The organism is Mesorhizobium sp. L-2-11 (genome assembly GCF_016756595.1).
Classification (GTDB): domain Bacteria; phylum Pseudomonadota; class Alphaproteobacteria; order Rhizobiales; family Rhizobiaceae; genus Mesorhizobium.
Window position 1 is genome coordinate 57314 of the sequence record NZ_AP023258.1, and the last position, 230437, is coordinate 287750.

180 protein-coding genes and 29 pseudogenes (1 of these 209 only partly in view) are annotated in these 230437 nt (G+C 61.8%); 99 read left to right on the forward strand and 110 right to left on the reverse strand.

Annotated features, from left to right (window positions below):
- The 3 genes in view from JG739_RS31820 to traA are tightly spaced (each overlapping or abutting the next) and all read right to left on the reverse strand, a layout consistent with a single transcriptional unit that may run on beyond the window.
- On the reverse strand, nucleotides 1-706 hold the 5' portion of the coding sequence (locus JG739_RS31820; protein ID WP_202367772.1) for a conjugal transfer protein TraB. It extends 530 nt beyond the left edge of the window; 706 of the gene's 1236 nt are visible here — the first part of the coding sequence; the start codon lies at nucleotides 704-706; the stop codon falls past the left edge of the window.
- Nucleotides 627-1157, reverse strand: coding sequence for a conjugative transfer signal peptidase TraF (traF, locus tag JG739_RS31825; protein ID WP_202367773.1), 531 nt, complete (start codon nucleotides 1155-1157; stop codon nucleotides 627-629). The genes JG739_RS31820 and traF overlap by 80 nt, the downstream gene beginning before the upstream one ends.
- A complete protein-coding gene (gene traA / locus JG739_RS31830) occupies nucleotides 1154-4456 on the reverse strand; it encodes a Ti-type conjugative transfer relaxase TraA (RefSeq protein WP_202367774.1) in 3303 nt (1100 codons plus the stop codon). The genes traF and traA overlap by 4 nt, the downstream gene beginning before the upstream one ends.
- A gap of 245 nt (nucleotides 4457-4701) precedes the next feature.
- Between traA and traC the strand changes: the two genes are divergently transcribed.
- From traC to JG739_RS31860, 6 genes are all read left to right on the forward strand, one after another.
- Entirely contained in the window at nucleotides 4702-4998 is a 297-nt protein-coding gene (gene traC, locus JG739_RS31835) for a conjugal transfer protein TraC (RefSeq protein WP_202367775.1), read from the forward strand.
- Nucleotides 4999-5002: 4 nt separating this feature from the next.
- Complete coding sequence (gene traD, locus JG739_RS31840; protein ID WP_202367776.1) at nucleotides 5003-5218, forward strand: type IV conjugative transfer system coupling protein TraD; 216 nt, start codon at nucleotides 5003-5005, stop codon at nucleotides 5216-5218.
- Entirely contained in the window at nucleotides 5205-7136 is a 1932-nt protein-coding gene (gene traG, locus JG739_RS31845; RefSeq protein ID WP_202367777.1) for a Ti-type conjugative transfer system protein TraG, read from the forward strand. Before traD ends, traG begins: the two co-directional genes overlap by 14 nt.
- A 225-nt stretch (nucleotides 7137-7361) precedes the next feature.
- Entirely contained in the window at nucleotides 7362-7874 is a 513-nt protein-coding gene (locus JG739_RS31850; protein ID WP_202367778.1) for a thermonuclease family protein, read from the forward strand.
- 84 nt (nucleotides 7875-7958) lie between these two features.
- Complete coding sequence (locus tag JG739_RS31855) at nucleotides 7959-8201, forward strand: WGR domain-containing protein (RefSeq protein ID WP_202367779.1); 243 nt, start codon at nucleotides 7959-7961, stop codon at nucleotides 8199-8201.
- Nucleotides 8202-8355: 154 nt separating this feature from the next.
- Entirely contained in the window at nucleotides 8356-8634 is a 279-nt protein-coding gene (locus JG739_RS31860) for an HU family DNA-binding protein (RefSeq protein ID WP_202367780.1), read from the forward strand.
- Nucleotides 8635-8668: 34 nt separating this feature from the next.
- Here the strand turns inward: JG739_RS31860 and JG739_RS31865 are convergent, their stop codons facing one another.
- From JG739_RS31865 to JG739_RS35780, 10 genes and pseudogenes are all read right to left on the reverse strand, one after another.
- Nucleotides 8669-8815 (reverse strand): hypothetical protein, encoded by a 147-nt coding sequence (locus tag JG739_RS31865; protein WP_202367781.1) that lies wholly within the window; start codon nucleotides 8813-8815, stop codon nucleotides 8669-8671.
- Between the two features lie 265 nt (nucleotides 8816-9080).
- The gene (locus JG739_RS31870) at nucleotides 9081-9272 is read right to left on the reverse strand and encodes a hypothetical protein (protein ID WP_202367782.1); all 192 of its coding nucleotides are present in this window, start codon (nucleotides 9270-9272) and stop codon (nucleotides 9081-9083) included.
- Between the two features lie 81 nt (nucleotides 9273-9353).
- Entirely contained in the window at nucleotides 9354-9665 is a 312-nt protein-coding gene (locus JG739_RS31875) for a DUF736 domain-containing protein (RefSeq protein WP_202367783.1), read from the reverse strand.
- Nucleotides 9666-10331: 666 nt separating this feature from the next.
- The gene (locus JG739_RS31880) at nucleotides 10332-11195 is read right to left on the reverse strand and encodes a hypothetical protein (RefSeq protein ID WP_202367912.1); all 864 of its coding nucleotides are present in this window, start codon (nucleotides 11193-11195) and stop codon (nucleotides 10332-10334) included.
- Nucleotides 11195-11410 (reverse strand): annotated as a pseudogene (locus JG739_RS31885) (zincin-like metallopeptidase domain-containing protein); the annotation flags it as partial. The gene JG739_RS31880 and the pseudogene JG739_RS31885, both read right to left, overlap by 1 nt.
- 148 nt (nucleotides 11411-11558) lie before the next feature.
- A complete protein-coding gene (locus JG739_RS31890) occupies nucleotides 11559-12437 on the reverse strand; it encodes an ArdC family protein (RefSeq protein ID WP_202367784.1) in 879 nt (292 codons plus the stop codon).
- Between the two features lie 219 nt (nucleotides 12438-12656).
- The gene (locus JG739_RS31895; protein WP_202367785.1) at nucleotides 12657-14822 is read right to left on the reverse strand and encodes an integrase; all 2166 of its coding nucleotides are present in this window, start codon (nucleotides 14820-14822) and stop codon (nucleotides 12657-12659) included.
- Complete coding sequence (locus JG739_RS31900) at nucleotides 14819-16606, reverse strand: hypothetical protein (protein ID WP_202367786.1); 1788 nt, start codon at nucleotides 16604-16606, stop codon at nucleotides 14819-14821. The genes JG739_RS31895 and JG739_RS31900 overlap by 4 nt, the downstream gene beginning before the upstream one ends.
- The gene (locus JG739_RS31905; protein ID WP_202367913.1) at nucleotides 16603-18027 is read right to left on the reverse strand and encodes a tyrosine-type recombinase/integrase; all 1425 of its coding nucleotides are present in this window, start codon (nucleotides 18025-18027) and stop codon (nucleotides 16603-16605) included. Before JG739_RS31905 ends, JG739_RS31900 begins: the two co-directional genes overlap by 4 nt.
- A 152-nt stretch (nucleotides 18028-18179) precedes the next feature.
- A pseudogene (locus tag JG739_RS35780) lies at nucleotides 18180-18290 on the reverse strand (zincin-like metallopeptidase domain-containing protein); the annotation flags it as partial.
- Between the two features lie 151 nt (nucleotides 18291-18441).
- Here JG739_RS35780 and JG739_RS31915 point away from each other — a divergent pair.
- The 4 genes from JG739_RS31915 to JG739_RS31930 are packed head-to-tail and all read left to right on the forward strand — an operon-like array spanning nucleotide 18442 to nucleotide 23624.
- Entirely contained in the window at nucleotides 18442-19584 is a 1143-nt protein-coding gene (locus JG739_RS31915) for a tyrosine-type recombinase/integrase (RefSeq protein WP_199202490.1), read from the forward strand.
- Nucleotides 19581-21368 (forward strand): site-specific integrase, encoded by a 1788-nt coding sequence (locus tag JG739_RS31920; protein ID WP_244749624.1) that lies wholly within the window; start codon nucleotides 19581-19583, stop codon nucleotides 21366-21368. Before JG739_RS31915 ends, JG739_RS31920 begins: the two co-directional genes overlap by 4 nt.
- Nucleotides 21365-23185: a hypothetical protein gene (locus JG739_RS31925; protein ID WP_199202491.1), complete on the forward strand. Its 1821-nt coding sequence runs from the start codon at nucleotides 21365-21367 to the stop codon at nucleotides 23183-23185. Before JG739_RS31920 ends, JG739_RS31925 begins: the two co-directional genes overlap by 4 nt.
- Complete coding sequence (locus tag JG739_RS31930) at nucleotides 23175-23624, forward strand: hypothetical protein (protein ID WP_199202492.1); 450 nt, start codon at nucleotides 23175-23177, stop codon at nucleotides 23622-23624. Before JG739_RS31925 ends, JG739_RS31930 begins: the two co-directional genes overlap by 11 nt.
- Here the strand turns inward: JG739_RS31930 and JG739_RS31935 are convergent.
- The 3 genes and pseudogenes from JG739_RS31935 to JG739_RS31945 form a co-directional block, all read right to left on the reverse strand.
- Entirely contained in the window at nucleotides 23605-24507 is a 903-nt protein-coding gene (locus tag JG739_RS31935; protein ID WP_199202493.1) for an ArdC family protein, read from the reverse strand. The genes JG739_RS31930 and JG739_RS31935 overlap by 20 nt on opposite strands.
- A 50-nt stretch (nucleotides 24508-24557) precedes the next feature.
- A pseudogene (locus JG739_RS31940) lies at nucleotides 24558-25181 on the reverse strand (ArdC family protein); the annotation flags it as partial.
- A 333-nt stretch (nucleotides 25182-25514) separates the two neighbouring features.
- Complete coding sequence (locus tag JG739_RS31945) at nucleotides 25515-26102, reverse strand: hypothetical protein (RefSeq protein WP_202367787.1); 588 nt, start codon at nucleotides 26100-26102, stop codon at nucleotides 25515-25517.
- 519 nt (nucleotides 26103-26621) lie between these two features.
- Here JG739_RS31945 and JG739_RS31950 point away from each other — a divergent pair.
- Nucleotides 26622-26930 (forward strand): alkylphosphonate utilization protein, encoded by a 309-nt coding sequence (locus tag JG739_RS31950; RefSeq protein WP_202367788.1) that lies wholly within the window; start codon nucleotides 26622-26624, stop codon nucleotides 26928-26930.
- Nucleotides 26931-26942: 12 nt separating this feature from the next.
- Here the strand turns inward: JG739_RS31950 and JG739_RS31955 are convergent, their stop codons facing one another.
- From JG739_RS31955 to JG739_RS32025, 15 genes and pseudogenes are all read right to left on the reverse strand, one after another.
- On the reverse strand, nucleotides 26943-27245 hold the full coding sequence (locus JG739_RS31955; RefSeq protein ID WP_202367789.1) for a DUF7673 family protein: 303 nt from the start codon (nucleotides 27243-27245) through the stop codon (nucleotides 26943-26945).
- A 112-nt stretch (nucleotides 27246-27357) separates the two neighbouring features.
- Nucleotides 27358-27684, reverse strand: coding sequence for a hypothetical protein (locus JG739_RS31960; protein WP_202367790.1), 327 nt, complete (start codon nucleotides 27682-27684; stop codon nucleotides 27358-27360).
- The gene (locus tag JG739_RS31965) at nucleotides 27668-27943 is read right to left on the reverse strand and encodes a hypothetical protein (RefSeq protein ID WP_202367791.1); all 276 of its coding nucleotides are present in this window, start codon (nucleotides 27941-27943) and stop codon (nucleotides 27668-27670) included. Before JG739_RS31965 ends, JG739_RS31960 begins: the two co-directional genes overlap by 17 nt.
- Before the next feature lie 200 nt (nucleotides 27944-28143).
- Nucleotides 28144-29025 (reverse strand): DUF7007 domain-containing protein, encoded by an 882-nt coding sequence (locus JG739_RS31970; protein WP_202367792.1) that lies wholly within the window; start codon nucleotides 29023-29025, stop codon nucleotides 28144-28146.
- On the reverse strand, nucleotides 29022-29498 hold the full coding sequence (locus JG739_RS31975) for a hypothetical protein (protein WP_202367793.1): 477 nt from the start codon (nucleotides 29496-29498) through the stop codon (nucleotides 29022-29024). Before JG739_RS31975 ends, JG739_RS31970 begins: the two co-directional genes overlap by 4 nt.
- A gap of 96 nt (nucleotides 29499-29594) precedes the next feature.
- Nucleotides 29595-31031 (reverse strand): annotated as a pseudogene (locus tag JG739_RS31980) (plasmid partitioning protein); the annotation flags it as partial.
- A 115-nt stretch (nucleotides 31032-31146) separates the two neighbouring features.
- Complete coding sequence (locus JG739_RS31985) at nucleotides 31147-31797, reverse strand: plasmid pRiA4b ORF-3 family protein (RefSeq protein WP_199202976.1); 651 nt, start codon at nucleotides 31795-31797, stop codon at nucleotides 31147-31149.
- A gap of 87 nt (nucleotides 31798-31884) precedes the next feature.
- A complete protein-coding gene (locus JG739_RS31990) occupies nucleotides 31885-32367 on the reverse strand; it encodes a hypothetical protein (protein ID WP_199202977.1) in 483 nt (160 codons plus the stop codon).
- The gene (locus JG739_RS31995; RefSeq protein WP_199202923.1) at nucleotides 32357-34231 is read right to left on the reverse strand and encodes an integrase; all 1875 of its coding nucleotides are present in this window, start codon (nucleotides 34229-34231) and stop codon (nucleotides 32357-32359) included. The genes JG739_RS31990 and JG739_RS31995 overlap by 11 nt, the downstream gene beginning before the upstream one ends.
- A gap of 3 nt (nucleotides 34232-34234) precedes the next feature.
- Nucleotides 34235-36046 carry a hypothetical protein gene (locus JG739_RS32000; protein ID WP_199202922.1) on the reverse strand — a complete coding sequence of 604 codons (1812 nt, stop codon included), beginning with the start codon at nucleotides 36044-36046 and terminating at the stop codon, nucleotides 34235-34237.
- A complete protein-coding gene (locus tag JG739_RS32005) occupies nucleotides 36036-37193 on the reverse strand; it encodes a tyrosine-type recombinase/integrase (RefSeq protein WP_199202975.1) in 1158 nt (385 codons plus the stop codon). The genes JG739_RS32000 and JG739_RS32005 overlap by 11 nt, the downstream gene beginning before the upstream one ends.
- A 330-nt stretch (nucleotides 37194-37523) precedes the next feature.
- Nucleotides 37524-37877 (reverse strand): annotated as a pseudogene (locus JG739_RS32010) (ParB N-terminal domain-containing protein); the annotation flags it as partial.
- Nucleotides 37878-38553: 676 nt separating this feature from the next.
- A pseudogene (locus JG739_RS32015) lies at nucleotides 38554-43670 on the reverse strand (lactate dehydrogenase).
- 138 nt (nucleotides 43671-43808) lie between these two features.
- A complete protein-coding gene (locus JG739_RS32020) occupies nucleotides 43809-44201 on the reverse strand; it encodes a DUF3085 domain-containing protein (RefSeq protein WP_202367794.1) in 393 nt (130 codons plus the stop codon).
- Nucleotides 44202-44210: 9 nt separating this feature from the next.
- Nucleotides 44211-44813 (reverse strand): DUF1419 domain-containing protein, encoded by a 603-nt coding sequence (locus tag JG739_RS32025; protein ID WP_202367795.1) that lies wholly within the window; start codon nucleotides 44811-44813, stop codon nucleotides 44211-44213.
- Nucleotides 44814-45061: 248 nt separating this feature from the next.
- On the opposite strand from JG739_RS32025, the gene JG739_RS32030 reads away from it, so the two are divergent.
- On the forward strand, nucleotides 45062-45592 hold the full coding sequence (locus tag JG739_RS32030; RefSeq protein WP_202367796.1) for a hypothetical protein: 531 nt from the start codon (nucleotides 45062-45064) through the stop codon (nucleotides 45590-45592).
- Nucleotides 45593-45611: 19 nt separating this feature from the next.
- On the opposite strand, the gene JG739_RS32035 is transcribed toward JG739_RS32030, so the two are convergent.
- The gene (locus tag JG739_RS32035; protein ID WP_202367797.1) at nucleotides 45612-46508 is read right to left on the reverse strand and encodes a DUF3991 and toprim domain-containing protein; all 897 of its coding nucleotides are present in this window, start codon (nucleotides 46506-46508) and stop codon (nucleotides 45612-45614) included.
- Between the two features lie 179 nt (nucleotides 46509-46687).
- Nucleotides 46688-46873 (reverse strand): hypothetical protein, encoded by a 186-nt coding sequence (locus tag JG739_RS32040; protein ID WP_202367798.1) that lies wholly within the window; start codon nucleotides 46871-46873, stop codon nucleotides 46688-46690.
- Between the two features lie 194 nt (nucleotides 46874-47067).
- On the opposite strand from JG739_RS32040, the gene JG739_RS32045 reads away from it, so the two are divergent.
- The 4 genes from JG739_RS32045 to tnpC (JG739_RS32060) all read left to right on the forward strand — a co-directional run bounded on the left by JG739_RS32045 (nucleotide 47068) and on the right by tnpC (JG739_RS32060) (nucleotide 51075).
- A complete protein-coding gene (locus tag JG739_RS32045; protein WP_202367914.1) occupies nucleotides 47068-48228 on the forward strand; it encodes an IS110 family transposase in 1161 nt (386 codons plus the stop codon).
- Between the two features lie 402 nt (nucleotides 48229-48630).
- Nucleotides 48631-49017 carry a transposase gene (locus JG739_RS32050; RefSeq protein WP_183445375.1) on the forward strand — a complete coding sequence of 129 codons (387 nt, stop codon included), beginning with the start codon at nucleotides 48631-48633 and terminating at the stop codon, nucleotides 49015-49017.
- Complete coding sequence (gene tnpB / locus JG739_RS32055) at nucleotides 49014-49358, forward strand: IS66 family insertion sequence element accessory protein TnpB (RefSeq protein ID WP_183445374.1); 345 nt, start codon at nucleotides 49014-49016, stop codon at nucleotides 49356-49358. Before JG739_RS32050 ends, tnpB (JG739_RS32055) begins: the two co-directional genes overlap by 4 nt.
- A 76-nt stretch (nucleotides 49359-49434) precedes the next feature.
- Nucleotides 49435-51075, forward strand: coding sequence for an IS66 family transposase (tnpC, locus tag JG739_RS32060; protein ID WP_183445373.1), 1641 nt, complete (start codon nucleotides 49435-49437; stop codon nucleotides 51073-51075).
- A gap of 274 nt (nucleotides 51076-51349) precedes the next feature.
- Here tnpC (JG739_RS32060) and JG739_RS36280 read toward each other — a convergent pair whose 3' ends face one another.
- Nucleotides 51350-51988 carry an MFS transporter gene (locus JG739_RS36280; protein WP_342216477.1) on the reverse strand — a complete coding sequence of 213 codons (639 nt, stop codon included), beginning with the start codon at nucleotides 51986-51988 and terminating at the stop codon, nucleotides 51350-51352.
- Nucleotides 51977-52537: pseudogene (locus tag JG739_RS36285) on the reverse strand (MFS transporter); the annotation flags it as partial. The pseudogene JG739_RS36285 and the gene JG739_RS36280, both read right to left, overlap by 12 nt.
- A 94-nt stretch (nucleotides 52538-52631) precedes the next feature.
- Between JG739_RS36285 and JG739_RS32070 the strand changes: the two are divergent.
- The 3 genes and pseudogenes from JG739_RS32070 to JG739_RS32080 all read left to right on the forward strand — a co-directional run.
- Nucleotides 52632-53528: a LysR substrate-binding domain-containing protein gene (locus JG739_RS32070; protein ID WP_202367800.1), complete on the forward strand. Its 897-nt coding sequence runs from the start codon at nucleotides 52632-52634 to the stop codon at nucleotides 53526-53528.
- Nucleotides 53529-54359: 831 nt separating this feature from the next.
- Nucleotides 54360-55541, forward strand: a complete 1182-nt coding sequence (locus JG739_RS32075) for an extracellular catalytic domain type 1 short-chain-length polyhydroxyalkanoate depolymerase (protein WP_202367801.1) — start codon at nucleotides 54360-54362, stop codon at nucleotides 55539-55541.
- Between the two features lie 48 nt (nucleotides 55542-55589).
- Nucleotides 55590-55925 (forward strand): annotated as a pseudogene (locus JG739_RS32080) (recombinase family protein); the annotation flags it as partial.
- A gap of 54 nt (nucleotides 55926-55979) precedes the next feature.
- Here JG739_RS32080 and JG739_RS32085 read toward each other — a convergent pair.
- Together JG739_RS32085 and JG739_RS35785 are read right to left on the reverse strand one after the other, a co-directional pair.
- The gene (locus JG739_RS32085; protein WP_202367802.1) at nucleotides 55980-56663 is read right to left on the reverse strand and encodes a hypothetical protein; all 684 of its coding nucleotides are present in this window, start codon (nucleotides 56661-56663) and stop codon (nucleotides 55980-55982) included.
- 766 nt (nucleotides 56664-57429) lie between these two features.
- Nucleotides 57430-57590: pseudogene (locus JG739_RS35785) on the reverse strand (SOS response-associated peptidase family protein); the annotation flags it as partial.
- A 46-nt stretch (nucleotides 57591-57636) separates the two neighbouring features.
- Here JG739_RS35785 and JG739_RS32090 point away from each other — a divergent pair.
- Nucleotides 57637-58227 (forward strand): SOS response-associated peptidase, encoded by a 591-nt coding sequence (locus JG739_RS32090; protein ID WP_202367803.1) that lies wholly within the window; start codon nucleotides 57637-57639, stop codon nucleotides 58225-58227.
- Nucleotides 58228-58255: 28 nt separating this feature from the next.
- On the opposite strand, the gene ligD is transcribed toward JG739_RS32090, so the two are convergent.
- Both ligD and JG739_RS36150 read right to left on the reverse strand, forming a co-directional pair.
- Complete coding sequence (gene ligD / locus JG739_RS32095; protein WP_202367804.1) at nucleotides 58256-59248, reverse strand: non-homologous end-joining DNA ligase; 993 nt, start codon at nucleotides 59246-59248, stop codon at nucleotides 58256-58258.
- Nucleotides 59249-59819: 571 nt separating this feature from the next.
- Complete coding sequence (locus JG739_RS36150) at nucleotides 59820-60278, reverse strand: cold-shock protein (RefSeq protein WP_274609475.1); 459 nt, start codon at nucleotides 60276-60278, stop codon at nucleotides 59820-59822.
- A gap of 293 nt (nucleotides 60279-60571) precedes the next feature.
- Here JG739_RS36150 and msrA point away from each other — a divergent pair, with 293 nt between their 5' ends.
- On the forward strand, nucleotides 60572-61090 hold the full coding sequence (gene msrA, locus JG739_RS32105) for a peptide-methionine (S)-S-oxide reductase MsrA (RefSeq protein ID WP_202367915.1): 519 nt from the start codon (nucleotides 60572-60574) through the stop codon (nucleotides 61088-61090).
- Between the two features lie 11 nt (nucleotides 61091-61101).
- Here msrA and dinB read toward each other — a convergent pair whose 3' ends face one another.
- The gene (dinB, locus tag JG739_RS32110; protein WP_202367806.1) at nucleotides 61102-62349 is read right to left on the reverse strand and encodes a DNA polymerase IV; all 1248 of its coding nucleotides are present in this window, start codon (nucleotides 62347-62349) and stop codon (nucleotides 61102-61104) included.
- A gap of 9 nt (nucleotides 62350-62358) precedes the next feature.
- Nucleotides 62359-63132 carry an ImuA family protein gene (locus tag JG739_RS35800; protein ID WP_244750013.1) on the reverse strand — a complete coding sequence of 258 codons (774 nt, stop codon included), beginning with the start codon at nucleotides 63130-63132 and terminating at the stop codon, nucleotides 62359-62361.
- Nucleotides 63133-63423: 291 nt separating this feature from the next.
- On the opposite strand from JG739_RS35800, the gene JG739_RS32120 reads away from it, so the two are divergent.
- The 3 genes and pseudogenes from JG739_RS32120 to JG739_RS32130 all read left to right on the forward strand — a co-directional run bounded on the left by JG739_RS32120 (nucleotide 63424) and on the right by JG739_RS32130 (nucleotide 65533).
- Entirely contained in the window at nucleotides 63424-64089 is a 666-nt protein-coding gene (locus JG739_RS32120; protein WP_202367807.1) for a DUF6088 family protein, read from the forward strand.
- A pseudogene (locus JG739_RS32125) lies at nucleotides 64086-64328 on the forward strand (nucleotidyl transferase AbiEii/AbiGii toxin family protein); the annotation flags it as partial. The gene JG739_RS32120 and the pseudogene JG739_RS32125, both read left to right, overlap by 4 nt.
- 623 nt (nucleotides 64329-64951) lie before the next feature.
- Complete coding sequence (locus tag JG739_RS32130) at nucleotides 64952-65533, forward strand: reverse transcriptase domain-containing protein (RefSeq protein ID WP_244749999.1); 582 nt, start codon at nucleotides 64952-64954, stop codon at nucleotides 65531-65533.
- A gap of 11 nt (nucleotides 65534-65544) precedes the next feature.
- Here JG739_RS32130 and JG739_RS32135 read toward each other — a convergent pair whose 3' ends face one another.
- Together JG739_RS32135 and JG739_RS32140 are read right to left on the reverse strand one after the other, a co-directional pair.
- On the reverse strand, nucleotides 65545-67770 hold the full coding sequence (locus tag JG739_RS32135) for a recombinase family protein (protein ID WP_202364473.1): 2226 nt from the start codon (nucleotides 67768-67770) through the stop codon (nucleotides 65545-65547).
- Nucleotides 67763-67921: a hypothetical protein gene (locus tag JG739_RS32140; protein WP_202364472.1), complete on the reverse strand. Its 159-nt coding sequence runs from the start codon at nucleotides 67919-67921 to the stop codon at nucleotides 67763-67765. Before JG739_RS32140 ends, JG739_RS32135 begins: the two co-directional genes overlap by 8 nt.
- Nucleotides 67922-68206: 285 nt before the next feature.
- Here JG739_RS32140 and JG739_RS32145 point away from each other — a divergent pair, with 285 nt between their 5' ends.
- From JG739_RS32145 to JG739_RS32155, 3 genes are all read left to right on the forward strand, one after another.
- Entirely contained in the window at nucleotides 68207-69199 is a 993-nt protein-coding gene (locus JG739_RS32145) for a reverse transcriptase domain-containing protein (RefSeq protein ID WP_274609415.1), read from the forward strand.
- A 90-nt stretch (nucleotides 69200-69289) separates the two neighbouring features.
- Nucleotides 69290-70204, forward strand: a complete 915-nt coding sequence (locus tag JG739_RS32150; protein WP_202367808.1) for a nucleotidyl transferase AbiEii/AbiGii toxin family protein — start codon at nucleotides 69290-69292, stop codon at nucleotides 70202-70204.
- Nucleotides 70185-70547, forward strand: coding sequence for a hypothetical protein (locus tag JG739_RS32155; RefSeq protein ID WP_202367809.1), 363 nt, complete (start codon nucleotides 70185-70187; stop codon nucleotides 70545-70547). Before JG739_RS32150 ends, JG739_RS32155 begins: the two co-directional genes overlap by 20 nt.
- Here JG739_RS32155 and JG739_RS32160 read toward each other — a convergent pair.
- Nucleotides 70517-70942, reverse strand: a complete 426-nt coding sequence (locus JG739_RS32160) for a MerR family transcriptional regulator (protein ID WP_202367810.1) — start codon at nucleotides 70940-70942, stop codon at nucleotides 70517-70519. The two genes, JG739_RS32155 and JG739_RS32160, sit on opposite strands and share 31 nt — an antisense overlap.
- Nucleotides 70943-71005: 63 nt before the next feature.
- Here JG739_RS32160 and JG739_RS32165 point away from each other — a divergent pair, with 63 nt between their 5' ends.
- The 3 genes from JG739_RS32165 (at nucleotide 71006) to JG739_RS32175 (ending at nucleotide 75541) form a co-directional block, all read left to right on the forward strand.
- Entirely contained in the window at nucleotides 71006-71746 is a 741-nt protein-coding gene (locus tag JG739_RS32165) for a cation transporter (RefSeq protein ID WP_202367811.1), read from the forward strand.
- Nucleotides 71747-72400: 654 nt separating this feature from the next.
- Nucleotides 72401-74701, forward strand: coding sequence for a P-loop ATPase, Sll1717 family (locus JG739_RS32170; protein ID WP_202367812.1), 2301 nt, complete (start codon nucleotides 72401-72403; stop codon nucleotides 74699-74701).
- A 78-nt stretch (nucleotides 74702-74779) separates the two neighbouring features.
- Nucleotides 74780-75541 carry a GNAT family N-acetyltransferase gene (locus JG739_RS32175; protein WP_202367813.1) on the forward strand — a complete coding sequence of 254 codons (762 nt, stop codon included), beginning with the start codon at nucleotides 74780-74782 and terminating at the stop codon, nucleotides 75539-75541.
- A gap of 95 nt (nucleotides 75542-75636) precedes the next feature.
- Here the strand turns inward: JG739_RS32175 and JG739_RS32180 are convergent, their stop codons facing one another.
- Entirely contained in the window at nucleotides 75637-76428 is a 792-nt protein-coding gene (locus JG739_RS32180; RefSeq protein ID WP_202367814.1) for a hypothetical protein, read from the reverse strand.
- A gap of 598 nt (nucleotides 76429-77026) precedes the next feature.
- Here JG739_RS32180 and JG739_RS32185 point away from each other — a divergent pair.
- Both JG739_RS32185 and JG739_RS32190 read left to right on the forward strand, forming a co-directional pair.
- Nucleotides 77027-77209, forward strand: coding sequence for an alpha/beta fold hydrolase (locus JG739_RS32185; protein ID WP_202367815.1), 183 nt, complete (start codon nucleotides 77027-77029; stop codon nucleotides 77207-77209).
- A gap of 157 nt (nucleotides 77210-77366) precedes the next feature.
- Nucleotides 77367-80138, forward strand: a complete 2772-nt coding sequence (locus tag JG739_RS32190; RefSeq protein WP_202367816.1) for an endonuclease — start codon at nucleotides 77367-77369, stop codon at nucleotides 80136-80138.
- A gap of 116 nt (nucleotides 80139-80254) precedes the next feature.
- Here JG739_RS32190 and JG739_RS32195 read toward each other — a convergent pair whose 3' ends face one another.
- Nucleotides 80255-82948 (reverse strand): UvrD-helicase domain-containing protein, encoded by a 2694-nt coding sequence (locus JG739_RS32195; protein ID WP_202367817.1) that lies wholly within the window; start codon nucleotides 82946-82948, stop codon nucleotides 80255-80257.
- 1131 nt (nucleotides 82949-84079) lie between these two features.
- Between JG739_RS32195 and JG739_RS32200 the strand changes: the two genes are divergently transcribed.
- The 3 genes from JG739_RS32200 (at nucleotide 84080) to JG739_RS32210 (ending at nucleotide 88487) form a co-directional block, all read left to right on the forward strand.
- Nucleotides 84080-84340 carry a DUF982 domain-containing protein gene (locus JG739_RS32200; RefSeq protein ID WP_202367818.1) on the forward strand — a complete coding sequence of 87 codons (261 nt, stop codon included), beginning with the start codon at nucleotides 84080-84082 and terminating at the stop codon, nucleotides 84338-84340.
- A gap of 401 nt (nucleotides 84341-84741) precedes the next feature.
- Entirely contained in the window at nucleotides 84742-86595 is a 1854-nt protein-coding gene (locus JG739_RS32205; RefSeq protein ID WP_244750025.1) for an ABC transporter ATP-binding protein, read from the forward strand.
- Nucleotides 86595-88487 (forward strand): ABC transporter ATP-binding protein, encoded by a 1893-nt coding sequence (locus JG739_RS32210; RefSeq protein WP_202367820.1) that lies wholly within the window; start codon nucleotides 86595-86597, stop codon nucleotides 88485-88487. The genes JG739_RS32205 and JG739_RS32210 overlap by 1 nt, the downstream gene beginning before the upstream one ends.
- Nucleotides 88488-88781: 294 nt before the next feature.
- Here JG739_RS32210 and JG739_RS32215 read toward each other — a convergent pair whose 3' ends face one another.
- The 6 genes from JG739_RS32215 to JG739_RS32240 form a co-directional block, all read right to left on the reverse strand.
- Nucleotides 88782-89552: an ABC transporter ATP-binding protein gene (locus JG739_RS32215; RefSeq protein WP_202367821.1), complete on the reverse strand. Its 771-nt coding sequence runs from the start codon at nucleotides 89550-89552 to the stop codon at nucleotides 88782-88784.
- Nucleotides 89553-89559: 7 nt separating this feature from the next.
- Entirely contained in the window at nucleotides 89560-90564 is a 1005-nt protein-coding gene (locus tag JG739_RS32220; protein ID WP_202367822.1) for an ABC transporter substrate-binding protein, read from the reverse strand.
- Nucleotides 90565-90645: 81 nt separating this feature from the next.
- Nucleotides 90646-91494 carry an ABC transporter permease gene (locus JG739_RS32225; protein ID WP_202367823.1) on the reverse strand — a complete coding sequence of 283 codons (849 nt, stop codon included), beginning with the start codon at nucleotides 91492-91494 and terminating at the stop codon, nucleotides 90646-90648.
- A gap of 25 nt (nucleotides 91495-91519) precedes the next feature.
- Nucleotides 91520-92884: an LLM class flavin-dependent oxidoreductase gene (locus tag JG739_RS32230; RefSeq protein ID WP_202367824.1), complete on the reverse strand. Its 1365-nt coding sequence runs from the start codon at nucleotides 92882-92884 to the stop codon at nucleotides 91520-91522.
- A gap of 86 nt (nucleotides 92885-92970) precedes the next feature.
- Nucleotides 92971-93528, reverse strand: a complete 558-nt coding sequence (gene msuE, locus JG739_RS32235) for an FMN reductase (protein WP_202367825.1) — start codon at nucleotides 93526-93528, stop codon at nucleotides 92971-92973.
- Nucleotides 93529-93874: 346 nt separating this feature from the next.
- Nucleotides 93875-94672, reverse strand: a complete 798-nt coding sequence (locus tag JG739_RS32240) for a hypothetical protein (RefSeq protein WP_202367826.1) — start codon at nucleotides 94670-94672, stop codon at nucleotides 93875-93877.
- A gap of 184 nt (nucleotides 94673-94856) precedes the next feature.
- Between JG739_RS32240 and JG739_RS32245 the strand changes: the two genes are divergently transcribed.
- From JG739_RS32245 to JG739_RS32255, 3 genes are read left to right on the forward strand one after another with little or no spacing between them, the layout of a single operon-like run.
- Complete coding sequence (locus JG739_RS32245) at nucleotides 94857-95156, forward strand: type II toxin-antitoxin system TacA family antitoxin (protein WP_202367827.1); 300 nt, start codon at nucleotides 94857-94859, stop codon at nucleotides 95154-95156.
- A 3-nt stretch (nucleotides 95157-95159) separates the two neighbouring features.
- On the forward strand, nucleotides 95160-95669 hold the full coding sequence (locus JG739_RS32250; RefSeq protein ID WP_202367828.1) for a GNAT family N-acetyltransferase: 510 nt from the start codon (nucleotides 95160-95162) through the stop codon (nucleotides 95667-95669).
- Nucleotides 95670-95678: 9 nt separating this feature from the next.
- The gene (locus JG739_RS32255) at nucleotides 95679-95981 is read left to right on the forward strand and encodes a hypothetical protein (RefSeq protein WP_202367829.1); all 303 of its coding nucleotides are present in this window, start codon (nucleotides 95679-95681) and stop codon (nucleotides 95979-95981) included.
- A gap of 397 nt (nucleotides 95982-96378) precedes the next feature.
- On the opposite strand, the pseudogene purU reads toward JG739_RS32255, so the two are convergent.
- Both purU and JG739_RS32265 read right to left on the reverse strand, forming a co-directional pair.
- Nucleotides 96379-96600: pseudogene (gene purU / locus JG739_RS32260) on the reverse strand (formyltetrahydrofolate deformylase); the annotation flags it as partial.
- Nucleotides 96601-96918: 318 nt separating this feature from the next.
- On the reverse strand, nucleotides 96919-99894 hold the full coding sequence (locus JG739_RS32265) for a Tn3 family transposase (protein ID WP_202367830.1): 2976 nt from the start codon (nucleotides 99892-99894) through the stop codon (nucleotides 96919-96921).
- Nucleotides 99895-100048: 154 nt separating this feature from the next.
- On the opposite strand from JG739_RS32265, the gene JG739_RS32270 reads away from it, so the two are divergent.
- The gene (locus JG739_RS32270) at nucleotides 100049-100642 is read left to right on the forward strand and encodes a recombinase family protein (protein WP_202367916.1); all 594 of its coding nucleotides are present in this window, start codon (nucleotides 100049-100051) and stop codon (nucleotides 100640-100642) included.
- A gap of 43 nt (nucleotides 100643-100685) precedes the next feature.
- The gene (locus JG739_RS32275) at nucleotides 100686-100925 is read left to right on the forward strand and encodes a hypothetical protein (RefSeq protein WP_202367831.1); all 240 of its coding nucleotides are present in this window, start codon (nucleotides 100686-100688) and stop codon (nucleotides 100923-100925) included.
- 159 nt (nucleotides 100926-101084) lie between these two features.
- Here the strand turns inward: JG739_RS32275 and pmtA are convergent, their stop codons facing one another.
- Together pmtA and JG739_RS35810 are read right to left on the reverse strand one after the other, a co-directional pair.
- The gene (gene pmtA, locus JG739_RS32280; RefSeq protein ID WP_202367832.1) at nucleotides 101085-101678 is read right to left on the reverse strand and encodes a phospholipid N-methyltransferase PmtA; all 594 of its coding nucleotides are present in this window, start codon (nucleotides 101676-101678) and stop codon (nucleotides 101085-101087) included.
- Nucleotides 101679-101832: 154 nt separating this feature from the next.
- Nucleotides 101833-101940: pseudogene (locus JG739_RS35810) on the reverse strand (ABC transporter ATP-binding protein); the annotation flags it as partial.
- A gap of 828 nt (nucleotides 101941-102768) precedes the next feature.
- On the opposite strand from JG739_RS35810, the gene JG739_RS32285 reads away from it, so the two are divergent.
- The 6 genes and pseudogenes from JG739_RS32285 (at nucleotide 102769) to JG739_RS32310 (ending at nucleotide 109522) form a co-directional block, all read left to right on the forward strand.
- Complete coding sequence (locus JG739_RS32285; RefSeq protein WP_202367833.1) at nucleotides 102769-103824, forward strand: ABC transporter substrate-binding protein; 1056 nt, start codon at nucleotides 102769-102771, stop codon at nucleotides 103822-103824.
- Between the two features lie 31 nt (nucleotides 103825-103855).
- The gene (locus tag JG739_RS32290; RefSeq protein WP_202367834.1) at nucleotides 103856-104737 is read left to right on the forward strand and encodes an ABC transporter permease; all 882 of its coding nucleotides are present in this window, start codon (nucleotides 103856-103858) and stop codon (nucleotides 104735-104737) included.
- Nucleotides 104713-105459, forward strand: a complete 747-nt coding sequence (locus tag JG739_RS32295; protein ID WP_202367835.1) for an ABC transporter ATP-binding protein — start codon at nucleotides 104713-104715, stop codon at nucleotides 105457-105459. Before JG739_RS32290 ends, JG739_RS32295 begins: the two co-directional genes overlap by 25 nt.
- Before the next feature lie 47 nt (nucleotides 105460-105506).
- A pseudogene (locus JG739_RS32300) lies at nucleotides 105507-106848 on the forward strand (LLM class flavin-dependent oxidoreductase).
- Nucleotides 106849-107703: 855 nt separating this feature from the next.
- Nucleotides 107704-108153, forward strand: coding sequence for an RrF2 family transcriptional regulator (locus tag JG739_RS32305; protein ID WP_202367836.1), 450 nt, complete (start codon nucleotides 107704-107706; stop codon nucleotides 108151-108153).
- 28 nt (nucleotides 108154-108181) lie between these two features.
- A complete protein-coding gene (locus JG739_RS32310; RefSeq protein WP_202367837.1) occupies nucleotides 108182-109522 on the forward strand; it encodes an FAD/NAD(P)-binding protein in 1341 nt (446 codons plus the stop codon).
- A gap of 36 nt (nucleotides 109523-109558) precedes the next feature.
- Here JG739_RS32310 and JG739_RS32315 read toward each other — a convergent pair whose 3' ends face one another.
- The 15 genes from JG739_RS32315 to JG739_RS32385 form a co-directional block, all read right to left on the reverse strand.
- Nucleotides 109559-110515 (reverse strand): LLM class flavin-dependent oxidoreductase, encoded by a 957-nt coding sequence (locus JG739_RS32315; protein ID WP_202367838.1) that lies wholly within the window; start codon nucleotides 110513-110515, stop codon nucleotides 109559-109561.
- Between the two features lie 467 nt (nucleotides 110516-110982).
- Entirely contained in the window at nucleotides 110983-111447 is a 465-nt protein-coding gene (locus JG739_RS32320) for a flavin reductase family protein (RefSeq protein WP_244750014.1), read from the reverse strand.
- A gap of 28 nt (nucleotides 111448-111475) precedes the next feature.
- A complete protein-coding gene (locus tag JG739_RS32325) occupies nucleotides 111476-112906 on the reverse strand; it encodes an FAD/NAD(P)-binding protein (protein ID WP_202367839.1) in 1431 nt (476 codons plus the stop codon).
- A complete protein-coding gene (ssuD, locus tag JG739_RS32330) occupies nucleotides 112903-114078 on the reverse strand; it encodes an FMNH2-dependent alkanesulfonate monooxygenase (protein WP_077379717.1) in 1176 nt (391 codons plus the stop codon). The genes JG739_RS32325 and ssuD overlap by 4 nt, the downstream gene beginning before the upstream one ends.
- Nucleotides 114079-114109: 31 nt before the next feature.
- Nucleotides 114110-115357: an SfnB family sulfur acquisition oxidoreductase gene (locus JG739_RS32335; RefSeq protein WP_202367840.1), complete on the reverse strand. Its 1248-nt coding sequence runs from the start codon at nucleotides 115355-115357 to the stop codon at nucleotides 114110-114112.
- The gene (locus JG739_RS32340; protein WP_202367841.1) at nucleotides 115354-116145 is read right to left on the reverse strand and encodes an ABC transporter ATP-binding protein; all 792 of its coding nucleotides are present in this window, start codon (nucleotides 116143-116145) and stop codon (nucleotides 115354-115356) included. The genes JG739_RS32335 and JG739_RS32340 overlap by 4 nt, the downstream gene beginning before the upstream one ends.
- Before the next feature lie 65 nt (nucleotides 116146-116210).
- A complete protein-coding gene (locus JG739_RS32345) occupies nucleotides 116211-117542 on the reverse strand; it encodes an ABC transporter substrate-binding protein (protein ID WP_202367842.1) in 1332 nt (443 codons plus the stop codon).
- A 51-nt stretch (nucleotides 117543-117593) separates the two neighbouring features.
- Nucleotides 117594-118631, reverse strand: coding sequence for a branched-chain amino acid ABC transporter permease (locus tag JG739_RS32350; protein WP_202367843.1), 1038 nt, complete (start codon nucleotides 118629-118631; stop codon nucleotides 117594-117596).
- Between the two features lie 3 nt (nucleotides 118632-118634).
- Nucleotides 118635-119531 carry a branched-chain amino acid ABC transporter permease gene (locus JG739_RS32355; RefSeq protein ID WP_202367844.1) on the reverse strand — a complete coding sequence of 299 codons (897 nt, stop codon included), beginning with the start codon at nucleotides 119529-119531 and terminating at the stop codon, nucleotides 118635-118637.
- Nucleotides 119531-120433, reverse strand: coding sequence for an ABC transporter ATP-binding protein (locus JG739_RS32360; protein ID WP_202367845.1), 903 nt, complete (start codon nucleotides 120431-120433; stop codon nucleotides 119531-119533). Before JG739_RS32360 ends, JG739_RS32355 begins: the two co-directional genes overlap by 1 nt.
- Before the next feature lie 54 nt (nucleotides 120434-120487).
- Nucleotides 120488-121588 (reverse strand): dimethylsulfone monooxygenase SfnG, encoded by a 1101-nt coding sequence (gene sfnG / locus JG739_RS32365; protein ID WP_202367846.1) that lies wholly within the window; start codon nucleotides 121586-121588, stop codon nucleotides 120488-120490.
- A 24-nt stretch (nucleotides 121589-121612) separates the two neighbouring features.
- Nucleotides 121613-122182, reverse strand: coding sequence for an FMN reductase (gene msuE / locus JG739_RS32370; protein WP_202367847.1), 570 nt, complete (start codon nucleotides 122180-122182; stop codon nucleotides 121613-121615).
- A 1622-nt stretch (nucleotides 122183-123804) separates the two neighbouring features.
- Entirely contained in the window at nucleotides 123805-125445 is a 1641-nt protein-coding gene (gene tnpC, locus JG739_RS32375) for an IS66 family transposase (protein ID WP_183445373.1), read from the reverse strand.
- 76 nt (nucleotides 125446-125521) lie between these two features.
- Nucleotides 125522-125866 (reverse strand): IS66 family insertion sequence element accessory protein TnpB, encoded by a 345-nt coding sequence (tnpB, locus tag JG739_RS32380; protein WP_183445374.1) that lies wholly within the window; start codon nucleotides 125864-125866, stop codon nucleotides 125522-125524.
- Entirely contained in the window at nucleotides 125863-126249 is a 387-nt protein-coding gene (locus JG739_RS32385) for a transposase (protein WP_183445375.1), read from the reverse strand. Before JG739_RS32385 ends, tnpB (JG739_RS32380) begins: the two co-directional genes overlap by 4 nt.
- Nucleotides 126250-126261: 12 nt before the next feature.
- Between JG739_RS32385 and JG739_RS32390 the strand changes: the two genes are divergently transcribed.
- On the forward strand, nucleotides 126262-127290 hold the full coding sequence (locus JG739_RS32390; protein WP_202367848.1) for an N-6 DNA methylase: 1029 nt from the start codon (nucleotides 126262-126264) through the stop codon (nucleotides 127288-127290).
- 120 nt (nucleotides 127291-127410) lie between these two features.
- Nucleotides 127411-128853: a hypothetical protein gene (locus JG739_RS32395; protein WP_202367849.1), complete on the forward strand. Its 1443-nt coding sequence runs from the start codon at nucleotides 127411-127413 to the stop codon at nucleotides 128851-128853.
- 267 nt (nucleotides 128854-129120) lie between these two features.
- On the opposite strand, the pseudogene JG739_RS32400 reads toward JG739_RS32395, so the two are convergent.
- Nucleotides 129121-129661, reverse strand: a pseudogene (locus JG739_RS32400) (Tn3 family transposase); the annotation flags it as partial.
- 404 nt (nucleotides 129662-130065) lie between these two features.
- Here JG739_RS32400 and JG739_RS32405 point away from each other — a divergent pair.
- The 3 genes and pseudogenes from JG739_RS32405 to JG739_RS32415 all read left to right on the forward strand — a co-directional run bounded on the left by JG739_RS32405 (nucleotide 130066) and on the right by JG739_RS32415 (nucleotide 132301).
- Nucleotides 130066-130860, forward strand: a complete 795-nt coding sequence (locus JG739_RS32405; protein WP_244750015.1) for a DUF6088 family protein — start codon at nucleotides 130066-130068, stop codon at nucleotides 130858-130860.
- A pseudogene (locus tag JG739_RS32410) lies at nucleotides 130857-131096 on the forward strand (nucleotidyl transferase AbiEii/AbiGii toxin family protein); the annotation flags it as partial. The gene JG739_RS32405 and the pseudogene JG739_RS32410, both read left to right, overlap by 4 nt.
- Before the next feature lie 623 nt (nucleotides 131097-131719).
- Nucleotides 131720-132301, forward strand: coding sequence for a reverse transcriptase domain-containing protein (locus tag JG739_RS32415; protein ID WP_244749999.1), 582 nt, complete (start codon nucleotides 131720-131722; stop codon nucleotides 132299-132301).
- Nucleotides 132302-132312: 11 nt separating this feature from the next.
- Here the strand turns inward: JG739_RS32415 and JG739_RS32420 are convergent, their stop codons facing one another.
- Nucleotides 132313-134538, reverse strand: coding sequence for a recombinase family protein (locus tag JG739_RS32420; RefSeq protein ID WP_202364473.1), 2226 nt, complete (start codon nucleotides 134536-134538; stop codon nucleotides 132313-132315).
- A complete protein-coding gene (locus JG739_RS32425) occupies nucleotides 134531-134689 on the reverse strand; it encodes a hypothetical protein (protein ID WP_202364472.1) in 159 nt (52 codons plus the stop codon). Before JG739_RS32425 ends, JG739_RS32420 begins: the two co-directional genes overlap by 8 nt.
- A gap of 285 nt (nucleotides 134690-134974) precedes the next feature.
- On the opposite strand from JG739_RS32425, the gene JG739_RS32430 reads away from it, so the two are divergent.
- The 14 genes and pseudogenes from JG739_RS32430 to JG739_RS32495 form a co-directional block, all read left to right on the forward strand.
- Nucleotides 134975-135967, forward strand: coding sequence for a reverse transcriptase domain-containing protein (locus JG739_RS32430; RefSeq protein WP_274609415.1), 993 nt, complete (start codon nucleotides 134975-134977; stop codon nucleotides 135965-135967).
- 78 nt (nucleotides 135968-136045) lie between these two features.
- Nucleotides 136046-136885, forward strand: a pseudogene (locus tag JG739_RS32435) (nucleotidyl transferase AbiEii/AbiGii toxin family protein); the annotation flags it as partial.
- Nucleotides 136882-137739, forward strand: a complete 858-nt coding sequence (locus tag JG739_RS32440) for a response regulator transcription factor (protein ID WP_202367852.1) — start codon at nucleotides 136882-136884, stop codon at nucleotides 137737-137739. The pseudogene JG739_RS32435 and the gene JG739_RS32440, both read left to right, overlap by 4 nt.
- Complete coding sequence (locus tag JG739_RS32445; protein ID WP_202367853.1) at nucleotides 137736-138314, forward strand: hypothetical protein; 579 nt, start codon at nucleotides 137736-137738, stop codon at nucleotides 138312-138314. Before JG739_RS32440 ends, JG739_RS32445 begins: the two co-directional genes overlap by 4 nt.
- Nucleotide 138315: 1 nt before the next feature.
- A complete protein-coding gene (locus JG739_RS32450; RefSeq protein ID WP_202367854.1) occupies nucleotides 138316-141714 on the forward strand; it encodes a UvrD-helicase domain-containing protein in 3399 nt (1132 codons plus the stop codon).
- 82 nt (nucleotides 141715-141796) lie between these two features.
- Entirely contained in the window at nucleotides 141797-142552 is a 756-nt protein-coding gene (locus JG739_RS32455; protein ID WP_202367855.1) for a multiubiquitin domain-containing protein, read from the forward strand.
- On the forward strand, nucleotides 142527-143699 hold the full coding sequence (locus tag JG739_RS32460) for a ThiF family adenylyltransferase (protein ID WP_202367856.1): 1173 nt from the start codon (nucleotides 142527-142529) through the stop codon (nucleotides 143697-143699). Before JG739_RS32455 ends, JG739_RS32460 begins: the two co-directional genes overlap by 26 nt.
- Nucleotides 143696-144136 (forward strand): DUF6527 family protein, encoded by a 441-nt coding sequence (locus JG739_RS32465; protein WP_202367857.1) that lies wholly within the window; start codon nucleotides 143696-143698, stop codon nucleotides 144134-144136. The genes JG739_RS32460 and JG739_RS32465 overlap by 4 nt, the downstream gene beginning before the upstream one ends.
- Nucleotides 144137-144354: 218 nt before the next feature.
- Nucleotides 144355-147012 carry a PD-(D/E)XK nuclease family protein gene (locus JG739_RS32470; RefSeq protein WP_202367858.1) on the forward strand — a complete coding sequence of 886 codons (2658 nt, stop codon included), beginning with the start codon at nucleotides 144355-144357 and terminating at the stop codon, nucleotides 147010-147012.
- The gene (locus tag JG739_RS32475) at nucleotides 147012-150410 is read left to right on the forward strand and encodes a UvrD-helicase domain-containing protein (protein WP_202367859.1); all 3399 of its coding nucleotides are present in this window, start codon (nucleotides 147012-147014) and stop codon (nucleotides 150408-150410) included. Before JG739_RS32470 ends, JG739_RS32475 begins: the two co-directional genes overlap by 1 nt.
- Before the next feature lie 100 nt (nucleotides 150411-150510).
- On the forward strand, nucleotides 150511-151677 hold the full coding sequence (locus JG739_RS32480; RefSeq protein ID WP_202367860.1) for a DUF6361 family protein: 1167 nt from the start codon (nucleotides 150511-150513) through the stop codon (nucleotides 151675-151677).
- Nucleotides 151667-153529, forward strand: a complete 1863-nt coding sequence (locus JG739_RS32485) for a phospholipase D family protein (protein WP_202367861.1) — start codon at nucleotides 151667-151669, stop codon at nucleotides 153527-153529. Before JG739_RS32480 ends, JG739_RS32485 begins: the two co-directional genes overlap by 11 nt.
- Entirely contained in the window at nucleotides 153526-156621 is a 3096-nt protein-coding gene (locus tag JG739_RS32490) for a helicase-related protein (RefSeq protein ID WP_202367862.1), read from the forward strand. The genes JG739_RS32485 and JG739_RS32490 overlap by 4 nt, the downstream gene beginning before the upstream one ends.
- A 48-nt stretch (nucleotides 156622-156669) precedes the next feature.
- Nucleotides 156670-157011 (forward strand): annotated as a pseudogene (locus JG739_RS32495) (transposase); the annotation flags it as partial.
- Nucleotides 157012-157530: 519 nt separating this feature from the next.
- On the opposite strand, the pseudogene JG739_RS32500 reads toward JG739_RS32495, so the two are convergent.
- A pseudogene (locus JG739_RS32500) lies at nucleotides 157531-157792 on the reverse strand (transposase); the annotation flags it as partial.
- Between the two features lie 270 nt (nucleotides 157793-158062).
- On the opposite strand from JG739_RS32500, the gene JG739_RS32505 reads away from it, so the two are divergent.
- The 4 genes from JG739_RS32505 to JG739_RS32520 all read left to right on the forward strand — a co-directional run bounded on the left by JG739_RS32505 (nucleotide 158063) and on the right by JG739_RS32520 (nucleotide 165439).
- Entirely contained in the window at nucleotides 158063-160549 is a 2487-nt protein-coding gene (locus JG739_RS32505) for a hypothetical protein (RefSeq protein ID WP_202367863.1), read from the forward strand.
- A 781-nt stretch (nucleotides 160550-161330) separates the two neighbouring features.
- Nucleotides 161331-162191 carry a pYEATS domain-containing protein gene (locus JG739_RS32510; RefSeq protein WP_202367864.1) on the forward strand — a complete coding sequence of 287 codons (861 nt, stop codon included), beginning with the start codon at nucleotides 161331-161333 and terminating at the stop codon, nucleotides 162189-162191.
- Nucleotides 162192-162334: 143 nt separating this feature from the next.
- A complete protein-coding gene (locus tag JG739_RS32515) occupies nucleotides 162335-164482 on the forward strand; it encodes a hypothetical protein (RefSeq protein WP_446720584.1) in 2148 nt (715 codons plus the stop codon).
- A gap of 48 nt (nucleotides 164483-164530) precedes the next feature.
- Complete coding sequence (locus tag JG739_RS32520) at nucleotides 164531-165439, forward strand: hypothetical protein (protein WP_202367866.1); 909 nt, start codon at nucleotides 164531-164533, stop codon at nucleotides 165437-165439.
- A gap of 21 nt (nucleotides 165440-165460) precedes the next feature.
- Here JG739_RS32520 and JG739_RS32525 read toward each other — a convergent pair whose 3' ends face one another.
- Nucleotides 165461-167470 carry a DNA/RNA non-specific endonuclease gene (locus JG739_RS32525; protein WP_202367867.1) on the reverse strand — a complete coding sequence of 670 codons (2010 nt, stop codon included), beginning with the start codon at nucleotides 167468-167470 and terminating at the stop codon, nucleotides 165461-165463.
- A gap of 955 nt (nucleotides 167471-168425) precedes the next feature.
- On the opposite strand from JG739_RS32525, the gene JG739_RS32530 reads away from it, so the two are divergent.
- The 4 genes from JG739_RS32530 (at nucleotide 168426) to JG739_RS32545 (ending at nucleotide 172216) form a co-directional block, all read left to right on the forward strand.
- Complete coding sequence (locus tag JG739_RS32530; protein ID WP_202367868.1) at nucleotides 168426-169745, forward strand: phospholipase D-like domain-containing protein; 1320 nt, start codon at nucleotides 168426-168428, stop codon at nucleotides 169743-169745.
- A 102-nt stretch (nucleotides 169746-169847) separates the two neighbouring features.
- Nucleotides 169848-170399: a hypothetical protein gene (locus JG739_RS32535; protein WP_202367869.1), complete on the forward strand. Its 552-nt coding sequence runs from the start codon at nucleotides 169848-169850 to the stop codon at nucleotides 170397-170399.
- Nucleotides 170400-170510: 111 nt separating this feature from the next.
- Nucleotides 170511-171122 carry a hypothetical protein gene (locus tag JG739_RS32540; protein ID WP_202367870.1) on the forward strand — a complete coding sequence of 204 codons (612 nt, stop codon included), beginning with the start codon at nucleotides 170511-170513 and terminating at the stop codon, nucleotides 171120-171122.
- Nucleotides 171119-172216, forward strand: a complete 1098-nt coding sequence (locus JG739_RS32545; RefSeq protein WP_202367871.1) for a hypothetical protein — start codon at nucleotides 171119-171121, stop codon at nucleotides 172214-172216. Before JG739_RS32540 ends, JG739_RS32545 begins: the two co-directional genes overlap by 4 nt.
- 51 nt (nucleotides 172217-172267) lie before the next feature.
- Here JG739_RS32545 and JG739_RS32550 read toward each other — a convergent pair.
- Nucleotides 172268-172547, reverse strand: a pseudogene (locus JG739_RS32550) (NADP-dependent oxidoreductase); the annotation flags it as partial.
- A gap of 30 nt (nucleotides 172548-172577) precedes the next feature.
- Between JG739_RS32550 and JG739_RS35815 the strand changes: the two are divergent.
- The 3 genes from JG739_RS35815 (at nucleotide 172578) to JG739_RS32560 (ending at nucleotide 175752) form a co-directional block, all read left to right on the forward strand.
- The gene (locus JG739_RS35815) at nucleotides 172578-172802 is read left to right on the forward strand and encodes a HEPN/Toprim-associated domain-containing protein (RefSeq protein WP_244750016.1); all 225 of its coding nucleotides are present in this window, start codon (nucleotides 172578-172580) and stop codon (nucleotides 172800-172802) included.
- Between the two features lie 41 nt (nucleotides 172803-172843).
- On the forward strand, nucleotides 172844-173098 hold the full coding sequence (locus JG739_RS35820; protein ID WP_244750017.1) for a hypothetical protein: 255 nt from the start codon (nucleotides 172844-172846) through the stop codon (nucleotides 173096-173098).
- Nucleotides 173099-173451: 353 nt separating this feature from the next.
- The gene (locus tag JG739_RS32560; protein WP_202367872.1) at nucleotides 173452-175752 is read left to right on the forward strand and encodes a P-loop ATPase, Sll1717 family; all 2301 of its coding nucleotides are present in this window, start codon (nucleotides 173452-173454) and stop codon (nucleotides 175750-175752) included.
- Between the two features lie 613 nt (nucleotides 175753-176365).
- Here JG739_RS32560 and JG739_RS32565 read toward each other — a convergent pair.
- The 5 genes from JG739_RS32565 to JG739_RS32585 all read right to left on the reverse strand — a co-directional run bounded on the left by JG739_RS32565 (nucleotide 176366) and on the right by JG739_RS32585 (nucleotide 181115).
- Nucleotides 176366-177577 (reverse strand): IS91 family transposase, encoded by a 1212-nt coding sequence (locus JG739_RS32565; protein WP_202364100.1) that lies wholly within the window; start codon nucleotides 177575-177577, stop codon nucleotides 176366-176368.
- Between the two features lie 2 nt (nucleotides 177578-177579).
- Nucleotides 177580-178488 carry a tyrosine-type recombinase/integrase gene (locus tag JG739_RS32570; protein ID WP_202364099.1) on the reverse strand — a complete coding sequence of 303 codons (909 nt, stop codon included), beginning with the start codon at nucleotides 178486-178488 and terminating at the stop codon, nucleotides 177580-177582.
- Nucleotides 178489-178666: 178 nt separating this feature from the next.
- Nucleotides 178667-179200: an RES family NAD+ phosphorylase gene (locus tag JG739_RS32575; RefSeq protein ID WP_342216478.1), complete on the reverse strand. Its 534-nt coding sequence runs from the start codon at nucleotides 179198-179200 to the stop codon at nucleotides 178667-178669.
- A gap of 74 nt (nucleotides 179201-179274) precedes the next feature.
- Entirely contained in the window at nucleotides 179275-179901 is a 627-nt protein-coding gene (locus JG739_RS32580) for an XRE family transcriptional regulator (RefSeq protein ID WP_244750018.1), read from the reverse strand.
- Between the two features lie 155 nt (nucleotides 179902-180056).
- A complete protein-coding gene (locus tag JG739_RS32585; RefSeq protein WP_202367874.1) occupies nucleotides 180057-181115 on the reverse strand; it encodes an RHE_PE00001 family protein in 1059 nt (352 codons plus the stop codon).
- A gap of 120 nt (nucleotides 181116-181235) precedes the next feature.
- Between JG739_RS32585 and JG739_RS32590 the strand changes: the two genes are divergently transcribed.
- From JG739_RS32590 to JG739_RS32600, 3 genes are read left to right on the forward strand one after another with little or no spacing between them, the layout of a single operon-like run.
- Nucleotides 181236-182888, forward strand: coding sequence for a Mu transposase C-terminal domain-containing protein (locus JG739_RS32590; RefSeq protein ID WP_202367875.1), 1653 nt, complete (start codon nucleotides 181236-181238; stop codon nucleotides 182886-182888).
- A 1-nt stretch (nucleotide 182889) separates the two neighbouring features.
- Nucleotides 182890-183768, forward strand: coding sequence for a TniB family NTP-binding protein (locus tag JG739_RS32595; protein ID WP_202367876.1), 879 nt, complete (start codon nucleotides 182890-182892; stop codon nucleotides 183766-183768).
- Nucleotides 183769-183779: 11 nt separating this feature from the next.
- On the forward strand, nucleotides 183780-184790 hold the full coding sequence (locus JG739_RS32600) for a TniQ family protein (RefSeq protein ID WP_244750019.1): 1011 nt from the start codon (nucleotides 183780-183782) through the stop codon (nucleotides 184788-184790).
- 27 nt (nucleotides 184791-184817) lie between these two features.
- Here JG739_RS32600 and JG739_RS32605 read toward each other — a convergent pair.
- Nucleotides 184818-185084 (reverse strand): annotated as a pseudogene (locus JG739_RS32605) (SMC-Scp complex subunit ScpB); the annotation flags it as partial.
- Between the two features lie 280 nt (nucleotides 185085-185364).
- On the opposite strand from JG739_RS32605, the gene JG739_RS32610 reads away from it, so the two are divergent.
- On the forward strand, nucleotides 185365-185565 hold the full coding sequence (locus JG739_RS32610; protein ID WP_202367878.1) for a CsbD family protein: 201 nt from the start codon (nucleotides 185365-185367) through the stop codon (nucleotides 185563-185565).
- Between the two features lie 472 nt (nucleotides 185566-186037).
- On the opposite strand, the pseudogene JG739_RS32615 reads toward JG739_RS32610, so the two are convergent.
- From JG739_RS32615 to JG739_RS32625, 3 genes and pseudogenes are all read right to left on the reverse strand, one after another.
- Nucleotides 186038-187046: pseudogene (locus JG739_RS32615) on the reverse strand (YihY/virulence factor BrkB family protein).
- Nucleotides 187047-187049: 3 nt separating this feature from the next.
- Nucleotides 187050-187334 (reverse strand): annotated as a pseudogene (locus JG739_RS32620) (DUF992 domain-containing protein); the annotation flags it as partial.
- Nucleotides 187335-187665: 331 nt separating this feature from the next.
- A complete protein-coding gene (locus JG739_RS32625) occupies nucleotides 187666-189003 on the reverse strand; it encodes a DUF2254 domain-containing protein (protein ID WP_202367879.1) in 1338 nt (445 codons plus the stop codon).
- 990 nt (nucleotides 189004-189993) lie between these two features.
- Here JG739_RS32625 and JG739_RS32635 point away from each other — a divergent pair.
- Together JG739_RS32635 and JG739_RS32640 are read left to right on the forward strand one after the other, a co-directional pair.
- Nucleotides 189994-190131, forward strand: a pseudogene (locus JG739_RS32635) (IS3 family transposase); the annotation flags it as partial.
- Between the two features lie 295 nt (nucleotides 190132-190426).
- Nucleotides 190427-190801 carry a response regulator gene (locus tag JG739_RS32640; RefSeq protein ID WP_202367880.1) on the forward strand — a complete coding sequence of 125 codons (375 nt, stop codon included), beginning with the start codon at nucleotides 190427-190429 and terminating at the stop codon, nucleotides 190799-190801.
- Nucleotides 190802-191307: 506 nt separating this feature from the next.
- On the opposite strand, the gene JG739_RS32645 is transcribed toward JG739_RS32640, so the two are convergent.
- The 4 genes and pseudogenes from JG739_RS32645 to JG739_RS32660 form a co-directional block, all read right to left on the reverse strand.
- Nucleotides 191308-192714, reverse strand: a complete 1407-nt coding sequence (locus tag JG739_RS32645; protein ID WP_202363131.1) for an IS30 family transposase — start codon at nucleotides 192712-192714, stop codon at nucleotides 191308-191310.
- 159 nt (nucleotides 192715-192873) lie between these two features.
- A pseudogene (locus tag JG739_RS32650) lies at nucleotides 192874-193357 on the reverse strand (IS91 family transposase); the annotation flags it as partial.
- 148 nt (nucleotides 193358-193505) lie between these two features.
- The gene (locus JG739_RS32655; RefSeq protein ID WP_202367881.1) at nucleotides 193506-194507 is read right to left on the reverse strand and encodes a tyrosine-type recombinase/integrase; all 1002 of its coding nucleotides are present in this window, start codon (nucleotides 194505-194507) and stop codon (nucleotides 193506-193508) included.
- Nucleotides 194504-194716, reverse strand: coding sequence for a hypothetical protein (locus JG739_RS32660; protein ID WP_202367882.1), 213 nt, complete (start codon nucleotides 194714-194716; stop codon nucleotides 194504-194506). Before JG739_RS32660 ends, JG739_RS32655 begins: the two co-directional genes overlap by 4 nt.
- Nucleotides 194717-194895: 179 nt before the next feature.
- Between JG739_RS32660 and JG739_RS32665 the strand changes: the two genes are divergently transcribed.
- The 5 genes from JG739_RS32665 to JG739_RS32685 all read left to right on the forward strand — a co-directional run bounded on the left by JG739_RS32665 (nucleotide 194896) and on the right by JG739_RS32685 (nucleotide 200671).
- Entirely contained in the window at nucleotides 194896-195777 is an 882-nt protein-coding gene (locus tag JG739_RS32665; protein WP_202367883.1) for a tyrosine-type recombinase/integrase, read from the forward strand.
- Nucleotides 195778-195788: 11 nt separating this feature from the next.
- Nucleotides 195789-196988 carry an IS91 family transposase gene (locus JG739_RS32670; protein ID WP_202367884.1) on the forward strand — a complete coding sequence of 400 codons (1200 nt, stop codon included), beginning with the start codon at nucleotides 195789-195791 and terminating at the stop codon, nucleotides 196986-196988.
- A 529-nt stretch (nucleotides 196989-197517) separates the two neighbouring features.
- Nucleotides 197518-198741, forward strand: coding sequence for a site-specific integrase (locus tag JG739_RS32675; protein ID WP_202367885.1), 1224 nt, complete (start codon nucleotides 197518-197520; stop codon nucleotides 198739-198741).
- Entirely contained in the window at nucleotides 198738-199676 is a 939-nt protein-coding gene (locus tag JG739_RS32680; protein WP_202367886.1) for a tyrosine-type recombinase/integrase, read from the forward strand. The genes JG739_RS32675 and JG739_RS32680 overlap by 4 nt, the downstream gene beginning before the upstream one ends.
- Nucleotides 199673-200671 (forward strand): tyrosine-type recombinase/integrase, encoded by a 999-nt coding sequence (locus JG739_RS32685; RefSeq protein ID WP_202367887.1) that lies wholly within the window; start codon nucleotides 199673-199675, stop codon nucleotides 200669-200671. Before JG739_RS32680 ends, JG739_RS32685 begins: the two co-directional genes overlap by 4 nt.
- 138 nt (nucleotides 200672-200809) lie before the next feature.
- Here the strand turns inward: JG739_RS32685 and JG739_RS36290 are convergent.
- The 3 genes and pseudogenes from JG739_RS36290 to JG739_RS32695 all read right to left on the reverse strand — a co-directional run.
- Nucleotides 200810-201475 (reverse strand): annotated as a pseudogene (locus JG739_RS36290) (tyrosine-type recombinase/integrase); the annotation flags it as partial.
- Nucleotides 201466-203130: a tyrosine-type recombinase/integrase gene (locus JG739_RS32690; protein ID WP_202367888.1), complete on the reverse strand. Its 1665-nt coding sequence runs from the start codon at nucleotides 203128-203130 to the stop codon at nucleotides 201466-201468. The pseudogene JG739_RS36290 and the gene JG739_RS32690, both read right to left, overlap by 10 nt.
- Before the next feature lie 206 nt (nucleotides 203131-203336).
- Nucleotides 203337-204296: a helix-turn-helix domain-containing protein gene (locus tag JG739_RS32695; protein WP_202367889.1), complete on the reverse strand. Its 960-nt coding sequence runs from the start codon at nucleotides 204294-204296 to the stop codon at nucleotides 203337-203339.
- Nucleotides 204297-204633: 337 nt separating this feature from the next.
- Between JG739_RS32695 and JG739_RS32700 the strand changes: the two genes are divergently transcribed.
- The 3 genes from JG739_RS32700 (at nucleotide 204634) to JG739_RS32710 (ending at nucleotide 209178) form a co-directional block, all read left to right on the forward strand.
- A complete protein-coding gene (locus JG739_RS32700; RefSeq protein WP_202367890.1) occupies nucleotides 204634-207084 on the forward strand; it encodes an arylsulfatase in 2451 nt (816 codons plus the stop codon).
- Between the two features lie 146 nt (nucleotides 207085-207230).
- Complete coding sequence (locus tag JG739_RS32705) at nucleotides 207231-208172, forward strand: formylglycine-generating enzyme family protein (RefSeq protein WP_202367917.1); 942 nt, start codon at nucleotides 207231-207233, stop codon at nucleotides 208170-208172.
- A gap of 37 nt (nucleotides 208173-208209) precedes the next feature.
- Nucleotides 208210-209178 carry a SphA family protein gene (locus JG739_RS32710; RefSeq protein WP_202367891.1) on the forward strand — a complete coding sequence of 323 codons (969 nt, stop codon included), beginning with the start codon at nucleotides 208210-208212 and terminating at the stop codon, nucleotides 209176-209178.
- A 786-nt stretch (nucleotides 209179-209964) separates the two neighbouring features.
- Here JG739_RS32710 and JG739_RS32715 read toward each other — a convergent pair.
- The 3 genes and pseudogenes from JG739_RS32715 to JG739_RS32725 form a co-directional block, all read right to left on the reverse strand.
- On the reverse strand, nucleotides 209965-211164 hold the full coding sequence (locus tag JG739_RS32715) for an IS91 family transposase (protein ID WP_202367892.1): 1200 nt from the start codon (nucleotides 211162-211164) through the stop codon (nucleotides 209965-209967).
- A gap of 10 nt (nucleotides 211165-211174) precedes the next feature.
- Nucleotides 211175-212056 (reverse strand): tyrosine-type recombinase/integrase, encoded by an 882-nt coding sequence (locus JG739_RS32720; protein WP_202367893.1) that lies wholly within the window; start codon nucleotides 212054-212056, stop codon nucleotides 211175-211177.
- 181 nt (nucleotides 212057-212237) lie between these two features.
- A pseudogene (locus JG739_RS32725) lies at nucleotides 212238-212509 on the reverse strand (transposase); the annotation flags it as partial.
- A 192-nt stretch (nucleotides 212510-212701) separates the two neighbouring features.
- Between JG739_RS32725 and JG739_RS32730 the strand changes: the two are divergent.
- The 3 genes from JG739_RS32730 (at nucleotide 212702) to JG739_RS32740 (ending at nucleotide 216370) form a co-directional block, all read left to right on the forward strand.
- Complete coding sequence (locus tag JG739_RS32730; protein WP_244750027.1) at nucleotides 212702-214144, forward strand: ATPase domain-containing protein; 1443 nt, start codon at nucleotides 212702-212704, stop codon at nucleotides 214142-214144.
- A gap of 4 nt (nucleotides 214145-214148) precedes the next feature.
- Nucleotides 214149-215192 carry a sensor histidine kinase gene (locus JG739_RS32735; RefSeq protein ID WP_202367895.1) on the forward strand — a complete coding sequence of 348 codons (1044 nt, stop codon included), beginning with the start codon at nucleotides 214149-214151 and terminating at the stop codon, nucleotides 215190-215192.
- A 95-nt stretch (nucleotides 215193-215287) separates the two neighbouring features.
- Entirely contained in the window at nucleotides 215288-216370 is a 1083-nt protein-coding gene (locus JG739_RS32740) for a sensor histidine kinase (protein ID WP_202367896.1), read from the forward strand.
- Between the two features lie 225 nt (nucleotides 216371-216595).
- Here JG739_RS32740 and JG739_RS35830 read toward each other — a convergent pair whose 3' ends face one another.
- Both JG739_RS35830 and JG739_RS32745 read right to left on the reverse strand, forming a co-directional pair.
- The gene (locus JG739_RS35830; RefSeq protein WP_244750020.1) at nucleotides 216596-217099 is read right to left on the reverse strand and encodes a hypothetical protein; all 504 of its coding nucleotides are present in this window, start codon (nucleotides 217097-217099) and stop codon (nucleotides 216596-216598) included.
- 53 nt (nucleotides 217100-217152) lie between these two features.
- Nucleotides 217153-217632 carry a TspO/MBR family protein gene (locus tag JG739_RS32745; protein WP_202367897.1) on the reverse strand — a complete coding sequence of 160 codons (480 nt, stop codon included), beginning with the start codon at nucleotides 217630-217632 and terminating at the stop codon, nucleotides 217153-217155.
- Nucleotides 217633-217940: 308 nt separating this feature from the next.
- On the opposite strand from JG739_RS32745, the gene JG739_RS32750 reads away from it, so the two are divergent.
- The 3 genes from JG739_RS32750 to JG739_RS32760 all read left to right on the forward strand — a co-directional run bounded on the left by JG739_RS32750 (nucleotide 217941) and on the right by JG739_RS32760 (nucleotide 219917).
- On the forward strand, nucleotides 217941-218480 hold the full coding sequence (locus tag JG739_RS32750; RefSeq protein WP_202367898.1) for a sigma-70 family RNA polymerase sigma factor: 540 nt from the start codon (nucleotides 217941-217943) through the stop codon (nucleotides 218478-218480).
- On the forward strand, nucleotides 218477-219193 hold the full coding sequence (locus JG739_RS32755; protein WP_202367899.1) for an anti-sigma factor: 717 nt from the start codon (nucleotides 218477-218479) through the stop codon (nucleotides 219191-219193). Before JG739_RS32750 ends, JG739_RS32755 begins: the two co-directional genes overlap by 4 nt.
- Before the next feature lie 178 nt (nucleotides 219194-219371).
- Nucleotides 219372-219917: a fasciclin domain-containing protein gene (locus JG739_RS32760; protein WP_202367900.1), complete on the forward strand. Its 546-nt coding sequence runs from the start codon at nucleotides 219372-219374 to the stop codon at nucleotides 219915-219917.
- Between the two features lie 71 nt (nucleotides 219918-219988).
- Here the strand turns inward: JG739_RS32760 and JG739_RS35835 are convergent.
- The 6 genes and pseudogenes from JG739_RS35835 to parS all read right to left on the reverse strand — a co-directional run.
- Nucleotides 219989-220274: pseudogene (locus JG739_RS35835) on the reverse strand (transposase); the annotation flags it as partial.
- Between the two features lie 536 nt (nucleotides 220275-220810).
- The gene (gene scpB, locus JG739_RS32770; RefSeq protein WP_202367902.1) at nucleotides 220811-221530 is read right to left on the reverse strand and encodes an SMC-Scp complex subunit ScpB; all 720 of its coding nucleotides are present in this window, start codon (nucleotides 221528-221530) and stop codon (nucleotides 220811-220813) included.
- Between the two features lie 70 nt (nucleotides 221531-221600).
- The gene (locus JG739_RS32775) at nucleotides 221601-222959 is read right to left on the reverse strand and encodes a hypothetical protein (RefSeq protein WP_202367903.1); all 1359 of its coding nucleotides are present in this window, start codon (nucleotides 222957-222959) and stop codon (nucleotides 221601-221603) included.
- Complete coding sequence (locus JG739_RS32780; RefSeq protein WP_202367918.1) at nucleotides 222943-223536, reverse strand: recombinase family protein; 594 nt, start codon at nucleotides 223534-223536, stop codon at nucleotides 222943-222945. The genes JG739_RS32775 and JG739_RS32780 overlap by 17 nt, the downstream gene beginning before the upstream one ends.
- 239 nt (nucleotides 223537-223775) lie before the next feature.
- A complete protein-coding gene (locus JG739_RS32785; protein ID WP_202367904.1) occupies nucleotides 223776-224288 on the reverse strand; it encodes an RES family NAD+ phosphorylase in 513 nt (170 codons plus the stop codon).
- Nucleotides 224285-224764 (reverse strand): type II RES/Xre toxin-antitoxin system antitoxin, encoded by a 480-nt coding sequence (gene parS / locus JG739_RS32790; RefSeq protein ID WP_202367919.1) that lies wholly within the window; start codon nucleotides 224762-224764, stop codon nucleotides 224285-224287. The genes JG739_RS32785 and parS overlap by 4 nt, the downstream gene beginning before the upstream one ends.
- 438 nt (nucleotides 224765-225202) lie before the next feature.
- Here parS and JG739_RS32795 point away from each other — a divergent pair, with 438 nt between their 5' ends.
- Nucleotides 225203-225607, forward strand: a complete 405-nt coding sequence (locus JG739_RS32795; RefSeq protein WP_244750021.1) for a hypothetical protein — start codon at nucleotides 225203-225205, stop codon at nucleotides 225605-225607.
- A gap of 623 nt (nucleotides 225608-226230) precedes the next feature.
- Here JG739_RS32795 and JG739_RS32800 read toward each other — a convergent pair.
- Genes JG739_RS32800 through JG739_RS32810 form a run of 3 tightly spaced genes read right to left on the reverse strand, consistent with a single transcriptional unit; the run spans nucleotide 226231 to nucleotide 227181 of the window.
- On the reverse strand, nucleotides 226231-226623 hold the full coding sequence (locus JG739_RS32800) for a hypothetical protein (RefSeq protein ID WP_202367905.1): 393 nt from the start codon (nucleotides 226621-226623) through the stop codon (nucleotides 226231-226233).
- A 4-nt stretch (nucleotides 226624-226627) separates the two neighbouring features.
- Entirely contained in the window at nucleotides 226628-226924 is a 297-nt protein-coding gene (locus tag JG739_RS32805) for a type II toxin-antitoxin system RelE/ParE family toxin (RefSeq protein ID WP_202367906.1), read from the reverse strand.
- The gene (locus tag JG739_RS32810; RefSeq protein ID WP_202367907.1) at nucleotides 226921-227181 is read right to left on the reverse strand and encodes a type II toxin-antitoxin system ParD family antitoxin; all 261 of its coding nucleotides are present in this window, start codon (nucleotides 227179-227181) and stop codon (nucleotides 226921-226923) included. Before JG739_RS32810 ends, JG739_RS32805 begins: the two co-directional genes overlap by 4 nt.
- A gap of 101 nt (nucleotides 227182-227282) precedes the next feature.
- Between JG739_RS32810 and JG739_RS36295 the strand changes: the two are divergent.
- Both JG739_RS36295 and JG739_RS32815 read left to right on the forward strand, forming a co-directional pair.
- A pseudogene (locus tag JG739_RS36295) lies at nucleotides 227283-227429 on the forward strand (recombinase family protein); the annotation flags it as partial.
- A 79-nt stretch (nucleotides 227430-227508) separates the two neighbouring features.
- Nucleotides 227509-228210 (forward strand): IS6 family transposase, encoded by a 702-nt coding sequence (locus JG739_RS32815; RefSeq protein ID WP_199202916.1) that lies wholly within the window; start codon nucleotides 227509-227511, stop codon nucleotides 228208-228210.
- 55 nt (nucleotides 228211-228265) lie between these two features.
- On the opposite strand, the pseudogene JG739_RS32820 reads toward JG739_RS32815, so the two are convergent.
- The 3 genes and pseudogenes from JG739_RS32820 to JG739_RS35160 form a co-directional block, all read right to left on the reverse strand.
- A pseudogene (locus JG739_RS32820) lies at nucleotides 228266-228408 on the reverse strand (helix-turn-helix domain-containing protein); the annotation flags it as partial.
- A 239-nt stretch (nucleotides 228409-228647) separates the two neighbouring features.
- Nucleotides 228648-229685, reverse strand: a complete 1038-nt coding sequence (locus JG739_RS32825; RefSeq protein ID WP_244750022.1) for a hypothetical protein — start codon at nucleotides 229683-229685, stop codon at nucleotides 228648-228650.
- Between the two features lie 379 nt (nucleotides 229686-230064).
- Nucleotides 230065-230301, reverse strand: coding sequence for a hypothetical protein (locus JG739_RS35160; RefSeq protein ID WP_210382769.1), 237 nt, complete (start codon nucleotides 230299-230301; stop codon nucleotides 230065-230067).
- Between the last annotated feature and the right edge of the window lie 136 nt (nucleotides 230302-230437).

A 230437-nucleotide genomic window follows, 5' to 3' on the forward strand; every position in this document is an offset into this window, starting at 1 on the left:
CGATCTGGCCACGGTGATGCTCGAGCGAACTCTCGCGACCGAGGCTCTGGCCCAGTTCGAGATCGACGCCTTTCCATCCGTCCGGTAGAGAAGGTTCTGTCCACGTTGCGGCGGACCAGAGCCAAAAGCCTCCCATGGCAATGACGGCTGCCGGCCAGTTTCGCGATGTCATCATCGCGATACTGGCCGCAGTCGCAACCAGGCCGCACCATCCCCATCCTGGAAAGAGCACGCCCGCCGCCGTCATAGGGTGCGCCCAGCCGGTGATGCCGAAGGGCGGCACCCCCATCAGCACCGCCGCCGCCAGATACCGCACCAACCTTCCCTTTCCCGGATGCTGCGTCCAGAGCAGCGCATGCACGGTGATGAAGCAGGCCGAAGCCATAACCCACAGCAGGAGGCCCGGCCAGAGATCGGTGGCATAGAAGGTCGCGACACCCTGCGGCAGGCCGCGCGAGGCGGCGAGGAAATATCCTCCCGAGACGGCAGCCGCGACGAGGCGCGACGGCGACTTCGCCCAGAGCAGCGGTAAGATCATCGCGGCCGGGAGAGTCAGCACAGTTCCGCTCCAGCCGAGTGTGCCCACCACAATCGACAAGACGACCAGGACCGGCCCGCGCCGGCGGTTACGGATCGAAAGTGAAGACGGGCCGGGCGAGGCCGAGAAGGCCGCTGTCCGGTACCGGCCCGAAATATCGGGAGTCATAGGAGCTCGCAAAGGATGACTGGAGATACAAATGACCCGGCGGCACGGTGCCTCCGGGATAGGGATCGATCGCTCGACCCTCCCCGTCCGTCTTGCGGACGCGGGATGCGCCAAGCACCTTGCCGTCGATCTCGACATCCTCGCCGATGTCGACGCGCTGGCCGGGGAGCGCTGCGACAGCCTTGATCAGAGGCGCGAAGCCGCCGGCGCAGGGTCCGCGCCGGAGATACCCGCGCTGTCGCGCTTTCTCGAACTGCGCCCCGGCCGGAGGGCAGATGAACACGAGATCCCCGACATTGGCGGGTCGATGAAGCGTCTCGATGCGCCAGATCCCGAGTGGCTCGCTCGGCGTCAGGTTCAGCCGAAAGCCGCCGATGAGGCCGATTACCGCAAGAGCGCCGATGACGCTGCCGGTCGAGGCAAGGAACACCGTGACCCCGCGCCTCGTCATTGCTTCATCACCGGAGTCTGGCGCTGCGAGAGCGCCAGGTCCTCGGCCTGCTTCAGCATAGCTGTCGTGCGCTCGTGGGCTGCGAGCTGCTGTGCTGTTCGCATTACCGGCCACGCCTCCTTCAGCCGTTCCTTTTCCTGGGGCTGGAGCCCTCCGGCGAGCTTGTCGAAGAGTTGGCCTGTGGGATTGCGGGCAGCGTTGGTCAGCAGCGTGCGTTCGCCGAACCGTTCCGCCACCGCCTTGTTGAAACCGTCGATCTCGAGCTTGGCCTCGCGATTGCTGAGCGCGTATCCCAGTGCTGCGGGAAGATCGTTGCGGTCGATCGCGTCGCGCACCCGTTCCAGGAAACTCAGCGCGGCAGGCGACAGCGCCGGGATGTCGATCGACACACGCTGCCGCAGCGTCTTCTCCTCGCCCTCGATCCGCTGCAGGGCGCGCTCACGCACCTCAAGATAGCGCTCGATGTCGCGCTTCAGCGCCGGCACGTTGACGTCGGCGACGCGGCGGGCTTCGCGGTCCGCCTTGCTGGCGAGAAGACCAGTCTTGCCGTTGAGCGGGCCGATCGATGCCGGATTGATAGTGAGGTTCTGAAGCGTCTGCGACGCCGCTCGGCCGTCGGCGAGGACCGCGTCGAAGTTCATCGTCCGGAAGGCGGTCTCGGGATCGGCGAACACGTAGCGGAATCGCGTCGAGACCTCCTCCCACTGCTTCTTGAGGGCGGGATCGTCCGCAAGCTTCTGCTCGACGGCGTCGCCCAGAGATTTCGGAAACAGCTTCACGCCGGCAACCATCGGACGGGCCTCCTTTTTGGTTCGCGTTATGGGGACTTGCAGCAGGCCGAGGCGCTCGCCGGCCGTGCGAAGGCGGATCGCCAGATCGGCAAGCTTCGAGCTTTGGCGCAGCGTCCAGTCAAGCCGGTCGCGCAGCATCGTTCGGGCGACATGGACGATGTGCAGGCCGCGGTTTTCGGCGAAGGCGAGCGCCCGCCGGTAGAGCGTGCCGCGCTCGTAATCGAGCGTGGTTTCCTTGGGCCGTCGGCGCGACAGGATTTTCGTCAGGCCGCCATTGAAGGCGAAGGAGCGGCGACCATAGTAAAGCTGCAGATCCTCCCGATGACGGGTCATCGCGACATAGGTCAGATGCCGATCGAGCGAAAGGGAGGCGAGCACCTTCACCCGATCGACGGTGGCGCCTTGGGCTTTGTGAATCGTGGTGGCATAGCCATGGTCGAGGTTGTTGTAGAATCGCTGCTCGACCGTCACCTGGCGGCGCTGATCGCCCTCGCCCAGGCTGACCGTGATGCGGTTCGGCGCAGCTTCGACGACGCGCCCGATCATCCCGTTCTTGACGCCGAGCGAGCCCTCGTTTTTCAGGAAGACGATCTGGTCGCCGGCGTCGAAATGGCGGATGCCGTCCGCCGTCCTAAAGCCATGGCCTTCACTGAGGATACCGCGCTCGACCAGCTTCTCGCGCGCCATGTTATTAAGCAACCGGACGTCACGACGCAGATGCGCGAGGATCAGCGTGGTCTTCGCCGGATCGTAGTCGCGGTTCCAGTCGGCGATCAGGTTCTCGACAGCCTGTGCCTTCAGCTCCGAGCCAAGCACCCTGCCCTGTGAGCGATACGCGGCAAGCGCCTGGTCGACATGGCCGCGCGCCAGATCGAGCGAGGCCTTGCGCATCCAGTCCTCGCGCTGGCGATAGATGGTTTCGAGATCGGCATAGCCGATGCGGTCGACAATGGCGCGGAAGGCGGCGCCCGCCTCGATCGGTTGGAGCTGCTCCGGATCTCCGACCAGGACGAGCTTGGCGCCTGCCCTGACGACGGCCTCGACGAAGCCGGTCATCTGCTTCGAGGCGACCATGCCTGCTTCGTCCATGACGAACACCGTCTTGGCATCGAGCGTGTCCCGGCCCTGTTTCCAGCGCAGCTCCCACGACGCCAGCGTGCGGCTGGCAATCCCCGCTTCCTTCTCCAGCCCCTCTGCCGCCTTGCCCGCAAGTGCTGCGCCGACCACCCGGTATCCGGCAAGTTCCCATGCCTCGCGCGCGGCCTTCATCATGGTGGTCTTGCCGGCGCCGGCGCGACCGACGACAGCGGCGATGCGGGCAGAACCGGCGACATGCTCGATGGCGGTTCGCTGCTCGCCCGACAGGCGGGCATGCCGGGCAAAGGTCGCCTCCAGCACCTTCTCCGGAACGCCGTGCGTCTCGCGACCGGAAAGCCAGACCGACCGCCGCGCCATCTCGGCTTCAAGCCGGATCAGCTCCCGCGTCGTGTAGCGGGCTGGCACCCTTTCTCCGGTTGCGAACGCCATCGTGTCGCGCTGCAGGCGAAGCACTTCCGGGCTCTGGATGATGCGCGCAAGAAGCTGCTGGAACGCCGCCGGATCGTCGACATAGCGATGCAGCACCTTGGCGATATCGCGTATATCGAAGACGCTCTTTTCGCGGGTAACGAGATCGAGCACGATCTCCGGACGGGCCTGAATGCGGCGCAGGTTCTCAGCCTTCCGCTCCTCCTGCAGATCGAGCCTCTCCAGCGACGGCTTCCATCCTTCGGCTGTTGCCTTGCGCTGGATCGCCTTGGCGCCAACGCCGACATGGATGGTTGGCACGAGTTCGATGCCCTGCTTCTCGTAGGACCGGCCATCGATGCGAAGGTTGACGCCGTTCAGCGCCAGATGATGGTTCAGCCGTTCAAACCAGCCATCACGAAATGCGTTGAAGTCTAGCGTGTCGCCGGCCCATAACTCGTAGACGATCTTTCCGGCTTTCGTCCTGAGTAGCTCGCCGCCCTCACCCAGCACCGCTACCTTCTTCGCGCCGAAGCCGTCTTCGGTCAGCGGCCGCAGCGTCATCATCAGGTGGATATGCGGATTGCCGAGGTTGTCGTGATAGACCCAGTCGGCAACCATACCCTTCGACAGGATGTGCTTTTCCACGAAGTCGCGGACGAGCGCGATGTTCTGTTCGGCCGATAGCTCCAGCGGCAGGGCAATGGTGAGATCCTTTGCGAGCTGCGCGTCCGAGCGCTTCTCGAAGGCCTCGACCTTGTTCCAGAAGGCCTCCGCCGCACCAGTGACGGACCGGTCCGCGATCAGCTTGCGCGCCCATTGCGGCGCATCGGCGGGTAACAGGAACTCCTCATGGACCAGCCCCTGCTTACGCGAATAGTCGACGGTGCGGGCCTCGCGTTCGTAGTCCATCTTCGCGCAGTGCCGGTAGGCCGCCGACAGCACCGCGCTACGGCCGTCGCCGCGGCTGACGATGCTGACGGAAAAGTGGGCGATGGCCACGGCGACAAAAGCTCCCGAATGCGAACCTCTTTCGTCGGGAGCGGCGGGCCGTGTCAGACCTCTACGCAACGCGTCGTATCAGCGACGTATAATTGCGCCCTTGGATCCGCTCCTTCGGAACGGCGGGATGATCCTCCAAAGTGTCGGCCTTGCCGACGTGCAAATCTGCACGTTCCTTCGGACGTGCTTTTGAGGAAGTCTTGCGGCGAAACAAACGCCACAAGATTTAGGGAGACGCGAGCGGAATGAAGAAGCCGTCATCGAAGATACGTGAAGAAATCGCCCGCCTGCAGGACCAGCTCAGGCAGGCCGAGACGCGCGAGGCCGAACGCATTGGCCGGATCGCGCTGAAAGCTGGACTCGGCGAGATCGAGATCGAGGAGGCCGCCCTTCAGGGGGCGTTCGAGGAGATCGCCGGGCGCTTTCGCGGAGCCAAGGGACAGGCGTCCGGAAAGAGGAAAGCGGGTGACGGCGGGACCGCCGGCGCTTCGCCCGCGACGGTCGCAACTGGCGCGGCTGCGGGCAGCGGTAGCGAGGCTTGAGCGGATGCGCCGGAGCCAAGCGACCGACGCCCGAAAGAAGGACACGCGCGAGAAGATCGAGCTCGGCGGCCTGATCGCGAAAGCCGGGTTGCGTTACGAGAAGCGCGCGCTGCTGCTCGGCCTGCTGATCGACGCAAGCCACCGCATCAAGGGCAACGATGCGGAACGCGCGCGCCTGACCGCAATCGGCGCGGAGGCCTTCGGCCGTGACGGCGAATAGGACCGTCCTTGCCCTGATCCCGGCGACGATGATGATCGGGGTGACCATCCTCATACCGGGCATCGAGCACTGGCTCGCAGCCTTCGGTAAGACCGCGCAGGCAAAGCTGATGCTGGGCCGCATCGGCCTCGCTTTGCCCTATGCGATGGCCGCCGCGATCGGCGTGATCTTCCTGTTCGCAGCCAACGGCGCCGCGAACATCAAGGCCGCGGGATGGGGCGTCGTTGCGGGCAGCGCGGCGACGATCCTGATCGCCGTGGCGCGCGAGGCAGTCCGCCTTGCGGGAATTGCCAGCAATGTCCCATCGGGCCAATCCGTCTTCGCATATGTGGACCCGGCGACGACGCTGGGCGCCTCCGCCGCGTTCTTCGTCGGCGTGTTCGCGCTGCGCGTCGCCATAAAGGGCAATGCCGCCTTCGCGAGGCCTGCTCCGCGCCGTATCCATGGTAGGCGCGCGGTCCATGGAGAGGCGGACTGGATGGGCATGACCGAGGCCGCGAGGATGTTTCCGGATGCGGGCGGCATCGTCATCGGCGAGCGCTATCGTGTCGACCGGGACAGCGTGATGGCTGTGTCGTTCCGGGCCGACGCGCAGGGGACATGGGGTGCGGGCGGCAAGTCTCCGCTGCTTTGTTTCGACGGTTCGTTCGGTTCGTCGCACGGCATCGTCTTCGCCGGATCCGGCGGTTTCAAGACGACGTCGGTGACAATCCCGACCGCGCTCAAATGGGGCGGCGGTCTCATCGTGCTCGATCCGTCGAGCGAGGTCGCGCCGATGGTCGTCGATCATCGGCGCAGAGCCGGCCGCAAGGTGATCGTGCTCGATCCAGCCAGCCCCGCGACCGGCTTCAACGCGCTCGACTGGATCGGCCGCTTCGGGGCTACGCGGGAAGAAGACATCGTCGCGGTCGCGACATGGATTATGACCGACAACGCTCGGGCTGCGTCCGCGCGCGACGACTTCTTCCGCGCCTCGGCCATGCAGCTCCTCACCGCGCTGATCGCCGACGTCTGCCTGTCAGGGAATACGGAAGAGAAGGACCAGACGCTGCGCCGTGTCCGCGCCAATCTCTCCGAGCCTGAGCCGAAGCTGCGCGAGCGGCTGACGCGGATCTACGAGCAATCGGAATCCACTTTCGTGCGCGAGAACGTCGCGGTCTTCGTCAACATGACGCCGGAGACGTTCAGCGGCGTCTACGCGAATGCGGTGAAGGAGACGCACTGGCTCTCCTATCCGAACTATGCCGCCCTCGTCTCGGGCGACAGCTTCTCGACCGACGAGCTCGCGGTCGGCGGTACGGATATCTTCATCGCTTTGGATATGAAGGTGCTGGAAGCCCATCCGGGGCTGGCGCGGGTGGTGATCGGCTCGTTCCTCAATGCGATCTATAACCGCAATGGCGAGGTCGCGGCTAAGACCCTGTTCCTGCTCGATGAGGTGGCCCGTCTCGGCTACCTGCGCATCCTCGAAACCGCCCGCGACGCCGGGCGGAAATACGGTATCAGCCTAACGCTGATCTTCCAGTCGATCGGCCAGATGCGAGAGGCCTATGGCGGCCGCGACGCCAGCTCGAAATGGTTCGAGTCCGCATCCTGGATTTCCTTCGCGGCGATCAACGATCCGGAGACGGCGGAGTATCTTTCGAAGCGTTGCGGCGACACGACGGTCGAGGTCGACCAGACAAACCGCTCCTCCGGGATGAGGGGATCGTCGCGATCGCGATCGAAGCAGCTCAACCGCCGTCCGCTGATCCTGCCGCATGAGGTCATGCGCATGCGCGCCGACGAGCAGATCGTGTTCACCGCGGGCAACCCGCCGCTGCGCTGCGGGCGCGCGATCTGGTTTCGCCGCGACGACATGAAGGCCTGCGTCGGAACCAACCGGTTCCATCGGAGCGAAGGCGGTGACAGTGGCTGATTTGCCCAACGCCGATCAGGCTTCCCGATCCGTAGGCGGCTCGCCCAACACTTTACCTTTCGGAAGCAAAATCCTTCGCGGTGCGTGGAAGCAGATCATAACCCTGACCTGGCTATAATCACGCTCATCCATAGGGAGGCACACGACCCTTTGAATAACATCGTTCGTTTCGGGAACAGCCCGAAGAAGAGAAATCCGGCACATGGGAAGAAACCTCCCTCGTCTATGGGCGGCTCGTTCCGCCGGCGCCACAACAATCGGAAGCGATCCGGCAGAACCTGGGCGTGGGCGATCGTCGCCCTGATCGCGGCGAGTCTATATGCCGCCGATCATTATCAGCTCGCCGATCGGCTGACGCTGGCTGTGACCGTACCACGGACGGATACGCTAGGCGCGACATTCCCCTATTGCACGGAAGGCCGCCGCGTGACCTGCGTCGTGGATGGTGACACGTTCTGGCTTTCGGGCGAGAGGATCCGTATCGCCGACATCGACACGCCGGAACTGAGCCCGCCACGCTGCGAGGCGGAGCGGCTCAAAGGCGAGGCCGCCAAGCGCCGGTTGCGGGAGCTACTGAACGCCGGCCCGTTCTCGCTCACGGCCGGCTGGCGCGACGAAGATCAGCATGGACGCAAGCTGCGCACGGTGACACGTGACGGCCGCTCGATCGGCGACACGATGATCGAGGAAGGCTTGGCCCGCCGTTGGGACGGTAAGCGCCGAAGCTTGTGCGGCTGATCCATCAAGATGATGAATCGATGGCGACGGACCGATTCATGAAAGTCGTTGGACGCCGCTTCCGAAGGAAGCGAAAATCCGGCCATGTCGAATGAGGAAGCAGGCCCGGTTCATCTTCACCGCATCGATCCGACGCAGAACATGCGCCGGTTCTACTCGCTCGCGATCCAGCCGACATTGTTCGGCGGGGCATCGGTCGTCCGCAACTGGGGGCGGATCGGCAAGAACGGCCAGTCTATGATGGAAACCTTCGACCAGGCTGAAGAGGCGACGATCGCCATGGCGAGGCTGCAACGGACAAAGCGGCGACGCGGCTACAGGGAATGAGCCGGCGCGGGAAGTTGGAGGCGATACAGTGCTGGAATCCGCGAATTCAGGGGTTTTCAGTGGATTCACGCAGATGTCAGAGCAGCCAACCCCTTTCAGGGGCAGGGTTTCGTTGTCATAGGTGATTGGGGCTTTCCAACAGAAGGTATTTTTAATGACAACGACCAACGAAATTGCCGACAAGATCGCATCCGAGCAGAGCCTGACCAAGGCTCAGGCCAAGACGATCGTCGAGAGCGTATTCAAGCAGATTGCCGACGCCGCCCAGAGCGGTGCTGAAACCAGCGTGCCCGGCTTTGGCAAGTTTAAGGTAAAAGAGACGCCTGCGCGCGAGGGGCGCAATCCCTCGACGGGAGCGACGATCAAGATCTCCGCGTCGAAGAAGCTGACCTTCACGCCGGCCAAGGCGATCAAGGACGCCCTCAACGGCTGAGCCGCAACCAGAGGACGCGACCGAAAGAGGGGGCTCAAGCCCCCTCCTCCGCAGCCATCGCTACGTCACGCAGGCGGATGAGATCTGCGAGTTCGCGTTCCACCGCGTTGCGCTCTTCAGTGCTGAACACGCATTCGCGCAGCTCGGCACGCAACTCTTCGATTTCATCGATATAGGTCATGAGCGTATCTCCTTGTCGTTGACGGCAAGGGGCGACGCGCGCACGAGGACCGGGGCAAGGCTCGCGCAGCGACCGGCGCAGCCGGCGCACGGAGGAGCCGAAATGCGTCAGCATTTTGGAGGGGCCGTCCGGCCTTGCGGCGGGCCGAGAAGCCGTAGGCTCGGGCGGCAACAGAGAGAACCGCGATTCCGACACGGGATCGCGTCCGCTTGCCGTCTCGGCGAGACGGCGATGCCAACGGAGCAGCATGGCCCGGAGGGCGACGCTATTCGTCGAAGCTGACGCCGAGGGCATTCAGCCGGTCAATGTCGTCGATGGGCACGACCTCGTAATCGTCGGACATATAGTGGTAGTCGCCCTTCCGGATATCTCCGATATGAGCCCAGTTCCCGTAGGGCCAGATGGCGATTTCGTCGGTAGGCTGGCCGCGACATGTTCCGTGGGTGATGTCGGTCATTTTCTTGCTCCTTCCGCCTGCCGGCGTTCGCTTGGGAAAGGCAGAAGGCCCCGCCTTGCGGCGGAGCCCTCGTCGAGGCGATCAGTCCCGGTTGGGGCGAGACCAGATCAGCTGCAGGCCTTCCTCGCCTTCCACCTCGATCAGGGTGGCGTAGATCGGAGCGGGGAAGCTCGGGTCGTCCAGCTTGACCGAGAGGTAGTCGCGCTCGGTTTCCCTGGAAACCTTCTGCCAGGCCGCACCTAGCTCGACTGCACCCGAGAAGATGCGGAAGTGGGGACCCTTGTCGGAGGGGTTGTCGACGCGGACCAGCTTGGCCTTGACGTTGAGGTTGAGCGTCTTGATCGTGCCCGTAAAACCGTTGCCCGAGGAAGTGAAGGTGCCGATAGTAGCCATGATGTCGTCTCCGTGAGTTTCTCGGGCCGCGACCCATCGCGACCTCGATGGCGGTCGACAGACCGGAGGCGATCGGCCCGCACCCCGTAGGGGCCGCAACGCAGTGGAGGGCAGCCAGGGCGAGGCTTTCTTGTTCCGCGCGGAATGGCGGCGCAGCCGTCAGGGGAAGAAAGTCGCGACCGGCTGTTGCGGGTTTGAGAACGAGGCGTAGCGAAGCGAAGACGGCCTTCGGTCAGACCAGCCACATCGAGGACGCAGGTGGTGCGCCCTTCCATGAAACCGCCGGCCAGAGGACAGGCGAACCCTATCGGCATCATCACCGCAACCGCGCCACGGTGAGGCGCCATCAAACCCGTCCCTCCCCGTCAGGCGCCATCGCATAACGACAGACCGTCCAACCGGAAAGGGACGCGACCGCCCTCACTTCGGTCGGTTGACGACCGGCCGACTAGCGAAACTCCGAGGGTCCGCCGTCTGCCCCTTCAAGATGGATGGCCGCTACACGGTCATGGAAATACCCATCTCGGGCTGGACGTCGGCACGGGCCGGCTGATCTGACTCGGCCCGCTGGGCTACTACCCGAACTGACCAGTGCCATGGCGGGGTCTTCAGCCGGCTGCAGGGCGCCGGTGTGCTGAAGCCACCGACGTGTGCCAGGCGGGACGATTACAGACCGCACATGCCCTCGCATTCATTCGGCCAGAGGTCGAGCTGGCCGTGGTCGGCCGCTGTAGACAAATCGACTTCATCGAGGGGAACGCCGGAGCGATGCAGGAAGACCTCGCCGCGTATGCCACGCAGGCCGGTGCGGATCGCCCGATCCACCTCCACGGCATCGTCCCACGCCGCCCGGTCGTTATTCCGCATGGATCGCCACATGGCGTCACTGTGGAAGGGGCAGCCGATGCACGCGCTCTTCGGCGGTTTCGGATAGCCATGGCTTTTCAGCCAATCGAGACAATCCTTCCGGGTCATGCGGCTCTCGATGAGGGGGAAGCGGTTGAGTTGCCACGCTGCCCGGCTCGGCTTCATGCGCACAACCTCGTCCATCGAGATTCCCAGCCACTGGTGAACGACGGGATATGTCGGGGAGCGTTTGCGCGTGAGACCAGCCAGTTCCCGCACCTTGCGGCGGATCGGTTCGATCTTGCTGGTGGTGGTGCATTGTCGCCGTATCATGCCGATCGAGATATTACCGCGGCGGTCGACGGTGCGGGTGAAAGCCGGGATCGACGCCCATCTCTTGCCATCGCCAGCCGCAATCAGGCTCTCCCGAAGATTGCGGGCCGACACGATATGCACCGGGAACGGCAGGACGTTCGGCGACATCAGCCATCGCAGATGCTCGTAGACTGCGGCAGGCTCCCAGCCGGTATCGGCGAAGATTGCACAATCCAATGAGCCGAAATGCCCATGGGCAGCCATCAGCGCGAGCGTGGTGGACTGGACCCCTGCCCCGAGGCTGAGCACACGAAGGCGGATGGGGGATGGCTCCGCGCCACCCCCGACATCGATCGGAGAATGCAGCATCATGCAGCCTCCGCGATCTGTGTCGCATTCGGCTGGAGATCATGCAGATAGTTGACCGCACGCTGGGCATGGGCCGCCGCGGCAAAGATGAATCGCTTCTCGTTCCTGAGAATTTCGAGCCAGCTTGCCAGGTAGCTGGCATGATCAGGCCGCGGCTCGAGCTCTGGCACGATGCCGAGGTCAGCTGCTAAAAAGCAGCCGCCGAGGTCGGCGACATATCCTGACAGTCAAGCCTGACGATCGTGGCTATCGCGGAATCGGAGTGTCAGGCCTCAGCGTTTTTGATCCTCGCGGGCTGGGCGGCAGCCAAGGTGAAAAAGGCCATGGCTACGCGTCGGTGGCGGCCCTAAGGCGACGTGGCGCTCAGCTCGGCGGCTGTTGCGCGTGCATCCAGTCAGCGGCAGCCTGCGCTTTGCTTGCGGCGGTGAAGATCGCCCGCGCATCGTCCTTCAGCACTTTGAGCCAGGATGCCACATAGGCTGCGTGGTCAGGACGGGGATGATGCGCCAGGCCCAGATCGGCCAGGATATAGGCTGCAGCAAGTTCGGCGGTCAGTTCTTCGACTGCCAAGGCCTCGCGGGTGAAGCGTTTGGCGAAGTCTCGATCGAGCCGATGCTTAGAGCCTGTGGCATGCGCGGCCTCGTGGAGATAAGTCCCGACGTGAGCGACAGGATCGCGGAAGACATTGAAGTCCGGCAAAAAGATGTGGTCGAGATCGATGCGGTAGTATGCGGCATCGGCGCCAAAGGTAACGGGGATGCCGAGCGCACTGATGAAGGCATCGGCATGCGGGATTCGTTCAGAGTCAGGCAGGATTGGAGCAGCGGAAGGCGTGAAGCCCTCGACCTGGGAGCTGTTGAAGACCGAGAAGGCGCGCGCGAAGAGACGTCGCTGGGGGTGCTCATCGTCGCCGACGGCATCATCGTCACCGTGGGCTGCAAATTCCTTCCAGAGCACGACGGTCGTTGCGCGTTCGCCCTTGCGGACCTGGGCGTCAAGCGCCTGCCATTGCCGGTATGTGCCCCAGGTGCCGCTTCCAAAGCCGTGAGCCTGAGCTGCGATCCAAAGAGCGAGCGTATTGACGCCGCGATAGGCCTTTCCGGAAGAGATGTTGGTTGGGCGAGCAATCGAGCTTCCATCGTGGTGCCAGGGCATCCGCCATTCGCCGGCGCCGGCCTCGATGGCGGCAATGATCTCGGAGGTGATGCGGGTATAAACGTCGGTTCGGTTTTGCGTGTCCATGGTCGGAACTCCTGTCCCGCCGGGGCCAATCCCCGGCGGCGGAGCAGCCATCTGCGATGGCCCAAGGGCCGACCGCGCACTCGAAGAGCCGCAGCGTGAGCGAAGGACGGCGATCAGCCGTTGCGCGGGCGGACCTGACATCGCGCGCTCCGCCGAACGCCGGGGTTGGTCCGACGGGACTTCCGATCATTGGGCCGCACGCAAAGCCGCTACGCCGCCTCAGGTCCGACGATCTAACCCATCAAGAACCGCCTGGATCCGCTGGAGATCCTGCTTCACGATGGTCCGTTGCAAAGGCGACAGACGCTTCTCCTTCAGCAAGGTCTTGGCGTCCTCGGCAGTGCGTGACCAGGCTGGCCGATGGCGTGCGGTGATGCAGGCATTGGGGCAGCGGGTTGGCTGGCAAAGCGCGGTCAGCGGCATCTTGCCGTCAATGTTCGTTGCCTGCTTAAGGCAGGCGGCCGTGCCGGGATCAAAGAAGCAGTCGGCCAGCACCCCGACATGCAATGTCCGCGCGAGGCTCGCTAGCATTGTGCGGAGCCGCCCACGATCAGCGATCATGGCCGGAAGCGGACCGAGTTCTGTTGAGATGCCGTCGAGTGTCTTTGCTACGCGCACTGCGGCGGGCCCGGACAACATCGCCCCGGCCTGCCGCTCATCGAAATAAGTCAACAGGTCATCAAGCTGGCCGAGGCTGCGCTGGTTCTGCACCTCCGCACGGAAACCGGATCGGCTGGAGCCTGCATAACCCTCGAAGGCGGCGACGGAGACATGCTTATATTGGATCATGCCGGCGATTGTGCCGAAGGGACGGTTGGCGATGTGCCATGCAATCGTGCGTCTGAACTGCCGCGTCGTGATCCGCCAAGGCTGATCACCTGGTCCGTTCGGGACCGCCGGCGTATCCGGTGTGCCGAACAGGTCGTTGAGATGGTCGCGGAAGCGGTTGAGTTGGCGGACAATCTCGGCCGAGAGGTGATCCTTGCAAACGGACCTTGCGATAAGAACGGGCCAGAGCGTCGTGAGCCCGCGCGCGGATGCCGCCCGGAAGGACAAACGTTCCAGCACTTCTATCGCCTTGGCTACAGGCTCAATTGTAATCCAATCAGCCGGCTCACCTTGGCTCGACCTACCCTTGTAGGCAACCGAGCGAACGCGATGACGCATGATCATGCCATCTTGGCTGCGCGTCAGGGCAAGACACCCGCGCTGCATTGCCTGGACCTCGCAGTCCCGCATCCCGGTCAGGTACGCGCAGAGGATATAGGCTGCCGCCTGCAGCATCCGCTCTTCCTCCGCCAGTGTTTTGGCGTCGAAGCGGGGCCGCCATGGCTTGCCGGCCTCCGGCAGAATGGTGATGGGTGTCTCCATTCCACCGGTCTCGACGCCGAGTTCGAGCAACGCCGCCCTGATCTGGCGAGGTGCACCGCCGGTCAACTGAATATGCATCCTTGGCTCGACCTGAGCGTCGATGCCAATGTGAAGGTGAAGCAGGTGCGAATTGACGGGCGGCGATACGTCTCCTGTCTCTGGGTGCCGCAAAACCGTGCCGTTGTGCGCGCTCCCCCAGATTGGCACGCCACGGCCTTCGCTTCGTAGCTTATCGAAATAGTTCTGAAGACGCCTTCGTTGTCGGCTACGGCGTTCCGTGTATGTGAGAGCCTGATCTGACTGGAGGAGCGCGGCGCAGTGGGCTTCCAATCGCTCCAACTCTGCACGGGCGGCGAAGATGTCTGAGGCGAACTGGGTGATATACCGGCTCGACCAGGCCAGCAATGGCGAGATGATCTCTTCTGGCATGCGTGGCGTGAGGTTCTCGTGAACAAAGCGATAGCCGGCGACCCGGGCGGGCGCCTGACCGCCCCAGGGCCGGAAATACAGGCCTCCAGACGGGAGGTAATCGCGAAAGGCATAGAGATCAGCAGGGACTTCCAGGAGGTGTCCGACTATAACCGGCCGGCGAGCACGGTCTGTCTTGAGATGGCCAACGTAGCGATCCAGCAGTTGCTGATCGACACGGCGAAGATCGACAGCACCAAGCTCATCGCGCACGAACTCGAAGAAGCGTCGCGCACGATTGAAAACCTGCCGGATACTGCCGGGAGGAAGCTTCTTGCGGTGACCCGGCATGTCGACGTTGAGCCGGGCATAGAGAAGCTCGCGAAGCGCCTCACGAACACTCACATCCTCGACGGACCCGAAATGCACGGTGACATGACAGCGCCTGGCGTTCTCGCGAAATACGGCCGGTCCGAGATCCCAGCTCGGATCGCCGTAGCGCGAAAGGGTGTCCCGATCAAAGCCCGGCTTCAACGGAGCGGACGCGAGAACAGGGCGAAGATAGAGTTCCCGGGAGGTGGAGGCTACTGCGGCCGACCTGATCATTGCCGGGCCTCCGGCGGCAGATAGAGGGCGTGCCCTTCCACCTCGCGGCAAGCTTCGGCAACTACACTCTCCGGGAAAGCCGGTAAGATCTGCTTCGCGATGCGATGATGCGCGCGGCCGAACTTCATGGCCCAGTCCGCGGCGGGGAGACCCGTCCGTTGCTCCTCGATAAACCGCAGGAACGCGATGATCGCCGGCAGCTTGCGCGCGGTGATGACGGCGTTGCGGCATTCGAGACAGCCCCAGAACGGTTGCGGACAAGGTGATCCCAGCTCTCCGAAAGGACTGCGATCAAAACCCGAGCATGCAGCCAGCCAAACATCCTGTTCGCCGCCTAGAAGCGCGTCGACATCACTGCTTCCTTCCGAAGCGGTGTGGCTTTGGCGCCAGGAATCCTCGTCGTGAGGCCCCAGTATGATCGGGCCGGCGGCCGCGGCGACTTCGGAAAATGCCTCCGCCACGGTGGCCTCATGAAGCGGCCGCAGCGAGGGAATGTCCGCATAGTGTCGAGCGGCAATCTCGGGCGTATGCCCGACCGCAAAGCGGGCCATATGACCCTCGGTCTTCAGATACCAGATCGCCTTGTGGGTCTTGCGCAAGCGCGAAAGAACGAGCCGAAGAGGCTGGCCATCGTCATCGACGATCCCATGGCTTCCGGTCCATTGGTCAACGCGTTCATGCGGATGATCGACACCTGCGCGGAGTTGCTTCCGGCCGGTATAGTAATAGAGCCAAAGGCAATTGCTTGGGACGAACTGCCTCGTAAAGGCCGTCACCTCGATCAGCTTGCGAACGAGACCACCCGGTGTTCCGATCCCGCCGTCACGCACACGAATATGTTTGTGCTCAGCACCTCGGGCGCGTCGCTTGATATAGGCTATGTCGATGGTTCCAGGTCCGGGGTTCTGGAGGCAGTCGATCGTCAAAGCCTTGCAACATTCGATCTCCAGGCCGGTCTCCAGCGACAGAAAGGTCAGAAGCGGTGGAATGTCGGTGGCCCGCAGATGATAACGACCATGCATGTCTTCGGCCAAGGTTGAGACAGGCAGACCGCGACGTGCCCTCATGAAGTACAAGCGATGGAAGGCTCTGTCCCCGCTGCTGAGCGTGCCCGAGGCCACGATCCTGTCGTTCGCTTCGTCGGTTACTCTGCGAAGATTGGAGTCGCCCTCCTCATCATCGAGCGACTTCCCGATGCGTCTGAATATCTTGCCGATGTCAGCGCGGGCCGCATCGCGAAGCTGCCTTGCGACGAACGGACTGTAGGCGTCGCGCGGTTGCGATCGGCCGGCGGATTGTGTGCTGGTATAACTTAGCCGACGCCGTACCCCTTCATCGAGAAGGCCAGGTTGGTCGGCATCAATCGAGCGCAAGGCGAGAATAGCCTTGGCAAGAACGATGTGCCGGTAGATAGGCTTCATCCCGCCGGCTTCGAGGAAATCCTCATATCCGTCGATATCGTCAGCGCGCAGATCGGCGGGCGTCTTTGCCCTCGAGTGCTCGCGCAGATACGCGAAGAACCGAAGACATGCATTTAAATGCCCCTTTATGGTACTCCGCGCCCCCAGCGAACCACCAAGCTCCGCCTGCCGGCGAAGAGCACCGGCAAATGCGATGGCGAGAGGTCGCGGATGCAGGCCGGTAAGGTCAACGTCGATGCTCCCGCCATAGCGCGCCTCGATGTTGAAGCGCAGACCGAGGACCGGATCGCGGGCGTGAGCGGTAGCAATGGCATCGGCTGGTGCAAAACGGACTGGAGCTCCCTTGCGCGGCCGCTCCGTCACAATGAAGTCTCCGATGGGAGCAGTGCGAGCAGTTCCTCGACCGCCGCATCGACGGTATCAGCGCGTGTCGCGATGTGGTCGAGGTAGATGTAGGTCGTTGCTAGACTGGCATGACCAAGGAGCCGTTGGACTTGCTGAAGAGGATCGCCGAGGACTTGCCGGTATCCCTCCATCGGTCCGGCAGGCAGCGCCGCATCACGGAGGCGATGCTGAATGAGCATCGCCAGCATATGAACGGCAAAGGAATGGCGGAGCTGATGCGGACTGATGTTGACGTCGAAGCCGAAGGATTTGCATCGCTCGGAAGCACGGGCGAAGATGACTTCCCAGGAGTTCGGCCGTACCGGCAAGCCGACCTCCGAGAGCCATAATACGGCCGGTTCGCTCGGTGCGCCGTCGTCGTTGCAGATAATGATCCGGCCGCGTTCCTCGGGGCTGAGTAGGTCAAGCGCGATGTCGCCGCCATCACGCAGTCGTAGCCGGGAATTGCGCGGCTCCCGGTGTACGAGGATCGGGCGGTCGAACGATTGCCACCCCGAACGGCGCTGAAACTTTGCAATCGCATGGGAACGCTCGACGGCGATATAGGCGCGCAGCTGCTCGATCAGTCGAGCGGGAACAAGTATCTGGCGACCGCGATCGCCCTTGGTCAAAGCATCGGGCAGTTCGAGCCAGACCTGACGGCCTGGTGGCTGACCAACGACAGCAAGATCGGATGCGAAGAGAAATGAAGCTTCCTCCAGCCGGAGGCCCGTCGTAACCAGGAGATCTGAAAACAGCGCATTGCGAATGCCATTGCGATCTCGGGCGCCAGGACGCGTTCCGCCATCAGGCAGTAGCCCTCTCAGGCCAACATCTCGAAATCTCCGGTAGTCGTCGAGCGTGACGAAGCTGACATCCGAGCGGCGTGCGGCAGGTTCATAAGCATCGTTGCGAGCCGCAATCCGAGCTCGCCGGCCAGCGTACCCTTGCCTCCACACCGATCGATGCGTGAACGGCGCTTCCGCGATGAGACCCTCTTGGGCGCCCCACCGATACACACGGTCGAGGCAGGCGACGGCACGATTCCAGGAAGCAGCAGAGATGCGTTGTCCGACCTCCGCACGGCGCCGAACCCGGTGATAGGCAAGGACGTCTTGCCGACCAGCTTGCCATACGGTCTTGGCGCAGGCTTCCGAAAGAAAGCGGACCCAGACAAGGACATCATAGCCGTAGGCACGAAGGGAATGGTGCGAGCGAACGCCGTTGAGAGGCAGGTCGCGGAAGAAACGATCCAGATCAGGATCGTAGAGCGCCCCGTCCCGGAGGATCATTGGGACATGGGCGTCAAGGCCCTCCGCTGATCTGCGCTCCTGAATGGTGATGCTTGAAGCTGGAATTATGCTGTCCACAAGTTGTTCAACCTTCCCCCGGACCCCCATCCGGGGAGCCAGCATCAACGAAGGAGTTCAACTTGCCCGGCGCTATCCAGGCCGGCCTCCGCCAGCTATGTGGGAGCGCTGCGGCCGGCCTGGACAACGCCTCCGTCAGTCCTGTTGCATCGACGCCAGCAAGACACGGAGAGTCGGTGCAGACTGTCAAGATAAGCAACCAATTCCTCGCGCGCATAGGTCTTGGAACCGAAGGCGCTGGAGAGGTCGCGCGCCAGCCGCGCCGGGTGGCCGGTCCAGTGGCCAAGCTCGTGTTAGGTCACATCTCCATGGCGTCCTTTCTGTCATCTCCCTGATGGGGAATCAGGACAGTTTCTACGTATGAGACGCTGCTCCGCCTTTCGCGGGGAGCGGGCCCGAGGGCCTGCTCCCCGCGAAAGGCGGGTCGCCCGAATTGGAGAGCCTTTGGCCGAGCTATTGTTCACTTCCGATGAGTTTGCACCGAACGGTATGTCAGTCCCTGGCGTGCCGATGCTCCTCGACCGAGAGATGCGTCTGGTCGAACCGGCTTGTGCCTGGTTGCTGCACATTGCGCTCGTAAGAGGACGAACACGCAGCCGGCAGACATGGCGCACTTATGGTGAAGCCCTTTACGACTGGTGGCAGACCCTCGAAGCGAATGAGTGGATATGGGATGAGGTCGGCGTCGCGGAAATCGCTGCGTACCGAGATCGGATGCTCTTTCGACCCAGCGATCACACCGGACGGGCCTATGCCCGCAGCACCGTCAATGGTCGCCTCAGAACATTGGCTTTGTTCTATCGATGGTGTGTTGCTGCGGGTCTCACTGATACTGCACCGTTCAACACGAGCGAACTTGCGCTGTCGCGACGTCAGCCGCAGGGATTCCTCACTCATGTTGATGCCACCGGCGGGCGACAGCTCGCCAATGAACTGACTATCCGGCAAACCTCGGCGCTGCCAAAACCGCTGTCGCCGGTCGCGTTGCGACGCGTGATGGCTGGCCTGGGGTCTCGCGACCGTTTGATAATCGAATGGGCTGTCACAACCGGCATGCGCCGGATGGAGGTAGCCGGATTGAGACTGCGGTCACTTCCACGATCCAGTCTGGATGCTCTGGTCGTCGTCAGAATCGAAGCCACGAAAGGGGGCAAAACGCGGACGGTTTATCCGCCATTGTCCCTGATCGATCGCACGCTCGCCTATGCGCGCGAAGAGCGAGCGGTCATCGTTCGACGAGCCAAATTGCGGCACGCCGACTACGCGGAACCAGATGCTGTCTTCCTGACGGAAGCCGGTCGCGGAATCAGTGCTCGCCGTGTCGGTGCAATGTTCGCCGCCGCGGCCGGGACAGCAGGTGTGACGGCAAGCTTCCATGCGCTGCGACATACCTTTGCGACAGCGATGCTCCGGTTCTTGCAACGGCGGGCGCAAGACGAGCCGGAGCTCAATCCACTTCTCACCCTCCAGGTGGTGTTAGGACATGCCGATCTTTCTACGACGGCAATCTATCTGCGCGTGCTGGCGACAGATCTGACACTGGTGGAATCCTCTGTCGACGAACTTTACGGGGCTCTTCTACAATGAAGCGGCAACGCAAAGATTATCGGCTCGATCCATCGCCTATACCGCTCGCTGGCGAGCCTACTTCGCTGGTGGTCAACTTCCTTGATCCCAACGGTCGACTGGAAAAAAGCTTCGACTTCTCGATCTATGGAATGACACCAAGAGTCGCTGCCGAAATCGCGCTTGCCTTCCGCAACCACCATGCCGGTCACAGTCCGGCCACGCGCGAGGGAGCGTTCCATGCGCTTCGCCGTTGGTTTGTGTTCCTTGGTGAGCAAAATCCCGCCATCACATCGATGCGGGATGTCGATACAACAACGCTACGAGCTTTTATTGCGTGGCTCGATACCAAACCGTGGACCAAGAGTTCTCGCCATGGCACCTGGTCCGTGCTCAAACAGATGGTTCGCTGGCTGAAGCGCAATCGGCCTGAGCTCGTCGCCACCGATCTGGAAATCCCGTTCAACGCCTTTCCTCGCAAGAATGCAGAGACGCGTCCCCGCGAGGCGCTGAGCCGGTCTGAGATGGAAGCGATCCTCTCCGCGGCTCGCAAAGACATAGAAGCAATCTGGTCGACCTTCCAGGCTGGGAAAACCCTGCTCTCCCAGGTCGACCGCGAGGCTATCGCGCGGGAACGGGATCTCAGTCGGCTCGACCTTGATGATCTCGGTGTGATGCTCGCTGTCATCGTCGAGCATTACGGCGGGTTGGTTCCTCCCCAGAACGTGACGCTGGAGCGCGGTGCTGGTCGATGGCGGCTTCACTTCGCCTCGCTTAAGCATGGCGGGAACCAGAAGCTCGCGAGCTATCTTCACACCCTGCCCGAAACGCTGATTCCATACATGATCGCCATCGGGGCGCAGAGCTACGCGAACCCCGAGGCCCTCCGAGAACTTCGACGGGACTGCATGAGCGATCATCTGCTTTTAGATGGCCGGGAAGTCATGACGTGGTCGAAGGGCCGCTCAAACCGAGTGCAGCGGCGAAGCTTCCTGCGTGACAAAAGTTTGTCGGTGCCTCACCTCATCGATCAGGTAGTGGAAATGACGGCGTTATTGATGCCCCATGTTCCGGCGCATGATCGCGAGCGGCTCTTTCTGGTCGCGAGCATAAACGGCACGCGTGCGATCAAGCTGATCCCCGACTACTTGATGAGTAAGCACGTCAGATTGTTCGCCCAACGTCACGGCCTTGTTGACGAAAAAGGCGCGCCGCTCGCGCTCACCCTGGCCGCGCTGCGAACTACGGGGCTCACTCTCGCGCATGAAACGCTCGGGCACGATATCCTGAAGACCCAGATCCTCGCCAATCACGCCACGCCGGATACAACGCAGCGCTATATCGATCGGCCGATCGTGCGAAAGGCCCAGGAGCGCATTATCGGTGATCTGCAATTACGCTTCGTCGAAGCCATTCGCAGCCCCCACGATGAGGCTGATGACGAACGTGATGCCGACGTAGCGACAGTCCAGGCCGAATATGCCACGGCTGCCGGCTTCATCTGCAAGGATCCACTCGCGGGCGTCGGGGAAGGCCAGAAAACTGGCCGTCTATGCACGGCCTGGCTGGGCTGCTTCACCTGCCCGAACGCGGTGATTCCTCTCGATCCTGGTGTTCTAATCCGGTTGCTGTCGACGCGAGATGCCCTTGTCGCGGCACGTCAAGCGCTGGCTCCGGACCGCTGGCGGCTCCTCTACGCGCCGAAACTGGAAATCCTCGAGCACGACATCCTGCCGCGCTTCTCGCCGGAGCTTCACTTGGCCGCGTCCATGGAAGCGGCACCAGCTCTGCCGGTGATCGAATGAAGGCGCGACGTGCTCGAAAACCTGTTCTCGCCGAGTGGTCCGAAGCACCGCTCTCGCAATGGAGCCGGTTCGGCGATGATGAATGGTTGCTCGACATCCGGACCGCCGGCCGGCGCGCCGACCAGAACAAAATGAGCTGGACGATCGCCTTGCCGGAGGGAGCTGTCATCAGTGAAGACGCGTGGCGTGCTCTCCATGAAACCGCGAAGCAGTTCTTATGGTCGATGACCGTGAATCCACCAGCCGGTCGCAAGCGGCTGTCACCAACGTCGGTGCATGGCAAAGCCATCACCCTGAAAACCATGATCCGGTGGATGGTGCTCGACGGACTGGAGACGTTCAGCAGCATTGATGCCGCGGCCGTGGAGCGGCTGCGAGCCTGGCTGCTGACACGAGTGGGATACCGGGGAAAGCCCATCACGGCGAACACCATCGTCAACTACATGGTGGTGCTGAAGGATCTCTATCGACAGCGAACCAAGCTTGATGATGCCCCGTTGATCGATCCTCTGCCGCAGGAGACGACCTATGAGGCGGCAGGCCTGACGCCCGCGACGCGCGGTGCGATCCCGTTCATTCCCGATGCCATTGCGATCTCCTTGCTGAATACCGCTCTGCAATGGGTGGAGGACCATGGTCCAACGATCGTGAAAGCAGAGACGATCCGACGCGAGGCACGGGCGTTCGGACTGACCCAAGGGGCAAAAAGGCAAGCTTCCTACCATGTACGCAAGGCATTGCGGCGTGCCGATCTGAAAGGCCCTGCGGGCGAAGCACTGTCCGGCGCGTATGCGGTCCGCCACGCTGCCACGCATCTCGCGGAGGCCTGCTATATCATCATTGCCGGCTTCGTCGGCATGCGCGTGAGCGAAATCCTCTCGACCGAGGTCGGTGCCATCGAGTTCCACCCCATCGGGGATACCGGCGTCGATCAAGCCTACATTGTCGCGCGGTTGTTCAAGACCGTCGACCAGCATGGCGGACGACTGGAGCGCTGGATTGCTCCTGACCCCGTGGTGAAGGCGGTCAGCCTACTTGAGCAGCTGAGTGCACCGTTGCGTAAAGCGTCCGGAAGGCGAGAACTCTTCCTCGTCAAAAATACCCAGTACGGCGAGATCGTCCCGGTCACCCAGATGCATATCGGCTGGCGGATCAACGATTTTGCCCGACATGTTGGCGTGCCCATGCACGAGGGAAAGCCTTGGGCATTCAGCAGCCACCAGTTCCGCAAGACGTTTGCGCGCTTTATCGCGCGAAAGGACCGGTCGCAACTTCTTGGCCTTGCGGGGCATTACAAACACGCATCGGTCGCGATGACCGCGCGTGGTTATGTCGGCAGCGACTTCGATCTCCGGCAACTCGTCGATCATGAAAACCGGGCGGAAACAGCCACGGCATTGGAACGAATGCTGGTCAGCGATCGACTTGCCGGGCGCATGGGCGAGCGCATTGTCGCGGGCAACGCCCGGTTCCGGGGACGCGCCGGCGAGCAGGTCCGTCAGGATTACATCGAGTTTGTCCTCGCCGAAACGGACCTGCGCATCCACGCCTGCGATTACGGCTGGTGTGTGTTCCAGCAGGAGACCAGTCGTTGTGGAGGTGAAATAGCACCCAGCGAGGCCGGCCGGAGTCCATCTGTCTGCCTGGGCTGCGCGAACATGGTGATCGAGCCGCAGCATGCGCCTTATTGGCAGGACCGTCGGACGAGGAACCAGGTGTTGCTCCCTGCCGCCAACGAAATGACGGTCGCGGTTCTCACCGAGGCAATCGAACAATGCGACAATGTCCTGATCAGGATCGGAGAACATGATGGATGACCCACGCTCGCCTTCCGCCTTGTCTGCGGCGCGCGCTTATCGTGCGGCGCTGGCTCGACTGGTTCGTGGCGAGGGCCGCCATCCGGATCATCAGGGGCGCATCGTGAGGATCAGTCCCGCTTCGGTCGCGCGTGAAGCGGGGAAAAGCCGAAATCCGCTCTACACGACACATCGCGACATCCTCGATGAGATCGAGGCCGCCGTACAGGCACCAGGTCCTTCCAAAGACCTCGCGGCCCGGGTGACGGAAATGGAGGTTGAGATTGCACAGCTCCGTTCCGAAGCCCGCCGGCACAGCGAAGAAAAGCGGAAGCTGGCGAGCGAAAATCTAGCACTCCTTCACCGGGCGAGGACGGCGGAGGACAAACTGGCATCCTCGCAGCGGCGGGCGCCATTGGCGCCTGCCGCTGCGTTGCCTGTCAGGCCGCTACCGCGCTGATCTGCTGGCAGGGCTGTTGCGCATGCATCCAGTCGACAGCGGCCTGAGCCTTGCTTGAGGCCGTGAAGATGGCGGAGGTATCGGCGCGAAGGACCTTCAACCAACTGGAGATATAGGCGGCGTGATCCGGCCTTGGCCGTGCCGATATCGATAGATCGGCGAGAACCATGGCTGCTCCAGCGTCAGCAATTATCTCCTCCATGGCATAGGCTTCGGAGCCGAACCGTCCGGATAGATCGCGGTCGAGTCTGTGTTTTACTCCTGACGCGTGAAGACCTTCATGGAAAAGCACGCTGTAATGAGACGCGACGTCGCGGAATGAGCTGAAAACTGGCATATGCACCCGATCAGCCGAAGGCAAATAGTAGGCTTCGTTGCCTCCATATACGGTGCTGATCCCAAGGTTCGCATAGAAAGCATCAGCGTGTGCGATACGTTCTTCTTCCGAGCGGGCAACCGCCGGTTCTGGCTCATAACCATCGACCTGGGCGCAGTTGAACACCGAATAGCCGCGGGCGAATAGACGCCGACGCTCACCATCATTGGAATCATCATCCTCATAAGTCTTGCCGCCGATCTGCCCCCAGAAGACGACGGTTGTGGATCTCTCACCTTTGCGCACCTGGGCACCAAGGGCCTGCCATTGGCGATACGTTCCCCAGAGGCCGGCAGGATATCCAGCGCTATGCGCCGCGACCCACAAGGCAAGTGTGTTCACGCCACGGTAGGCCTTGCCGGATGCAATATTGGTCGGCCGGGCAGTGGCTGTTCCATCATGATGCCAGGGCATCACATACTCGCCAGCACCGGCTTCGATGGCAGCGATAATCTCTTCAGTGATGCGGGCATAAACATCTGCTCGGTTCAGAGAAGCCATCGTCATGCCCTCCCTGCTGCAGGTGCTGAAGCAAGAAGGACACTTGCGATGAAACCTAACTCGTGTCCGAGGGTCGCATAGTAGCCGGGCCCGTCGCGGAAACTCTCGAACGGCGGCATTTGCACAATATCGAGAGCCGGATTGAAATACGCCTTGTCGCCACCGTGGCGGATGACGGCCCCGGTATTTGCGAAGAAGGCATCCGCATGTTCGATCCGCTCCACCGGATCGGACATCGGCGCGGGATTGCCGTAATACTGCGCGGGCAAGCCTTCGATCTGGTCGGCACAAAACACCGTATAGGCCTTGAGGAACGGAATCCCGCGCTCGACCTCTTCGCCATGGGCATCGGTTTCGGTGCGTACGATGCGGCTGGCATAGACAACCATCGAGCCGGTCTCGCCTTTGCGGACATGACCGCGCAGCTCGACGCTCTGCTTGAACGTCATCCAGGTCGGGGAAACAAAACCCCTCGAAACCGCCTCCGACCAGAGAAGCAGGGTATTGATCCCCTGATACGGCAATCCATTGTGGCGCAGCGGGCGCGTGATACGCCCCGTGGTGTTCGCGGCGCTCCACGGCTTCACCCACGGACGCACGCCCTTTTCCAGCTCCGCGACGATGCGGTCGGTGATCTTCGCGTAGATATCGACGCGGGATTTGTTGCTCTTCCTGTCCATTTTCCGGACCTCCATTCGAGGCCGCGCCAATCGCGGCCGTCACGAGGTCCGACAGCGCAGGACCGCAGGTCCGCGAACCCGCAGAAGAGCAATCGGAAGGAAGGGACACGTCGCTTGAGGGCCGCAACGTCAGTGGAGGACGGCGCAGCCGTTTCGTGGAACGAGGACCGGAGCAGGACCAACACTCGTGACGGCCGCGATTGGCGCGGCCTCGACGACTATTTCCATCCCTCGGATTCGGATGCTCTGAGACACGCAAAAAGGCCGGCGTCCCAAAGGACGCCAGCCTAGTGCAGGACGGGTGGGCGGAGCCGAAGCTCCGCCGGGTGGCGGTTAGCCAAGGGCCGCCATCTGGAGGTCGGCTGCCTGCCGGCTGACGGTCTGGCCCGGGTTCTCGGCCTGGCGCTCGTAAGGCTTCCAGCTCTCGCCGACGATATGCTCGTAGGCGGCGACGGCGCCCTCTGCCGCCATGCGCAGCGCGTGGGCCTGAAGACCCATGTCGGCCGCGAATTCGCGCTTGCGCTGGGCGTTGCTGTCGAAGCCGACCGGACCGTCGAGGTCCTCGTCGCGGGTATCGTTGGCGAGCTTCGCCGTTGCATCCTTGGCCTCGGTGACGGCCTTCGAGTAGAACTGGCCTGCCCCGTAGGCGGAACCGACATAGGAGCCGACGATCCTCTGCAGGTGGATCTGCATCGCCTTGTCGGAAAGTCCCTCGGAGAGTGTGTCGGCGCCTTCGGTCAGGCTGCGCTCGTGGAATTCGCGGATGCCGTCGCTGTCGAGGACGGGAAGGCCGAAGCTTTCGGAGATGAGCGTGGCCTGATTGCCGTCCGGGCAGCAGAGGCGGACCATTTCGAGGGTTGTGCCCTTGCGAAGCTGGACGACGCGGCCCTTGGTCTTGGTGGAGCGGGATGGACTGGACATTAAGCGATCCTTTCTAGCGATGCCCTTCAGGTGATCCGGCCCTTGCCGGTCTTTCCTGCGGGTGCGGTCGAAAGGAACCGGCGGAAGCTGGACGCTTCAGGGTCCGGATCCTGCCAGGCGAGCGAGGTCGGCTTGCGAACAAGCGGGGCCAGCTCTTCGCTGGTCCCTGCGCGGGACGCGGGCCGGCCTTGTCGAGATCGGCGGGTTCCGGCCGCTCCGCGGCGCGATAGCGGCCTTGAAGGGGCCAGCCGCCGGTTCAGACCGCAGCAAACCCGCCGGGGAGATCGGCAAGGGGGTGGTCGCGGACACCGGCATGCGGAGGGATAAGCGCCTGTTCGATCCGATACACCAGGCAATCCGCTTGCCCGCGAAGCTGCGGGAGGGACGCCAGTGGTTTGAACTTCGGCTCCTGCTGGCATAGGTAGACCTGCGCCGGCCCGCCGCTGCGGATCAGATCTTCGGCCTGCTCCCACATCGGACTGACAGCGCACGGTGTTCAATCCCGCGGTGAGGGCAGCAATGACAGATCAGAACGACGACTACGTCTATGACGACACGACAGGGGAATGGCGACCGGCTTCGGAGATGGCTGCCATTGCAGCTTCTGCCGGGCGCATCGAAGTTCGCGACGCCGCCGGCAATGTGCTCGCCGACGGCGACTCCGTCGTCCTCGTGAAGGACCTCAAGGTCAAGGGCGCGGGCCAGACCCTGAAGCAGGGCACAGCGATCAAGTCGATCCGGCTGACCGACAATCCCGAAGAGATCGATTGCCGGCATGACGCGATCAAGGGCCTCGTGCTGCGCACCGAGTTCGTGCGCAAGCGCTGACTTTGAGTGGCGTTACGCCGGTTCCTGCGCCTTTGTCCATATGTCGGGACGCCACTCCGCAATCACGGCTTCGATGGCGGCACGGTATTCCGTCGGATAGGCAGCATTGTTTTGCCGGGCGAGCCAGGAGAACACCGCGGCCATGTCGGCGGCGATTTGCGTGTCAACGCCGAACAGATCAGCGAGATCGAAACCGCCGAGGCTCTCCGCGTTCCACCATGCCAGGATGAAGTTCGCCACGCGGCGAGCCTGTCCGGTGTCACTACGCGCAATGGCAAGAAGGCGTTCGAACGCTCCCCGTGTGTTCTCGTCCATCGGCGGACCCTCCAAAGTATTCGCGGATACTATGACATATGGGCGCCGGTCGTCCATCTCCCCTCGACAAGAATCCCATGGGCGTCGCCCTCTAGAGGGCGACGCCGCGTGTTCACGCGGCGCGGGATCCTTCCGGGCAGCGCCGGTCGCGAAAGACGGCGATCGCCCGTTCCTGGCGGGCGAGCTTACGCGATAGCGCATCGATCTCGCCCCGGCGCTCGAATGTGAGGCGCTCGACCTGATCGCGAAGCAGCCGGTCTCCCTCTGGCCTCCACTTCGGGCCACGCCGTGAGAACGATCGCCGCTTCGCACGAAGGGTAACCGTCAAGCGTTCGGCGCGACGCTCGATCCGCCGCTCGATCCGGCTGAGATGGTTGCTGGTCTGCCGGCAGGCGGCTTCCATACGCGACAGCAACACGCGCTCATCGAGCCCGGCCATGGCTCGCCCCCAGTCCTCGCTGGCGTGGCCAATCCGGAAACGGCGTTTCGTCAGGCGTGTAGCCGGACGGAAGCTCGACCGGCGCGATCGAGGCGGCCAGGTCCTCGCCGGCGACGGCCCAGTCGATCAGGTTCGATCTGGGACCGCGGTTTAAGCGCGTGGCGTCACTGAGGATGTCCTGCAGTGCGGTGTCGACCACCGGGCGCGGATCGGGGCCGGCCTCGACAAGAAGATGGACGGCGACCAGATAGGTTGTCATGGCCGCCCCTCCCTCCACATGGGCGGGCGCAGCGACGGCGCCCGGATGGAGAGGAGAACGGCCTGCTTCCAGGCGTCCCTCCCCGTGAAGTGACGCTTGAGCCGCGGATGCCAGAGGGGCAAGCAGGTTTTCGTCGGCCTGGTATGGGCGGCTTGCCATCCGAAGGCGGAGGCAATGATCTTCCAGTGCATCGCAGCCCCCTATCGGTTCCAGCCGACGAAGGTCGATGGACCGTCGTACTCTCGGTGCCGCACCTCATCGATGACAAAGCCGAAGCGGCCGCCGCTGACGCCGTACTCACTGGAAGGCACAAGAAAGCGCCGGGCGCACCGCGCTCCGGCACGGTCACCGCCGAGGGTGGCCACCACTTCGGTGAACCCCGCCTCATGGTCCGAACGAATGGCGGAGACCACAATCCAGCCATCGGCATGGCGCTTGTGGAATTCGCGCTCATCCTTCATCGAGGACTGGCCGGGTTCGAGCACCCTGCCATGGATCGCTTCCCAGGCGTCCGGATACCAGTCGCGGATCGTCTTTTCCGCGCACGCCTTCTCGAAATCCGTGAACAGGTCGGGAAAGGCCTGGGCGACAGCGGCCCAGTGGCAGTCCTCTTCGTACCAGCCGCCCACCGATCGCAACAAGCCATGGACTTTGCTGTTGCGTCCGCCAGTGAGGTGGAATCCACCATGTGACGCGGTGGAATGAACGGTCACGCCCTCGGCGTAGACCGTCGCCCTCTGCGAAATTCCCCACGGCGTGTTCGCGCGGGAGTGGATTTCGCGACGCCCAAGTGCTGCGCGTTGCTGCTGATGATGGGCGTTCTCCAGAATCTTCGCCCGGAAGGCGTCCTCGTCGGCCAGTTCACCGGAATGACCGTAAAAATCGTTGCGCGTCCATTCCGCCATCGGCCGGCTAATGCGCCAACCGGCGGCGAGATAGGACTTGCCATCCCGCCCCGGCGCCATGGCGAATGCAGTCTCACCAACAAGAGCGACCAGCAGGCCATCGGCGCTTCGGCCAAAAGAAACCCCCGGATAACCGGGGGTTTCTTTGTCGTGGATCTCCGAGGTGAGCGCATTCATGCCGCCGCCCTCCCCTCTACGGTATCCGCCGCTACAGCGTCGGCCGTCACCTCCTGCAGCACTGCCCGCGAATAGCCATGCCGCGTGAGCCATTCCTCAGCGGCGGCGCGGTTGGCGGCAAGATGGACAAGCTCGGCATCGTCGCCGGCACGATCGAGGACAAGGACCGAGCCGATAGCGGGCCGCTCCTTGACTGCGAACTTCAGGTCGCTGTTCACCGAAAAGGACTGGTGGACGCGCAGGACGATGGTGCCCTCACTGCCATAGTCGCCCTTGTGCAAGGTGATGGAAGCCGGGATCGTCGTGTTGCCGATGCGGGCTTCCGCCTGCTTGCGGATCAGGCGGCCGCCAGAGTTGCGGTTCTCCCAGGCGGCGAGCTTCTTTCGATGCCGCTCCGGCGGGCGTGGGGATCCATCGGAATAAGTCACGATGGAAGCGAGGGGAACGAGGTCATAGATCAATTGAGCGGACATGGTTTTCTCCGTGGTGCTCTTGGTGGAAACAAAACCGCCGCCGGTGATGTGCCGGCGGCGGGAAGATCGTTCGGAAGAAAATGAAGGGGCGCCGATCTATTCGGCGGCCACCTTGTAGGCCTCAACATGCTCGTCGGTGAGGTTCTCGTCCTGTGCGGCCGAGTCCTCATCGACGTAGTCATGCGCCGGCTCGACGATCGCATCGCCATCGAGCTCGTCCTGGTCCGCCGGCGTGCCGTCCTCGTCGGGCTTGGCCACATTCTTCTTCAACCAGGCAGTGAGTTTTGCCGCATCGGGGGCGAACAGCGCCGAGGGGTGGACGAAGCGTTCCTCCTTGAAGTACTCGACCAGGGCGGCACGGGTATCTTTGACCTTCTGTCGGGGCAGGACTGACGTGTCCGCGCAGGCACCCTCGAGCGCCGGCCGCGACAGGCACGACAGGAAGTCCTCCGTGCCCATGTTGGGCAGGAAGTTGTCCGCACCGATGGCGTCGCCGGCGACGCGGGACACGACGCCGCTGTCGGACCGGTTCTCCCGGCACGAGAGCACGTCGATTAACAGGGACCGCACGGCAATGCGCAGCGTGTCCATGTCGAAGTCGAGCTTGCCCTCCTCATTGAAGAGCGGCACGGAATGTTCGGCAAGGCTTGCCGCCCCGAAATACGACATGTCGCGCGTGCCGGACGCCACCGTCACGTTCTGCCCGGCGAAGGCGAGAACGAGCAGGGCCATCAGCGTGTCGTCCTCGATCGGAGCGCGTGACAGTGCCTCATGCAGCGCGTCGGTGCGCAGGTCGCCGATCATCTCCATCCCCTTGCGGGTAACATCGGGACGGGTCTTCACGACGATCGGCGCATCGTCACCGTCGACGACCCCGTCCTCGCCCCTCTTGCCCTTGGGCTTCTTCGCCTCGGGCATGCGATAGGCCACACTCTGCACCTTGCCGTCGCGATCGAGATACACGGCGGTGTGGTCGGACTTAGCCGGCTTGCCGTACACGCGCTCGGCCTTGGGCGGCAGCTTCGGCTCGCCCCACTGACCGGCTTCCACGATCACACCACGCTTGGGCAGGCTGTTCGCCATCCACTCCTGTTGCGCGCCGAGAAACGCCTCGACATCGGTGGTGTAACGGCTGTCCTGGTCGGCCGGCGCGAACAGGTCCTCGACCCAGGCGATGCCGTAGGCCTGAGCGAGATCGTCGCCGAAGCTGGCATCGCGCGCATACATGCGGGTCTTGGCGAGGCCGTTGGCGACGGCCCACCACGAGACCTGTGGATCGCCTTTGGTCGGCTTATGCGCCTTCCAGACCTCCTTCTGCTCCTCGAGCGAGGCGGCCGCGATGGTGCGGAGCTGGCGCTCGTCGGGCATGTCGCCCTTGGCCATATGATCCAGCATCGCCGGCAGCACATTGGCGAGCAGCCTCAGCTTCTTGATCTGGCGCACCGACTGCGCGAGCGCAATGCCAATCGCCTCCTCGGTCCAGTCGAGCGCCACGAGACGCTCGATGGCCCGCCACTGGTCGACGGGGTTCAGCGGTTAGGTTATGCGTCAAGTGTCCTGTTGGCCGGATGGCGCTGATTCTTCAATCTTTTTGGCTGCGCCTTGCATTTTGGATGTATCTTTGGCGCGGAAGCGCAGCCCTCTGGTGTCAATCACGATGGCTTTCTCGACGGAAGCGATAGTCGCCCTTTGACGCGCGGAGTGCTTTGGCGATGGTCTTATTGATGTCGTCGAGATTGCAGGACTCCGGGTGGAACTTGCGGCCAGCCCATCGGTGCATGGCTTTGTGTTCTTCATGGTCGGGGTCGAGCCAAGCCTCCAGGAAGCTGGCATAGCCTGAAGGCCCACCAGAGTCTTCGGGAGGTCCTGAACGTGTAGCGGCGACACAGCGAGGATATTTGACGCTCTCCTCACGCGCGACGCGTTCCAGGCGCAGCAGATGACGCCAATTATCGCCAAAGTCGTATTCGTAGAGGATCGTAAGAGGGTTTTCGTCGGGATCGTAGGGAAAGTGAAGGTCGATCATCCTGACCTCGGTCGCCTCGAAGATCCGGCTGTCGAACAGACCGTCCTCATCGAACTCCGGGGCGCCGTAGATAAGGCCGCCGATATTGAACTGATGCAGATGGCTGTCGGTCCAGCCAAAGGCGGCCTGGAGAATCTCGTGGAGTTGGGCAAGGTTGAGTGTGATTGGCAGTTCGAGAGTGCGGCTGATCTTGGGCTCGACGTCGAGGATATGAACCTCGGCGCGCACAATGAAGCTGTCTGGATCGAAGGGGTCAAGCATGCCGCAGATCATGCCGCGCACGATGGTCGCAGGCAATCGATGGGGAGACAATTTTCCTTCGACGAGCATGGCGACACGAAGTGGCAACCGTAGACGACGTCAGGATTTTGGCCCGCGGGTGAGCGGCACTGGTTTCACAGCTCGATCGCGTTCGGCAATCAGGCGGGCGTTGTGATGCTTCTGCCGCGCAACCTCCGCTTCGGCTTCGAGAATACGTTTCAGCAGTACGGCGTTCTCCGTAACCCTGCGTCTTTCCTCGATCTGCAAGACCTGAATCAGAGCTCGCTGCTGGGCGAGTTTGTCTTCCCAGGCTGCCAGCTTCTCGGGGACGATCTTGCGATCGCTAGCGCGGCGCAACTCGTCGATCATCGACCGGTGGTTGGTGTAGATGGCGTTGCGGCCGACGTGCGCTTCGCGCGCGAGCGTCGCAACAGTGAGGCGGTAGGATCGTTTTTGCAGGTCCGGATGTGTGGGGATCCCCTTTACCAACCGCTCCAGAGCTTCCCGCAGCTTGCGGTTCGTGTTGCGTAGCCGCTTTTCGTGAGGCGTCAGCGCCGGCATTTTGCTGGTCTTACGCGCCATCGCGATCATCCTTTCCATGATCCAGATCGCCAAGAATGCGATCGCATTCGGCAATCCGGACTTCCGCAAGTCTCCGGCTGATCGGGTCCAGCCCAGGGTGATCGAGAAGGCCGGCATTGCGATCCCGGCGCGCCTGCCAGACCGGCCTGTGCCTGGCTGTGACGGCGAAGTTGGCGCAGGACAGACAGGTGCTTTCGGTTCTCAGCACAGGGTTCGGTCCCCGCTCATCGCCGAAGCAGGCCGCGGTTTCGACACGGTAGACGCAATAACCCCAGTCACAGACACCGAGCCTGAGGTCGGTCTCCGCCATCAGGAAGGAGACATAGGCCTGGACATCGCCGTCGCGCGTGCGCCCGCGGAAGCGGGAGCGCTCGGCAATCATCCGTCCGCCCTTGCCTGCAAGCTCAGTCGCCGTCAGCACCTCTTCCAGGGCAGCGCGGGTTTCCTCCTGTGCATGCCGGTCGATCAGGTCGTCGAGCGCGAAGTCGGTCCCGACATAGCCGCGATCGGTCATGGCCCGGGTGACATGACCGAAGTGCGCCTGAAGCGCATGCAGGCCGGTCCGGTCGCGTTTGCCGACGAAGCGGGCGAAGGTCTTTCGGCCCTGATGGGTGTTCAGGTGCCAGGGTTCGCCCTCGTGGTCCGGCAGGCCGATGAACGGCGCAAACTGATTGTTCAGCCGCGATATAATCGTGTTGACGATTGGCAGGCTGATCCGGGCGGCAGGGCCGACGAGCCCCGTGCAGGCCGTCACCAGGAAGAGCTCGGATCGCCTGCTTTGTGCCCGCAGGCGGGCGGACAGCCGGTCCATGACCTCGACCGCCCGCTCGACCGGCGCTGGAGCAACCCAGCGATGGGCTTGGCCATCGACACCGCGCGCCGTCTTGTAAATCTGTCCGGCAAGATAGGCGAAGTTCTCGCCGGCATCGCCGGAGCGATGCTGCTCGATACAGCCGGTCTGAAGGCCAAGGATCTCCGAGACCCGGGCGCCGACAAGATAAGCGATCACGACAAAGCAGGCGTCGTAAATGCGATTGGCAAGATACCGCACCTGCTTGGTGCTCGTGACGGGCGCCTCATACCAGGGAGTTTCCTCCCCGGGCAGCGTCGAGAAGGTAAACGGCGCGATCGCGTCGGTTACGATGAAGCCGGCCTTCGTCTGGCTGATCCCCTTGGCAAGCGCGTCGTCATAGGTGGTCTGCGCCTGCAGCTGCAAAGCGATGACGTCGTCGGCCGCCTGCCCGATCAGCCGCAGCGCCGCCGAGACCAGGGGCACGGCGATCGCGTCCGGCGTATAGGGCAGCCAGCCCCGGTCACGGCGAACGAACGGGGGCGCGATCCCCGGGAATGGATCGTCGATCGCCACTTCGGGGAACTTCGCACCCTGAAGATACAGGCATGTCAGCAAGTTTGCATAATGTTGCAGGGTCACGGTCATCACCGCCTTGCCCGGCTTGCTGCCCGGACGCTGCGCCATCGATGCCAGGAACCTGTCGCAGGCATCGCGATCGAGATCGGCGAAGCTGCGGTATCCTTGCGCCGCCATCCAGCGGATCAGCATCCGCAGCGTGTTGAAGACACGGACGATCGTCGACTCGTGAACGTTGCGGCGACCTGGAGGCGGGTCCAGCTTCAGGCTCCACAGGAACAGTTTGGCCGCCTCTCGCCAGTCAGCCCATTGCGGATCGCTGAACCGGCTGTCGTCGGCAAGGGCAAAGCCCCAGTCGAGCGAGAAGTCGCTCCGGTTTGCGCCGGGACGATGGCCGTCGAGATGCCAGACCTGATCCGACCACACCGAGCGCGCCGATATCCGGAGTGCTGGCCTTGCCGCGGCAAAAGGATCGGGTGCTGTGGACGCTTGCATCGTTCACTCCAGCGCCGGAAGGGTTGGCAGGGTCGACATTCGACGTTCGGCCTCTTCGCGCAGTCGTTCCGGGAAGTCAGGCAGGATGTTCTCGGTGAGAATGCGCAGGCTCGGCACATACAGAAGCTCGAAGCGGCGTGGATCGATGCGTTCACGCGCGCGCTCCAGTTCCTCCTTGGCCTGAAGAACGCGCGCCATGTGATCCGCATCGATCGGGATAACCAGTCCCGGGCAGCGCAGGCATCCGCCGAAGTGCCGGCAGATCCTGCCAGCCGCCGATCCCGGTGCTATGCCCGTGGCCGGGTTGAGGCAATCATGGCTGAACGGAACCGTCGCATCGCTCGCCAGCGCAATCCGGTCGCGTTGCGCCTGATCCTCGCCGTCCGCCTTCGCGCCGACGATCCAGCCGAGCATCAGCGCCTGCGATCGGGCGATGGTCTCGCGCTGAATGCGGCGCGTCTGCGGTCCCTTGATGTAAAGCTCGGTCGTATCGACGCGGGCGTGGTTGAGCACGTCCTGTGTCGCGACGATATCGCCGCCGGACGCCTTGTAGTATTCGGTGGCGACGCTGCCCCGCAACAGAATGGCGGCAAAATCCGGCAAGAGTTGACGTGCGCGTTCCGGTGCGGCCCTGTTCCAGATGGCGATGCGGGCATTGGAGCGTTTGATGAACGGCTTCAGGGCATGCGACAAGGTCGCCTCCGCAATCAGCGTCACCGCGTCCTTCTTCTCGCTCTTCACCAGAAACAGACGATTGCGGTCCTGCCGGCTGGATCGGGAGACGAGCGGCGCCGTCATCGCCAGCAACCGGTCAATCAGGTTCGGCGCCGCATGTCGCCGACGGCAATCGAAGGATCGCCTTTGCGCGCGCTTCACCTTCGCGCCGGCCCGGGGCTTGGCCCATTCGACGATGACGCGATGCTCGTCGAGCGGATGCGCCACCTGGCAATCGCGCGCCATCATCCGCAGCGCGTCCGGATTGCCCGCCGTCTGGATCGCAATGGCGATGAAGAACGCGACGACCGTTTCGCCGGTCAGGTGAAGATAGCCGCCAAGATGACGAAGCCCGCCATGGCGGTTGACCGCCGATATGCTGACCTGGCTGCGGAGCGCAAGCGTGCGGGACGGCAGGACGCCGTCATTCACTCGAGCAAGCGCCCGGACCATGTCGCAAAGTTCGGGATCGACGCCATCGACCGGGCCGCTCGTGGCGAGGATGGTCCGACCCGCTTCGAAGCGATCCCACGCCTCGTCAATTTCCTCGTAGCACGCACGAAGGATTGCCTTGAGGTCATCGCCGCCGAGACGAGCCCGGGGATCGGCACTACGGTTCGGCCAGACCCGCCAGGGGAAGTCGATCCGCGACGGCAGCCGGGACGGATGCCGGCGCTTCGTCCAGTCGATCATCTGGCGAAGCTGCATCAGCACATTCGCCCGCGAGCCCTTCGACCAGGGCTGGTTCGTCTGTCCTGCGACCTGGCGATCCAGCCACGCGATATAGCGTCCAACCATCGCACTGGTCAGATCGTCGACCGACACAACAAGACCGTCTTCCGACACGAAGCGCGCGAACGCCCGCAGCGCCATCCAGCAATGACGCTGCGTGTCCCGGCTCGAGGCGGCATGATGATGACGGAAGGCGTCGGCCAGAAGCATCGTGATGTCCGATGGCAATCCGAGCCTGCCGAGATCGTAGCGCTTTGTGACCTCGCCCCAGCCGTCACGGAAGACGACGATGGTATCGGCTGGCTGATCCAGAACGATCGGCGCCGCAGCCGACAGCCTCCGGTCGATGCGCTCGCGTCTAATGGCCATCTGGGATCAGCTCGCCATAGAGATAGTCAATGCTGTCGGCGAGGTCCCGCGCATTCAGCTCGACGCAGCGCAGGTAGATCGACGTGCTCTGGATCGAACTGTGCCCCAGCAGGACCTGCACGATCTTCAGCGGATTGAGGTCGGGCGTGGTCACTGCCTGCCGCTGCAGCTGCACCAGCATGGTCGTCGCGAATGTGTGCCTCAGGTAATGCAAGGTTCCCGTCACCCCGGCCGCGCGGAACGCCTCTGCAAACGCCGCCGTCAATCGCGCCTTGCTGACGGCGTTTCCCTGGGTGTTGAGGAACAGAGCCGACGGCGGCCGATAGTCCGGCCGTTGACGACGCAACGCCCGGACCTGCGGCGTGCGAACCTCGTCGATATAGCGTTGCGTCCGGTCGACCAGGCGGATCGGCGGGTAGATCGTGCGCGGCTTGTCGCCCTTGGTGATCGTCAGCGGGACGCCGATCAGGGGATGATCCTCGTCGTCCAGATGCGCCGTCTCCGGAACCTGGAAGACGGCCAGGCCGCAAAGCTCCTTGCGCCGCAATCCCGTCGCCAGCGCCCATTCTGCCATCAGCCGATAAGGCATGACCAGATGCGCGAAGACCCGGCGCAACTGGTCGACCCGCAGCGGCCTCGGCAAACGCTCGTGTTCGGCAACCGTCAGGATGTTCGCCGCCGCGATTCCAGGCCGCGCCTTCACATGCGCGAGGAACGATTGCCTCCGGCCGGAACCCACGCGAACGTCGACGAAGTGGAACGGCAAGACTTCGATCCAGCCGCGGCCCTGCGCCCACCCGTAGAATCGGCAGACCGTGCGAACCCGGTCATTCACCGTCGAGCGCGCATAGGGTCGCTTCGTATGCGGGCTCGGCTGCGACAGCATCCGGTTGCGCCAGGCCGCAATCTCAGCCTCGCTCACGCCGCGCCAATCGAGACCGGATTGTTCCAGACTGTCGAACCAGTCGTGAAGATGCTCGCCATAGGTCCGGACCGTTTCCGCCGCGTGGCTGCGGCCCGGTATCGTCGCCAGTTCCATCAGCCAGGCGAATGCCGGCTCGATGATCGCCATCCGCTCCGATACCAGAATCGGAAAGCCCGCCGGGATGGCGGCATAGCCCATCGCTGCCTTGATGATCCGCACCACATCTGTCCTCTTTGCTCGCCGCCGTCCCAAACGGCAAAAGACACAGAACAGGGCGCAACCCCCTGCACAGCAACAAAGAAGACAGTTTCCCGAACCGGATGTTATCTTGAGCGGAGCGCCTTCGGCGCACTTCTCTCTTTTGATTGCGAGGGGTTCCCCTCGCGCTCTCCCGTTCGCCACGTGGCAGGGGTGCAGGACTTCGTCTACACCCCATCAAATAGCTTGTGGTGTCGCCGCCGCATCAAGCGTTGTCCTCGCTACGCTGCGGGAACGCTTGACCCGGACGTCTACGTGCCTTCCTCGATATGCCCCGCCAGTATCGCCCGGAACCATGACGGCCATGCGAACCAAACAGGACAGTTGCGACACAGAACCTAAGAGTTGCTCATGCGCCAGCGTTTCGGCCAGCGAGCGCATCGCCCCGCCATCCTCGGCGCGTTCGATCACCAGCACGGCTATCTCTTCGAGGCCTGCCGCAATCGACTGCTTCACGCGGCGATGACCGGCATCGATGACATAGCCATTGCCACCATCCGTTTCCGGCGCCACGACAGGCGGCTGCACGATGCCGACGGCGCGGATGGTCGCCAGCAGCAAGGCGTCAGCCTGCGGACTGGACTTCGAATGCCTCGCCTTGTCCGGGTTTTCCTTCAGCGCGCGCGGATCGACAAACTTCAGTTCCATGGGGATGCTCCTTCAAGCGGTTGCAGACGCGGCATCTGGCCGGTCCTTTTCCGTCTTCTTCCCGAAGACACCCCCCGGCCCGCGGAGCGGACGGGCCGGAGCAACTGCGGCCGAGCATCCCTGCCCGGCAGGACAAGCAGGGCTCTCAGCCCTGCGAAGGACGACGCGGCCGGGATCGCGAGCGGCGCGGTTGAGCGCAAGCGTCAGCGGCCCGCCCGATCTGCGAGCGGGCATTTTTCATCCTTTCCCTCTTCCCCTTTTTTGAAGCTTCCTTCCCTCACACTGGGAACACACGGCCATTACGACATTCAGCTGCGCCTCATGTACAGATGGCAGCGAAAAGTGTGATCTCGCTCAATGCCTTCGGTGGGCCGACAACTGAGGCACGACACCAAGTTCTTGTGGAGTATCTGACGAAGCCATTCTGGCATCACAATAGTGCTCCACGGTTCGGCATATTTCAGGCTTTGATCCCAAGGTCGTTCATGAGCTTCGTTGTCTTCATCATCATCTTTCTTTTCTTTGGGGCCGCCGCGTCAGCGCAGCCCTGGCAAAGCGCCGATCCGGCTGGTCCGTCGAAGGGTTGAAAGCGGCGCAGACGTACGCCACTAGCTTGAAACCTACCGCGGTCATGGTGTTGCAGGACGGAAGGGTAATCGCCAGTTGGGGCGACGTGTCACGCAAGGTGAATGTCGCATCCATCCGCAAGAGCCTGTTGAGCTTCGGCGATCGGCATCGACCTGCTCTTCGCGGCGAGCGCCTCCTCGACCTCCTCAAGCTGCCGGCGCTTGTCGGCGAGTTCGCCAGCAAAGGCGAATTCGGCCTCCCCATTACGCGACTGGTATGAGGCAAGCCTGCGGCGCGCATCGGCAAGACGCTGGCGATAGCGCTCCTGTTCGCCCTCGAAACCGTCGAGCGCGTTCTCGAGCCGGGAGACGGCTCCAAGCGGCGTAACCGTCACCGCAAGATCGTATTGCGCATCAGCATTGTGGTGTAGCGATAGCTATCCTTGCCGAAGCGCTCGCCGGAATATTCCAGTTCGAAGCCGCCAAGCGAGGCGATGACGGTATCGTCCTCGTGCTGAAGCTGCACCAAAGTCAGGATCTCCTTCATGAGCGCCCTGCCCGCCTCCTTGCGTTCGGTGTACGCCCTGCCCACGACGCTTATGGCGAAGGCATCGCCTGCGGTCGGAACGAACCGCTCGATGTCCTTACCGATCTCGGCAATTCGCCGGGTCGAGTATTCGATGGCGCGTTCGGCATCGCGGATCTGGCGACGCACGGCGTGCTGGTCGTCGATATGAGCGGCGCGTAGACGCTCCAGCCGGGCAATGTCGGCTTCGAGCCCAGCCTTCTGCATCAGGCGTTGATCACCGGAGGCAATGGCCTTGGCCATGGCGAACTGGCTGGCTTGGCCCTCACCCATATCCTCCAGCCGCCGAATGGACGTGTCGCCGGAAAGTGCTGCGGCAATGAAGCGGGCCTTGCGCTCGTTGTTCTGCCACATGGTCGCATCGAGCGAACCCTCGGTGGCGTAGGCGAAGACATCGACCATATCGTTTTGGTTGCCCTGGCGCACGATGCGGCCTTCGCGCTGCTCAATCTGGGAGGGCAGCCAGGGCACGTCGAGGTGATGGAGCGCTTTCAGCCGGAGCTGAGCGTTGACGCCTGTCCCCATGGTTTCCGACGATCCGATCAGGACGCGAACCTTTCCGGCACGGACATCGCCGAAGAGCCTCTGCTTGGCTTCGGTCTTCTTGTAATCCTGCATGAAGGCAATTTCGTTCGCCGGCACGCCCATGCGGACCAATTCGTCACGTACCCAGCGGTAGGCGGAAAATCCTCTCGTCTTCTCGACGCTGATCGTGCCGAGATCACTGAAGATCATCTGAGCCGCACCAGGCAGTTCGTAGAGATTGCCGTCCGGCCGGACATAGGCGTTCTCCTCCGTCTCCTTCCAGATGCGGAAAGCATTCGAGATGAGATTGTTGAGCTTGTTGTCCGGCTCATTGTCATTGTCGGCATCGACCAGACGCAGGTCGATCGCCGCATGACGACCGTCCGTGATGACCGAGAGCAGGATGTCGTCGCCCGGCTCCGGCGGCCTTTCGCGCTCTTCTATGGCCTTGATCCGGGCATCGAGCACCAGCTGGTAGCGCTTGAACGCCTGCGTCGGCTTCGAGGTGAGGATCTGCCGCCTGCCGGTCGAGATCGCCGGCACCTTCACATACTGGCGCAGGTCCTCCGGCATCACGACGTCCGCGAAGGAGCGGAACATCGCGATCAGTTCGGGCACGTTGACGAAGCTGGCAAAGCGAGAAACCGGCTTGTATTTGCCGGACGGCTGAAGCTCGAGCTCAGTCGTCGTATCGCCGAAGGTCGACGCCCAGGCGTCGAACTCGTGCAGGCCGCGCTCCATCAGGGCCACATGGTCCATAAGCCGCTGGACCGTGAACATCTCGCCGAGCGTATTGGTGATCGGCGTGCCGGAGGCGAGCACGAGCGCCCGGCCCGGGTTCTTTGTCTCGATGAAGCGGGACTTTACGTAGAGATCCCACGCCCGTTGCGAGCCGTTCGGATCGACACCTTTCAGCGTCGACATGTTCGTCGCAAAGGAGAGCTTCCTGAACTCCTGGGCCTCGTCGACCATGATCTGGTCGACGCCGATCTCGGCAATGGTGAGCAGGTCGTCCTTGCGGGTGGAGAGCGCCTCCAGTCGTTCCTGCAAGCCCTCCTTCAGCCGTTCGAGGCGCTTGCGCGACACACGGTCCTCGTCGTCGACGTCGAGCAGGAGCTTTTCGTAGAGCTCGACCTCGTCGTGGATCATTTGCTGTTCGAAGGCCGACGGGACGCCGATGAACTTGAAGGCCGAATGGGTGATGATGATTGCGTCCCAGGTCGCCGTCGCCGCCCGCGACAGGAACCGCGCCCGCTTGTCCTTGGTGAAGTTCGTCTCGTCGGCGACAAGGATCCGGGCATTCGGATAAAGCGCGAGGAATTCGCGCGCCGCTTGCGCGAGGCAATGACCGGGCACGACCTGCATCGCCATGGAGATCAGACCGAGCCGGCGCTGCTCCATGATAGCGGCCGCCATCGTCATCGTCTTGCCGGCGCCGACGGCATGGGCAAGGTAGGTCGAGCCCGAGGCAATGATGCGCCAGATGCCGCGCTTCTGGTGGCCGTAAAGAGAAAAGGCGCCAGAGGCGCCCGGAAGTTGCAGATGGTCCCCATTGAATCTTCGCGGGGCAATGTTGTTGAAGCGATCATTGTAGACCCGCGCCAGCCGATCGGTCCGGTCGGGATCGGACCAGATCCAGTTCTGGAAGGCGGTCTTGATCTTCTGCAGCTTCTCCTTGGCGGCCTCGGTATCGACGACATTGAGCACGCGGCGCTCGCTGTCACCCTCCTTGATCGTATCGAAGATCTGCGGCACGCGGCTGTTGAGGGCATCGGCGAGCAGTTCGCCGGCATGGCGGCGGCCCGTGCCCCACTCGGACGTACCGACCGCGAGATAGGCGAGCTGACGTGCCTCGACCGTCCACGACGCCAGTTCCGGCATATGGTGGATCCTGATGTCGGCGTTCATGGTCTCCTTGACGAAGGCAACAACATCGGCGGCGGGAATCCACGGTGCGCCGAGCCGCGCGGTAATGTCCGAGGGCTGGAGATCGGCGGGCTGCACGCCCTGCAGAGCCGTGACGTTGCGCTCATAGGCGGGATCGAGCGCGGCGGCGGCCTCCGCGACCTTCAGCTTGTCGCGGACATAGCCGGACAGGTAGGCGTCGGCCGTCTGCCAGGAGCCGTCGGACGGATCGCGGAAAATGGCGCTGCCGAGTTCGGCAACGACATCATCAGGATCACGATGCAGCAGCTCGGCGATATGGTCGAGATCGACACGACCGCGTTCGTTGAGCACGACGGCAAGCGCATCGGCAGCCGAGGCGATGACCGGTGGTGCAGGCGGCGATATTACCCGTTCGGTGAAGATCGGGCCGGGCCGGGCCGTGTCGTTTTCGAGGTCATAGTCCTCGATCGACGCCACCAGCCAGCAATCGGGGTCATCGGCAAACGGCTGAAGGTTCGGTCGCCGATGGCTTTCGCGCACGTCACCGGTCTCGGTCTCTTCGGCAACGGAGACGACCGTGGTGTTGATCGGCCCGAATTCGCGGACAAAGCTCGACCAGGCGATGCGCAGCCTGACCTGAAGGCCCTTCCATGGTTGGTCGAGCTCCTGGGCTTTCAGGACCTCACGAACGGCATCGCGTACAGGGATCAGCTTCTTGATAATCCGGACATGCTTTTCCGGGATGCCGTCGCCGCTGCGGCCCTTGCGGACCTTGATGGCGACAGGCTCACCGTCGATGACCTGCATGAGGCCTTTGGCGTTGTCGACGAAAAAGCTGCCCTCGCGTACGTGGCGATCCGAAGGCAGATCAACGACAGCTTGGTCATCTGTATCTTCGAGATCAAGATCGATCGGCGTGGGTTCGCCGTCGTAGCGGGCTTCCGGAAGGAGATTGAGAACGGCCGACAGCGCCGTGTTGAGCGCCTCACCCTTGCGAGGAAGGCAGGTATAGGTTTCGCCGAACGGTCCGGAGGTGAGCGCATGCGTGCCGAGGACGAAATCCGGATGGCGGGCGAACCAGCGATTGACGCGGATAGCGCCCTCATCGTCGGTCGCCGGCCTCACCTCCTCTATGTCGAGCCAGGACAGGTCGCCCTCCGGCTCGCCGATCTTGCGCTTGCGAAAAAAGAGGATGTCGACCACGACGTCCGTACCGGCGTCCGAGCGGAAGCTTCCTTCGGCCAGGCGGATCGCGGCGATCAGATCGGCCGTCTTCGCGATATGCTCCCGGGCGGTGCTATCAGCCTTATCAAGAGTGCCTGAGCTGGTGACGAAGGCAGCGAAGGCGCCCGGCTTCAGGAGATCGATCGACCGCGCGATGAAATAGTCGTGCAGCCGCAGGCCGAGCGAGCGATAGGCCCGATCGGAGCGCACCGTGCGATCCGAGAACGGCGGATTGCCGATAGCAAGATCGAAATATGCCGGCAGCTCGGTGCGGGCGAAGTCGCCCGTGAGGATGCGCGCCCGCGGCTGCAGCAGCCGGGCGATGCGCGTCGTGACCGGATCGAGCTCAACGCCCGTAACATGAGACACATCGCGCAGGATCTCCGGCATCAGCGCCGGAAACAGGCCCGTGCCGATGCCCGACTCCAGCACGCGGCCCCCGCGCCATCCGAGGCGCTGCAGCCCGATCCAGATCGCCCGGATGATGAACTCCGGCGTGAAATGCGCATACTGAGTGCCGCGGGCGAGCGAGGCGTAGTCCATCTCGCTGACGGCGTCCTCGAGCGCCGAGCCGATCTCATCCCAGCCTTCGCGGAAATCGACCTCGCCCGGACGGCGGAAGACGCCATTGGCGAGATCGGACGCGCCGAAGCCAGTGAAGCGGATCAGCCGTCCCTGCTCCTCCGGCGTGGCCGGGCGTTCCTCCGCCTCGATCTCAGCGGCCAGCCGGATTGCCGCAATGTTGTCCCGGGCGCGCTCTTTCCATCCGCGGGCAAGACTTCGCTCGGCCTCGAGATAGAAATTCTGGCCGCGTCGGGAACCAGAAGTGGTTCCCCGCCCGATGGTCTGTGCCGGCGCGCCGGGCGCCGGTGAGGACGGTGTGGGATCATCGTCGTCGTCATCCGCCGCGAAATCGCTGGCGATAGCCGTAACATCGAGGCCGAAGCCGGACGAAAGCGACGTGCCGCCGAACATATCGAGGGTGAAGGGGTCGTCATGCGACATGAGGTTTTCTCCTGAGTGAAGGCGCACGTCGACGTCCTGCTGGACCTGCTGGAGAGGTCCAGTCCGTAGGCGTGCGCGGATTGTGGGGATTGCGCTGATGCGGAGCCGATGGGCGCGGCTCACGGATAATCAGCCCGTTTAGATCACGTAGATCTGCATTTCGTTGCGTAGGCACACGATACGCAGTTGCACACAGCCGCGAGTGGCTTTGATCAAGGCGTCGAGGCTCTCGGCGTCGATGAAGTCGATCCCGTCATCGCCCCCGAAATGCTGGCGCTTGTAGAGCCAGTAGTCGGGATTGGTGGAAGGATTGCACTCGTCGGCATAGCAAACGAGAGCCCTCTGGCCCTCGGCGAGTATGCCGTTCGACAACAAATACACCCCCTCGTCGCCGACCAACCAGAGGCCAGGCTTTTCGCCCTCGCCGGGCCGGAGGCCGTAGTAGGGATTGCGGAAGCCGCCATTGGCAGCCGCATCGGCACGTCCGCGCGCGATGATCTCGCGCATCTTGTGCAGTGGGAAGGTGAACATCGTTCCACCTCACGCCGCGATGGGTTCGGGGAGATGGCGCAGATGTACAGGCAGCTTCGCCGCGATCTCATCATCAGTGAGATCTTCCAACAGCTTCAGCGTGGTGCCCCGGCGCCCGCCATAATAGAGCACGGTGCGCTTGCCACGATGCTCCGGCAGCCATTGATCACCAGCATAACCGCGATACTCGTCATGCGTCGCGCTCCAAATGTGCTCAAGTCGCTCGTTGTGCGTCATCGCCTTCACCGGCCAGGACTCGCGCTCAACGATGGCGTCGCGCATCTCGACCGGCGATCTGGTGACATTCAGATCGCAATAGGCGTGGAAGTAGCGCGTCCTGCCGTCGATGCGCAGCGTGTAGAAGACGCTGATGATCGAGTCGGTGAGGAATTCGCGCAGCGCGAACATCTCGCCCCGCATCCACAGCGGCGGCAGGATCTTCAACATGTAGTCATGCTCGACACGACCCACTTCAAACCATTCCCCTGCATAGAGGGGGCCGGCATCGCCTTCGAAACGATTGGGCCGTTGGGCATGACGGTCAAACATGCGGAACATCTGCCGACGGTCGGCGATGCCCTGGTAAACCTTGCGGATGGAAGAGAGGGTCATTGGCGGGCTCCTTCAGCCTCGTCGGGCCGTAGCGCGGTCATCCCTCGCGGATCACCATCATCTTCAGCCCTTCCTGACCCTCCTCCGCAGCCGCCTCTCCGTCCGGCCGCGTCAAGGGCCGCGGAACGCGGGCGAAGCTTCACCCTTGACGCGACCGGCGGGCATGCGGCAGCCAGGTTTCATTTGTTCTTCCCATTTCTTCCCTCCCCCTCCCCAGTTTGGCCGCACGTACCGGCTGTCATGCGCGGATGAAACACACTCTCGCCATTGCGCTCGTTTGCCTCGGAACGATCCCCGCCATCGCCGCCGAGCCGGAATCCCCCGACAGGATCGATCCGCTCTTCGACTGCTCGATCCCCGAGACATTCGCTTCTCGCCTGGCCGGATTATTCTGGGACCAGAAGGAAAGCGAGGAAAGCCGGCTGGTTCTGCGCCTGACCGGCGGCGAGCTAGTCGAGACCCGAAAGCTGACAATGTGCGGCGAACCGCTGACCGTTGAGTTCATCTCCGGCCAGATGCACACGAGAGAAGAGCTCGAGAAGCTCCACTCGAACAATCTCGAATGGTTCCGCGGCAAGTTTCCCGGCTTACAGGGAACCTATGCCGACGAACGCACGGGCGAGATCGTGCTGGAGATCTACACGGCGGAAGCGGGGGGCGTGGATGTCGAGGCTCTCAGGCGAGAGTCCGAATCCCGGCTGGGCGCACCGCTGCGGGTGGCGATGACCATGGCAAAGCTCGTGCCGGCGATCCTCAATCCGGTGCCAGCAATGGAGTAAGCGGCGGCGATCGGCTCGATCATGCGGATGCCGCCTGCAGCATCGCGTTCCAGTCCTCGGCGACCGGCTTCAATCGCTCGAAGTCGCAGGAGAGTTCGTCGGCAAGTTCACGCAGCCGCGACACGAACGCGTCACCCTGCGGGTTGGCGTCGGTGGCAGCGACAAGGCGTACGTGCGGCCGCTCTGCCAGCAAGCGAATGGCGGCGTTGGTGGCGGGTGACCAGCCGCCGCCGGTACTGACATAGAGCGTGTCGCGCCGGATCCGTTCGATCGCGGCCAGGCTCATGGCGTCGATCGCCGCTTCGGTGACGCAGATGCGGGTGGCTGTCATCGTCCCGAACCGGAACAACACCTTGCCGCCTCCGGCCGCAAAACCACGCCATTCCGGGCCGCGCTCCTCCCAGCCGGTGACGATACCGGCCGCGTCGGTGTGCGCGGCCCACATGCTGCCGCGCGGCCCTTCTCTCAGCACGTTCTGGGCAATGGCGGCGCGGATGACCTGCTCGGGGATATGCCGCTCGTCGCGCAGATAGCGCCAGGTCGCCGATCCACGCCAGGGCTTGCGTCGCACAGCCCATCGTTCCGGGATCGACCTGTCGGGTTCGGTCTCCCGGGACTGCCGTTTCCATTCAGGCCCGCTCGGCTCGAAACCGACCAGGGACGCCACCTGCACGAACGCTTCTACGAAATCGCCGCCGTCCAGGTGCTGCACCAGCGAGTAGACATCACCCTTGGCGTCCGAGAGCGGATCGAACCAGCCCTTGCCGTCATGGATGACGATGATGATGTCGTCGCCCCGCCGGTACTTCACCGCCTTGCGGGTGCTCTCCTTGAGGTCGATAGCAAAGCCGCCGGTCTCCAGTACGGCCGCACAACCAACCCGGCCGCGCAGCTCTTCTATGTCCGCTTTTTCCATTCTTCTCTCCCGGCCACCTTTCGGCCGGCCTTTCTCCAAGTCTATCTCTTCCACATAAATCGCGGAACACTCCGCGACCGCCGCGAAGAGCAAAGGGCGCAAGGGCGCGGCTTCCGCCGCGGCGTAGCCTCCCTTGCGGCCTGCCGCTCGCAAGCGGCACGCCGGACGGCAAAGCCGGTTCAATGAACCGGCCGTCCTCCTGCATAGGGGCAGTACTCGAAGAGTGCCTCGACCTCGTCGTCGTCGAGGTCGTCGGCGGGAAGAACGCCGTATTCGTCGCCGGAGCGGAAGAGCGTGATCGGGACCATGAGGGTGCGGGCGAGGTGGAAGGCGTGGTTTTGGGCGAGGGAAAGATCTTGCGACATCTGAGGGCTCCATCTTTGGAGCGGGCCAATTCCCGCTCGATGGTTCCTCAAAGGTCGGGCTCCGGGCGCGATCACCGCAGAGGCGAAGCCGGCGCGGCCGCAGCTTGCTAGATCCCATGGGTGGAGGGCGGCCGGCGTTTTTGCAGAATGAGGCTGCTTGATTCATCCCACTCATTCTGAAGGCGACCATGCATATGATAGACCAACCCGTAAGGCCGACCGCCATCCGCACTGATCTCGGCGCAATATTCGTTTCGTTGGAACTCAGCCGATCAACCTGGCTGGTAACCTCGTTGTCGCCGGCGAACGGAGAGAAGATGTCAAAGCATTCCGTACGAGCTGGCGATACAGCCGGGCTGTTCGCGCGATTCACGCACCTGCGTGAGAAATGCCGCCAAAGAACCGGCTACAGCTTTCCGATCATCACCGTTCAGGAGGCCGGTCTCGACGGCTTCTGGCTTCATCGCGTGCTGGAAAAGGAAGGCGTCGAGAGCAATGTCGTTGACCCGGCATCGATCTCAACATCACGCCGGCGCCGGCGGGCCAAAACTGACCGTATTGACGGTGAAACGTTGCTGCGGACCTTAATGGCCTACAAAAGAGGAGAGCCTCGCGTGTGTGCAATGGTGCGGCCTCCATCGCCCGAAGAAGAAGATCGTCGTCGAATTTCCCGCGAGCGCAAGGTGTTGACTGGTGAGCGTGTTACCCACGTCAACCGCATCAAAGGGCTGCTATTCGCCCAAGGGATTTCGAACTACGAACCGCTGCACAAGGATCGCCGACGACGGCTTGAAGAGCTCAAGACGGGTGACGGACGTGCATTGCCTTCCCATATAAAAAGCCAGCTTTACCGGGAGTTGGATCGGCTTGAGCTCTTGCTCGAACAGATCAAGGCAGTCGAGGCCGAACGCGACGCACTTATTGCAGCACAAGCCACAAACGCAACACCGGCACCCGTCAAGATGCTGCTGAATATTAAGGGGATCGGAGCCGAATTTGCCACCGTTTTATGGGCGGAAGGCCTGTTTCGGCACTTTGATAACCGTCGTCAGGTTGCCTCTTATGCCGGCCTTGCGCCGACACCTTGGCAGAGCGGCTCCGTCGACCGGGAGCAAGGAGTGTCAAAGGCAGGCAATCCAAGGCTCCGAGTGACGCTCGTTCAGATGGCCTGGCTGTGGCTGCGACATCAGCCTCGCTCGGCACTGGCTCGATGGTTCACGGAACGCGTTCATCGCAATCAGGGGCGCTTTAAGAAGTCAACAATCGTAGCGCTGGCGCGCAAGCTACTGGTTGCTTTGTGGAAGTACGCAACCTCGGGCGTTGTCATTGAAGGCGCGATGATGAAGGACGCCTGACTGCTTCGCTAATCCCTCTGGAAATCTACCAGGGCCTGATCAGTCCTGGCGGATCCAGGCCGACGAACCGTGGGTCCGCATGGCGCAATGCCGTTTTGCTAGAATGGTCTCGTCGTCCTGAGCTTTGCCCGCCGCAAGCGGGATATTGGTGCAGCCGCATTTCAACGGCGACCGGATGTGAGGTTGATTAGGCTCAGCGATGAGCCGTGTCATGCAGTTTGGCTCAGAACCTGGATACCGCTACGTTGGAGAATGCCTATGCGTTATGAATGATCACCTTGACACATACTTTCCCATGTGAGCGGACCCCTTCAGGGGTTGATCGGTAAGCGCGTAGGCGTCCCCACGTAGCGTGCAGGCGGTTGATCGCTCATTTTCAGCATGAATCATGCGGAGAATCCTATGAGCGACAGTATGAGCCATCATCGAACATTCGAGATTTTGACGGCGGAGCCTGTGCCGTCCCGACGCAAGCCGCGCCATCGGTCGGACGAAGAGAAGGCACGGCTTGTCGCCGAAGCGTTCTCGCCAGGGGGCAATGTCTCGGCGGTTGCGCGTTCCGAGGGGCTGGACCCCTCGCAGCTCTATGCGTGGCGCCGCAAGGCGCTTTCGTCGGGCATGGTTGCGCCACTGACGGAGGGAGCGAGCAAGCCGGCGAAGTTCACGCGCTTTGAAGCGGTGGGCAGCGACACGGTGGAAATCGTCATTGGCGACGCAGTGGTGCGCGCCGGCGGCGATGTCGATCCCGATCGCCTGGCGAGGATCATCCGCGCGGTTCGTAAGGCATGATCGCTTCCGGTGTGGTGGTTTACGTGTCGTGCCAGCCGGTCGACTTCCGCAAGGGCGCGGCATCTTTGATGGCGCTGGTCAGGGATGGCGGCCTGGACCCATTCTCGGGGGCACTTCACGTATTCCGTTCGAAGCGTGCGGACCGGGTTCGCATCGTGTGGTGGGACGGCAGCGGGGTTTGTCTTTATTCGAAGACTCTGGAAGATCACAGCTTCTGCTGGCCGGGGATATCGGCCGCGCGCATGCGTCTCGACCACGCCCAGTTGATGGCGCTTCTGGCCGGACTGGACTGGAAAAAGATTCGTCCGGCCAGGGTCAGGCGGCCGTTATCGACGGGCTGAAACCGGCCTGCGGCAAGATGAATCATGCGGCTGGAACGGTTGGGAAAGCGGCTGTTTTTGTGCTCTGTTGCTTGCCATGGTTCTACCGGGTCTTGCCCTTCCCGACGACGTTGATGCGCTGAAGGCGATGATCCTTTCCATGGCTCGCGAGCAGGCTGCAAGCGAGGCCCGGATCGCAGTCGCCGACGCTCGGATCGCAGCATCTGAGGCGGAGGTCGCCCGGCTGAAAGCTGTCGAGAAAAGCGCCAGCGAGCGGATCGCCAATCTCACGTCAATCCTGAAAGTTTTACAGCGCACGCAACATGGCACGCGTTCCGAGCGGCTACGCCTGGCCATCGACGACGAGCAGGCCTCCTTTGCCTTCGAAGAGGTCGAGACCGGCCTTTCGGAAATCCGGAGCGAACTCGACCGCGCGGTCGGGAACAAGCCGAAGCGCGCCCCGCGTCCGCGCAAGGGCTTTGCTGCCCACCTCGAACGCATCGAGGAGGTCGTCGAGCCGGAAATCCCGGCCGACTGCGAGGGGCTTGAAAAGGTTCTGATCGGCGAGGATCGATCCGAGCGGCTGGACGTCGTGCCGCCGAAGTTCCAGGTCATCGTCACGCGCCGTCCCAAATACGCCTTCCGGGGCCGTGACGGCGTGGTCCAGGCTCTGGCGCCGGCGCACATCATCGAAAGCGGGCTGCCGACGGAGCGGCTGCTCGCCTATATCGCCGTCTCCAAATACGCCGACGGCCTCCCGCTTTATCGGCAGGAGGCGATCTATCTGCGCGACGGCGTCGAGATCAGCCGGTCGTTGATGGCGCAGTGGATGGGGCATCTGGGCTTCGAGCTGCAGATGCTTGCTGATTACATACTGGAGCGCATCAAGGAGGGCGAAAGGGTCTTCGCCGACGAGACGACCTTGCCCACCCTTGCCCCTGGTTCCGGGAAAACCACGAAAGCCTGGTTGTGGGCCTACGCACGGGATGACCGACCCTATGGCGGAACCAGTCCGCCAATGGTTGCCTATCGTTTTGAAGACAGCAGAGGTGCGGATTGCGTGGCGCGCCACCTCGCCGGATTCAGCGGTATCCTGCAAGTGGATGGCTACTCGGCCTATACCAACCTGGTCAAGGCACGGGCCAAAGCCGGCAGCAATGAAACAATCCGGCTCGCCGGGTGCTGGGCTCACCTGCGGCGCAAATTCTACGACCTGCACATCAGCGGGGTCTCGCAGGCCGCGACGGATTCGATCATCGCCATGACCGAATTGTGGAAGGTCGAGGACGAGGTCCGCGGCAAGGATGCCGGAAGCCGCGCCGCGCTACGTCAGGAAAAGTCCGTGGCCATTGTCGCGAGCCTCTTCGATCTATGGGAAGCGGAACTGGGCAAGGTCTCCGGAAAATCCAAGACCGCCGAGGCGATCCGCTACGCGCTCACCCGGCGGGAGGCGCTGGAACGCTTTCTGATGGACGGTCGCATCGAAATCGACTCCAATATCGTCGAGCGTGCAATCAGGCCCCAGACGATCACGCGAAAGAATAGTCTATTCGCCGGCAGCCACGGCGGTGGACGAACCTGGGCGACGGTAGCCACCTTGCTGCAAACCTGCAAAATGAACAGCGTCGATCCGCTCGACTGGCTCTCGCAGACCTTGACCCGCATCGCTCAAGGCTGGCCGGCATCCGAAATCGAAATGCTCATGCCTTGGAACTTTAGGCCTGACGTTATCGGCTGACCGCTTACGTTGATCGTGGAAGATCCGGAGCTGGACCAGGAAGCCATCTCAAGAGAGCGGGACTGGGCTGCTCGCCAGAGCCCGCGTGCAGCCCGATCGGCTCGCACATTGAACACGAGCTGGACTTGACAGATTTCGCGGCGAGAGGCCCCTTTCCATAAGACGTTCGAGGTCCGAGGCGGGACACGCGCAGCAGTCGCCCGCAGTCCAAGCCGAGCGGTTGTAGTTGTCTTCGACATGCATTGCGAATGGCACGATCGAGCCATTGCGGACATCAGCGGATTTGATGCTTCGGCCATTCCGGCTCGACCGGCCGGAATAGCCAGCCCCCGCCGCAGAGCGCCGCCAGATAAACAACCGCTACGGTCCCGAATAGACCCTTCGCGCCGAGCGCATCCATCATGCCGCCGGCGACCGCGGGGCCGATAATGGCAGCCAGAGCATAGACAGCGGCAAGCGCGGCGATCGCCGCCGTCAGCATCCCGGCCTGGAAGCGGTCGCCAATCAGCGCGAGCGCGGCGGTGTAGAGCCCATAGTTCGCGCCGCCCCAGACAAGCATCAGCCCGGCCACGGGCCAGAACCCCATCCCTGATCCGGAGATCAGCGGCAGGGTGCAGGCGAGCGATAGGCCGCAGCAACCAAGCACCGTGCGGCGGCGGCCAGCCCTGTCCAGCGCCAGCCCGATCAGCGGCTGCCCGATTACCAGGCCGATATGAAACACCGTGGCGAGCAGCACTGCCTGCGAGACGTCGAAACCGCGATCGAGCATGATGACCGGCATGAGGCTGATGGCGACAGCATCAACCATCGACGCGATGAAGAGAAAGCCGAAGGCCAAGGGAAAGGCTGCGATTGCAGGCAGGATGTGGCGCGCCGATCCCGGCACGACCAAGCGGCTCACCGGCCGTTCCACCGCGGCGAACGGGATCAGCGCCATCAGCGCTATCGCAGCGCAGCCGAGGAGAAGCGCGGCCGGACGGTCGGGCATCAGCGCGATCATCGCCGGACCGAGCACGAAACCAAGGGCGCTGGCGGCGGTATAGACGCCCATGATCCGGCCGCGCCGCACTGGCGCTGCGGCGGCGTTCAGCGCCGTTTCGGCGACAATGAACATGAGACCCGCACCGCAACCCAGAACCAGGCGCGCCGCGAAGACGGGCCAGAAGTCGCGCAGGAGGGCCAACGCAACGAGCGCCGCCGCCAGCAGCCCCACACCTGCCAGCGCCGTTCGACCCGCGCCCAACCGGCGGCCGAGGCCAGGCAGCAGCACCACGCCGGTCATGAGGCCGAGGCCGGTCGCTGCGGTGTTGATGCCAATGAGCGCGCCTGACACCTTATCCGAGAGCAAGAGACCCAGAAGCGGATAGGTGGTGCCCATCGCGAAGCCGTAGATCGTCACGCCCAGAATCAGAGCGACGATCATCCGGGCTTCGGGGTTCTGCAGTCGGGTCATGGTATCCTCGCGGCGACGGGATGTTTGAGGACATGCCGCAAAACTACTTTTCGCTCAAACGACTTCTTTTGCCGCAAGCGAACGCTTTTGTTATGCTGATCTCATGCGCAAACTGCCGAACCTCAACGCCACCCGCGCCTTCGAGGCCGCTGCCCGGCATGGCAGCTTCGCTGCGGCGGCGCAGGAACTGGGCGTCAGCCATGCCGCCGTCAGCCGCCATGTCCGTAATCTGGAGATGGAATTGGGCGTGGAACTCTTTGAGCGCCACGCCCGCCACGTCGTCCTGACCGGCGACGGCAGCCTCTTCGCCCGCACCGTCGCCCGGTCCTTCGCCGATCTGGCGCTTGGCGTCGGACGTCTGAAGCGCGGCACGGCCAAGGGAACAGTGGTTCTGGATGTGGAATCCGATCTGGCGGTCTTGTGGCTTATGCCACGCCTGACGGCGCAGGCGCTGGACGCGCTGCGGCTCAACGTCGATCTACGGTGCCGCCCGGACCCTCCGCGCAGCCTGCCCGGCGATGTCGACCTGGTTTTGACCTGGGGACCGGCGGCCCTGATCGGCTTCCGCTCCGAACCCTTCCTTGACCTCAGTGCCTTCCCGGTCGCCTCGCCCGCATTGATCGCGAAAGGCCCCGATCCGGCCTCACCTGGTTTCTACGCTGCGCACAGGCTGATCCACGAGCGCGGGCTCTACTGGTGGCGGCGCTATTGCGAAGCGGCAGGCATCATGCTGGACGATCTCGACAGCCACCTGTTCTTCAATCGCATGCATCTGTGCATCGACGCGGCGCTGCGCGGTCTTGGCATTGCCATCGGCGACCATCTCTCCTGCGGCGAGCATCTGCGGTCGGGGCGTCTTGTTCAGCTTCCCGGCCCGGTGCTGCCAGGGCGAGAACAGTACCATCTGCTCACCCCTGACACGCCGCACCTGTCGCGGCCCGCGCGACAAATGCGCGACTGGTTGAGGAAGGGCAGCTCAGAAATGAAAGGGGAAGGCTGAAAGAACTCGGCCCACGTATGGTCTGTCTGCAACTCGGTCGTTTCGCATGGGAGCACTCGGTGGCCGCTCGCGACCCTGTGCTGCCCTTGATTGCTGCTGCTAGAAAGGTCGTGATCAAGCCCTATTCGACACGCTGAGACGCAAGTAACCGGTGGCGCTGAGAAAGGCGGGCGATCCAAATCCGCCACGGGATCCCCGCCGCATGCTCCTTGAGGATCGCGATGACTGCTCGTCGCTGACCGCCTGCGCTGGATCTGATCTTCCTTCTTCAACCCTTCAAGGCGGAAGACCCTGTTCGCAATAGTCAGGTTTATCGGGGATGATCACCACCGGTCGTGATTGCCGGAGTGTCGTGATGCGGCTAAAGCATATTTCGGTCGCGCTCGAAGATCAGACCCAGTGGTCGAACGGTCCGCTAAACTCACCGTCACCATCGTTCAAATGGGCGACCTTGCGCAGCGACCCGCCAAGGCCGCCACGGACCGGCTGACGGTTTCCTGGAGCGCTTTGAGCAACTGGAATGTTGCAGTTTAGGACCGGGCCGGGAAGCGGAGACGGACCGATTAGAAGTCGAAGTTCACGAATTTGCGCTGGCTCGCACATCCTGCGCCAGGCGGAGGACGAGCGGCCCGCGGGATGTCGCCACGAACCAGTTCGTCACGATTTGTCACCAGAAGCGAAGGCTTACGCACAAAGCGGGAGTTATCTGGAGGCGCTCCGCAACAGTTCAAATCAAAACTTGTTATTGTGCAGTGCAGCAACGATATTGCTGCACGTGCGTTCTGCGCAGCGTCGTGGCCATCTTAGCGGCCGACCACAAGGAATACTGATTTGCGAAAAATCTCCGACACCATCACTCGCCTTGCCGCATTCCGCGCCGGGCCGGGTTTTCAGACCAATTGCCAAGGCCGCGATCGGTTATCGGATCTGGGCGATTTCGGGTCTAATCCGGGCGCCTTGCGGGCGAGGATCCACGTTCCCGACGATTTGACTGAAGCGGCGCCTCTTGTCGTCGTGCTGCACGGCTGCACGCAGACCGCGGCCGGTTACGACCATGGTTCCGGCTGGTCGCAACTGGCCGATCAGGAAGGTTTTGCGCTGCTGTTTCCCGAGCAGCAACGCGCAAACAACGCCAACCTCTGCTTCAACTGGTTCGTGCCCAGCGATACAAAGCGGAACGGCGGAGAGGCACTTTCCATCCGCCAAATGATCGAAACAATGGTCCTGGCCCATGGCCTAGACCGTGGGCGCATCTTTATCACCGGCCTCTCCGCCGGAGGCGCCATGACATCGGCCATGCTGGCGTGCTACCCGGAGATTTTTGCAGGCGGCGCGATCATCGCTGGCCTGCCGTATGGAAGCGCAAAGACCATCCCTGAGGCCTTCGACCGCATGCGCGGTCATGGCATGCCCTCGGAACGGCAATTGCAGAAAGCCCTGCGCGATGCCTCGCAGCACCAAGGTCCTTGGCCTCCGATATCCGTCTGGCACGGCTCCTCCGATCAAACCGTAGCTTCTTCCAACGCTGATGCGATCATTGCGCAATGGCGGGCCATTCACGGGCTCGATGTACGCTCTACCCGATCAGAAAAGGTGGATGGTCATTCGCGGTATGTCTGGTGCAATGCCAAAGGGCAGGAGCTGATCGAGGAATATCGCATCGCCGGAATGGGTCACGGTACACCACTTGACGCGGCCGGCGACGCCGCGCTGGGGGTTGGGGGTCCGTTCATGCTGGACATCGGTATCTCCTCTACCCGGCATATCGCGCGGTTCTGGGGAATAGCGAAGCCGTGTGTAAAGCGAGATGCGAAGATCAAGCCGGCAAAAGCCAACAACGAGGCGCTCGCGCCCGGTTTCACACGCGCTTTCTCGATGCCCAAGGCTGGGGTTCCCAATGTCCCTCACTCTGCGAAACGTGCAAACATCCCGCGTTCTCAGAAGCCCAACTCCGCCGCGGGGCTACGAAAAGTCATAGAGGACGCCCTGCGATCGGCAGGCTTGATGCACTAGCGTCTCGCCGAAACAACACCACTTTCAGGACCACCGTAGGGTCAGCAAAAAGATCTGCGCCACCTGGTCAACCTCGTTGATGATCTGACGAAGCGGAACATCGGTCTGAAGGTGCTGGCCGGCGAAGGAGCATCAATCGACACGACGACTGCCAACGGCCGGCTTGTATTCGGGATATTCGCTGCTTTGGCCGAGTTCGAGCTGGCGCTGATCGTGGAACGTACGAAAGCCGGACTGGAAGCGGCTCGTGCCCGTGGTCGCAATGGCGGGTGCCTTTTAAAATGACGCCGGCGAAACTGCCGCCTCGCCCGCGCTGCCATGGGCCAGCCGAGGACGAAGGTCGCCGATCTTTGCGCCGAGCTCGGAGTTACCAGACAGACGCTGACCGCCAAACTCGACGTTCATATCGGGTCAGGCGAAGCTTCTCGAAGGTGCCGCTCATCTTGTTGCCCTGGCACGGTCAATCGCCCTCTCAGTCTCGCGATTGGCGGAGTTGCTCTTGAGGCGCGCGCCGGCGAGCTCGAGGAGCGCGTAGGCTATCTCTTCCTCGATCCAGCCGGATTCCGCTGCCCGCTCAGCCAATTCCTGAAAGGCCGGTTCCAAGGCGAGCTGGCATTGAGGGCCGCGATCTGGATGGTCGACCGGGCAGCTTGGCTCCACGATCGCAACGCGTGATCGCTTCATTGCAGGCCATGGGCTCTCGCCCCTCTCCTTTTGCCACACGAGGCGCGCCAGCTCACGTGTCGTTGGTGCGCGCCACGGCAACCGCTTCATCTTGTCAACCAGCCGCTCCAGCGATCCGGCGCGTTCCAACTCCACAAAGAAATGATGCGGCGTGACGCTACCGAGCCGGTGCATCTCGGCCAGGTTCCACACATACGGATAGTCGACCATGAAATCGGATCGAGGCGAGGCCTTGGACGGTTCAGCCTTGGTCAGGATGCCGCCGCCCACGAGCCGATCAGCCTTCTCGATGATTTGGCGCACCCTCGATTTCGACAGGCTATGTTCCTGCGCCAGGTCGGCGAAACTCTTGCCCTTCAGAAAGCCTTCGACCAGGGCGACATTCCTATCGACGGTCGGGCTAAACGCCCAACAGGCGCGCAGTTTTTCCAGTATCATTCCGTTCGTTCATCCGGCTCTTCGCCCCCCCTTGCAAAACCTACCCGGCCAAATCGGCGCTTGGAAGACACGACTCACATCATGGCGTACGTTGCTGCGAAAACTGCCAACTGACATAAACGATTAGCGACTTCTGGTCTGATCTCGGCACCGATGCGGTCGACTGTGGCCATGTGAACACGAAAGATGCGGCGATCACCAGGATCGTTGCTGACCGCCGACCTCGCGAATGTCGGACCGGTAGCTCTCGGCAATATTGAACACTTCCGTTTGAAGATGGTTGATTTGTCATCGAGGCTCGATCCATCAGGATCGGTGTCGACGATTGTATATTTGAGGAACCCAAATTCGTTTGACTCGCGGAATTCGCTGCACGGTGAATCATCCCAAGCGCGGGGAGTGTGTGTCCTAACTCTCCTGTGCATTGAGGGCTGAAATGAAAGCCAATCCGGTTAAGGTGTCCGCACTAGATTGCGACGAAGTGCCCGCGTTGCTGGAATGGATTTTGCGGAAGTAAAAAGGCCCCGGCGCTGGGCCGACGCGGGGGCCTTTAGGCATGTACGAGCTACCAGCATGTCCAGTTATGATCGTGCGCTATTATAATGAACAAACGGTGAATGATCGCTATCCAGCCGTAGGGGAAATGGGCAGAGCGGCACAAGGCGGCCGTTCGCGTCTGTCAAAATAATGATCCCATGTTTTTAGCGCCGAGGTGCAGGCGGGCGAGATGGTGGGGCGGCGACGGACCTGTACCGCAGCAGCGCGCCGTCCTGTCCTCAGCGTGCACGACGGTGAAGGGCCTGCCTCCAACTTCGCTGGCTGAAGGACCCAAGGCAGCTCTGCCATCTCAACATCGCCGCCGTAGCGCCTTATGATGACGCGGCGGCCGTCGAGCGATGCGTCGGAATCGAAGACCTTCGCGCTCATGGTCACGCGAACGTAACAGGAACGCGACCGCGGTGCCGGAGGACTGATGTGCAATGACTATCGATTGACGGTGGATGTCGCTTCGATCGTGGGGGACTTCGCTGACCTGAAGATCAAGATCCGCTTCGGAGAAGGAACGCCGAACCTCCAGGCGCGCGAGGACATCAAGATCACGGACGTGGCGCCGATCATCAGGACTATCGAGGGCGTCGGAGGCGAAGGCGACATGGTGCAACGGCGCTGGAGCTGGCCCGGACCGAACAAGCGGCCCGTCTATAATTTCCGTTCAGAGGGCCGGGAGTTCTCGTCGAACCGGTGCCTCATCGTCGCGGACGGCTTCTACGAGTTCACCGATCCGATAGACCCCAACAAGAAGCGAAAGGACAAGTGGCTCTTCACAAAGAACGACGAGCCGATCTTCTGCATTGCTGGAATCTGGCGTGACACGCCGGAGGTCGGCGAAGCCTTCACCATGCTGACGATGGAGCCTGGGCCTGATATCGCGCCCTATCATGACAGGCAGATTGTTATCCTCGATCGCAGCGCGTGGGCGGACTGGCTCGACCCTTCGGTGTCGGCAAAGTCGCTGATCAAGGCCCTTCCACTCAGCACACTGCAGGTAGAGCAAGTCGGGTGACTTGAAACGAAATGGCGCCCGATGTCGATCAGGGATGGGGCGGGGAGCGTACCACCTGCCGGGCTGGCTTGTCCTGACGCTCGCCTTGGTACGAGACCTGGCGCAGGAGATTGTCTTCCGTCCAGGTGAGATAGGTGACCTCGACCACCACATCAGGCCTGACCCAATGCACGCGCGACAGCTCAAGCGGCGAGCCGAACCGGCTCTCGCGCGGCGGCGGAACGTCGAGGGGCATTCGAGCTGCCTGAAGTGGCCCAAGCCGGCGAGCCAATCGCTTGAGCTCTGCAACCGTGATGCCCGTGCCGGCGCGGCCCGCGTACATCAGACGACCATCATCGGTGTAGTAGCCTAGAAGCAGCGAGCCGATGTGCGGCCGGCTTCCAGTCGGATCGGTCCAGCCGACGACGATGAATTCCTCTCTGTTGAGACACTTTGACTTGACCCATAGGCCGCGATTGCCGGATGCATAGGCGCGGTCGATCCGCTTTGAGATAGCGCCCTCAAGTGCAAGCCGGCAGGCGTGCTTGCGGAACGCAGGCCCGTCGCCGATCACGTGATCGCTGAAGCGCAGGCCAGGCATGTCGGTCGAAAACAGGCCTTCCAGTCTCGCCTTGCGGTCGATGAGCGGCAGCTTCCCAATGCTTTCTCCGTTCAGGAACAGAAGATCGAAAGCAAAGAAGGCAAGATCGCCCGTGCGGCCCTCGTCCATAGAGGCCTGCAGGCGGCTGAAGGAGGTGACGCCGTCTGCCCGAACGGCGCACAGCTCCCCGTCGACATATGCCTCTTTCACCGGGAGCGCGCGGAGGGCCGCTATCGTCGCTTGATAGCGATGCGACCAATCGAGGCCGGTGCGGGTGAGCAAGCGGATGTCGCTGCCGTCGATCCGCGCGTGCATGCGGTATCCGTCGTACTTGATTTCGTGAAGCCAATCGGGGCCGTCGGGCGCTTCATCGACCAGGCGCGTCAGCTGAGGCTCGATCCATTTCGGCGGATGCGTTTTATTCGGCGTTGTGGGATTCACCGTCTTCCGCGCCAATTGAGATAAAGCGTCGTCATGCGGGCCAGACTACCACATGATGACGGTATATACCCGCTGCAGCTTCTATCGGAAATCGCGGGTCTTCACCTTGATGCTGTCGATATGCTCGTAGGGATCTTATCCCGAGCCGGCGACTATGCCGATTAAGCTGCCTAAGCCACGGGACTTCGATAAGAACGGCCGCGCTCGCTCGGCATAGTATTCTGCCCTCCTTGCAACAACGCAAAGGAGAGCGAAATGACCGCACCATTAATCTCTACACCCGCCAGCTATGGCAACGATTTGGTGGGTGGATCTTTCGAGACAATGTCGATGCTTACACCCAGGTAACGCTTTCGCACATGCGATATGCAATTTGTGCATTGCAATATCTGCGGCGATCGATATGATCCTGTTGTCGGCCATCTACTCCTCCCAGATGCGATGCCGGCGCTGAATGCTGTGCACCTCCTCCCGCGCCGCATTTCAAATCAAGCCCGCTGCCACCTCCTCCCGGCAGCGGGCTTTTTCTTTGTTTGAGGGGCAATTTCGGCCATGGCCAACGTATTGGCGTCTAGGAGAGGCGAATGCTCCGGACTTCCAGGCCTTTCTTGCCCTGCCCGCATTCGACAAATACCTTCTGTCCTTCCGCCAGCACGCTGAGCCCTGAGCGGGTCAGCGCGGTTGCATGAACGAATACGTCCTTCTCACCGTTATCGGGTGCAATGAAGCCGAAGCCTTTTTCGGGATTGTACCATTTGACCGTGCCCTGGCTCTTCAGCTGCGCACCCGTCTCAGCGGTGGACGCTCCAGCGCGGCGCGTATCTGCCGGCGTTTTCGCGATCTGGTCGCTGATCTCCAGCACTTGCACGACCTGATGACCTCTTGGACTTTCTTCAACCGCGACCTTGAGACGTGTCCCCTCGGAAACAGCGCGGCTTCCGGCCACTTCCAACACTCGGATGTGCAGATAGGCCTCCGTGCCGTCCGACAGTTTGACGAAGCCAAAACCCTTGCTGGCGTTGAACCACAATATCTCGGCGTCGACAGGGTCTGCGGTCACGGTCGCGGGCCGCTGAAAGTAGCTTGGCTCGGAAGCCCGTTCCGAAAAGGAAACGGGATCATCGTCATGGCGATGCCGGCGTGGCTCGCGATGGTCTCGATATTTGCCCATGATCGTCTCGACTGACATGGCGCGCGCACTGCGCTAGCTGTTCAGGATAATCTCTATCGGGCGACGCGTTTGTGTCAAATGGCCTGCGACTGAAAGAAGACGCCATCAATGCCTATATTGGTGATGAACCCAAATTCAGGAGGTCAGAGACCATGACGACCGAACGTGCTGTGCTTGCAGGCGGCTGCTTCTGGGGTATGCAGGATCTGATCCGCCGCTATCCCGGCGTGATTTCCACCCGCGTCGGCTACACCGGCGGCGAGGTGCCCAACGCCGCTTATCGCAATCATGGCAGCCACGCCGAGGCGATCGAGATCGTGTTCGATCCAGACACGATCAGCTATCGCGATCTGCTGGAATTCTTCTTTCAGATCCATGATCCGACGACGCGCAACCGCCAGGGCAACGATATCGGCGCGAGCTATCGCTCGGCGATCTTCTACGCGAATGATGAGCAGAAGCGTGTCGCGGAAGACACCATAGCCGACGTGGACGCCTCGAGCCTCTGGCCCGGCAAAGTCGTGACCGAGGTGACGCCGGTCAGCGATTTCTGGGAAGCCGAGCCCGAGCACCAGGATTATCTCGAGCGCTATCCCAATGGCTACACCTGTCATTTCCCGAGACCGAACTGGAAGCTTCCGAAGCGGGAGGAAATTCGCCGCGCGGGGTAGGCGGTCGCACTTTACAATTCCTTCTCGGCCAGTTCGCGGAATCCGTCGGGGACCGAGCGCGGACCGTCCAGCGCTGTGGCGGCATAGCCGACCGCGTCACGTCCAAAGCGGTCGCGAATAGTGTCGATGGCGCGATCGGCGGTCCAGCGTGCGATGCCTTTTCTCGCACCAGGTCTGCGTTTTTCGTCTGGAAGCCCGAGGGGCAGATCGAGCTGGATCTCAGGCTGCTTTCTCAGATGCGAGACCGACACGGCCAATAGCGTGATTGTCCGCTCTCCGGGATGATCGGCAAGCGCTACCCGCACCAGTTCCTCTGCAATCTCCGCCAGCATCACCGTCGCCGAAATCGGTGCATCCAGCGTCGTCGATCTGGTGACGGCCCGCATGTCCGCGAACCGGACTCTCACTGTGACAGTGTTACCGGCGAGAGACTTCGCGCGCAGGCGCGAGGCAACGCGGTCTGCGAGATGGAGCAGCGCCGGCCTGAACACGCTTTCGACGGCCGGCTTGCGGCCAAGCGCAGACTGCGCTCCTGCCGACCGTGCACGATGTTGCGTTCGAATCGCGCGCGGATCGCGGTTCCAGGCCAGCGCCGAAAGCTTTTCGCCCACGGCCGTGCCGAGCAGGCGTTCGATGGAGCGTCCCGGCGTGTTGGCCAGCTGACCGATGGTGAGAATGCCCCGCTCCGCAAGCTTCGCCTTGGTGACGGGACCGACACCCCACATCAGCTCGACGGGAAGGCCGTGGAGAAATTCCAGTTCGGTCTTCGGATCGACCAGCACCATGCCATCGGGCTTGGCAACCTGCGAGGCGATCTTGGCCAGGTGTTTTGTCCGCGCCACGCCGACCGAGATCGGCAGACCGAGCTCGGTGCGGACCCGGTGTCGGATCGTCGCTGCAATGTCTGCCGGTGAGCCGAACAGATCCGTGCAGCCCGCGACATCAGCGAAAGCCTCGTCGATCGAAATCCGTTCGACGAGCGGCGTGTAGTCGCCGAGGATCGCGATCACGGCGTCGCCCAGGCGCTGGTATTCTGCGAAGTTGCCGCCGACGAAAATCAGCTGCGGACAGAGTTCACGCGCCCGCCGTCCCGGCATGCCGCCGCGAACGCCAAATGCCTTTGCCTCGTAGGAGGCCGCGAGTACGACACCGCCACCGACGGCGATCGGCTTGCCGCGCAGGTGCGGATTGAGCAGCTGCTCCACCGACGCATAAAACGCATCGAGATCGGCATGAAGGATCGTGGCCTGCATCTCCATGACCTGACCTCACCGGAAATCCCGCGTCTTCACCTTGATGCGGTCGATGTGCTCGTAGGGATCGACGATATCGCGTGCCTCCGGCATGCCGCGCGGATCGATCCCCGATCCGCCGCGATGCGCCTCGTCGCCGCGGCCGTGCGGCAACGGAAACGGCGTCTCGCGGTTTCCGACGCTTGCCAGCTCGGCCGACAGATCGGTCAACTCGTGCGCGACGAGATGCACCACCTCCCCTTCCCGCTGAATGCGGCCGCGCACGCCGAGCATGGCCGACGAAAGAAGCACGCGCCGAACCGACACCCGCCAGCGCGTCTCGGCGGCGGTCGGCTGGCCAAAATCCGTGGCTTCCGTCTGGCGGCGCCAGCGGCGAATGGCGATGCCGATGGCGCCGGAGCTTTCGGCTGCGAGCTGCAGCCGCCGCGAGGCCGTCATCGAAAGCCGGGCAATCTCGGCAACGACCGCGCCAAAACCGCCGCGAAGACCCTCTTCGAAACAGGCGAGAACGGATTTTTCGTCACCGGCTTCGACATAGATCACTCTTCCCGGACGCAGGCCGGCCTGTTCAATTGCCGGCGCGAAAAGGTCAGGCCGCGTAACGCACCACAGCACCTTGCCAGCCGTTCGCGCGGCAATTCCCGCTGCAAAGAGTGCCGCGGCCGCGCCATCGACAGCGCCATTCCCGCCGCCCGCGACCTCGTGCAGGGCGCCAACAGCCAATCCGCCTCCCGGCAGAACCCTGTCGATCGCGGCCACTCCGAACGGCAAAACCGTGCGGTCGCGCATGTTTCCGCCTTCGAGGCGCGGGGGGCGCCGATACACTCATCTGACCCTTGAAACGCGGAAAGCCTGTGATATGTTCTACATTTGTTCTCGTCTTGGCTAAGAGTCAACCGGGATGATGTCGTGCCTATGTCGTGCCCCTGCGGAAGGAGGCATCGATGCTCGGGCCATATCCTTCAATGCGAAATGCGAGTTCGATTTTTGGAGTTTCGGGCGCCACGGAGTGTCCGAAACTTGTAGCATACTTCGGACTCATACCTTGCCTTTGTCCGAAACTTGTCGCATATTTCGGACATGCCCATAGTTGAGCCCGATACCGATCTTCGCTCGCGCCTGCTTGCCCGCATTGAGTCCAAACCCGACGAGGTCTGGACCCCCGGCGACTTCGCCGATCTCGGCCCGCGCGCCGCCGTGGACAAAACCCTGCAGCGCCTGGCAGCCGCCGGGGAGCTGCGCCGGATCGACCGAGGCCTCTATGACCGGCCGCGCACGAACAACCTGACTGGCTGCGCCACCGTGCCGGACTATCGCGCTGTGATCCGCGCCGTCACGCGCCGCGATCGGGCGCGCGCCGTCATCGATGGTATGACGGCCGCCAACGACCTCGGCCTGACGACCGCCGTCCCCGCCCGAATAGAAGTGCTGGTCGATGCGCGGTTGAAGCCAATCAAGCTCGGCACGCAGGAAATCCACTTCAAATACGCTGCCCCTAGCCGCCTCTATTGGGCGGATCGGCCGGGGATGCGGGTCGTCCAGGCCTTGCATTGGATGCAGGACATGCTGACCCAGAAGGGCGAACGGAAGCGTATCCAGGCGACGTTGCGCCGCCTGTTTGCCGACCCCAAGCACGGCGAGGCCATTCGCGAGGATCTGCGCGCCGGTCTCTCCGCCGTGCCGATCTGGATGCAGGAGTTCCTCCGCGAAATCCTGAGGGCGGACCCGCACGAGGCGAAGCCATGAGTACCGATGCTTACCGCCAGGTCATCGCGGCATCCCCACGTGACCGGCTCGACCTGTTCCTCGCCACGGCCAATCGGATCGGAGCTCCGGTGGGCAATGTCGAAAAGGATTTCTGGGTCTGCTGGACCCTCAATTCGGTCTACCACGAACGGCCTGCGGGGGAGCCACGGCTGCTTTTCAAGGGCGGGACGTCGCTGTCAAAAGGCTATGGCCTCATCCAGCGTTTTTCCGAGGACATCGGTGCGCCGTGACGGCGCGGGAGGGTAGTATGACATAGTTAGAACCCCTCCTAGCTTTGCTGATTTTCGACCGACGGCTGCAATGCCGTCCCTTTCGTGGGAACAACGAAAGGAAGGGGACCGAAAAGCTGGACCGGGTGTCGCCGGTTCGGTGCCATAAGCAGATCGGTCTGAACTGTACCGGACGGAAGCCATCACTACCGGGCCGGGCTACCGCAGTGCTCATGGTGAGACAACGAAGTGCGTGACTGAAGCCTCTGAATATCCGAGAAGTTTCCCAACCGTGATGGCGGGGGAGACAAACAGAGCGATCAGACATGGCAGGGCTCAATGTTCCCTGCTGAGGGGTGCGAGAAATACGCACTCGGGGTGGGCGAGTTCCTTCAACCCACTCTCCGTATCGCCAGGGGTATAGCGCACCACCTACAGGCACGAAGGTTGAAAATCGGAACACGGGAACCTGAACCGTCTGCCCGGCAGGAACCGGGCTAGCCGCGACGACCGGAGACGGGCGTGTTCAGGGGCGGAGCCTCCGTAGTAGTCCGAGTCCAGGAAAGCTGGGCACATGGCGAAGGGAGGCAGGAAGACGATCGGTTGGCATGACGGAGGAGTGATCTGTGGACATGGATCATCAGGCTGATGAAGCTTGGGTACTCGGCGTTCAGCGCAAACTGTATCAGTGGAGTAAGGCGAATCCCGACGAACAGTGGCGGGACATGTGGGGCTGGCTGACAGACTCGCGCATGCTTCGTCACGCTTGGCGTCGCGTGTCCACCAATAAGGGCGGGCGCACGGCCGGGGTCGACGGGATGACCGTAGGACGCATCCGGAAGAGAGGAGAGCTACGCTTTCTCGACAGGCTTCAGGCTGAACTGCGCTCTTGCGCGTACAGACCGAGCCCGGCGAGGCGCAAGCTCATCCCCAAAGCCGGTAAACCGGGGCAGTTCCGGCCCCTGGGCATTCCCACGGTCAAGGACCGCGTCGTACAAAGCGCGGTCAAAACACTTCTGGAGCCAATCTTCGAGGCGCAGTTCTGGCATGTTTCCTATGGGTTCAGGCCCGGACGGAGCACGCACGGCGCCTTGGAGCATATCCGACGGGCTGCTCAGTCGCATAAACGCGGCGGGGATACCCGGAGGCACGGGATGCCATATCCGTGGGTCATCGAGGGAGACATCAAGGGCTGCTTGGATCCATTGTCATAATGCCCCCTGGTTCATGAAGTGTGTTCGAAGAGGGTGGGATCGTGATCTATGGTCTTGATCCATAAACCTTTTCTCTGTCCGCGGACGATATGGACGGCGTCCAGTTCGCCGCGTTTTATTCGCTGCAACAAACTTTGGCGGGAAAGCCCGAGGGTGTCCATGGCATCGCGGATCGGTTCAAAGCCGTGGCCGGGTGTGGTGAGGAAGCGGGCCTTGAGCTCCGGGGTTAGGCGAATGCGCCAGGGCGCGCCGGGCGTGATTTGTTCGCCCTGGATCAGGCCGTCGTTGATGTGGCGGTGGAGCGTCGACGGCGCCACGCCGAGGCTGGCGGCGGCCTGACGGACGGTGACGATGTCGCCGTTGGCGGCCGGCGGCTTGGCCTTGCAGACAGGAATCTTCCAGTGGTTGCGCAGATAGCCGACGCGATTGGCATCGAAGCGGTGGCCGTACGCCGTTCGGCGACCCTGGCGGTTGAGGACGCCGGCGATGACGGCGTCGGGGTAATGCGGTGCCAGCCGCCGCAGCAGCGCCAGCGTATCTTCGTCGGTACGAACCGTCGCCGGTCGCGAGCGCGGTAAGGCGACGGTGAGGCGGCTCGTAGCATCGCCCTTCCAGCGCAGCACCAGACGCGCCGCTGCCTCGCCGCGATCAATATGGAGGGTGACCTCCTCGAGGAGAGTGCGCAGCAATTCCTTGCGGTCACGCGGCGTGGTGGTGGGCGCGTGCCAAACGCTCGCCAGATCGGCCCCGAGGGCAAGCAGCTTTTCCCGCTCCGTGGCCGACAGGACGCGCGGACGCTGCTCCTCGCGCCGCGCCAGTTCCGCCTTTGCCGCCTCCAGTGCGCGCAGCGCCTCCTCCCACTCCTGCTCGAGCCTGCGGGCGACCAGGCGATTGTCGGGATCGACGGCGCAATAGCGGCGCTCGGCGCGGTTGACGACGAAGACGGCGCGCTCCACGTCGAGCCGCCATTGCTTGAGGGCCGCCTCGCGATCGTTCTCCAGCCGCTCGGCCGCTTCGAGCGTGGCGGTCAGGCACACCGGCTCCAGCGCTTCCAGGAAGGCCGCCACCACGGCTTCATCGATCTGCCCGCCGCCAACATTGAGGCAATGGACGCCTCTGCCCTCGACGACCACCTTGCCGGGACAATGGTAGCCCGGCGTCACGGTGCGGCCGCGATAATGGGTGTGCAGCCGTCGCCCGCAATGGCCGCAACGGGCAATGCCCTGCAGCAGGGCGCCGCCCTCTCTGGCGGCGCCACCGGCCTGTTCCTGCGCCTTGGCGTGCGTCCGGGGCTGGGTGTTGGCCGCCATGCGCTCTCGATTGGCCTCGAAGGTCGGCCAGTCGAGATAGCCCTGGTGGTGGTCCTTGATCAGCACTTGCCAGTCTTCCATCGGCAGCTTGCGCATCCGCTTGCGCCGCGCGCCGGTTTCGTCGAGCACCGTCTCTCGGCGATTCTTGCCATAGACATAGGCGCCCGCATAGACCGGATTGGCAAGCACGCTGTGAATGGCGTGGTAGCTGGCCTCGCCCCAGCGCAGCTCTGTGCGTGCATTAAGCCACAGCGGGAACTTCATTCCTTGCTCGCGGAACCACAGCCACACGCGGCGCGCCGAGCCGAGCTCGGCAAAGCGGGCAAAGACGGTGCGGATGGCATGGGCGACGGCCTCGTCGGGATGGATCAGGATCTCGCCGTCTTCGTCCCCCCAGATGAAGCCGATCGGTAGGCCGCGGCGCAATTCGCCGCGCGCTGCCTTGTTGCGGATGCCGCCATCGAGGCGGGCGCGCAGGACGTGCAATTCGGCCTCGCTCATGGCGCCTTTCAAACCGAGCAAAAGTCTATCGTTGAACAGGGCCGGGTGGTAGATTCCGTCGGCATCGCCAATCAGCGTATCGGTCAGCCCCGCCAACTCGATCAGCCGGTGCCAGTCGGCATTGTTGCGCGCCAGTCGCGAAACCTCCAGGCCAAGCACGATGCCGACCCGGGCCAGCGCCACCTCGCTGGTCAGCCGGGCAAAGCCGGCGCGCATGACGCTGCCTGCGCCGGACAGGCCGAGGTCCTCGTCGATGACCAGGACACGCTCGTCCGGCCAACCCAGCTCGCGCGCCCGCTCGGCCAGCCCGTATTGTCGCTCGGTCGATTCACGGTTGTTCTCCACCTGCGAGGCGCTCGACTGGCGCAGGTAGACGACAGCCAACCGGGCCTGGTGACCGGCGGCGATTTTGCTGTGTTCAGTCATGACCGGCCTCCCTCACTGTCAGCATGCGCGCGATCACGAGGGCGAGCCGGCGCAACGCCTCCGCCCGCGCCTCGGCGTCCAGCGTCTCCCAGGCGGGTGGGTCGGGAGGCCGCTTGCGGTCTTCCTCGGCGAATCTCAGCTTCAGTTGCATGTCGCTCCTCCTTGTCATCGGGCGGCGACTCGCCGCGCCGCTCAAGAAGAGCGTCGGTCAGAAGGCGCAGATGCAGAAGGTCTGAAATCCGCCCAATGCTGGAGTGATTTGCTGGCGAGGCTGTGGAACCACCATCCATGCCCCCGAGATCCGTCCACGCCACGGGAATGTAGGTCCGGCTGCCGTCCGGCAATTCTACAAGCAGCGTTGGCTCGCCGCGGCGTTTGAGTCGGCTGATTACGGCCAGAGGCCGCCCTTCAAAGGCGTGGCCCTCCCGCATGATCGTTGCCGAGGCGGGAAGGTCCTGGTGATGGGCAGTCTGGAGATGTTTCCTTTGACAACATCAACCATCACTATCTGATGGAACGGCTACGCAAACGCGTCGCCGACCAGCGGGTGGTACGGTTGGTCGGGCAGTTCCTGAAAGCCGGCGTGCTGGCGGAGGAGCAGTTCTTCCGCACGGAAGCCGGAACCCCGCAAGGTGGGATCATATCACCGCTGCTCGCCAACATTGCGCTCAGCGCGATTGAGGAGAGATATAAACGGTGGGTGCATCCTGATCTGACGGGGAGGTCTTCACGACAATCGATACTCTCGGCGGCATCGGGTAGACGTATGTGGGATCGCAAAGCAGGGCACTGCGTGTGCTTCCCTGTGCGCTATGCAGACGACTTCGTGGTGCTGGTTTCCGGCACGCAGGAACAGGCCATCGAGGAGAAATCCGCGCTGGCAAAATACCTGCGGGAAACAACGGGCCTTGAGTTGTCACCGGAAAAGACGAAGATCACCGCAATGACGGACGGGTTCGAGTTCCTCGGATTCCGCTTCGTCATGGAATGGGACGGGCGCTACGGATATTGTGCACGCGTACAAATCCCCAAGGCCAAGTCCCTCGATCTCCGTCACAAAGTCAAGGAGTGCACTGGGCGTGACAGCGCGAGAGGCACCCTTGGTGCAAAGCTTCAGGAGCTTAATCCCATCCTGCGCGGATGGGCGAATTACTTCCGCTTTTGCTACGGAGCCAGCAACGTGTTTACCAGCCTCGACTGGTACACCGGGGATCGGCTCTGGCGCTGGCAACGGAAAGTTCGCCCAAACGCCAACGCGAGCGAAATCGCAAAAGGCCGACAGCGTAGCAGTCGCCGTCCGACGGTGAGACTGTGGCGCGATGGGTCCGTCGAGCAATATATGCTCGCATGGACTCTCGTCTGCCGGTTTCGTCTGGCGTGGATGGGAACGCCAAACTTCGCCACGTCTTCTGGCGAGCCGGATGCATAACGAAAGGTGCACGTCCGGTTCTGCGAGGGGTGGTGAGAAACGGACCGCTGCAAGGCGGCACCGCGCTCGCCACCTACTCTACACGTTACCGTGTTCCGCGACGATCTCGACGAGGCTGCCTCCGTCGAAGAGCTTGAGGGACTGTCGAATAAGAAGCGCCGCGCCAAGCTCGACGCCATCCGGGACGCCTGCCGTGCGTATATCACAGGGCCGCTGCGAGACTTCCTCACCGCCCAACTTGCCGACATTACGAACGGCGCCGGACGGGTGGAGCTCGACGAAGCCGATGCCGATGGTCAGACCCTGCTGCTCTGGTATCCCGAGGTCGAGCCGCGTGATGGCGCCTATCTGCGACCGGCCATACGCCTCGAGTCCGGGGCGAAATCGGCGCTCGATCCCAATCGCCCCATCACGATCACGCCCTATGTCGCGGAGGAAGCGGCAGGCATTGATCTCACCGTCGCCGACGTGACCACGATCGAAGCGACCCGCACCTTTTGGGACAAGGTGGTGATCGCACATGGATTGCGCTGCTGGTACGAGCGGCGCGGCGAACTGCGGCAGGAAGGTCAGCGGGTGTCTCGGCACTATTATGACCTGCACTGTCTTCTCGAATCCGAGACCGGAAAGGCCGCGCTCGGCGATCTCGATCTTGGCGCCGATTGTGTGCGGCACGCACGAATGTTTTTCGACCGTCCCGACTATGACCTCGCCTCAGCAGTCCCGGGCAGCTTCGCGATCGCGCCCGCTCCAAAGATGGTGGACGCGCTCACGCGCGACTATGCCAATACGGCGGCCATGATCTTCGGCACTCCGCCGAGTTTCGATGACATTCTGGATCAGCACGGCAGATTGAGCAGGACATCAACACCCATTCCTAGTCGCCTGGCCACGTCGCCGGGGCATCATCAAGGCGTTGTCGAGCAAATGGTCTGCAACTTCAAACCCGAGGACATCGAAAAACTTCACGCTGGCCGAGAGGGACATGCATCGGCAGTTCGCTGAACTGCGGGATCGCTTTCTTGGTCGTAAGTATCAAACCGAGCGTGGCCACGAGTTCGCATATCATGGGTTCTCGCGGCGCCTTGGTACCATGGTCAGGGCTGTTGACGTCGTGTTCGAGAAGCTCCCCCCAGAGCTGGACGAAATCCCCGAGAGGGACACGGTCTTCGACGCGACGCTGACTATCCAGGCATTCGTAATGAGTTCGGGTGTCTCGATAATTTGGCCTGGGCATGCTGATTTTCTCGCCTCCGATCCGGTCATGTATTTTCAGTCGCCATTCGCGTCCCGCGAACGCTGCCATCACCTGTCGGATCAACTTGCCGCTAACTTCCCATGCGCATGAGTTCGGTCGGCGAGCGTCTCGATCACGCGACATTCGCCGACCCGCCCACAGGCGCATTCCTCGACCATCTTCCGCAATTCCTTGCGCAGTGCCTTGAGACTGGAGATGCGCTTCTCCACCTCGACCAGCCGCGCCTTCGCGATCTCGTCGGCGCGGGCGCATGATTGATCCGGATTGTCCTGCAACGAAAGTAGCGTGCGGATCGCATCAACCTCGAACCCGAGTTCTCGCGCGTGCCGGATGAAGGCAAGCCGCGCCACGGCCATCCTTCCATAGCGTCGCTGCTTACCTTCGGTTCGACCCGTTTCGGGCATCAAGCCAATTTGCTCGTAGTAGCGGATCGTCGGTACCTTCACCGCCGCGCGACGAGACAATTCACCAATCGACAGATCCATAAAAAAACCTCTTGAACCTCTAGCCACTAGAGACACTACAGTGTCTTCATCAAGGAGTCACCGATGTCTGAAGCTTGCTGCGATCACGAAACCAAAAGCTGCGCGGGACCGCCGCAGCTGGTTCTGCCGGCGAAGCTGCGCGATCAAGATCATGCAGCGGAAGCCTCATGCTGTTCGGGTGGCGTGCCGGTCTTCGACGGCATGAACCCGCGCTACAAGCGTGTGCTCTGGACGGTCATCGCCATTAACGGCGCCATGTTCCTGACCGAAATGACTGCCGGCTCACTTGCCGGTTCTCAGGCTCTCAAGGCCGACGCACTGGATTTCCTTGCTGACACCGTCACCTATGGGCTGAGCCTCGCGGTCATCGGTGCGAGCCTGAGGACACGCGCAACGGCTGCGCTGTTCAAGGGTCTGTCGCTCAGCCTGATGGCGCTCTGGGTTTTCGGCTCGACCGTCTATCACACGCTGATCCTCGGCGTACCCAGCGCGGAAGTCATGGGCATCATCGGCTTTCTGGCCCTTGCCGCCAATCTCGCTTCCGTTGGTTTTCTGATGCCCTACAAGGATGGTGATGCGAATGTCCGCTCGGTTTGGCTGTGCTCGCGCAACGACGCGATCGGCAACATGGTGGTGATGGCCGCAGCTCTCGGCGTTTGGAGTACGTCGAGCGCATGGCCGGATCTGGCCGTCGCCGGACTTATGGCTGGAATCTTTCTAACCTCATCGGTGCAAATCCTGCGGCAGGCCTGGAGCGAATACAACGAAGGCGCACACGACCGAACGGCTGTGCCTACCCAATAATCTGTCAGTTATGTGAGCAAGAGCGGATGTCAAAGATACCCGTCTCGCTGCCAGCATCGGGTCGAAGCTGCTGTAGCGTCGCCGCGAATGACAGAGTAGCGAAGGATCTCTGTTGGGCCTGATCGTGATGGATACGAACCCGGCACAGCTCCGCTGTTCGATTCCGCACTGCAATCTTACGCAACTTTCGAAGCGCCAACCATGAACATGCAGCCCAGTGGCATTAGGTTTGAACTTGCTACCTCAAAGTCAGCTTGGCGCCGCACATCAGCCGTTGAGGAGGCCTTTGCCACCGCCTGAAAGCGACGTTAGCGGCGACCACGCTGGAGATCGCGGTTTGCGCCAGGAGCCGACGATCAGCATTGAGGTCTTGAGGGTCTCGAAGGGGCCGACAGCGGACCGGCAGCTTCGGGCTGCGAATCTCAAGAGCCGACATTCCGGTGTGGCGTGGGCATCGTCGTGACTTTACCCAAAGCGGGAGGTGTACCGGCAGCCCCGAACGGGTATGCCAGCGGCATGTTACTTCGATCCCGAACGATGCTGTATTGGTGATTCAACTGAGCAGCGATAGGCATAAGATATCGGAAACTTGCAGTTGAGCGTTCGGTCTATTGTCGATAGGCTCAGCCACAGGGATTCGGGGGTAAGCTTCAAGTGACGTCGGTTTTTGTCGCATACGCTTCCGGTAATCAGTTCCATGGTGACATGATTGTCGCAGCCTGCAAATCGGCTTCAACTTCCGATCGATCAATAACGCCCTGGTCGACACTTGACACGTCGGGCTCACCGGTTGCGCGGTCGGTGGAAAGCTGGATAGAAGGCGCCGACGCTTTCATCGCCGACATCTCTCTCGTCAATCACAATGTGACCTACGAGCTGGGATTTGCGATCGGATTGCAAAAGCCCACGCGACTGATCCGCTCGACCCACATGGACTTCCAACCGGTCAAAGCCATCGGCTTGCTAGATACCTTGGGCTACGACGGCTACGACTATGATCACGTTCTTGTTCGCACCCTGTCAAAACCAGATGAAACGACCCGCTGGGCTGAACTGGCGAAAAATAAGGATCAGCCGGTTTTCATCCTTCAACTTCCGGCCCCCACTGAATCCACCCTACGGACGACCAGCGCCGTAAAGAAGATTGCGCGGATCAAGTTCCGCAACTTCAATTCGAGCGAGATCAGCCGACTGAACGCCAGCGAAGCCTATGAACAGGTTGCTTCCTCGTTCGGCATCATCGCTTTCTGGATGGAAGGTGATAGCGAGCAAGCTGTTCGCAACAACCAAAGAGCGGCGTTCATTTATGGCATTGCTCGCGGTCGCAACATTCCGGCATTGTTGATCGCTCACCAGAAGTCCGGCCTTCCTCTAGACCTACAGGACCAGGCCGACCGGTGGTGGAAACTAGCGGACATCGATGAGATCATAAGTGCTTTCAGGTTGCGCGTCGCAGACGTTGCCAACGAGTTCGTCTCGGTTAAGCCAGACCACGAAAAGCTGCTTGAGCGATTGAGTTGCGGCGATCCCGTAGCCGAGAATGAAGCCACCACGCTTGCCGACCATTTCCTAGAGACCGACGGCTATCAGCGAACTCTACTCGGCGAAGCCAACGTTCTTGTCGGCAGGAAAGGAAGCGGCAAGACAGCGGTTTTCCTGCAGGTCAGAGATCGCACTAGGTCAAACAAGGCAAACATCGTCATCGACTTAATTCCAGACGGTTACCAGCTCATCAAGATGAAAGAGTTCATCTTGGATAAGCTCAGCTTCGGCACCCGGAAGGAAGTTATCGCGGCTTTTTGGGAATACGTGCTGTGGCTCGAAATAACCTACAAGCTTTTGGAGAAGGACGAAACGAGGGCGTTGCGCGACATGCGTCTTCTCCAAGGCTACAACAAGCTCAAGGCGCTATTTGAGGCGCGTGTCGACACAGGAAGCGGGGACTTCTCCGAACGACTGAAACGGCTGGCACAAAACGTTGTCGACCGCTTTCGCAGCAGCGCCATCGTTGACGTCGAACTTCACCAACTAGATTCATCCAAGGTGCTAGAGGCCATCTATGGGCAGGACGTCCGAGAACTCCGGGAGACAGTTCTTGAGTATCTTCGCCTCAAGGGTTTCGTTCTATTCCTCTTTGACAATCTCGACCGCTTTTGGACGCCCGGCGGCTTCACCGACGACGATGCCCTGATAGTGGTCGGACTAACGGAGTCGATGCAGGAGATCGCACGGAAGTTCCGTCGGAAGTCGCTTGAATTTAGGTGGGCCATTTTTATTCGGAGCGACGTGTACGAGTTCCTGATACGCGGGATGGCCGACTACGGCAAGTTGGCTGTCCAAAGCATTGAATGGTCCGATCGCAGCCTGATGAAGGCCTTATTCGAACAGCGCCTCCAATCGAGTGTCTCCGCCATTAACGAGTCCTGGAGTTCGCTATGGGGTCGTGCCTCCGTGGCGACGGTAAATGGGCGCCCTGTCCTCGATTTCCTAATCGACGGCTGCCTTATGAGACCCCGCTATCTTATCCGTCTTTTCGAGACAGCACGTCGCCGCGCCCTGACATTTGGACGCAATAAGATGGAGGAAGAGGACTATGTCGTCGCATTGAGGGAGCTAGGATGGCAGGTGTTGGAAGATTTGGACCGCGAGATCGCCGATCTCGTCCCGAACGGATCGGACCTACTCTTTGAAGTTCTACAGCATCGCGACGGGCTGACGGCGGCAAAGTTCCGGTACATAGCGACAAAGCAGATGAAGACGCCGGGCAACGTGGAGAAGCTGCTCGATGTGATGCTGTGGAATGGCAGCGTCGGAGTTCTGGACAATGGCGCTCCAAAATACATCTTCGACTCGGGATATAAGCGCCAGTATCTGGCGGCCTTGGTCAAGGCAAACGAGGGTGTCCAACTCACCCTGCACCCCACTCTCGTTGCCGCCTTGGGCTCTGCTGTTTAGATCACGGAGAGCGCTGCCACCAATGCTGCTACAGGGGTCCCAATGGCATATGAAATCTTACCCGCGACTGAAGCGACGATGGCTGAGGTCGAGGCGTGGCTCGACGTGGAGGAATCCGTCTACAAGACAGCTATCGAGGCTTGGGTGACCGGTGGATACGTCGGTGACAAGCCGCCCCGCGGCTTCCGCTGCAATTGGGACTCGGTCAAGCGGACCTGGAGCGAGGGCAACGCCCGTGTCGATATCCTGATGGTGGACGGTCAGGCCGTCGGGTTCCTTGACGGTACGGACATCTTGGAGATCAGGCCCGACCTCCGGGGGGAAGGCTATGGGCGCCTCCTGGCGAACTTCATGGTCGACGTCGCCCACAACGAAGGGCGTTCGGTCCTCGAAATCCAGATCGCGCCATCGACCGCGGAGCCCTTCTGGAAGCGCATGGGTTTCACCGTCGTGCCCGACCGTCGAGGCGGCGGCGGCGGAATTTACGCCTACCGAATCCTGCGCAAGATCTACAGTCTTTCCGACGGCGAGCGGGTCTCCTTCTCCATCCAGTTCTACTCGGAGCACGAGCGGTACAGGGAAAATCCGACGCCTTTCTCTCGGTTTTCAGGTATGGGCGAGCGTCTGCCAGACGGGAGCGTCCAGTTGCCGGAGCGGGCATTCTGCTTCGAGCCTACTTACAGTCAGCACGAAGACTACTTCGTCAGCATCGACCTAGGCGGCGAGGCGATTCACTTCGACAATGTCAAATACGAGACGAGCAAGGCCAACGGTATCCGGATAGATGCCGGCTATACACACTTCATCGACCGCATCACACCGCAGTCCTCGCCCGATTAGGACTCGCTATATCTGCATCTGGCCGCCTTTGAGCAGGCGCGGCTCCAGACAAGAATCGAGGCTCCTTCTATCAGTGAGCAACACCCGGGGCTGATCTAATAGCGGCGACGCTTCGCCTTGCTTCTTACCGCGCCCGTACTCAGACCAGTGACACTGGAGGGATGAGGGGTCAGCGAGCTTGTCAGTGGGTAAACGACCTCACTCTTGTTCGCCGCGCATTTGAACGATTCGATCGGCCAAGTGACGAGGTCAGGGGAACATGCCTCGTACATTGTCTTCCGCTTGTTCAATCCCCAGAGCCAAGGTTTGGCTGTAAAATCTGCGTTGGTTTTCTCGCCATGCTCTTCGACGAACAGGCCGCGCGTCTGTGGCGGCTTAGTCTGTGGAACCAAATTGGTCCAGCGTGTATCCCAGGAGAGCACGACGTTCGAGCGCCGCTCCTTCCAGTCCAGATAGTGATAGTGCCAGCCCATACCGTGCGTTTCTCGTTCCAAATAGTCGCTCCCCTCCTCGATCGTAATGAGGAAATAGACGACCTGCTGGGGCAATTGAGCCACGAGCGGCACCCGTCGAGTTGGCTCAAGAAAGCCGCCATGGATCTCCCGGATGGGCGCGCGAATTGTCTCGGCAGTGCCGAACGTCCATTCCTCGTCGGAGAATGCTTCGTTGATCGGCTGCTTGGGGTTCCAGTTCGCATCGGTCAACGCTTCGTTGAGCTGCTGGACTAGTTCGCGGGCGCGCGAGTTCAGATCCGACTGGACAGGATAGATCTCGGGTAGTTCGCGCCAAGTTATCTTCCCTATCGGCTTGGGCCGATTAGCATGGTCTTGCTCGGAAAGAGTTCGCGTCAAGCTGATCAGCTGGTCAGCAATAGCCTCAAAGCCCATTCGGGGTCCTTCGAAAGATGAGGAGGCGGAAATCAGGAGATGTCGCGAGGACTATCAGCCGAGTCAGTGCTAAAACAAAAACGCGTGTCGCGAAAGTCTGGTAAGGAAGGTTGGTGGTTTCGGTGCACCTTCAACGCCTCGCGCTGAAATGTGCTCGTGAACGATAGGCAGGTATTGGGAAGGGCTGAGGCCTGCTTCTACGTCTTGAAGGCGCCGCGAAGCGGTCATCCGCGGCACGAGGAACGAAGGTCAACAACGGGGTAAGGAATACCGGTTCCGCCGAACGTCGGCTCTCGAGTAACATTTCGACTCGGGAATGGCTGGTTAGGGGTCACGGCCTGCCGTTGGCGGCCGCGAAGGAAAGAGTAGTGAAAGGGCCGGATCTTCTCTTTGGACGGGTTGTGATCGGGCGACCCCGGCACAGGTCGCCGTTGAGTTCCGCACTGCAATGTTATGCGACTTTTGGTCGAACAAGCACCGAACAGCACTACAAAGGCTCCGCTCACATTCTACGGAATCCGAGGCAAGATACAGACCGCTGATGGGTCCGAGGCGGTACTCTAACTTGGGACGCGATGTCGGATGAACGTGAACTCTGATGCGGCCGAAGGGCATTTACATTGAGTCCTTCGGCGAGGACGAACCCATCGTCGTTCTTGTCGGCAAGCTCATGCCAATCGCGGCCATGGCGCAGGTCACTGGTCCCCTCTCGCGGCGGCGCCAGATCATCGCGATCGACCTTGAAGGCCACGGCCATAGAGCTCTGCAGACACGCCCATGAGCCGCGAAAGGAACGGCGATGATGTTGCCGCGGTCCTGCGCCACCTCGGGATAGCCCAAGCCGCCGTAGGGGTCTAGCCGACCACCTGCACAACCGTAATATTTTCGTTGTTTCCGTCGATTATAGGTTCCGCATCACTTCTGATTCGGTGGGGCAGATGGCGGATTCAGCACAAGAGCCAAATCTTTCGTTCGAGCAGCAAATGGCGGTGGAGCGGCCCGACGCCGGCCCCGTGCCCAAGAGCGCTGCGGACTGGGGCATCAAGGATCTGGCCATCCTGCCTGGTGATGTCCAGAAGACCCGACGCCTTCGCAGCCCGAAGTTCGAAGGTCTGCCGGCCGACGCCAGCACCATGTTCGAGGAGCTGTCCGTCACCCTGGAACAGGTTGTCGGCTCCAACGATCTGCGCCCGGCCTGGTGGCTGGAGGAGGGGGCAGCTCGCTCGCGCGCCGTCTGCAAGATCGACGCGTCTGGTGTCGATTACAAAGGGCGCTCCGGCACCTGGAGCGGGTCCGGCTTTCTGGTCGCGCCGGGTATACTGTGCACCAACCATCACGTCCTCAACAGCAAAGAGGTCGCCGCCCGCAGTCGCGCGCTGTTCGATTTCGCCGCCCTTCCCGACGGGAGTGTGCGACAGGTCTCAACTTTCCGCCTGCGTCCCGATCTCCTTTTCTGGACTAGCCCGGTCGTCGCCACTGGCGGCAAGGGCGGTCTCGATGTCACGTTTGTCGCCGTCGAAGGCCAACCCGGCTCGACCTTCGGCAGCATTCCGCTTCTGCGGCAGGCCTTTGTGGTAGCTGACGAAGACAAGCTGAATGTCATCCAGCACCCAAATGGACGCCTCAAGGAAGTCGCGATCCGCAACAACACGGTGGTGTTCCAAAACACCCAGGTCATCCAATACGAGTCCGACACCGAGGCGGGCAGTTCGGGCGCGCCGGTGATGAATGACGGTTGGGAGCTCGTGGCGCTTCACCATGCGGCGAAAGACAAGTCGAACGAAGGCATCAAGTTCTCCGCGATCGCCGCTGCTCTGGAGCTGGAGGCACAAACCGGCAACGCAGATGCGGCGCGGCTTCTCGCACTTTTCGCGGGCACGGATGAACTGGCCGGGTTCTTCGGCACCCTCGGTCGCGCGGTTGTCCAGAACGACAGCGGTATGGAGCGGGTCGTCGACGCCTACAACGGCGAGGATCAGGATCTCGATATCGGCTTCTGGAACATCGAATGGTTCAACAAACGCTGGCAGGACAAGCTCGATTCCGTCGCGCGTATCATTGTTGAAATGAACCTCGACGTCTGGGTGTTCGTGGAATCGAGCCTCGAAGCAACCGAGGCTTTGGCCCGGCATTTGGAAACCAGCTATCAGACCAAGTCCTGGGGTGTGCTCGCCAGCCAGGACGCCGCTTCGGAGCGACAGATCACGACGGTAATGTGGAACAAGAGCTCGGTCGGGGTGGCGGCGAAAACCTGGCCTGAGAAAGTCGAGCGCTGGTTCCAGGTCGACAGCCGTCAATTCGATGATCTCGGCCTCGAAGCGGTCCACGGCAAGGTGTTCGACCGCTATCCGGCGCTGTACGAGGTGACGGCCAAGATTCACGGCACGGATTCGACGTTTAACCTCGTCCCCATCCATCTGAAGGCCAAGGACGAGGGCAGCCTGCGCCGGCAGATGGCGGCGCGCCTGCTCGCCGAAGCGGTCGCAGAGCTCGCCCAAGACCCCGGCTTCGACAACGACTGGATCATCGGCGGCGACGCCAATGCGACCCTGGCATCCGGAGACCTCGACGCGCTGACCTCCGTCGGCCTGACCGCGCTCACCGCGCAAGATGCTTCGGACAAGCAGATCACCTACGTCAAGGCGCCCTTCAAGTCGCTGATCGACCATGTCTTCATCTCGCCCAATCTCGTGCCGGATGGCCGCGATTTAATGATTGTCGCGCTCGACCGAACCATCGACCGATTCCTGGAAGTATCAGATCACCGCCCGATCCTCTTGCGTCTGGCCGCCACAGCGTCAGCGGATGCCGCGCCGTCTGTCGGTCAGCCATTGACCGAAGACGAGGTGCGGCGCCTGTCGCGCGGTCTGCGCCGGCGCAACGAGCCGGTGACCGGGGCTCCGACACTGGCGGAAGCTCGGGCACGGCTTGCCGACAGGAGCACCTACTATGACGCCGCCGCCGACGCGGTCGTCCGCGAGGCCTATTGGACCGGGATTTCGGCGGGTACGGCGGGCTTCACCCAAACAGTGGCCGGGACTCTGAAGCAAACCCACACCACGCCCTTAAACTACGAGCCTTCAAAGCACGTCTATCCGTGGGTCGACGTCCGTCCGAATGCGATGGTACAGAGCATCTATTCCGGCTTCGAAGCCACACCCGAATACTTCATCCAAGCCGACGCCGAAGTGGAGCGGCTGCGGACCGAGGCGCGCGAGGCGCTTCTGGAGCGCGGCGTGCTGGAATCCACGGAAATGGAAGCAATGCTGGAAGCGCAGTTCCAGTACAATTGCGAGCATGTCGTGCCGCAAAGCTGGTTCAGCAAGAAGGAGCCGATGCGAGGCGACCTTCACCATCTCTTCTCGTGCGAGCCGCGCTGCAACAGCTTCCGCTCGAACTACCCGCTGGTCCAGCACGAGTTCGAAAGAACGATGCAGGATTGCGGGCGGGTCGAAGACGACGCCTTCGAGCCCAAAGGTGGGAAGGGCGCAGTTGCGCGGGCGACGCTCTATTTCATGCTCCGATATGCCGGCTATGTCGGCAGGCGCTATGCCGGCCAGCGGCTGAAAACGCTTTTGGCTTGGCATGAACAATTTGCCCCCGACGAGTGGGAAAAACATCGAAATGCGGCGATCTACGTCCTTCAAGGCAATCGGAATCCGTTGATCGATTTCCCCGAGTGGGCCCTGCGCCTGCAGTTCGAAGGCTGACGAAATCGATCATGTCGGAGAGCAAGCGCGCTTGGGAAACGGCTGGGACAAGTGTCAACTGCCAAGTGACCGCGGTGCTCCTGACGTCAGGCGCGCCTATGTAGGCGAGCCGTCGATTACGCCCGAACACCTTCGCTGTGCGTGCAATCAGGGAACTGATTGCATCCGTGAAACACCGTCCCGTTCCTGTTGCGCTTCCCGACCATCTGGCCCACCAGACAAACGGGGCATTGACGCAAGACAGCGCCTTCGATCGTCTCGTAGCGCACCTCATCCCCGGCTATCTCGCAAAGTTCCCGGATATAGCGGGACGGCTGGCGGCTGTTGGTGATGAGATATACGCCCCGGCTGGCGCGCGTGAGCGCGACGTAGAACAGGCGTCGTTCTTCAGCATAGGCGAAGGTTTCAGGCTGGGGAATGACCAGGTTGAGCAGTTCATCGTCCTCGATGCGGCTCGGCACGCCATAATCGCCTTCACTCACATCAAGCAGAACCGTGTAGTCCGCCTCAAGCCCTTTGGCCCGGTGAAAGGACTGGCCCAAAACCTCGATATTGGCGAAGGAGGGTGGGATCCCGCCGAACGGATCGAGCAGATTGTACCGCCATAGAACCAGCACTTTGAGTTTGGCGTCTGGTTCGCTGCGCCACTGCTCGGCGATGCTCCCCAGGGCGATGTCGAGCCGTTCGAGAAGACGATGGCAAGCCTGGGCGAATTCGGGCCTGCCGCGTTCGTCATCAATGGGAATGACCCGAATTGACCGCGGAATGGCAGGCCGTGTCGAACGAACCGATTTCGTGATCTGTTCGGGATTACGCTGGACGAATGTCGCGGCCGTCTCGGCAATGAGCTGATTGCAGCGATAGGTCTGTTCCAGGCGTCCCTGCCAGCTTGCCCCGAAATTGGCCTCGAACTGCGTGAAGATCGTGATGTCCGATCCGGCAAAGCGATAGATCGACTGCCAGTCGTCTCCGACTGCGAACACTTTGCTGAACGCCTTCTGCTGCTTGAGCGCCTTGATGAGGTTGGCGCGCGGCTCGGAAATGTCCTGAAACTCGTCGACGAGGATCAGGGAATAGGGACTCTGATATTGCCCGGTCTCGACCAGCCGGACCGCGTCGGCGATCATTGAATCGAAGTCGATCCGCCGGGATTCTTCGAGTTTTTGCGAATAGCCCTTCGTGATCATCCACACGACGCGCGCATAGAGCTTCGCGCGCTGCTTGTCGTGCAGGGTCTTGGCGCGCTCGAGCAGCATATCGAGCGTCAGATGGCTGGCGCGAATATGCTTGATGCAGGTGGATATGAGCTTGTGATAGTGCTTGATGACCACAGGCTCGATCGCCTCGGTGATTTCGGCATAGCTCTTGCGCTCGAAAGGAACCGCGCGCCGCGCCAGTTCTGCCTCAAGTGTGCTGAGCAGGGTCTCGTCGCTGGCCTGGGCTGAAGTCGTCTCGAAGAAATCGATCTCTTTGCGGCGATAGGCCTGACGTTTGCTCTCGGCGTGCTGGACATAATCCGTAAAGGGTGAGGTCCCATCGGCGTTGAGCGCGAAATGCTCATGTACCGTGTCGGTCAGCGGATAGTAGAAGTCGGGATGCAGATGGCGGACCGTCCCGTCATCGTCCTCGACCGCAATCTGCCGTTCATAATCGAATGCGACGGAATGCAGCCAGAGCCAGTTGACGACCTTCTGCTCCTGCAGCGATTTGACGATTACGCCGGCAAGCGAGCCAATTGTGGCCTCGCCCTTCCTGAGACGGTCCGACACATAGCGACGGTAGTCAGCCTCCGTGTCGAAGACCTCGTCCGGGATGTCCGCTTTGGGATGCACCACGAGCAGGTCGCACCACAATCGCGCGAATTCCGGATCGGTCTCGACAAGGCTCTGGATGATCTCTTCGATGACCCTGGCTTCGCCGGCGGGATGATCCACCCAGTTGGCAAGCTGGGGCGGGCGCCCCTCGACGTCCTCGATGATGCCGCGTCCAAGCGCATGAAACGTCGTGACGCGGCATTTCAGCGCGCTTTCCTCGACCTGTAGCTGTCGTGCGATCCTGGTCCTGAGTTCATCGGCTGCGCTCTTATTGAAGGCCAGAAGCAGGATATCATCGGGCCGGTAGAGCTGCTTTTCCAGGACATAGGCCACCTTGCCGACCATGGTCGCGGATTTGCCCGACCCGGCCGAGGCGACGAGCAGATTGTTATCCTCCAGACGGATACAGGCTTCGCGTTGCTGATCGGAAAAGGAGCGCCCGTCGAGATCGTCGAAAAATGGCTGGAATTTGCGCAACTCCGCGGCAACGAACGCTTCATTATAGGCGTGGCGAACGCCCGGATCGGTCAGCATGGCGAACGAAGCCGGCAGGGAGGCCTTGAGCCCGGCCGGCATCAATTGTGGATCCAGAAGCGGGTGAGAAAGTGCGGCAGCGGCGCTGCCGGGCACGCTGGCGATGGCCCGGCCGAGATCGGCCTGCGCGAGATACTGTCTGCTGCCTTCGGTGATCTCCCGAAGCCTGGCATCCACATCGAGCAAATGATCCGTCTCTGTGCCGATGAGGTCGAAGAGATGGGTGTTGATGAACGCATGAAGGTCTGCGGCCAGTTGCTCGGACGCGTCCCCCGACAGACCCGACAGATTGTCCGTTCTGCCGCGTGCGCGGATTTCGACGGTATGCCACAGCAGCGCCTTGCTGGTCGAAATCGACACGATATCGAGGCAGCTGAGATCAACATCGCCACCCTGGCTCAGCCGAATGTGCCCCGACAGCCTGGGGTCCAGGGTCAGCTTCCATTTTCCGGAAGGAAACATCCGCGCAAGGAAACCAGGGCGGTATGTGCGCCCACGGCCAGATAGCAATTTACTCAGTGCCACATTCGATATGTCCAGTAAATCAGGGCTCCCAAGGAGCTGATTATCATCAACATATTGAGATGTTCCAAATCATCGCGGGCAACAGCAATCAAATGTTCGCGGCCACAGTTCTGTCCCGGGGTCTCGGGTCATCCTGGCATACGCCAGTCAGTGAGCTGCTTCGATTGTGTGTCAGAACATCGTCAGGCTGCGGTCCCACGCGTCATATTGGTTGTGAGTTGATAGACGCCGCTTGGAGGTGAGCAAATGGTTCGAGATTGTTCACAAGCCCTTGCGAGCCCTAGTGTGTTATGCATGGTAAGCTGGCGGCTGAACGAGATCACCGCCGAGCAGGTGGGCGCCGGGACCACTCTCGAGGTTTACATCGCCGTTCCGCCGGCGCTGGAGTGGAACGGGCTCCCGGCCAACGGCCGCCGGCCTCGAGGCAGAGCTCGTCGAGATGATCCGACCGCCTTGGAACAAGATGGGGGTAGAGGCATGATGAAGCGTTGGCAGCGTGTCTCCATGGACGCGAGCGCCGAGGACGGGATCACGATCATCGCATCACGCGCGGCCGCAAGGGCGACGGCATGGCGATGGCAGAAGTGCAGCAGCTTCTTGGTGCCATAAGAGGCTGGACGGCTGACCCAGCGCCGGGGCCTTTTAGAGCTGGGGCCGTTCGGGCAGCCCGGGCGAGGCGGTCGCCGTCTCGCCAATGGTCGGGAGCTGGCCCTGAACCGGTGCAGTGCTAGTGCAAACGTCCCGCCTTCTCAGAAGCCCAACTCCATCGCGGGCATACGAAAAGTCATCGAGGACGCCCTGCGATCGGCAGGGTTGATGCACTAGCGTCGCCGAAACAACACCACTTTCAGGACCACCTTATGGTCAGCAAAAATTCGATATCGTGCCAAGCCTGTAGGTCTGGCATGGATTTCGTCCAGGTTCGGCAGGTGCCAGCAAGACATTTGTTGCCTTTTCGAGAATGATCGGCATTCTCGCCACGGATTCGGCAGGCCGGGCTTGGCCGGACCATCCGGACGATTTCTTTCAAGACCGTTGGTGAACTGAGGGAAGCTCTTGGCGGGCGATTTGGACACGAAGCGTTGGAAGAGCTATGTCCGTGTGGAACTGGGCGGGCGCGACAATAGGATCAATATCCCTTCCACCCGAGCGGCGGCCGAGTGTCTTCTGCGCAGCTGGCCGACGGAGTGGGGGCCGCGCCACAAGCAGGCCCGCGAAGCCTGCATCGCGGTCCTGAAGGGCGAGCAGCCGCCCGAATTTGCGCGGCAGGCTTTCGTCGAGGCCGCCCGCGAGGCCGGAATACTGGTCGTGGGCGTTTTTCCCGGCTGACGCGTCGAACGAAGCGTTCGCGAGGCAATCGCACGTCGATAGCGAGGGCTAAACGTCTTGGAACCTGCGCAAGCGTAGTGGCTGAGCTTGAAATATGCGAACTCGGCATAGGCGTTGCCGCATATCGGCCCGAGCTCCTATGGCTCGGAGAGCGGCATCGAAGGCCTCGACGCCTATCTGAGGACGAATTTCGTGGCCGAGATGTGAGGCCCTCGCCGCGCCAGGCTGCCTTTCGCGGAGGATCGCGACGACCAATGGCTGCACGCCTTTCAGGCATAGTGCGATGCCGCCATTGGCCCCTTGAACGGTCAAGTCGGACACGCGTAACATCGCCATCTGAATTGAGTCTGCTTCATTCGTCCGGGCTAATGTCCGGATTGGTCTGGGTATTTCCCTTGCGTATGGATGCAACCAGCGGCGCGGCGAAGCGCGGCAAATCGTTTGTCCATGTGGCGGAAGCCTCCTGGGGCAAAGGCCTCAGCACCCTGCTGCGTATCGTGCGAATGACGCTGCGCCATCCCTGGCAAGTCGCCATCACCATCGTTTCGACCTTCATTGCCGCGACACTGCAGCTTTTCATTCCACGCTTGCTGGGACGCGCCATCGACCAGGCGCAGGGCGTCTTGACTGCTGGTGCTGGTCCTGCGGCAGAGCACGCGCTGTGGAACACGGCGCTCACGCTGCTCGTCGTCAGTATCCTGCGCGGCCTCTTCACTATGGCGCAGAATTACTATGGCGAGGCCGTCGGCCACCGGACCGGCTATGAACTGCGGCTGGCTTTCTATGAGAAGATCCAGCGCCTGAGCTTCTCCTTCCATGACCGGGTCCATACCGGCGATCTCATCACGCTCGGCCTGCTCGATCTCGACGGCGTGCGCATGTTCTTCTCCACCGGCATCCTGCGCGTCGTGCTGCTCGGCGTGCTGATCGGCGTCGGCGCTTATCTGCTGATCAGCACCGATCTCGTGCTCGGGCTGCTCAGCCTGAGCTTTGTGCCGTTCGTCGCTTGGCGGTCCTCGGTCACGCAGCTGGCGCTGCGCAGCACCTGGCTGACGTTGCAAGAGCGGCTGTCGGTGCTGAGCCGGGTGATGGATGAGAACCTCGGTGGCATCCGTGTCGTGCGTGCTTTTGCGGCGCAGCGGCATGAGCTGGAAAAGTTCGACCGCGCCAAGCAGGATGCGCTGGACCTCGCCAACCAGCGCGTCGGCATCCGCGTCAGCAATACCAGCGCCATGAACTTCTCGTTCCTCGCCGCCATGGGCTTGGTGCTCTGGTTCGGCGGCCAGAAGGTGATTGCGGGCCAGATCAGCGTCGGCACGCTGGCCCAGTTCCTCACCTTCATGACCATCTTGCAGATGCCAGTGCGCCAGCTCGGCCTGATGGTCAATTCATTCGCCCGCGCTTCGACCTGCGGCACGCGTCTGTTCGAACTGCTGGACACCGAACTCGATATCGAGGACGCGCCCGACGCCAGGGATCTTGTCGTCACTGACGGTGTGCTGCGCTTCGACAATGTCGGCTTCCGCTACGCGGGCGCTGGCCGCCCGACGCTATCCGGGATCTCCTTCGAGGCAAGATCCGGGCAAACCATCGGCATTGTCGGTCCGCCCGGCAGCGGCAAGTCGACCATCGCGCACCTGATCCCGCGCTTCTACGATGTGACGTCAGGTGCCATCACCATCGATGGCCAGGACATCAGCAAGGTCACGCTGCAATCGCTGCGCAAGGCGGTCGGCGTGGTGCAGCAGGACGCATTCCTGTTCACCACCTCGATCGAGAACAACATCGCCTACGGCAATCCATGGGCGCGCGAGACCCGCATCGGGCAAGCCGCCGAGTATGCCCAATTGCACAACTACATCATCGGGCTTCCCGCCGGCTACACCACAGTCGTTGGCGAACGCGGCGCGTCGCTTTCCGGCGGCCAGCGCCAGCGCCTGACCATCGCCCGCAGCCTGATGCTGCGGCCATCGGTGCTGGTCTTCGACGATTCAACTGCTGCCATCGACGCCGGCACCGAGCAGCGGATCCGGGCAGCGATGAAACGCTTCGCCAAGGACCGCGTGACGCTCATCATCTCGCACCGGCTGAGTTCACTGATGCATGCCGACCAGATCCTGTTCGTGGAGGGCGGCCGGATCGTCGAGCGCGGCACGCATGAGGAACTGCTGGCGCTCGGCGGACGCTACCGCGCCCTATACGACCTGCAGCTGCGGTCGGACGATGACCGACCCGTTGTAACGGGAGCCGCGTGATGTCGACAAATAGCGGCGACGAGAAGGAAGACACCAGCGGGCGGCCGAAAAAGGCGGTCGTCGGCTCGCACCGGGACGAGGAAGAAGTCTTCGGCAAGGCCTATGATCCGCGCATCGTGCGGCGCATCTGGAGTTTCGTGAAACCGTATCGGGGCCGGATTTTTATCTCGGTCGCCGCGGTCCTGGTGTTCACGCTGACGCAGCTGGCGATCCCGCTGGTCATCCGCTACGCCATCGACCACGGCATGGCGGCGGGCAGGCTCGACCGGTGGGTGATGATCTGGGCTATGGGCGCCTTCGCGACGATCATCCTCATCAACTACGGCGCCAGCTATGTGCAGGAGAGCGTCGTCGGCAAGGTGGCCGAAAATGTGCTCTCCGACCTGCGCCGCGCCATGTTCAGCCACCTGCAGCGGGTCTCGCTGGGCTTCATGGACAAGACCGAGGTCGGCCGGCTGATGTCGCGCCTGCAGGGCGACGTGAATTCAATGCAGGAATTCCTTGAAACGTCGGTGATGTCGGTGGGCGACATCGTGCTGTTGTTCGGCATCGTCAGCGTCCTGCTCTGGCTCGATTTCCGGCTCGGTCTGCTGACGCTGTCGACCATGCCGGTGCTGTTCATCGTGCGCGTGTTCTGGCTGCCGCGCGCCAAGGTCGCCTTCATGGCGGCGCATGAAACCAACTCGATCGCCAACGGTGCGCTGGCTGAAGGCATCCATGGCGTGCGCACGGTACAGAGCCTGGAACGCCAGCATGTCAATTTCGATCTTTATGACGAGAAGGTGCTGGCCAATCTCAATGCCCATCTGAGGTCGGCCAGGTATGCGCAGGTGATGGTGCCGATCGTCGACACGCTGACCGGGTTCGCCATGGCGACAGTCATCGTCGTGGGCGGCTCGATGGTGTTGTCGCACAGCCTCGACGTCGGCGTCATGGTGGCGTTCCTGTTCTACATCCAGCGCTTCTTCGACCCGATCCGCTCGCTCACCATGCAGTACAGCGTGATGCAGCGCGCCATGGCTTCGGGCCAGCGCATCTCCGAAGTGCTCGACGTGCCGGTGGACGTCAGCGACAAGGACAATGCTGTTAAGCTGTCGCGCGACATGGACGGCTCGGTCGAGTTCAGGAACGTCACCTTCGGCTACCGGCAGAACCTGCCGGTGCTGAAGAACGTCTCCTTCCGCGTCAATCCGGGCGAGACCGTAGCACTTGTCGGCCCGACCGGATCGGGCAAGTCCAGTTCGATGGCGCTGGTGCACCGCTTCTACGATGTCTGGTCGGGTCAGGTCCTGGTCGGCGGGCACGATGTGCGCGACCTGACACAGGATTCGCTCGGAGAGCAGGTGGCAATGGTGCTGCAGGAGCCGTTCCTGTTCTCAGGAACGGTGCTGGAGAACATCCGCTATCATAAAACCGGCGCCAGCCGCGAGGAGGTGGTCCGCGCCGCACTGGCCGTCGGCGCGCACGACTTCATCGAGAACTTGCCCGATGGCTACGACACCGAACTCGAGCAGCGTGGCGGTAATCTCTCGCTCGGCCAGCGCCAGCTGATCAGTTTCGCGCGGGCGCTGGTCGCCGACGCCAAGATTCTTGTGCTCGACGAAGCCACGGCCAGCATCGATTCCTATACCGAGATGCTGATCCAGAAGGCGCTGATAAAACTGCTGGATGGCCGGACAGGGCTGGTTATTGCCCACCGGCTGGCCACGATCCGCGGCGCCGACCGCATCATCGTCCTGCAGAACGGCGAGATCGTCGAAAGCGGCAACCACGAACAGCTGATGGAAAGAAAGGGTCTCTACGCGCGCCTCTACAATATGAACTACGCGTCGTTCGACGATGTTTCCGAGGAAGAGATGGGGATGGAATCAGCGGTCGGCAAAGCGACGTGATCGAGACTGGCAGAACCTGGTCACGGCGAATCCGGGGGACCGTCCTTCCGACGAGACCAAAAGATTCTGTCGGGACAGCACGCTCGTCGTGCCGACAAGCGGCGGCCGGTTGGGGTCGATCGGCAACGAAGTGCCGATCTCGTGGATAAAGTCGGGAGCGCAACCAGCCGTCTTCGTGAAAGAAGCGTATAGACGATAGCCTCCGGTGGTCCAGAAACCCAGGGGCGGTTCACTGGCCAATTCTAGACTTTCGAATTGCATAGGCTCGTTCAGATCAAGCAACGTCGCCCTTGTTCAATGCAGGCCGAACTCGCGCAGCAGCGCCTCGCGGTGGCGCACGAACCGGGCTTCGCTGCGGTCGCGCGGGCGCGGCAGCTCGATGTCGATCAGCCGCGCGGCGGCACCCTTCTCCCTGGGCAGGATGAGCACTCGGTCTCCGAGGTAGACGGCCTCCTCGAGGTCGTGGGTGACCATGATCATGGTGACGTTCTCCTCGCGCCAGATGCGGGCGAGTTCCTCCTGCATGGTGATCTTGGTCATGGCATCGAGCGCGCCGAGCGGCTCGTCGAGCAACAGGATCTCGGGCTGGACAGTCAGTGCGCGGGCGATGCCGACACGCTGCGCCATGCCGCCGGAGAGCTGGCGCGGATAGGCGTCGGCGAAGTCGCCGAGGCCCACCAGGCGGATGCAGCCGCGCGCCCGCTCCTCGGCCTCCGCCTTGGGCGCGCCGCGCACCTCCAGGCCGAAGACGACGTTGCCGAGCACGGTGAGCCAGGGCAGCAGGCGAGGCTCCTGGAAGATAACCGCGCGCTCGGCGCCGACGCCGCTGACCGGCGCGCCATCGATCAGCACGCGGCCGCCGTCGGCCTGTTCCAGGCCGGCCAGCACGCGCAGCAGCGTGGTCTTGCCCGAGCCGCTGGCGCCGACGATGACCAGGCATTCGCCGGGGCGCACGTCGAGGCTGAGGCCCTTCAGCACATTGAGCGAGCGGCCGTTTATGGCGAAGGATTTGGAGAGGTCCCGGATCGAAACCTCGCCTCGGCTTGCGGTTTGCTGGATGCCCATGTTCGCCTCAGTTCGACTTGGCGGCGGCGTTGGGATCGAACAGGATGTCGGCGACCTTGAGCTTGCCTTCGGGCAGGCTGCCCTCGCGCTCCAGGACACCAATCCAGAATTCGAGATCGCGCGGCACGGCTTGCGCGCCTGCGCGCAGGCCGAAGCCGCGCCAGTGCTTCGCCAGATCCGCGTTCTCTCCGCGCTCGGTGAAGATCTTCGCCAGCAGGGCGCGAGCTTCCTCCGGATGCTCGCGCGACCAGTCGGCAGCGCGGACCGACTGCTCAACGAAGTTGCGCGCGGCCTCCGGATGCGCCTCGACGAAGTCGCGGCGCAGCACGGTGAAGCCGCCGGCGATCTCGCCCAGCACGTCGGTGTCGTCGAAGATGACGCGCACGCCACCATTGGCCTTCAACGGGCCCTCGAAGGTGGACTGCCAGTAGCCGACGCCGGCGATGTCGACCTGATGGGAGCGCAGCGTCTGCTCGAGCTGCGGGCCGGGCACGACGATCAGGTTGGCCGCATTCTCCGGCAAGTCGTTCTGGTGCAGCGCCTCGCGCACGGTGTAGTCGAGATGAGCGCCGAGCGTATTGACCGAAATCGATTTGCCGACAATGTCCTTGATCGATTTGATCGGGCTGTCCTTCAGCACATAGAAGGAGCTCTGGACCCGATCGTCAATGCCGTTCGACGGGTAGGCGGCGACGAAGTCGTTGCCGCCGGCGATGGAGTTGAGCACAGCCGCCGTGGCGGCGCCGCCGATGTCGACGCTGCCGCCGGCTAACGCGAAGAGCGAGGCCGGTCCGCCCTGGGCGTAGCCGACGTTTTCAAGCTCGATGCCGAGGTCCTTGAAGTAGCCGAGCTCTTGGGCGAGCTCGTGCGGGGAGATGCCGCCCTGACTCGCGAGGTAGCGCAGCTTGACCGGATCGGCCGCGCTCGCCGGCAAGGTGACGCCGAAGGTCGAGGCGAGCAGGCCGGCGGCGACGACGGCACCGATTTTCGGGAAGCGGAACGAGAATGTCATGGTCTTGGGTCCCTTGGGTTCTGATGCGTTGATGGTTTCGGGGGGTATGGGCAGGCGAGAGGTGCGAGCCGCCGGTGCGTTTCAGCCGATCGCCTCGCTCCAGCGGCAGAGCCGCCGTTGCAGCAAGACCAGCGCGTAGTTGGCGATCAGGCCGAGCGCTGCGAGCAGCAGGATCGCCGCGAACATCAGCGGGATCTGGAAGTTGTACTGTGCGTTCATGACCTGGAAGCCTACGCCCTTGTTGGCGCCGATCATCTCGGAGGCGATGAGGAGCAGGAGCGCCGTCGTGGCGGAGAGCCGGAGCCCCACGAAGATGGAGGGCACCGAACCCGGCAGCACGACGCGGCGGAAGACGGTGAGCCTGGACGCGCCGTAAACCCGCGCCATCTCGATGAGTCTTTTGTCCACCTCCTTAACGCCGCCGATCGTGTTGAGCAGCAGCGGGAACAGCGTCGCCCAGAAAATCACGAAAATCTTCGACGCCTCGCCGAGGCCGAGCAGCAGGATGAACACTGGATAGAGCGCCAGCGCCGATGTCTGGCGGAAGACCTGCAGGATCGGGTCGAGCGCGCGCTCGACGGCCCGGACCTGGCCCATGAACAGGCCGAGCGGGATGGCGACCAGCACCGCCGCGACAAAGGCCGTGCCGGAGCGCTGCAGGCTGATGGCAATGTCATCGAGCAGCGCGCCGCCGGCGAGACCGTCCCAAAGCGCGGCGACAATGGTGTTCAGCGGCGGGAATACCGCCGCGTTGATCCAGCCGGCGCTGCTGGCGATCTGCCACAAGGCCAGGAAGCCAAGCAGCACGCCGTAGCGCGAGAGGAAGGCGCCGGCGGCGGCGGGAGCGCTGCGCGCGAGGCCGGCGGCAAAGCCGGGTTCTTCGGGGTCGCGGCCGAGGAGGAACGGCCGCTCAATCTGCTGCAAACTCATGGTCGTGTCCTTTGCTGACGGCGGGTCATTCGGCGGCCGGCGCAAGCGCGCGGGCGGCGGTCCAGGGATTTTCGGGGCGCGGCAGGCCGAGGTTTTCGCGCAGCGTGCGGCCCTCATAGGCAGTGCGGAACAGGCCGCGCTTTTGCAATTCGGGGATGACCAGCTCGACGAAATCGTCGAGCGCGCCGGGCAACCAAGGCGGCAGGATGTTGAAGCCGTCGGCGGCCTCGTTGCGGAACCATTCCTCGAGCTGGTCGGCGACCTGCACCGCGCTGCCGATCACCGTGTAGTGGCCGCGCGCTGTAGCGATCCACTGATAGAGCTGGCGAATGGTGAAGTTATGCTCGTCGGCGATTTGGCGGATCAGCGCCTGGCGGCTTTTCATGCCCTCGGTCTCGCGGCTCGGCGGCAGCGGCCCGTCAAGCGGATAGCCTCGGATGTCGAGCGTCTGGCCGGCAAGGCCGTTGAGCAGCGCGACGCCGTCATCGGGCAGGATCAGGTCGGTGAGCTGTCGGTATTTTTCGCGCGCCTCGTCCTCGGTGCGGCCGACGAAGGGCGCGACGCCGGGCATGATCAGCACATGGTCGGGATTGCGCCCGGCCGCCCGGACCCGCTTCTTGATGTCGCGGTAGAATTCCTGCGCCGAGGCGAGGTTCTGGTGCGCGGTGAAGATGACTTCCGCCGAGGCGGCCGCCAGCCCGCGTCCGTCCTCGGACTGGCCGGCCTGAACCACGACCGGATGGCCCTGCGGTGGACGCGGCACGTTGAGCGGGCCCTTGACGCTGAAATGCTTGCCGCGATGGTCGATGTCGTGGACCTTGCCGGTGTCGTAGAACCGCCCGCTCGCCTTGTCGCGAATGAAGGCGTCGTCCTCCCAGCTGTCCCACAGCGCCTTGACCACCTCGACATGCTCGTGGGCGCGGGCGTAGCGGTCGGCGTGGTCGGGCTGGGTGTCGCGGTTGAAGTTCCTCGCCGTGTCGTCGCCGGCCGAGGTGACCACGTTCCAGCCGGCGCGGCCCCCGGTCAGCAGGTCCAGCGAGGCGAATTTGCGGGCAAGCGTGTAGGGCTCCTCGTAGGTGGTCGAGGCGGTTGCGATGAAGCCGATGTGGCTGGTCAGCGGGGCGAGCGCGGCAAACAAGGTGACCGGCTCGAAGCCGGCGATCTTGGCGTTGCCGCCCTCGCGGCCGCCGAGGCCGACCGACAGGTTGTCGGCGAGGAAGTAGGCATCGAACAGGCCGCGCTCGGCGGTCTGGGCGAGTTGTTTGTGGAACTCGAAGTTGGTGGCGCCGTCAGCCGGCGCCTCCGGATGGCGCCAGGCGGCGATGTGCTGGCCGCCGCCCGGGAGGAAGGCGCCGAGCTTGATCTGTTTCGACTTGCGATGGCTGGTCATGGGATTCTCCGTGGATTTTCGGGCGCACGCCACCGGTCCCGCGCCGGGCAGGCGCGGGCCGTCAGTGCTTTTGTTAATGCGGCCGGCTAGGCGGCCAGGCTGACGCTTTCAGTTCCGCCGATGGCCCGACACGCCTCGGCGACAGCCTGCTGCGCCCGGGCGCGGATCGCCTCCGAGACAAGCACGCCGTCCGAAAAATCGCGGTCGGAGGCGTAGATGGCGGTCGGCATTGTCAGCGCCTCGAAGAAGCCGAACAGCGGGCGAAGCTGGTGCTCGACGATGAGCGAATGGCGCTCGCCGCCGCCGGTGGCGGCGAGGATCACCGGTTTGCCCCGCAACGCAGACGGGTCGAGCAGGTCGAAGAAGTGCTTGAACAGGCCGGTGTAGCTGCCCTTGTAGGTGGGCGAGCCAACCACAAGGACATCGGCATCGCCGAGCCGATCAAGGAGGTTTCGGGCGGCCGGATCGAGTTCGCCCAGCCGCCGGGCCTGGCCGAGCGAGGGGCCAAGATCCTGGATGTCGAATGTGGCCGAGGCCGCGCCTATGCGTGACGCGACCTGCCCGGCTATGTGTTCCACGAAGGTCCGGGTTTTTGAGGGGCGAGTTATGTTGCCCGATATTCCCAAAACGAGCTTTGCTGACATCCCATTCTCCTTGATCCGCGACTGCTGAGTAACGCTACTAATTTTGTAGAATTAGGAGAGGGAGAGGATTTCAATTGTCATCGGATATGAGGATCAGGTTTTCATATTCGTGCGTGATTGGTCATTTTGAGGCGGCTGCGGGTGGCGAAGGGCCGCCATCATCAACCACAAGCAAAAGATCGAAGGGATCTCTCGGCATTGTAGCGCTCGCAGAATGTCTCGAAGATGGGCTTGAATTCCGCTTTGGTGGCAGAAAGTGATTTCACCCATCTTCATGTTTGCCAATCCGTCTCAGCCTCTGTCGCGGTACTCTTTTGATCGGGCCGTCACCGGTCGCTTCCATTCGCTACGCCGCCTTCTTCTCGCGGTCGTCCTGCAATCGATCAAAGGCGTTGCGGATTGCCAGCGACAGATTGAGCTGAACGACGGTCACCGCATCCTTGCGCCCGTCGATATATTCGCGCTCAAGCCGCCGCATTTTCTCCGCAGACTTTGGGTCGATCTGAAAGTCGAGACTATCAACCTCCTCATGAATGGGAACGATGCGCGCGGAAGGCCCTCGTCCGATGATCCGGTAGTCAGGGCTCGCCGGAAGTCCCTCTCCCGAAGCCGGAGAGAAAATCTTGATCTTCTCCAGCCCCAGCATATGTGTCAGGACGAACGCGTGGTCCGCAATGTCGATGATGCAATCGCCTCGGATTGCGATCCCGCGCCGATAAATCGTCGATCGGTTGCGCAGCAGATAGTGCAGCCAATAGTCCTGCTCGAAATCGAGTGGCAGGTCCTTGGGCATCTCGCCCCAGGGCAAACCCTTGTTCGGGTTCAACTCGCTCCGGACATAGGCGTTGAGATTCGACGGCAGCCTGCCATGGCTCGCGCCATAGTCGTCCGCGAATGCGGCCGCCAAGCGGGCCGATACCAACAGCTCAAATCCGGCGAGATGAAGCGCGCCGATCAACGCGGCATGCGCGACGCCAGCGCTGTCATATGTGCGATGGCCAGCTTTTCCGGAGCCATCGCTCGTTGGCCGAGGGGCAAGCCCCTGATCCACCAGCAACGCGAAGTTTCGGGGCGGCAGACCCGCAGCGATGGCGACTTCACGAGAGGTGAAAACTTCCGCGGCGGTGCGTCCAGGGCGAGCCATGATTCAAAAACTCCCAGCTAGTGTCAGTTAATAACATCCACAAACTGGGAGTTTAGTCAAGAGCTCGTTCGTTCCTCCACCCTGGTCTCGCACATGCGATCAAGAGCGATCCCGCTAACCGGTAGACTAATGTATTGTAATTTGCGCTACACCCGTCTATCTTTTTACACGCAGGAGAAAAACCATGACCACCAGCGCTGAACGCAAGGAACACCCGATCTCGATGCGCCTCCCCGAGGCCGACGTCGCAATGATCGATCGCGCCGCCGGCCTGCGCGGCCGATCACGCACGGACTTCGTGCGCGAGGCTGCCGTTCGCGCCGCCGAGGACGTATTGATGGAAAACCGGCTCATTCGCATGAGCCCAGAGGGCTTCGCCGACTTCATGGCGGTCCTGTCCGGACCTGCGACCCCGGTGCCCGAGATCGTTGAACTGGCAAAGCGTCCGGCGCCGTGGGAACCCGGCTACGTCGCAAAAAGCTGAGCCTTGGCCCTCTCGCCTCCCGAACCGCTCACCGCGGCTCACGACGTTTCCGAGTTCACCTGCGGAAAACCGACTCTCGACCATTGGCTCATGACCCGTGCGCTCTCCAACCAGGAGAAGGGCTTCACCGCCGTCCTGGTCGTGCATGAGGCGGGACGTGTGGTCGGCTACTATGGCCTCGCGCCGACCGCAGTCGTTCCGGGCGTCCTGCCGCGCTCCATCCGCACCGGCCAACCGCCCGATCCAGTGCCCTGCCTTCTGCTCGGGCAACTTGCGACCGACATCGGCTGGGCAGGGCGCGGGATCGGCACAGGCCTGCTCAAGCACGCTCTTGAGCGCTGCGTGACCGCGGCTGCGCTCGTCGGCGGTCGCGCGCTGATGGTCAACGCCGTCGACGACGAGGCTGCAGAATTCTGGCGGCGGCGCGGATTCCTTCCATCGAAGGACGACCCCCTGGTCCTGTTCCGCTCAATGGCAGCGATCATCGCCTCAATCGCCGCAGGAAAGGGATGAGGACGGATCATGGTTTTTTCCACGATCAACAACGAGTTCAGCAATGCCAAAAAATTTAAGCCGGCGAAGCCGCCAATTCCGAACATTCAGAACGCATCACCGGCGATCGGCAGCCGCGTCAAAGTCTGGTTCGACAAGCCGTCGAAGGATCTTCTCATCGAAAGCGAAACGGGTGCCATCACGCGCGATATCTACGGCATATGCCTCGAAGACGTTCTGTTCGATACCGAGACTACAGCTCGGGAAAACATCCAGACATTGCTGCGATCTACAATGTCGCGGGCGGAAATGCGGGCTTGGCTAAGGCGTTGACGGAGACTGAACTGGCTGGCCGGGCTCGCGTAGTAACCCACGAAGCGAATTCCATCACAATCCCGCTTATGCGTGATGACGTCGTTTCGTTCAATATGTTATCGCGCAAGACCCGGCCGAGATGCTCAAATTGGCCATGGATGTCGCTTTTGCGAAAACCCCACAACCCCAAGGAGCAGCATCTTGTCGATTTCGGCCTGCATACGCGCTTCAATCTGCCAAGATTTGCGTTGGAGACCGTCGATTGGGCCGCAACTTTCTCATCGAACTCAGAACCCCGGTAGCCTCCTTACGATTAGCCCAATCGTCGGTGGCCAAGCCCGTTTTGAAATTTCGGCCGACCGCATCTCGGCCGGAAAAATCCTGCAAAGTCACCATCTCAACCTTCACTGCTGGTTTAGCGATCAGCCCATACGTCGGAGGCATAGGAGCCCGGGGCTTGCCGGAAGACGACTGTAGGGTTGCCGTTTAGGAATACACGGTGATGGATATGGGCGTGGATCGCGCGTGCTAGAATCTGGCGTTCGACATCACGGCCAATGGAAACTTAATCCTCCCCGCTCTGGGCGTGGGCAATGCATGCTATGTCCTGCTCTATGATCGAACCTTCATCGAGATTACAGTCTTGATCCCAAGGTTGGCGGTGAAGGCCTCCGCGTGCGCCAGACGCTTACACTCCGGCAGGACGTCAGTCGGCGGCCGCTCGTATCCGTCCACCTAGGCGACGTTGAACACCGAAAACGCCCGGGAACCATCCGCCGGTGGCTACCATCATCGCCGTCATCGTCGTCTGCCGGCTCGGACGAAGCGATCTGCTTCCACAACACGACAGTAGTTGAGCGCTCGCCCTTGCGCACCTGCGCCTGCGTCGCGCCATTGCGGGGCCAGAACAAGAACTGCTCGAAATCATACGCTAAGGTCGAACGGAGCATGAACCTCATGCCGCCAAGAGCATTTTCCCCGGCAAGCGGAGCGGCCTGAAGCCTTCCGGAAGGTCCGGCGCCGTGTCCCAAGCATAGATGCCAGTGAGATTGATGTGTTCCCAGCTCAGCGGCGAGACGTGCTTTAGCAAGGCGTCGGGGATATTCCGGCCACCCTGACGCAGATGGGTGACGGCGCGGCTGAGATAGACGGTGTTCCAGTGGACGATCGCGCTGACGACAAGATTGAGACCAGAGGCGCGGAATGCCTGGCTTTCGAATGATCGGTCGCGGATTTCGCCTCGCTCATGGAAGAAGACGGCACGCTTGAGCTTGTGCGCTGCCTCGCCCTTGTTGAGACCGGCTTGGCACCGCCGACGCAAGGCCGGACTGGAATACCACTCGATCATGAACAAGGATCGCTCGATACGGCCGAGTTCCCGCAGGGCTTTGGCCAACTGACTCGGATTCGGCGAAGCAGCCAGCTTTTTGAGAATCGTCGAGGGTGCAACGGTACGCGCACGGATCGACGCCGCCAGATGCAGCAGATCATCCCAATATTCCATGATGAGCGCGGTATTGATCCGCACGCCGATATGGTCCGCGAGGGCCGGGTAGGTATCGGCTTTTTCGAAGGTATGGAATTTCCGGTCCTTGAGGTTGCGCAGTCGGGGCGCAAAGCGCTTGCCGATCAGGGCGAAGAGGGCAAAGACATGGTCGCTGGCGCCGCCCGTGTCGGTGAAGTGTTCCTCGATGTCGAGGATGGTGTCGTGGTCGAACAGCCCGTCCAGAACATAGGCCGCCTCGCTTTCAGTCGGACTGATGGGCAGGATGCTGAAGTAGCCGTACTGATCGGAGAGATGGCTGTAGAATTTGGTTCCTGGCTCGCTGCCATAGTGGAGGTTGATATCGCCGCGCCCTGCAGCACGATCACTGGCCCGGAAGAACTGACCGTCGGAAGACGCGGTCGTTCCATTTCCCCAGAGCAGAGCGTGGGGATGACGCGCATGGGCGTCGGTCACGCTTGCCTGCGCCGCCCGATAAGTTTCGGTCCTGGCATGGAACATGCGCATCCAGCCGATCTGATGGGCGCTGATCCCTTTCGATGCGCCCGCCATGCGTTTCGGCCCGAGATTGGTTGCGTCCGCGAGTGTGCCGGCAAGCATAGCAGCGATGTTTTGCGGCATGTCGCCCGTTCGCACATGGGTGAACTGGTCGGCAAAGCCCGTCCACTCATGCACCTCTCTGAGAAGATCCGGCACCTCGACGAGCGGGTACATGTCGTTCAGCTCAAGATTCAGTTCCTCGGCCGCGGCAGGAACTTCGCTGGCCAGCGGCGTCACCAGCAGGGTTCCGGCCTCTAGACGGACACCCTCAAGCTTGCCGTTCCGGGCGCGGTGTGCGAGGCGTTTCAGATTGAAGTCGAGCAATTGCTGCATTTGCGCGAGCCATTGCGCCCCGTCGCGCTGGACGCCGAGGCCGAGCTGGTCGGTATCTTTGAGATCGGTGAAGGCAGGGCGCGGCATGAGATGCTCATCCATCGGGCGAAATACCCTGCTGCCTTCGACCCAGACATCCGCTGAGCGAAGCCGCTCCCGCAACGCCGCCAGCGTGGCAATCTCGTAGAGACGACGATCAGGTTTTGATCCGCTGAAGATCAATTTGCGGGCCGTCGTGCCGAGATGGGCAACCGGAACCCGATCTGGAAGGCTGCGCCGCCCATCTTCGTAGAGGGATTTGAGGGTTTCAATCGCCGCAAGCAGGGGATCGTTCCGGCGAGCCGAGCGGAAAGCGAAGGTGCGTAGAAACAGCGCCGCATATTTGCGGACGTTCGCGTATTGCTCCACCGCCACAAGCAATGGATCAGGATCTCCATTTTCCACCATGGCTTCGAGAGCGGGCTTTACCTGCAACAGACGATGCCAGCCGACGTAGCGGTTGATCGTCTCGATCGCATCCTCATCGTTGTCGTTGGCGGCCTGAAGGGCGGAAATCGTATCGAGAAACAGCCGGAGCGCCTTCGCCGTCTCTTTACGCGTTTCGGCATGGCGCTGCTTCTTGCGATTGTTGGCCTGGGAAAAGAGCCTGCCGATCAGCTTTATGAACATGGTGACCGCGTCGTCGGTCAGCTTGTGGCCGAGCTTGATGACTTGGGCGACGATCGTCGCGCGCCGACGGCTGGCGTTGAAATCGGCGGCAAGCCAGGCCGGCGTGACATCGCCCTCCCGGATCATCTGGTCCCAGCGCCCGGAATGGATGCGGCCTTGCAGGCGGGGATCGATATTGAGGGTGCGAATGAAGGAGAGCCTTTCCATCATCGCGAGCAGGTTGCTGGAGCCGGGTGCGTCCGGAGCAGATCGTAGCCAATGGAACCGCGTCTGTGCGATCGCCGGATCCACCTTCAGCAAATCGTCGAGGCTCTGGAGCTGCTCAGCGGAAAAGCCGGAAATCAACGCCGCTTCCGCGCGCCGTCGCGCTATGGCGCGTGCCGCCAGCCCGATCCGCTCGATGGTGTCCGGCGTGGGAAGCACCACATTGCGTTCCCGCATGGTGGTGACGATTGCCTTGGCAATCGAAGACCCCTTGTCGGTCGTCGCCGCCGTTTCGATTCCCGACATCAAGGCGGCCCGCCGGTCCGGAGCTGCTGCGGTTCTCATCCCAAGGTAGGCGAGGAGGTGCGAGACGTGCTCCAGCCGGGTCGGCTCACGCCTCGCATAGGAGTTGAAGCTTTCCGGTTCGGCGTTCAGTTGCTCAGCGATATAATGAAGCATCATCCTCGGCGGTATTTCGTTCGCCATGAGCGTTCTACCCGGATATCGCATCAGGCAAAGCTGAACGGCAAAGCCAAGCTGGTTATGTTTGCGCCTCCGGACTGCGATCTCCAGCCGATCGGCCGGAGACAGGGTATAGTGACGGATCAGGCTGTCTTCATCGGTCGGCACGTCGAACAACTCCTGTCGATCCTGAATTTTGAGAAGCTTCCGCCGGGCCATTTCTTTACTCCATGCAACTTCGCGCCAATGGCCTCTGGCATGTCCGAAAACGACCGGTTCCGTACAGGGTGAAATCGCACTGTCCACAAATTAGCTTGACATAATTACGGACATGCTCGACATTTCGGACAGCCTATTCGGACGAATCGAGCCTATGCCACGCACCTTTGCCTACGTCCGTGTCTCCACGACCGGCCAAACGACTGAAAACCAGATCCAGGAAATCCAGGCCGCCGGGTTCCACATCGAGCCGCGCCGCATCGTCACCGAAACTATTTCCGGCAGTATCGCAATTGCGCGGCGCCGGGGCTTCATCCGGCTCATGGATAAGCTCGAAGCCGGGGATGTGCTCATCGTGACGAAGCTCGACCGTCTTGGTCGGGACGCCATCGATGTGAGCACCACAGTAGGAAAACTGGAGGAATTGGGTGTCCGGGTTCACTGCCTCGCTCTCGGTGGTGTCGATCTCGCAAGCTCCGCTGGCAAGATGACCATGAACGTCATCAATGCCGTCGCACAGTTCGAACGTGATCTGCTTATCGAACGCACGCAGTCTGGCCTCAAACGGGCAAGATCAGAAGGAAAGACCCTTGGCCGACCAGCGCGGCTCAACGAAACGCGGAAGCAAGATGTTCTTAAAGGGCTGGCCAACGGCCTGAGCGTTTCAGCTCTCGCCAGAAAGTTCCAAACCAGCCGACAGACCATCATGCGCGTCAGAGACGACAGTTCACGTTCCGTTCGACCTTAGCGTATGATTTCGAGCAGCTCTTGTTCTGACCCCAGGAAGACCGATGCGCGGGCGTGGATGGATCAAGGCGTTGCGTCAGGACGAGGCTCGGGAGGTGCTTGCGCGCATTGCGGAACTGGAGCGCGACCTCATAGCGCCCACACTTCAAGGACGCCATCGACGTTTCGAAGCCGGACATGAACTTCGCAACGCGAAGTTCCGCCTGGCGCGTCTCGAGGAATGCATCGCCGAAATGCCGCAGAACATAGGCGCTAGCGGAAGCTTCGCCGCTCGATGCTTGTAGCCGAACATCATCTCTCTGCTGCGGTCAATTGATCCTCAGAAAATGCGGAATGGAAGGCGGCCCTGCCAAGGCGCGAATGGCTGGCCCCACACCAAGTTCAGTCGGCGTTGCAGTCCTGTACAAGGATTCCGAAAGCCACCTGCGCTTGCGTCCCTGTGGTCACACTGCTCGTCGATAGGTCCAGAGTTGTGCGGGGGGAACATTGCGAACGACGAAATCATAGTGAGAAACGATGTAACGGTCGGGCATTTTGAGCACCGGTGACAGAAGACCGTAGGTGATTTGGATCACAGGTCGCCCGGCGGGCATTCGTGCAAGCAAATCCTCGAGCAGTGTGAGACGCTGTTGCATCGGAAAGCTCAACATCGGCACTGCGCTTATGACACAATCGAACTTTTCTCGGCGCTCCCCCAGAATTTCTTCCAGGGCAAACGCATTGCCCAAGCGGAAATCCACTCCTGGAAAGCGTCGCACCAGGCCTTCATAGAAATCCTTGGAATATTCGACCGAAGTCAACCGATGCGGTTTGATCCCTCTTTCCAGGATGGCCCTGGTGATGACACCCGTCCCGGCACCAAGCTCCAAAACCGGCAATCCAGAATGCGGGTTGACCACACTAGCCATGCGGCGCGCGGCATGGATCGACGTGGGCATGAGTGCGCCCACACCTTTCTTATCCTTCTGCCAACATTTGAAGAATTGCACTTCTTCCTCAAGTTTCTTGCCAAGGCGCTCTTTCAATCGAAAGACCATATCCGCTCCCTTCTCCCGATCCGCGTCGAGGCGACTTTTTGTCGAAGTCTCGCCATATAAACAAGCCTGATTCACAGGGATGATTGCCGCGCTGGAGGCGCGAAACGCCCGCGCCGGCTGGCCTTGTCCACCATGATGATGTTTTTCTCGCTCAGATGCGCGCCAGTTCTTCCTGTATGGAAATCTCGGTCATGGCCTCGAGAGCCCCTCACGGCTCGTCGAGCAGCCGTATCTCCGGCTGCACCATCAGCGCCAGCGCGACGCACGCAGGGTTTCTCATCTGCTGCGGGCTTCGCCAGGCGCACAGCAGACAGCGAGGCCGCTACGGCCGCAAAAAACCCGCGACGGCGGCTCGATTCCGGGACCGGTCCGCCATTTTTGGTAGGTGATCCGTGCAAATGCGTGGCGTGGATCACCCCAGCTATCTCGTGGCCGCCCCATTGCCAACGTCCTCTTTTCAGCCGGCCGAGCCTCCCAATCGCCGGACCAATGATGACGATCCCCTCTGAATTTTTTGAAGAGCCTGACGGTCTGCGCCGTCTTAGTTGTTCCGGCTTTGCCATAGCCTTCTCTGCCGCGCAGGCGGCAAAGTGCTATGACTCTACAGTGTAATGGCCTTGGAAAATACGACGGCTGGACCACAATAATGAGGTTTAAGCTGAAGACTTTTCAGAGAAACCCCCAAAAAGGAAACAGCAGCTCTTCCGGTCCTTGCGAGCCCGGCCGTTCCGATCGGCCGGTAATCATCGCAGGCCATAGTGCCTGTCCTTCCACGACCGGAGCCGAAGCGATTTTTCTGCTGACAGCTTCACGCTGGGTCCTGTTCCAAGCCGAACTCGCTGGCAAGGCGCATAGGGCATGAGGAACCGCTTTTGGCGACGACGTGAGTTGGCGCCGATCAGAAACGCCAGCTGCTCTGCAGCGCCCTAACCCGCCTGTTGTTGGGCGGCGCGTGCTCCGAATGAGCATTGGAGGCGAACAGCGTTTCCCTTGAGTGGCAAAGAACAGCACCTGATACTTTTATAGTCTACCAAATCGCTGGACATACTAGCAGCGAAATTCGGAGCCTTCCCAAAACTGGAGCAAGACGATGGTGTTAGCTGTGGAGAGATTTTCAAGAAGGAGGTTTGGTGGGTTCGTGACCGCGTTCGCGGTAGGCTTGGTCGCTTCTTTCTCCCCCCTCATTGCCCAGGCAGGTAGTCCGGACGCTGGCAAACTGCCGACCAAAATCCCGGCGGGCACTGTGCTTCGTATCGGCGATCCCGAGACGCAAAGGGCGCTGGAATTATCGGGGCTGATCAATCAACTGCCGTTCGAGGTCGAATGGGCCAATATCAGCGGCGGTCCACAGACAATCGAAGCCTTTCGCGCCAACGCATTGGACGTCGGATCGGTTGCCGACATTCCACCCATCCACGCGACCTGGACGGGGCTCAAGGTCAAGATCATTGCCGCGAAGTTCCGCAAGGATCCGGTTGCGCATCCGATCTATCAACTCGGCATTGCACCGGGAGTCGAGGTCAAGACGCTCGCGGATTTGCGCGGCAAACGGATTGCTTTCAGCCCCGGTCAGGCACAAGGCGCGCTGGTGCTGAGGGTCCTGCAGGCCGCCAGCCTGGAAAAGGAGGATGTAGATCTCATCGAACTGCCCAGCAAAGGCGATGCCTATCCGGTGGCACTCTCCGGCAAGCAAGTCGACGTCGCGCCGATCTCGGGCGTCCTCATCAAGCGCTATCTGCGCCAGTATGGCGCCGACGGCGCTGCCACCATCCCGCACGGCTTGCGCGATGATCCAGCCCATCTCTATGCCCCACAAGCCGTGCTTGAGGACCCGGCCAAAGCAGCCGCTCTCGGCGAATATGTGCGCTACTGGGCGCTAGCCGCCCGTTGGGTGGAAGAGCATCCCAAGGAGTGGATCGAGGGCTACTACGTCGCCACCCAGGGCCTCAACACAGAAGATGGCCAGTATCTGGTCGACGCTGATGGTCAGTTCGACATCCCCTCGGACTGGAACGACGTGATCGTGCGCCAGCAGGCGACGATCGATCTCCTGGCCAAGGAATTGAACAAGCCCGCGATCAAGGCCGAGGACCTGTTCGACAGGCGCTTCGAGGCGATCGCCACAAACGCGCTGAACGCCTCCTGACGCCTGCTTCCCGAGACCGGAGACGACACCGATGAACGCATTCTCCAACACCGCCGCAGTTGCCCCCAACATTCCCTACCCATCGGATGAAAGGGTGCTGATTTCGCCTGCGGCCGAGCCCCGCAAGACCGGGACGAGGCGTCGCTTGGCGCTTGGGCGAACGATCCCGTTTGGCGCGCTGATCGGGCCTGTACTTCTTCTTGTGATCTGGTCCATCGGCAGTATCGCCGGCCTGATCGATCCTAGAACGCTGCCGGCGCCTTGGTCGGTTGTCGTAACCGCCATCGATCTCATCGCCGAAGGGAGGCTTCAGCATGATTTGATGACGTCTGCCTGGCGGGCAGCACAGGGGCTGGTGTTCGGAGTGCTGATCGGGACCATCCTTGCTCTCATTTCAGGTTTGTCGCGGCTTGGCGAGGCCATCATCGACGGCCCCGTTCAGATCAAGCGGGCGATACCGACGCTCGCTCTGATCCCGCTGCTGATGCTGTGGTTCGGCATCGGCGAGGGCATGAAGGTGACGGCCATCGCGCTGGCTGTCCTGATCCCGATCTATATCCAGACCCACAGCAGCTTGCGCAGCATAGACAGCCGGTATGTCGAACTGGCCCAGACCTTGCGAATGGGCTACGGCGAATTCATCCGCGAGGTCATCCTGCCCGGCGCCCTTCCAGGGTTCTTCCTTGGCCTGCGTTTCGCGGTGACCTATGCCTGGCTGTCTCTGGTGGTGGTCGAACAGGTCAATGCCACCAGCGGCATCGGCTACATGATCGATCTCGCGCGCAACTACGGCCAGACCGACATCATCATCGTCGGCCTCGTCGTCTACGCATTGCTCGGTCTCGCCTCCGACGGCATCGTCCGCTTCTTCCAGGAAAGGTCGCTGGCATGGCGTCGCACCTTGGCGGATTGAGCGGCGCGCCCGTGGTGCGGGTCGAAAGCCTTGTGAGACGTTTCGGGCCGCGAACGATCCTCGACGGCCTCAGCCTCGACATCGAGAAGGGGGGGTTCGTCGCCCTTCTCGGCCGTAGCGGGTCGGGCAAGAGTACATTGTTGCGCGCGCTCGCCGATCTCGATGACAAAGTCTCCGGCTCCGGCCTACTCGAAACACCCGACAAGAAATCGGTGGTGTTCCAGGATGCCCGACTGTTGCCATGGAAACGAGTGCTGGAGAATGTGGTTCTTGGCCTCGACCTGCCGGACGCCGCCGAACGCGGACGGGTAGCTCTCGAAGAGGTTGGCCTGAGCGGCCGAGAGAACGCGTGGCCGGTCGAACTCTCTGGTGGCGAGCAGCAGCGGGTGGCATTGGCGCGCTCGCTGGTTCGTGATCCTGAGCTGCTGCTAGCGGACGAGCCGTTTGGCGCGCTCGACGCGCTGACCCGCCTGCGCATGCACGATCTGCTGCGCCAGCTCTGCGCCCGTCACCAGCCGGCCGTCCTGCTGGTCACACATGACGTGGACGAAGCCGTGATGCTGGCGGACCGTGTTTTGGTGCTCGACAACGGCGCGATCGTCGCCGACATCGCAATCAATGTCCCCACGCCACGCGATCATGGCGATCGCCGGTTCGGCGAGATCCGCTCCGAACTTCTGCGTCATCTCGGCGTCGAGACAAAACCTGTGCTGCCCGTCTGAGCGGCCCAAGACTTGTCGCTCAGCATCACCACCCAGGAGGACCAACTATGCCCGCCGAAAAACGACAGTTGAACCTCAACCTTTTCATCTATCCTGGCGGCCATCATGAAGCCGGCTGGCGCTACAAGGATTCCGCCCCTGAGAGAGTGCTGGATATCGCCTATTATCAGGAACTGGCGAAAAAGGCCGAGGCAAGCAAGTTCGACGCGCTGTTCTTTGCCGATGGGCCCGCGCTTGCCGACAACATTCGCTACGCAAGCCGCTTCAGGCTGGAGCCGCTGACATGGATTTCGGCTCTCGCTGCTGTGACGGAACGCATCGGCTTCGTCGCCACGGCCTCGACAACCTACAACGAACCCTCTGGCCCGGCTGTTTGCTTCCGTCGATCATTTGAGCGGCGGGCGCGCCGGCTGGAACATCGTCACGACGGGCGATGCGTCCGCAGCGTTGAATTTCGGCTTTGACCGACATCCAACCCACGCCGACCGTTACGAGCGCGCAAGCGAATTCGTTGATGTGGTGACTAAGCTCTGGGACAGTTGGGAGGACGACGCGCTCGTCTCGGACCGGGAGTCCGGAATCTTCGCCGACACCGACAAGATCCACCCAATCAACCACATCGGCAAATATCATCGGGTGAAGGGACCGCTCACTCTTCCGCGCTCGCCGCAGGGGCGTCCGGTCTACGTCCAGGCAGGTTCGTCCGAAGACGGACGGTCATTCGCAAGCCGCTATGCCGAGGCGATATTTACAGCACATCAGACACTCGGCAACGCGCAGGAATTTTATGCCGACATCAAAGCGCGCGTGAAGTCGGTTGGCCGCAACCCTGACCACGTCAAGGTCTTGCCCGGCATCAGCCCCTTCATCGGTTCCACCGAGGCGGAAGCCCGCGCGCTGCATGACGAGTTCAACGAGCTGACGCAGCCGGAATACTCCCTTCACCAGCTACGCCGCATCGTAGACGCCGACCTTTCCAGCTACGACCTGGACGGGCCATTTCCGCGCGAGGTTATCCGCGTCGAGGGCGAGCGTGGTGCGAGCAGCCGCTTCCACGTCGTACTTGACATCATCGAGCGCGAGAATCCAACCATCCGCCAGTTGCTCCACCGCCTTGCCGGGGCGCGCGGCCATTGGGTCCAGGCCGGGACGCCCGAGCAGATCGCCGACAAGATCCAGGAATGGTTCGACAATGGTGCCGCGGACGGCTTCAATATCATGCCGCCCTATCTGCAGGGCGGGTTCGACATATTCGCCGAGGAAGTGGTGCCGATCTTGCGCAAGCGCGGACTTTTCCGGCTCGACTATGACGGGGCAACGCTGAGGGACCATTTCGGTCTGCCGCGCCCGGAAAATACGTTCAGCCGGCCACAAAAGGCGACCGCCTGAGCAACCTGCGCATCGGGCAACCTAAAAGCGATACTGCCAACACCACAATGGTTTGTGGGGCCGCCACGGAGACCCGCGCGATCATGACAGTCGTCTTTTCCGCGTATTGCGACCCGACTCCGGCACCGCTCCGATCGTGATTTGCTGCGATGGTCGTTAGCAGGAAAACTTGCACAAAAAAGCCGGGCCAAACTGGCCCGGCAATGTGAAGGTCAAGTCAAACCTCCAGAGGGGAACACCAGCTGGCAGGGATGGGAGGAAAACCGCCAGCTGATGAATTTATCAATGCACTGGTCCAAGGCGCTTCGCTACGAATGAAATGTCAAAATCCCGCAATCTTGCGAAAAATTGTGCTAGCGCCGTACCGCGCCCACTGGGATTTTCCGTTTCGAGGTCCGACGATGCGTTCGGCTCTGTGGAGCAAGCGACCAAGCCCCCTGCGTCATGCCGCTGTGGGCTGGATGGCAGAGCCAGTCTGCTGGCCAGCCGGAAGCCAGCTTCGCCGGCTTTTCGGGTTTTTTGCCGCGCTTTGCATTCCGACTTGGGCTATGCGAGCGAACACGAATTTGCGGTCGGGTTTCCGGCCGACCCCGGGGCGAAGGAGCGCATCGAGCCGGCCGGCGCACAACTGGCCGCATTGTTGTTGCAGGCTCGCCCAGTCCCGTCTCGGGAGTTCAACATACGAGCAGCGACGGCGGCCTGAAAAACAACGAGAAATCAACGTTGTCGGGTTGTATATAATGTCACTAGAATTTATGTGTCATGCAGGGCCGGGCGCGGTGGGGACGAACCGAGGAGCCAGGCGATTCCAACAAGTGGCAGTCCGCTGCCGCACGCCAGGACGACGCTCGTCAAATGCTCACCAGAAAAGGCAAGTCCGGCCTCAAGGCGCTGGTGCATCTCGCGCATCTGCCGACCGGACAACTCGCTTTCGTCAACGACATCGCGACCAGCAACAACATTCCGAAGAAGTTTCTCGACGCCATTCTCGGCGAGCTTCGCAATGCCGGCTTCGTACAGAGCCGGAAGGGAAAGGAAGGCGGATATCGCTTGGCGCGTCCAGCCACGGATATCAAGGTCGGCCATGTCGTGCGTGTTCTCGACGGGCCTCTCGCGCCCATCCCTTGTGCGAGCCGCACGCGCTACGCGCGTTGCGAAGATTGCGATGAGGCGACATGCCAAGTCCGTCACATGATGCTGGACGTGCGGCATGCAATCGCCGAAGTTCTGGACAACCGCAGTCTCGCCGAGATGCGGGACGCCGCGAACAACGATCTTGCCGCAACCTTGAAACATCAGGCCTGATTTCGGCGTCCCGCTACAGGCGGCGCTCATGACGGAGCGCAGCCGCAGCTCCATCATCATTGTCGGCGGGGGCGCTAGCGGCCTCATCCTGGCTGGACATCTTCTGCGTTCTCCAGATCCGAGGCTGCGGGTCACGATTGTCGAAAAACGCGCAGCAGTCGGCCCTGGCATTGCCTATTCAACGTTGCTGCCGGATCACCTGCTCAATGTAAGCGCGATGGGCATGAGTGCGGTTGCGGACGACCCCGAGCATTTCTGGCGCTGGCTGCAAGACAAAGGACTGGCGAAGGAGGAAGACTCCCCAATCTATGCGCCGCGCAGTGTCTATGGCCTCTACCTCCAGGAGCTTCTCGTGGAAATCGCCGAGCGTGAACAGACCCGACTCCGTCTCGTTCAGGAAGAAGGCGTCTTGATCTCGCCCAGTCCCGCCGGCGTGGAACTGCGGCTGGCGAATGGAACGAGCATCGTCGGGCATGTCGCGGTGCTCGCGGCCGGGCATGACGAAGAGCCTGCATCGGAGCAGGACTTTGCAGTTCGCATCGGCTCGGCCAAAGACACACCTATCGATCCGGATTCCCGCGTGGTCGTTCTGGGCACCGGGCTCAGCATGGTCGACGCCTGGCTTACTTTGGAGCATCGCGGCCATCGCGGCGAAATCGCCGCCGTGTCCCGGCGCGGACTGTTGCCTTCGCCGCACCAAAAGGGCAGCCCGATTCGGCTGGACAGCGCAGATATCCTGCTCGGCACCGAGCTTTCCTACTTTGTCGGCTGGTTCCGCGAACTCGTCCGCGCAACCGAGAAGGCCGGCGGAAACTGGCGCGACGTAGTCGACGGACTAAGGCCCTACAATCAGCGCATCTGGCAAAGTTGGCCGGTGAGCGCAAAGCGCCGCTTTCTCGAATACACCAAGGCCTGGTGGGACATCCACCGGCATCGGATGGCGCCGGAGATCCACGCAAGAGTAAGCGAGGCGGTACGGTCGGGCCGGCTCAGGCTCATTGCCGGCCGGGTTCTGGATGTCCATCGGGAAGGTCGAACGCTGACGGTCAATCTGCAACTTCGGCAGTCGCAGGCGATAGAAAACCTGGAAGTCGCCGTCGCCTACGACTGCACCGGCATCGTCAAGGATGTCTCGACCGGATCGATCGCCGTCGTCCGCTCGCTGACCGATCGCGGGCTCGCGCGTCCGGACCCGCTTCGGCTCGGCCTCGACGTGACTGCGGACTGCGCGATAATCGATGTGGACGGCGCGCCCTCCGACAAGCTGTTCGCCATCGGTCCGCTCACCCGCGGCACATTCTTCGACATCGACGCCATCCCCGACATCCGGATCCAGTGCGCACGCTTGGCTGAGCACCTGGCTGGATAGGCGCCTTCAAATCGCCTTGGAGCAGCGGGAGGCCACTCAAGCGCGGAGCCGTCTGCCCATCGTCGATGTCCCCGACTGCCGCGGCGCGGGCGCTATAGCGCGCCGTTCCTTGCGAGCGAGGGGGCTGCAGAGCAACGGCGCGATTGCCTGGCCGAACCTCTCGATCTTTTCCGGATCATATGGGCCGGTCACCATGAATTCCGAGACGCCGGCATCGGCGTAAGCGATCAGGGAAAGCGCCGATCGCGGGGGCGGACCGGCCACGTGAACCGCGTCCGCGCGGCTAAGCGGCCGCTCGCGCGTGAAGCTCACAGGCATTGCGAAACGGATCTTCCCGGACCTTCCGTACTGAGCCGCTGCGGCGCGCACGCGGGCAATCAGCACCCGCACATCCTCCGGCGCACCGGGCGCCAGTTCGAATATATCGGCATGCCGGCCGGCGACCTTCAGCGAGGTTCCGGAAAGCCCGCTCATCCGGATCGGTATTGCGATGCTGCGCTGACCCTTGTTCGGAACGAACCCGCCACGGACGCTGTAGAACGGACCCTCATAGTCGAACGGCTTGTCATTCGACCACAGCCTCTTCAACAGCCTCAAATACTCGTCCGTGCGCTGGCAGGTCGCGATATGGCTCGGGTGCGAATCTGTAGCGACATCGTTTTCGGCAATGCCGTCGGGCAGAATTCTTAGAGCCAGACGGCCTCCGCTGGCGGCTTCTATCGACGCCAGCTGGCGTGCCGCCACCGTCGGTGCGACGACCCCTGCCCAATGTGTAAGAACAATCTGAAGCGACGACGTCAACGCCGCCGCGTTGGCCGCAAGATCGAAGTTGGTCAATAGGCCGGCGGCACCATCGATCACGACGCGTCGAAATCCCGCATCCTCGACTTGTGCGAGGGCTGCCGCGGATGCGTGCGGATCAAAAAAGAACGGCGCGGCTGCAGAAAGATCGTTCGAATGGGTACCGGGGACGAAAGTGAACTCGATGGACATCGCATCTCTCCTTCGTTCTCCGCCACAGTCGGCGAAAAGATTGGATCCTGCTCTCCGCGATTAAAGGGAAAGCCGCTCAGGGGATGAGCCCAAGCACAATCGCGGACGCGAGGCCGAACGAGAGTGCAAAAGCCGCGTACGCGGCCACCTTGGTTGAGGCTGGCACCGTCACGGTGCCTGATCGTGTAGCCCTCCTGCGAGGGTTCGCGGCATGGACATAGGTCATAGCATCCTCCAACTGCTGTTAGTCTATAAAATTAGTAGACTTTGTCGATTGCGAATTTTGGTTCGGGTGCAGAAAATGGTTCTCCGGACGCGGCGCTCGGCGGAACTTTCTCGCCGCAGCGCATAGTTCTTCGCGCTGCTTCCACCGGTCAGTAGATCAGGACATCAACATCAAAGTAGGTTGCGGCCCGCAACGTCACACATCGGCATTCACGACGATCCATAGGCGCCGTGATGGTAGATCAATGCCGGGCCGGCTCTCCGCTCGCCACATATCGGACGCTGCCGAGGATCAGCGCGTGGCTGTGGCGGACGATCACCGCGCAGTCGACGGCGGCAAGCGCACCGTCGAGTGCCAACGCGCCGGTCGCAAGGCTAAGCCAGCGGGCCCCCTCGTAACGCTCCACCCCCTTCAGGCCGCCGCGTCCGGCGAAGCGATCGGCAATCGCGATCTGGTCGGCTCGCAGCACGTTCACGCAGAAATGCCTATGCCGCCTGATTGCTGTCCAGGTTGATGAGTTCAGGTTGATACTGACGACCATCACCTCCGGCTCGACAGACAATGAGTGGGCGGTCGTAACGGTCGCGCCCGTCCTTCCGTCGCCAATACCTGCGGTAACCACGGACACGGCTCCAGCCAGGTGCCGCATGGCAGATTTGAGCGGGACACGGGTTTCAATCAGGGGAACGCGCTCGGTCATAGTCATCTGGACAGCCTCATTGTGTCTTGCAGCTTCACGACGCCTGACGACGCAACGCCGTCTGGTATCCAAGCCATTGGTGGATTTCGGCGGCGATGCGCTCGGCATGCGCGGTGACTTCGGGGATTCCCATCAGTTCGCCAACGCTGCCGCGCGCCAGTGGCCCGCTGACGAAAACGCTGCCAGTCGGCCGCCCGGATGTGCCGACCGCACGGCCTTGGCTGTCAGTCTCCAAGCCAAGGCCAATCGGGTCGAGCCGCACCAATCCCATCCGCGCCAGCGCCGCAATCGCCGCGTTGGTCCGCAAAATATCGGCGTGTGCCGGCCCGGTCGTCACGATCACGCTGTCGTAGGCCTCGGCAAGGAGGCGGCGTTGGCCACGCAGTCGCTGCCTGACGCGAATGCGTCCGTCGACCTGATCGGCGCCGACAATCGATGCGGCGCGATAGGCAAGCCTGCCCTCCGCAACCTGGCGATCGAGCACGTCCATGATCTGTGGCGCCACGCGGAAGCGATGCACATCCCACAGCGCCCGAAGATGGCGCACGACGCGGCGTTGCTCAGCGAGAGGCAAGGCCCGCCAGATGACCTGTCCCTGTCGCCGGACGGCGTCGAGCACCGGGTGCCAGCTTTCGCCCTGCTGCGCAGCGGTGGCGATGGTCGACCGGATACGCCTGAGCAGCACTGTGGCGCTGCGTGAAGGCAGGCCGGTGAAGTCGCCGATGGGATCGGCATGCGTAGCCGCATGGCCTCGCGACCGGTAGCCATGGCGCGACAGTGCTGTGATGCGACCGCAATGGCTATTGCGGTCGAGCGTTGCGATGACATCCGCCGACGTCAGTCCAGTGCCGACGACGAGCACATGGTCGCAGCGTCCGATCGCTTCCAGCCTTTCGAGATCATAGGGATTGGCCACCAGCCCGGCTGCGCCAGCCACGGACTGCAGGGGCAATGGCAAAGTCGGTGGCGGATGCGTCGTCGCAAGCACCAGAGCGTCCGCTGCGAGCGTTCCTCCCTCAGCGAGGATCAGGTGGTAGCCCTCGCCACTGAGCTTGGCTGACGCGACCGCGGATCTGACATGGCGGATTGTTTTGCCGAACAGAAAGGGCTGAAGATGGGATTCCACGTAGCGCCCGAAAACGCGACGCTGCGGGTAGAGCGCTCCATTGGCGGCAATGGCCTCGGGATCGTCCGCAATGGCGCCGGTCTGCTCCAGCCAGTCGGCAAAGTGGCTGTCCTGGCCGGAGATCAGCGTCATCCTCGACGCCGGCACATTGATGCGGTGTGAAGGATCGGGCGTCGAATAGGCCAGACCATAGCCGAGCCCCTCTCGGGGCTCGACGACCACGATATCGGCAGCTCCGGCGGGCAGAAGCCGCGCAAGATGAAACGCAGTCGCCGCACCGGAAAAGCCGCCGCCGATGATGACTACGACCGGCCCCCTGCCCGATTCTCTGGCGCTCAAGACTGACTCGCGCGCAGTGCCGACGGTCGATGGTCGCCGGCCACCGTTTCGCCAAAAGGCCCCATGTTCACGGCCGTTGCCCGTGTCGAGATTTCGTGATCGAGCGGCAATAGCGGCAGCACCAGTTCGCCAAAACGATAGGCTTCCTCCAGATGCGGATAACCGGAGAGGATGAAGGTATCGATGCCGATACGCCGGTATTCGTCGATCCGTTCCGCCACCGTGGCCGCATCGCCGACCAGGGCGGTGCCGGCGCCGCCGCGAACCAGGCCGACGCCGGCCCACAGGTTCGGACTGATTTCCAGCTTGTCGCGACGGCCGCCATGCAGCCGGCTCATTCGCGACTGGCCGACGGAATCCATGCGCGCGAAAACCTTCTGCGCCTCGGCGATCGTCCTATCGTCGAGGCGGCTGATCAGCCGGTCGGCATCGGCCCAGGCCTCGTCATTTGCTTCGCGGACGATGACATGCAATCGGATTCCAAAACTCACCGCTCGTCCCGCCTTCTCGGCAAGGCCGCGCACATGATCAACCTTGGCGGCGACGTCGGCCGGCGGTTCGCCCCAGGTCAGATATTTGTCGATCTGTTCGGCGGCGACCGCGTTGGCCGCCTCTGACGAGCCGCCGAAATAGAGCGGCGGATGTGGCGTCTGCACGGGCGGAAACAGCAGCCGGCCGTCCTCGATGCGGAAATGCTTACCTTCGAAAGCGACGGTTTCGCCGCGCAGCACGGCCTTGTAGATGTCGAGGAATTCCCGCGTCACCTCATAGCGCTCGTCATGGCTGAGGAAGATGCCGTCGCCCTTGTTCTCGACCGGATCGCCGCCGGTGACCACATTGATCAGCAGTCGTCCGCCGGAAATGCGGTCGAGCGTCGAGGTCATGCGCGCGGCGAGCGTCGGCGATTGCAGGCCCGGCCGGACGGCGACAAGAAAGCGGAGCCGCTGCGTCAGCGGCGCCAGAGCCGACGCCACGACCCAGCTGTCCTCGCAACTGCGTCCGGTCGGCAGCAGCGCGCCATAGTAGCCGATGGCATCAGCGGCCTTGGCGACTTGGGTGAGGTAGGGCAAGTCGACCGCCCTGCCCCCCTCGGAGGTGCCGAGATAGCGGCTGTCGCCATGGGTGGGAAGAAACCACAGGACCTTGATCCTGTCGGGAGTGGCAATGCTCATGAATAGTCCTCTGTGACTTGGCGCGCCTGGCTCAGCTCCAGGCATGGAGCGGCGGATTGACGTCGTTGAGGTAGTAGTTGCCCAAGATCGCGTATTTCCAGCGCACCGGATCGTGCAGCGTGTGGGTGCGGGCGTTGCGCCAATGCCGGTCGAGATTGTGCTCGGCCAGCGTCGAGCGTGTGCCGGCGAGCTCGAACAGCTTGTTCGTGGCATTGATGGCGATCTCGGTGGTGAGGATCTTGGATTCCGCCACAGCGATCTGCGCTTCAGCGACGGTCTTCTCGTCCGGGTCGGCGACGGCGCGATCGACCGCAAGCCCGGCCTTTTCCAGAACCGCCTCTGCCGCATTGGCGCGCAGACGAAGGTCGCCGATCGCCTGGATCGTATAAGGATCCTGCCAGGCATGATCGACGCCGCTGTCTATCCAGGCGCGCGACTTGGTGCGCACGAAATCGACCGTCTCATCGATCGCCGCCTTGGCGATGCCGAGATCGACCGCGGCCTGGATGATCTGGAAGATGGCTCCGTCGGCCGTCGGCCGATCGTAGCCCTTATAGCCGGGAACCAGATGCGTCTTCGGCACCTTCACATTGTCGAGCAAGACCGTGCCGGACAATGTCGTCTTCTGGCCGAAGCTCGACCAGTCGTCGATGACCGTCAGTCCGGGCGCGCCGCGATCGGCGATGGCATACCAGGCGCGGCCCTCGTCATCGAGCGCCACGATCGGGACCAGATGCGCGAGTAGCGCGCCGCTCGAATAGAATTTCTGGCCGTTGACGACGACATGGTCACCGGCGTCGACGAACTTGGTTTCGAAGTCGGCCGCCCGCTTGGAGCCGAATTCGGAGAACGCGTTGCCGAAGCGGGTGCCGGACAACACCTCGGCGAAGAGCAGCTTCTTCTGGGCTTCGTCGGAGACGGTGCGGATGGCGGCGACGACGCCGAGATGGTTCTGCGGAATCTGGCCCAGCGACGGATCGGCCGCCGAGATGATGGTGATCACTTTCGACAGCGTCACATAGGAGAGCTCCGGCCCGCGATAGGCTTTCGGCACGTTGATCGACCACAGGCCGCTCTGCGAAAACGCATCGAGCTCTTCCGTCGGCCAGAGGCGTTCACGGTCCCGCTTGGAGGCATCCTTGGCGAATTCGGCGGCCAGTTTTTCGGCGACGGCGAATGCCTCGGCATCGGTCTTGATGACATGCGCCTTGGCCGACGGGCGCTCGACCGGCGAGACGGCACTGCGGATATCCGACGGCTGCTTCGATTGGATGGTCATGCTGCTGTCTCCTTGGGAAAATGTTGCGGTGGAAGCGGCGCGCCGCCGAGGTAGTAGGTTTTGATGTCGGCGCGCTGGCGCAGGTCGGCAGCCGATCCTTCGAGGACGCTAACGCCGTTCTCGAGCACGGTGGCGCGGTCGGCGTATTTCAGCGCCACCGCAGAATTCTGCTCGGCGACAAGGATCGAAAGACCTTCGTCCCGATTGAGCCGCTTCAAAGCGCCAAAAATCTCGTCGACGATCAGCGGCGCCAGCCCCATCGAAGGCTCGTCCAGAACAAAGAGTTTCGGCCGCGACATCAGACCGCGGCCGATCGCGGTCATCTGCTGCTCGCCCCCGGAAGTAAGGCCGGACCGGGTTCGCCGCTTCTCGGCGAGCCTGGGGAATAGCGCATAGACACGATCGAGGTCGGCCTTGACGCCGGTGTGAGAGGACGAGCGTCCGAGCGCGCCGGTCAGAAGGTTCTCCTCGACCGTCAGCGAGCGGAAGCAGTGGCGGCCCTCGAGCACCTGGACAAGGCCGCTGCGGACGAGGTTCGAGGGGCTTGCCCTTGAAACGTCCTCGCCATCGAAGGTGATCCGACCGGCGGTAATAGTGCCGCGCTCGGCCGGGAGGAGATTGGATACGGCGCGCAGCAGTGTCGTCTTGCCGGCACCGTTGGAGCCGAGCAGCGCGACGATCTCGCCCTTGCCAACCAACAAGTCGACGCCGTGCAGGGCGGCGATGGCGCCGTTGTAGACAGCTTCCACGCCGCTAACTGACAGTATCGGGTATTCCGGGATGGACATCGATGACTCCGCTTGGGAAGCTGGATGGCGCGGCCGGCCAGATTGTCGGCCGCGTCATGGCAAACTCAGTTGCTGACCACTGCATCCGCGTCTTCGGCCGTGCGGATCTTGATGCCCTTTTCCTTGGCATAGGCCTCGGACGACTTCTCGATGATCGGGCGCAGCAGCTTCCAGTCGGGAGCGATCCAGTCGGAGACCACGTTCCACTTCTTGCCGTCCCATTGCTGGAAGGTCACGTACCCGTCACCCTCGTGATTGTCCCAGGAGACATTGATCGAGTGGAACAGATCCTTGGCGCCGAGCGCCTCGACGCGCGCCGGATCGAGCTTGAGATGCTCGAAGCCCCAGCGCACTTCGTCGCCGGTCAGCGTGCGGTTGCCGAACTTGGCCTGCGCGATGCGGACCGCCTCGACATTGAGGATGCCGTTGACGATGCCCAGATTGTGGTAGACCGAGCCGATGCGGCTCTTGTCCTCGAGGTTGCCCTTGCCGGCCCCGTAGACCGTTTTGACGATCTCCTGGACCACCGGATACTGCTCGCCAGACGCCTGGGTGGCGATGGCCGTATAGCCCTTAGCGGCATCGCCCGCGGGGATCACATCCTCTTCCGAATTCGACCAGACATTGCCGACGATGTGATCGGCCGGGAATCCGGTCTTCTGCGCGGTCTTCAGGGCGACCGGGTTCATCACGCCCCAGCCTCGTAGCACCACATAGTCGGGATGCTCGCGACGGATCGTCAGCCACTGCGCCTGCTGTTCGTTGCCGGGATGCGGAACCTCGATCTGCGAGAGTTCGAAGCCGTATTTCTGAGAAAGCAGTTCATAGATCGGGATCGTCTCCTTTCCGTAGGGCGAGCCGTGATAGAGCACGACGATTTTCTTGCCCTTGAGCTTCTCGAGACCGTCCTCCTTGGAAGCAAGGTAGTTCACGATTCCGGACGTCTCGCTGTAGGGATTGAGAAGCAGCGGGAAGACGTAGGGAAACACGCGCCCATCGGTGGTGTCGGTGCGGCCGTGATTGATGGTGATCAGCGGCACCTTGTCGTCGGTGATGCGATCGATCATGGCATAGGCGATGCCGACCGATAGCGGGTTCCAGGCGGCGATACCCGGGTTACTCTTCAGCCGCTCATACACCTCGACGCCCTTCTCGACCTCATATTGCGTCTCCCCTTCGCTCCAGGTCAGCTTGACGCCATTGACGCCGCCGTCGCGGATGTTGATCAGGTTGAGATAGTCGATGAAGCCGCCGAAGAAGCCGGTTCCGCCGGCGGCGTAAGGTCCGACGCGGTAGCTCTGCAGGGGAAAATACTGTTCGTCGGCGTGAACCGCCGTCGCGCCGAGGACGAAGGCCGTGGCGATCGCCGCCGTTCGTAGGTGACTGAAGAAGGTCATGAGTGCGTCTCCTGAGGTTGTGGTCCGTGAGGGGAGGAAGTCGAGCGGCGCTCAGCTGGACCTGGAACCGATCCGTCGTTTCACGCGGTCCAGGAGGGCCGACAGGCCGTTCGGTTCCGCGATGAGGAAGATGATGATGAGGGCGCCAAGCACGATGCGCTGGCTCATGTCGAGCACACCCGAATCGAACAGGCCGCCGAACACGAAGGCACCGAGCCGGGACAGAAAAAGCGGAAAGACGACGATGAACGCCGCGCCCAGAAACGCACCGCGCATCGAAGCCAGTCCGCCGACGATGATGATGAACAGGATCTGGAAAGAGCGGTCGAGGTTGAAGCCGGCCGGCTCTACGGTGCGCAGGTAGGTGAAGGCCCACAGCACACCGGCGACGCCGATAATGAAGGACGAGATGGCGAAGGCCAGCAGCTTGGTTCGCAGCACCGGCACGCCGATGACGCGCGCCGCCGTTTCATTATCGCGCACGGCAATGAAGTTGCGGCCGGTGGCGCTGTTGACCAGCCTCCAGACGAGGGCCGTGAGAACGGTGACCGTTGTCAGCGAAAGCAGGTAGCGGCCAGTTGCGCCATCGAGCGACAGCCCGGCGACGGCAAGGTGCGGCGCCGAGATCACGCCGGACGGGTTGTAGTTGGAGAACCAGCCGAATTTGGTCAGCGCCCACTGCACGAAAAACTGGGCGGCGAGCGTCGAAACGGCGAGGTAGAAGCCGCGGAGCCGCAGGCTGGGCAACCCGAAGATGACGCCGATGCTGGCGGCCGAAATCCCGGCCAGGATCATGGTCGCCGCCAGCGGCAGCCCCTCGACCCGCAGGTTGAAATTGTAGGCGGCGAAAGCCCCGACAGCCATGAAGGCGGAGGAACCCAGCGAAAGCTGGCCGCAATAGCCGGTCAAGAGGTTGAGGCCGACCGCCGCCAGGCTGAGCGCCAAGAACGGCAGCAGGATCGCCTCGACCAGATAGCTCGACGCGTAGGCGGGGATCAGGCCGTAGGCGACGACGATCAGCACGGTCGGCAGAGCTAGCTTCTGCCAGTCGATGGGAACTCTAGCGGCATCGAGCGCTTGCACGGCCATCGGTCAGACCCTTTCAACGGTTTTCTGGCCAAACAGGCCGGAGGGGCGCACCAGCAGCACGACCAGCGCCAGCGCATAGGCGAACCAGCTTTCGATGCCGCCGCCGACGAAGGGTCCGAGATAGACCTCGGCGAGCTTCTCGCTGGCGCCGATGATGAGGCCGCCGACAATGGCCCCGAGGATGGAATCGAAGCCGCCAAGCACCAGCACCGGCAGCGCCTTCAAAACGATCAGCGACAGAGAGAACTGGACACCGAGACGCGCGCCCCACAGCAGCCCCGCGACCAGCGCCACGAACCCCGCGGCCGTCCACACCGTTCCCCATATCCGGGGCAGCCGCAGACCGACGGCAAGCGCCGCGAACTGGTCGTCGGCGACGGCGCGAAACGCCAGCCCGATCCGGGTCCAGTAGAAGAATGCGCTCAAGCCCGCCACCATCGCCGCGGCAATGCCCGCGGCGAGAAGGTCGAACGACGAGATCAGGATGCCGCCGACCTCGAAGGGCGTGTCGTCTATGCCGAGATCGAGCCCGTGCACCTGCGTGCCCCACATCAACTGGGCAGCGCCCTCAATGATGTAGGACAGCCCAAGCGTAGCCATGAACAGCGTCATCGGCGAGCGATTGACCAGCGGCCTGAGCACAGTCCGCTCGATGGTGAAGCCCAGCGCGACCATGACCGCGAAGGTGATGAGCAGCGAAAGCGCGAAGGGGATGCCGCGTTCGACGAGGCTGACAAAGGTGAGCGCTGCGAACAGCACCATCGACCCTTGCGCGAAGTTCAGCACGCCCGACGTCTTGTAGATCAGCACGAAACCGATGGCGACAAGCGAATACATGACGCCAGAGAGCAGGCCGCCGACCAGCACTTCGATGACGAAGAGGAAATCATAGTAGCCCATCAGATGTCCTCGCCATTCTCGCCCTCGGCGGTGCCGATATAGGCCCGGATCACTGCCGGATCGGCCCTGACCTCGGCCGGCCTCCCGTCGGCGATCTTGCGGCCGTAGTCGAGCACCGCGACCCGGTCGGAGAGCCCCATGACCACGCCGATATCGTGCTCGATCAGGATGATGGTGACGCCGTGTCGGTCGCGCGCGGCGCGCACAAACCCGACCATCTCGGCTTTCTCGGTCGCCGTCATGCCGGCCATCGGCTCGTCGAGCAGCAGGATCTTCGGCTCGGCCACCAGCGCGCGGGCCAGTTCGACACGCTTCTGCAGGCCGTAGGGCAAGGTGGCGACCAGGCGGTCGGCGACGGCCTCGAGATGCAGGAAGGCGATTGTCTGATCGACCTTTTCGGCGATTCCCGCATCTTCACGCCGGGCGCGTGGCAGACTGGCAATGTGTTCGACGAAGCTGGCGCGCCTGGCGTAGACGCGGCCGGACGCGATGTTGTCGCGCACGGAGAGACCGCCGAACAGCGCCAGGTTCTGGAAGGTTCGTGCAACGCCCAGTCGCGCCAGACGGTTCGCTGGCACCCGGGAGAAGGACTGGCCGTCGATCGCGATCGTGCCGTGGTCGGCGTGATAGAGGCCGCTGATGATGTTGATCAGCGAAGATTTGCCAGCGCCGTTGGGGCCGATCACCGCGCGGATCTCACCGCTCTTAACCTCGAGGTCGACATCACGCAGCGCCGTGACGCCGCCGAAGGAAATGCCGATCCCACTCAGTGCGAGAACCGCATCCGGCCGTGACGAGAGGCATGCCGGACGCCTGTCGCCAACGGGGTTAGCCGCCGCGAGGATGCCGGAAATTTCGGGCGCGCGCTCGTATGCGGCGGCTCCCAGCGAAGCACCAAACATGAAACGTCCCTGATTTTTTGAAGTAGTCCGGGCGCGGTCCGAGGCCGCGCCTGTCTATTCCGCGGCGACAAGCTCTCTGTCGCGAGCCGCTTCCAGTTTGCGCACCAGTGGGATGACGCGCTTGCCGAAAAACTCGACCTCTTCCTGGAAATGCAGGAAGCCGAGCAGGATCAGGTCGGCGCCGGCGTCCTTGAGCTCGAGGATGCGTTCAGCGATCTGTTCCGGCGTGCCGATGAGGTTGCTGCGGAAGCCGTCATTGTATTGCACTAGATCCTCGAAGGAGGATTTCGCCCAGTTGCCTTCGCCTTCCGGCGAGGCCTTGCCGGCATTCTTGACCTGATCGGCAAAACCCTGGACTGCCTCGGGATTGGCCTTGGCGATGATCTCGTCGAGCACTGCGCGCGCCTCTGCCTCGGTCTCGCGAGCGATGGCGAAGGCATTGACGCCGATCTTGACCTTGTGGCCATTGGCTTTCGCCTTGGCGGAGATGTCGTCGACCTGCTTCCGGATCTCCTCCGGCGTGTTGCCGTTGGTGAAATACCAGTCGGACACACGCGAAGCCATGTCGCGCGCGGCGCGCGACGAGCCGCCCTGGAAAATCTCAGGCAATGGCTCGATCGGCTTCGGCTTCATTGAATAATTGGTGAAGCGGTAGAAATCGCCCTTCAGCGTGAGACTGTCCTCGGTCCAGATACCACGCAGCGCCCGGATAAACTCTTCCGACCGGCGATAGCGCTCGTCATGGTCGAGCCAGAGCTCGCCTATGGCCGCGAACTCGCCACGGAACCAGCCGCTGACTACATTGACGGCGACGCGGCCGTTGGTCAGGTGGTTGATGGTGGCGATCTGCTTGGCGGCCAACGCAGGATTCCACGGGCCGGGCAGGATCGCCGCGATGACCTTCAGCGTTGTGGTCGCGGCAAGCAAGGCATGGCTGAACGACACCGATTCGTGCTGGTTGTCGGCGCCGTAGCCGGCCGTAAAGCGTATCTGGCTCAGCGCATAGTCGAAGCCGTTGGCCTCGGCGATTTGGGCGAGCTTGCGGTTGTAGTCGATATCCCAGCCGGTCCGCTGCTCGATGTTGGAGATGACCAGTCCGCCCGAGACATTCGGAACCCAGTAGGCGAATTTGAGGCTGTCGGAATGCGAGGTCATGTTGTTGTCCCCTTTTTGATTGGCTCAGCCGACGCGCGCGGCGAAGGTGGTGCTTGCGTAGCTGGAATTAAGCAAAGAGACCGCTTCGGTCGCAGCCTTCGAAATGCGCTCGACAATCGCCGCGCCGAGGATTTCGGCATCAACAAAATCGTCTGGCGCGCCGTAGACGCCCGTCGGGACGGTGACAGCACCGAAAAAGCCGAACAATGGCCGCAGCTGATGTTCGAGCACCAGGCCATGGTAGGGGCTGCCGCCAGTCGCCGCGAGAAGCACGGTCTTGCCCGTCAACGCGCGATAGTCGACGAGGTCGAACAGGTGCTTGAGGGCGCCGGTATAGGAAGCCCTGTAGACAGGCGTTCCGACCACGAGCAAATCGGCCTTCTCGACACGCTGGATGATCGCTTCTCCAGATGCGCCAAGTGCGCCGCGGGATAGCCCGGCAAAAAGCGAGGGTGCTGCCTCCGTGATCTCGATCAGACTGGTATCTGCAGGCACGCGCAACGCGACCGCCTTGACCAGCGCATTGACCACCGCCGTGGTGCGGGACGGCGTGCTTACGCCGCCCGATATTCCGAGAACCGATAGCCGTGCCAAGTCATCAATCTCCCACACCTTGCCTGCGCGCTAGGCCAGCAGCAAATCAGGTCAAAAGATATTCTATAAAATCTATAGAGATAAGGAAATATGTTCCGATGTTTTCACCTCAATGGGAAAATCGGGCTGTTAGCTGCATGGCAAAGGGGTTGACGGTTTAGGAGCGGGATGCGGCGCCAAACGCACGCCGGCTCAGCGGCGGCGCACTCGTGCTTGGAAATTTAGCCGAGAAGGGGAGGGAATCCGCGAAGCACAGGTCCAATCAAGCGGCGAAAGCCGCGCCAGGGTATCCCATCGCCTGTCGCTACGAAGCAGCTGGACATCTCGATTTACCGTCCTTTTGGCCTGAACGAGTAGCGATGGCCGGGGTAGCTTGATGAGTGCGCGTTCGACGGGGCAATTTACCGCTGTGCGGGCCGATCAATTCGACCGGTGGCTAGCCGGGCGGCTTTCATGCGCGCGTTTGTGACGTTGACGTGTCCAGCGTGCCGGAACTTGCTGGCACGGAACCTGCGGTGGCGGCCGGGTCCAGAAAGGGTTAACGGTTGGTCAAGAACCTTTCGTTTACCTTCTGCCCGAAGCGGGGAATTTTAAGGGGTTTCTAATTGAATGAGTGGGGACTCGCGTCCGAAATCAGCAAATGGTGGGAGCAGGCTGCGGCAGCAAATCCGATCTGGCGGCTAAACTCAGTTCGTGTTGAAGAACACGTTCCCGGTAGTCGCCAACGAAGCGATCTGATCGTATTTGGAGACCAAGCAGCCCTCTGCGGAGAGATCAGACTTCCTGATCATGCGCGATCTTCGCCCCTCGACTTCGACAACCTAAAAGACGCTGTCTACAAAGCGCAGGCGCGAGGATGCCGATGGGCATTCACGTCCGACACGAAAACGTTGCTCTTGATTGACACGCAGCAAAGCGGTTCGTTGATCACCCGGATCGTCCACAAGGAGGACCTTCGCCCCGTCCTAGCGCGTAAAGACTTGGACGATCCGCTCTATCTTCGCCAACTCGGAACGCACTGGATAGGCGCGTTCAACACGCTTGCCCCGATCATCACAGGGGCGGTCAAACCGGCCGGGATGGCAGCCGACGAACTCTTCGTCGAAGCGCTTCGGGAGCTAATGGCAGCGCCCGTTTCCGCTATACGGGATGCCATGAATGAACGACGGCAGTCCGATCCAAAATTCTCTTCCCGTCTGATCGAATGGATGGTGGATGACCAAGGCTGGACCCATAATCCGGAGCGGTGGAATGAAGAAGTTACGCGGGCTGCGAAGCTAACAGCTTACGTGTTTGTAACGCGCCTCATGTTTTATGAGGCGCTGCGGAGAACAAAGACTGAGCTTGACCCCCTTGTGATGCCCCCTGCTCCAGTTTCCAGTTCAAGAATGGCAGTGAACACGCTAACCTTTCTGTTTGGAGAAGCGCGACGCATTTCAGGAGACTACGAGACGCTCTTCACATGGGATCAGGTCTCAGATTACGCGATGATCTCGGATACGTGTGTGCCTCACTGGCGACGGCTTATCGAGCACATCGAACATTTCGATGTCAGCGCGATCGATCACGATATTCTCGGTCGTTTGTTTGAGCGCTTGATCGAACCACATGAACGTAAGCGGTCAGCCGATAACGTCAGGCCTAAAGTTCCAAGGCATGAGCATTTCGATTTCGGATGCCGGCCAGCCTTGAGCGATGCGGGTCAAGGTCTGCGAGAGCCAGTCGAGCGGATCGACGCTGTTCATTTTGCAGGTTTGCAGCAAGGTGGCTACCGTCGCCCAGGTTCGTCCACCGCCGTGGCTGCCGGCGAATAGACTATTCTTTCGCGTGATCGTCTGGGGCCTGATTGCACGCTCGACGATATTGGAGTCGATTTCGATGCGACCGTCCATCAGAAAGCGTTCCAGCGCCTCCCGCCGGGTGAGCGCGTAGCGGATCGCCTCGGCGGTCTTGGATTTTCCGGAGACCTTGCCCAGTTCCGCTTCCCATAGATCGAAGAGGCTCGCGACAATGGCCACGGACTTTTCCTGACGTAGCGCGGCGCGGCTTCCGGCATCCTTGCCGCGGACCTCGTCCTCGACCTTCCACAATTCGGTCATGGCGATGATCGAATCCGTCGCGGCCTGCGAGACCCCGCTGATGTGCAGGTCGTAGAATTTGCGCCGCAGGTGAGCCCAGCACCCGGCGAGCCGGATTGTTTCATTGCTGCCGGCTTTGGCCCGTGCCTTGACCAGGTTGGTATAGGCCGAGTAGCCATCCACTTGCAGGATACCGCTGAATCCGGCGAGGTGGCGCGCCACGCAATCCGCACCTCTGCTGTCTTCAAAACGATAGGCAACCATTGGCGGACTGGTTCCGCCATAGGGTCGGTCATCCCGTGCGTAGGCCCACAACCAGGCTTTCGTGGTTTTCCCGGAACCAGGGGCAAGGGTGGGCAAGGTCGTCTCGTCGGCGAAGACCCTTTCGCCCTCCTTGATGCGCTCCAGTATGTAATCAGCAAGCATCTGCAGCTCGAAGCCCAGATGCCCCATCCACTGCGCCATCAACGACCGGCTGATCTCGACGCCGTCGCGCAGATAGATCGCCTCCTGCCGATAAAGCGGGAGGCCGTCGGCGTATTTGGAGACGGCGATATAGGCGAGCAGCCGCTCCGTCGGCAGCCCGCTTTCGATGATGTGCGCCGGCGCCAGAGCCTGGACCACGCCGTCACGGCCCCGGAAGGCGTATTTGGGACGGCGCGTGACGATGACCTGGAACTTCGGCGGCACGACGTCCAGCCGCTCGGATCGATCCTCGCCGATCAGAACCTTTTCAAGCCCCTCGCAGTCGGCCGGGATTTCCGGCTCGACGACCTCCTCGATGCGTTCGAGGTGGGCAGCAAAGCCCTTGCGCGGACGCGGGGCGCGCTTCGGCTTGTTCCCGACCGCGCGGTCGAGTTCGCTCCGGATTTCCGAAAGGCCGGTCTCGACCTCTTCGAAGGCAAAGGAGGCCTGCTCGTCGTCGATGGCCAGGCGTAGCCGCTCGGAACGCGTGCCATGTTGCGTGCGCTGTAAAACTTTCAGGATTGACGTGAGATTGGCGATCCGCTCGCTGGCGCTTTTCTCGACAGCTTTCAGCCGGGCGACCTCCGCCTCAGATGCTGCGATCCGAGCGTCGGCGACTGCGATCCGGGCCTCGCTTGCAGCCTGCTCGCGAGCCATGGAAAGGATCATCGCCTTCAGCGCATCAACGTCGTCGGGAAGGGCAAGACCCGGTAGAACCATGGCAAGCAACAGAGCACAAAAACAGCCGCTTTCCCAACCGTTCCAGCCGCATGATTCATCTTGCCGCAGGCCGGTTTCAGCCCGTCGATAACGGCCGCCTGACCCTGGCCGGACGAATCTTTTTCCAGTCCAGTCCGGCCAGAAGCGCCATCAACTGGGCGTGGTCGAGACGCATGCGCGCGGCCGATATCCCCGGCCAGCAGAAGCTGTGATCTTCCAGAGTCTTCGAATAAAGACAAACCCCGCTGCCGTCCCACCACACGATGCGAACCCGGTCCGCACGCTTCGAACGGAATACGTGAAGTGCCCCCGAGAATGGGTCCAGGCCGCCATCCCTGACCAGCGCCATCAAAGATGCCGCGCCCTTGCGGAAGTCGACCGGCTGGCACGACACGTAAACCACCACACCGGAAGCGATCATGCCTTACGAACCGCGCGGATGATCCTCGCCAGGCGATCGGGATCGACATCGCCGCCGGCGCGCACCACTGCGTCGCCAATGACGATTTCCACCGTGTCGCTGCCCACCGCTTCAAAGCGCGTGAACTTCGCCGGCTTGCTCGCTCCCTCCGTCAGTGGCGCAACCATGCCCGACGAAAGCGCCTTGCGGCGCCACGCATAGAGCTGCGAGGGGTCCAGCCCCTCGGAACGCGCAACCGCCGAGACATTGCCCCCTGGCGAGAACGCTTCGGCGACAAGCCGTGCCTTCTCTTCGTCCGACCGATGGCGCGGCTTGCGTCGGGACGGCACAGGCTCCGCCGTCAAAATCTCGAATGTTCGATGATGGCTCATACTGTCGCTCATAGGATTCTCCGCATGATTCATGCTGAAAATGAGCGATCAACCGCCTGCACGCTACGTGGGGACGCCTACGCGCTTACACATGAACGTTACGAATGGGGGCAGCACTACACGTCATCGGACGTGGTGGACCTCATGCTCAGCTTCGCGTTGCCGGATGGGAAAGGCCCCGTCCTAGACCCCGCGACGGGCGGCGGAACATTTCTTGTGCGAGCGTACGCGCGAAAAAAGCATCTAATCCCCGATCAGACGCACCAAGAGCGCCTGAAAGAATTGTTCGGCGTTGACGTATCCCATTTCGCGGCCACCATGGCGACGGTCAACCTCGCAATCCGCAAGCTCGAATTTGAGGACAATTACCCTCGTGTTAAGGCTCGCAGCTTCTTTCGAGTGCAGCCGGACGAAGAGTTTATGCGCTTGCCTTCCGGCACCGAAACCGAGGCGACTCAAACACCGATCATGCTGCCTCCTATGCGCGCTGTGGTGGGAAATCCTCCATACGTGCGCCTGCACAAGCTGGGTGAAGACCGGCAGCGCGAGGTAGAGAAAATTCTTGGTCGTGGCGCTCGGATCAGAGCGCCGAAGCGGATTTCCCGGCTCGCCAACTATCACCTCTATTTCTGGTTCCATGCGGCGCAATTTATTCAACCAAACGGATCGGTCGCTTTCTTGACTTCCGGCGAATGGTTGGACAGCGACTACGGCGCGGCGCTGCAATTGTGGCTGCTGGACAACTTCAAGATACATGCCTTCATTGAAAGTGGCGCAGAAGCGTGGTTCTCGGAAGCCCGTGTCGGAACGGTTGTGACTGTCGCCACCCATTGCGGCGACGAAGCTGAACGCAATGCCAATGACGTGCGGTTTGTAACGCTCCGGCGCAGCATCCGCGATCTCATCGGAAACAGTGAAAACGAAGCCGAGCATATTCAGGCCGTCGACCGGCTGCGCGATCGGATACTTCTGCTGTCTGGAGCCGATGAAAGCGACGATCTGGACTGGAGCGTGGTGCGCCAGCGCGACCTCATCCAACTAGGGAAGCAGTAGCGCGATGTCTACTCTCGACCTTGGCGAAACTGATCCCAGCCCCCGGATACCGATGGCGGCACATATCGCGGGGCTGCTTGGCGGTCCCGATTTCTACGGGCACCTAAGATTGCGGTCGCCTTGGCTGCTCGCGATGATTTCGTCAAGCTGGAGAGCCTTGCGACTGTGAAGCTTGGTCTCAAGAGCGGGGCTGACGACTTCTTCTTTGTGCAACGTGGAAGCGCGGCTGGACACGGCAATCTCGTTCCCTCACGCGGGGCGGTCGCGGTAACCGGCAAAGACAGTTGGCACGGTGTGATTTCGTCCCGTGACCTAATTCCGGCGATCCTGAACCCGCATCAACTCTTCGATGGAAAGCAGCGAACGCTCACGATTTCGAAGCAGACGAAACACCTGTATCTCGCACCGCGCGCTGGCGCATTGAAGGAGGACCTAAAAGACTACGTGCGGCTTGGAGAGATCGCCGGGCTTCCGAACCAAAAGCTAGTCGCCGCCAACGCGGAAGACGCATGGTATCGGCAAGTGCGTTCGCGGGTATATAGCCGCTGGGCGCTCCCATACAATTCCGCGTACGACTACGGCGCATGGGACAATGAGTTCGGTGCAATCCTGAACGGCCGGTTTGTCGGTGTGGATGCGATCGATGATGAGAATCAGCTACTGCTTGGGGCCGTTTTGAACACAACCATGACGGCGATGTGCCGCCTATTGGAGGGCGTCGCTACCGGCGTCGAAGGCGCATACGATGTTGGCCCTCCAGCCGCTCGGAAAATGCGGGTGCCTGACATTCGTCGGTTCGATCCTTCTCGCATTGCAGAGGTGACAGACACCTTCCAAGCTATGCGCGAGGCGAACATCATGCCGCCAGCACCTTCGACAGAGGGGAAGGTCAGTTTGCTGCGGAGGCATCTGGATGTAGCAGTCTTGTGTGCGTTGGGAATGTCCGCAGGACAGGCTACAGCGCTGCTTGACCGTCTATACGCGAGCTACGGCCGCTGGCGCGGGGGAGTCGAGAAGGTCGAAACGAAGATGCGATCAAACCGGCGCGCAATGAATGCGTTGGGGCAGAGCCGAACGGTAAACCCGATTGAAGCCACCGGCCGACGCGTCTGGGATGAAATTCGGCATGACGCGCCGAACTTCCCAAGCGATTTCGTCGCCAAGGATGAAGTGATCGAAGTGATCGGCGTGCCGACGGACGCCTACATCCCTGAGTCTGAACCCTTGATCGAAGCTGGCATCATCACGACCAAGAAGAAGCGGCTCGATCTCAAACACTGCGGGCGAGTTGCCTACGCTCGGATGCTTAGAATTATCGGCTTCGCCGGCTTGTTTGAGATTCCGGTCTCACACGTGCGCTGTATGGCAATCGTGGCTCTCTTCGAAGAACACCATGCCAAGTTGCGCGAGGCAGCACGCCAGCGTGCCGAGAAATACGTTTCGTCCAAGGAGTCAGTAGACGCGGTTGTCAACGTAACTATTCGCCATTGGCTCAAGACATGTCGCGACGCTGCACTGGCAAGGCCAACGGACGAAGTTAGGGTGGAAGCCAAAACGCATTGATTCACATTTGATGCTATTCCTCCGGTCCTCGCGCGGAGGGTTTCGGTCAGTGTCTGACCGGGGCGCACTGCACGCTACCTTCCCGATGACCATGTTCGAGTCCGCTATCAGGGCTCGACCATGGCGTCTTGCGGTAATTTGTCAATCATCCCGTGCGCGGGGCACCGGTGCGGCAGCCTCCGGCGACGCACAATTCCCCCGCGCTCAAATAGGGGTCGGCACAAGAACTGTTCCCAGCGACACGCAAGGTCGAACGGAGCATGAATGTCATGCGGCGTTGCGTAACCGAGCCGGAAGTCTGAGCGACCGGAAGCCTTCAGGCATCTGATGTTCTGCATCCCAGGTGTAGATGCCGGTCAGATTGATGTGTTCCCAGCTCAGCGGCGAGACGTGCTTGAGCAGATGATCCGGAATTTCGCGGTGCATTTGCGCAAGTGGGTGACGGCCCGTTCGATATAGACCGTATTCCAATGCACGATCGCGCTAACGACGAGGTTGAGGCCGGAGGCGCGGAACGCCTGGCTTTCGAATGATCGGTCGCGGATTTCGCCGCGCTCGTGGAAGAAGACGGCGCGCTTCAGTTTATGCGCAGCTTCGCCCTTGTTGAGGCCGGCTTGGCAGCGCCGACGCAATATCGGACTTGAGTACCATTCGATCATGAACAGCGATCGCTCGATCCGACCGAGTTCCCGTAGCGCCCTTGCGAGCTGGCCTTCCTTCCTTCCTTCGAAGATGACGACAGCTTCTTCAGGATCGTAGACGGCACGACGGATCGCGTCGTGATCGACGCCGCCAGGCCAAGGTGATCGATCTTGGTTGCTCTTTATGGGATCCGCGGAGCGCTTCTCAAGGACGGACGGTCGAGGGGCCATCCACAGCGACTGTCGAGGCTCGTTTCCAGGAGCCGTTCCAGCGAAGTCTCAGTAACGTAGCCGACGCAGCCGGTCGAAATGATGAGTCAGCGCTTTTTCGATCGCCGCCGTGTCTTCCTGGCGTCGGGTCTCTTTTCTCGAGATCGGTCGCAACACCTGCGTCGAATATGCTCACATCGAGCGCATAGGATATCGCGCGCCAGCGCATCTGCAGGCTGGACGGCGAGATAGCTCTGTCCGAAACTTGTATATATGTTTCGGCATGCGACCTTGCCCATCGTCCGAAAAACGCCTACAATTTTCGGACATGAACAGCGACTCGCCTGATCTGAAAACAACCATGCTTGAGCGCATTCTTGCAGATGCGCCGCGCAAGGTCTGGACAGCAAGCGATTTCATTGATCTCGCCTCGCGGGACGCTGTCGACAAGGCTTTGCAGCGGCTGACGAAGGTCGGGACCCTCAGGCGGATTGATCGCGGGCTCTACGATCAGCCCGGCTTCAATAAGCTCACCCAGAAACCCAATCCGCCGGATCCGCGCTCGGTCATCGACGCAGTCGGACGTCGTGACCAAACCCGGATGCTTGTCGACGGCATGACCGCCGCGAACGACCTCGGCCTGACCGACGCCGTTCCGGCTAAAATCGTCGTTCACACTGACGCACGCCGCCGTGCGATCAAGCTGGGTAACGTGACAATCACCTTCCGTCCGACTGCAGCAAGCAAGCTGTTCTGGGCCGGGCGCCCGGCGATGCGCGTCGTCCAAGCGCTTCATTGGCTCCGCGATCTCCTGGTCCGTGAGGGAGAGAGTGATCACGTCATGCGCAAGCTGACCAAGCTTTTCGAAGATCCGACTGCGGGGCCGCCTCTCAAGGCCGATCTTACTGCTGGTATGACAGCGCTTCCGACATGGATGTGGGTGTTCCTCAAGCCGCTTGTTGAAAGCGATGCCGGCGTTCATCGTCGGCACATCGACGATGATCGTGCTGCTGATGATGATCGTCATCAGCAAAGAACGACGGACGATGACGATGATCAGCATCATGCTGCTGTCGTCCGCTCCAAGCGGACGCCGCTCTCTTCGCAGAAGACGCAAACCGCCAAGCGCAGTGCAACCCGGGCGACGAAGACATGAATCCGGCTTTCGACGAGGTTCTCGCGGCGGGATCGGACGCGATGCTGAGCGCCTTCGATACGACGGCGCTACGCCTCGGCACGACATCCCAAAATATCGAGAAGGACTTCTGGGTCAGTTGGACGCTGGATGCCTTGTTCAATGGCTTGAAAAAGGGCGGACCCCGCCTCCTCTTCAAGGGTGGAACCTCTCTGTCCAAGGGGTTTGGTCTGATCAACCGCTTTTCCGAAGACATCGGTGCGCCGTGACGGCGCGGGAGGGTAGTATGACATAGTTAGAACCCCTCCTAGCTTTGCTGATTTTCGACCGACGGCTGCAATGCCGTCCCTTTCGTGGGAACAACGAAAGGAAGGGGACCGAAAAGCTGGACCGGGTGTCGCCGGTTCGGTGCCATAAGCAGATCGGTCTGAACTGTACCGGACGGAAGCCATCACTACCGGGCCGGGCTACCGCAGTGCTCATGGTGAGACAACGAAGTGCGTGACTGAAGCCTCTGAATATCCGAGAAGTTTCCCAACCGTGATGGCGGGGGAGACAAACAGAGCGATCAGACATGGCAGGGCTCAATGTTCCCTGCTGAGGGGTGCGAGAAATACGCACTCGGGGTGGGCGAGTTCCTTCAACCCACTCTCCGTATCGCCAGGGGTATAGCGCACCACCTACAGGCACGAAGGTTGAAAATCGGAACACGGGAACCTGAACCGTCTGCCCGGCAGGAACCGGGCTAGCCGCGACGACCGGAGACGGGCGTGTTCAGGGGCGGAGCCTCCGTAGTAGTCCGAGTCCAGGAAAGCTGGGCACATGGCGAAGGGAGGCAGGAAGACGATCGGTTGGCATGACGGAGGAGTGATCTGTGGACATGGATCATCAGGCTGATGAAGCTTGGGTACTCGGCGTTCAGCGCAAACTGTATCAGTGGAGTAAGGCGAATCCCGACGAACAGTGGCGGGACATGTGGGGCTGGCTGACAGACTCGCGCATGCTTCGTCACGCTTGGCGTCGCGTGTCCACCAATAAGGGCGGGCGCACGGCCGGGGTCGACGGGATGACCGTAGGACGCATCCGGAAGAGAGGAGAGCTACGCTTTCTCGACAGGCTTCAGGCTGAACTGCGCTCTTGCGCGTACAGACCGAGCCCGGCGAGGCGCAAGCTCATCCCCAAAGCCGGTAAACCGGGGCAGTTCCGGCCCCTGGGCATTCCCACGGTCAAGGACCGCGTCGTACAAAGCGCGGTCAAAACACTTCTGGAGCCAATCTTCGAGGCGCAGTTCTGGCATGTTTCCTATGGGTTCAGGCCCGGACGGAGCACGCACGGCGCCTTGGAGCATATCCGACGGGCTGCTCAGTCGCATAAACGCGGCGGGGATACCCGGAGGCACGGGATGCCATATCCGTGGGTCATCGAGGGAGACATCAAGGGCTGCTTGGATCCATTGTCATAATGCCCCCTGGTTCATGAAGTGTGTTCGAAGAGGGTGGGATCGTGATCTATGGTCTTGATCCATAAACCTTTTCTCTGTCCGCGGACGATATGGACGGCGTCCAGTTCGCCGCGTTTTATTCGCTGCAACAAACTTTGGCGGGAAAGCCCGAGGGTGTCCATGGCATCGCGGATCGGTTCAAAGCCGTGGCCGGGTGTGGTGAGGAAGCGGGCCTTGAGCTCCGGGGTTAGGCGAATGCGCCAGGGCGCGCCGGGCGTGATTTGTTCGCCCTGGATCAGGCCGTCGTTGATGTGGCGGTGGAGCGTCGACGGCGCCACGCCGAGGCTGGCGGCGGCCTGACGGACGGTGACGATGTCGCCGTTGGCGGCCGGCGGCTTGGCCTTGCAGACAGGAATCTTCCAGTGGTTGCGCAGATAGCCGACGCGATTGGCATCGAAGCGGTGGCCGTACGCCGTTCGGCGACCCTGGCGGTTGAGGACGCCGGCGATGACGGCGTCGGGGTAATGCGGTGCCAGCCGCCGCAGCAGCGCCAGCGTATCTTCGTCGGTACGAACCGTCGCCGGTCGCGAGCGCGGTAAGGCGACGGTGAGGCGGCTCGTAGCATCGCCCTTCCAGCGCAGCACCAGACGCGCCGCTGCCTCGCCGCGATCAATATGGAGGGTGACCTCCTCGAGGAGAGTGCGCAGCAATTCCTTGCGGTCACGCGGCGTGGTGGTGGGCGCGTGCCAAACGCTCGCCAGATCGGCCCCGAGGGCAAGCAGCTTTTCCCGCTCCGTGGCCGACAGGACGCGCGGACGCTGCTCCTCGCGCCGCGCCAGTTCCGCCTTTGCCGCCTCCAGTGCGCGCAGCGCCTCCTCCCACTCCTGCTCGAGCCTGCGGGCGACCAGGCGATTGTCGGGATCGACGGCGCAATAGCGGCGCTCGGCGCGGTTGACGACGAAGACGGCGCGCTCCACGTCGAGCCGCCATTGCTTGAGGGCCGCCTCGCGATCGTTCTCCAGCCGCTCGGCCGCTTCGAGCGTGGCGGTCAGGCACACCGGCTCCAGCGCTTCCAGGAAGGCCGCCACCACGGCTTCATCGATCTGCCCGCCGCCAACATTGAGGCAATGGACGCCTCTGCCCTCGACGACCACCTTGCCGGGACAATGGTAGCCCGGCGTCACGGTGCGGCCGCGATAATGGGTGTGCAGCCGTCGCCCGCAATGGCCGCAACGGGCAATGCCCTGCAGCAGGGCGCCGCCCTCTCTGGCGGCGCCACCGGCCTGTTCCTGCGCCTTGGCGTGCGTCCGGGGCTGGGTGTTGGCCGCCATGCGCTCTCGATTGGCCTCGAAGGTCGGCCAGTCGAGATAGCCCTGGTGGTGGTCCTTGATCAGCACTTGCCAGTCTTCCATCGGCAGCTTGCGCATCCGCTTGCGCCGCGCGCCGGTTTCGTCGAGCACCGTCTCTCGGCGATTCTTGCCATAGACATAGGCGCCCGCATAGACCGGATTGGCAAGCACGCTGTGAATGGCGTGGTAGCTGGCCTCGCCCCAGCGCAGCTCTGTGCGTGCATTAAGCCACAGCGGGAACTTCATTCCTTGCTCGCGGAACCACAGCCACACGCGGCGCGCCGAGCCGAGCTCGGCAAAGCGGGCAAAGACGGTGCGGATGGCATGGGCGACGGCCTCGTCGGGATGGATCAGGATCTCGCCGTCTTCGTCCCCCCAGATGAAGCCGATCGGTAGGCCGCGGCGCAATTCGCCGCGCGCTGCCTTGTTGCGGATGCCGCCATCGAGGCGGGCGCGCAGGACGTGCAATTCGGCCTCGCTCATGGCGCCTTTCAAACCGAGCAAAAGTCTATCGTTGAACAGGGCCGGGTGGTAGATTCCGTCGGCATCGCCAATCAGCGTATCGGTCAGCCCCGCCAACTCGATCAGCCGGTGCCAGTCGGCATTGTTGCGCGCCAGTCGCGAAACCTCCAGGCCAAGCACGATGCCGACCCGGGCCAGCGCCACCTCGCTGGTCAGCCGGGCAAAGCCGGCGCGCATGACGCTGCCTGCGCCGGACAGGCCGAGGTCCTCGTCGATGACCAGGACACGCTCGTCCGGCCAACCCAGCTCGCGCGCCCGCTCGGCCAGCCCGTATTGTCGCTCGGTCGATTCACGGTTGTTCTCCACCTGCGAGGCGCTCGACTGGCGCAGGTAGACGACAGCCAACCGGGCCTGGTGACCGGCGGCGATTTTGCTGTGTTCAGTCATGACCGGCCTCCCTCACTGTCAGCATGCGCGCGATCACGAGGGCGAGCCGGCGCAACGCCTCCGCCCGCGCCTCGGCGTCCAGCGTCTCCCAGGCGGGTGGGTCGGGAGGCCGCTTGCGGTCTTCCTCGGCGAATCTCAGCTTCAGTTGCATGTCGCTCCTCCTTGTCATCGGGCGGCGACTCGCCGCGCCGCTCAAGAAGAGCGTCGGTCAGAAGGCGCAGATGCAGAAGGTCTGAAATCCGCCCAATGCTGGAGTGATTTGCTGGCGAGGCTGTGGAACCACCATCCATGCCCCCGAGATCCGTCCACGCCACGGGAATGTAGGTCCGGCTGCCGTCCGGCAATTCTACAAGCAGCGTTGGCTCGCCGCGGCGTTTGAGTCGGCTGATTACGGCCAGAGGCCGCCCTTCAAAGGCGTGGCCCTCCCGCATGATCGTTGCCGAGGCGGGAAGGTCCTGGTGATGGGCAGTCTGGAGATGTTTCCTTTGACAACATCAACCATCACTATCTGATGGAACGGCTACGCAAACGCGTCGCCGACCAGCGGGTGGTACGGTTGGTCGGGCAGTTCCTGAAAGCCGGCGTGCTGGCGGAGGAGCAGTTCTTCCGCACGGAAGCCGGAACCCCGCAAGGTGGGATCATATCACCGCTGCTCGCCAACATTGCGCTCAGCGCGATTGAGGAGAGATATAAACGGTGGGTGCATCCTGATCTGACGGGGAGGTCTTCACGACAATCGATACTCTCGGCGGCATCGGGTAGACGTATGTGGGATCGCAAAGCAGGGCACTGCGTGTGCTTCCCTGTGCGCTATGCAGACGACTTCGTGGTGCTGGTTTCCGGCACGCAGGAACAGGCCATCGAGGAGAAATCCGCGCTGGCAAAATACCTGCGGGAAACAACGGGCCTTGAGTTGTCACCGGAAAAGACGAAGATCACCGCAATGACGGACGGGTTCGAGTTCCTCGGATTCCGCTTCGTCATGGAATGGGACGGGCGCTACGGATATTGTGCACGCGTACAAATCCCCAAGGCCAAGTCCCTCGATCTCCGTCACAAAGTCAAGGAGTGCACTGGGCGTGACAGCGCGAGAGGCACCCTTGGTGCAAAGCTTCAGGAGCTTAATCCCATCCTGCGCGGATGGGCGAATTACTTCCGCTTTTGCTACGGAGCCAGCAACGTGTTTACCAGCCTCGACTGGTACACCGGGGATCGGCTCTGGCGCTGGCAACGGAAAGTTCGCCCAAACGCCAACGCGAGCGAAATCGCAAAAGGCCGACAGCGTAGCAGTCGCCGTCCGACGGTGAGACTGTGGCGCGATGGGTCCGTCGAGCAATATATGCTCGCATGGACTCTCGTCTGCCGGTTTCGTCTGGCGTGGATGGGAACGCCAAACTTCGCCACGTCTTCTGGCGAGCCGGATGCATAACGAAAGGTGCACGTCCGGTTCTGCGAGGGGTGGTGAGAAACGGACCGCTGCAAGGCGGCACCGCGCTCGCCACCTACTCTACATGTCACGGTGTTTCGGGACGATATCGGCGAGCCGGCGACCATCGAGGAGCTCGACGCGCTGAGTGGGAAAAAGCGCCGGGCGCGCCTCGACGCGATCAAGGACGCTTGCCAAGCCTACATCAACGGCACGTTGCGTGCTGAGTTGACGGTGATTCTGCAGGACCGACTCCAGGCCGCCGGCCTCGATGCCGCCACGGCGCGGGTGGAAGCCGACGACGACGATCCCGACGGGCAGGCGCTGCTGATCTGGTATCCTGCGGCGACGCCGCGATCGGATTATGTGCGGGCGGCGATCAAGATCGAGTCGGGAGCGAAATCGGCGCTCGACCCGAACCGCGATGTGCCGATCAAACCCTATGTCGACGATGATCTGCCGGCGCTCGACCTGACCGTGCCGACCGTGCGCACGGTCGATCCCGAACGCACCTTCTGGGACAAGGTGGTCATCCTCCACGGGCTGCGGCGCTGGTTCGACAAGCGCGGCGAGTTGCGTGGGGGCGGCCAACGCGTGTCCCGTCACTATTATGACCTGCACCAGCTCGCCGCGTCGCCGGTCGGCGCCGCCGCCATCGCTGAGACGGCGCTCGGCGCGGACTGCGTCGCGCACGCGCGGATGTTCTTCAATCGACCGGATTTCGATCTCGCGAGTGCCGCGCCCGGTTCTTTCGCGCTTGCGCCGCATGACGAGATGATCGAGCAGTTGCGCGTGGACTATAGAGCCATGCAAGGCATGATCTTCGGCGACCCTCCAAACTTCGAGGCCGTACTCGACAGCATCGCCTCGCTCGAGACGCGTCTGAATAAGCGGGCTAACGGAAGCGGGGTGGCGCGGTGAAGCAGTTGGAGGAAGCTGTCGGCACGAAGCACGAGGCAGACACGCGCCGCGTAGGCGAAGTGGCAATAACGCCGCTGCGCAAGCGACGTCTCAGCGGCGAGCTTTACGAGCGCGACCCGAAGGTGGAAGCGCTCATCGCTGAACTGGCGGTCCTGCCGCGTGACGCGTTGCTGGCCAGGGCGGAAATCGCCAAGCGCTCCGACCCAGGCTACGTCCCAAGCGAATGTCTTGTGTATTTCATTCGCGCTAGCCGTCGTGACAATAACGAGGTGAGGTTCGAGCGCCTCTATCGGATACTGATCGAACGGGTGCTGCGCAGTTTGCCCAGGGCGGAAAGCTCTGATGGGAAAAATGAATCGCTGACGCGTGGGATCGTGCGCGACAAGGTGTCCGGCCGTTTCGTCGAGCTCCTTTCGGCGGATCGCGCCACCTATGTCGAAAAGCTCGACTACTTTGAAGTGCGGTTCGACGGCGCGCTGGCAAGCCTGCGGCGCGACGCGCAGGAAAAGGCCTGGCGCGACGAGAATCGGTCCCAGCCGCTCGAATATGACGAGGAGAGCGGTGAGCTGTCACCGGAGGTGGAGGCGGCCGCAGGGACCCACGATCCCTTCGCCGCTTCGGATTTCGACGATCCGCTTTACCGGTTGCGCCTGGATGCAGCGATTGAGGCTCTACCACCAGAACAAAGCAGGATCATTCACATGCTGAGACAAGGCTTCCCCATCGACTCGAAGGAGCCAGACGTCATTACGATCGCCAAGGCCCTGGGCCGCTCCGAAAAAACCATCCGAACCTATCGAGACAAGGCCTTCGCCGCACTGCGGGCGGCAATGGCCGACGGAGAAGAGCGGTGAGTCCCGCTGGCGAACGTCCATCTCGCGAGTCGGTGCTCGACGCGTTTGCGGTCGAAATCGAGACTGATCGCTCGACCCTGGAGCGCTATCTACGGCTTTATCCGGAGTATGCCGCGGAACTCGTCGACCTTTCACGCGAGCTGAGCCGTGAAACCTCCGAAGATGTCGCAGCACTCTCCGCTGCCGATCAGGCGCTGATCGACGCGGCCTGGTCGCGACACGCGGCGGCCATGCCGGCGGCGACGTCCGACCCTTTTGCGGCGCTGACGGTGGATGACTGGCGTGCTGTGGCCCAGCGTCTGGAGCTGCCCAGGCAGGTCGTTACCGCGTTGCGCGAGCGACGCGTCTTGCTCGTCAGCATCCCGCGACGATTTCTCCAGAGTTTGGCCGAGGCCATGGGAAGCACCGTCACGCATTTGAAGTCGTCCTGGGGCTCGGCCGAGTTTTCTGCGGCGCGCAGCTATAAGGCCGATGGCAAGCCGGTGGCTGGTGAGCAAGTCACGCTCGAGCAAGTGCTGATCGACGCTGGCGTTCCGGCCGAGACGCGCGACCGATTGTTGGCTGAGGCTGAATGACATGGACGGGGTGGAGCTCGCCAGGCAAATCGCCGCCGAGGTTCACGCTCGCCTCGTTGCGTGCGGCGCCGATCCCTGGTCGCCTTACGACCTTGCTGTCGCCGAGGCCAAGCGGCGGGGAATTGATGTCGAGCCAACGGCGGCGGGAGCGGCCGTGCTCAACGGCGGCCGCGCGACCTTTGTTGCCGCCGACGATCTGATCATTCACGAGAATATCGGCTCTCGGTTCGAGCAAGCCTTCCTCGTCGCGCATGAGATCGGCCATGTCGAGCTTGGCGACGATCCAGATGGCGAATCGCCGACGATCGACCCGGCCCGTGCGGCCGAGCCGTCGCCGGTCGGGATGGATCGGGTTGTCGACTATGGACGCAAGCAACGGCGTGAAGTCCAGATGGATCTGTTCGCGCGCGAGTTGCTGCTTCCTCGTCCCGTCGCGCGCGTGCTTCATGTCGACGAAGGGCTTTCCGCGTCCGCCATCGCCGCGAAGCTCGGTGCACCGTTCGACGTCGTTGCGCAGCAGTTGTTAGACGCTTTGCTGCTGCCGTCAATTCCGCCGACGACCGCCGCCGCGCATGTCGAGCGGCCAATGAATCCACTGCAAGCCGCAGCGGCAGCGCATCGCGGTGAAGCCTATCTGCTTGAAGCGGGTCCCGGCACCGGCAAGACCCAAACGCTGATCGCGCGCGTCGAAGGCCTTCTAGAAGAGGACGTCGATCCGCGGCGCATCCTGCTCCTGACTTTCTCGAACAAGGCGGCGGGCGAGATGGCGGAGCGGATCGCTCGCAAGCGGCCCGACGCGGCGGCCGCGATGTGGATCGGCACGTTCCACGCCTTCGGCCTCGATATCATCCGCCGGTTCCATGAGGAGCTTGGCCTACCAAAAGACCCGCGGATGATGGATCGGACCGAGGCGGTCGAGCTCCTCGAGGAGGAGTTTCCGCGCCTGAGGCTTGCGCACTACCGCAATCTCTATGATCCAACCCAGATCATCGCCGACATGCTCGCCGCCGTTTCGCGAGCCAAGGACGAGGTGGTCGACGCCGAAACCTATGCCCGGCTCGCCGACGCCATGCTGGCGAAGGCGGGTGATCCAGCGGCGCGTGAAGCGGCGGAACGCGCCGGCGAGGTAGCGCGTGTGTATGCCGCCTATGAACAGCTCAAGCGCAACGCGCACTGCATCGATTTCGGCGACCTCGTCGCCTTGCCGGTGCAACTGCTAGAGAACGACGCGGCCATCTGCGCGGTGCTGCAGGCCCAGTATGATCATGTTCTGGTTGATGAGTATCAGGATGTGAACCGCAGCAGCGTGCGGTTGCTGAGCGCGCTGCGGCCCGATGGCCGCAATCTCTGGATGGTCGGTGACGCTAAGCAGTCGATCTACCGGTTTCGCGGCGCCTCATCCTTCAATATGACCCGGTTCGGCAAGGAAGACTTTTCCGGCGGCAAGCGCGGTCGATTGAAGCGTAACTATCGTTCGGTGCCCGAGATTGTCGACAGCTTCTCCAGCTTCGCGGTCACGATGCGCGCGGGCGGCGCCGACAGCGGACTCGAAGCGGAGCGGGACGCTAATGGGCACAAGCCCGAGTTGCGCACGGTGCAGCGAGGCGAGCAGCAGCAGGTCGCCTTGGCGGACGCGATCGAGGAACTGCGACGTGAAGGCTACGCCTATCGTGATCAGGCGGTCCTCTGCACCGGCAACGAAAAGCTGTCAACGATCGGGCAGGACCTCGAACGGCTCGGCGTGCCGGTCCTGTTTCTGGGCAGTCTGTTCGAGCGGGGTGAGGTCAAGGATCTTCTGGCTCTTCTCTCGATTCTCGTCGACCGGCGCGCCATGGGCTTGGTGCGCATCGCCTGCTGGCCCGACTTCGCCACCTCTTTCGCGGATGTGGTCGCGGTCTTCGATCACCTGCGGGCGGCCGAGCATGCGCCGGCGGGCTGGCTGCGGCATAGCGAATCGATCCCCGGCTTGACCGACGCCGGGCGGCAGACCCTTGCCAAGCTCGCGGCTGCGCTCGATGGGTTCGATCAGACGGCGTCGCCCTGGACCGTGCTCGCGACGCTGCTGCTCGATCGCACGCGTATCGCCGCACACCTCGGAACGTCAGAGGACCTCGCCGATCGTACGCGAGGTATCGCGATTTGGCAGTTCCTCAACTTCGTGCGGGTCCAGCCGGCCGGGCGCGGGTTGCCGATCACGCGCCTGCTCGATCGTGTGCGCAGGCTTGTCCGCCTCGGCGACGATCGCGATCTGCGCCAGTTGCCGGCAGCAGCGCAACATCTTGACGCCGTGCGCCTGATGACCATCCACGGCGCGAAGGGCCTGGAGTTCGGCGGCGTCCATATCCCGGGGCTCAACAGCGATACGATCCCGCGCACGCCGCCGGCGCCGCCCTGTCCGGCGCCCGACGGCATGATCGCGGGCGCTGAAGGCAGCGCGATCGAGACATTTCGCGGTGGCCAGGCCGAGGAACAGGAGTGCCTCTTCTACGTGGCGCAGTCGCGCGCCCGCGATCGCCTGATCCTTTATGCGCCAACAGAGAAGAGCAACGGCCACAACCGACCGCTCTCGCCATTCCTCGACTGTCTCGGCGCCACCTTGGCACGCCGCTCGCTCGTGCCCGCGCGGCCGCTGCCGGTGGCGGCGGAAGCGCGGGGCGTCGACCTGGTCGTCGACGGACGGCTTAGCTTTGGAGCTTCGCAGATCGCTCTTTATGAATCCTGCCCGCGTCGCTTCTTTTATACCCACGTCCTGCAGGTTGGTGGGCGGCGGACCGCGACCGCCTTCATGCACTTGCATGAGGCGGTTCGCTCGGTGGTCGAGGCGGTGATCGCGTCCGCCGGGCCCATGACCGAGCAGGCGCTGGAAGATCAGACGGACGCGGCGCTTGCCGGCGAGGGGCTCGCCGACCACGGCTATAGCGCTGAATTCCGTGATCTCGCCTTGGCGATGCTGCGCTTCTTTCTGTCCACCCGCGCAGGGACAGTCGCCGAAGCCTCGGTCGCGGTCAGTGTCATGCTGGACGGGGAAGAGATCCTTGTGCAGCCGGACGAGGTGCTGGTGCGGCCGGATGGCGTCCGGGCCGTGCGCCGTGTCCGCACGGGTCACATCCGCTCGACCGAGAGCAAGGATATCGGGGCCGCGGCACTGATCCTGGCCGTCGAGCAGGCCTTTCCCGGCGCGGTGGCGGAGCTGATCCATCTCTCCGACGGCCAGGTCTCCCCGCTCGCCTTGTCGAAGCGCGAGTTGGACGGACGCAAGGGTAAGCTCGCCAAATTTCTCGGCGACATCCGTGCAGGACGGTTTCCGGCCGAGGTCTCGTCGCGTACCTGCCCGAACTGCCCGGCCTTCTTCATCTGCGGGCCGACCCCGGACGGCCCCCTGCAAAAAAAATTCGCCTGACCTTACCGGTCGGCCGATCCCGCTCCGATTAGGCCCTTAGAGCCGTGGCATTGCCCCGGCCAGAACCTAAGGACCCGATCTTATGAACACCGAAGAACTTCTTGATTGCGACGATCTCGGCGACGCCCTGCGCGAAGGCCGGGCGCTGCGTCCGGCGCGGGGGTATCGCTTCCTCCTCGCGCAGGGCGATCTCAACTTCCAGTCCCGCCAGGTGAGCGATCCCGTGCCGCTCGGCCGCCAGTTGCTCGAGGCCGCGGCACTGGACCCGCAGGACGGCTTCAGCCTTGTCGCGATCCTGCCCTCGGGCGATTTCGAGGATGTGCGGCTGAACGAGCCGTTCGACCTGCGCGAGCGCGGCGCGGAGCGGTTTATCGCCTTCCAGACCGACGGCGACTTCAAGCTGACCCTCAATGGCGATGAGCTGCGCTGGGGCAAGCCCGCAATCAGCGGCATGATCCTCTACGGCCTTGCCAAGCCGAGCGACAGCGAGGCGGTCTACCTCGAGATCCCCGGCGGCGAAGACCGCTTGGTCGAGCATGGCGAGCTGATCGATCTGACCGAACCCGGCATCGAGCGCTTCATCACCGCGCCGAAGCGGCCGGTAACGTTCGAGATCATCGTCAATTCGCGGCCGCGCACGGTGAATACCCGCACGGTCACGTTCGAGGAGATCGTCGAACTCGCCTTCCCGGGCCAGCACGAGCCTAACGTCGTTTTCTCGATGACTTACCGGCACGCGGCGTCGACGCCACATGCTGGTGAGCTCGGGGCTGGCGGCTCTGTCGATGTCAAGAAGAAGGGCACGGTGTTCAATGTCACGCGAACTGTTCAGTCGTAATCCCGACCTCAAGCGGCTGCGGGACGACGGCTACTTCGTCCTGCGGCAGGGCGGGCATCTCGTCATGCGCGAGGTGCCCTATGTCAATGCGCGTCGCGAGGTGCGCATCGGCACCCTCATCTCGAGCCTCACGCTGGCCGGCGATGCGACGCGCAGGCCCGACACCCATGTCGTCCATTGGGACGGCGACTTTCCGTGCCGCGCCGATGGGACGCCGATCCAGGGAATCTCGCATCAGGCCGGGGCCTTCGACCTCGGCCACGGCCTGATGGCGACGCACGCCTTCTCCAGCAAGCCGGACGGCGGCTACACGGACTACCACCACAAGATGACGAGCTACGTGAACATCATCGCCGGGCCGGCTGCGGTGCTGAAGTCCGGGGCGACGCCGCGCACCTTCCGCGAACCAGAGCCGGAGGAAGACAGCGTTTTCAACTACGTCGAGACCGCCTCCGACCGGGTCGGTATCGGCGCCCTGACCGAGCGGTTTGTCAAAGAAGTGGTCGCCATCATCGGCGGCGGCGGCACCGGTGGCTACATCCTTGACTTTGTCGCCAAGACGCCAGTCCGCGAAATCCGGTTGTTCGACAGCGACGAGTTCCTGACCCACAACGCGTTTCGCGCGCCGGGCGCCCCGAGTCTGGAGGAACTGCGAGAGGCGCCGAAGAAGGTCGAGTATCTGAAACGCATCTACAGCCGGATGCACCGGAACATCGTGCCGCACGACGTCGAACTCGGCGCCGACAACCTCCACCTTCTCGATGGCGTCACTTTTGCGTTCCTGTCCCTCGACGCCGGCGATGCCAAGCGGTTGATCGTAGAGAAGCTCGAGGCGATCGGCGCGTCGTTCGTCGACGTCGGCATGGGTCTTGAGCTCGACGATGGCTCGCTCGGCGGCATTCTGCGGGTGACCGCGAGCACGCCGGAGAAGCGGGATCATGTGCGTCAGCGCATCTCTTTCGTCGGTGGCGGCGCCGAGGACATCTATGCATCGAATATCCAGGTCGCTGACCTCAACGCCCTGAATGCCGTCCTCGCGGTCGTCAAGTGGAAGAAGATTCGCGGGTTCTATCGCGACCTCGAGCGCGAGCATCACTGCACCTACACCACCGACGGCAACATGCTGATCAATGGGGACCTTGCGTGATGCGGCACAAGCGACTCGATCATCGTTTCGTCGAACACATCCCCGAGCACCTAGAGGCAGGCATTCTCTATGTTTCGATGGAATATGCGACATCGGCCCATAGCTGCTGCTGTGGTTGCGGCGAGGAGGTTGTCGCGCCTTTCACGCCGACGGACTGGAAGATGACGTTCGACGGCGAGACTGTCTCGATTCGTCCGTCGATCGGCAATTGGACGCTGAAGTGCCGGTCCCATTATGTGATTGAGCGCGGCAAGGTGATTGAAGCCGGTCCTTGGAGTGACGAGCAGGTCGAAGCCGAGCGTCGTCGTGATCGCGCCTCCAAAGCGCTTTTCTACGGGCAGTCGCCAAAGGCCTCACCTCCTGCTCAGCCCGCGCTCCCAAAGTGTGCACTAGGCTTCTGGCGGCGCCTCTGGAGCCGCATAACTGGTCGATTATAACAATAAACGTGTGGATTACATTCCGTCGGAAGCATCCCGCCCGGTATTCTACTGTCTACCTGCTATTTAGAGCCCCTACGAATCAGTCTGACAGTCTTCCCATAAAGTAGCCCCGCCAAGAAATGCTCCGCGCAACAGTGAGGGCTCGCAAGCGCGGCAGCACCGGCTCTTGATCCGGTGCCCAAATAAGAAGTCACCTCGAAAGGAGGGAAGCCACCATGGCCATCGCGAGCCGATCCACCCTCGTCGTTCACGGCCGCCTCGCCATTAGGGAACGCCGCCTGGCGGCGGCGCGTGACGGGCGTCATGGCCTGCAGGTCATGTCTTTCGAGCAGGCGGCGGTGCGGCTCGCCGGAGGTTTCGTCCGGCCGATTGATGACGAAAGCCTGCGCGCGGCGATCCAGGCCGTCCTGCCGGCAACGCCGATGGGCGAGCTGGAGAGCATCAAGTCGCTGCCCGGCATGATCGACGCAGCAGCGGACACCCTGTACAAGGCTTGGCGCGCGGGCATAGACCTCGCAGCGCGAGCGGCCGAGCATCCACGACTCGACGCCATCGCCCGGTTGGAGGCGGCGGTTCTGGCCCAGCTTCCCGCCGGCATGATGCGACCCATCGACATCGTCGCCGGCGCTTCCAGCCGTATCGCCCATGCGCCCGCCGTTCTCGGCCGCATGGAGATCGCCGGCCTCACCGAACTCTCGCCCTGCTGGCGGGCGCTCCTGAAGGCGCTCACCGCGCACATTCCCATGCAATGGACGGCCGGGCCGAGGCCGGCGCCGGCATGGCTGGAGGACACGGGCGTCGCGGTGCTGCGCACGCCGTCGGAGACCGCGGAGGTCAGCGCCGTCAGCGCGGCGACAGCCTATCATGAAGCCATCGAGGCGATGCGCTGGGCGCGATCGCTCCTCGCCTCCGGACGGGCCGCGCCGTGCGATATCGCGATCGCCACCGCCTCGCCCGCCGACTATGACGATCACTTCCTCAGCCTGCGCGCGGACGCCAATATCGACCTCCACTTCGTCCATGGCGTCCGGACCGTCACCACCCGTGAGGGACAGGCGGCCGCCGCGCTGGCTGACATCGTCGTTCGCGGCCTGTCGCAGTCGCGCCTGCGCCGACTCGCGGCGCTGTGCCGGGACACCGGCCCTTTCGGGGCCATGCCCGATGGCTGGCTGCGCGTCCTGCCGACAGATGCCCCGCTCTCGACGCCCGGCGCGTGGAACCGCCTTCTGGCCAAGCTGATGCCGGAAGATTGGCCCGACGGCGCGGATCACACCCCGACCTTTCGCGCGGCCATCGAGCTGCTCGCGAAGGGACCGGATGCCGCGCCGGAGATCGGTGAGGCCTTCCTCAAGGGCCGCGCGCTCGCGATCTGGCGCAAGGGCCTCCTCGCCGGGCCGGCGGCCTCGATCGACGCCACCCTCGAAGCCCTAAAGCAGGATGACGGGCTGGAACCGTGCGTGTCCATCGCATGGATGCCGGCGAGCGCGCTCGCGGCTTCGCCGCGCCGCTTCGTGCGGCTGATCGGCCTTAACTCTTCGCGCTGGCCGCGCGGAATCGCCGAAGATCGGCTGATCCCGGACCATATCATCCCGACTGCCGAGCTCGATCCGCTCCCGGTAAGCCTGGCGGATCGCCGGGATTTCGCGACGATCCTGGCGACTACGGACGGCGAGGTCGTCCTCTCGCGCGCCCGGCGTGACAGCGACGGGCGCCTGCTGGGACGCAGCCCCCTTCTCGCGGGGCACGGTGAGGAAATCTATCTCCGTCGCAACGCCGTTCCGATCCATGCCTTCAGCGAGGCCGACCGCCTCATGGCCCGGCCGCAGGAGTTCAGCGCCGATCCGCAGGCGGTTAGCGCCCAAGGCTGTTGGCGCGATTGGCGGCGCACCGAGATCACGGCGCATGACGGCCTCGTCCGGCCCGATCATCCGCTCATTCTCGCAATCTTGGCCCGCACCCAGTCGGCCAGCTCGCTCCGGCGTCTGCTGCGCAATCCCCTGAGCTTTGCCTGGGTCTACGCCTTCGGCTGGCGCGTGCCGGAAAGCAGTGCCGAGCCGCTCGTGCTCGACGCGCTCGGCGTCGGCGATCTTGTTCACATGGTACTCGATCGCGCCTTGCGCGACCTGGAGAGTGGCGGTGGATTGGCGTCCGCCGACGCCGCGGCGATCACGGCGGCGGTAGACCGGGCCGCAGGGCTTGTGGCCGCCGATTGGGAAAGCGAACGCGCAGTCCCGCCGGCCGTCATCTGGGGGCGCACCTTGGGTGATGCCCGGCTGACGGCGGGGCGGGCTCTTGCTTATGGCGATGCGCTTGTGCCGGGCGCCCGCTCTTATGGCGAGGTGCCGTTCGGCGGGGCCGAGCCCAAGTCGGACGCGGAGACGCCGTGGGATCCCGGCGTGCCGGTCACGATTCCCGATACGGGGTTCAATATCGCCGGCTATATTGACCGGCTCGACATCGCAGGCGACGGCAAGCGCGCGCTCGTGCGCGACTACAAGACCGGCCGTCCTCCGCGAGGTGACGTCCGGCTGAATGGCGGCCGCGAGCTTCAGCGCTGCCTCTACGCCTTCGCGGTGAAGGCGCTGCTGGGCAATGATGTCGCTATCAGCGCCTCGCTGCTCTACCCGCGTGAGCCGGTCGACCTCCAAATCGAAGATCCGGACGCGGTGCTCACTGAGATCACCGGTTATCTGCGCGCGGCGAGGGGCAGTTTCGCCGGCGGTGCCGCGCTGCCAGGCCCCGACACCGGCGACGACTATGACGATCTCGCCTTCGCCCTGCCGGCGAATGCCAGCGCCACCTATTGCAAACGTAAGATGCCGGCCGCGACCGAGCGGCTCGGTCAGGTCGCTCAAATCTGGGAGGCGGAATAATGAGCAGCGTGTCTATAGCCCTTAAGGATGACGGCGCGCGACGCGACGCGATCAGCCTCCATGATCGCTCGATCCTGGTCGAAGCCGGCGCGGGTTCTGGCAAGACCGCCGTGATGGCTGGACGCGTCGCAATCATGCTCGCCGAGGGCGTTCCGCCGCGCTCCATCGCCGCCGTCACCTTCACCGAACTGGCGGCGAGCGAACTTCTCGCGCGCGTCCGCGAAATTGTCGCCGACCTCTCGGCCGGACGCATAGCGACCGAACTGCGTGTGGCGCTGCCCGATGGGCTGTCTCAGGCGCAGCGCGACAATCTCGCGACCGCGAGCGCCGCGATCGACGAAATTACTTGCTCGACCATTCACGGCTTCTGCCAGCGTCTGATAAAGCCCTATCCGGCCGAAGCCGACATCGATCCCGGCGCCGGCGTCATGGACCGCAACCAGGCCGATCTTACCTTCCTCGAAATTGTCGACGGCTGGCTTCGCGAGCGCCTTTCCGGCGATCAGGACGGCATCCTTGCCGAAATGGTGTTGCACAGCCCCGGTGAAACCGTGGCGCTCGTCCACAAAATCGCCGAGAATCTGCGCCGCCGCCGCACCATCGCGGCGCCGCCCGTCTCCCCGCTTGACGGTCGTCTGACGGCCTTCCGACAGGCGACGGCGGATTTTGCGGCCTTCATGCGCGGGGCGGCGGCGACCGAGCCCGAAACGGTCGTGATCGTCGGGCGGCTGGCCGAGATGGCAACCGCGCTCGCGGCCGTTCCCGATCCCGCGACGCCCTCGGGCTTGGTCCAGGTTCTGACCTCGCGTGCGCACCCGGACCTTTGCACCAAGGCGGGCGACGTCGCCTCCTATCGCAAGAAGGGCAAGTGGACCGAAGCGGCGAAGCAGGCGGGCCTCGCCAAGGCCGACGGCGAGCGGCTGAACATCGCCGCCGCAGGCCACTACACCGCCTGCTGCGATGCCTGGGCTTTGCTTCTTCAGGCGGCGGCCAGCCAGGTTCTGGCGGCGCTAATCGACGACGCGCGTTCGATCCTGCAGCGCTATCGCGACCGTAAGCGCGCGAGCGCCCAACTCGACTTCGATGACCTGATCTTCGCCGCGCGCGATCTGCTGCGGGATCATGACAATGTCCGGCGCGCGTTGGGACAGCGCTTCGCGCGTGTCCTCGTCGATGAGTTCCAAGACACCGATCCTCTGCAAACCGAGATCTTCTGGCGACTTTGCGGCGAGCCCGTCGATAACGATACCGATTGGATTCGGTGCCGGATCCGGCGGGGCGCGCTTTTTCTGGTCGGCGACCCTAAGCAGGCGATCTATCGCTTCCGCGGCGCCGATGTCGGTGCTTATGTGCAGGCGCGCGACGCCTTTCACGCTCAGGATTCGGACAGCCTGCTGTCGATATCCACCAATTTCCGTTCCTGCGCTTCGATCCTCACTTTCGTCAACGAGCGCTTCGAGGCCGTGCTGTCGGCCGATGGCCAACCCGGATTCACGGCCCTCGACCCGTTTCACGACGATCCCGGCGACGGCCTGTGCGTCGCGGCCCTCGACATCGCTGTCGCCGACGAAAACGGCAAGGCTACCGCCGAGCAGCAGCGCGACGCCGAAGCCGACGCCGTGGCCGAGCTATGCGCGCGCTTGATTGACAGCCAGCCCATCATCGATCGGCGCAGCGGCACGCAACGTCTTTGTCGGCCGGGCGACATCGCCTTGCTGGCACCGACCGGCGCCGAACTGTGGCGCTATGAGGAGGCGCTGGAGCGTCGCGGAATTCCGGTGGCGACACAGGCCGGCAAGGGTCTCTTCCGCCGCCAGGAGATCCAGGATTTGATCGCGCTGACCCGCGTTCTCGCCGACCGACGCGACACACTGGCGCTCGGCGCGCTGCTGCGCGGCCCGCTGGTCGGCCTCACCGAAGAGGAACTCCTGGACATCGTCTGGACACTGCCGCGTTCCGAGGAACAGCCCGACCGAATTCCCCGTCTCGATCTTGGCGCCGATCCCACCGCCATCGATCATCCGCTTGCACGGGAGGTCATCGAAAAGCTGCAGGCGCTCTACCGCCGAAGCAACAGCACGACGCCGCACGAGCTTCTCTCGCAAGCCGTGGACGTGATGCGGGTTCGGCCCCTCCTTCTCGAGCGTCACCGCGGCCAGGCAGAACGCGCGCTCGCCAATGTCGATCTCTATCTGAGCCTGTCGACCGGCTACGCCGTGCGCGGTCTTCGCGCCTTCGCCGAGGCGATGACCGCAGCATGGACCGACGAGGCGCGCGCTGTTGAGGGCCGGCCCGATGCGCAGGAAGAAGCCGTCGCGCTCTTTACCATGCACGCGGCCAAGGGCCTCGAATGGCCAATCGTCATCCCCGTCAACACCATGACGGGTGTCATGTCGCCCGACAGCGCTGTGATCGACCGTCAGACCGACACATTCTATTGCCCGGTCCTTGGCGTCACGCCCGATGGCTATGAGGCCGCGCGCCAGGCGGAAAAGGACGAGTTGGATCGCGAGCGCATCCGGCTCTGGTATGTCGCGGCGACGCGTGCCCGCGAACTCCTCGTTCTGCCCCGGCTCGATACGACGCCTTCGAAATCGGCCTGGATCGGCCTGCTCGATCTGTCGCTCGCCGATCTGCCGGCCCTGGATGTCTCGCATCTGCCGCTCGATCCGGACGCCACCGCCGCCGGCGTGGGCAACACCCAGACGCGCCACAGTTTCGCGACCGAGGCGGCCGCGATCGCAGATCGCCACACGCGCTTGACCTGGCTCGCGCCGACCCGTGACGAGAGCGCCTCCGGCTCGGTGCGGCAGGAGGAAAAAGCCGCCATCTGGACCGGCTCGGTCGAAGGCCAGCCGCCCGAACTCGAGCCGATCATCACCGTTCAGGGTGGCCGGGAACGCGGCCTCATCCTTCACAAGCTCGTTGAAGAGGTGCTGACCGGCGAAACGAACGAGGCACCGGCAACGCTTGTCGAACGCGCTGCCGATCTCATCCGTGCGCTCGGTCAGACGCCAGTCGCCGATCCTGCCATGGGCTTGTCCGCCGAAGAGCTGGCTGGGTGCATCACGCGAGCCCTTGGTTTGCCTGAAATCGCGACCTTGCGGCCCATGCTTCTTGCGGAATTCCCTGTCTTTGCGATCCGCACCGAGAAAGACGAGGAGGTCGCCACAGCCGGCATCGCGGATGCGCTTACCCTGACGGCCGACAGTCGTCCTGCTGTCGTCGTCGATTGGAAGAGCGATGTGGCTCCAGATCCACAGACCCTCGACCACTATCGCGCGCAGGTTCGGGCCTATATCGACATGACTGGCGCCGAGCGCGGACTGATCGTGCTGATGACCTCCGGCGCCGTCATCCCAGTCCAGCCTGCGGAACCGATTATTCCGCCATCCTAGGAACGGAGCATTCCACACGCAGGCCCCCCACGTCGAAGCGGTGATCGCCACTGTGGCAGGCACCGGCCCCATGTTCACTGAATTTCGTAGGCAGACTTGTATGTCTTATCTCGCTTGGATTGATTTCGACCCCGATGAACGTCGGCGAGCGCAAACACTGATCGACCTGTTCAAGCAGCCTGAAGCTCGCGATGAGCTTGGCTTGGGCACGGTGCGCGATGGTCTCGCCGATCTCCTCTTCCCCGGGACCAGCACGATCCAGACGCGGCTGCGCTATATGCTGTTTATTCCCTGGATCTATCTGCAGGCCCAATGCCGAAAGGCGACACAGGCAGAACGGACAGTCATTGCGCGTGATCTGGAATTTGAGCTAAGCGAAGCACTGCTGCGAGGCGGAGAAACAGTCGATGTCATTGGTCGACTCGCTGGCCGAAGCCTCAAACGGCTACCATCGAGCGTCTATTGGGCCGGGCTCCACACCCTCGGCATCCGGGCTCTGCCTGGCACCCAGGCGACCTTCCTGTCTTACGGTCCCGAAAGCCTCAAGGACCACGACCTCAAGCTGTGGGCGTCGAACTTCCCCAAACCGCCTGGAGACCTTTTCGATCAAGCTGCGTTCGCGCTGTCACGAGAAGAAGGCGACTTTCTGCGCGATCGCATTGCGAGCAAGGCGAGGCCAAGCTTGCTGAATGAACTGGCGCGCAAGGGAAAGTCCTATGCCGAGGATTGGCCCTGGCAGGTGAGCGAAGACACCATGTCAGACGCCAATCGTGCGATACTACGACACGCCGAAAGATTCTCGGGTGTGATGTATGGCGCCAGTCTGCTCTACAACCTCTTGCTGGCGCTTCGCGCCGCCGAACGGCCGAATGCCAAAAAGCACGCAGATGCTCCGACGCTGGTGGAAGATTATCGCTCGCGTCTCGAAGACTGGAAGGCGGAGCTTGAGCATCTGGCTTTGAGCGAGTGGGATCTGGACGATCTCTTTAGCCTGATTGGGAAGACCAGCCACGATCTAACCAAGGCATCGCGCGATTTTATCCGCGGCTGGGTTTCCATAGCGCGGAACGGCTCCGTGCAGCTCGAGGCCAACGACCTTGCTATTGAGCTTCTGAAGCAGCGGGAACATGGACTGAAGCGAATGAAGGCGCGGCTACTGCACGACGCCCCCCTCGAGCGTTGGTCGGGTGCCTCTGGTGATGCGCGTCTCGATTTCAGGTGGGGTATCGCCAGCAACTATCTCAGGGAGCTTGCCGATGCCTGCTGATCCAGCCTTCGACCCCGAAAATCGTGAACTCTACACGACGCTCATGCGCTCGCCCGATGGTTATCGGTTTGACCACGCCGTGGCGACTACTTACTCCCTCGACTTCGAGACTGCCCTCGCAATCCCGATCGCCGTCGTTTTTCGGGACGCCGAAAACCGCGACGAGATGTTACGCAGCCCCTTGGCTCTGCTGCAAAGCGTCGAACGGATGGCCGGTCGGATAGCCATTTACTGCGACAGGGGGCGCATCAAGGAGGCGCGTCCTAATGCAGCACGCCTGATGGCTCTGTACGAGAAGACGATCACTGAGGTCTCGGCTCCGGGTGGCGGCGCGTTTCATCCCAAGTTGTGGTGCATCCGGTTTCAGCCGGAACGAAAGGGAGCGCCAACTCGCATGCGGCTGGCCATTCTCTCACGGAATCTGACCAATGACCGTTGCTGGGACTTGGCTCTCTGCCTCGACGGGACGGTGAAGGACGATACCAATGAGGCAAACGAGCCCGTCGTGCAGCTCCTTCGCGCACTACCTAGCTTGGCAAATTCGGCCACCCGGCCTCCGGCGCCCAAATTCCTTCCTTCGCTCTTGCGCGACCTCGAACGCTGTTCCTGGGACGAACTGCCTGCCGGGGCGACCAAGATCAGGTTCGCGGTCAATGGATTGGACGCGGGATCCTGGTCCCCGCAAAAGGGCGAGCGCCTCGCCATCCTGTCACCTTTTGTGAGCGGTAGCGCGCTCAAGCACTTGGCCGAGGGTTACGATAATCCCTCCGCTTGTCAGCTCGTGGCCCGGGCCGAAGAACTCGACTGCATCAAACCCGCTGTTCGCGGGCTTTTTGAGGTTCGAACCCTTGATGAGCGAGCAACCAAATACGAGGAGGAAGATCGCGACAAAGCCTGTTCGGCTGATCTCGATGGTCTCCACGCCAAGGCCTACGTTGTTGAGCGCGGCTCGCGGCTGCATATCCATCTTGGTTCGGCCAACGCGACAACTGCCGCGCTCGTACCGACCCGCGGAGGCCGGACACAGAACGTCGAGATCATGGCTACACTCGATGGCCCCAAGACCCGAATGGGCACGATCGAAGAAGCCCTGTTTTCGGACGGGTTTCAGCGGCTCCTGGCTCCTTATACGCCGTCCGAGCCGCCAGAGCAGGATGCTGCCGCGGCTGCCGAAAAGGCTCTCGAGAAATTGCGCACAAAGATCGCAGCACTGCCGCTCGATCTTCATTGCACGCAATTGACCGACGCCATCGGCCTAGAACTCGCGGCTGCAAGCAAAGTCCCGCCGATCGAGATCCCCGAAGGCGTGAGCTGTTTCGTTCGCGCGATCACCGTTGCGAATGAACGGGGACATGATGCTTTGCCGCTGCTCTCTGGCTCGGAGCCGCGAAAGGCGCTCGGCTCCGTTCCATTGGGTGACGTCACCCGTTGGCTAGGAATGCGACTGCGGGACGAGGATACAGGTGTAGAGCTTGCCTTTACATTGGGCGCTCGGCTCATCGGCCTGCCTGATGGGCGCGATGCCGCAGTCCTGCGAGCCCATATCGCCAATGTGGAAAATTTCTTCCGGTATCTCGGTCTTCTGCTTGGGAGTCTCGGCGAAGGCAGTTTCCTGGAAAGCGAAAACGCGGGCGAAGGACAATGGCTGAGGCGGTTCGGCCAGGGCGGAGCTTCACTTCTTGAGCCGATGGTGCGAGCGCTGAACCTCGATAGCGGTGAGCTCATCGAGATCGCTCGGCTCATCAAGCGCCTTGAAGATCCAAATGGCGGCAAGAGCATCGTCCCAAAGGACTTCCTCGCACTTTGGGCCAGCTTTGCACCGCTTGTGGCATCGAAGGGGGCACGGCATTGACCTATCGCGCCGAAGAGCATTTGGAGTTGCTCAAGCCCTTCCAGCGAGCCACGGTGGATTATGTTTTCCGGCGTCTGTTTACGGACGAATCGGCCACACGCCAGTTTCTCGTCGCTGACGAAGTGGGCCTCGGGAAGACCATGGTTGCGCGAGGCGTCATTGCCAAGACGATCGAAGAGCTGGCGGGCAAGGTCGATCGCATCGACGTGGTCTACCTTTGCTCCAGCCAAGCAATCGCCGAGCAGAACCTCAAGTCTCTCGATGTGATCGGTTCAGCGACCAGGCCGCTGAACACTCGCCTCACGCTGCTGCCGCTCGAGATCGTACAGGAGGGGGGAATCGCTTCCAGGCCTGTCAATCTTATCAGCTTGACGCCGGGAACTGCGCTCGATCTTAAGTCATCGCTGGGTACAGCCAAGGAGCGCGCCCTCATCTATGAGATGCTGAGGAAGAGGCTCGGTATTCGGCATACCGGTGTGCAACGTATTTTCCGCGGCGGTGTCTCTGAACACAACTGGCCCGGCTGGACCGATTGGATGTGCACCCAGCCGATTTCCGGGGAAATCGCACGGAAATTCAATGCCGCTGTCCAGGATGATTTCATACAGCGTATCCGCAACGCCTCGGAGCTAGCGAGAAGTAGGAGAAATCCTGACTATCCCCGTGACCAGCGCCCGGCTGCTATGATCGGGGAACTGCGCCGAATTCTCGCGCGGATCTGCGTCGACGCGCTGACCCCGGATCTGATCATCCTTGATGAGTTTCAGCGGTTTGCCGAACTACTCCACCAGCACGATGCGGAGCTTGCCCCTGAAAAGGCGGCTGCGGCTGAACTCGCGCGTGCGCTCTTTTCATACACAGGACCTGACGGATCAAAAGCCCGGTTGTTGCTGTTGTCGGCAACGCCTTACCGGATGTTGACACTGAGCAGCGACGATCCGGAAGATGGCGACCATTACAGCGATTTCCTGCGAACCTTGCGATTTCTCTTTGGCGAGGAAGATGGCGAGGCGCGCGTCAAATCGCTAGAAAATGAGCTCGGCCATTTCCGCCGTGCATTGCAGGCAATGCCAGAGACCAGATCGCTCGCGCGCGTCCAGCGCGACCGTGTCCAGCACGTCCTGAGCCAGGTCATTGCGCGGACCGAGCGAGTGGATTCGTCCGATGACCGCAACGCGTTGGTCAGAGAGTTCAAGCCCCAGCTTACGATCGAGACGGAAGACCTTATGGAGGCGAAGGCCGTCGCTCATGTAGCTAAGCTCGTCAGTGCTCCAGGCATTGTCGAGTACTGGAAATCATCGCCGTACCTCCTGAATTTCATGCGCGATTACAAGCTGAGGGAAAAGCTGCAGGCAGTGAAGCTGCGGCCGGCGAAGGAACTTCGCAAAGCGATCAGAGCCGCCGCCCCCTACTTGATCAGCAAGGAGCAGGTAGAAGGCTACGAGGAAATTCCCTTTCACAATGGAAGAATGCGCGCGCTCGCTCAATCCGCCTTCCAGCACCGGCTCGACCGCGCGCTGTGGATCCCACCGTCTCGACCATCATGTGGAGAACCCGTCCCGGCAACAAAGACGCTGGTCTTCTCGGATTGGTCGATGGTGCCTGACGCGATCGCGGCACTTCTCTCGCATGAGGCAAGCCGCCGTATGAGCATGACGCCGGACCTCGTGAGTCGGACCAGCCGTCCTATCGGCGTCGAGGAAATGATGCCGATGCTGTGTCCTTCCCCTAGCCTTGCCGCCTGGCTCGATCCCATGGCACTCGAAAGACGGTTTGGACGTGCGTCGACTTACCAGCAGCTGCTTAGTCAGGCTCGTGAAGTACTTGCTGAACGCATCGATCCAGAAAGTCTCTCTCGACTGGCCAAGCGATCGGATCGCCTCCTTCCGCTCATGCTGGAAGTTGAATTAGGTCAAGGCATAAACTGGGGAAAAGTCGGTGCCATCGAGCATGACGCCCATGACGAACGTGGAGCGATGGCGCGAACCATCGAAGCGATCAGGGGCGCGCTCGAAGCTGAAGACCATCATAGCGATCCTGATGCAAGGGACATATACGACCAGCTTGCGGAACATGCACTTGGCTCGCCGGCGACCTGTGCGCTCCGCGCTCTCGCCCGTCTCTGCCCGGAGCTGCCGCTCGACCATCCGGCACTTGTTGGCGCAGCAATCGCCATCGCGCTGGGGTTTCGCAGTCTGTACAACCAGCCTGAGACTCGTGCGCTGCTGGAGGAAGCTTCGCCCGTAAACTATTGGCGCCAGATCAATGCTCATGCAGCTCGGCACGACCTGGCCGCCGTTTTGGACGAATACCTTTATCTCGTACTGGAAAGCGAGCGCGCCGGACAACTCGACGCGGCAGAACGCGCTCATCTCATAGCGACGAAGGTCGTCGAAGTGGTCGCCTTGAGGCCTGCCCAGATAACGCTCGACCGCTGGACCGCCGGACGCTCATCCCTACAGGATCAAACCTTCGAAGTGCGTGCTCGCTTCGCCATGCGATTTGCGACGAAGACAGAGGAGGAGAAAGGCGTTCGTCGAACGACTCTCGTCCAGGCGGCGTTCAAGTCTCCTTTCCGCCCCTTTGTTCTGGCATCAACTTCGATCGGACAGGAGGGCCTCGACTTCCATCCCTATTGCGCTCGGATCGTACATTGGAACCTGCCCCGCAATCCGGTCGACATTGAACAGCGCGAAGGTCGTGTCCACCGCTTCAAGAACCACGCGGTGCGCCGCAATATTGCTGTCGCCTTTACCCATTGCGCGTTCGGAGGCGACGCTGGAGTGCCGCCTTGGATGGGCATGTTCGAGGTTGCCCAGAATCAAGAAATCGCGCAGGGGCGTGCTGGCGATTTGGTGCCCTTCTGGCTCTATCCAGGCGACGCCAAAATCGAGCGCGTGGTCCTGATCCCTCCGTTTAGTCGGGAGGCGGAGCGCTACGAAAATCTGAAGAGATCTCTGGCTACCTATCGATTGGCCTTTGGCCAGCCCCGACAAGATGAGTTGGTTGAACTCTTTTCGGCGTTCAGATCTGACGTGGTGGCGGAGCTGGCTGACCTGCAAATCTCACTCAGGCCAGCGAAGATGACTTGAACGCATCGCACCAGCTGACGGAATTAGTCTCCCTAATTCCCTTTCACAATCACGCGCCCCGTACCCGATGCGACGCTATTTTCTTCGGGCCGCTCCTTTGCAGCGTGGCTTGGTCTAACACCGCGTTCGCATAGCAGCGGCGGCAAGGAGAAACTTGTCGGTATAAGTAAGCGCGGCGATAGCTACATTCGGCGCTTACTCGTTATCGGAGCCACAGCGGTCATCCGTCGGGCGCGACAGGACAATGCCAGCAAGAACTGGGCCGCCAAGCTGCTTACGCGTAAGCCGGCCAGGCTGGTCTCGGTGGCCCTCGCCAACAAGACAGCGCGCATCGCGTGGGCCCTGCTGGCGCGGGACCAAACCTATGTCGCTGGAACAGGCAGGGCATAACAGGGATCTTCCGTTCGGCAATACTGAGTAGCCGGAGTAGCAAGCTGGACGGAAGGTAGCGAGGGTGATGAGATGTGATGGCAAACCGGTCGAACTGGGGATTGGATCAATCCGAGATTCTCAAGGCGCTTCGAGCGCCCTTATTTGATTGGAATCCGATCCGCGGACTTCATCAGGGCCTGCGGCCATATGTGCCGCCTCGTAAAGGCCGGACACATGGCTTGCACCCGACCAGAACGGCATCGCTGATTTTCGCTCTTGCAACAGACGGCCGCTCCACACATGAGAACGTGCCGTTGATTTGATAATCAAACCGGGCCATTGGCAATTAATGTGAGAAGCAGTGTCGGCAACGCAGCGGCATCGAATTTGCCAAGACAGGGCATGAAATTCAACGGATTCATGACCTTCACGCTGATGCGATTGCGGTTAAATTGAGAATATGGGATACCCGATTCTCGCAATTAACTGCCAAACCTAACCGGAACGACGGCATTCTCACGGTTAACTGCCAAGCAGACACAAATCCCGTCTCGTCGACGATCAGGACGCCATCCTCATCGCCCAACGCCTCCACCACATAATCGCGAACCTCGTCTCGGAGCCGATCAGCGTCCCAGTGGCTGCGCCCCAACAGCGACTGCATCCGATAGGGCCGCTCCGCTCCGGACTGCTCAGCCATCAGCCAGCCAGTCTTGCGCTCAATGCCGGAAAGAAGGCCATCAAGGAAATCTGCGCCCGTCTCCCGCAGTTCACGACGAGGAAGCACCCGCCCGAGTTGAACGTCCGCTATCGCTTGTCGGGCGCCAAAAGCCGCCAATCAACTTCCGGCCCCAACACGACACTTGAAGATTGACCCGCACGCGCACTGATTGCTTTATTGAAAGACGACGGCCATCCGGGCCGCCATTGTCGTTATCTATCTAGCAGAACCCGACACTTGGAGTACGTAGCGCGTGTACGCCAGGATGAGGCCCAGTCGGCAGTACGGTTAAGTGGCAGTTTTCACCTTATTTCGCCAGAAACCTAACACGCAGGCCGGAGTTGCGAGATGACGGGAACGCCTGACCGAGAACGCCTCGCCGGCATTGCATGGCGCCTGCGCACCAGTCTGGCGAGCATCATCGCCGGGATTTTGTGCTTCACCTACTTCCGGGAGGTGCGCGATCTGCTCCTCGACCGCATGGGCTCGATCGGTCTTGGCGCCTTTGCTGCGCTCGCCCTGGCGGTCTGGGCCGTGCCGATCTACCTCTCAAGCGCACGGGCGCTCGAACGCGACTGGCACGACGTGTTGCGGGCAAGGAAAGTCCCCATCGTCATGGGGCTGATGCCGTTTCTCACCATCCTGCTCGGCCTTTACCTCGTGCGCGCGGACATCACGCGATGCGAGGAGATCCGCACCCGGACGCAGCTGGAGGAATGTGTCGCTGCGCCGACGACCCAGGACAGATTGACCATCGACGACATGCAGTCCTCGCCGAACCCCGCCGCAAGCCCGGTGAGCGTGAGCGAGGTACCTGCGTCGCTGGCTCGACTTCGCACTGTGGCTCTTGCAACCGCAGCTTCGGCGCTTGTATTTCTGGCGCTGGTTATCGCTAGGCCGCGGGTAAGGGAGGGAATAGGAAGACTTGCCCATGCGCCGACCGCCCATGTTTCCGAGCGAGCAGCACGTGCATTCGCCAGAATGTTCCGTCTTCGTCCGGAAATCGGCGCGGCCATACTTTCGGGCGGGCTGTTGTTCTGGGCCTTCTACTGGCCTGCCGAGTTCACCGACATCTTCGGCCGCGCAGCCCTGTTGCCCGTCTTGCTCGGCAGTTGGGTGGCACTTATCACGGCCATCTCTGCGCATTTCGGTCCTCGGACGAGGAAGGTGCTCGCGGGAGGCGTGTTCGCGGTCGTCGTTCTCTCAACGGCGATGCCGGGATTCCACGACGTACGGCTTTACCGGTCGCAGTATTGGCCAGCGGCGCAGGGGGCGGATCTGTCGGCCACCAGCACCGGCTCTGCTGAGCGGCAGATGCTTCTCGCGGATGCCATTGATCTGTGGATGGTAGCAAACAAGTGCACGGGCAACGGTCGTGCCTGCCCCCGGATTGTTCTGGTTGCCGCCGAAGGTGGCGCGAGCCGCTCGGCCTTCTTTGTCGGCACTGTCCTCGGCGCGCTTCTGGATAAAACCAAGCAGGAGCCGGACATGTACCCTGACTTGGCATCCGCGCTGTTCGCGATGTCGGGTGTGTCCGGCGGCGCACTTGGCCTCGCTACGACCCGGACGGCCCTTATCGATGCCACCGGCCGGGATCCTCCCTGTCGAGTGACAGATCCACTATGGTTTGCCGGTCCCCAAGCCACTGGCGACCTCGCAGGTCGCGATATTGCGCACAGCTGGCGGGCGTGCCTCCAGCTTCTCACCGCCGGCGATTACCTGTCTCCTACCATCGTAGGCCTCGGTGTCCGCGACAACTTCGCAGCTCTGGTGCCGGAAGATCGCGCTGTTCTGCTCGAGCGGGCGATCGAGCGCCACTATAATGGCGCTGTTCATGACGACCGGACAGCTTGCGGCGGACCTCAGGACGGGCGCGGTTTCTGCCGGCCGTTCGGCTATCTCAAGCGGTTTGCAAGCAAGAGGTGGCTTCCGCTACTTCTGCTGAATGCGACTGGCGTTGAATGGGGGCGGCCGATCCTTGCCTCCGATTTCTACACCGCTGTCGCGAGCTGCAGCGGCAACCAGTGCACGCCCTTGTTCTCCACCGCACACAACCTCTTCGAGCTGTTCAAGGATCCGGCCATCCGTCCGGACACCAAGGCGGACAGCCTCAGTTCTCCCCTGGTTGCGGGGTTGCGGGATGCCCTGGATATTCGGCTGTCCACTGCAACAGTCTTAAGCGCACGCTTCCCGCTTGTCTCGCCGGCCGGAATCCTGCGCTACGTTGACGGGCACAAGGATGTTCTCACGGCGCGTGTCGTCGACGGCGGTTATTTCGACAACAGCGGCCTCGAGTCGCTCGGCCACCTCCTGCCGTTTCTGCTGGAGCGGGAACTCAGGCCGCTTGTCATTTATCTGGCCAACGAACCTTGGTCCTCAAAGCCGTATGAACGTCCCGGGCACTCTTTCCTGTCGCCAGATCCGGACCAGCTTTGGGAGACGAGGCTGACCCGTTTGGGCGACAGCTTCTGGTCGCGCGCTATCGCCTTCGTCGCCGAGCCGCTGCGGACCCTGAACAAGACGCGATCCGGACACGTCGAGGCGACCAAGGAGCGCTTCCAGCGCCTGAACGACGGAGGCCAGATCAGATTCGTCTCCGTCCGCGTTATGGAGTCAATCAGGCCGGTCCGCGGCAATCTCGAAGCGCGCTCGCTGTGCATCGACAATCCAAAGGCAGGACCGCTAGGTCGGGTTACGCTCTACCAGCCCGTCATGAGCTGGTGGCTCTCCGCTCTGTCGCAGCGCGCCCTGGACGCGCAGCTGTGCGATTTCGAGAATGCCAATGCGGTCGATCGCATCCTTGAGAGCCTGAAGTTCACGGAAATGACTAGGTGAATCAGGCGGTTGCGGTGGCCAGCGCGGCGCGCAGGTCACCGTCGCGTCACTAGATCAACTAGCCCCGGCCGGGTGGTCGGAGATTTCGCTTCCCTGGTCGAAATCATAGCACTGTGGCGAGACGAACCCCTCATCTCGACTTGTTCGGCCGAGACGATGGCCGTGCGGAAGCTGCCGAGATTGGCAAACAAGCCGACCGGACTGTGGAAGGCGCTCGTCAGCCGTGCAATAGTACGGGCATGGCAAACTCTGCAAATCCCCGAAACGCTGGCTGGCGCTTCAAAGCGTCGTTTAAATCCGGCAGCCCAGGCGAATGGCGAGCTACGTGCTTCGTCGGGATACCCGATGAGGCGACGGCGAGAATGGCAGTCGATCCTAACCTCCAGGGCGCCGACGCCATTGAGGCAGAACCGCTATCGCAAGAAGAATCTGACGCCATAGGGTTGGGCGCCGGCGAAGTTCGGTGTGAATGACGGACCGGCCTTGTCACCGGCTGCAGGCCCCAAAAACCTAGGCCGAGTGTGTCGGCCTTTCTCGAAACTATATCGAAGCAACAAGTAGATACGAGTTCCCAGTTTCATCCTGCCCGGCGCGCCAATGATTTCAAAGGCTTGCAGTGCAACGGCGCGCCGTCGCATGAGATAGCGCCCGGCCGGCCTCGCCGGTAAACTGCCCTGCACTCCTACGGCCTCTTTTTGCGACCCGTCACTGTAATAGCTACGCACTTGTATAGAATATCCTATAGTCTATTGTGGCGACTATCAAATTGGGGGGATGTTTGATGTCAGCGTCTGAAAAAGACCAAGCAGAGGTCAATTCGGGGCACGACTGGGTTAATTTGCGTCGAAAATTTGTAAATGACCAGTTGCGTCGGTTTAGCATAGCTTCCCACGCGCTTTGGATTATCGCGACTCTTAGCTTGCTGTATCTGATTGTTGTGGCCTTCAAGGTTCTTGATGGGCCTAAGTGGGAGTTCATTGCACTTTTGGGGTTTGTCACAATTTGTACTGCGCTCCCTCTTTTCAGCAAGGTCAGTCTTTCAAAGGATGGCGGCGGTTTCGAAGTAGCGAATCCGATCGAATTGCTCGACGAGATGGAAACCAAGGCGCAGGCTGCGCGCAGCGAGAGCTTCGAACAAACGCGCCTACAAATCAGTGCATTATCTGTTCAGCTAGCCGAATTGACGGAGACGCTTGCCAAGCGCTCTGTTGACCAAGCAAGCGTCGAGGAGACGACAGAGCCGACACTGCGGGATATCCGCAAAAAGCTACTTCCCCAGACTGACCATGAAGACCCGCAGAAAGGGCGTTTTGGGGGCAAGGACTCCAGCGGGACGAGGGAACTGACAGCCCTGGTCAAACGCTCCGACCTGGGTCAGAATTGGCAGAAGCTCATTCTTACCCTGAGGTCGACTGACGGTCAGCCGCTATCTGGCGCCTATGCGTACTTCTTCTTGCACGATACGTTCGATCCCGACGTATACCGTGTCAAGGTGAGCCCGGGCGCGTCTTCTGTTAGTCTTGAGACTGCATGTAAGGGCGCCTTTACCGCTGGCGTTGCCGCCGAAAGGGGAAACACCCTGCTCGAGTTGGACCTGACCGCTGACAAAGTCAAAGCACCGGCGTGGTGGAAGCGTTCGTGACCCTGATCAAAGCCTTGTTGTGGTGGATCGGGTGCGATCGCGGTTAGTTCGGCTTGGAAAGCGGAGCGGGTTCGGTGGGCGAGCACGACGGGCGACAGGAACAGCATTCTACGGCGGAACGCTTGCTGCCATGCGACATCGTCATGGCAGGCGGGGTGACTAGCGGTGTCATCTATCCTGGTGCGGTGGCGATGATCGCCCGCCGATATTCGTTCCATTCGATAGGAGGCACCTCTGTTGGCGCGATCGCCGCGGCGGTCACCGCCGCGGCAGAATACGGACGCCGAACGGGCTGCAATCCACAAGCGTTCGAAGACATTGCCGCGATGCCCAAAAGTCTCGGCGACGTCGCACCGGATGGACATTCGCGGTTGTTCCACTTGTTTAGCCCCGAGCCAGCAACAAAGCCGTTGCTTGCTCTTGTCACGCCGCTCATGAGCGCCAGGAATTTCAGCGGAAAGTTCATTGGCATACTCGCCGCATCCCTATCGGCCTGGCCGCTCGTGCTGGTGATGGCTGTTACATCGCTGGCAGGCGTCGCGCTGGTCGTGCACCAAATCGTCGGCGGACAGGCGATTCTTACTGTAGTGAGCTTGATCGCTGCCTTGTGCCTTGTACTGGTCTCTTGGCTTGTGATGCTCATCACCGTTCTGGTGCGCCGCTGGCTGCCCCTGTGGCGTGCCAATGGCTATGGGATCTGCACAGGGAAATCGGCACCGTCGTTCTCGACCAATCGAGCCATCGCAACGTTCGAGGGTCTTTCGCCATGGATGCACCGGGTTGTGCAGTCCGCCGCAGGGCGAACCATTGATGACGCGCCTCTGACGTTTGGCGAATTGTGGAGCGCGCCGGAAGCGGCTGGCGCAAAGCCGGGCGGTAACGGCCCGACGGCACCCCGTTCAATCGATCTTGCGATGATCGCCAGTGACATCAGCCGCAATCGTACCGTTCAACTCCCGTTTCTGGAATCCCCTTCACCCATCTACGCGGATATCGAGACCCTGCGCCGGTATTTCCCGGCCAAGATCGTTGACTGGATCGAGACCAAAGCCGGCGACTATGAGGATCGACACCAGAGGCAGCAAGGGTGGATAAGGCTCCCGCGACCGCAGGATCTGCCGCTCGTCTTCGCTGCAAGATTGTCGCTGAGCTTTCCCGTACTCCTCTCTGCTGTTCCTCTTCTCACGCCGGACTTTGCGAAAGGTAAGTTGCCCGACGGCAAGATTCCTCTGCGGTCTGTTTGGTTCTCGGATGGCGGGCTGACATCGAACTTCCCCATCCATTTTTTCGACAGTCCGATCCCGTCGAGGCCGACCTTCTGCCTGAACCTCATTGGCTATGGTGCGGGAGCGCCGACCGTCGCGACGGATGCACAGCAGCAGGAAGAGGAGCCCCACGACCATGCAGCGAACAAAGCCATCGAGCACCCTCGGGATGTTCGGCGCGCCGCCAAGAACAGGCCCGACGTCACCCCGGTCGGTGACCCGAAGCCCCGCGACCCGGTGTGGGAGTTTATTTCGATGGCTAAGGGAAATCAGTTTTCTCCGGCCCCTTTTACCGCGTTCGACACCGCGCCCGGTCTCGGCTTGGTGGCATTCTTCACAGCGCTTTTGAACACGGCAAGGTTTTGGAACGACAACCAGATGCTTCTCGCGCCTGGAACACGCGACCGAGTCGTGAACATCGCATTGCGCGACGACGAGGGCGGCCTCAACCTCGATATGGACGCCAAGGTATTGAGTGATCTTGATTTGAGAGGTCGCGCTGCAGGTCTTCTAATCGCCGCACGCTTCGACCCGGATGCGAAACGCGATCCTGAAAGCGGCGCCAAAAATGTCGAGGTTTTCGCAAACCACCGATGGGTTCGGTACCGCAACGCTATGGCAGCATTTGAAGACATCTCTCGACGCTTTGCCACATCGAGGCGAAAGTCCGATGCGGCGGCGGTCGACCGCAATGAGTCTCTGCTGGACCAAATGATCGAGGGAAATGCCAGCGAGAAGCTGGGCTATCCGGCTCCTGTCGGAGCTCGCGGCTTCTATCGCAAATACACGGACGCGTTGGAACAGCTCGCACAGGCGATGGCCGATGCCACGAGAGCCGACCCCGACAATACATTCGATCGGCCTCGATCATATCGCGAAGGAAGCTCCAGAGCGCCGGCCGGTGCTGCGCCGCGGCCAAAGATGCGGGTCAGGTTGAGGCCGATAGCCGACAACGATCCCCGCGCCGAGTACGCCGACCTTCCAGCGACGTCACCGCCGAAGTGTGACGAAAACCCTCCCACATAGTTTGGGAAGTCCGGACTATTGGTGTGCGTCAATGCGACAGATGCTTGGATGGCCATGATGCATCACGTTCTCGAAAGCCGCGAATACAAACTGCTATTGGAGTTTTCGCATTTCGATGCGAATCCGACGTTGGAGTTGGCCAACTCATTTTGGGATCAGAGGATCAAACCTACGATAGAAGGTAGGCTTGGCAAGCGCGGGAGGAATTCCAGGGCCGAGGAATGGTTCGCGACAGCCGAAGTGAAATCGGTCAGGTTTTGGGATACCTCCGCCTGTCTGTTGACGCGATGCAACTACGCGCTGAGGGAACGGGTCTCGAACAGGAAAGAGGGCAGCCGCAAACAGCAGCGCGAAATCACCCTCAAGCTTCGCATGCCGGACATGTTTGTCGTCGCCGCGACTTCGCTACGTGGCGCGCAAGGTGCCAAAATCGCCTTCGAGGAGGACATCGCGCCGTTGGAAGTTGCCGATCAGAGCTATCCGACCTCAAAGGTTGCGATCTCGACGCCCAGATCGATACGCAGCCGATTTTCGTTATCCATCTCGATCAAAGGGGTAGCATCCGAGCCCTCTACACTCTCGTATGCCGCAGCGCTTTTTCCGACGCTGCTGACAAATTTGGAAGCACGAGGTGCGCTTGCCTCGCGAAGCAACCAGCTTCAGCATGGCCCAGCTATCCAGGAACATGTTTTCAAGGGGGCCAAGGTCAGGTTGGCGAGCGGTACAACCGGCGAGTTTGCCCTCACGATCTGGCACTTCGCGCCACCGGAGCCGGTACGTGGCGTAGCCGAAATATCGTTCAAATGTGGCTTCGAAAACGGCACAATGCCGGGCGCTGCGGCGCAACGTGCATTTGACCTGTTCATCGGCCTCCAGGAAGACCTCGGAAATGGGCTCGATCTGCAGCATCCGAGTAAAACCGAACTCGCCCTTCCACTTGGATGCAGGGGCGAATAGGCGCCGCCGGAAACACTCCCTTCAAAACGCAATATCGTTCGCATCTCGGATCGGACGGGAGGATTCGATCGCAGTCGTCTCGACACTGCCCATACGATCCATCTTGCGAAGCCCGCCAAAATCGAGGCCGGTTAATTCCTCGATGAGTTTGATCGGGCGCTGAAACACACGCGCCTCGTCGACGCTGTAAGGATTGTACCTGGTCGTCTCGAAGATAGGCGCGATCGTCGACGATTGCTCTATAACGAATCCAGTTACGGAAGGGGTACCGTCTGGGCGCTTGAAGACGCAGATCTTCCAAAAGGACCATGGGATTTGCCACGCCCCCCCTTTCAAACCTTCGCCGTAGAAATTGTCGTCCGGCCGCAGGATCGGTCCAGTCATCACCGTCGCTTTTTGTGCACGCGTATCCGCGCGGGCGAGCACGAAATCCTCCAGATTGCCCCAGGTTTCGCTGTTATAGATGTGCTCCTGCGGTGCCGCGTTCGTATAGTGGAACGTATCGGCGCCCGCCCGGTCCGCAACGTCCTGCGGTCCCCAGACCGGATCGAGGCGACGCACAAGATGGCCACGATCGATCTGGATGCCTTTTCCGGGAACCTTGCCGTAAACTTCTGCCAATGTCTGTTCATTGGCTGGAAGTCTGTCATCCCGGCGCCAGCTTGGCGATTTCGCGGACTTCAGCTTGTTGCCGTCGATGTTGACTGCTGTCCAGATCGCAAGCCTACGGTCCACATTCATGGCCAGGCTGAAATGCGTGTAGTCGAACACAGTCTTGTCATTGGTGTTGTTCTTCGCCAGCGTTCCCTTAAAACTAGAACCTGTTTTCGGCAAAGGGACGACGAGGTCCGCCCCGAGGAACTTTGGATCGTAGCCGAGCGATTCCGCAAAAGCCGGATCGGTGAAACGGGTTGTTTCAAAGGCCGTAGCCTCAGGAGCATTTGGGACCGTTTGCCAGTTCTTCGGCGTTGTGTCGGCTAGGGCAGGGCGCGGTCGGTAGGCAGCACGAGGTTCATAGGACAGCATCGCCATGATCTTTGCAGCGTCCGCGCTGAACGGAGCGTCCGCCTGGAGATGCGCCCATAAGGCGCTAATGCGGATGCCCTCATTGGCGATCCACTTTTTGGCACTTTCCCCGTCGGCTTCAGTCCAGACCTTTCCCTCCTTGTTTAAGGGGTCGCCCTTCTGGTTCCGATCAACGATTGCTTGATGGTGAATTGCGACCAGATCCCATTGGTCGTTGAAGACCGGCGCCCCGGACGAGCCTCGCTCCGTGTCAGCTGTATAGTGTATGAAAGCCGGATTGATGTTCGGGAATTTCGTTTGGTCGAGCGCCACTATTCGATTTTCACGCACCACCACTTGCTTGGTTCCGCCTTCCGGATGCTGGATGATCGAGACATGCTCGCCCGTGATCCCCTTACCGCTCATCGGGATCAGCGGCAGCACACCGAAGTCGGTTATCGGCGTTCCATCGTGGCCCATCGGTGAGATGGCGACGATGGTAAAATCAAGATCGACACTCGTATAAAAGGCTTCGATCGGAGCGAAGGGAAAGATGCGGCCACGTCGCTCGACAAAATTCGTGTCGAGTTCGTAGCCAAATTCCGCCAAGCTACGGCTTGCCGTTTCCGGATCAGGAAGGACGTGATTGTTCGTCACCAATAGTGCCGGTGTGACAAGGAAACCAGTCGCATAATCTGGCGGTCCGCCTGCCATTCCGAGGGTCTTTATGCGGCAGACAGCTTTGGCCGTTTGAACGCCGCGCTCAAAGAAGTTGATGCTGACGATATCGCGCTTGCCGATCAGCCGTTCGAACGCGCTCGGATCGTTGCGATTGATCAGATCGAGCCTAACGGCGATACGATCCGGCCTGTCAGTGCCAAGCACCTTCCCGGGAACGGAGTCCGACGACGCGCTCTTCTTCTTCTTCTGATCAGCAACCGTTTGATGTTCGATCGCCTCCTTGGCCGCCAGACTCGTGTCTCGCTCTATCCTGAATGCCTTTTTCGCGTCGTCAATCTTTGCCATAGTCCCCCACCTTGCAGTGCGATTCAGTACTTGCTTTCTATCGGTCGAGCAGTTCGTCCGCTGCGATCACACAATGCGTTGCTGAGAACGTTGGTCGGCCGCACGCCAGCCGACGAGACATCTGCATCGCAAGCGTGCTGTCGAATTTTGATCTTCTGGAAACCGTATGCGATGGCTGCCACCTCCATGTGGCCCGGAGGAGGGAGAAATCACCAATATGAGCTGGAATGTCTATGAAATGATCTAGCATCTTTTCCCCCAAATGCCGGCACAACGCTAACGTAGCTCTGCAATACGTTTGGCACAAGGTTTGCGTCGAGCAGCAAACAAAGACCCCAAAAAAACTTCCAATTTTGTTGAGCCGGCGAAAGTTATTTCGCGAATCCAAGTTTTATTTTAGTCGGCAGACGGCGGCACCAGACGATCTTACTTCTCACCATGGGCGTCAGGGATTCTAGGACAATGTCGAGGCGGAGCTGCAGCTATACTGGCGAGTAAGTTAGTGATACTGATATTGCGGGAGTAAGATTCCGAGAAAAACCAATCGTGGTAACAGCGCGCGGGGGCGTAAATGACTGAAATCACTTTGAAAGTGTTTGCAAATGCCGACGATGTGCATCTCGTCTGGTCCCACGACAACGACATCCCGGGATGCCTGGGATTTGCCATCGAGTGTCGCCGCGGCACCGCCTCTCCCAAATATCTGTCGAACCGCGTCGGGTTCGAAGATGACACGGCAGTAGACAAGGACGGCAACCGGATCACCGCTCGTTCCTCACAGATTTGGCCGTTCCAACGATATGATTGGACAGACCACGCAGCCGACCTCGGCGACGTCATTGCCTATCGAATCGTCTCAAGGGTCAAGGGAGCCGGCGGCAAGCTGGAGGACGGGCCGTCGAGCAAGTGGTCGCAGGAGCTGACGCTTTCCGCCGATTGCGGCGACGGCGCCAGCGTGCATTTCAACCGCGGCTATGTGCTGTCGCAGTTCATGGCGCGTTACATGAAACGCAAGGGGATCACGCTCGAGGAACTGAAGAAAACCGCCGTCATCGTCAGCAAGAAGGTCGACCGTGAGGCGAGGGCCTTCCTCGGAGGGACATTGCGCGAGACAATGCTGAAGATGATGGCAGACGTGGCAGCCGATGATGGCCTGGAACTCCATGCCGCGTTTTATGAACTCAGCGACGAGGAACTCATCGACGGGCTCTGCGCGATCGGCAAGAGTGCGAAGATCGTTCTGGCAAATGGAAGCGTCAAGGCCGAAGGCGAGGACGAAAATGCGGATGCGCGAAAGCGTCTGGGCGGTGCGGGTGTTGTGGTGCACGATCGCTTTCTCGCGCCGAAAGCGCTGGCCCACAACAAGTTCGTGGTCGTGGGCCGCCTCACGGATGAGAAGTTCGAGCCGGCGAAGGTATGGACGGGGAGCACGAATTGGACGCCGACGGGGCTCTGCACGCAGCTCAACAACGGCATCATGCTCGATCATCCCAGGTTGGCGCAGCGCTACGAAGAGCAGTTTAAGCTGCTTATCGACGCAAAGAGCTCGGTTTCTGACGACTTGCTGGCATCGAACAATGCGCCCGAGCGCGACATCAAGTTCGGCACCGGTACGGTCGACAGCTGGTTCTCAAGCCTAGGCGACGAAATCGATATCAAGGAACTGATCAAGCTAGTGGAGGGTGCGCAACAGGGGGTGTTCTTTGTGATGTTTCAACCGGGTAACGAGCCGGTACGAACATTGCTCAGGATTCAAGAGGAAAAGAAACTCTACGTGCGCGGCGTAGCGACCCGATTCACCGGCAAAGGTCTAGAGGAGTTCAAGCTGCTGAAGGCGAAACCCGAGGACTTTTTCCTCGATGCGGCGCAGGATACCGGCGTCGAGAAACCGGTCGGACAATGGGCGGTGGAAGGCACGGCGGCTGATTTTACATCGGCCATCGGTCACGCCATCACGCATTCGAAAGTGCTGGTGATCGACCCATTCGGTGACGATCCCGTAGTTGTCACGGGCTCGCACAATTTTTCGCATGCGGCGAGCGCCGGCAATGATGAGAACTTCATCGTCATTCGCGGCCACAAGATGATCGCCATGCATTATGCCATCAACGCCATGCAGACCTATAGCCACTATCGCTGGCGGGCCTATCTCGCGGAGGCGGCGAAGGAGAAGAAGAATCCCTTCGAGTACCTCTCACGCGATCCACAATGGCAAAAGCGTCGGACTACCGGCGAAACCAAGCGAATGCTGGCATTCTGGATGGCCGGCGCTTAGAGCGATCGGGCTTTTTCCAGCATGTGATTGGTGCGAACGCCATATGGGATTCGACCAGTCGTGCCGAAATCTATCCCGCACACCGGCAAGGGGGGATGACGCATGCCAGCGCTAGAATTCAAAGACATATCGGACTTGATCGCAAAATGGATAAGCATAATTGCGGCAATTTTAGGTGGATTTATCTGGCTTAATACTTATGTCGATAGCAAGAGAGATGAAATATCAGGGCGCCAGCAGGAGAGCATAAAGTTCTTCAGAGAATATAACAGCCCCGAATCATTGAAGCTTAGGCAGGAGTTTTTTGACGTGAAGCTAGCGACCCGTAGCGAAGTTGATCAAAAACTTTCATCGCTTAGAGGGGATACGAATGCGGCGATGGCACAAGCGGAGCACTTGATCCGCAGCACCGCGATGAAGATCATCATAGATCAAAAAAAAGGCTTCGATATGCGAAGGCTGATTGAAATGTTCGACCAGGTTGAAGCCTGTGTCGACCTCAATGTCTGCGACAGGGATGTAATTTATCGGTTCTTCAATGCAGATGCCTACGAAATTCGATATATTCTCATGGACTTCATAGATCAAATCAAACTTACCCGCCCTGGTTTTGGCAAAGGAATCGATGCGCTCTCCTACAAACCGAAAGATTGAGGTGCATCATAATACTTGCGCCACTCTTGCACTTGACCTACACTTTGTGTCTGCTTTCTGCTCCTCGCGTGCCTTGCGAAGCGGAGAAGGGTATGGCAGCGTGGGGGCGCGATGGCTGAGGTGTCGCTTGAACGGCCGGTCGAAGATGCTACCGCGCCCGATGATTTGGACGCTTCGCCTGTCGACAAACTCGTGATGATTATCCGCCACGCCGAAAAGCCGCTTCCGGATCGGCCGGATGCCGGGGTGACTGAACTCGGCGAGGAAGACGACAAATCCCTTACGGTCCGTGGGTGGCAGCGCGCTGGGGCTTTGGCCTGCCTCTTTTGCAGTCCGCCGACCCCGCTTCATATTCCGAAATCAATTGTCGCCTCGGCGCCTGTCAAACAGGACGGCAGCGGCACCCGCAATCTGCGGCCGACACAGACGATTTCGCCGCTCGCCTTGCGTCTGCAGATCGAACCTGACACCCGCTTTTCAAAAGGCCAGGTGGACCTCGCTGGCCCCCTGATTGCCATGCAAGGCTCGCCGACACTAGTGTGCTGGCAGCACGAATCCATCCCCCGTCTCGCCGCCGCCATTGTCAAACGCGGCGGCGTCGCGCCACGCCTGTGGGATCACGAGGATTACGACAGCATCTGGATGCTTGGCTATTCCGCGTCCTCGGCTAGGTGGGTATTCATGCGCGCCCGCCAGGGTTTGCTCCTCGGGGACAAGAGATGACGCAGCCCGTTGCCGACGCCAGACCGGAAAAATCCTGCCCGAGGTGCCAGAGCACGATAGCCAAGGCAGCGGTGGTTTGCCCAGTCTGTCAGTCCGACATTGCGGAGCAGAAACAGAATGGCTTCGTAACTTTTGCGAGATTCCTCAAAGACTGGATCGGATTCCCGACCGCCGTCGTCGCGGCGGTGGCCCTCATCGGACCGGCAACCAACGCTGTTCTCGCCTATCGCGGCAAAGACGGCGCTACCCTTACGCTGAAATATGTTGGACAGAACATCGTCAACATCGGCCTCGACGACACCCCAGTTACAGAGCAGCCGAACGAAGTCTTCGCTTACATCCCCTATGTGCGGCAGGTTCTGGTGAACAGCGGGCTGTCGCCAGCCACTATCCAGACCGCATTTACCTGCTATCGCAGTGAGAACGGCGTGGGACAATTCGTCGGGAACTTCTATTTCATAGATCTGCGAATGCAGAAGAGACTCGCTGATGACCCCAAACTGGGCCCGGGGGAGTCGGTTCTGGTCGATATCGTGGTACGAGACATTTCTCCGATTGACACTACCGTGATGACTTTTCCGGCGTCAGACACCTGTACGCTTCCGTATACGGACAAGTACGGCACCCATACATTCAGCTTCCCTGCGGCGCTCGAGAGCGGGACCCCTTCCCTGTTCAGCCTCGATGCCCCTGAAGATAGAAGGGTAGCTTTACGAGAAAAGTTCTGCCCGAACATGGTCAGGGGGCTGCACCTGGGATCTGAGTCGGTCGACTGCGTCGACGACTCCCATGTCTTCGCGATCGAGCCGGTCTACCTTTGGCAGGACGGCCTCCAGCGGGTCCTCCGACAGTCCGGTGGCTTTCACCAGATCACGCAAGGCGGGGCGACACGCGCTCCGGGATTGGTGCTGACCGGCTGTTCTGCACCCAACTGCTCGCAGCAAGAACAAGAGATGCGGCAGGCGCTCCGGTCGTTCACGCCTGCAGTGGCTGTGTGGCTATGCCCTCCCGAAGTCGACGGCCCTAATGCGCCGGCGACAATCGATTTCAAAAAAGATTGTCCGCCAGTCGAGTTTTCTGCGGCACCGCCGTGAATGTGCCTGCCGTGATCTTCATGCCGCGACAGAATCACCGTCCCCAGGCCCTCACGGACGAACGCGGATGTTCGTCTTCCCCGAGCGTCGCTCGGTCGGGTTGAAGGCGGAAACGGCATCGTCGAGGGTCGAGATGTTGCCGATGTTCGTCCGCAGTCGTCCGTCCCGCACCCGCTGGACGATCTCACCCAGTTGAGCACGATCGGACTCGACAACGAAGTCGACCGCCAGGCCATTGACGGGCCGCGCGTCGGGCGGCCCGACGCGCGGTCACCAGTGTCCCTCCGGCTCGAACCAGGCCTGCGGACCGCTTCTGGATGTCGCCGCCGACGCCACAACATGCATTTTGAGCCCGTACTCGATGTTCCAGGTCTTCGGGACGTCGCCCGGAAATCGAGATGCCGAGGTTGCTTGGGAATTCGGCGCCCTTGTCGGTTCGGGGTGGGCCAGCATGGATGACTTCCGGCCCGGGGCCCGGCGCAGGCAGACGTTTCTGATTGCACCGAAGGAACGTCTGACGCGCGGATACTGCGGCACAGACTGGACTTGTTGGAACCCGACGTCTCCGATTTTTTCCGCTTCATAGACGTTAATGAGAGGCATCCGTTCTCCGGGACCGGCAACCTCATGAAGTTTGCCGAAGGTCTCGTCCGAATTGATGTCCAGAACCAGGTCATCGTGCTCCTGGACAACGACGCGGAAGGCGTTGATGTCCGCCAGAAATTGCTGAGACTGGGCATGCCCAGCAACATGCGGGCCATGGTGCTGCCTGACGACGAGTCCTTCAGGAAGTTCCCCACGAAGGGACATGACGGAAGTTCGAGAGCGACATCAACGGCCGCGCGGCTGCAATCGAATGCTACCTGGACCTCAATCTTCTAGGCCGCCCCCCGGCGCATGTCATGTGGAGCAATTTCAAAAAAGACGTCGGGAGCTGGCAGGGCGCGCTCGAGCACAAAGAGTCGTATGTGGACGGTTTTCTCGAGTTGAAACGCGAAACCCACAAAGACTACGTTACGACCTGACAAAAATTTCAAAAGTATTGCGTTGCCTGATTGAAGAGGCCACGAGCCTCAGTTGCACATCGGTATAGCCGCGCTGACCATCCAGGGAATTACGAGCCGGCCCCACTGGGGTTAGACCTCACCAATAGTTCTTGTGCTTAACTTGACGGACAGCTGGATCTTTCTGAGAGACACTACTATTTTGTACGTTAATCCCGGGGCAGTGCAAGAATGAAGGCGTTTTTCGCGTATCCATCATCCGAACGAGACGTGATTGAGGCGATCCACTCGGCCAAGCAGTCACTTAGCCAATCACGGCGGGATCTCGAGGTCACCCTGTGGCAGGAAAACGACATTTCTGGCCGACCACTGACGGACCCGATTTTCGAGGCGATTTCCGAGTCGGACATGCTTTTCGCCGACGTGACGACCATGAACTTCAACGTCACGTTTGAGATCGCATACGCCATAGGGCTCGGGAAGCGCGTGCATCTGGTCCGAGACCAGAACATCGCCCGCGAGGCGTCCCTGATTACGAAAATCGGCATCTTCGACACTTTGGGCTTCACCACCTACTCGGAAGGCCATGGTCTCGCCAGGATCCTTCAAGGCGCCACGCCAGAGAACCCCTTACCCCTCAAGGTTGAACCAAACAAAAAAGCGCCCGTCTATATCTTGAACACCCCCACGTCCAACGCGCCGATGCTGGCGATAGGCGCCAGGGTTAAAAAATCCCGCCTCGGCTTCCGGAGCTTTATACCGCAAGAGGAAATCAGGATGTCGGCGAGCAAGGCCGTAGTCGACATCTCGGCCTGCATGGGCGTCATCGTACCGCTGTTGCAGCCTAGTTTCGTCGACGCCGACATCCACAACGTGCGCGCGGCATTCATCGCCGGTCTCGCGTTTGGGCTGGGCAAGGTGACCCTGATCCTGCAGCCGCCCGACGGACCCGCGCCGCTCGACGTCCGGGACATGGTCAAGACGTTCTCCCATGCCGAGGACATCGCGGAGTTCATCAATGAGTTTGCCCTCGACGTGACCGAGCGAATGCAGGCCGACGACCCCCTTGCCGTGCCGAAAGGCTCATTTCTATCGGAACTGTCGATAGGAGATGCCGTTGCTGAGAACGAGTTCCAGACCCTGGCCAGATACTACCTGAGGACGGATCAGTACGGCCGGGCTTCCCGTGGCGAGGTCAACCTTGTGGTCGGGCGAAAGGGGGCTGGAAAGACGGCGCTTTTCTCCCAGCTTCGAAATGAGAAGCGCGCCAAGGTTCAGAACATCGTGGTTGACCTCAAGCCCGAGGGCTACCAGCTCATCCGTCTCAAGGAGGACGTCCTCGACTACCTGGCCGAGGGCGCTCGAACACACTTGATCACTGCTTTGTTCGAGTATGTTCTCTACCTGGAGATTTGCTACAAGGTCCTCGAGAAGGACAAGACCAAATATATGCGGGACGGCAGGCTCTACGACCCTTATCTGGCCCTGCAAAAAGCCTACGAGTCGGGCGACGCCAGCGAGGGGGACTTTTCCGAGCGGCTGCAAGCGCTCTCCCGGTCTCTCGTCGAGGGCTTCAAGCGCACTTACGGGCAGTCAGACCGGGAACAGCGGCTGACGTCGGCCCAGGTTACGGAGCTTGTTTACAAGCACAATATCAAAGATGTGCGCGAAGCGCTCTCGGCGTATCTCGAGTTCAAGGACAGCGTGTGGGTCCTCTTCGACAATCTCGACAAGGGGTGGTCGGCGCACGGGCTGAACGACGAGGACGTCACAATCCTCCGAGCTTTGATAGACGCGGCGCGTAAGATCCAGCGCCAAATGCAATCGGACGAGCACGACTTCCATTGTGTTGTCTTCGTGCGAAACGACGTCTACCAGCTCCTCGTCGAAGCGTCTGCCGACTATGGCAAAGAGAGCCGCGCGGTGCTCGATTGGACCGAGCCCGACGTGCTGCGTGAGATGTTGCGCCGCCGGCTCATATCCGGCCTCTTTCCGCCCAAAACCCCTTTCGAGAAGGTGTGGTCGAGTGTCGCCATCAGCCACTACAGAGGCGAGGAGACGTCGAGCTTTCTGATTGAGCGGTCGCTGATGCGGCCGCGCAATCTAATCAAGCTTATCAGCCATTGCCGCGGTTTCGCTGTCGGGCTTGGGCACGAGAAGATCGAGCAGGACGACATCGAAAAGGGCCTCAGGAGCTATTCCTTGGACCTCATCACCGACGCGGACCAGGAGCTCACTGACATTCTCGGCGCTGACACCACGCTGATCTACCACTTCATCGGGGAAGGAGAGAGCTTCAGCCGCGACCAGCTTGAGAAGATATGCCGTGGAGCCGAGATCGCACCTGAGAAAATCGAGAGCGTGATTGAGTTCCTTCTTTACTACGGCTTCATGGGTATCCACCACACCGAGAGAACGACGTATATCTTCAATGTGAACTACGACATGAAGCACTTGAAGGTTCTAGAGAAAAAGGCGGGCGCGAATGTGACCTACACGCTTAGCCCGGCTTTCCATGCCGGATTGAATTGAAGTTTGGACGTCTGGCGGGATTGCTTCCCAAGTGAACCTTCGATGGGGGGCGGACAGTCCCGCGTCCCGGCTATACGCTAGGGGCCCTGACGAAACGCTGGCGTTCCGAAACAAGATGACGGTCAGCGAGGACCAAGCAGAAGTGTTCAAAGCCTGACCACTATTTCAGCCTAGCGCCGGCGGGCCCTTCCCGGCTGCTGAGATGCTTCACGAGTCGTCGTTCTACAGCGCTGCCCTGCCGCCCATTAGATGTCTGCCCCCTCTGCTGAACGTCCACCTACTGATTGCTGCGGCAAATAGCTGACTGACCGCTTACGTGAAGGGTTTCGGGCGCCGGCAGGCGTACGAAAGTCCCCGAGGAAGGAACCCGCGGGCCACAGGCGATGGCTATGGGGATTTCGGATTTCGGCCGATGTCAGCGATGGCGCGACCGCCGTCGAGGAGCGGCGGGATTGATGCACACGGACCGCCTTGTCTTCCGGCCGTGCGGCATCGTCGGCTCGGTGCGCGGTCGGACGCAGCCCTGTCGACGCCGATGGTCACCATGGACGGCGTGGGTTCGTTGCCGGAGGCTGAGTGCCTGCGATTGAAGGCTGGACCATGCCATGCCGGGTCATGGCGTGCTTCTCCCGGTTGATGGGGAATCGTGTGGCGGTCCGCGCGGCTGCCTCCATCGTTCGAACACCTCGATCACGATCATGCGGCCGCCACAGCAGGGGCATGGCGGGCGAAAGTTGTCCGGTTCAAAGTTGTCCGGTTCGTCCATGGTGTCATCGTCGGACGGTGCGGCGACGTTCAGGAGTTCACGAGCAAGCGCGAGGCTGGCCTTGCGAGCAGAACCGGCAAGCAGGCCGCAATGCCGGATGCGATGGAAGCCACGCGGCAGGACATGCAGCAGGAAGCGGCGGATGAACTCGTCGGCCGCGAGCGTCATGAGCTGCTGCCGGTCGGCGCCTTCGCGACGATAGTCCTTGTAGCGGAAGGTGACGCCGCTCTCGTCGAGGCGGATGAGGCGGCTGTTCGAGACCGCCACCCGGTGGGTGTAGCGCGACAGGTAGGCGAGCACCGCTTCCGGGCCGGCGAAGGGCGCCTTGGCGTAGACCACCCAGCGCTTCTTCCGGATCGGCGACAGGTGGCGCAGGAATGCCCGCCGTTCCGCGAGATGAGCAATCGCGCCGAAGAAGGCGAGCCGGCCAGCGTCGTCGTGCAGCGCGACCAACCGGGAGAGGAACAGCCGGCGGAACAGCTTGCCGAGCACCCGCACCGGCAGCAGGAAGGCGGGACGCGACGATATCCACCGGCTTCCGTCCGGCGAGATGCCACCGCCTGGCACGATCATGTGCACGTGCGGATGATGCGTCATCGCCGAACCCCATGTGTGGAGCACGGCGGTGATGCCGATGCGTGCGCCCAGATGCTTCGGATCGGCCGCGATGGTCAGCATCGTCTCCGACGCCGCCTTGAACAGCAGGTCGTAGACCGCCGCCTTGTTGTGGAAGGCGATGTCGGCGACCTCGGCTGGCAGCGTGAAGACGACGTGGAAGTAGCCGACCGGCAGCAGGTCGGCCTCGCGCTCGGCAAGCCATGTCCGCGCCGCGGCACCCTGGCACTTTGGACAGTGCCGGTTGCGGCAGGAGTTGTAGGCGATGCGCCAGTGGCCGCAGTCCTCGCAGGCCTCGACGTGACCGCCAAGGGCCGCGGTGCGGCAGTGCTCGATCGCCGACATGACCTTGAGCTGCTGCAGTGTCAGATGCCCTGCATGGGCGGCCCGGTAGGCGGGCCCGGCAGTGCGGAAGATGTCGGCAACCTCGATCGAGGCGCGCACGCTCAGCCGTCGGGTGAGATCTCTTCCGGCTTGAAGAGGCCAAGCTTGTCGAGCGGGCTCGTGACGGTGCGCACCGTGCGGGTTGCAACCTTGGTGTAGAAGGCGGTGCTATTTAGCTTGGCGTGCCCGAGCAGGACCTGGATGATCCGGATGTCGGTGCCGTCCTCCAGCAGGTGGGTGGCGAAGCTGTGGCGCAGCGTGTGCGGCCCGACGCGCTTGGCGATGTCGGCCGCCTGCGCTGCCTCGACGACCACGCGATAGAGCTGGCGGGTGCAGATGGGCTTCATCGCATGCTGCCCCGGAAACAGCCAGCCGTCGCGGTGCATCACGCCCTGCTGGCGTCCGACCTTCCACCACTGGCGCAGCAACAAGAGCAGGTCTTGCGACAGCATGGCGTTCCGGTATCGCCCGCCCTTGCCGCGCTCGACACGTAGCAGCATGCGCTCACTATCGACGTCGGCGATCTTCAGCGTCGACACCTCCGCCACGCGCAGGCCCGCGCCATAAGCGACCGACAGCGCGGCCTGGTGCTTCAGGCAGGTGGTGGCGTTGAGCAGCCGGGCGACCTCGTCGCGGCTCAGCACCACCGGCAGCGTGCGCGGGTGCGCCAGACGAACGAGCTTGCGCGCCAGATCGGGACGATCGACCGTATGCGTGAAGAAGAAGCGCAGCGCCGACACGATGCTGTTCATCGTCGGCACGGGAACACCGTCGTCCTGCTGCTCGATCTGGAACTGGCGCAGGTCGTCGGTGGTCGCTGTGTCTGGTGAACGCCCGAGGAACGTCGCCAGGCGTCCGATGTCGCGGAGATAGTTGCGCTGCGTCTCCCGTGAGAAACGCCGCATGTTCATGTCGTCGATCAGCCGCTGACGAAGTGGACTGATAGGTGCATCAAGAACAGGATAGGGCATGGTCAGGCTCCTTGTTGAAGAAGCCCGCCATGCTCTGCTCCAGCCGAACGACGCTCAACGCGAGCGCGACGATCGACCCATAACCCTTACCTCAACCACAGGGTGCCCTCCCGCGCGAGCGGGTTCGTTCTGCGGGCGCTGTGACGACCTTCGCTGGCGATACGAATACCGCCAGCTCTCACACCAATCCCACCCGGAAATCCTCCAGAACCTGGGCCAATCCTGGCGCGCCAAGAAGTGTCACAACACGCTTCGGCTGAAGCTTTGCAATCGAACGATCGTAGATAGCGAGATTGGTCGCGCCGTTGAGGCGCGAGGGGTAAATGATCCCGTCCGGCTGAGACGGGTGCTCGTGAAACGCCACCGACCATCGGCGCGCCAAGTTCTGTCGCTGTGCCCGAACGACGTCGGTCGGCACCCCCATCCTGACGGCATTGTCGTCCCTGAGGTCGACAAGGCGAAGGTCCGCCGTGGTCGCGATCTCCGCGTAGCGCCGTTGTGTCAGCTCCACCTCATCTATTGGAAGGTCGTCGACAACTCCTTCGCGCCGGTCACGAAGCACAGCTTCGAGGAAGCACACCTTGAGGGAACCCCCGAGGTAAAGAGTGCCAAAACGACTGGCGGCAACGCGGCGCCGCGGATCGCTGAAACGGCTTGGTGACTTCCCGTATCCCAGGGATCGGGATAGGTACTCCAGTAGATCCGCGCGAATGTCTGCCCCGGCGGTAAGGTCTCGATTTCGAGCTTTGCGTGCGCGAAATCGGGTGGAGGTGGAACGCCAGGCATTCAGTCGAAGTCGCCTCTGGCCATGCCTTCAGCCGCGGACAACACCGAAGCCTCATCGCCTTGCTGAAGGGCACGAAGACCCGTCCGCCCATCGAGCGCGCCATGAGGTGACACCAAAAACCGGTAGACAGCCCAGGCATTGTTGCCCAACGTCGCGTGGAGCGCCGGCAATGCACCGAACGGCCGGCCATGCTTGTCGAGCTGCCATACGGGAAAGCGGAAGCCGCGCTTGGCACCATCGATCCCGAGCACCTGGCCGCTCTGCCGCTTGGCGTTGACCGTCACCCGCGACGTGCCGATCAGCTTGGCAAAGGCATCCGCGCGCAGCATGTCGCCGCCGGCGACAATTTCGGCGACACGCTTGCGGCCGCGCTCACGCGCCGCGGTAAGGGCCGCCTCAAGCTCGGCGTCAGGCTTGCCCATGTCCTCGACGGGAAACGCTTCATCCGAAGCAACAGTCTGTTCCTCGACCGGGGTAATTGTCTGGGCACCGGCCGCCGGGTCGACTTCCACCCGGAACGAGACTCGATGGCCGATCTTGCGGCTGCGCGCGATTGCTTCCTGATAGCGTTCGAGCAGCACCTTCTTGAAGTCCGACTGCGAAGGCAGCTTCGTGGTGAACGCCATTGTCGTGACTCCCGCGTGGGACGGGGTCACGCTGTGATTGCTGCGCTTTGGAGCGGCCATGACGAAACCTCCTGTTTCCACCAATGTGGCCACGAAACGCAAGTTCGTCAAGTTCGATAATCTCGTAAAGCAAAAACTCCCCCGACAGCTGCGAATTACACGATCCCCCACGCACGAAACCTTCCCCTCCCCGTCATCTCGCGAAGGCCGAGCTCGCCGATAAGATTGAGCGCGCCCTGCTTCGAGACTTTTAGCACCTCCTGGATCATGCCGGTCGAGACGATCGGCCGTGAGAGTACGAATTCGACCAGGTCGGCCAGTTTCGAGCTGGTGCGCCGTTGTTTGAGCCGCCGTTCCATCTGGCTTTTCGCCGCCACCAGCCGGTCGTGCTCCTTCAGCCCCACGAGTGCGGCCTCATGGATCGCATCGAGTGAGGCCAGCAGCCGATCGCCGCGATTGCGCGTGCGCCGCCGCTCGCGCGGAATGTTTTTCGCGCCGAGATGAAGGCAGGCGAGATGGTTGCCGGCAAGACCCTCCTGCCGCAGCAGCGCGGCGCAAAACAGCGGACCGAGCCAGGCGGCGTGCTGCAGTACTTCGATCTCGGTCCAGGCTTCGAGCAGGATCGCCGCGCGCAGCACCGCCGGCAACTGCCGCGTTGCCGCGAGCACGGCCTGCCATTCGGCCAGCCGTTCTTCTTCATTCCAGTCGAGATCGTAGATCAGGTCCGGCCGGTCACGTCGTGACGTTTCCTGTTTTCGAGCAGACACGTCGGCGCCGCTCAAAATCTTCGATGACCGCGCCAGGACAGCATCGATCTCGGCAAATTCTTCAGCCAGAAGATCGTCCTCGCCATCATCCCGACCGTCGGCTTCAACGGGGCTGGCTCCAGCCCCCTGCCCTTCCCGGCTTTTTTGGCTCTCCGCCGCCGGCACGGCGCCGCCGCGGCCGGTCAGGGTCAAAAAACCGTCGCGGCCGAGCGCCCAGTCCGGCTTTTGCGACAAAATTCGACGGCGGGTTCGCAGCACCGCGTGCGCCCGGGTGAGCTCGTGGGTCGGGGTGCGGATGTCCATGTGGGCGTCGTGCAGGACGAGGTCTTCAAGGTGGACGAGCTCGCCCTCGAGCCAGAGCGCGGCGGCCGCATCGGCAAAATGCTGGCGCTCGACAAAGCCGTCGCGGACCGGCGAGCGGGCCAGGCGCTCGTCGAGCCGCGCCAAGGCTTCGGTCGCTGTCGCTTTTACTTCCCGATTTCAAACTCCCGAACGTCATATGCCAGTTAGGTTTGGGCGCTATGACGGGCTCAGTTTTTCGCTAACGATTTCACTGACGATCCGATTTTGTTGAACCGATTGCACAACCGAAAATCTGCACCCGCCGCGTCTCATTCCGACGAAACATGGTTGGCGGCGCGTCGTGTCGCGCGCGAGCTCGACAAAATTCTCGACGGTCTTGGACCGCGCCGGGCGGCAATCGAGCGAGCCTCGGCTGAGCTGCGTCTCTCCACCCGCCAGATTTACAATCTGCTGGCGCGCTATCGCATCGATCGAACTGTGACGTCGCTGCTGCCTCGGCTGGATGGCAGTCGCAAGAAGCGCCTTGATCAAGGCATCGAGACGATCGTCGCAACGACGTTGCGAGAGCAATGGCTGGTGCTGGAGGCGCCGCCGCTCGCTCCCGCGGTGGCCGAGATCCGGGCTCGCTGCGAGGAGGCCGGCCTGGCAGCTCCTTCCTATCTTACTGTAGCCCGCCGCATATCCACGCTATTTAGCCCCGAGGAGATTGCGAAGAAGCGATCTGCGAACCCAAAGCACCTTCAGCAGCTCAAACCGCGGCCAGGATACATCCACGCGGCGCGGCCGCTCGATGTCTGCCAGATCGATCACACGCCGACCGACATCAACTTCGTGGAGGTCATCGACGGCGGTGGAACGTTCATCGGCCGGGCATATCTCACGATCGTCACCGACGTGGCGACCCGCTGCATTCTCGGCATCTGCCTCACCCTCGAGAAGCCGTCGGCGTTATCGGTCGCGCTCTGCCTGGCGCACGCTATGTGTCCAAGGGAGGTGTGGTTGGCCGCGCGCGGCATCGAGCATGGATGGCCGATGTTCGGTCGGCCACGGTCAATCGTTACGGACTCAGCCAAGGAGTTCAAAGGGAATGCTTTCCAGCGTGGGTGCGAGGACTATGGTATTCGGATCCGCTATCGGGATCGCGGTCGCGTCCACCAGGGCGGCGTGGTTGAAAGGCTGCTCGGGAAGCTTAACGCCGTTCTTGCGACGCAGCCCGGCTCAACGGGCAGATCCGTGGCGGACCGCGACGAATATCCCACGCAGCAGCGAGCCCGTCTCAGCTTCGACGATCTGGAGCGATGCGTCACGCTCGCCGTGATCGATCATAATCTGCAGGAGAACGCGAAGACTTTGAAGGTGCCGGCGACAGAATGGAATCGGCTGGCGCACAATTTGCCCCGCTTCGACGATGATCCCATGCGGGTCCTGCTGGCATTCATGCCTGGGACGGAGAGGCGCATCTCGCCGCAGGGCGTCAGCATGTTCGCGCTGGACTATTTTTCACCATGGCTAGGCAGTCTCGTCCCGCGGCGGGACCGTCTGGGCCGGCTCGAGGTGAGATATGACCCTCGCGACATCAGCCACATCTACATCCGGGATCCCGACACACGAGAGTTCCGGCCGGTGGCAAGAAGAGACGGGCTCACCACACCGACCACACTATGGGAACATGAAGGTGATCGTGTTCGCCGACGTTCCGCAAACGCCCGACCGGACGTCGAGAAGGTGACGCTGCGCCGCCAGATTGCGGAAATCGCAGGCAGGCAGAAGCTTTCAAAGGCGGACGTGCGCAATGCCGTCCGTCGGGCGCACGCGGCCGAAGCGCCCAAACCCTATGATGCAATGCGCCCGGCGACCCCACCACCTGCCGAACATCCCGTTCGACAAAAACGTCGTCTGCCAGTCGAGGACTGGTGAGATGGCGGACCATCTGCTTGATCACGTTCGCCCGGTTCTCAGCCAAAGCATGGAAGAGCGGATCGCCTACATCCAGGCGCCGCGATGGGTCGGGCATCAGGTGGCGCTGCAGGCGCATCAGCGTCTTGCCGAATTGCTCGCCCGGCCGCCGGCGTTGCGGACGCGAGGGCTGATGTTGGTCGGACCCTACGCCAACGGTAAAACGATGATCGCGGAACGATTTGCCGTGGAACACCTGAGAGCCGCCGAGCGGCAGCGGGTATGGGTGGTTCAGACGCGCGAGGGGGCCGGCCTTGCGCACTTTTATGGAAGCATTCTGCAGGCGCTGCGCGCGCCGGTCGGCAACAATCGGGATATCGGCCGCAAGGCTGAGCAGATCGATCATCTGCTTGGCAGCCTGAAGCCCAGGATCCTCATTTTCGACGAATTCCACAATGCCCTGCGTGGCCGGGCTCGCGACGTCGAGGCGGTTCTTGCCTTCCTCAGGCGGATCGGCCGTCAGTTCGACATTTCCCCGGTCCTGATCGGCGAGGTCGCCGTCTACGACTTCATAAACGAGACCAGCGAGATGGCGAGCAGGTTCGAGTTGCAGACCGTCCCGCGGTGGCAATATGGCGAGGAGTTTCTGACCCTCCTCGACAGCCTCGAAGGCGCATTGCCTCTCGCGCGTGCTTCCGATCTCTCCGATGAACCGTTGGCACGAATGATTTTCCTCCTTTCCGAAGGTTTGATTGGCGAGATCGTGGCGATCGTCACCGCGGCGGCCGTGGCCGCGGCGAGGTCGGGCACCGAGCGCATCACGAAATCAGGCCTCGAGGCGCTGCACTACATTCCCGTCTCGAAGCGCCGCCGGGCGCCGCTACGCAACGAACTGCTGTGATCGGCGCAGCTTTGGCCATCGAAATCCGTGAGCGCTACAGGGATGTCGTTCGGGATCGGTGGCCTGTTTCCGTTGACCCGCAGCCGGACGAGCTGTTGTCGAGCTGGCTACACCGTCTTGCTATCGCGAACGGCATCGCGACGCGGCCATTCGCCAGCGCCCTGGGGTCGAGCGACCGGATGTGGTCTCCCCGTCTCGATCTCCGGCTTCCGCGGGAGGCAGCCGCCCTGCTGGCTGATCCGACGAACGTTCCTCAGGAAACGATATCGGCAATGACTGATCCGGCGTTGACGCCGCTGCTATTGCCGCTGCGCGAGAACGTCCACCGGAACCGTTCGAGCTGGATGCAGTATTGTCCTCTCTGCCTTGCCAGCGACGAGGCGCCCTATTTCCGGCGGCGGTGGCGCCTGGCGTCGCGCATCTCCTGCTTCGCACATGGCTGCGGCCTTCGAGATCGGTGTCCTGCTTGCCGCACCGCAATTGTGTCGTTCGACCAGGTCGAGCTTGTCCCTCAACATTTCTGCGCACGATGCGGCTTCGATCTGCGTGCTGCCCCAAAGGCCCGGGTCAATGCGGCCGCGCGCCGGCTGGAACGTGCAATCATGGATATATGTCGCGTAGAATCGCCCAGGGGCTCAGCGAAAATCAGCGATGTTGTCTCGCGCGTGCTACGCGCCCCAGCCGTCGCCGATATCGGCCTGGGGGGAACCCTTACGAATCTCTCGACCGCCGCACGCATTCGCTGCTTCGAGCAGCTCGCGGTAAAACCTCTCGACTGGCTTGTGACACACGAGGACGCCGCAGTCGCGCATCGGCGCCGGATGATCCTGGCGGCAGGCGGTCATGATGAATTGATTGCCCGCTTCGCCGACTTCCTGGGCAAGCATCAGACGAGGCCGAGATCCATGTGCCCACAACAGCCCAGAGCTGGTCTTGCCGACGTGCTGACGGCCTATCTGCGCGTGGCCAGTGATCGGACCACGTCAAAGTGTCACCGCAGGCTCCGAGTTCCACAATCCTGATAATCGGTGGCAGTTCTTGCGCGGGTACTATTCGTCGATGACGGCGCCAGGGTCGCCGTCATCGGCGAACCCCGGCATGATCTCGCCCGCCAGCAACATGTCCTTCGACAGCAGCCCGGCGTCCTCAAGCGCCTCGAAGTCCGGCAGGTCGCGCAGCGTGTCGAGGCCGAACTCCAGCAGGAAGGCTTTGGTGGTCACATAGGTGTAGGGCGCGCCGGGCGTCGGGCTGCGCGGGCCGGAGGCGATCAGGCCGGCGCCGCGCAGATGGCCGATCAGGTCGCGGCTGATCTCCTTTTTGGGCCTGTTGCAGCCCTGTAGCTTTCGGACGAGCACTTAAAATAGCCGAAATCGCCCAGCGCCCCCGTCATGCGGTCCCCGCGCAACAGAATCGGCGATATGCGCGGAAAATACCGGATGCGAATTCACAATTCGGCACTCGGAACGAATGGGACGACGTCCACGCCACGCCCAGCATGCCCACGCCAAAGTCACCAGCCCGTCACCACTCGCCTAAGGCGGAACCTCGCCCCGTGTTCGCTGTTTGGGTTCTGCATACCAACGAAAGGAGAAGACAATGAATTGGGATCAGATCAAGGGAAAGTGGACGCAGTTCAAGGGCAAGGCGAAGGAGCAGTGGGGCGATCTTACCGATGACGACCTCGATCGCGCTGAGGGAAATCGCGATCAGCTCGCAGGTCGGATTCAGGAAAGATACGGCATCGCGAAAGAAGAAGCCGAGCGTCAGGTGGACGACTGGTCAAGGCGCATGAGTTGATCCAAGCCCAACTGCGGTTTTCTCCAAGTGCTGTCAGGTTGGGAGGCCGTCGCGCGGTGCCGGCGGCCTCCGGATTTGTGGTCGTGATCGGCGGGACTGACTGCAAGGGGAACAGCGGTTTGCGCCAAACTATGCACGGGGCGAGAGATGTAGGCACTCGCGAATGCAACTGCGCCGCATGCGCAGTCTGTCGGGCATAACATCGCAAGCTAGCAGCTAAGTCGACGCGGCGGGGCAACCGGGACCTATTCTATTCCGGACTTCACCACCCCGGTATCACGTACCGCCGCTTGGGAGGCATCTACTTACCTGTTACCCCGCTACGACTAATTTGGCGATTATTCTAGAACCAGGCGCAGCCGTGCGCGGTTGGCTATTGCAGCCGGCTGGCAGCGTCGCTCGAATCCACAGCCTATGCGGACCGGATGGACGGGCGAATTCCCGGATGATCCATTGGTCCTTGGCTGAACGTTCAAGGCTTCTCGATCGATGACCTACCGATCGTGTCGGCCATCGTAGCACCTCGAGAGCCAATCGGCAGAGGCTCGCCGGTCGTCGTATCCTTTGCGGTCTGGTGTTCAGTTCAGCGTTGAGCTCGGCGCCAAAGAGCAGGATCATGACGGAGATCCAGACCCAGACCATGAAGCCGATCACGGCGCCAAGGGTGCCGTAGGTTGCGTTGTAGTTGGCGAAGTTCTCCAAATAGTACGAAAAGGCCATCGACGTGACGACCCAGACAACCGTGGCAATTCCAGAACCCACGTGAGCCACCGCCATTGTGGACGCTCGCGACTTGGACCAAATCGGTAGATGAGCGAAACTGCTGCAGCAATCGCGATCAGCAGGACGGGCCAGCGCAGCATCTTGACGAGGGTCTCCGCCCACTGGCCAAGGTTCAGGAACGCGAGCACGGCCGGCACTACGCCCACTGACACCAGGAACAGAATGGCGATGAGGATCGAGCCTATCGTGAACGAGAATGTGACAAGATGTAGCCAAACCAGGCCGCGCTTCTCCTGTTCTTCATGGGCGATGTTCATGGCCTGAAAGGTGGCTTTGATCCCATTATTGGCGCTCCACAGCGCGATAGCGAGCCCGGCGACGAAGCCGAAGCTCAAGGCATTGGTTTCCTGGTCGGCCAGTGATCCAAGCTGGCTGCGGATGAGGTCCATGCCACCCGAGGGAAGCAGGGCGCCCAGAAACGAGATCTGCTCCGCGATCGTCTGCGGATTGGCCACAAAGCCATAGAGCGAGACGAAAGCGGCAAGGGCTGGAAACAGAGCCAGCAGCAAATAAAAGGACACTCCTGCCGCGACTAGCAGTATGCGATCCTCATTGCTCTCGCGAGCCACCCGCCACAGCACGTCCTTCCATCCGGCTAGCGGTATTCGCGAAGGACCGGCCGCCTGCCGGCCGCGGCCACGTTCCCCAGCGCGTCGGCTAGTCGCCGCGTCCGCCGAATGCGTCCTCGCTCGGCTCATCCTCTACGCTTTCATCACGGTGAGTTCGAGCTCGAGTATGGAAAGGGCGGCATTGACGAACTCGGGAGCAGCGGTGAGCGGTTTGAGGTGGATCGACGACGCCATTCCACCGATCAGGCCATCCTGTGTCTCCGCACCAAGGGACCCAATATAGCTGCCCTCGAGATGGCCGGCAGGAGTGTCAATCGAGGGTCCGGATACCGTCCAAACCATTACGATCTTCCCCTTGTCTGGAACGGATGCGCCGAGTCGCTTAACGACGCCGCGAAGTTTTGCGCGCGGCCCTGTAAAGGGTTCGAAATCACGGACAGCTCCCGCTCAATCCCGAACGGCTCCTCCGAGGCAGGAGAGAGTACGCAGGTCAGCGTTCCCATATGAGCCGTCGGGGATCGGGCCCCTGCTGGCGTAGTCACGAACACACCCGTGCTCGCCAGGGCGGACACTAGGATCATCGCCGATGCAACCGCTGTTGAGATTGGCCTCCTACTGCTCACCTCGCTCTCCATTCATCGCGCGGGCCCACAAACCGGAACCGACAGCGCTTGGTATTGTTCCCCTGGTCGGTTAGCGGTTTCGGAGACCTCAGAAAGTGGCTGCTTGGCCGCCGCGCGGACGCGACTCAAAGGACGACGGTTGCCGAGCCGAGAGACTTGCGATCGGTGACTTCAGGAACCGCCTTAGCTGGTCCAAATTCTTCAACCGCAGCCCTCACGTCGGCAATATCTTGGGAAAGTTTCATCGAGAGTTCGGACCGGGCAAGGATGTCGTGGGCGAGTTGCATCGCGGGCTTCCCGAAATCCGAAGGCGCTGCATTCGCAAGCGTCTTCAGGCCCCGCAGCATGGCCAACGTCACATCGAGGGAGGCGCCCGCATCGCGCGAGATCGAGCCGAATGCTTCCGCAATGAGCTCGGCTGGCGCCACCGGTTCCACGGAGACGCGGCTGAATTGTGACTCAGCCTGCTCTCCATAAGCGCCGCGGGCCCAGTCGCCAAGGAGCCGGGTCTGCGAGAAGATGACGTCGATGGCGGTGCCAGGATCGTTCACTGCCGGGGACAATGCCCGACGCGCGATCTCTGCCAGAATGGTCAGACCGTAACCGGGATCATAATCGAAGGTTCTTTGACCGCCCACTAGAAAGGCCTGGCGCATGCTTGTCAGACAGTCGTCGGACGCCTCTCCAGCAGCCTGCGCCAGTATAGTGGCGTAGTCGACATAACTGCCCGGGCGGGTCACCACGTGTATGTTGAGATTGTGTTCCTCGGCAATTTCCTGCAGGCGTTCCCTGTCGAAGTGCTGGACGAAACCGACGCGCTCGGCCCGTACCGCGAATTCGCTGCCTGTCACGGACATGCTTCTGCAGCACCCGTAGAGCGCAGCCGGACCGAGACGCTCGAGAGCGTCCTTCGTGGCCTTTTCCACACGATCGATCGTCTCGCCGACACGGCCGACGACCGAAATCTGTCCGATCCACCTGATGAGCGCGAACACGATCGCCAGCACGACGACGACGGTGGCGCCGAATAGAATGAGCCGCCCGCTCGTACTGTAGATCTCGCCGGACAACCCTATGATTCCAACGATGCTGAAAAGGAAAGCGCCGATGAACACGGATATGGATGTCTGTGCACGCCTGTCCTCAACGATGAGCGGAACGGCCCTGGGCGACCCGGACTGGGATGCGTTCGCCAGCAGGTTCACCAGTGTTGATAGAGCGAACACAGAGACCGTCAGCATGCTCGCGGCAACTATGCTCAGGATGCCTTTCACCGCCTCCTGCGAAACCGTGATGGGAAGATTGCCGGATTTGATCGGATCGGCAAAAAAGATGGTGGAGAAATAGGCGGCGGCAAGGACCAGGACGGCAAAGACCGAGAACAGCGCCGGCAGGAACCAAAGCCCCCGCGTGATCCGTTTGAACAGGAACCAATTGAGCGGCAAATCGTCCTCCTGCTGCACGAACGCGGCGAGGTAGCGGATGTTCCGCTAACCAGGTGACGGACAAGGGGCCTTCGGAAGCCGTTATGCCAAATCGGAATTCGTGCAAGCAGGGGAGAGTAGCCGCCGGAACTTGGATATCGCGGTTCCGCGGTCGCATGCCTTCGTTCGCATGATCAACTGGAACTCGCCGAGATGGTTGAGCAGGGCACGATTGTGGAGTTCGTCGACAGGTAATCCAATCACACTCGCAGCCATTTGCTTCAAGTCGGGTCGAGAGGCAGACATGGCCGCAGTTGGAGAAGTGAAGTGCCTGACTTTGGCTTCGACCTCAATGTGCTCGCCGGCTGCGAATACCGCGAGAGTGAGGCTGAAGCCGCTCAGTATGCTTCGACATTGCTTGCCGGACGCATCATCGCTGCGCACGCCGATCTCCATCTGAGCAGTGATCAGGAAATCCGCCTCGCCAAGATGTTCGCCACCGAGCCGGCCGTGGTGCGCCGAATGACCTTCGCAAATGTCGCGCAATCATCGCATCGGCTCCTCGCTGCGAGGCCAGTGCAGTACTGCACGAACTGCAGGCCTGGACACACGGAACCGGCGCCAATCCTGCGAAGCCAGCTGCTGGGGTGGCGCATCACGTGTCCTCTGAGCGGAAACCAACTCCGGGATGCCGGCGGGCGCGAACTCCCCTCCCCTTTCCTGCAATATCGCGGTGCGGCTCTTCGCGGCGAAAAGCTGCTCGACGATGAAGCCGAACGTGGCATCCAAACCTGGACGTCGCCGGCCGAAATCGCACGGCTTCTCCTGATGCGGCGAGGGATTTGGCCGCTGCCGCGCGAACATGAGCTTTGGCGCTATAGAGTGCTCGGCGCCACCATCCCTGATCTCGACCATGTCGTTGCTGCCGAACAGGAGAACCTGCCGACCCCTGCAAAGCCTATCCTGCCGCTTCACCTACGGCCGGCTCTGCTCGCAGGCGTTGCGATCGTCGAGCGTGCCGGTCCGGAAATCCATCGACGCGGACCATGGCGCTCCTTCGAGGCCGTCGAGTTCGCGACGTTGGAGTGGGTGGACTGGTTCAACAATCGCCGGCTGCTGGAGCCCATCGGCAACATCCCGCCGGCCGAAGCCGAGGAACGCTACTAAGCCATGCTCGAAGAGCCAGCCATGGCGGCGTGACTCAAACGAAACGGCCTCCGGCAAACCCGGCGCGGTTCAGTGGTTCCTTTCGATCTTCGTCACAGTTGCCATCCTGACATACTGCGAGCGGAGGCCGCTCCACCCCATCAAATTAAGTACACACTCTCAAGTCCGAATGCCGGCGCTTCGTGCAGATGCGGAGAAAACGTGGAACAAATCCGAATCCACCACGTTTCGTCATACTGGCCGTACTGCGGCGCTACCCTCCAATGCTAACGCTTCCGAGAAAGGAGCCGTTCGTGTGAAATCGCTCCCGGACGATAATTTGCACGTGCTGATCGTCGAAGACGATGCGATCCTGTTGTTGAGTCTTGGCGACTGCTTTCGTGACGAAGGTTTCGATGTGGTGGAAGCTGGCAGCGGAGAGCAAGCGCTTGACGAAATCGCGAACGGCAACAGGCTCGATGCCGTATGCACTGACATTCAGCTTGGCGGGAGTGTCACAGGCTGGGACGTCGCGGACGCCTGCCGCCAAAGGTGGCCCGAAATAGCGGTGCTTTATGCTTCGGGCGACATCGCGAGCATGCCGCGGCCGGTGGAAGACAGCAGATACTTTTCCAAGCCCTACAATCCGGCCGAGTTAACTGAGGCCTGTCGCGAGCTCTGTACAGTGTGACCGCGCATTGGCTCGGTCACAGCAGCAATCGTCAGCACCCGAAATCTATCTGAGGGTCGATCCTGCCGCGAAGCTCGACATCCTTGATGCCAGCGCTCTGCCATTTGATCAGGGGTACGTTCACCGGCGTATCCGACCGGCTGCTGGCGATGCTCGCGACCGCGAGGAGCACGTAGTTATGTGAAGCGATCCAGCCCATCTCGCCGCCAACGGCCGCCGGCGGATCGCTCTCGCAACATAATCTGGTGCTCGACATTGCAGAGCGTTTTTAGCTTGGCGTCGCGCAGAAAGGCGGGTGGCGAGAGCGCGCTGAGGTGGATCGCGACGGTGAGGTAAAAACGTGTCGGACTAAGCCGCCGGCACGGGTGGCCGCTATGGGCGTTCAACTGAGGCCGTGCCCATGAAGAGGCATGTCGTGGGCGCGGAGGCGATCGTGGACGCAGCGATTGCAGGGGTCGCGTGCGCCGAAAGCGGCATGGATATCGGTTGCGGCAAAGTGGGCGGATTCAAGCGGTCGTCGCAACACCGATTGTGTTCACTCGCGACAGCAACTCGTCAAGCGCTTCTGCGGGTGTTTTCCATCCCAGAGTTTTTCTCGGTCGGGCATTGAGGGCCACGGCCACGGCGGCGATCTCGTCGGCGCTGTGGACGCTCAGGTCGGTGCCTTTCGGGAAGTACTGACGCAGCAGTCCATTGGTGTTCTCGTTGGTGCCACGCTGCCATGGGCTTTGCGGATCGCAGAAGTAGACTTGGACACCCGCGTCGATCTTGAGACGATCATGCTGAGCCATTTCGGCTCCCTGATCCCAGGTCAGCGAACGCCGCAACTCTTCGGGCAAGGTGATGATGGTGCGCGTAATCGCGTCACGCACGGCTTCAGCTCCGTGTCCCGCGAGAGCAGGGCCATTCTTCATGCGCGGAGCTTCGCCATGCCCCGCAAGTCGGGGAAGATGCAGCAACATCGTGAAGCGCGTCGTACGCTCAACCAGCGTGCCGATCGCCGAGCTGCCAAGACCAAGGATGAGGTCTCCCTCCCAGTGACCCGGCACCGCGCGATCGACCGCTTCGGCGGGGCGTTGACTGATCATGATCTCCGGCGAGACAAAGCTCTTGCCTCGCCCGCGTACGCGCGCCCTGGGGACCCGCAACACGCGCCCCGTTCTCAAGCAGGCCGACAGTTCGCGGCGTAGCGCTCCCCGGCCCTGAACAAAAAGGGCCTGATAGATGGCTTCGTGGCTGATGCGCATCGTCTCGTCGTCCGGGAAGTCGATCGGCAAGCGTCGGGCAATCTGTTCCGGGCTCCAGGCCGTGGCCCACCGCCGATTCTTTCGCGGGCCATGCCGGCGGCCCTTCCACGAAACGGCGGGACCCGGAACGGGAGCGCCGCTCGGAGTCATGACGACGCCGGCCAGTCTCTGCTCAACATAAGTGCGCAAGGTCGTGTTGAGCGCAAGCTTGGTCGGTTTGGGTCGACGGGCCGATCGCTCGGCATGCCATTGGGCTGTCGATGCACGATACTCCAGGCCACCGCTGCGCGTCGCGGCATTGCGTCGTAGCTCGCGGGAGATGGTTGAGGCGGATCGGCCAAGTTGGCGACCGATCTCGCGTCTCGAAAGGCCTTGAACGCGAAGTAGTGCGATCTCCTCACGTTCCACAAACGAGAGGTACCGCCCGGACGGCGGCTTGCTCGAAGATCTGAACATCGCTGGTGCCATGCCACCCGCCTGTCGGAACAATCTGGTTCCAACAGGCTGCGACATACCAGCAGCCAGCGCAGCATCTTCGCTTGTCATTCCTTGCGCGATCCCCAACCAGAATCGCTGGAGTTCAGATCTCTCCGCCACTGGCGGACGTCCCGGTGACGGCAACGGCGCTCGTCCAGAACGGTGTGATCGTCGCTTTTGGATGCCCATCGCAACCTCCTTCGTTTAGGTGTTGCGACGACCGCTTGAATCCGCCGTGAGGACCGGCGTCGCGCCCTGCCGGCAGGGGCGGCCGGACGGCGCACCTCGCGGGACCGGCTCGGTTTTCCGGCCGGACGGCCCGGTGACGACGAAACCTGAGCGCTTCTTTCATGATGTATCCGGATATGGCGGAGGTCCGGTGACGCCATCGAAGATTTCGATGATGATCATCTGCCCTTGATGATAGGCCGGGCATTGTCTGAGGGAGTGCCCGGTAAGATCCTTGTAGCGGTCACGATAGTCCTTTTCGGACGGGTCGACCGACGGCTCGGGAACCGGCATGCCGAGCAGGTCGCGGCAGTGGGCAAGCTTTTGCGCGCGGTAGCGATTGCCGAGGAAGCCGTAGTAGCGGATGCGATGGAAGCCCCCGGGCAGGACGTCCAACGAGAAGCGGCGAATGATCGTCAGACGCAACTGTCATGACCTTCTGCCGATTGCCGTGCCGATAGTCCTTCCAGTGGAAGGCGACTTTGTCGTCCTCGATGGCGACGAGGCGATTGTTGGAAATGGCGACGCGGTGGGTATAGCGGCCGACGTAATCGAGGACCTGTTCGGGTCCGGCGAAGGGCGGCTTGGCATAGACGATCCACTCGGCCTTTCGTAGCAGCGCCAAATAACGCCAGAAGGCGTCGCGCTCGCTCAGGTCCTGCAAGCCAGACTATGTCGAGCGGGAGATTATGTTGCGAGGGCGATCCAGCCCTTGGCGTTTACGGCGACAGCGGCCGGATCGCTTTACATAATTACGTGCCTCGTGCGGCCGCGAGCATCGCCAGCAGGCGGTCGGAGACTCCGGTGAACGTGCCCTTCTTGATCAGCGGCGGAGCACCGGCATCAAGGATATCTAGCTTCTCGGCTGGATCGACCCGCAGATAGATTTCGGTGCTGACGACGCTGCTGTGGCCAAGCCAGAGCGCCACCCGCCTGACATCGCCTGTGGCCTGAAGTGTATGGATGGCACAGGTGTGTCGCAGCACATGCGGTGTCACCCTTTTGCGCGCCAGGGAAGGAGCGGAGCGCTGGGCCGTGCCGATATGCACCGCGAGGCGACTGGCGAAGCCATGCCGCGTGATGGCCTCGCCGCGATAGTTGAGGAACACGGCCTCGACCTTGCTTTTCGGTCGGATGCGCAACCAGTCTTTCAGGACGGTTTGCGTTTCCTTCCAGAGCGGTAGCAACCGTTCACGACGGCCCTTACCGATGACATGGATGCTGTCGGCGGCGGGTAGGTCCACATCATCGAGCTGGAGACCCGTCAGCTCGGACACTCTCAAGCCGCAGGCATATGCCAAGTGGAACATCGCTCTGTCGCGCACACCCGAAGCCGTTCGCCGGTCCGGTGCATCGAGCAATGCCTGCAACTCCGGCCGCGTCAGATAATCGACCAGAGGCTGTTCGATCCGCTTGCTAGGAATCGCCTGCACCTGCATGGCGACGTTGAGGCAGGCGGGCGCGCGATACTCCAGGAACCGGAAGAAGGACTTGATAGCCGCCAGCCGGGCATTGCGGGTGCGAGGGGTATTCGCTCTTTCGGCCTCGATATGATCGAGGAAGTCGAGGATCATTTCCGCGCCGAGCTGCTCGATCTCGATCTCGCACGGGCGCACCCGCAACCGCTGGGCGGCGAAGCCGACAAGGAGTTGGAACGTATAGGCGTAGCTATCGACCGTGTGACGGCTGGCGCCGCGGTCGCGTGGCAGGTGTTCCAACAGATAGGCGGTAAGATGGGGAGCAAGAGCCGTCATGATGCACCGCCTTCCCGGAATGCAGCGGCGGCAGCATCAGCAATCTGGCGAGTTAGAACCGGCGTCGCTTCCAGATACCAATATGTGTCGGTGATACAGGCGTGGCCGAGATAGGTGCTGAGCGCGAGCATGTGCCGGTTGATGTCAGCCCTGCCATCGCCGCACTGTTCGAGAGAACGGACCGCGAAGCTGTGGCGATAATTCCGCATGCGGAATTAACGGCATTGGACTAACCCCGCTCCGCGACCGCGGAGCGGCAAGGGTGTGTGCCGACCGCGTAATCTGATCGCGTCGTCTGTCGCGCTGGTCGTGTGTCCACAACAAGCTCCGACTGCGTCAGCATGGGGTGGCTGCTTGCAGCCCATTCCATCGGACAAAGGAGCTTGTCATGACCCAACTTCGCCAGCGCATGAGTGAGGACATGCAGGTGCGCAACCTCGCGCTCAACACCCAGCTGTCGTATCTGCAACAGGTGTCGCTGTTCGCCCGCCACTTCAGCAAGTCGCCGGACTTGCTCGAGCGAGAGGATATTCGGACCTATCAGGTCTATCTGACCAACGAGAAGAAGCTGTCGCCGGGCTCGATCCACACCGCCATTGCGGCGCTGCGCTTTCTCTACAAGGTGACGCTCGAAAGGGACTGGGCGCCTGAAGAGGTCCTGCCGCTTCCCAAGAAGCCGCAGAAGCTGCCGATCATCCTCAGTCCCGAGGAAGTTCAGCGGTTCCTCGGTTGCGTCCTCGACGTCAAACACCACGCCATCCTGACCACCTGCTATGCCGCCGGCTTGCGCATCTCGGAAGCGGTGCAGCTGAAGCCCACGGACATCGACAGCCAGAGAATGGTCATCCGCGTCGAGCAGGGCAAAGGCCAGAAGGACCGCTACGTGATGCTGTCGCCCAAGCTCCTGGAGATCCTGCGCAACTATTGGAAGCTGCGGCGGCCAGAGGGGTGGCTCTTCCCCGGCGATCGCGCCGGCCAGCCGATCACCAGGGATGCGGTGGGACACGCCTGCGCGAAAGCGCGCGACCTTTCCGGATTGTCCAAACCGGTCACGCCCCACAGCTTGCGCCATGCCTTTGCCGTCCATTTGCTGGAGGCCGGTGCCGACGTGCGCACCATTCAACTGCTGCTCGGTCACAGGAGTCTCGCGACCACCGCCCATTACCTGCGGATCGCCACCAACAAGGTCTGCGCCACGTCGAGCCCCTTCGAGCTCTTACCGCGTCCGGCGCCCACCCCGCCGCCGCCTGCCAAGCCGCAATACTTCTGAGCGGCGCGCCAATGGCCCGCTCGGGGCCGGAAGTGGCGGATATCTTCCGCTGCTACGGCGAAGCCTATCGCGCACAGCACGATGCGTCGCTGTCGACCGCCCAGCGCCGCGTCATGACGGCGATCGAACTGTGCCGGACCGCCGCACTCGGTGGACACGTCGAAGCATGCGATCAATGCGGCCACCGGCGCATCGCCTTCAACAGTTGTCGCGATCGCCACTGTCCCCGCTGCCAATCGCTGGCTCGCGCGCAATGGCTGGAAGCTCGTCGCGCCGAGCTTCTCGACACGCAGTATTTTCATGTCGTCTTCACGCTGCCGGAGCCCATTGCCGCCATTGCCTATCAGAACAAGGCGCTCGTCTACGGCCTGCTCTTCCGCGCCACCGCCGCAACCCTGCGCACCATCGCCGCCGACCCCAAGCACCTGGGCGCCGAGATCGGCTTCTTCGCCGTGCTGCACACCTGGGGCCAGAACCTGCTTCATCATCCGCATCTGCATTGCGTCGTCACCGGCGGAGGCTTGTCTCGCGACGGCCATCGGTGGATCGCATGCAAGCCCGGCTTTTTCTTGCCCGTCCGGGTGCTCTCGCGCCTGTTCCGACGATTGTTCCTGGAGCATCTGGAGAAAGCCTTCGACGCCGGCGAACTGCAGTTTTTCTCTGGCCTGCAGCACCTGAGCGAGCGCGACGCCTTCCAGCGCTATTTGGCGCCGCTACGAAAGGCTGAGTGGGTCGTCTTTGCCAAGCCGCCCTTCGCCGGACCGGAGCAGGTACTCGACTATGTCGGCCGCTATACGCACCGCGTCGCCATTTCCAACAACCGCGTCATCGACATCGAGGACGGCGCCGTGCGTTTCCGCTGGAAGGACTACCGGCACGGCAATCGGCAGAAGGTCATGACCGTTGCGGCCGACGAGTTCATTCGCCGCTTCTTGTTGCACGTCCTGCCCGAGGGCTTCCATCGCATCCGCTACTACGGCTTTCTCGGCAATCGCTACCGGGCGCAAAAACTCGCCCACTGCCGCGACCTGCTCGGCATGCCGGTTCCCGAGCCGTCGGACAGTCGACCCGCAAAGGATTACCGCGACTGCTACGAGGATCTCACCGGTCATTCCCTCAGGCAATGCCCCGCCTGTCGTCAAGGTCAGATGATCATCATCGAAATCTTCGACGGCGCCACTGGACCCCCGCCATACTGGGATACGTCATGAAAGAACCGCGCCGCTTTCGCCGTCACCGCATCGTACAAGCCGTTCGGCCGGAAAACCGAGCCGATCCCGCGAAGGTGCGCGCCGTCACCACCGGCTGCCTCTGTCGGCAGGCCGCGACGCCGGTCCTCACTTTGCCGAACCCATATCCGTTCCGCTTTCGGCGCACGCGACCCCTTGCAATCGCGGCGTCCACGACCGCATCCGGGCCCACGCCATGCCTGTTCATGGGCACGGCCTCAATTGAATGCCCATAGCGGCCACCGGTGCCGGCGGCTTAGTCCAACACGTTTTTAGCTCACCGTCGCGATCCACCTCAGCGCGCTTTCGCCACCCGCCGTTCTGCGCGACGCCAAGCTAAAAACGCTCTGCATAATTCCGGGTGCCGGATTATTCCGAGTGACGCCATCGCCGCGGCGTAATTTTCTCATGATTGCAAGTAATTGGATCAGCGTCGGCCGTTGATTGCTCGACATTATTCGGCTGCTCTTTCTGAGCGTGGACTTTCCCACGCTATAGGGAGAGACAGACGATGATTGATCTGAATGAGGCGCTAGCCAAAGATCGCTGGATAGGCCGATTGGCTAGCCACCTGGATGGTTTCGAGGCTTTGCTCGATGGCCAGGGATACGGCAAAACGACTGTTCAGCAGAAGATTAAGCTCCTGGCCGGTTTCAGTGCTTGGGTGGAGAGGCAGGATGTTCCGCTGAGCTTGCTCGGGGAAGAGGACGCAGATCTATTTCTGACGGAACTTGGTCTGCGCCCGAGGCGTGGCGATGCTTGGACCATTCGGCAGTTGGTACGATATCTGCGCGACACGGGCGGCGTGCCGGTGCTGCTGCCAGAGGTCGATACGAGCGCCAAGGGTAAGCTGATCGACGCATTTGGGGAATACCTGCGCAAGGAGCGTGGTCTCTCGGCATCGACATTGACGAATTATCTGCCGATTATTCGTGGGTTCCTGGACGAACAGTTTGGCGGCAAGGATCCGGGTTTCGACCACCTGCGAGTGGGCGACGTTCATCGGTTCATCGTGCGGCGAGCCCAGGCCGGGTCGCTCGGCCGCGCCAAGTTGGCGGTCACGGCGCTGCGTTCGTTTCTGCGCTTCCTGCAGCAACGCGGTTTGCTTGCGACCGATCTCGCTGTCGCGGTGCCTGGGATCGCCGGCTGGCGCTTGGCACACTTGCCGAAGGCGCTGCGTGCAGAACAGGTCGAACGGCTCCTTGTGTCTTGCGACAGGAGAACACCGGCCGGCCGCAGGGACTACGCGGTTCTGATGCTGCTCGCGCGCCTCGGCTTACGGGGTGGCGAAGTCTCGGCCCTGACCCTGGACGATCTCGACTGGGATTGCGGCGAGATTGTCGTGCATGGCAAGGGTCAACGGCTGGCGCGGCTGCCACTGCCGGCGGATGTCGGTGCCGCCTTGGTCGACTATCTGCGGCAGGATCGGCCTGCTTGCTCAACACGCCGTGTCTTCATTCGCACGCGGGCTCCCAGACGCGGCTTTGTCAGCCAGTCGACTATTTGCTGCATCGTCCGTCGAGCGCTCAAGCGCGCCGGTCTGACGCCGGCGTTCAAGGGTGCGCACCTGCTGCGTCACTCACTCGCCACCGATCTGCTGCGCCGCGGCGCCTCGCTCGTTGAAATCGGTCAACTTCTCCGCCACAGCCAGCCGAACACGACACAGATCTATGCCAAAGTCGACATCGCGGCGTTGCGTGCCATTGCGCTACCCTGGCCAGGAGTCGCATCATGAGCGCGTTGCAAGCGGCGCTCGAAGAGTACCTGGCCGCGCGCCGCGCCCTCGGCCATAAGCTGCGTCTTTCCGGACGGTTGCTGCAGCGCTTCGTTGTCTTTGCCGAATCTTCCGGCGCCACCTTCATCACCACCGAGATTGCCCTGGCCTGGGCCATGCAGCCGGCAGAGGCACAGCCCGCCCAGTGGGCCAACCGGTTGGCGATGGTTCGCCGGTTCGCGCGCTATTGCAGCGCCATTGACCCGCGGACCGTCGTCCCGCCGACCGACCTTCTTCCTCACCGGTATCGTCGACCATCGTCCCCCTATATTTATCGCGACGAAGAGATCACCCGACTGATCGACGCGGCAAAGCGCTTGCCGTCGACAGTCGGCCTTCGCCCGCAGACTTATGCCACGCTCTTCGGCTTGTACGCGGCGACCGGTCTGCGCTGTAACGAACCGCTGCGTCTCGATCGCGGCGACACCGATCTCGTTGACGGCATCCTGACGGTTCGCGACACGAAGTTCGGCAAGTCGCGCTATGTGCCGCTTCACCCCTCGACGCAAGACGCCCTCAAAATCTATGCGGCCAGCCGAGACCGGTCATGCCCAAATCCGGTGAGCTCCAGCTTCTTCCTTTCCGAGCGCGGGACGCGTTTGACCGAATGGGCCGTGCGGTGGACGTTCGTCAAGCTGTCGCGCGAGGTCGGCCTCCGCGGCGCCAATGACTCCCGCGGGCCACGCCTGCACGACCTTCGCCACCGACTGGCCGTGACAACATTGCTGCGCTGGTATCGCAACGGCGTCGATGTCGAACGCCACCTGCCCGAGTTGGCGACCTATCTCGGCCATGCCCACATCACCGACACCTATTGGTATTTGACGGCAACGCCGGAGCTGCTGCAGCAAGCGCTGCTGCGGGCAGAACAATCTCAGCCGGAATCCCGCCCATGAGCGCCGCCCCAACGTTCCCCGCTCTTCTTGAGGCCTTCTTCACCGATCGCCTCATCAGACAACGACAGGCAAGCCCGCATACGCTTGCGAGCTACCGCGATACCTTCTGCCTGCTGCTGGCCTATGCCCAGCGGCAGCTACGCAAGGGGGCCTCGCACGTCACCTTGCCGGATCTCGACACCGCGTTCCTCGGCGCCTTCCTCGATCATCTCGAACGCGACCGCGACAACAGCGCCCGCAGCCGCAATGTCCGTCTTGCCGCCATCCATTCCTTCTTCCGCTATGTGGCGTTGCATGCGCCGGAACACAGCGCATTTGCGCAGCGTGTGCTCGCCATCCCGAGCAAGCGTTATGTTCGCCGGCCGGTCGCCTTCCTCACCAGCATCGAAGTGGCCGCCTTGCTCGCCGCTCCCGACCTCGGCAGCTGGATCGGGCGCCGTGACCGGGCGCTTCTGTTGCTGGCCGTGCAGACCGGCCTGCGTGCTGCCGAAATCGTCGGCCTTCGCTGCGAGGACATTGTCCTCGGCCCGGCCGCCTATGTGCAATGCCAGGGAAAGGGCCGAAAACTCCGCAACACACCGCTTCGCAAGGATACGGTCACGGTGCTGCGTGCCTGGCTTGCCGAGCGACGCGGGCGGAGCGCCGATCCTGCCTTCCCGACGATAAGCGGCACGTCATTGAGTCACGACGCACTTCAATACCTGCTGAACAAGCACCTCGCCGTCGCACGTCGCGACTGCCCATCGCTGGCCAGCAAGCACGTAACGCCGCATGTCCTGAGGCATACCCTGGCAATGGATCTGCTCCAGCACGGCGTCGACCGCTCGGTCATCGCTCTGTGGCTGGGCCACGAGTCGGTCGAAACCACCGCCATCTATCTTCAGGCCGACATGAAGCTCAAGGAGCAAGCTCTGGCAAGGACCGACACGGCCGACATCCGGTTGGGCCGCTACAAGCCCGACGACCATCTCCTCGCATTCCTGAAGAGCCTCTGATAATGCCGACCCAACAGCCACAGATCGCCCGCATTCTTTGGCCTCCCGGCCGTCACTCGGAATAATCCGGCACTCGGAGTTATGGCGAAGGTCGTGAAGCCGTGGTCCACGTCCTTCCGCGTTGCGTACACCGAGCCGCCTGGCGAGCTTGATGAACGCCCTTGTGACACTTGCATGATCGGGAGGCTCGCCGGTCGATATCACGAACAGGTGCGGATCGGGGCCGCCGATACGCCGCCTCAGGGTTAGATATTCCGACAGTGCCTTTCTGGTTGTCGAGTGGATCGGGACAAGCCGGCTCTTGTGGAACTTCGTCTCACGGATCAGAAGGCCGTCCTTCGTCAGGTCGCCTTCCAGCAGCGCGACCGCCTCGGAGACGCGCATGCCCGTCGCCGCAAGGAGCCCGATCAGGTAGTGGTAGGTGTAAGGCGTGATCGAGGCGACAGGCGGCAGCGACAAGGCCGCCTGCATGATCCGCCCGATATCCGGGACCGAGAGGATATGCGGTTGGGGACGTGGCCGCTTGCCCCAGCCGAATGCATCGCGCGGCGGGATCTCGTTGCGATCATCTTCGGCATGCATCGAGATCGCAAAGTGGCGAGCGACCCGCAGCCATTCCCGGGAGCTTTGCACGGATGGAGCGCTGCCCGCCCACTCGATCATGCGGCTGGCAGAGGTATAGGTGTCGCCGGCGGCTTCGGCAAAGGTCGCGTACTTGCGCAGCTTTTGCGCCTGGTCGAAGAACTTGTAGCCAAGGCCGCGTTTGATCGCGACATAGCGCTCGACGTCGCTGATCATCGCCATGTCGCCCTCCCGATCCAGGGTTGAGCCACCTGCATGAGCATCGTCGTGTCGACCTTGGCATAGATGGCGGTCGTTTCGGGCGAGCGATGACGCAGCAATGCGCCGACCGCGTCCAATGTCGCCCCTGATCGCACCATGTTGGTTGCCGCCGAATGACGAAGCAGATGCGCGCCGCGCAGGTTGGGGTTGTCTACCCCGGCGCGCTTCAGAGCGTCGCTGACGACGATCGAGATCGGCCCCGCGTCCGTGAACGGCTTATAGGGCGCGATCGATCTGATGAAGACCCTGTCGGATTCGACAGGCGGTCGCGCGTGTTCGATGTAAGCGGCGAGCGCATCACCGACATCCTGCGGCAGGGGTAGCGCGACGGTGTATCTCGTCTTGCCCGCGACCCTGATGAGGGCAGCGTCCCAGTCGATGTCCTGAAGACGCAGGTTGGCGACATCGCCCCGGCGCAACGCCAATCGTGCCAGAAGCAGGAGGATCGCGCGATCCCGCAATCCTCTCGGCGTCGTGGGATCGCACGATGCGATGACACGTTCGACGTCGTCGTTGAGAATGTAGCGCGGTAGCGTCGCCAGCCGCCATCGCGGTATCCTCGGAATGGCGCCGACAAGTGCCGGCAAACATTCACCTCTCGAAGCGAGGAACCGCAGATACATCCGCAGGGAGCCGCACATTTGCTGCGCGCCCACCCGCGAGACCGTCTTGAGATTCTCAAGGATCACCCGGTTGATCAGCGCCGCGTCATAACTCGCGGGATCGTTGCCGAGTTGCTGACGCAGTCGGGTGACCGCCCTGGCATGATCGAGGATGGTGCTTTCTCCGATACCACGGTGCCGACGCAGCCAATCACGAAAGTCCCGCAGATCATCGGTGCCGGTGGCATCCTCGGATGCCACGCTCGAGAGCACGCCATTCGTGATGAGGAAGCGCACGAAGCGCTCGATCCGGAACTGATAGTCGCGGTTGCGCTCCGCCTTGTGCACGAACGTGCCGGGGCAGATGCACTCGTGCGTGGCGAACCGCCGAAGGATTCCTTCGTCGATGGCGGCCAGCGGTATCCGGTATTGATGAAGCCAGGTTACGAAGTGGCGGCAGCAAAATTCGTAAGCCTTCATGGTGGTCGGCGAGTAGCGCTGTTCGCCGAGATAGGCGATGAAGTCGCCGATGCGCCGGAGCCCTTCATCTAGGGAGGACGGGTTTTCGATCCGGCCGCTTTCCTCCAGGAACCTCACGAAGTGGAAGATGCGTCCCTTGAACACCGGCTTGTGCATGTGGCGCGTTTGATAGCGCTCGCCGGGCGGTCGCGGACAATCGCAGGCGTGTGTCAGGAACCGACGCACCACGTCGCCATCGACCGCATCGACCCCGATGCGATTCCTGTCGAGCCAGATAAGAAGGTGCTTTGCGGGTCCAGGGAATTCCTGAAGATACCCTTCGGCTGCTCCTGTCCTGCGCAAATAGTCCATGAACTCCGTGACCAGCGGCCACGATCGCGCATTGCCGTCGGCGTCTTCCGGAAAACATCCGAGTGGTAGTTGATCAGTCATTACAATGTTCCTTTCGTCGTCAGACATCAGGAGCATTGTGGATTCAGCAGTGAAGTAGAACGGAGAGCCTACATTACGCAGACGGGCTGCTGAGATCAGCAATCAGGCGGAATGGTTTCAACGAACATCTAAAGCGTCAGGAATCGACCCCATTGGGCAGTTCGCTCGCCCTCGGCTACTCACGCCCATGACCCAAAGGCGGCTTTTGGGAGCTCGATTCAACGCCGGCAAGCGGACTTTCGAGAGGATCGACGCTCGCCATCCGCCTTCGTAGTTGTGGCTCGAAATGCTCAATGTTTCTGCAACTCTCAATGGCCACGGGTCTTGGTGAGCGTAGCCGACGGTAGCTCTCCAAATTGGCGTCGATAGGCGGCCGAGAAACGCCCGAAATGGTTGAAACCATACTGTGCGGCGACAGCAGTCACGCTGGTCTCCTCGCTGGGACGCTGTAGCACCCGATGCGTGGCGTTGAGCCGCAGTTCGGCCAGGAGCCTCAAGGGCGGGCGACCGAAGGCTTCGACGCAGCTGAGATACAGTGTGCGCTCTCTGGCGCCAACCAGCAGGCACAATTCGGTGATGCTGGGTGGGTCGTCGAGCCGGTCGAGCAGCAGCTTGAGCACCGCCCGCGCGATGCGGGCTCGGCTGTGCAGGGGCTCGATGATTTCGGCGGAAGGGATCAGCCCGAGGATGACTTCGACGATCTGTGCTTCGACCACGGGCAAGCTGCAGTCGCTCCAGAGAGCATCCGGTCTGACGCTGAGCACCTGCAGCAAGTCAGATAGTGCCTCGGCACGGCGCGTCATCTCGGTCGCAGGAATCTGCCATCGCGGCGACGGAAGGTCGACGTCGACCTTCTCGATGCCGCGCCGCACCTGCACCCAGTGGTTGATCCTCGCTGTCGGCAGCACGACGACCATGAGGTCGATCGCTCCGGTCGCCGTAAGGCCGATGTCGTCGCGCGAGGTGGCAACCAGCAGCTGGCCGGGAGGTGCGGGCCTGCGGCGTATGTGCAGCGACCCTTCCGTCATCAGCGGCAAGCCGAAGGCCCATGTGCCTGACGGCGCGGCCCCGCGCTGCAAAACCCCAGTCGACCGGGTTTCACGAGCTAACTGAAGTTGGCCAAGCACGAGCTGTGTCAACCGGCCATGGAAACGCCCAGGCCCGATCTGCTCGTATTGCAGATTCCAGGCAAGCGGGCTCGCCGCCAAGGCGTCGATATCTTCGAAGCGGCCTTCGACGACTTGTGGTAGGCTCGCTGATCCATTCATCGGGCTGCGACGCGTCTGCCGGAATTGCAGGATGTGGATAGCCTAGCACGGGATTTGCAGAATACGGATAGTGGAATTCCGGTACATCGCTAGACTTCCGCTATGTCGCAGAGGCCGCCTGGGAGGACGTCGCTCTCAAATTCGAGCAAACGTCCGCCGCGCTGAAGTCATCACAGGTCCACCGCCGCGGTTCGCAGCATGCAGTCAAGTCGCGTTCCGGATCGCGAGAGGCGCGGCCTGCACACGAAGAAAGACGCAATGCGCCGGGGCCGCGCATGGTTGCCGGCGCAACAACGATACGCGCAGCTCTTCGGCTGCATCCTGAGGGAGAAGCATCATGAGCGACGACCATTCCGAAAAGAAACCGCAAGGGAATTCCCCGCAGCGCAGCGACGGTTTGAGCCGCCGCGATCTCCTGCTCAGCGGCGCCTCTCTGCTGACCGCCGCGACCGTGTCGGGTGGCGCTGTCGCCACGTCGGTGACCCGCGCGTCGGCGCAAACGGAGGGCACCGGCGTAGACGCGGCGACTACATTCGACCGCACCGTGCTGCCGCCTCCCGAGGTGCCGTTCCGGGGCGAGATTCATCAAGCCTATAAGGACTCGAAGCCAGATTATCCCCAGTCGCTGAAGGCGCCGAAGGGCGCCCCCAATGTTCTGCTCATCATGGGCGACGACATCGGCTACGCCCACATGAGCGCATTCGGTGGGCCGGCGAATACGCCGGTGTTCGACCGGCTGTCGGCGCAGGGGTTGCGCTTCAGCAACTTCCACACGACGCCCGTTTGCTCGGCGTCGCGCGCCGCACTGCTCACCGGGCGCAACGCGCATTCCGTCGGCATGGGCTTCGTACCGGAGGGCGCGGTCGGCTTCCCAGGATACAACGCTACTATCCAGCGCAGCAGCGCCACGGTCTTCGAAATCCTGCGGCAGAACGGTTACGGCACTGCCTGGATTGGCAAGACCCACCTCACGCCCCTCCATGAAACTTCTTCGGCAGGCCCGTTCGACCGGTGGCCGATCGGCATGGGCGCCGAGTATTTCTACGGCTTCTTTGGTGCCGGTGTGAGCCAGTGGTATCCGCCGCTCTGGGAGAACACGACACCGTTGCGGGCGCAAAAAACGCCGGAGCAAGGCTACCATCTGGAGGCCGACATGGCCGACCGGACCATCGGCTGGATCGAGCGGCAAAAGTCGATTTATCCCGAAAAGCCGTGGATGGTCTATTACGCCCCGAACGGGCACAAGCCGCCGGTCGGCGTGCCGCGCGAGTGGATCGACAAATATCGGGGCAAGTTCGACGACGGCTACGACCAGCTGCGCGAGCGTATTCTGGCACGGCAGAAGGACCTGGGGATCGTTGCCCCCGACACCAAACTCGCGGCCATGCCCGCGAGCCTCCCGGCCTGGGATACGCTCACCGACACGGACAAGAAGGTCGGCGCCCGGTGGATGGAGGTTTTCTGCGGGTCAGTCGAATACACCGACTTCCAGATCGGCCGCATCATCGATGCCATCGCTGAAACCGGCGACCTCGACAACACACTCATCATCTACCTCGCCGGTGACAACGGACCGACGCCAGAGGGCGGTCTGCACGGCACCATGAACAAGCTCAGCACATTCAACGGCGTCCCGGAGTCGCTCGACGACCTGGCGAAGCAGATCGACGATTTTGGCGGTCCCAATTCGCACGGCAGCTATCCCGCCGCCTGGGCTTACGCCACGTCGACGCCATTCACCTACGGCAAGGAAGTGGCCTCGGGCGGCGGCTGCAGCACGTCGCTGGCGATCTCCTGGCCGGCGCGCATCAAGGACCTGGGCGGCATCCGCCCGCAGTTTCATCACCTCATCGACGTGCTCCCGACCATTCTGGAGTGCGCCGGGCTGCCGGAGCCGAAACGGGTCGACGGGGCCGACCAGAAGCCGATGCAAGGCGTGAGCATGGTCTACGCCTTCGACGACGGAGCGGCAGCAGACCGGCACACGACGCAGTACTTCGAGTTGCTCGGCGGCCGCGCGATCTATCATGACGGCTGGTGGGCCGGCACCCGTCACGGTTTCGACGGGCTAGTCCATGGACACGCTGTGCCTTACGACCAGGACGTCTGGGAACTCTACGACATGCGCAGCGACTTCGGCCAAGCCAATGACCTGGCGGAGCAAAACCCTGAGAAGCTCAAGGAGTTGCAGACGCTCTTCGACAGCGAGGCCCGCAAATACAACGTGTATCCGCTGGCCGACGACTTGACCGCGTTGCTGACCGCCGAGCGGCCGAAGCTCGTCGCGGGCAACAAGGCCAGCTACGGCCCTGGCACCGTCCGGCTTCCGGAGGACGGGGTCATCAACATCAAGAACCGGTCGTTTTCTGTCGTTGCCGAGGTCGAAAACCCTGATGGCAACGCGGAAGGCGTGCTCGTCACTCTCGGCGGAGAGACAGGCGGCTACGCCCTTTTGGTGCAGGACGGCAAGCCGACCTTCCACTACAACTTTCTCGGTCTTGAGCGGTACACCATAGCCTCCTCGCAGCCTTTGCCGGCAGGGTCATCAACGATCTCCTTCGATTTCGCCTATGACGGCGGCGGCATGGGCAAGGGCGGCACAGGCACCCTGACCGTCAATGGCAGCAAGGTGGGCGAAGGCCGGATCGAGAAAACACAACCGGTCGTCTTCTCTACCGATGACACCTTCGATGTCGGCGAGGATTGGGGCACGCCGGTGTCGCCGACATATGCGCCTCCTTTCAAGTTCACCGGCAAGCTGAAGAAGGTTACGGTGGAGACCAAGTGAAGCCAGTTCACGCAAACCCGTTTGGCAAATTGCCGAGCAGGTGCCGCAGCTCCTTCGCGAGACAAGGTAAGGGTGTTCCGTTGAGCAGTGTTGTCACCTTCGGATATCAACAGGATGCGTCTCCCATCCGGCCGCCATACCCAAACATGGTCTGGATTCCCGGCGGCGAGTTCCTGATGGGCTCGGATAGTGGTTATGCCGAGGAAGCACCGGCCCACAGGGTGCGCGTCGACGGCTTCTGGATGGACTGCTTCGCCGTCACCAACGCAGACTTCGAACGGTTCGTTGCGGAAACCGGATACGTCACGATCGCCGAGAAGCCGGCCAACCCGGCAGACTATCCGGGGGCGCTGCCTGAGTTGCTGTCGCCGTCATCGACCATCTTCAAGAAACCAGCCGGATCGGTCGATGTGCGCAACCACTACAATTGGTGGGTCTATGTCGCAGGAGCCAATTGGCGTCATCCGCGCGGGCCGGCGAGCACCATCAGGAAACTGATGGAGCATCCAGTCGTCCACGTCGCCTTCGAGGACGTCGAGGCTTACGCGAAGTGGGCGGGCAAGGAACTGCCGACCGAAGCCGAATGGGAGTTCGCCGCACGCGGCGGGCTGGACGGCGCCGAGTATGTCTGGGGCGACGAGTTGACGCCCGGCGGAAAGCACATGGCGAATGTCTGGCAGGGCGAATTCCCCCACCGCAACACGCTGGATGACGGTTTCGAATATACTGCCCCGGTCGGCTCATTCCCGCCAAACGGCTACGGCCTTCACGATATGGCCGGCAATGTCTGGCAATGGACGGCGGATTGGTATCAGGAGCATGGCAACATCGACAGCCCGTGCTGCACGGCCGCCAATCCGCGCGGCGGCGGACGGGAGACGAGCTACGATCCCCGCGAGCCGGACGTTAAGATGCCACGCAAGGTCACCAAGGGCGGCTCGCACCTGTGCGCGCCGAATTATTGCCGCCGCTACCGGCCCGCCGCACGCATGGCGCAGCCCATCGACACATCGATTTCGCATCTGGGTTTTCGGCTCATCGTCAGGGGACGCGAGCCAGGCGGAAGTCACGCGCAGAAAGAAAAGTGACGTCTGGCGATAGCAAAAAAACGAATGGAGGGGTTGAATGTATCGCCGAATTCTGATTGCCGCGCTGGCGGGTTTTGTTGTGCTGCCAGCGGACGCCTATGCCGATGAGAACGGCATAAGCTTCTGGCTTCCCGGTCAGTACGGCAGCTTTGCCGCGACGCCAGCGACGCCCGGTTGGTCATGGGCGACCATTTATTATCACAGCTCGGTCGAAGCCGGCGCCGATCAGCAATTCCCGCGCGGCGGCGAGGTCGATGTGGGCCTGGGTGGGAGGGCTGACATCATTGTGTTCGGGCCAAGCTATACGTTCGAAACGCCGGTCCTCGATGGCGCCCAGTTGACGCTGAGTGTTTTGACGGCAGGAGGCTACAGCGAGGCAAGCGTTGATGCCGTGCTGACGGGTCCAGGAGGCGTACCGATTTCCGGCAGCGCGAGCGATTCCGTCACCGGTTTCGGCGACCTCTATCCATCGGCCACGCTGAAATGGAACCAAGGCGTCAACAACTTCATGACCTACGTCATGGGAGACATTCCCGTCGGCGCCTATGATCCGGATCGGCTGGCAAACCTTGGCATCGGGCACGGCGCGATAGATGCTGGCGGCGGCTACACCTATTTCAATCCGGCCACCGGCTACGAGGCTTCGGCGGTGCTCGGCTTCACCTACAATTTCGAGAACCCCGACACCGATTATCAGAACGGCATCGACATGCATATCGACTGGGGGGCTTCGAAGTTCCTCAGCGAGCAGTTCTTCGTCGGCGCTGCCGGTTATTATTACCAGCAACTGACCGGAGACAGTGGCGCCGGCGCCATCCTTGGCGATTTCAAGTCTCGCGTCGCGGGCATCGGCCCGCAGGTCGGCTACCTCTTCCCGGTCGGCGACAAAATGCAGGGTGCGCTCAACGTGAAAGCCTACTGGGAGTTCGCCGCTGAAAACAGGACGGAGGGCTGGAACTTCTGGGCGGGATTCGCCCTGTCGCCTGCTGCAGCGAAGAGGGAATAAGCTGCCCAACGCCACGATGCCCCGCATTGCGTCTGACGAGTTAGCCCCTTGGGAGACAATGGGCAGACCGAGCGGCATCCAGCGATGAAGTTGACTGGCCACTAGCTCCCATGGTTGTGCCGGTTCGATTTCGGCGCGGCGCGAATGTCCCCTCCGGAGAGCGTCGCGAATGTCGGGAAATTGCGCTCGTTGCTCGTTCCAGTCGACGAAGATGTAGGCCCGGAAGTCAACATTCTTCGACTTTTTCACAGGCAGAAGCGTGAGGAGCAGCAAGCGTCATGTCACTTTTCATCTGCGTGCTCCTCTTCTTTCTGCATTTGAAAAAGCATGCCGGTTATGTTGAGAGAAACCTGCCCAATGCCTTAAATTTAGAAGCAGCAGGCCGGCGGCTCTACATAATCCTGTGCTCGACATAGTGCAGAGCGTTTTTAGCTTGGCGTCGCGCAGAAAGGCGGGTGGCGAGAGCGTACTGAGGCCGATCGCGGCGGTGAGCTAAAAACGTGTTGGACTAAGCCGCCGGCACGGGTGGCCGCTATGGGCGTTCAATCGAGGCGGTGCCCATGAACAGGCGTCGTGTGGTTTGGGGATGCCGTCGCGGAGGCCGCGATTGCAAGGGTCGCGTGCGCCGAAGCGGCACGGATATGGGTTGCGGCAAAGTGAGGACCGGTGTCGCGCCCTGCCGACAGAGGCAGCCGGGGGTGACGGCGCGCAGCTTCGCGGGACCGGCTCGGTTGTCGGGCCGAACGGCTCGTGCGATGCGGTGACGGCGAAAGCGGAGCGGTTCTTTCATGATGTATCCCAGTATGGCCGGGGTCCAGTGGCGCCGTCGAAGATTTCGACGATGATCATCTGGCCTTGACGACAGGCCGGGCATTGCCTGAGGCAATGACCGGTGAGATCCTCGTAGCGGTCGCGGTAGTCCCTTTCGGATGAGCCATCCGACGGCTCGGGAACCGGCATGCCGAGCAGGTCGCGGCAGTGGGCGAGCTTTTGCGCGCGGTAACGATTGCCGAGAAAGCCGTAGTAGCGGATGCGATGGAAGCCGTCGGGCAGGACGTGCAACAAGAAGCGGCGAATGAACTCGTCGGCCGCAACGGTCATGACCTTTTGCCGATTGCCGTGCCGGTAGTCCTTCCAGCGGAAACGAACGGCGTTGTCCTCGATGTCGATGAGACGGTTGTTGGAGATGGCGACGCGGTGCGTATAGCGCCCGACATAGTCGAGCACCTGTTCGGGTCCGGCGAAAGGCGGCTTGGCAAAGACGACCCACTCAGCCTTTCGTAGCGGCGCCAAATAACGCCGGAAGGCGTCGCGCTCGCTCAGGTGCTGCAGGCCAGAGAAAAACTGCAACTGGTTGGCGTCGAAGGCTTTCTTCAGATGTTCCAGGAACAATCGTCGGAACAGGCGTGAGAGCACCCGGACGGGCAAGAAGAAGCCGGGCTTGCAGGCGATCCATCGATTGCCGTCGGAAGACAGGCCGCCGCCGGCGACGACGCAATGCAGGTGCGGATGATGGAGCAGGTTCTGGCCCCAGGTGTGCAGCACGGCGAAGAAGCCGATCTCGGCGCCCAGGTGCTTGGGGTCGGCAGCAATGGTGCGCAGGGTCTCGGCGGCGGCACGGAAGAGCAGGCCGTAGACGAGCGCCTTGTTCTGATAAGCGATGGCGGCAATGTCGCCGGGCAGCGTGAAGACGACGTGAAAGTACTGTGTGTCGAGAAGTTCAGCGCGACGATCCTCCAGCCATTGCGCGCGGGCCAGCGACTGGCACTTCGGGCAATGGCGATCGCGGCAGCTGTTGAACGCAATGCGGCTATGACCGCAGTGATCGCACGCTTCGACGTGCCCGCCGAGCGCGGCGGTCCGGCACAGTTCGATCGCCGTCATGACGCGGCGCTGGGCGGTCGACAGCGACGCGTCATGCTGCTCGCGATAGGCTTCGCCGTAGTAGCGGAAGATATCCGCCACTTCCGGCCCCGAGCGGGCCATCGGCGCGAGCTCAGAAGTACTGAGGCTTGGCGGGTGGCGGCAGGATGGGCGCCGGACGCGGTAAGAGCTCAAAAGGGCTCGATGTGGCGCAGACTTTGTTGGTGGCAATCCGCAGGTAATGGGCGGTGGTCGCGAGGCTGCGGTGACCGAGCAAGAGTTGAATGGTGCGCACGTCGGCGCCGGCCTCCAACAGATGGACGGCGAAGGCGTGTCGCAAACTGTGGGGCGTGACCGGTTTGGACAAGCCGGAGCGGTCGCGCGCTTTCGCGCAGGCGTGTCCCACCGCATCCCTGGTGATCGGCTGGTCGGCACGATCGCCGGGGAAGAGCCACGCCTTTGGCCGGCGCACCTTCCAATAGTTGCGCAGGATCTCCAGCAGCTTGGGCGACAGCATCACGTAGCGGTCCTTCTGGCCTTTGCCCTGCTCGACGCGGATGACCATTCTCTGGCTGTCGATGCCCGTGGGCTTCAGCCGAACCGCTTCCGAGATGCGCAAGCCGGCGGCATAGCAAGTGGTCAGGATGGCGTGGTGTTTGACGTCGAGGACGCAACCGAGGAACCGCTGAACTTCGTCGGGACTGAGGATGATCGGCAGCTTCTGCGGCTTCTTGGGAAGCGGCAGGACCTCTTCAAGCGCCCAGTCCCTTTCGAGCGTCACCTTGTAGAGAAAGCGCAGCGCCGCAATGGCGATGTGGATCGAGCCGGGCGCCAGCTTCTTCTCGTTGATCAGATAGACCTGATAGGTCCGAATGTCCTCGCGCCCGAGCAAGTCCGGCGACTTGCTAAAATAGCGGGCGAACAGCGACACCTGCTGCAGATACGACAGCTGGGTGTTGAGCGCGAAGTTGCGCACCTCCATGTCCTCGCTCATGCGCTGGCGAAGTTGGGTCATGACAAGCTCCTTTGTCGGATGGAATGGGCTGCAAGCAGCCACTCCATGCTGACGCAGTCGGAGCTTGTTGTGGACACATGACCAACGCGACAGACGACGCGATCAAGACCACGCTGTCGGCACACACCCTCCTTGCCGCTCCGCGATCGCGGAGCGGGTTAGTCCAATTCGGCTTATGTTGAACTCGACATAAGCCGAAGAAGAACTTCAACTGGCCGGCGTCGAAGGCTTTCTCAAGATGTTCCAGGAACAATCGTCGGAACAGGCGCGAGAGAACCCGGACCGGGAGGAAGAAGCCGGGCTTGCAGGCGATCCACCGATGGCCGTTGCGAGACAAGCCTCCGCCGGTGACGACGCAATGCAGATGCGGATGATGTAGCAGGTTCTGGCCCCAGGTGTGAGCACGGCGAAGAAGCCGATCTCGGCGCCCAGGTGCTTGGGATCGCCGAGCAGCTCCCGCACATGTGCCTCTTTTCGAGGGAAGGAGCTAACATCCTCTACCTGGAGTGCGCAGCAGTGATCGATGGCCCTAGCGGAGGCGTAAGGTGGGAACGATTCAAGACCGCAGCCGTTATCGCGGGGCACAAAACCGACGATGGGGGCATTGTGAACACAACACAAGACGCGGCACCAGTTACTTCGGGTGTGGCCGGCCTCGACTATATCCTTCGCGGCGGCTACGCAAAATTTCGCTCCCACCTTATCGAAGGACGGCCTGGGTCGGGCAAGACCACGCTCGGGCTCCAGTTCCTCATCAACGGAGCTTCGCTCGGCGAGAAGTGCCTCTACATCACGCTTTCGGAAAGCAGGCGGGAATTGCTGTCTGTGGCCGGCAGGCACGGATGGGATCTGAAGGGCGTGGATATATTCGAGCTGGTGCCCCCCGAACTCAGCCTTGATCCGTCGCAGTTGCAGACGGTCGTCCATTCCTCCGATCTGGAACTCGGCGAAACGGTCACTGCGGCCCTGGCGGAAATAGAACGGGTCAAGCCGGACAGAGTGGTGTTCGATTCCTTGTCCGAGATCCGGCTGCTGTCGCAGGGGTCGCTTCGCTATCGCCGGCAGGTGTTGGCGCTCAAGAGCTTTTTTCTCCTGAACAATGCTACGGTCTTGCTGCTCGACGACCTGACGGCGGAGCATGACGATCTCAACCTTCATTCGATAACCCACGGTGTTATCCGCATGGAGCAGGTGACGCCGATCTATGGCGGTGAGCGACGGCGCCTTCGGCTTATCAAGATGCGCGGCGTGGAACTCAGGGGCGGCTACCATGACTTCGTCATACGGCCAGGCGGCGTTGAAGTGTTCCCGCGCTTGGTCGCAGGCGATCACGACCAGACCGCGGGGGGGCCTCCCGCGCTCAGTGGCAATGGGGTCGACGCATTGCTAGGCAACGGTCTGGAGCGCGGCACAAGCACCCTGTTGATGGGACCCTCGGGGGTTGGCAAATCGACGATTGCCAGTTCCTATGCTCATGCAGCCCTCAATCGTGGGGAGCGAGTGCTCGTTCTGCTCTTTGACGAGACGAGACGAATCTTCCTCGACAGAGCTGCTAGCTTGAACATGACGCTCGACCCCTTTTGGAAGAGCGGCATGCTGCTTTTGGACAAGATTGACCCGGCGGAGATCTCCGCCGGCGAATTGTCGTCGCGGATCCAGTCAGCCGTGGAGCGGTCAGGTACCAGGATTGTCATCGTCGACAGCCTGACCGGCTACCTGAACTCGATGTCGGAAGAGCAACATCTCGTTCTCCAGATGCATGAGATCTTGACGTATCTTAATCAGAAGAGCGTCGTCACGATTCTTCTGCTCGCCAATCATGGCCTTGTTGGCCAGATGGCGGCGCCCGTCGATCTCACCTACCTGTGCGATGCGGTGCTGTTGCTGCGCTTCTTCGAAAACGCTGGCCGTGTGAGGCGGGCGATCTCAGTGATCAAGAAGCGCGTGGGCGCGCACGAGGACACCATTCGGGAGTTCAGGATCAGCGCCGAAGGGGTCGCGGTCGGCGAGCCGCTCGACGAGTTCCGCGGCATCCTGACTGGCGCACCGGTTTTCGAAGGCAAACACTCCGACCTGCTCAGCGGATAGAGAAATGAATCCGGAAGAGCCGGCAGTGCTTGTGCTCGCGCCAGTTGGGCGGGACGCCGTCATCGTGGCCTCGATCCTCGGCAAGGCGCTTGTCAAAACGCGGATTTGCGCAAACCTCGAAGAGGTTCTGCCCCTTCTCGATAGCGCCCAGTGCCTGGTCGTTGCCGAAGAGGGCCTGACGACCTCGGACCGGGGCGCATTTGCCAGCTGGATCTCAAATCAGCCAGCCTGGTCTGATTTCCCAATAGTTCTCCTGGTCATGAGGGGGGCAGAATACGACAAGCGACTGGCGTTCCTCGACCGATACCTGATCGTTCTAGAGAGGCCGTTCCTGGCGTCGAGCTTGGTCAATTCAGTCCGTGCAGCGCTGCGTGCCCGGTCGCGTCAGCTTGAAGTCAGGACTTACATCGAGCAAATGCAGGAACTCGCGGATCGCCAGAAGCTGCTGATCAGGGAACTTCACCACCGCGTCAAGAATACGCTGTCCAATGTTCGGGCCATGATGGGTGCCACTGCCCGGTCAAGCCAAAGCGCAGACGATTTCATGCGTAATTTTTCGGCCAGGATCGTGTCGCTGGCCGATACGCATTCGATCCTGACGGACGACTACTGGCAAACGGCGTCGCTGCAAAAACTGCTGCACAGGGAGTTGCTGCATTACGAGACGCTCGACCGGCCGCGCATTGTCATTGACGGGCCGGACGTTGCGCTTGTCGCCGACATTGCAATCCCGGTCGGAATGGCGTTCCATGAACTAGCGTCGAATTCGGCCAAGTTCGGCGCGCTCTCGCTTCCGCATGGTCGGCTCGAAGTGCATTGGCAGTTGACAGGCACCGGTTCGACGCGGGTTGTCAATCTTGACTGGCAGGAGCGCGACGGACCAAGGGTGGAGCCGCCCCGGCACAGTGGGTTTGGAACGACGTTGCTGGAGAAGGTCGTGGCGGTGCAATGCGACGCAAAGATCCAGCTCTGCTACGATCCAGGCGGCTTGCGTTTCACCATGGAGTTTCCACTGCGGGACACGCGGCTTGTGCCGTCCTACTCCTGAATTCAGCTGCCAGGACTTGTAGCCTTGATCAGATGGCGGGCGTATAACTTCACTTGGTGCTGCTGTTGTACATGTGAAAGGACTTGGCGCTACGGATGACATCTGACGAAGAGAGACACGAGCCGGTCGAACAGTTGCTCGACACTCCCGAACTCGCGACGGCGCTAGAGAGCGAACAGTTCAAGAAGTTCCTCGACCAAGTTCCTATCGCCATTGCGGCATCGGATCTGAGGGATGGGGAGACGGTGGTCTACGCCAATCCAGAGTTTGAGAAGCTTTCCGGGCTCACCGCCGCTCGCCTTGAGCAGGAGAATTGGCAGGGGCTTTCCGGGAAGGCGGTGAATGCGCCCTTCGATCGGCGGATCGACGAAGCGATCGTCGCGCAAACCGACTTCGTAGGAACCTTCCGCCTTGAGCGCAAAGCCTCAGATTCAGCGATCGTAGATGTTTACTCGAATGTCATCGAGGACGACGACGACAAGCTGTGCTTCCGACTTGTCGCCCTGGTTGACGTGTCTGCCCATAGCGATGCGGACAAAGCGTCCATTGAGGAGCGAATCCGGGAGAAGGATACGCTCCTGCGCGAGCTTCAGCACAGGGTCAAGAACAACCTGCAAATGATCACTGCGCTCATCCGAATGGAAACTCGGAACGCGGTCGGGCCGGACCAGGAGCGCTTCGAACGGCTGGCAGGGCGCGTTGAGGCACTCGCGATCCTGTATCAGGCGCTCTCTGGCGAAGATCACAAGGACGAGATCGATTTGGGCGTCTATCTGAGCCAGATAGCCTCCGCCGTCATGACCTCTCACGCGGGGGAGGGCATCCGCCTCGACATGAAGGTCGACACCTATCCGGTTTCGATAAATGTCGCCATGCCGACAGGACTGGTTGTGAACGAGCTTCTCACCAACGCCCTGAAGCATGCCTTCAAAGGTCGGGAGGGTGGGACAATCACGCTGCGCAGCGTGGTTGACAGCAACGGTTGTCGGGTCGAGATCGCCGACGACGGCATTGGCCTGCCTGAGGGTGTAACATGGCCCGCACCCGGCAAACTCGGAGCCCTCATCGCGCGGTCGCTGACAGAAAATGCCAAGGCGCAGTTCGACGTCACCTCAGCCGTCGGTGAGGGAACCAAGGTGACTATCATCTTCAAGCGGTCGGCTGCCGTCGCCGGCTGAACAGGTCTTGGAGCACGCTCAACCGGGAACGCTGTTCGGTCCGGAGTCATCAAGACCGTAAAGAACGGCAAGACGTTCGGCTTCGAACGGCAGATGTCACCCTAGGCGGCTTCGAACCCAATCGACTGCGGGCGCCGTGACGCTCGCCCCTCGAACTGTGCGCCGAAATGTCATGAGCTGCCACCGTTAAGTTTCGGGGCCACCCCGCCGTGGGCTTGTAGTCAATCATAACGTTCGACTGTCGTAAGCCCAGTGAAGCAGTGCCTGGCGCTGGCGTCTGCGGCACCACACGTCCAAGCGCTCGCAGTTGGAAATAATCTGTGCAACGTGCCGCCGCATCGCCTTCCACCGCCCAATTTGCCGCGCGTCCTCTCCCGGTAGGCGGCGCCCCAAGTAGTATCGGCAGTACCACTGGAACCACCCACGAGGATCATCAGGGTTGATCCATCCCTTCGCCCTCCAAACGGAGAGTGGCTGACTCGCGTCTGCTCCGAAACAGTTGAGAGTGGGGTTTCGCTTGCCGGGCGATAATTTCGCTCCCGCGAACCATTCCTCCGGGAATTCCGATCTTGTGTCTGTCATGTATTTACCGCCAAAGACGCCCAGACGAAGCATTTGGCCGGGCGTCAGGTCGGGCTTGAACCCGGGATCAAAATCGGCCCCAGCGGGGGCCGAAAGGGCATAGCGGTAGCCTCTTTGCATTTTGTCATTTACCTCGATTATTCGCATCTCTGAAATACCGTCCTTTTCATGTCTTCCGCGGCTTTTTTGGTCACGACCGGTCAGTTTAGCCGATCAATCTCCCAGTTCAGAGCTGCCGCGAAGCTGACCCACACCAAGTAGGGAGCGAGCAACACAGAAGCGGTGCGGTCGATCTGCCAAAAAACGACGATGGTAAGAATGATTGCCAGCCAGAGCGCTGCTATAACGACCAGCCCGCCGCGAGGACTGTGGAAGGAAAAGAACACCCAAGACCACGCCGCGTTCAAGGCAATCTGGATCAGGAAAATCGCTACCGCGAAGCTCATCCCGTCGGAGCCTGAGCTGAGGACGCGGTAAAACGCGTACGCCATCATCAGGTACAATGTCGTCCAGACCGGCGCGAAAACCCAATTTGGCGGGTTGAACGAAGGCTTTGCCAGGTGAACATACCAGGTCGGGATATTGGGGACGGTTGCAAGATTGCCGGCAATGGCGGCGGCTGCTACCGGCGCGGTAGCTGTGAGTACGAGAAGCAAAGTGGTTGTTGCGTCATGCGTCATAAGGTCCCTCGCCGTTCACGTGACGCAGTAACGGCGCGGGGTCCGGCAAAGTTTCACCGCTGGATGATACCACCATCATTGCAGGGCAAAACAAGCTGCTAGGGAATCCGTCGGCGACGGGCCACTTCCCTGAACTGCTGGCCAACGTTGTCCCTCGGCGGGGCGCGGTGTCGATCCCGTGGGGGGATTAGCTGAACTGCACTGGTAAATGGACGATGACAGAAGCCCGCTCAGCGCATTTCAAATCCAAAGCCCGACGGAAACTCATCCGGTTGCAAATCATTCCCAAACTCATAACGTGTCGGACGATGACGCCGCAGGACATTACCAAGTTGATCGTCCGTACCTCGATGGGGGATCGCGCGGCGTTCGATCTGCTTTACCGGCAGACCAGCGCGAAACTTTTCGGCGTATGCCTGCGTGTCTTGAACGATCGTGCCGAGGCCGAGGAGGCGCTGCAGGAGGTGTTCGTCAAGATTTGGACGAAGGCCGACCGCTTCGCGGTTTCGGAGCTGAGTCCGATTTCGTGGCTGGTGGCCATCGCGCGCAATCATTCGATCGACCGCATCCGCTCGCGCCGGCCGCCGGCCCTCGACGTTGACGCCGCCTTGGACATAGCGGATCCGACGCCCGGGCCCGAAGCGATGGCGTTGGCGGGCAGGGAAAGCGAGCGGATTCATCGCTGTCTCGATGAACTGGAGCCGGACCGCGCGGCCGCCGTGCGGGGCGCCTATCTGTCCGGGAAAAGCTATGCCGAACTGGCGGAGCGCCATGGCGTGCCGCTCAACACAATGCGAACATGGCTGCGCCGCAGCTTGTTGAAACTGAGGGAATGCCTCGAGCGATGAGCATCGCCGACGATAATGGACCGGAACCCGGCAGAGACGAGATGATCGCCGCCGAATATGTTCTCGGCGTCCTGCCGGCGGCGGAGCGGGAGGCAGCGGCCCGGCGCATCGACGCCGAGCCGCGTTTCGCGCGCCTCGTCGACCAGTGGGAGGTCCGGCTTTCACCGATGGCCGAGGCTTATTCGGAGGCCGAGCCGCCAGCTTCGGTTAAGGCAGCGATTGACCGACGGCTGTATGCCGGGAACCGGGTTCAAGCCGGCGGCGTCTCCTGGTGGTCGAGCCTTGCGCTGTGGCGTGGCCTGGCTATCGCCTCGCTCGCCGCCCTAGCGCTTTACGTCGCCGTTCCCTATCTGTCGCCGCAGGCGGAAGTCTCCTCAGAACGTTACGTCGCATCGCTGGCTCCGAATGAATCCGACGTGCACTATTTCGTGATTTATGACGCGCGGAGTCAGGATGTCGGACTTTCGCATGTAACGGGCGCGCGCCCAGAAGGGCGTGATTTTGAACTGTGGGTGATTGAGGGCAGCAATCCGCCGCAGTCGCTTGGCGTCATTCCAGAAGGGCAACGGGTCCATCTGGCTGTCGCAGACGCCGTTCTAGACAAGATCGAGGCCGGCGCTCAGTTGGCCATCAGCCTGGAGCCAGCCGGCGGCTCGCCGACCGGACAGCCGACCGGACCGGTGGTGGCGGCCGGCGATCTGAACAGCATCTGACAATTGCAGGACCGCAGGGTTGGCTCTGCAGGTTAGAGCAGAAACGTTTCTGACTAGGTGCGCTCCAGACCGCATCTTTAGCAATCAGAAATTTTCTTCCCCGTCTGAAACTTCCGCATGCAGCGTCCGTATCTCCCTGGGTCCCCCGATTGCGGGATCCAAACCAGGAGTTCTTCACATGAGCAAATATCTTATCGGTGTCGCCGCCCTTTCCGTGCTCGCCACCGCCGCCTATGCCGAAAACCCCATGGTCGGCGGCGCGCCCATGCTGGCCGACAAGAACATCGTCGAGAACGCGGTCAATTCCAAGGACCACACCACGTTGGTCGCAGCCGTGAAGGCGGCCGGCCTCGTCGAGACGCTGCAGGGCCCCGGCCCGTTCACCGTCTTCGCGCCGACCAACGCCGCCTTCGAAGCGCTGCCGGCCGGCACGGTCGAAACGCTGCTGAAGCCGGAGAACAAGGATCAACTGAGCAATATCCTGACCTGCCATGTCGTCGGCGCGGAAGCCTTCGGCAAGGACATCATGAAGATGGTCGACGACGACAAGGGCGCTCACCCGGTCAAGACCGTGGGCGGTTGCACCTGGACCGCCAAGTACGAAGGCGACAAATTGATGGTCGAGGACGAGAACGGCAACGTTGCCAACGTCACCATCGCCGACGTCGACCAGTCCAACGGCGTCATCCATGTGATCGATAAGGTTCTTCTCCCGAAGATGTAGCTCCGAGCCGTCGCGGGATATCGATCACCGGGCGCCAAGCGTCGGGTGATCGATATTAGAGCACTGCCCGCTTAACATGGGGCATATCCGGCGTCGGCGAAGTAGTTCGCGCAGGTTTGAGGGGTGGCTAAGGGATTGTCCGATACGGTCCCAGAGGGGCGGGGATGGTTCGTTCGGCGGCCCTTCTCAGATGTGCCTTGAGCTGGGAAAAGGCCATTTCGATGGGATTGAAGTCGGGCGAATAGGCCGGCAGCAAGCGCAGTTCGGCGCCGGCGTCGGTGATGCGCTTGCGCACGCCCTCGACCTTGTGGGCGGTAGGTTGTCCATCACCACGATGTCACCCGGTTTCAGGGCCGGGGACCAAGATGGTTTCGAGGTAGCATCGATCCGACGAATCTCCCAATAGATGCCACCGTTGGCGGCACCAGTGTCGACAAGCGTCGTGCCACGTCGTCGATCCGTTGGAGGGCACTGATAGCACGGTCGATCGCCTGGAGCGACGGCACCAACCAAGCGATGATGCTGGAACTGCGACGGGCCATCGACTACAATTCTCTTCTGAAGCGTCTGAGGCCCACCTGGTCGCCTGTACCGGCCCCGGCCGGAAATCCTTAACGGAAGCTGGACCTTTCCCAAAGCCGAGCCCGTGGAATAGCAAACGCGCCTCTCATCGCGGTGGGCTTCTGTGATCGAGCGACAGCTTTGTCCCGCATGGCGTTCGTTAGCTTGCATTGCCGCGGACGTCTGCAAGGGGTCGACACCTTCCGGGGCGTGAACGTCCGGTCCGGAGAAGCGTCGGGAATGGCAACTCCTGGCGCGACCAGGCCGCTCGAGCCGCTTCAGCGAATGGCAAAAGACGCCACAAAGCCGAAATTCAAAACTGACGAGCTGCTCTACCCAGTTTCAACGTCCTCATCGCCGGCTGGATCGTCGAGCGCCCCCGGCAAGTCTCCCGCCAGCATCTTTTCCTTCGAAAGCAAGCCTGCGTCCTCGAGCGCCTCGGCGTCGGGCAGGTCGCGCAGCGAATTGAACCCGAACTGCAGCAGGAACTGTTTGGTCGTCACATAGGTGTAGGGCGCGCCCGGCGTCGGGCTGCGCGGCCCGGAGGCGATGAAGTTTTGGCCGCGCAGCGTGCCGATCAGATCGCGGCTGATTTCCTTGCCGAAGAATGCGGAGAGCTCGCCGCGCGTGATCGGCTGGAAATAGGCAATGCACATCAGCACCAGCACCTCCGACTGCGACAGGTCTATGCCGCGCTCACCGGCGCCGACGGCCGTGCCAAATGCACTGCGAATGGCGTCGGCGTAGGCCGGCCGCGTCAGGTGCCGAAAACCGCCGGCGACCGCGACGAGGTCGTAGGGGCGGCCGGCGAGCTCGGCGCGGATGTCGTCGATGAGGAGATCGAGATTGCATTCTCGCCCAACCACACGCGTGAGGACACTGCGTGTCACCGGCTCGCTGGCCGCGAAGATGGTCGCCTCGACGCGGTTCATCCATTCGCGCCAGCGAACCTCCGGGGGCAGGTGGTCGAGTTCCCTGTCGAACAGGCGGTCGCCTGATCGACGCTCATCCGATCGGCCTCTTCCCCGTCTCGCGCGCACCCCCTCCCCCATCGACTACAGCCCGTAGATGCGGAACGTGGTGGCTCCAGTACATTATAGGGACACAGATATACGGTAGCGATTATCGGCGAAGATTTTCGATACCGAGTTCGGTCCAGATCCACTGGAAATCATAGGTCGCCATGGGATCGTTGGGGTCAGGCTGGCTTGAAGAACGGTTTTCAAGATATTTGAGCCATTCGGCGGCCTTCTCGCGACCCTTGGCGGTTTTGATGGCCTCGCGCGGGGAAATATTACCCAGCATTCCGACGGGCTGATCGAGGGTTTCGCGATACTGCTTGTCCAAAAACTCATGAACGACTTTTGTGGCGATCTCGGGTGGCAGCTCCGGACGAGCCGTATCCTTGTGGACGGGCCTTTCGGCCATCATTTGCTCGACGGTACGGATTTCGGTGAGCGGCTTTCCAACCAGATCGTTCAGCGCCCCCTGCATCAGCGCCGTTCCTTTTTCGGCTCGGGCGGCGGAATTGGTCGACAGGTGCAGGAAGCGGCCCTTCAGTTCCACATTGCCCAGCACCCGCGCGCCGTCCTCCATGGAAGTGTCCCATGCGAGGTTTCCAGATTTGCCGGCCTTGAGCCTTCCCTTCGGGATGTCGCCAAGCCAGTTCCAGAATTTCGCGTTCTCCTGTCGCAGAGCCGGGACTGTCTTCAACTGGGCGGTGATTTCTTTCGGGGTGATCCCGGATGCCAGCGGAAAGCGGACATCGTGGAAGATGATTGCGTCACCGTCGCCATTCTCGAAGGTGGTCTGCTCCATCCGCATCGTCCGGTCCAGGGTGTCGAACAGCCATGAGAGGGTAAATACCGGCGCGGCCTGTTGAAGTTCTTCGTTTGTTGGTACGGGCAGTTTTTTGGACCGACCCTTGCCAAAGATCGCCCGCAAACCATCGAACAGCGCGTCGGAAGCTTCCGGTGTGAACGGTAGCAATCCTCCGCCAATGATGTTCTTGCCCGCAACGGGAACGACTCTGGCCGCAACCCTGTCCCATTGCTGCAATGTCTTCGTGGCAGTGCCCTCGCTGACCAGGACAGGATCACCACCGCGGATGAGATCGCGGGCCATCAGGGATTTGCCCGACACGATGTCGCTGACTTCGTAGAGGCTCATGACCGACGTCCGGAGCGCCTTCATATAAGCTTTTGCCTGGGCGCCTTCCTTCCAACCGCGCCGCTTCAGATAGTCGTCAGCGATATTGCCGCCCTCGACGTCGAAATCCTGAGTGAGGAAATCCTCGAAGGCGCAGCCCCAAAGCGTCATTGCCCAATGATCGCCGAGCATCTCGGCCAGATCATCGAACTCCATGTTGCTGGCGTCGAGAACCGGCCCGAAATGATCGTCGAGAGTGTCTTCGAAACAATCACGCCATTCGTCGCGGGAGAGGAACTTCATCAGACCCTTGAGGTCATGGCTGTTGGGCATGGCCTTTTCCCACCTTCCGTCTGTGCTCGGCTATAATTCTCGATACCGTTGGCTGGCTGACTTCGTAGAGCCGCGCCATTTCAGCGGCTGACTTGCGTCCGGACAAGACACTCTCGGCGATTTCCAGCCGTTTCTTTGGATTGAGCTTCTTGCGGCGGCCGCCGATCCTGCCCTCGGATCGCGCCAAGGCCAACCCGGCGCAGGTGCGTTCGCGGATCATGGCGCGCTCGAATTCGGCGAAGGAACCGACCATCTGCATCATCATGCGCCCTGCCGGCGTCGTTGTATCGATCGCCTCAGTCAGAGAGCGGAATCCGGCACCGGCGGTCTCGATCCGCTCCATGATATGCAGTACGTCCTTGAGCGAGCGTGACAGGCGGTCGAGCTTCCAGACGACAACGGTGTCGCCCTGCCTCAAGTGATCAAGCATCCTGTGTAATTCAGGCCGTTCCCAGCGACCGCCAGACGCTTCTTCCTTGAAGATGCGCTTGCAACCTGCATCGGCGAGAGCCTTGGCTTGCGCCTTGTTCGACTGGTCGTCCCCCTTGCTCACGCGGGCATAGCCGATCAGCACCATGGTTCCTTTCGAAAACGGTCGTTTGCGCAAGCCCGCCAACTCCCGTGACGAATCAAGGTGAAAATCCTTTCAAACGTGAATCTGGACTGCGTTGATGGTTTTGAAAATGCCCGCATGTGAGCAGGACGGCCTGAAATGGGTCAAGCCAGAGCCCGGCAGTCGACTACTGCGGAACATCCGCATGGCGTTTTGCCATCGTCCGGTAAGCGCAGTCAATGTTTCTCAATATATCCACATCCTCAGCATGATGTTGCCGGTGGACGCAGGCGCGTATCGAGCGCAAACGGCTCTTGTAGCTTCAGCGCATAAGCGCCTGCCGCGACACTCGCGACAAAGACAAGGTTCCAGCTATGCGTGGAAACAGCGCTCGGGATCGCCACGAAGCGATGACGCCGCAGAAGATCGTCGCCGAACGCTTGCTGCCCGGCACTGGGAATGCCCGGACGCAGCCAGTTGGGATTGGGAACCGCGCCAGGATTGACGACATCAACGTCCGCTGTCGCGGTTATGACGACCGCCGTCATCACATGCGCGACTGTGTCGAGCGTTCTGAAGCCCTTATGGACCGCCACTTCGAGAATCGCGGTCGAGGGATCGATGGAACAATAGACGGCGCGCACGCCCTTGCTGTTCCACCGCCCGCCGACACGATAGGCGCCTTCACCGCTGTCCCAGGTCGGCCCGAAGCGGCTTTGATCGAGACGCCAGACGAGGACCTCCGTGCCACCGAGCGCCGCCGGCAGCGGCGTCATGCATAAACGCCGTATTCGAGCCTTTCGAGGTGATCCTCGACTAGCTCGACGCCGGCAGGCGTGGCCAGAAGATCGATTGGCCGCCGCTGGTCCAGACCGATCGCCGGGCGCTCAAGCCACTGTTCCGCCTCAGCCTGCGACCCCAGCACGTCCGTCGCCTTGGCGAGGATCTCGGCGAATTTCCACGTCCGCCCACTCTGCTCCTGGCTGAGTGGCTTCGCGGGTCTATCCTTGCGCCGCTGATAGGTGCGTATGCTCATGCCGACGGCCTTTTCGAGCGAGTCGGCTTTGTGAATGAACACCAGCCGCCCGACGAGGTAATCCAGCGCCGAGGTCGGCAACCCATGCAACAGCAGCTCATGAGCGTCGAGCGCGCTGGTCACGCGGCGCGACAGGACGCGGGCGCCGCCCAACAGGTCCGCGACCTTCTGCAGGTCTCCGACACCACTTTGCGGAGCTATGTTCTCGGCTGCGATACCATGGCATCACCTCAATACGTCACTTGTCGCCTTTCAATATGACAGTTGACGCACAGCTTTTCAAGGATTGATCGCGTGGCACGGCGTGTCGCGCCACATGGCTTCGTCAGATGCTACGAGGATTAAATCAAAGCCATGCCTGTGTCGGTCAAAAGGAGTCGCGCGGAGATCCGAACGGCGGTTTGAGAAACCTGGTGAGCCTCGCGCTTACGAGCGTGGCTGCGCATCCGTTATGCCGCTTGTCGCGCGAGGAGAGGGAGGCTGGAGAGAGGCAGGGGGGGGTCGAGAGAAAGAGAGACACCATGGCAATGATTTTCATTGGCGGTTCACGCGACGTTGTCGATCTGCCCGACCCGGTGGTGGATCGCATCGCCGTGATCGTGGCGGGCCGAACACGGCGTTCTCGTCGGCGATGCACCCGGCGCCGACACGGAAGTGCAGGCTTTGCTCGGCGGGCACGGCTACGAACATGTCGGCGTCTTTTGCGCTGGCAATCAACCGCGAAACAATCTCGGTGATTGGGCCGTCTATACTGTTCCTCCGCCGAAAGGCGCCCATGGCTTCGCTGCACAGGCGGAGAAGGACCGCGAAATGGTCCGGCGCGCCGACTACGGTCTGATGATCTGGAACGGGACGAGCCCCGGCACCGTCCTCAACGTGCTGCACCTTGCAATGGCCGAGAAGCCCTGCGTCACCTATGATGTCGGCAATGGGTTGGTGACAACCACCCGCGACGTCGTCGACTGGCGAACCATGCTGTCACGAGCCGACCCGGAGATCCGGGATGTGTTTGCAACGCGCATGACGCCGGATGAGCGGCTCGCGACGACATTAGGATGAGCGCTCCGGGCCCCACGCAATTAGCCGGGCGCACTGTCTTGCAGTAGCGCATGCTGTTTGGCAGCCGATAGCGGCAGGGCTGCCGGCCGCTTGCTCTGTCGGTACCTCCCGCTCATTGCGGGTCGCCCCAGAGGAAGTTCAACATCATGGTCTCCTCGCCGTCAGCGGTCGGCGCGACAGAGCGAAAGCACGCTCAGGTGAACGCCAAACTCGGCGAAGCGGTCTCCTCGCCGGACCGCTGCGACCGGCGAAACCACAACCGCTCCGATTGCCGGGGGTGGGCTGGCGGAGGCTGAGCAAGCCGAGGCGCTCTCGCTGGAGGACGCGCTCTGTGGATGACGGTGAAAAGGCGATGATGGGAGCGGCCGGAAACATTCCAGCGGCCGCAGCCTGGTGGTCAAGGATTGCGACCGAGGAGGCCAGCGATGTTCGCCCCGGCTTCGGCTGCAACGCGAACCAATCCCTTTTCATGTCGCCTTTGTAGAGGACCGCCTGCTTGCTTGGCCTGATCGGCTCGAACCTGCGAATTCGGCCAGCTGGATGCGGGAACAGGACCCAGTGGGATCTGAGTAGCAACGCAACAGAACAGAAAACCTACATAAGGGATTTCACAGCTCAGCGGGTCAGCGCCAGCAGCCCAGTTCCTTGATCGCTTTTCTGTGGCATTTGAGGTGATGCTTCATCAGCCTGATGTCGTGGAGGTAATCCTGCTCCGGCCGAAACTCGTAATCTGGATCGATGTGAAATTGGTTGCGGGTAATACGGTCGAACAAATTGATGCCGTCCCAGGTGCCGATAACCTGTTCGAGGCTTTCCGCCATATGATGCAACGGCGAACCGGGCCCGTCCTCATCCCTCATTTCATGAAGGCGCCAATGGATGTGTTGCAGCATGTCGGTCCGCATGAAGCTGTTCAAAAGCATGAGCGAATGGGTCGGTGTTTTCGGAACTGCAAAGCCCATTTTGTCTCCCGGCGGCAAGTCAGAAAAATCTTGACGGTTGGAGTCTATCGTCATTGGCTTAGTCCTCAAACAGTACAGCGGCATAGTCCGTTGCACCATGGAGCACGTGCAGGATGACCACTTGCTCAGCTTCGGCACGATAGAAAATCAGGTAACTGCCATGAACCCTGCGGCGAATACCGTGCCGTTCATATCGAGGCACCAAAGGGAAGGCTTTTGGGGACGTTGCTATCGTCTGGCATTTTTGTTCCAGTTCATCGACGAAAGACAAGGCCCGATGCGGGTTGCCCTTCGCAATGTAATCACCGATCTGCAGCAAATCCGCCTTGGCTTCGGTCGTAAAGCGGACTTTCATTCGGCCGAATCCGGCAGCATGGCTTTGTAGCGTTCCCGCAGTTCGCTGAAAACATCCTTAGCAGCATGGGTTCGCCCTGCGTCAGCATCGGCAATGCCACGCATGATTGAGGCATCGAGGGCGGCGAGGCGTGTCTCACGATCTTGAATCAACCGTACCCCTTCGCGCAGCACTTCACTTTTCGAGCCATAGCGGCCCGCATCGACGAGCTGCTGGATGTAGCTTTCGAGTTGCTTACCCAGATCGGCACTGATCATGTTGAATCCTCCTTCGGATTTACGCTCAAGATAGTTTGTTTATCAACTATTATCAATATCGGGTCACACCGCTTCATGTCCACTCGTTCCGCCGATCACATTTGGGTACACCCCAGGTCGGCACCACGGACCAGGATCTCGACATCCAAATTACCCGCCTGAAAGCAGCGGAGTGCGATATCACACGCTCTGAGACTGGATCGGGCGCATCTCGATCATGCCGCACGGAGTTGGAAACCGTCATGCAGTCCTACGGGTTCTGTTGCAAACTTTTTCGTTACGGGTTGTCTGGCAAGTGACCTCCGACATTTTTTTAGGAGGTTTGTGATGTTCAGAGGCCGGCATTTCGACCGATCGGTCATCCTGGTGTGCGTTCGCTGGTATCTGGCATATGGACTGAGCCTGCGCGATTTGAAGGAGATGATGGCCCAGCGTGGCATTAGCGTTGATCATTCGACGATCCATCGCTGGGTTGTTCACTTCTCGCCCTTGCTGCTGGAGCGCTTCAACCGGCGCAAGCGCGCAGCGACCGGCAAATGGCATGTTGATGAAACCTACATCAAGGTCCGAGGGCAGTGGATGTATCTCTACCGCGCTATCGACAGCGTCGGCGACACGGTCGAATTCTATTTCAGCGAACATCGGGATTTGCCGGCGGCCAAGCGTTTCTTCAGGAAAGCGCTGGAGCGCCATGGGCGTCCCGATCGTGTCGTCATCGATGGTAGCCAGACCAACCAGGAGGCGATCGTTTCCTGCGATACGACACATCGATTGCAGGATCGCTGCAGGCGCCGACCGAAGCCGATCCGAATCCGCCAAAGCCAATACTTGAACAACCGGATCGAGCAGGACCATCGGCGGATCAAGCGCCGTGTTCGGCCGATGCTCGGCTTCAAATCTCCCGCAGCCGCAAGCATCATCCTCGACGGCATCGAAATGCTTCACATGATGCGCAAACGACAGGCGAGGTTCGCCTTCAACCCAAATCCGTCATTGGCCGAGCAGTTCGATATCCTCGCCGCCGCATAAGCACCGCCCGCCATCTCTTCTTGCTTCAGTTCAACAAAAATTTGCAACAGAACCGTTCGCCGCCGGTCTCGTAAAGCTCCTTGAAGCGGTAGAAGCTGTCGCGCGAATAGCCCATCATCTTGCAGGCCTGCTGACATTGCCGAGCTGTTTGGCCAGCTCCAGCAGCCCCACCTTGGTGATCTTTTGATCCTTGGTCATGTCAGTCTTTCTAACGCCGAGGCCGGGCGCTGCGAGCCCGGACCACTCTGCGCCCGGCCTCGGCTCAAGCTTCAGCCTAGGACACCGTCTGTCAGATAAAGTTTAAACTTTTACCCATTAAGAACCAGACGCCGCCAGAGCTCGACGACGACTTCAACGTGCGTGACTTCACGCCAAGTCCGCCGAACGGCGGACCGATCCGGCTTTGAGCCGTAACCCACCGACAAGCGGTGGAGAATTCACATACGGATCCTCGGAAACTTCGCGCCGCTTCTTTCCATCAGGTGCGTCCGCATCCGCTCCGAGATTTGGTTTTTAGACAGCTCAACTTCGCACTCGGAGCTCAGCCGCTCTAGGATGTAAGGTAAGGCGGTCTCAGCGTTGCCAAGCCCTTTCAGCTCGTTCGAACCCACGTTGAGCGCTCGAAGCCCGGTCGGGAGGCGGGGGGGTAAATGGGTCAGTGCATTGTTGGGGACCTCGAGCCTCTCCATCCCAACCGGGAGGTTCTCGGGCAGGCGTGTCAGTTCATTGTGGCTGGCGCAAAGCTCTCTGAGTTGCGGCGGAAGAACCTCTGGCAGCTCCGTGAGCTCATTTTTGTTGGCGTAAAGCTTTCTGAGATTCGGCGGGAGAGTCTCCGGCAGCTGAGCGAGCTCGTTATTGTTGACAGCGAGGACTTCAAGCCCGGGCGGAAGCGTATCAGGCAGGCTCGTCAGGCGGTTATTGTTCGCGTCGAGGCTTTTGAGCCCGGGCGGAAGCGTGTTGGGCAGCCTGGTCAGCTGATTGTCGCCGGCGGTCAGCCTCTCGAGCGCGGCCGGAAGAACCTCAGGCAGCCTGGTCAGCCGGTTCCCGGCGGCGGTTAGCCTCTCAAGCCCGGCCGGAAGAAGCTCAGGCAATCTGGTCAGCTCGTTGTCGCTGGTGTTGAGCCGCCGGAGACCGACGGGCAGGGGGGGGAGCGCGGTCAAGGCCAGCGATGTCAGGTCCAGCCAGCCACGGCGATTCTCCAGCCATGCTTCGATTCGCGTCACCGCCTCTCGCCGGTCCTCAGCCTCGCCCTGCTCCTCCTCTTCGGCCCATGCTTGCAGGTTATGTTTCAGCGCCGCTTCGCGGAATGCCGAGGGGGCGAAATTCATGGAATCACCGGAAGAGGACTCCGCCGAGCCGGTTAGGGCTCGGATCCAGCTAAAGTCCTCCTCCTCCAAGGGGATCTCACCGCGGCTCAGCCGCTGGTAGCCTTGTTCGGAGGTATTGCTAGCACCCGGCCGTCCTGTGTTCCCCATCGGCGTCTCTCCTTGTCACACAAGTGCTGATGTTTACTGCCCATCAGCCGCCCTTCACCATGCCAAATCGATATTCCTATATGCTCCGGCAGACTAGTCAGGGGAGTTTCGGAAACCGAAAGCGCATGATTTCATCTCTGTAGCCCGCGCAAACCCGCAAAGTAGGTCCCTTTGTCGGCTGCCAGTGGATGCTATGGGGCGAGCGGCGAGGGTGTGGCATCCTTCGGCGCTGTCAAAACCACCATCAAAAGGAGGCGCCCCATGTCGCAATCTTTTGACACGAGCCGGCCCCTTACCGCTCTCGAACAGGATAACACGATCGTCGCCGTCATCGAAATGAGCAAGGCGAAGTGGCTGATTGCCTCGCTTGTTCCGGGTTTCAAGCGCCGTACCCTTCGAGAAGATCGATGCCGACGCACCATCGCTGTTGAAGTTGCTGCAGCGCTGGCGCGACGAAGCCGGCCGGACCGGGCGCCAGATCAAGCGGATCGCCGTCGCCTATGAGGCGGCCGGCGACGGATTCTGGCTGGCGTGCTGGCTGCGAGCGCGCGGTATCGAGGCTTGCGCCATCCACCCCGCTAGCGTTGCGGTGTCGCGCGAGCACACGGCGCGCCAAGACCGATCGTCTCGACACCGAGCTTCTGATGCGCGCCTTTCTCGGCTGGCTGCGCGGCGAGAAGCGCCATTGCAGTATCGCGCCGATCCCGACGCTTGAGGAGGAGGACGCGCGGCGGCCGAACCGCGAGCGGGAG

Excerpts from the sequence above, each read along its gene's own strand:
- JG739_RS32245 (WP_202367827.1), top strand. The coding sequence starts at position 94,857 with ATGACCACCAGCGCTGAACGCAAGGAACACCCGATCTCGATGCGCCTC.
- JG739_RS32805 (WP_202367906.1), bottom strand. The coding sequence starts at position 226,924 with ATGAAAGTCCGCTTTACGACCGAAGCCAAGGCGGATTTGCTGCAGATC.
- JG739_RS32270 (WP_202367916.1), top strand. The coding sequence starts at position 100,049 with ATGCCACGCACCTTTGCCTACGTCCGTGTCTCCACGACCGGCCAAACG.
- dinB (WP_202367806.1), bottom strand. The coding sequence starts at position 62,349 with ATGGAGATGCAGGCCACGATCCTTCATGCCGATCTCGATGCGTTTTAT.
- JG739_RS31875 (WP_202367783.1), bottom strand. The coding sequence starts at position 9,665 with ATGGCTACTATCGGCACCTTCACTTCCTCGGGCAACGGTTTTACGGGC.
- JG739_RS31955 (WP_202367789.1), bottom strand. The coding sequence starts at position 27,245 with ATGGACGAGAACACACGGGGAGCGTTCGAACGCCTTCTTGCCATTGCG.
- JG739_RS32360 (WP_202367845.1), bottom strand. The coding sequence starts at position 120,433 with ATGTTTGGTGCTTCGCTGGGAGCCGCCGCATACGAGCGCGCGCCCGAA.
- JG739_RS35800 (WP_244750013.1), bottom strand. The coding sequence starts at position 63,132 with ATGCGCGACCGCACGGTTTTGCCGTTCGGAGTGGCCGCGATCGACAGG.
- JG739_RS32165 (WP_202367811.1), top strand. The coding sequence starts at position 71,006 with ATGTCTGAAGCTTGCTGCGATCACGAAACCAAAAGCTGCGCGGGACCG.
- JG739_RS32735 (WP_202367895.1), top strand. The coding sequence starts at position 214,149 with ATGAATCCGGAAGAGCCGGCAGTGCTTGTGCTCGCGCCAGTTGGGCGG.
- JG739_RS32070 (WP_202367800.1), top strand. The coding sequence starts at position 52,632 with ATGCGCAAACTGCCGAACCTCAACGCCACCCGCGCCTTCGAGGCCGCT.
- JG739_RS32475 (WP_202367859.1), top strand. The coding sequence starts at position 147,012 with ATGAGCAGCGTGTCTATAGCCCTTAAGGATGACGGCGCGCGACGCGAC.
- JG739_RS31970 (WP_202367792.1), bottom strand. The coding sequence starts at position 29,025 with ATGAATGCGCTCACCTCGGAGATCCACGACAAAGAAACCCCCGGTTAT.
- JG739_RS32130 (WP_244749999.1), top strand. The coding sequence starts at position 64,952 with ATGGATCATCAGGCTGATGAAGCTTGGGTACTCGGCGTTCAGCGCAAA.
- JG739_RS32175 (WP_202367813.1), top strand. The coding sequence starts at position 74,780 with ATGGCTGAGGTCGAGGCGTGGCTCGACGTGGAGGAATCCGTCTACAAG.
- JG739_RS32535 (WP_202367869.1), top strand. The coding sequence starts at position 169,848 with ATGCCAGCGCTAGAATTCAAAGACATATCGGACTTGATCGCAAAATGG.
- JG739_RS32700 (WP_202367890.1), top strand. The coding sequence starts at position 204,634 with ATGAGCGACGACCATTCCGAAAAGAAACCGCAAGGGAATTCCCCGCAG.
- JG739_RS32455 (WP_202367855.1), top strand. The coding sequence starts at position 141,797 with ATGAACACCGAAGAACTTCTTGATTGCGACGATCTCGGCGACGCCCTG.
- JG739_RS32285 (WP_202367833.1), top strand. The coding sequence starts at position 102,769 with ATGGTGTTAGCTGTGGAGAGATTTTCAAGAAGGAGGTTTGGTGGGTTC.
- JG739_RS32760 (WP_202367900.1), top strand. The coding sequence starts at position 219,372 with ATGAGCAAATATCTTATCGGTGTCGCCGCCCTTTCCGTGCTCGCCACC.
- JG739_RS32050 (WP_183445375.1), top strand. The coding sequence starts at position 48,631 with ATGAGCGACAGTATGAGCCATCATCGAACATTCGAGATTTTGACGGCG.
- JG739_RS32695 (WP_202367889.1), bottom strand. The coding sequence starts at position 204,296 with ATGAATGGATCAGCGAGCCTACCACAAGTCGTCGAAGGCCGCTTCGAA.
- JG739_RS31920 (WP_244749624.1), top strand. The coding sequence starts at position 19,581 with ATGAAGCGGCAACGCAAAGATTATCGGCTCGATCCATCGCCTATACCG.
- JG739_RS32140 (WP_202364472.1), bottom strand. The coding sequence starts at position 67,921 with ATGCAACTGAAGCTGAGATTCGCCGAGGAAGACCGCAAGCGGCCTCCC.
- tnpC (WP_183445373.1), bottom strand. The coding sequence starts at position 125,445 with ATGGTTCTACCGGGTCTTGCCCTTCCCGACGACGTTGATGCGCTGAAG.
- tnpB (WP_183445374.1), bottom strand. The coding sequence starts at position 125,866 with ATGATCGCTTCCGGTGTGGTGGTTTACGTGTCGTGCCAGCCGGTCGAC.
- JG739_RS32775 (WP_202367903.1), bottom strand. The coding sequence starts at position 222,959 with ATGCCCAACAGCCATGACCTCAAGGGTCTGATGAAGTTCCTCTCCCGC.
- JG739_RS32385 (WP_183445375.1), bottom strand. The coding sequence starts at position 126,249 with ATGAGCGACAGTATGAGCCATCATCGAACATTCGAGATTTTGACGGCG.
- JG739_RS32655 (WP_202367881.1), bottom strand. The coding sequence starts at position 194,507 with ATGACGGCTCTTGCTCCCCATCTTACCGCCTATCTGTTGGAACACCTG.
- JG739_RS32710 (WP_202367891.1), top strand. The coding sequence starts at position 208,210 with ATGTATCGCCGAATTCTGATTGCCGCGCTGGCGGGTTTTGTTGTGCTG.
- traC (WP_202367775.1), top strand. The coding sequence starts at position 4,702 with ATGAAGAAGCCGTCATCGAAGATACGTGAAGAAATCGCCCGCCTGCAG.
- JG739_RS32040 (WP_202367798.1), bottom strand. The coding sequence starts at position 46,873 with ATGTCGCAAGATCTTTCCCTCGCCCAAAACCACGCCTTCCACCTCGCC.
- JG739_RS31960 (WP_202367790.1), bottom strand. The coding sequence starts at position 27,684 with ATGGCCGGGCTCGATGAGCGCGTGTTGCTGTCGCGTATGGAAGCCGCC.
- JG739_RS32750 (WP_202367898.1), top strand. The coding sequence starts at position 217,941 with ATGACGCCGCAGGACATTACCAAGTTGATCGTCCGTACCTCGATGGGG.
- JG739_RS32525 (WP_202367867.1), bottom strand. The coding sequence starts at position 167,470 with ATGGCAAAGATTGACGACGCGAAAAAGGCATTCAGGATAGAGCGAGAC.
- JG739_RS32460 (WP_202367856.1), top strand. The coding sequence starts at position 142,527 with ATGTCACGCGAACTGTTCAGTCGTAATCCCGACCTCAAGCGGCTGCGG.
- JG739_RS32745 (WP_202367897.1), bottom strand. The coding sequence starts at position 217,632 with ATGACGCATGACGCAACAACCACTTTGCTTCTCGTACTCACAGCTACC.
- JG739_RS32515 (WP_446720584.1), top strand. The coding sequence starts at position 162,335 with ATGGCAGGCGGGGTGACTAGCGGTGTCATCTATCCTGGTGCGGTGGCG.
- JG739_RS32240 (WP_202367826.1), bottom strand. The coding sequence starts at position 94,672 with ATGGCTCGCCCTGGACGCACCGCCGCGGAAGTTTTCACCTCTCGTGAA.
- JG739_RS32415 (WP_244749999.1), top strand. The coding sequence starts at position 131,720 with ATGGATCATCAGGCTGATGAAGCTTGGGTACTCGGCGTTCAGCGCAAA.
- JG739_RS32335 (WP_202367840.1), bottom strand. The coding sequence starts at position 115,357 with ATGACCATCCAATCGAAGCAGCCGTCGGATATCCGCAGTGCCGTCTCG.
- JG739_RS32210 (WP_202367820.1), top strand. The coding sequence starts at position 86,595 with ATGTCGACAAATAGCGGCGACGAGAAGGAAGACACCAGCGGGCGGCCG.
- JG739_RS32755 (WP_202367899.1), top strand. The coding sequence starts at position 218,477 with ATGAGCATCGCCGACGATAATGGACCGGAACCCGGCAGAGACGAGATG.
- JG739_RS32680 (WP_202367886.1), top strand. The coding sequence starts at position 198,738 with ATGAGCGCGTTGCAAGCGGCGCTCGAAGAGTACCTGGCCGCGCGCCGC.
- JG739_RS32570 (WP_202364099.1), bottom strand. The coding sequence starts at position 178,488 with ATGCCCTATCCTGTTCTTGATGCACCTATCAGTCCACTTCGTCAGCGG.
- JG739_RS32220 (WP_202367822.1), bottom strand. The coding sequence starts at position 90,564 with ATGACATTCTCGTTCCGCTTCCCGAAAATCGGTGCCGTCGTCGCCGCC.
- JG739_RS31990 (WP_199202977.1), bottom strand. The coding sequence starts at position 32,367 with ATGGCGCGTAAGACCAGCAAAATGCCGGCGCTGACGCCTCACGAAAAG.
- JG739_RS32660 (WP_202367882.1), bottom strand. The coding sequence starts at position 194,716 with ATGCGGAATTATCGCCACAGCTTCGCGGTCCGTTCTCTCGAACAGTGC.
- traF (WP_202367773.1), bottom strand. The coding sequence starts at position 1,157 with ATGACGAGGCGCGGGGTCACGGTGTTCCTTGCCTCGACCGGCAGCGTC.
- scpB (WP_202367902.1), bottom strand. The coding sequence starts at position 221,530 with ATGGGGGAGGGGGTGCGCGCGAGACGGGGAAGAGGCCGATCGGATGAG.
- JG739_RS32670 (WP_202367884.1), top strand. The coding sequence starts at position 195,789 with ATGGCCCGCTCGGGGCCGGAAGTGGCGGATATCTTCCGCTGCTACGGC.
- JG739_RS32485 (WP_202367861.1), top strand. The coding sequence starts at position 151,667 with ATGCCTGCTGATCCAGCCTTCGACCCCGAAAATCGTGAACTCTACACG.
- JG739_RS31925 (WP_199202491.1), top strand. The coding sequence starts at position 21,365 with ATGAAGGCGCGACGTGCTCGAAAACCTGTTCTCGCCGAGTGGTCCGAA.
- JG739_RS32720 (WP_202367893.1), bottom strand. The coding sequence starts at position 212,056 with ATGACCCAACTTCGCCAGCGCATGAGCGAGGACATGGAGGTGCGCAAC.
- JG739_RS32290 (WP_202367834.1), top strand. The coding sequence starts at position 103,856 with ATGAACGCATTCTCCAACACCGCCGCAGTTGCCCCCAACATTCCCTAC.
- JG739_RS32180 (WP_202367814.1), bottom strand. The coding sequence starts at position 76,428 with ATGGGCTTTGAGGCTATTGCTGACCAGCTGATCAGCTTGACGCGAACT.
- JG739_RS32780 (WP_202367918.1), bottom strand. The coding sequence starts at position 223,536 with ATGGTGCTGATCGGCTATGCCCGCGTGAGCAAGGGGGACGACCAGTCG.
- JG739_RS32155 (WP_202367809.1), top strand. The coding sequence starts at position 70,185 with ATGCATCGGCAGTTCGCTGAACTGCGGGATCGCTTTCTTGGTCGTAAG.
- JG739_RS32160 (WP_202367810.1), bottom strand. The coding sequence starts at position 70,942 with ATGGATCTGTCGATTGGTGAATTGTCTCGTCGCGCGGCGGTGAAGGTA.
- JG739_RS32225 (WP_202367823.1), bottom strand. The coding sequence starts at position 91,494 with ATGAGTTTGCAGCAGATTGAGCGGCCGTTCCTCCTCGGCCGCGACCCC.
- msrA (WP_202367915.1), top strand. The coding sequence starts at position 60,572 with ATGACGACCGAACGTGCTGTGCTTGCAGGCGGCTGCTTCTGGGGTATG.
- JG739_RS32810 (WP_202367907.1), bottom strand. The coding sequence starts at position 227,181 with ATGATCAGTGCCGATCTGGGTAAGCAACTCGAAAGCTACATCCAGCAG.
- JG739_RS31950 (WP_202367788.1), top strand. The coding sequence starts at position 26,622 with ATGACAGATCAGAACGACGACTACGTCTATGACGACACGACAGGGGAA.
- JG739_RS32230 (WP_202367824.1), bottom strand. The coding sequence starts at position 92,884 with ATGACCAGCCATCGCAAGTCGAAACAGATCAAGCTCGGCGCCTTCCTC.
- JG739_RS32675 (WP_202367885.1), top strand. The coding sequence starts at position 197,518 with ATGATTGATCTGAATGAGGCGCTAGCCAAAGATCGCTGGATAGGCCGA.
- JG739_RS32505 (WP_202367863.1), top strand. The coding sequence starts at position 158,063 with ATGACGGGAACGCCTGACCGAGAACGCCTCGCCGGCATTGCATGGCGC.
- JG739_RS31870 (WP_202367782.1), bottom strand. The coding sequence starts at position 9,272 with ATGACCGACATCACCCACGGAACATGTCGCGGCCAGCCTACCGACGAA.
- JG739_RS32685 (WP_202367887.1), top strand. The coding sequence starts at position 199,673 with ATGAGCGCCGCCCCAACGTTCCCCGCTCTTCTTGAGGCCTTCTTCACC.
- JG739_RS32135 (WP_202364473.1), bottom strand. The coding sequence starts at position 67,770 with ATGACTGAACACAGCAAAATCGCCGCCGGTCACCAGGCCCGGTTGGCT.
- JG739_RS31985 (WP_199202976.1), bottom strand. The coding sequence starts at position 31,797 with ATGATCTGCGGCATGCTTGACCCCTTCGATCCAGACAGCTTCATTGTG.
- JG739_RS32345 (WP_202367842.1), bottom strand. The coding sequence starts at position 117,542 with ATGACCTTCTTCAGTCACCTACGAACGGCGGCGATCGCCACGGCCTTC.
- JG739_RS31930 (WP_199202492.1), top strand. The coding sequence starts at position 23,175 with ATGATGGATGACCCACGCTCGCCTTCCGCCTTGTCTGCGGCGCGCGCT.
- JG739_RS32205 (WP_244750025.1), top strand. The coding sequence starts at position 84,742 with ATGGATGCAACCAGCGGCGCGGCGAAGCGCGGCAAATCGTTTGTCCAT.
- JG739_RS32390 (WP_202367848.1), top strand. The coding sequence starts at position 126,262 with ATGATTCATGCTGAAAATGAGCGATCAACCGCCTGCACGCTACGTGGG.
- ssuD (WP_077379717.1), bottom strand. The coding sequence starts at position 114,078 with ATGAGCATTGCCACTCCCGACAGGATCAAGGTCCTGTGGTTTCTTCCC.
- JG739_RS32480 (WP_202367860.1), top strand. The coding sequence starts at position 150,511 with ATGTCTTATCTCGCTTGGATTGATTTCGACCCCGATGAACGTCGGCGA.
- JG739_RS32355 (WP_202367844.1), bottom strand. The coding sequence starts at position 119,531 with ATGGGCTACTATGATTTCCTCTTCGTCATCGAAGTGCTGGTCGGCGGC.
- JG739_RS32190 (WP_202367816.1), top strand. The coding sequence starts at position 77,367 with ATGGCGGATTCAGCACAAGAGCCAAATCTTTCGTTCGAGCAGCAAATG.
- JG739_RS32705 (WP_202367917.1), top strand. The coding sequence starts at position 207,231 with ATGGTCTGGATTCCCGGCGGCGAGTTCCTGATGGGCTCGGATAGTGGT.
- JG739_RS32800 (WP_202367905.1), bottom strand. The coding sequence starts at position 226,623 with ATGACGATAGACTCCAACCGTCAAGATTTTTCTGACTTGCCGCCGGGA.
- JG739_RS31860 (WP_202367780.1), top strand. The coding sequence starts at position 8,356 with ATGACAACGACCAACGAAATTGCCGACAAGATCGCATCCGAGCAGAGC.
- JG739_RS31935 (WP_199202493.1), bottom strand. The coding sequence starts at position 24,507 with ATGACGATGGCTTCTCTGAACCGAGCAGATGTTTATGCCCGCATCACT.
- JG739_RS32350 (WP_202367843.1), bottom strand. The coding sequence starts at position 118,631 with ATGGCCGTGCAAGCGCTCGATGCCGCTAGAGTTCCCATCGACTGGCAG.
- JG739_RS32520 (WP_202367866.1), top strand. The coding sequence starts at position 164,531 with ATGGCCATGATGCATCACGTTCTCGAAAGCCGCGAATACAAACTGCTA.
- JG739_RS32715 (WP_202367892.1), bottom strand. The coding sequence starts at position 211,164 with ATGGCCCGCTCGGGGCCGGAAGTGGCGGATATCTTCCGCTACTACGGC.
- JG739_RS32295 (WP_202367835.1), top strand. The coding sequence starts at position 104,713 with ATGGCGTCGCACCTTGGCGGATTGAGCGGCGCGCCCGTGGTGCGGGTC.
- JG739_RS32030 (WP_202367796.1), top strand. The coding sequence starts at position 45,062 with ATGAAACACACTCTCGCCATTGCGCTCGTTTGCCTCGGAACGATCCCC.
- JG739_RS31850 (WP_202367778.1), top strand. The coding sequence starts at position 7,362 with ATGGGCGGCTCGTTCCGCCGGCGCCACAACAATCGGAAGCGATCCGGC.
- JG739_RS32185 (WP_202367815.1), top strand. The coding sequence starts at position 77,027 with ATGCGGCCGAAGGGCATTTACATTGAGTCCTTCGGCGAGGACGAACCC.
- JG739_RS31865 (WP_202367781.1), bottom strand. The coding sequence starts at position 8,815 with ATGACCTATATCGATGAAATCGAAGAGTTGCGTGCCGAGCTGCGCGAA.
- JG739_RS32320 (WP_244750014.1), bottom strand. The coding sequence starts at position 111,447 with ATGACTATGACCGAGCGCGTTCCCCTGATTGAAACCCGTGTCCCGCTC.
- JG739_RS32580 (WP_244750018.1), bottom strand. The coding sequence starts at position 179,901 with ATGGCGTTCACCACGAAGCTGCCTTCGCAGTCGGACTTCAAGAAGGTG.
- JG739_RS35830 (WP_244750020.1), bottom strand. The coding sequence starts at position 217,099 with ATGCGAATAATCGAGGTAAATGACAAAATGCAAAGAGGCTACCGCTAT.
- JG739_RS32450 (WP_202367854.1), top strand. The coding sequence starts at position 138,316 with ATGGACGGGGTGGAGCTCGCCAGGCAAATCGCCGCCGAGGTTCACGCT.
- JG739_RS32315 (WP_202367838.1), bottom strand. The coding sequence starts at position 110,515 with ATGTCCATCGAGTTCACTTTCGTCCCCGGTACCCATTCGAACGATCTT.
- JG739_RS31995 (WP_199202923.1), bottom strand. The coding sequence starts at position 34,231 with ATGCAAGCGTCCACAGCACCCGATCCTTTTGCCGCGGCAAGGCCAGCA.
- JG739_RS32665 (WP_202367883.1), top strand. The coding sequence starts at position 194,896 with ATGACCCAACTTCGCCAGCGCATGAGTGAGGACATGCAGGTGCGCAAC.
- JG739_RS32275 (WP_202367831.1), top strand. The coding sequence starts at position 100,686 with ATGCGCGGGCGTGGATGGATCAAGGCGTTGCGTCAGGACGAGGCTCGG.
- JG739_RS32045 (WP_202367914.1), top strand. The coding sequence starts at position 47,068 with ATGATAGACCAACCCGTAAGGCCGACCGCCATCCGCACTGATCTCGGC.
- tnpC (WP_183445373.1), top strand. The coding sequence starts at position 49,435 with ATGGTTCTACCGGGTCTTGCCCTTCCCGACGACGTTGATGCGCTGAAG.
- JG739_RS32560 (WP_202367872.1), top strand. The coding sequence starts at position 173,452 with ATGAAGGCGTTTTTCGCGTATCCATCATCCGAACGAGACGTGATTGAG.
- JG739_RS32595 (WP_202367876.1), top strand. The coding sequence starts at position 182,890 with ATGGCGGACCATCTGCTTGATCACGTTCGCCCGGTTCTCAGCCAAAGC.
- JG739_RS32000 (WP_199202922.1), bottom strand. The coding sequence starts at position 36,046 with ATGGCCATTAGACGCGAGCGCATCGACCGGAGGCTGTCGGCTGCGGCG.
- JG739_RS31945 (WP_202367787.1), bottom strand. The coding sequence starts at position 26,102 with ATGTCCAGTCCATCCCGCTCCACCAAGACCAAGGGCCGCGTCGTCCAG.
- JG739_RS31890 (WP_202367784.1), bottom strand. The coding sequence starts at position 12,437 with ATGGACACGCAAAACCGAACCGACGTTTATACCCGCATCACCTCCGAG.
- JG739_RS32645 (WP_202363131.1), bottom strand. The coding sequence starts at position 192,714 with ATGGGCATCCAAAAGCGACGATCACACCGTTCTGGACGAGCGCCGTTG.
- JG739_RS32510 (WP_202367864.1), top strand. The coding sequence starts at position 161,331 with ATGTCAGCGTCTGAAAAAGACCAAGCAGAGGTCAATTCGGGGCACGAC.
- JG739_RS32425 (WP_202364472.1), bottom strand. The coding sequence starts at position 134,689 with ATGCAACTGAAGCTGAGATTCGCCGAGGAAGACCGCAAGCGGCCTCCC.
- JG739_RS32420 (WP_202364473.1), bottom strand. The coding sequence starts at position 134,538 with ATGACTGAACACAGCAAAATCGCCGCCGGTCACCAGGCCCGGTTGGCT.
- JG739_RS32610 (WP_202367878.1), top strand. The coding sequence starts at position 185,365 with ATGAATTGGGATCAGATCAAGGGAAAGTGGACGCAGTTCAAGGGCAAG.
- JG739_RS35820 (WP_244750017.1), top strand. The coding sequence starts at position 172,844 with ATGAAGTTTGCCGAAGGTCTCGTCCGAATTGATGTCCAGAACCAGGTC.
- JG739_RS32085 (WP_202367802.1), bottom strand. The coding sequence starts at position 56,663 with ATGATACTGGAAAAACTGCGCGCCTGTTGGGCGTTTAGCCCGACCGTC.
- JG739_RS32815 (WP_199202916.1), top strand. The coding sequence starts at position 227,509 with ATGTTCAGAGGCCGGCATTTCGACCGATCGGTCATCCTGGTGTGCGTT.
- JG739_RS32195 (WP_202367817.1), bottom strand. The coding sequence starts at position 82,948 with ATGTTTCCTTCCGGAAAATGGAAGCTGACCCTGGACCCCAGGCTGTCG.
- JG739_RS31975 (WP_202367793.1), bottom strand. The coding sequence starts at position 29,498 with ATGTCCGCTCAATTGATCTATGACCTCGTTCCCCTCGCTTCCATCGTG.
- JG739_RS32470 (WP_202367858.1), top strand. The coding sequence starts at position 144,355 with ATGGCCATCGCGAGCCGATCCACCCTCGTCGTTCACGGCCGCCTCGCC.
- JG739_RS32215 (WP_202367821.1), bottom strand. The coding sequence starts at position 89,552 with ATGGGCATCCAGCAAACCGCAAGCCGAGGCGAGGTTTCGATCCGGGAC.
- JG739_RS32825 (WP_244750022.1), bottom strand. The coding sequence starts at position 229,685 with ATGGGGAACACAGGACGGCCGGGTGCTAGCAATACCTCCGAACAAGGC.
- JG739_RS32785 (WP_202367904.1), bottom strand. The coding sequence starts at position 224,288 with ATGACGCCGCTGCCGGCGGCGCTCGGTGGCACGGAGGTCCTCGTCTGG.
- JG739_RS32340 (WP_202367841.1), bottom strand. The coding sequence starts at position 116,145 with ATGTCCATCCCGGAATACCCGATACTGTCAGTTAGCGGCGTGGAAGCT.
- pmtA (WP_202367832.1), bottom strand. The coding sequence starts at position 101,678 with ATGGTCTTTCGATTGAAAGAGCGCCTTGGCAAGAAACTTGAGGAAGAA.
- JG739_RS32740 (WP_202367896.1), top strand. The coding sequence starts at position 215,288 with ATGACATCTGACGAAGAGAGACACGAGCCGGTCGAACAGTTGCTCGAC.
- JG739_RS32545 (WP_202367871.1), top strand. The coding sequence starts at position 171,119 with ATGACGCAGCCCGTTGCCGACGCCAGACCGGAAAAATCCTGCCCGAGG.
- tnpB (WP_183445374.1), top strand. The coding sequence starts at position 49,014 with ATGATCGCTTCCGGTGTGGTGGTTTACGTGTCGTGCCAGCCGGTCGAC.
- JG739_RS32025 (WP_202367795.1), bottom strand. The coding sequence starts at position 44,813 with ATGACCCTCTCTTCCATCCGCAAGGTTTACCAGGGCATCGCCGACCGT.
- msuE (WP_202367825.1), bottom strand. The coding sequence starts at position 93,528 with ATGTCAGCAAAGCTCGTTTTGGGAATATCGGGCAACATAACTCGCCCC.
- JG739_RS35815 (WP_244750016.1), top strand. The coding sequence starts at position 172,578 with ATGTTCCAGGTCTTCGGGACGTCGCCCGGAAATCGAGATGCCGAGGTT.
- sfnG (WP_202367846.1), bottom strand. The coding sequence starts at position 121,588 with ATGACCTCGCATTCCGACAGCCTCAAATTCGCCTACTGGGTTCCGAAT.
- JG739_RS32090 (WP_202367803.1), top strand. The coding sequence starts at position 57,637 with ATGTGCAATGACTATCGATTGACGGTGGATGTCGCTTCGATCGTGGGG.
- JG739_RS32035 (WP_202367797.1), bottom strand. The coding sequence starts at position 46,508 with ATGGAAAAAGCGGACATAGAAGAGCTGCGCGGCCGGGTTGGTTGTGCG.
- JG739_RS31855 (WP_202367779.1), top strand. The coding sequence starts at position 7,959 with ATGTCGAATGAGGAAGCAGGCCCGGTTCATCTTCACCGCATCGATCCG.
- JG739_RS31965 (WP_202367791.1), bottom strand. The coding sequence starts at position 27,943 with ATGACAACCTATCTGGTCGCCGTCCATCTTCTTGTCGAGGCCGGCCCC.
- JG739_RS32405 (WP_244750015.1), top strand. The coding sequence starts at position 130,066 with ATGCTTGAGCGCATTCTTGCAGATGCGCCGCGCAAGGTCTGGACAGCA.
- JG739_RS31905 (WP_202367913.1), bottom strand. The coding sequence starts at position 18,027 with ATGGGGGTCCGGGGGAAGGTTGAACAACTTGTGGACAGCATAATTCCA.
- JG739_RS32305 (WP_202367836.1), top strand. The coding sequence starts at position 107,704 with ATGCTCACCAGAAAAGGCAAGTCCGGCCTCAAGGCGCTGGTGCATCTC.
- JG739_RS31880 (WP_202367912.1), bottom strand. The coding sequence starts at position 11,195 with ATGCTGCATTCTCCGATCGATGTCGGGGGTGGCGCGGAGCCATCCCCC.
- JG739_RS32310 (WP_202367837.1), top strand. The coding sequence starts at position 108,182 with ATGACGGAGCGCAGCCGCAGCTCCATCATCATTGTCGGCGGGGGCGCT.
- JG739_RS32540 (WP_202367870.1), top strand. The coding sequence starts at position 170,511 with ATGGCTGAGGTGTCGCTTGAACGGCCGGTCGAAGATGCTACCGCGCCC.
- traD (WP_202367776.1), top strand. The coding sequence starts at position 5,003 with ATGCGCCGGAGCCAAGCGACCGACGCCCGAAAGAAGGACACGCGCGAG.
- JG739_RS32020 (WP_202367794.1), bottom strand. The coding sequence starts at position 44,201 with ATGTTCACCTTCCCACTGCACAAGATGCGCGAGATCATCGCGCGCGGA.
- JG739_RS32265 (WP_202367830.1), bottom strand. The coding sequence starts at position 99,894 with ATGGCCCGGCGGAAGCTTCTCAAAATTCAGGATCGACAGGAGTTGTTC.
- JG739_RS31895 (WP_202367785.1), bottom strand. The coding sequence starts at position 14,822 with ATGATCAGGTCGGCCGCAGTAGCCTCCACCTCCCGGGAACTCTATCTT.
- JG739_RS32120 (WP_202367807.1), top strand. The coding sequence starts at position 63,424 with ATGCCCATAGTTGAGCCCGATACCGATCTTCGCTCGCGCCTGCTTGCC.
- JG739_RS32255 (WP_202367829.1), top strand. The coding sequence starts at position 95,679 with ATGGTTTTTTCCACGATCAACAACGAGTTCAGCAATGCCAAAAAATTT.